This is a genomic window from Burkholderia sp. AU31624 (genome assembly GCF_020420065.1).
In the GTDB taxonomy this organism is placed as follows: domain Bacteria; phylum Pseudomonadota; class Gammaproteobacteria; order Burkholderiales; family Burkholderiaceae; genus Burkholderia.
This window is the reverse complement of the sequence record NZ_JAIZRT010000003.1, coordinates 166,886-391,924: the sequence shown is the minus strand read 5'-3', so window position 1 is coordinate 391,924 and position 225,039 is coordinate 166,886. Positions and strand designations below refer to the sequence as shown.

Below are 225,039 nucleotides of genomic sequence, written 5' to 3'. Positions count from 1 at the left end.
AAGACCACCGGCATGCAGGGCCCGAACTGGATCGTCGAAGGCGGTCTGCAAGCGGGCGACCACGTGATCGTGCAGGGCGGCGAGAAGGTGCGCCCGGGTGCGACCGTGAAGTCGGTACCGGCACAGCTCGCACCGGCGGCTGCCGCCGCATCGGGCGTCGCCGCCACCGCCGCGCCGGCTGCCGCCGGTTCCGGCGCCGCTGCCGCTTCCGGTGCTGCCGCATCGGGCGCCGCGCCGGCGAGTGCTGCCGCTGCTTCGAGCGCGCAATAACAGGGAGCCTGTTTCATGGCAAAGTTTTTTATCGATCGCCCGATCTTCGCGTGGGTGATCGCCATCATCCTGATGCTGGCCGGGGTTGCGGCGATCTTCACGCTGCCGATCTCGCAGTATCCGACGATCGCGCCGCCCTCGATCCAGATCACCGCGAACTACCCGGGCGCTTCCGCGAAGACGGTGGAAGACACGGTGACGCAGGTGATCGAGCAGCAGATGAGCGGTCTCGACAACTTCCTGTACATGTCGTCGACCAGTGACGACTCGGGCAACGCGACGATCACGCTGACCTTCGCGCCGGGTACCAACGCCGACATCGCACAGGTTCAGGTGCAGAACAAGCTGTCGCTCGCGACGCCGATTCTGCCGCAGGTCGTGCAGCAGCTCGGCCTCTCGGTGACGAAGTCGAGCAGCAGCTTCCTGCTGGTGCTCGCCTTCAACTCCGAAGACGGCAGCATGAACAAATACGACCTCGCGAACTTCGTGGCGTCGCACGTGAAGGACCCGATCAGCCGGTTGAACGGCGTCGGTACCGTCACGCTGTTCGGCTCGCAGTACGCGATGCGGGTCTGGCTCGATGCGACCCGGCTGACGAACTACGGCCTCACGCCGGTCGACGTGTCGACCGCGATCTCCGCACAGAACGTGCAGATCGCAGGTGGCCAGATCGGCGGCACGCCGTCCACGCCGGGCACGATGCTGCAGGCGACGATCACCGAGTCGACGCTGCTGCAGACGCCCGAGCAGTTCGGCAACATCCTGCTGAAGGTCAACCAGGACGGCTCGCAGGTTCGCCTGAAGGATGTCGCGAAGCTCGAGCTCGGCGGTGAAAACTACAACTTCGACACGAAGTACAACGGTCAGCCGACCGCGGCACTCGGTATCCAGCTCGCGACCAACGCGAACGCCCTCGCCACCGCGAAGGCCGTGCGCGCGAAGATCGACGAACTGGCGCCGTTCTTCCCGCACGGCCTCGTCGTGAAGTACCCGTACGACACGACGCCGTTCGTGAAGCTGTCGATCGAGGAAGTGGTCAAGACGCTGCTCGAAGGTATCGTGCTGGTGTTCCTCGTGATGTATCTGTTCCTGCAGAACCTGCGGGCGACGATCATCCCGACGATCGCGGTGCCGGTCGTGCTGCTCGGCACGTTCGCGATCATGTCGATGGTGGGCTTCTCGATCAACACGCTGTCGATGTTCGGCCTCGTACTCGCGATCGGCCTGCTGGTGGACGATGCGATCGTGGTGGTGGAGAACGTCGAGCGGGTGATGGCGGAAGAGGGCTTGTCACCGAAGGAGGCGACCCGCAAGGCGATGGGCCAGATCACCGGCGCACTCGTCGGCGTGGCGCTCGTGCTGTCGGCGGTGTTCGTGCCGGTGGCGTTCTCTGGCGGCTCGGTCGGCGCGATCTATCGTCAGTTCTCGCTGACGATCGTGTCGGCGATGGTGCTGTCGGTGCTGGTCGCGTTGATTCTGACGCCGGCCCTGTGCGCGACGATCCTCAAGCCGATCCCGCAAGGGCATCACGAAGAGAAGAAGGGCTTCTTCGGCTGGTTCAACCGCACGTTCAACAACAGCCGCGACAAGTACCACGTCGGCGTGCACCACGTGATCAAGCGCTCGGGCCGCTGGCTCATCATCTACCTCGTCGTGATCGTCGCGGTCGGCCTGCTGTTCGTGCGCCTGCCGAAGTCGTTCCTGCCGGATGAAGACCAGGGCCTGATGTTCGTGATCGTGCAGACGCCGTCGGGCTCGACGCAGGAAACGACCGCGAAGACGCTCGCGAACATTTCCGACTACCTGCTGAAGGACGAGAAGGAAATCGTCGAATCGGCGTTCACGGTCAACGGCTTCAGCTTCGCCGGCCGCGGCCAGAACTCCGGTCTCGTGTTCGTTCGCCTGAAGGACTACTCGCAGCGTCAGCATGCGAACCAGAAGGTGCAGGCGCTGATCGGCCGGATGTTCGGGCGCTACGCGGGCTACAAGGACGCGATCGTGATCCCGTTCAACCCGCCGTCGATTCCTGAACTCGGCACCGCTGCCGGCTTCGACTTCGAGCTGACGGACAACGCAGGTCTCGGCCACGATGCGCTGATGGCCGCGCGTAACCAGCTGCTCGGGATGGCCTCGAAGGATCCGACGCTGCAGGGTGTGCGTCCGAACGGCCTGAACGATACGCCGCAGTACAAGGTCGACATCGATCGCGAGAAGGCGAACGCGCTCGGCGTGACGGCGGATGCGATCGACCAGACGTTCTCGATCGCCTGGGCGTCGAAGTACGTGAACAACTTCCTCGATACCGACGGCCGGATCAAGAAGGTCTACGTGCAGGCGGACGCACCGTTCCGGATGACGCCGGAAGACCTGAACATCTGGTACGTGCGCAACGGGTCGGGCGGGATGGTGCCGTTCAGTTCGTTCGCGACCGGTCACTGGACGTACGGTTCGCCGAAGCTCGAGCGCTACAACGGTGTGTCGGCCATGGAAATCCAGGGTCAGGCCGCACCGGGCAAGTCGACGGGTCAGGCGATGGCTGCGATGGAACAGATCGCGAAGAAGCTGCCGGTCGGTATCGGCTATTCGTGGACGGGCCTGTCGTTCCAGGAAATCCAGTCCGGTTCGCAGGCGCCGATCCTGTACGCGATCTCGATCCTCGTCGTGTTCCTGTGTCTCGCGGCGCTGTATGAAAGCTGGTCGATCCCGTTCTCGGTGATCATGGTGGTGCCGCTCGGCGTGATCGGTGCACTGCTCGCGGCAACGATGCGCGGCCTCGAGAACGACGTGTTCTTCCAGGTCGGCCTGCTGACGACCGTGGGCTTGTCCGCGAAGAACGCGATTCTGATCGTGGAGTTCGCGCGCGAACTGCAGATGACGGAGAAGATGGGGCCGATCGAGGCCGCGCTGGAAGCGGCGCGCCTGCGGCTGCGTCCGATCCTGATGACGTCGCTCGCGTTCATTCTCGGTGTGATGCCGCTCGCGATCAGCAACGGCGCGGGTTCGGCGAGCCAGCACGCAATCGGTACGGGCGTGATCGGCGGGATGATCACGGCGACGTTCCTCGCGATCTTCATGATCCCGATGTTCTTCGTGAAGATCCGCGCGATCTTCAGCGGCGAGAAGGAAGACGTCGACGAGGCGCTGCGCCTGGCTCAGGAGCACTCGCACCACGAAGAGAAGCCGGGCAACGGCGACGAAGGCAACAAGGGACAGTGATGATGCAAAAACACGCTTTGACTGCAATCGCGGTCGCGCTCTTCGCCACGGGCTGCACGATGGCGCCGCATTACAAGCGGCCCGATGCACCCGTCGCGCAGGCGTACCCGGCCGGCGGCGTCTACGCGACGCAGCCGGGTGCGGCCGGCGCGCGCAGCGCGAACGGGCAAGCTGCGACCGCCATCGGCTGGCGCGAGTTCTTCGTCGATCCGCGCCTGCAGCGGCTGATCGAGATCGCGCTGAAAAACAACCGCGACCTGCGCGTATCGGTGCTGAACATCGAGGCGGCGCGCGCGCAGTACCAGATCACGCGCGCGGGCCTGTTCCCGACGATCGATGCGACGGGTACCGGTAATCGTCAGCGCTTGCCGAATGCGCTGTCGGTGGCGCCGGGCCGGAACATCACGACGACCTACAACGTCGGGCTGTCGGCGTCGTGGGAACTCGACCTGTTCGGCCGCGTGCAGAGCCTGAAGGACCAGGCGCTCGCGCAGTACCTGTCGACCGCGTATGCGCGGCAGGCGTCGGAGATCTCGCTGGTGTCGCAGGTGGCGGATCAATACCTGACGCTGCTGTCGACCGACGATCTGCTGAAGGTCACGGAGAACACGCTGAAGACGGCGCAGGACTCGTACAACCTGACGAAGCTGCAGTTCGACAACGGCACGGGCTCCGAGCTCGAGTTGCGTCAGGCGCAGACGGTGGTCGAGCAGGCGCTGTCGAACCAGCAGGCGCAAGCACGGGCACGCGCGCAGGCGTTGAACGCGCTGGTGCTGCTGATCGGCGAGCCGCTGCCGGACGATTTGCCGGCGGGCATGCCGCTCGACGCGCAGAACCTGCTGACGGACGTGCCGGCCGGCCTGCCGTCCGACCTGCTGACGCGTCGTCCCGACGTGATGCAGGCCGAGCAGTCGCTGCTGGCGGCGAACGCGAACATCGGTGCGGCACGCGCGGCGTTCTTCCCGAAGATCTCGCTGACGGCCGCGTTCGGCACCGCGAGCCCGACGCTCGGCGGCCTGTTCAAGGCCGGCACGGCGGCATGGTCGTTCGCGCCGAGCATCGCGTTGCCGATCTTCGAAGGCGGCTCGAACATCGCGAACCTCGATCTTGCGCACGTGCAGAAGCGCATCGAGATCGCGAACTACGAGAAGGCGATCCAGTCGGCGTTCCGCGACGTGGCGGACGGGTTGGCCGCACGCGGCACGTACGACCAGCAGATCGCGGCGCTGGAGCGCAACGAGCACGCGCAGCAGCGTCGCTTCGACCTGTCGGACCTGCGTTACAAGAACGGTGTCGACAGCTACCTGTCGGTGCTGACCGCGCAGACGGACCTGTATTCGGCGCAGCAGTCGCTGATCAATGCGCGCCTGGCACGCTGGACCAACCTGGTCAACCTGTACCGTTCGCTGGGCGGCGGGTGGATCGAGCGGGCCGGCGAAACGCCGCGCGCGCCGGATGCACCGGTCGACTACGACAAGGCGGCCGCTCCGGCGCCTGCGTCGGCAACGGCGACGAACGGGTAAACGCAAGGAGGGGCAGGCGCGGTTTCGATCGTGCTTGTCCTTCGAACCGGCTGGTTGCGGAATCGAAAACGCCACGGACGAAAGTCCGTGGCGTTTTCTTTTGCGTAGTCGATTCGTGCGGCGCGAAAACGGTTGGGGTGACGATGCGCGTGTCGGATTCTGGTGCCGCTTATAGCGTCGGACCAGCCATCCTGCTTGGCGACTCGGCATCATCGCGCCGCGCCCGCGGGCGACCCGCTTTCACGCGCCACCGCCTGTTCCGCCGTTCGACCGTCCAGCTGTCCGCCTGTCCGAACGCCCAGCTGTCCGACCGATCACCGCGCAGCTTCCCGCACCCGCAGAAACAAAACGCCACGGCATGCCGTGGCGTTTTTCGTTACCGCTTCTCCGCGCCGTCGTCCGGCGCGAGGCGATCAGTGGTGCACGTCGGCGGGACGCCCATCGAAGTCGTGTCCGGCGCGACGGATGTCGCAGCGTGCGTCCTTCTCGCCTTTCACGCCGTTGAACACGATGTTCAGGATCACGGCCGTCGCCGAGGCGAGCAGGATGCCGCTGTGCAGGATCGGCGCGAGCGCGGGCGGCAGCTTCGAGAAGAAGTGCGGCGACACGACCGGCACGAGACCCATGCCGACGCTCACGGCGACGATGAACAGGTTGTGCGAGTTGTTCACGAAGTCGACCTTCGACAGCACCTTGATGCCGTTCGCCGCCACCATCCCGAACATCACGATGCCCGCACCGCCGAGCACGAACGGCGGCACCGAGGCGACGACCTGCGCCATCTTCGGGAACAGGCCGAGCAGCACGAGGATCACGCCGCCGGTGGCGCACACGAAACGGCTCTTCACGCCCGTCACGCCGATCAGGCCGACGTTCTGCGAGAACGACGTATGCGGGAACGAGTTGAAGATGCCGCCGATCAGCGTGCCGAGGCCGTCGACGCGCAGGCCGCGCACGAGGCGCTCCTGGTTGACCGGGCGATCGACCATGTCGCCGACCGCGAGGAACATGCCGGTCGATTCGATGAACGTGACGAACATCACCGTGACCATCGTCACGATCGACAGCGGGTCGAAGTGCGGCAGGCCGAAGTGGAACGGCATCACGAAGCCGACCCACGGTGCGTGCGCGACGCCATCGGTATTCACGCGGCCGATCGCGAAGGCGATCGCGAAGCCGGCGACGATGCCGAGCAGCACCGAGATGTTCGCGACGAAGCCGCGGCCGTACTTGTTGATCAGCAGGATCAGCGTGAGCACGAGCAGCGACAGGCCGAGATAGACGGGGCTGCCGTATTCGGGGTTGCCGACGCCGCCGGCCGCCCAGTTGATGCCCACCTCCATCAGCGACAGCCCGATCACCGCGATCACGGTGCCGACGACGACGGGCGGGAAGAACCGCAACAGCTTGCCGATCATCGGCGCGAGCACGATGCCGATGATGCCGGCCGCGATGGTCGAGCCGAAGATGTCGAGGATGCCGAGGCCGGGGTTGGTGCCGATCGCGATCATCGGGCCGACTGCCGCGAACGTGCAGCCCATGATGACGGGCAGGCGGATTCCGAAGATCCACAGGCCGAGCGTCTGGATCAGCGTGGCGATGCCGCACGAAAACAGATCGGCGCTGATCAGGAACGCGATCTGGTCTTTCGGCAGCTTGAGCGCGGCGCCGACGATAAGCGGCACGGCGACAGCGCCGGCGTACATGACGAGGACGTGCTGCAGGCCAAGCGTTACCAGCTTGCCGGTCGGCAGCACCTCATCGCACGGATGGACCGTGTTCGGTTGCATCTGTCTCACTCCATGATCTTGTTTTCGGGGTGATACGAAATTATTCGGAATGAATCCATGCAACAAGAGTGCTGGGTTCTATTCCGTTCTTTGCTGGTTCGATATGCCATTTCGGCATGGAACAGGGTGTCGATCATCGGGAAACAGCCGCAGGAGTGAGGTTCCCCGGTTTTATAGCCCTTCAAAATAGCGCTGGCCCCCGTGTCAAATATAGGCCGCTTTATGGTGTGTATCGGGCGGGCGGCATAGTGGCAAAAAGTGCCTGGGAAAAATCGTGCCGGGTTAACCCGCGAACGGCCGCTTTTGCCCGCAAGGTGCAGCCGGGTGGAACCCGGCCGGCGACCGCGTTTTTCGGCCCTCCGCGGTAGCGGCAAAAAACGGGGCGCGCATCACGATCCCGTTATCATCGACATCCGTTCATTCGAATTCGCCCTCACGTCATGCGCCTGCTCGGAATTGACCTCGGCACCGGCTCCGTCAAACTCGTCACGCTCGATGCCGACGGCGTCGAGCGGGCGGTCGCGAGCGAACCTTATGCGCTGTCGTCGCCGCAGCCCGGCTGGGCCGAGATCGCGCCCGATACGTGGTGGCAGGCGCTCGTGCGCGCGGCCGTGCGGCTGCCGGCCGACGAGCGTGCGCAGGTGGCCGCGATCGGATTCTCGGGGCAGATGCACGGTGTCGTGCTGATCGATGCGGCCGGGCAGCCGGTGCGTCCCGCGCTGCTGTGGCCCGACACGCGCGCGGTGCGCGAAGCGGAGGCGGCCGATTGGCGCACCGCCGGCCTGCCCGTCGCACCGAACCCCGTCGCGCCGGGCATGGCCGGCCCGCTGTTGCGCTGGCTAGCCACACATGAACCCGAAGCGCTGCGCGCCGCGCGCTGGGCCGTGCAGCCGAAGGACTGGCTGCGCATCGCGCTGGGCGGCGCCGTCGCGGCCGATCCGAGCGACGCGTGCGCGACCGCGCTCGCGACACCCGACGGTGCATGGGATCTCGCGTTGATCGACGCGCTCGGCCTGCCTGCCGACCGGTTCGCACCGGTCCTTCCGTCGAGCGCGCGCTGCGGCACGCTCGGCGCGCAGGCTGCCGCAGCGCTTGGCCTGCCGGCCGGTGTGCCGCTGGCGACGGGTGCGGCCGACACCGCATGCGCGGCGCTCGGCAGCGGGCTTGCCGCCGCCGGCGACGCGCTGCTGACGACCGGCAGCGGCGGCCAGATCGTCGTGCTCGCGGATGCGCTGCCGCCCGCGCGACGCGGGCTGCATCGCTATCGTGCGGCGGCCGGCGGCTATTACACGATGGCCGCGATGCAGAACGTCGGGCTCGCGCTCGAAGCCGTGCGCGGCTGGCTCGGCTACGCGCAGTGGGCCGATGCGTATGACGACGCGTTCGCCCACGCGGCGTCGGAACGCCTGTGCTTCCTGCCGTACCTGACGGGCGAGCGTTCGCCGTGGATGAACCCCGATGCGCGCGGCGGCTGGCTCGGCCTCGGGCTCGGCGACACGCGCGGCGCGATGATGCGCGCCGCGTTCGAAGGCGTCGCGTTCGCGTTGCGCGCCGGGCTCGATGCGATCCGCGACGCCGAGCGCGGCGATCCGGTCGCGATGCTGCGTCTCGCGGGCGGCGGCTCGGTCGATCCGCGCTGGCGCCAGTTGCTGGCCGATGCGCTCGGCGCGTCGCTCCACGCGATCGACTGCCCGAACGCCGCGACGCGCGGCGCCGCGCTGCTCGCGGGCGTCGCGATCGGGCACTGGCGGGAGGACGCGCTGCACGCGCTGGCGCCGTCCGCGTCGCCGGTTGCCGCGCCGCGCGGCGATCGCGCGCTGGCCGCGCGCCACGCACGCTTCGTCGATCTGTATGCGCGAACGGATGCATGGTTCACGACGGGCGTTTAAACTCGAACACTTGTTCTTTTGCGCCAGCGATGACGCATCGTGGCAAGCCGGCGACCGTTTCCCGCACGCGATGCGCGGCCGGACCCGCCATCATGGCGAGCACGAGATTCTTTTGCCGTGCCGTGCGCGATGCCGCGCGGCACGGCTTCGACGGCTTTGCCTGGAACCCGGTGAAGCATGGAACCGGCGCCGGTGCTCATGCACCTACGCCGGCCGACATGAGCGCTGATGCGCCGACCCGGGCCGACCTCACACACAGACAGGAGTCACACGATGAAGACGAAAGCAGCGATTGCATGGAAGGCGGGCGCGCCGCTGACGATCGAGGAAGTCGATCTGGAAGGGCCGCGCGCCGGCGAAGTGCTGATCGAGGTGAAGGCGACGGGCATCTGTCACACCGACTACTACACGCTGTCGGGCGCCGATCCGGAAGGGATCTTCCCGGCGATCCTCGGCCATGAAGGCGCGGGTGTCGTGGTCGACGTCGGCCCCGGCGTCGGCACCCTGCGCAAGGGCGACCACGTGATCCCGCTCTACACGCCGGAATGCCGCGAGTGCAAGTTCTGCCTGTCGCGCAAGACCAACCTGTGCCAGAAGATCCGCGCGACGCAGGGCAAGGGGCTGATGCCCGACGCGACGTCGCGCTTCTCGCTCGACGGCAAGCCGCTGTTCCACTACATGGGCACGTCCACGTTCTCGAACTACATCGTCGTGCCGGAGATCGCGGTGGCGAAGGTGCGCGAGGACGCGCCGTTCGACAAGATCTGCTACATCGGCTGCGGCGTGACGACGGGCGTCGGCGCGGTCGTGTACTCGGCGAAGGTCGAGGCGGGTGCGAACGTCGTCGTGTTCGGCCTCGGCGGCATCGGCCTGAACGTGATCCAGGGCGCGAAGATGGTCGGCGCGGACAAGATCATCGGCGTCGACATCAATCCGAAGCGCGTCGAGCTCGCGAAGAAGTTCGGGATGACGCACTTCATCAACCCGAACGAAGTCGAGAACGTGGTCGACCACATCGTGCAGCTGACCGACGGCGGCGCGGACTACTCGTTCGAATGCGTGGGCAACGTGAAGCTGATGCGCCAGGCGCTCGAGTGCACGCACAAGGGCTGGGGCCAGTCGTTCATCATCGGCGTGGCGGCAGCGGGCGAGGAAATCAGCACGCGTCCGTTCCAGCTCGTGACGGGCCGCGAGTGGAAGGGTTCGGCGTTCGGCGGCGCGCGCGGCCGCACCGATGTGCCGAAGATCGTCGACTGGTACATGGAAGGCAAGATCAACATCGACGACCTGATCACCCACACGCTGCCGCTCGAGCGGATCAACGAAGGCTTCGACCTGATGAAGGCCGGCGAGTCGATCCGCTCGGTCGTGCTGTACTGACCGGGAGCGCACCGCGATGCTCGAACTCGTTTCCTCGCACGCATGCCACGGCGGCGAGCAGCGTTTCTACCGTCACGATTCGGCGGCCATCGGCCTGCCGATGAAGTTCTCGGTGTACCTGCCGCCGCAGGCCGCGCACGGCCGCGTGCCGGCGCTGTTCTATCTCGCGGGGCTCACGTGCACCGACGAGACGTTCGCGATCAAGGCCGGCGCGCAGCAATACGCGGCGCAGCACGGCCTCGCGCTCGTGATGCCCGACACGAGCCCGCGCGGCGCGGGCGTGCCGGGCGAGACCGATGCGTGGGACTTCGGCGTCGGCGCGGGCTTCTACGTCGATGCGACCGAGGCGCCGTGGTCCGCGCATTACCGGATGGAGTCGTACGTGACGGGCGAGCTGCGCGAGCTGGTCGCGGCCGAGCTGCCGATCGACGGCGCGCGGTTGGGGATCTTCGGCCACTCGATGGGCGGGCACGGTGCGCTGACGCTCGCGTTGCGCCATCCGGGCCTGTACCGGTCGGTGTCGGCGTTCGCGCCGATCGCCGCGCCGACGCGCTGCCCGTGGGGCGAGAAGGCGTTCTCGGGTTATCTGGGCGCCGATCGTGAAGCATGGAAGGCACACGACGCGAGCGAACTCGTCGCGCGCGCCGATGCGCCTAAGTTCGCGGACGGTATCCTCGTCGATCAGGGCCTCGCCGACCAGTTCCTCGCGAACCAGCTGAACCCCGACGTGTTCGAAGCCGCGTGCGCGAAGGCCGGCCAGCCGCTGACGCTGCGCCGCCATCCGGGCTACGACCACGGCTACTACTTCATCTCGACGTTCATCGCCGACCACCTCGCGCATCACGCGCGCGTGCTCGCACGATGAGCGGGAAGGGGAGCCGCTAACGCACACCGCGGCACACGCCGCACCGCGCGATCGCGGGCGCATGAAAAAAACGCCGGCGCTGCCCTCGGGCACGCCGGCGTTTTTTATTTCCTTCGGGCGGCGATCCGCCAGGCGGTGCTCAGTGGCGCCGCAACAGGCTCGCGCCGTACACGAGTGCCGACAGCGCGGTGATCCAGAAGCTCGTCGGCCAGTCGGTGTGATACGCGAGCACGATGCCGAGCCACGCTTCGAACAGCGCGAACAGCGCGGCGAGCAGCACGCCGGTCGACAGCCGCGTCGTCACGTTCTGCGCGGCGGCAGCCGGCCCGACCAGCAGCGTGAACACCAGCAGCACGCCGACGATCTGCGTCGCCGCGGCCACCGCGAGCGCGCACACCGCGAGGAACAGCATCGACACCGTGCGCAGCGACACGCCCTTGGCTTCGGCCAGTTCGGGCTGCAGCGACGCGAACAGCAGCGGCCGTGCGATCAGCGCGAGCGCGAGCAGGCTCACCGCGCCGATGCCGGCGAGCACCGCGAGCGTGTCGTGGCTCACCGCGAGCACGTTGCCGAACAGCAGCGCGGTGACCTGCGTCGCGAACGACGTATAGAAATGCAGGAACAGCAGGCCGAAGCCGAGTGCGCCGGACAGGATCACGCCGATCGCGACGTCGCGGCCCGCGAGCTTCTCGCCGAGCGCGCCCATCCCGATCCCGGCTGCAAGCGTGAAGCCGACCATCCCCCAGATCGGCGAGATGCCGAGCAGCACCGCGCCCGTCGCGCCGGTGAAGCCGACGTGCGACAGCGCATGGCCGGCGAAGGTCTGCCCGCGCAGCACCAGGAAATAGCCGACGATGCCCGCGAGCACCGCGACGATCCCCGACGCCGCGAAGGCGTTGATCATGAAGTCGTATTCAAACATCGTGCGAATGCCCGGGATGCGCGTGTCCGTGGTGGTGATGGCCGTGGCCGCCGCCACCGCCGTGCGAGTGACCGTCGTCGTCCTCGTGTTCGTGGTCGTGCTTCTCGATCTCGACGTCGCCCGACATCACGAAGATCTTGCCGTTCACGCGCATCACGTCGATCGGCGATCCGTAGAGCCGCGACAGCACCGGCTTCGTGATCACCTCGTCGACGGTGCCGAGCGCGGCCACGCCGTTGCCGAGATACAGCACGCGGTCGAGCGCGTTCAGCAGCGGATTCAGTTCGTGCGCGGAGAACAGCACGGTGATGCCGAGTTCGCGCTGCACGTTGCGCACCAGTTCGACGACGCCGCGCTGGTGATTCGGGTCGAGGCTGATCAGCGGCTCGTCGAGCAGCAGCAGCTTCGGGTTGCCGAGCAGGCACTGCGCGAGCAGCAGGCGCTGCCGCTCGCCGCCGGACAGTTCCGACAGCGGCCGGCGCGCGAGCGCCGGGCCGCCGACGAGGTCGAGCACGCGGTCGACGTCGCGGCGCGTCGCCGCGTTCGTATGCGGCAGCCCCCAGCGGTGGCCGTCGGCGGCCATCGCGACGAAGTCGTAGCCGCGCATCCGGCGGTTCGCGAGGCCGCTTCGGATCTGCGGCATGTAGCCGATCGACGCGTTGCCGCGCACGACCGGCACGCCGCCGACGGACAGCGTGCCGGCCGACACGGGCACGAGGCCGAGCACCGCGCGCATCAGCGTCGTCTTGCCCGCGCCGTTCGGCCCGAGCACGCCGACGAATTCGCCGGGTTCGATCGAGAAGCTGACGTCGCGCAGGATCGTGCGTCCGCCCAGCTCGAGCGTGACGCGATCGACGGCGAGTGCGTGAGGAGTGACGGTCATGTCGTTACGGAGTGTTCATTTCTTGCCGGCGGCCAGCGCGGTCGAGAGCGCATCGAGCTGGCCGGCCATCCATTGCTGGAAGGTCTTGCCGGCCGGCTGCGTCTCGGTGACGCTGACGGTCGGCACGCCGCCGTCGCGCGCGATCTTCAGCATGCGCTTGGTCATCGGTTCTTCGGCCTGGCTGTTGTAGATCAGCACGCGCACCTGCTTCTTGCGCAGGTCGTTCTCGAACGCGGCGACGTCCTGTGCGCTCGCCTCGGTGTCGTTCATCGTCGCGAGCTGGAAGCGCTGGTTGCGCATGTCGAGGCCGATCGCGTCGGACATATAGCCGAACACGGGCTCGGTGGCCGTCACCGGCACGCCCTTGTACTGCGCGCGCAGCGCGGCGACCTTGTCGTCGACGGGCTTCAGCGACGCGACGAACTTCTGCAGGTTCGCGTCGTATTCGGCCTTGTTCGCCGGGTCGGCACGGCCGAGCTCGGCCGCGATCGCGCGCGCGGCGGCCGGCATCGTCGCCGGGGCGTACCACAGGTGCGGGTTGTCGCCGGCCTTCTTGCCGACCAGATCGGCGACGACGATCGTCGCGCGCTTCGCCTGCTTCGACGCGCCGAGCAGCTTGCTCATCCACGGATCGTAGTTGGCGCCGTTGTAGATCACCACCTGCGCGTGCTGGAGCGCGCGGGCCGTCTTCGGGCTCGCTTCGAACAGGTGCGGATCCTGGTCCGGATTGCTGAGGATGCTCGTCACCGCTACGTGGCTGCCGCCGATTTGCGACGCGACGTCGCCGTAGAAATTCTCGGCGGCCACGACGTTGACGGTCGCGGCCTGCGCGAACACGGGCGCCGCGAGCGACAGGGCGGCGACAGCGACGGCGAGCCAGCGGACAGGCGACAGGGCGCGCCGCGGCGCGCGCTTCAGGGCAATGGACATGGAACTCCTCGTTGGAAGGGGCGGCGCGTGCGCCGCGCGAGATGCGTCAGCGTTGCACGGGCTTGTGCTTGCAGTGTCCGCACAGGCCGCTCAGCTCGACGACCTGGTGGTGGACTTCGAAACCGTGCGCGGGCTCGCTCGCGGACAATTGCTTCGCGAGGTCGCCGCCGGGAATCTCGACGGTGTCGCCGCACGAGTCGCAGATCAGGAACTGGCCTTCGTGCGGGACGCCGATCTCGCAGCACGCGAAGAACGCGTTCTTCGATTCGATCCGGTGGATGAAGCCGTGCTCGACGAGGAAATCCAGTGCGCGGTAGACGGTCGTGGGCGGCACGCGGCCGCGCTGCGGCTCGAGCTCGGCGAGCAGGTCGTACGCGCCGATCGGGCGCTGCGCGGCCAGCACGCGCTCGTAGACCTGGCGGCGCAGCGGCGTCCACGCGAGCCCGTGCTCGGCGGCGAATGCGTCGGCCCGGGACAGCCGGGCGTCAATGGGCGATGAGGTAGCCATGGCGTGAAGCAGCGCGATGAAACAAAGTACGGCGATGATATAACGTATCGCCGCGCCGTGCAGCGCGAAATCCCGTTTCCGTCCTCGCTCCGTCCCCTTCATCGCCGATCCGGCTGCGCCGCACCGTGCGCGCTAGCCCTTGCCGGGCGTGCGCGGCGGGTCCCCGCGGTGCGCCGTTGTGCCGCAGCGCGTCATAGAAAGCCGTCACGTCGCCTTGACAGCGCGAATCGCGTATCCGATCATTCGATCACTAACAGAGCAATTGATCGGTTCGCGAGCGTTCGCTCACCTCGCAGCCGTCGACACGCAGAACGAACCGGAGACAGCCAGTGAGACTGGAAGACAAGGTCGCAATCCTGACGGGCGCCGCAAGCGGCATCGGCGAAGCGGTCGCGCAACGCTATCTGGACGAGGGCGCACGCTGCGTGCTCGTCGACCTGAAGCCGGCAGGCGGCTCGCTCGCGCGGCTCATCGAGGCGAACCCCGGCCGCGCGGTGGCCGTCACCGCGGACGTCACGCGCCGCGACGACATCGAGCGGATCGTCACCACGGCGGTCGAGCGCTTCGGCGGCGTCGACATCCTGTTCAACAACGCGGCGCTGTTCGACATGCGGCCGATCCTCGACGAATCGTGGGACGTGTTCGACCGGCTGTTCTCGGTCAACGTGAAAGGGCTGTTCTTCCTGATGCAGGCCGTCGCGCAGCGGATGGTCGAGCAGGGCCGTGGCGGCAAGATCGTCAACATGTCGTCGCAGGCCGGGCGTCGTGGCGAGGCACTCGTTTCGCACTACTGCGCGACCAAGGCCGCGGTGATCAGCTACACGCAGTCGGCCGCGCTTGCGCTCGCGCCGCACCGGATCAACGTGAACGGCATCGCGCCGGGTGTCGTCGACACACCGATGTGGGAGCAGGTCGATGCGCTGTTCGCGCGCTACGAGAACCGGCCGCTCGGCGAGAAGAAGCGGCTGGTCGGCGAAGCCGTGCCGCTCGGCCGCATGGGCGTGCCGGGCGACCTGACGGGCGCCGCGCTGTTCCTCGCGTCGTCCGACGCCGATTACATCACCGCCCAGACGCTGAACGTCGACGGCGGCAACTGGATGAGCTGAAGTGATGCCGCTCGCACGCGCCACCCGCCGGCCGGCCTGCGATGAGGCGGCCGCCCCGAACGTCGCGGCCGCCGTCGAACGAGGAGGGTTAGCCTGATGGCCGAGATCGTCGTCGCCGGCGAACTGCTCGCCGAATTCGTCGCCGCCGAGCGCGGCCAGGGTTTCGATACGCCGGGCCTGTTCGAGGGGCCGTTCCCGAGCGGCGCGCCGGCGATCTTCGCCGACCAGGCCGCGCGGCTCGGTGCACGTGTTGCGTACGCGGGCTGCGTCGGCCGCGATGCATTCGGCGACGCGATCGTCGCGCGGCTCGAACGCGATGGTGTCGACGTCGCGCGCATCCGTCGCGTCGCGCGCCCGACCGGCACCGCGTTCGTCGCGTATCGCGACGATGGTTCGCGCAGTTTCGTGTACACGTTGTCGACCAGCGCGGCCGCGTGTGTCGATGCGTCCGATGTCGATACCGCGATGTTCGACGGCTGCCGCTATTTTCATGTGATGGGCTCGTCGCTGACGAGCGAATCGGCGATCGCGGCCGTGCAGCGCGGCGTGATCGAGGCCGCGCGCGCCGGCGCGAAGGTGTCGTTCGATCCGAACGTGCGGCCGGAAATGCTGAGTTTTCGCCCGATGCGCGCGGCGCTCGACGCGATGCTCGCCGCGTGCCACCTGTTCCTGCCGAGCGAAGCCGACCTGCCGTTCTTCTGCGGGCCGCAGCCGGCCGAGCGCGCGATCGCGGGCCTGCTCGCGACGCATCCGCTACTCGAGCGGGTCGTGCTCAAACGCGGCGCGCAAGGCAGCGTCGCGTTCGATCGCGCGCACCGGGCGGAAGCGCCGGCGTTCCAGGTCGACGAAGTCGATCCGACCGGCGCCGGCGACTGCTTCGGCGGCACGCTGGTCGCGAGCCTCGTCGCCGGCGTGCCGATCGAGGTTGCGCTGCGTCGCGCGAACGCGGCCGGGGCGATCGCGGTCACGCGGCGCGGCCCGATGGAGGGCAACAGCAGCGCGGCCGAAATCGACCGTTTCCTGACCGAACGAGGTATCGCATGTCCGGCCTGACGACCTTCGCCGAACGTTCGCGCACCGCGCACGCGGACGCCGTGCTGCGGATGATCTTCGACGCAAACCGCGCTAACGCGCAGCGCGGCATCTATGCGATCTGCAGCGCGCACCGGCTCGTGCTGGAGGCCGCGTGTGAAGCCGCGCGCGCGGACGGCTCGCCGTTGCTGATCGAGGCGACCTGCAACCAGGTGAACCATCTCGGCGGCTATACGGGGATGACGCCTGCCGATTTCCGCCGCGACGTGGACGCGATCGCGCAGCGTTGCGGGCTGCCGCCGTCGGCGCTCGTGCTCGGCGGCGACCATCTCGGCCCGAACCCGTGGCGGCATCGCCGCGCGGCCGATGCGATGCGCGAAGCGGGCGCGATGGTCGCCGCGTACGTCGAAGCCGGCTTCGAAAAGATCCACCTCGATGCGAGCATGGCGTGCGCGGACGATCCGGCGCGGCTCGACGATCGCACGATCGCCGCGCGCGCGGCCGAGCTGTGCCGCGCCGCGGAAGACGCGGCGGCGCGCGCCGGCATCGCGCCCGTCTACGTGATCGGCACCGAGGTGCCGACGCCGGGCGGCGAGGTCAGCGGCAGCGGTGACAACGGCGACGCCGCGATCGCGCAGATCGCGGTCACGCGCAGCGACAGCATCGCGGCGACGCTCGACGCGCACCGCCACGCGTTCGCGGCAGCCGGGCTCGACGATGCGTGGACACGCGTCGTCGCGATCGTCGCGCAGCCGGGGGTCGACTTCGACGATCGCCACGTGCTCGACTACGACAGTGCGAAAGCGGCGTCGCTCGGCGCGAGTATCCTTCAGACACCGGGCCTCGTGTTCGAAGCGCATTCGACCGATTACCAGACCGAGGGGGCGCTCGCCGCGCTCGTGCGCGACCACTTCGCGGTGCTGAAGGTCGGCCCCGCGCTGACGTTCGCGCTGCGCGAGGCGCTGTTCGCGCTGACCTTCATCGAGGACGCATTGATCGACGACGTCGCGCAGCGCTCGCGGTTGCGCGACGTCGTCGACGCCGCGATGCGCGCGCAGCCCGAGCACTGGGCACCGTACTACCGCGGCGACGAGACCGCGCAGCGGCTCGCGCGCCAGTTCAGCTACAGCGACCGGATCCGCTACTACTGGCTGCAGCCGGCCGTCGCGGCCGCGGTCGAGCAACTGTTCGACAACCTCGCGCGGCAGCCGGTGCCGGAAACGCTCGTCGCGCAGTGGTTGCCGGACGTGTACGCGGCCTGCCGCGCGGGCGGCCTGGCGAAAGAACCGCGCGCGTGGGTGCGCCACCGGATACGCGACGTGATCGCGCACTATGCGCGCGCGTGCGGAATGCAGCGGCCGGCGTGACGGGCCGCGAAGGAAACGCAGTACCGACGACACCTCGAACAAACACAGGAGACATGCCATGCAACGAAAGATGCTCGACGCCGCCGCACGCTGCTTCGCCGGAGCCGCGCTCGCGACGGCGGCCTGCGCCGCATCCGCCGGCACGCTGACGATCGCGACGCTGAACAATCCCGACATGATCGAGCTGAAGAAGCTGTCGCCGGCCTTCGAGAAGGCGAACCCGGACATCAAGCTGAACTGGGTGATCCTCGAGGAGAACGTGCTGCGCCAGCGCGCGACGACCGACATCACGACCGGCAGCGGCCAGTTCGACGTGATGGCGATCGGCACCTACGAGACGCCGCAGTGGGGCAAGCGCGGCTGGCTCGCGCCGATGACGGGCCTGCCCGCCGACTACGACCTGAACGACATCGTGAAGACCGCGCGCGACAGCCTGTCGTACAACGGTCAGCTGTACGCGCTGCCGTTCTACGTCGAGAGCTCGATGACGTTCTACCGCAAGGACCTGTTCGCGGCGAAGGGGCTGAAGATGCCCGACCAGCCGACCTACGACCAGATCGCGGAATTCGCGGACAAGCTCACCGACAAGGCGAAGGGCACCTACGGGATCTGCCTGCGCGGCAAGGCGGGGTGGGGCGAGAATATGGCGTACGTGTCGACGGTCGTGAATACGTACGGCGGGCGCTGGTTCGACGAGAACTGGAACGCACAGCTGACGTCGCCCGAGTGGAAGAAGGCGATCAATTTCTACGTGAACCTGCTGAAGAAGAACGGCCCGCCGGGCGCGAGCTCGAACGGCTTCAACGAGAACCTGACCCTCACCGCATCGGGCAAGTGCGCGATGTGGATCGATGCGACGGTCGCGGCCGGCATGCTCTATAACAAACAGCAGTCGCAGGTGGCCGACAAGATCGGCTTCGCGGCCGCGCCGGTCGCCGCTACGCCGAAGGGTTCGCACTGGCTGTGGGCGTGGGCGCTGGCCGTGCCGAAGACGTCGAAGCAGCAGGACGCCGCGCGCAAGTTCATCGCGTGGGCGACGTCGAAGCAGTACATCGAGATGGTTGGCAAGGACGAAGGCTGGGCGTCGGTGCCGCCGGGCACGCGCACGTCGACCTATCAGCGCCCCGAGTACAAGGCCGCCGCGCCGTTCTCGGACTTCGTGCTGAAGGCGATCGAGACGGCCGACCCGAACGATCCGTCGCTGAAGAAGGTGCCGTACACGGGCGTGCAGTACGTCGGGATTCCTGAATTCCAGTCGTTCGGCACGGTGGTCGGCCAGTCGATCGCGGGTGCGGTCGCGGGCCAGATGTCGGTCGACCAGGCGCTCGCCGCCGGGCAGGCCGCCGCCGACCGCGCGGTGCGGCAGGCCGGCTACAAGAAGTAACGCGGCCCGCACCGTGCGCGGTGGCGCACGGTGCGCGTCGTCGAAGCTGACAGGCGGGCAGGCCTTCGCGCCCGCGCATCAACCGGAGGGACTCCGATCATGCGTCACCTGCGTCTTCCCCTGAGCCACGCTCACGCGCCGTCGGTCGGCGACGCGTCGTCGCCGCCCGGCGCGCCGCGCCGCGCGCGCGGCGGCGCGAGCTGGCTCGTCTCGCCGTCCGTCGCGGTGCTGCTGCTGTGGATGTCGATTCCGCTCGCGATGACGATCTGGTATTCGTTCTCGCGCTACAACCTGCTGAACCCGGACGTGAAGGGCTTCGCCGGGCTCGACAACTACCGCTTCCTCGCGACCGATCCGTCGTTCCTGCCCGCGATCTGGCACACGCTCGTGCTGATCGGCGCGGTGCTCGCGATCACGGTGATCGGCGGCGTGCTGATGTCGGTGCTGTTCGACCGCAAGTTCTACGGGCAGGGCGTCGCGCGCCTGCTCGCGATCGCGCCGTTCTTCGTGATGCCGACGGTGTCCGCGCTGATCTGGAAGAACATGATCCTGCACCCGGTGTACGGGCTCGTTGCGAACGCGATGCGCGCGCTCGGCATGACGCCGATCGACTGGTTCGCCGATTACCCGCTCACCGCCGTGATCATCATCGTCGCGTGGCAGTGGCTGCCGTTCGCGTTCCTGATCCTGTTCACCGCGATCCAGTCGCTCGACCAGGAGCAGAAGGAAGCGGCGCGCATCGACGGCGCGGGCCCGATCGCGATGTTCTTCTACATCACGCTGCCGCACCTGAAGCGGGCGATCGCCGTGGTCGTGATGATGGAGACGATCTTCCTGCTGTCGATCTTCGCGGAGATCTACACGACGACCGGCGGCGGCCCCGGCAATGCGACGACCAACCTGTCCTACCTGATCTACGCGCTCGGCCTGCAGCAGTTCGACGTCGGCCTCGCGTCCGCGGGCGGCATCATCGCCGTGGTGGTTGCGAACGTCGTGTCGTTCTTCCTCGTGCGGATGCTCGCGCGCAACCTGAAGGGGGAATACGAGAAATGAGCGACCTGACTTTGGAAAGCCGGCGCGTGCCGGCCGTGTTCGACCTCGTGCGGCGCGCGCTGCCCGGCACGCTCGCGTGGCTGATCGCGCTGCTGCTGTTCTTCCCGATCTTCTGGATGGCGATCACCGCGTTCAAGACCGAGCAGCAGGCGTATGCGTCGTCGCTGTTCTTCATCCCGACGCTCGACAGCTTCCGCGAGGTGTTCGCGCGCAGCAACTACTTCGCGTTCGCGTGGAACTCGGTGCTGATCTCGGCGGGCGTCACGGTGATCTCGCTGCTGTTCGCGGTGCCGGCCGCGTACGCGATGGCGTTCTTCCCGAACCACCGCACGCAGAAGGTGCTGCTGTGGATGCTGTCGACCAAGATGATGCCGTCGGTCGGCGTGCTCGTGCCGATCTACCTGCTGTGGAAGAACGCGGGGCTGCTCGATACCGTGTCGGGCCTCGTGATCGTCTACACGCTGATCAACCTGCCGATCGCGGTGTGGATGACCTTCACGTACTTCAACGAGATCCCGAAGGACATCCTCGAGGCCGGGCGCATCGACGGCGCGTCGACGTGGCAGGAGATCGTCTACCTGCTGATGCCGATGGCGCTGCCGGGGCTCGCGTCCACCGCGCTGCTGCTCGTGATCCTGTCGTGGAACGAGGCATTCTGGAGCATCAACCTGTCGAGCTCGAATGCGGCGCCGCTGACCGTGTTCATCGCGTCGTACTCGAGCCCCGAGGGGCTGTTCTGGGCGAAGCTGTCCGCGGCGTCGCTGCTCGCGGTCGCGCCGATCCTGATCGTCGGCTGGCTGTCGCAGAAGCAGCTCGTGCGCGGGCTCACGTTCGGAGCCGTCAAATGACCGCGATGAACGTCCTGATCTGCGATTGCGACGGTGTGCTGATCGACAGCGAGGCGGTGGCGGCCGACGTGCTCGTGCGCGAACTCGATGCCCGCTGGCCGGGCGCGGATGCGCGGCCGGCCGTGATGCCGCTGCTCGGGCTGCGCATCGAGCGCGTGCTGGCCGGCGCATGCGACGCGCTCGGCCGCACGCTGTCGAACGACGACGTCGTCGAAATCCGCGCCGCGGTCGAGGCGGCGGCCGTCAACGCGCCGATGGTCGACGGCATCGATGCGGCGCTGGCCGCGATCGAACTGACGACGGCCTGCGCGAGCAACAGCTACCGTGCGTACGTCGAGGCGGCGCTGACCCGCACGGGCCTCGCACGCTTCTTCGGCGACCGGCTGTTCTGCGCGGACGCCGTCGCGCGGCCGAAGCCGGCGCCCGACGTGTATCTCGCGGCGGCGCGCACGCTCGGCGTCGCGCCGGCCCGGTGCCTCGTGGTCGAGGACAGCGTGACCGGCATCACCGCGGCCGCCGCGGCCGGCATGACCGTGCTCGGCTTCGTCGGCGGCGGGCATGCGTCGGCCGCGCAGATCGACGCGCTGCGCGGCATCGGCGCGCGTCACGTCTTCGACGACATGCACGAGCTGCCCGGCTACGTCGCGCGCTGGCAGGCGACCGGCGCGGTGCTGCCGAACTAGCCACCCCGAATGATTGCGCGCCGCGTTCGACGCGGCGCATCACGAACGAACGGAGACAGATCATGGCAAGCGTGCTCCTGCGCAACATCGCGAAGCGCTACGACGACACCGAAGTGCTGCGCAACGTGAACCTCGACATCGCCGACGGCGAATTCGTCGTGTTCGTCGGCCCGAGCGGCTGCGGCAAATCCACGCTGATGCGGATGATCGCCGGCCTCGAGGATATTTCGAGCGGCGACCTGCTGATCGACGGCGCGAAGGTCAACGACGTGCCGAGCGCGAAGCGCGGCATCGCGATGGTGTTCCAGTCGTATGCGCTGTACCCGCACATGACGCTGTACGACAACATGGCGTTCGGCCTGAAGCTCGCGGGCGCGAAGAAGCCGGAGATCGACCAGGCGGTGAAGCAGGCCGCGAAGATCCTGCACATCGACCATCTGCTCGACCGCAAGCCGAAGCAGCTGTCGGGCGGCCAGCGGCAGCGCGTCGCGATCGGCCGCGCGATCACGCGCAAGCCGAAGGTGTTCCTGTTCGACGAGCCGCTGTCGAACCTCGACGCGGCGCTGCGCGTGAAGATGCGGCTGGAGTTCGCGCGGCTGCACGACGAGCTGAAGACGACGATGATCTACGTGACGCACGACCAGGTCGAGGCGATGACGCTCGCCGACAAGATCGTCGTGCTGTCGGGCGGCGCGGTGCAGCAGGTCGGCACACCGAACGAGCTGTACCACGCGCCGGCGAACCAGTTCGTCGCGGGCTTCATCGGCTCGCCGAAGATGAACTTCCTGAAGGGCATCGTCGAAGCGGTCGATACGGGCGGCGTGCTCGTGCGTTTCGACAGCGGCGAGACGCAGCGCGTCGCGGTCGAAGCAGCGGGCTTGCAGCGCGGCGCGGCGGTGACGGTCGGCGTGCGGCCCGAGCATCTGAAAGTCGAAGCTTCGGCGACCGGCGTTGCTGCCAGGGTGATGGCCGTCGAGTCGCTCGGCGATGCCGCGTATCTGTACGCGGAGTCGGCCGTCGCGCCGGACGGGCTGATCGCGCGGATTCCGCCGCTCGACACGTACCGCACCGGCGAGGCGCTGCATGTGCACGCGGACGCCGAGCACTGCCACCTGTTCGACGAGCACGGGCGGGCGTTCCGGCGGTTGAGCGTGCACGCGAAGGCCGCATGACGGCCGGCGCCTGCGCCGGTCAGACGCGCAGGGGTTCGGCCATCTAGTCTATGAACGCGCGCGGCCTGGGGGGCGGATGCCGGCCCCACGATCACGGTGTGGGGGGCGGCGCGTGGCGTGCGCGCCGGCATGCGTTTCCGGCGCCGCACGCGGCTTGAGCGTTCGACACAGCCGCGCGCGGTGCGCGGCTTCTGCGTCAGGTCGCTTTCGCGGCGAGCGCGGCGCGCGCGCACGCTTCGTCGGTGACGAGCCCCGACAGCCAGCCGCCGCGCAGCGCGGCAATCACCGCGTCGTGTTTCTTCGGGCCGCCGGCGAACGCGATCGTCGGCAGCTTCGGCGGCGTGGCGAGCGCGACGCTCGTTACGCGCGCGCTCGTCGATACGGCGATCTGCGTGCCCTGCGCGTCGATCGGCACGCCGAGCAGTTCGGCCACCGCGCCGAGCGCGGTCATCTCGTCGCGCTCCTGTTCGGTGATGAAGCCGTCTTCATAGAGCGGGCAGTGTGGGCCGATGTTGCCGATCCCGACGAACGCAACGTCGGCCTTGCCCGACAGCGCCTCGACGATCCGGTACAGCCGGTGATTGCACCACTGCGCGCGCTCGGCGTCGCTGTCGGCGAACAGCGGCGCGGGCAGCAGGAAGTGCTTGCTGCCGGTTTTCTCGGAGATGTACTGCGCGACGTCGTAGCGGTTCGACGAGCCGTCGGCGGCGATCGCGCCGACCATCGACACGAGCCGGTGCTGCGGGCGGTCGATCTGCGCGATCTGCGCGACCGCGGCCTTCAGCGTCCGGCCGCTGCTGACCGCGATCACCATCGGCCGGGTTTCGTTCAGGTAGCGCTCCATCACCTGCGCGCCGGCGACCGCGAGCTTGCGGTCGATCGCGTCGGGCGCATCGGCATCGACGGGCACGACTTCGCACATCGCGAGGCCGTAGCGCTTCGACAGCTGCGCGCCGAGATCGAGACAGTCGGCGAGCTGGTGGTCGACGCGCACGCGGATCAGGTTCTTCTCGACTGCGAACGCGACGAGGCGCTGCGCGACCGGGCGCGATACCTGCAGCTTCTCCGCGATTTCGTTCTGCGTGTCGCCCGCGACGTAGTAGAGCCACGCGGCACGCGTGGCGAGATCGAGTTTTTCTGAGGACTTGGACACGATAGCGATTCGGTTCGGATCGGGGGGCGCCCCGCGGGCCGGCCGGCGGGCCGCATGGCGGCATCCACTGTACCGCATGTCGCGCGCACGGCCGACGGCCGCCGCGCGTGACGTGCGGCCCTTACGCGAGCCGTGCGCGCGACGGCTCGTACAGCGGCTGCACGTGACGGTACAGCGCGCGGAACGCATCGAGGCGTTCGCGCAGCAGCGCATGGCGGGCCGCATCGGGCGCGTATTCGGCGCGCACCGGCGGCTTGGTCAGCACCGCATGCGGATCGCCGCCGACGGCCAGCCAGCCGAGCCGTGCCGCGCCGAGTGCCGCGCCGGTTTCGCCGCCGCCGTGCTGGCGCGTGCGCACGTTCAGCGCATCGGCGATCAGCTGCGCCCAGAACGCGCTGCGCGCGCCGCCGCCGATCAGCGACAGCTGGTCGGTTTCGACGCCGGCCGCATGCAGCGCGTCGAGACCGTCGGCGAGGCCGAGCGTCACGCCTTCGAGTACCGCATAGCCGAGGTGCGCGCGTTCGGTCGCATGCGTCATCCCGAAGAACACGCCTTGCGCGTACGGGTCGTTGTGCGGGGTGCGCTCGCCGGACAGGTAGGGCAGGAACAGCGGGGCCGTTGCGAGCGCGTCGGCGTCGAGCGTTTCGATTTCCGCGAGCAGCGCGGGCTCGTCGGTGCCGGTCAGCTTGCAGACCCAGCGCAGGCAGCTCGCGGCCGACAGCACCACGCTCATCAATTGCCAGCGATCGGGAATCGCATGGCAGAACGCATGCACGGCCGATGCGGGGTTCGGCATGAAGCGATCGCCGACCACGCTCAGCACGCCGGACGTGCCGAGCGAGACGAAGCCGTCGCCCGCATGGATCGCGCCGATGCCGAGCGCACTCGTCGCGTTGTCGCCGCCGCCGCCGGCCACCACGACGGCCTCCGACAGCCCGAGTTCGCGTGCGATGTCGGCGCGCAGCGTGCCGGACGGCGCGTTGCCTTCGACGATGCGCGGCATCTGCTCACGCGTCATCCCGCACGCGGCGAGCAGCGCGTCCGACCAGTCGCGGCGCGCGACGTCGAGCCACAGTGTGCCGGCGGCGTCCGACGGATCGGACACCTTCGCGCCGGTCAGCCGGAACCGCAGGTAGTCCTTCGGCATCAGCACGCAGGCGGTCGCCGCGAACACGTCGGGTTCGTGCTTCGCGACCCACAGCAGTTTCGGCGCGGTGAAGCCCGGCATCGCGAGGTTGCCGGCCAGTGCGTGGAGATCGGGCGCGCGTTCGGTGAGCAGCGCGCATTCGTCGGCGCTGCGCATGTCGTTCCACAGGATCGCGGGGCGCAGCACGCGATCGTCGCGGCCGAGCAGCACGGCGCCGTGCATCTGGCCCGACAGGCCGATGCCGCGCACGGCCGCGAACGCGTCGCGGTGCCGTTCGCGCAGCGCCGCGAGCGCGGCGAGCGTGCCTTGCCACCAGTCGTCCGGATGCTGTTCGGCCCAGCGCGGATGCGGCCGCGACACGGTGAACGGCGAGCCGGCGGTGCCGACGACCGTGCCGTCCGGGGCGAGCAGCAGCACCTTCACTTCCGAGGTGCCGAGGTCGATGCCGAGATACATGAGCGATCCGTTCCGTCAGTGGGGAGTCGCTACTTTAGCCGCGCGGCCGCGCCCGTGCCAAGGTAGGTTCGCCCGGATGCGCGTCAGCGTGCCGCGAGCCATGCGTCGACATGCCGGAGTCCGCCGCGCAGGGCCTCGAACAGCGCGGCGTTGCCGGCGAGCGAGCCCCACAGCTGTCGGTTCGCGCCCAGCGCGACGACGGGGTCGTCGGCCTGGACGATCGCGCGCGCGGCGCTTTCGTCCATCACGCCGTCCTGGTACGCGTACGGCAGCGCGCCGCGCGCCCAGCGCTCGAGAAAGCGCAGGAACAGCGCGGGCAGCACGGCGGTGGCGACCGGCGCCGCGCCGCGTGCGAACGATTCGGCGAGCGTCGGCGCGATGAAGCCGGGAATCTTCGAGAAACCGTCGGCCGCGACGCGCTGGTTCGTGTCGAGCACGTACGGGTTGCCGAAGCGTTCGAGCACGACGTCGCGGTAGCGCGCGAGATCGAGCGGGCTCGGCGTGAGGCACGGGATCACGTCCTGCGTCACGTAGTCGTGCGCGAAGCGGCGGATCGCCGCGTCGTGCGTGCCTTCGTGGATATACGTATGGCCCGCGAGCGTGCCGGCCCACGCGATGCAGCTGTGCGTCGCGTTGAGGATGCGGATCTTCGCTTCCTCGTACGGGTGCACGTCGTCGACGAGTTCGGCGCCGGCCACTTCCCACTTCGGCCGGCCGGCCGCGAAGCGATCCTCGATCACCCATTGGATGAACGATTCGCCCATCACCGGGCAGGCGTCGTCGAAGCCGGTGGCCGCCAGCACGCGCTCGCGCACGTCGGCGGTCGGGCGTGGCGTGATGCGGTCGACCATCGCGCTCGGTGTCGCGACGTTCGCATCGAACCACGCGAGCAGGTCGGCCTGGCCGCGCCGCTCGAGGAATTCGCGCATCCCCGCGCGAAAGCGCGCGCCGTTGTTGCGCAGGTTGTCGCAGCTCTGCAGCGTGAGCGGGCCCGCGCCGCGCTTCACGCGTTCGGCGAGCAGCGCCGCGAGCGCGCCGTACAGCGTCGTGCGCGCGCCCTGCAGGTCGGCCGCGAGATCGGGGTTCGCGAGGTCGAGGCGGTTGTGTTCGTCGAGGTAGTAGCCGCCTTCGGTCACGGTGAACGACACGATCCGGCAGGCCGGATCGGCGCCGGCGTCGATCAGTGCGGCGAGGTCGATCGACCACGGCAGCACGCGCGTGATCGCGCGGATCGTCTCGTACGCGCGCTCGCCTTGCGGCGTGACGGTTTCGAGCGTGTAGGCGCCGTGCTGCGCGGCGAGCGCGTCCATCGTCGCGCGCATGTCGTCGCGGATGTTGCCGACGGTCAGCGACCAGCGCTCGTCGGCCGGGACGGCCGCGTTCACGCGATGCAGATACCACGCCTGGTGCGCGCGGTGAAACGAGCCCGCGCCGATGTGCAGCAGCACGGGCGTGCGGGCGGAGGGCGATGCGCTCATCCGGTGTGTCTCCTGTTCGTGCCTGACAGTCCTGTCGAATACGATCATTTGCTCTTTGTGTGAGCGAATGATCGTATTCGGGCGAGCGAAAGTCAAGGCGGGGAAACGGCATTTCGATGGTGCGCTGCGGCGGTGGCGTGCGGGTGGGGCGGGAGGGCGCGAACGGGTGGCCGGTGCGGAAAGCGCCGTCAGCGACCTTCGCGCGTCAACGCGACGAGTTCCTCGAGCAGCTTGCCCGCTGGCCCCGGCAGGATGCCGTGGCGGCGCCGGAACGCGGTGAGCGTGCGCACCGCGACGACTTCGCGCACGGGCAACGTGTCGATCGTGCCGGCGCGCTGCTCGGCGCCGTACATCGGCTCGGCCATCCAGCTCAGGAAGCCCGCATGCGCGACGAGGCTCTTCAATGTAGTAACCGAGCGCGTCTCGACCGCGATGTCGGGCAGCGCGAGCCCGTGTGCGTCGAAGGTCGCGCGCATGTGGTCGAACGGCGCGGTGCCGCGCGGCGGAATCGCCCAGCGCGCGTGCAGCGTGTCGACGAGCGTCGGCGCGCGGCCGAGCGTGCGCAGCGGATGGTGCGGCGCCGCAACGATGTGGCTGCGATCCTCCCAGCGGCACTCGGGAATCGCGACGATCTCGTCGGTATCGGGCCCGTGCGCGGACAGCGCGAGATCGATCTCGTGCTTGTTCAGCCCTTCCGCGAGCCGGTCCCACACGCCTTCGATGATCTCGACGCGCAGGTTCGGCCAGCGGTCGAGCACACGGCCGACCGCAACCGGTAGCACGAGGCTCGCGATGCTGCCCACCGTGCCGACCTTGATCGTGCCCTTCGCAAACCCGCGCATCGCGTCGAGCTCCTCGCGTGCGTGCTCGGCCTCATGCTGCAGCAGCGTCGCGTGTGGCAGCAGCGCCTCGCCGAACGCGGTGAGCTGCACGCCCTTCGAATGGCGCTCGAACAGGGGCGCGCCGACCTGGTCCTCGAGCCGCTTCAGGATCCGGCTCAGCGCCGGCTGCGTCACGTGCAGTGCGTCGGCCGCGCGGCCGAGGCTGCCGCACGCGACGATCGTCGTGAAGGCGCGCAATTGTCGGAGGTCGAAAGTCATGTCGGAACGGTATGGCTTATCGCAAAAAATACAGTATCCGAGAATGGCTCGCGCTTCGATACTGTGGAAACCGCCAAGCCATCGAGGAGACGCCCGAGCATGTCCGGCCCTACGCCCCCTTCCGCCGCACCGATCACCGTTCGCGATGCGGTGATCGACCTGCTTCGCCAGTTCGGCATCGACCGCGTGTTCGGCAATCCCGGCTCGACCGAGTTGCCGATGTTCCGCGACTTCCCGGACGATTTCCGCTACGTACTCGGCTTGCATGAAGCCGTCGTGGTCGGGATGGCCGACGGCCACGCGCAGGCCACCGGCAATGCGGCGGTCGTCAACCTGCATTCGGCGGCGGGCGTCGGCAACGCGATGGGCAATCTCTTCACCGCCTTCAAGAACCGCACGCCGCTGATCGTCACCGCGGGCCAGCAGGCGCGCGCGATCCTGCCGTTCGACCCGTTCCTCGGCGCGACGCAAGCCGCCGAGCTGCCGAAGCCGTACGTGAAATGGAGCATCGAGCCCGCGCGTGCGCAGGACGTGCCGGCCGCGATCGCGCGTGCGTACCGCATCGCGATGCAGGAACCGCGTGGGCCCGTATTCGTGTCGATCCCGGTCGACGACTGGGACCAGCCGGCCGAGCTGCTGCCGCGCCGCGACGTCAGCAGCGTCGTGCGGCCCGACCCGGACGCGCTCGCGCGGCTCGGCGATGCGCTCGACGCCGCGCGGCGGCCGGCGTTCGTGGTCGGGGCGGCCGTCGATCGCGCCGGCGCGTGGGACGACGTCGTGCGGCTCGCCGAGCGGCACCGTGCGCGCGTGTACGTCGCGCCGATGTCGGGGCGCTGCAGCTTCCCCGAGGACCATCCGCTGTTCGCCGGCTTCCTGCCCGCGATCCGCGAGAAGATCGTCGCGCGGCTCGACGGGCACGACCTCGTGTTCGCGTTCGGCGCGCCCGCGTTCACCTATCACATCGAGGGCTTCGGCCCGCACGTGCCGCCGGGCGCGACGCTCGTGCAGCTCGTCGACGATCCGGGCATCGCCGCGTGGACGCCGTCGGGCGATGCGGTCGTCGGCAACCTGCGGCTCGCCGCGCGCGACCTGCTCGCGCGCCCGGCGCCGCCCGAACGGCCGATGCCCGCGCCGCGGCCGCCGCGTGCGCGCGTCGAACCGCCGGCCGCCGGCGAGCGCATGCCGGTCGCGTTCGCGCTGCAGACGCTCGCCGACGTGCGCGACGCGGACGACATCGTCGTCGAGGAAGCGCCGAGCGCGCGGCCCGTGATGCAGGAACACCTGCCGTTCACGCACAGCGGCACGTTCTACACGATGGACAGCGGCGGGCTCGGCTACGGGATGCCGGCCGCCGTCGGCGTCGCGCTCGCGCAGCCGGGCCGGCGCGTGATCGGGCTGATCGGCGACGGGTCGAGCCTGTATTCGATCCAGGCCCTGTGGAGCGCCGCGCAGCTGAAGCTGCCGGTCACGTTCGTGATCCTCAATAACCGGCGCTACGCGGCGCTGCAGGATTTCGCGCCGGTGTTCGGCTTCGGCCCGGACGATCCCGTGCAGGGCACCGATCTGCCGAACCTGGATTTCGTCGCGCTTGCGCAAGGGATGGGCTGCCGGGGCGTACGCGTGACCGATGCCACGCGCCTGCGCGACACGTTGACCGACGCGCTGCGTGCGGCGACGCCGGTCGTCGTCGAAGTCGAAATTGCCTGAATGACGTGATGCGCAATACGCGTCCTGCCGGAGACTCCATGCAAACCGTATCGATGCTGATCGGCGGCGAACGCCGTCACTCATCCAGCGGCGCGACCTTCGCGCGCTGCAACCCGCTTGACGGCGAAGTCGCGTCCGAAGCGCCCGCGTGCACCGTCGACGATGCGCGCGCGGCGGCTGATGCTGCCGCGCGTGCATTTCCCGGCTGGGCCGAGCTCGGCCCCGGCGCCCGCCGCGCATTGCTGCTGAAGGCGGCCGCCGCGCTCGAAGCGAAGCACGAGCAGTTCGTCGCCGCGATGGCGGCGGAGACGGGCGCGTCCGCGCTGTGGGCCGGCTTCAATGTGCATCTCGCCGCGAGCGGGCTCGTCGAGGCCGCGTCGCTGACCACGCAGGTCGGCGGCGAGCTGATCCCGTCCGACGTGCCCGGTTCGCTCGCGATGGGCGTGCGGCAGCCGGCCGGCGTCGTGCTCGGCATCGCACCGTGGAATGCGCCGGTGATCCTCGCGACGCGCGCGCTCGCGCTGCCGCTCGCGTGCGGCAACACCGTCGTGCTGAAGGGCTCGGAGCTGTGCCCCGTCACGCACGGGCTGATCGTCGAGGCGCTGCAGGAAGCCGGGCTGCCGCCGGGCGTCGTCAATTTCGTGACGAACGCGCCCGAGGATGCGGGCACCATCGTCGATGCATTGATCGCGCATCCAGCGGTGCGCCGCGTGAATTTCACGGGCTCGACGCGCGTCGGCAGGATCGTCGCCGAAGCCTGTGCGCGCCACCTGAAGCCGTCGGTGCTGGAGCTCGGCGGCAAGGCGCCGTTCGTCGTGCTCGACGATGCCGATCTGGATGCGGCGGTCGCCGCGGCCGCGTTCGGCGCGTTCGCGAATTCCGGGCAGATCTGCATGTCGACCGAACGCATCGTCGTCGACGCGTCGATTGCCGATGCGTTCGTCGCGAAGCTCGCCGACAAGGCCGCGTCGCTGCCGCTCGGCGACCCGCGCCAGGGGCCGGTCGTGCTCGGTTCGCTGATCGACATGAAGGCCGTCGAGCGCTGCAACGCGCTGATCGACGATGCGCTCGCGCACGGCGCGACGCTCGTGTGCGGCGGCAAGGCCGACAGCACGCTGTTCCCGGCCACGCTGCTCGACCATGTGACGCCGGCGATGCGCATCTATGCCGAGGAGTCGTTCGGCCCGGTGAAGGGCATCGTGCGCGTCGACGGCGAGGACGCCGCGATCCGCTGCGCGAACGACAACGCGTTCGGGCTGTCGTCGGCCGTGTTCAGCCGCGACGTCGCGCGTGCGATGCGCGTCGCGGCCCGCATCGAATCGGGCATCTGCCACGTGAACGGCCCGACCGTGCACGACGAGGCGCAGATGCCGTTCGGCGGCGTGAAGGACAGCGGCTTCGGCCACTTCGGCGGCAAGGCCGGCATCGCGGCGTTCACGGACCTGCGCTGGATCACGGTGCAGACCGCACCGCGCCACTATCCGTTCTGACGAGGCCGACGACGATGAGAATTGCGATTCTGGGCGCCGGCGCGATGGGCTCGCTGTTCGGCGGGCGGCTGGCCGAAAGCGGCGAGGCCGTCACGCTGATCGACGTGAACGATGCGCATCTCGATGCGATTCGCAGCGATGGGTTGCGCATCGATGACGATCGTGGTGAGCGGTGTATCCGTACGTTGCAGGCCGTACGGCCGGAAGTGGCGAATGCGGCTGCGGCCGCATCGCCCGATGCATCGTTCGACCTGCTGATCGTTTTCACGAAGTCGCTGCATACGCGCGCCGCGCTCGACGGCGTGCGCGCGCTGCTCGAGCAGGACACGCACGTGCTGACGCTGCAGAACGGGCTCGGCAACGTCGAGACGCTGAATGCGTTCGTCCCGCTCGAACGCATCCTGGTCGGCGTGACGACGTGGCCGGCCGACGCGGCGGGGCCGGCGCACGTGCGCTCGCACGGCGCGGGCGCGATCCGCATGATGACGGCCGACGGCGCGACGCGCCCGTTCGCGGCGACGGTGGCCGATACGCTTTCGCGCGCGGGGCTCGCGTGCACGCTGGATGCCGACGTATGGGCCGCGATCTGGGAAAAGGTCGCGTTCAACGCGGCGCTCAACACGCTGTGCGCGGCGACCAACTGCACGGTCGACCAGCTCGGCAACCATCACGACGGGCCGCGGCTCGCGCTCGCGATTGCAGCCGAGGTGGCCGCCGTCGCCCGCGCGAAGGGCATCGCGGTCGACGGCGAACGCATCGCGCACAACGTCGAGCATGCGATCCGCGCGCATCGCGGCCATCGCCCGTCGATGCTGCAGGACGTGCTCGCGGGCCGCCGCACGGAAATCGAAGCGATCAGCGGCAAGGTCGTCGCGGCTGCGCGCGAAGCGGGCGTCGCGGTGCCGCACGCGGAGACGCTGCTTGCATTGGTCCGGCTGATCGACGCGCGGGTGAACTGAGCATCAGACGGGCGGCGCGGCTTGCGCCGCACGACGAGACGAGCGCGTCGCGCGCAGGCGACGGCGCCGGATCGGGACAGGTTGGACGAGACACCGGAGGCGGCGCCGATGCGTCGACGCCGGCCGCCTGCGCAGCACGAGATCCGGGCACGCGCGCACCGCGCCAGCCCGGGCAACCGGAGACGCCATGAACGCCATCGAATGCCGTTGTCTTTCCGCGCGCCGCTTGCGCATGTTGCCGCCAGCGCGCGGCGCACGGGAGGTCGCATGAGCACGCGCGGCGGATTGCAACCGCCGTCCGTCGACATCGGCGCGACGCTCGACGACGGGCCGTTCACGACGATGCAGCGCTGCGTGGTGCTGCTCGCCGCGCTCGCGATCGTGCTCGATGGCTTCGACGGCCAGCTGATCGGCTTCGCGATCCCGGTGCTGATCCGCGAATGGGGCATCACACGTGGCGCGTTCGCGCCGGCGGTGGCGGCCGGGCTGATCGGGATGGGCATCGGCAGCGCGTGCGCGGGGATCGTCGCGGACCGCTTCGGCCGCCGCCAGGCCGTGATCGGCAGCGTGTTCCTGTTCGGCATCGCGACCTGCGCGATCGGCTTCGCACCGGACGTCACGGCGATCGCGGTGCTGCGCTTCGTCGCAGGCCTCGGGATCGGCGGCGCCTTGCCGACGGCCACGACGATGACGGCCGAATACACGCCCGCGCGGCGTCGCACGATGATGGTGACCGCGACGATCGTCTGCGTGCCGCTCGGCGGGATGCTGGCCGGCCTGTTCGCGCACGAGGTGCTGCCGCGCTACGGCTGGCGCGGGCTGTTCTTCGCGGGCGGCGCGTTGCCGCTCGTGCTCGGCTTCGTGCTCGTGCGTGCGTTGCCCGAATCGCCGCGCTATCTCGCGCGGCGCCCCGCGCGCTGGCCGGAACTCGGCGCGCTGCTCGCGCGGATGGAGCGGCCCGTCGCGCCGGGCACCGCCTTCACCGACCTGCGGGACGCCCGCGCGGCAGGCGGCCGCGGCGGCTTCGGCGCGCTGTTCGCGAGCGGCCAGGCGCGCGACACGATCGCGCTGTGGTGCGCGTTCTTCATGTGCCTGCTTGCCGTGTATGCGGCGTTCAGCTGGCTGCCGACGATGCTGGCGGCGAGCGGGTTGAGCGTGTCGGTCGCGGGGACGGGGCTCACCGCGTACAACCTCGGCGGCGTGATCGGTGCGCTGTTGTGCGCGTGGACGATCGCGCATGCCGGGTCGCGCTGGCCGCTCGTGCTGTGCAGTATCGGCGGCGCGGCGAGCGCGGTGTGGCTGATGGGCGTCGATGCGAGCCGCCACACGGGCTGGCTGATCGTCGGGCTCGGCCTGCACGGGTTGTTCGTCAACGCGGTGCAGTCGACGATGTATGCGCTCTGCGCGTACATCTACCCGACGGCCGTGCGCGCGACCGGCACCGCCAGCGCGCTCGCGTTCGGCCGGCTCGGTGCGATCCTCAGCGCGTTCGCGGGCGCGGTCGTGATCACCACGGGCGGCGCCACGGCCTATCTGACGATGGTGGCGATTGCGATGGGCGTGGTCTGCGTCGCGCTGCTCGTCGTGCGACGGCATATCCCGCGACTGTCGCGCGCGGGCGTGCAGCCGCGCGAAGGGGAGGCGCTGGCCCGCACGTCGTCGTGACGGCGGGCGGGCCTGGGGGCGCGTCGCGCGTTACAGCGTGGTGCGCACGTGCCAGAGCTCGGGGAACAGCACGACGTCGAGCATCTTGCGCAGGTACGGCGCGCCGCTGGTGCCGCCCGTGCCCTGCTTGAAGCCGATGATGCGCTCGACGGTCGTCACGTGACGGAAGCGCCACTGGCGGAACGCATCCTCGAGATCGACGAGTTCCTCGGCCATCTCGTAGAGCTCCCAGTGCTGCTGCGGATGACGGTACACCTCGAGCCACGCGGCTTCGACCGTCTCGTCGTGCCGGGTCGGCTGCGTCCAGTCGCGCTCGAGCCGCTCCGCCGCGATCGGGAAGCCGCGCCGCGCGAGCAGGCGCACGACTTCATCGTAGAACGACGGCGCCTCGAGCGTCGCACGCACCTGTTCGAGGATGTCCGGCCGGTGCGCATGCGGCTGCAGCATCTGCACGTTCTTGTTGCCGAGCAGGAATTCGAGCTGCCGGTACTGATAAGACTGGAAGCCCGATGATTGCCCGAGATACGGCCGCATCGCCGAATACTCGGACGGCGTCATCGTCGACAGCACGTTCCACGCCTGCACCAGTTGCTCGAGAATCCGCGACACGCGCGCGAGCATCTTGAACGCAGGCGGCAGCGCGTCGGTGCGCACCGCGTCGAGGGCGCCGCGCAGCTCGAACAGCGCGAGCTTCATCCATAGCTCGCTCGTCTGATGCTGGATGATGAACAGCATCTCGTTGTGATCGGGCGACAGCGGATGCTGCGCGTCGAGGATCGAATTCAGCGACAGGTAGTCGCCGTAGCTCATCGACTTCGAGAAATCGAGCTGCGCGTTGTGCCAGCCGGCATCGCCGGGCACGTGCGACGCTTCGTGCGCGGCCGGGGCTGCTTGGGCCGAATGCGCGGCGCGCGCGCCCGAGAACGGGCAGCCCGCCGGCGCGTCGCCGCCGGGTGGCTGCATATGACCAGAATTCACGACTTTCTCCAGATTTGAATGACGGGGCGCGGCGCGCGGCTCGCGCGCGCCGGGCAAGGCCGATCAGGTCACCGCGCCGCGTTCGGCGAACTCGGGCGCCTTCCACGCGTCGGTGGCGAGGATGTCGCGCAGCGTCTCGACGGCATCCCACACGTCGGCGAAGCGCGTATAGAGCGGCGTGAAGCCGAAGCGCAGCACGTACGGCTCGCGATAGTCGCCGATCACGCCGCGCGCGATCAGCGCCTGCATCACTTCGTAGCCGTGCGGATGCTCGAAGCTCGCCTGCGAGCCGCGCTGGTGATGCGCGCGCGGCGTGACGAGCTTCAGCGACAGGCCCGCGCAGCGTGCCTCGACGAGCGCGATGAACGCATCGGTCAGCGCGAGCGATTTGCGGCGGATCGCGTGCATGTCGGTCTGCAGGAACACGTCGAGCCCGCATTCGACCATCGACATCGACACGATCGGCTGCGTGCCGCACAGGAAGCGCGCGATGCCCGGATCGGGTGCGAAGCCCGGCTGCATCGCGAACGGTGCGCGGTGGCCCCACCAGCCGGACAGCGGCTGCGAGAAGTGCGCGTGATGACGCTGCGGCACCCATACGAAGGCGGGCGAACCGGGGCCGCCGTTCAGGTACTTGTACGTGCAGCCGACCGCGCCGTCGGCGCGCGCGCCGTTCAGGTCGACCGGCACCGCGCCGGCCGAGTGCGCGAGATCCCACAGCATCAGCCCGCCGGCGTCGTGCACGAGCTGCGTGACGGCCGGCATGTCGTGCATGTAGCCGGTGCGGTAGTTCACGTGCGTGATCATCGCGACGGCCGTGTCCGCGCCGAGCGCGCCGGGCAGGTCGGCCGGGTCGTCGATCAGGCGCAGTTCGTAGTCGCCGCCGAGCTGCTCGATCAGCCCCTGCGCGATATACAGGTCGGTCGGGAAGTTCGAGCGTTCCGACACGATCACGCGGCGCTCGGGCGCGCGCTCGGCCTGATGGCGCACCATCGCCGACAGCAGCTTGAACAGGTTGATCGAGATCGTGTCGGTCACGACCGTCTCGCCGGGCGCGCCGCCGATCAGCGTCGCGAGCTTGTCGCCGAGACGGCGCGGCAGCGCGAACCAGCCGGCCGTGTTCCAGCTGCGGATCAGGCCTTCGCCCCATTCGGCGCCGATCACCTGCTGCGCACGGGCGGCCGATGCGCGCGGCTGCGCGCCGAGCGAGTTGCCGTCGAGGTAGATCACGCCGTCGGGCAGGGAGAACTGGTCGCGCAGCGGGGCGAGCGGATCGTCGCGGTCGAGCGCGAGCGCGTCTTCACGGGTCTTGATCATGATGTGGGGTCGTCAGTCGGGGTAATCAGGAAGCACGCGCGGGCAGCGCGCGCAGCACCGCGCGCACGGGGCTCGCGTCGAGCGTCGCGAATTTCAGCGGCAGTGCGATCAGTTCATAGTCGCCGGGCGGCACGTCGTCGAGCACGATGCCTTCGAGGATCGCCATCCGGTGCGCGCGCACGCGGTGATGCGCATCCATCGTCTTCGATTCCTGCGGGTCGAGCGACGGCGTGTCGATGCCGATCAGCTTCACGCCATGCGCGGCGAGCAGATCGACGGTCTCGGGCGCGACCGCGCAGAAGTGGCTGTCCCACTCATCGACGCTGGCGCGCGCACAGGTGCGCAGCAGTACGCGCGGCGGCACGCCGCCGAGCGCGGCCGCGACATCGGCCGGCTGCACGACCGGCGATGCGCCGATGCAATGGATCACGCGGCACGGGCCGAGGTAGGTGTCGAGCGGCACGGCGCCGATCGGCGCGCCGTCGGCGTCGTAGTGCAGCGGCGCGTCGCAGTGCGCGCCCGTGTGCGGCGACAGCGTCAGGCGCGCGACGTTGACCGGCGAGCCGGCCTCCATCCGCCACACGCGTTCGACGGAAACCGGCGTATCGCCCGGCCACACGGGGGTGGCGGGGCTGACAGGCGGCGAGATGTCCCAGAGGGTGTCCATGGCATGACGATTCGGTGAGTCGATCCTTCGAATGATAGGTGGACGCTCGCAGAAAGTGCTTGCGAAATAAACATGGACAATCCGCCGGATTGGCAGATAATTCGACTCAGAGGGAAAACGGGGACCAAAAATGCACGCGATCACGCTCGATGCCACCGACTGCCGGATTCTGGCGGTACTGCAGGAAGAGGGCAGAATCAGCAATCTCGACCTGGCGGAACGGATTTCGCTTTCGCCGTCCGCCTGTCTGCGCCGCATGCGCCTGCTCGAGGAGCAGGGCGTGATCGAGCACTATCGCGCGTGCCTGAGCCGCGAGAAGCTCGGCTTCGAGCTCGAGGCGTTCGTGCAGGTGTCGATGCGCAACGAAGAGAATCAATGGCACGAGCGCTTCGCGGAAGCGCTGCGCGAATGGCCGGAGGTGGTCGGCGCGTTCGTCGTGACGGGCGAGAGCCACTACCTGCTGCGCGTGCTCGCGCACAACCTCAAGCACTATTCGGATTTCGTGCTGAACCGGCTCTACAAGGCGCCGGGCGTGATGGACATCCGTTCCAACATCGTGCTGCAGACGCTGAAGGATGAAGCCGGCGCGCCGGTCGGGCTGGCGCGCACGGGGGCGATCAAAGCGGTGTAAGGCCGTGGAAGCCGCCGCCGTGGAACACGAGCGGCGGTGCCGTGTCCGATTCCGCGCGCACGCCGCAGCGCTCCACTTCACCGACGAAGATCACGTGGTCGCCTTCATCGTAGCGGCTGCGGTTGTGGCATTCGAACCACGCGAGCGCGCCGTCGAGCACGGGCATCCCCGAGTTGCCGGCCGCATGCGCGATCCCTTCGAAGCGATCGCCCTTGTAGGTCGAGAAGCGCTTGCACAGGTCGAGCTGCGAGGCCGCGAGCACGTTCACCACGTAATGGCTGTTGCCGCGGAACACGGGCGTCGACGCCGATTTGTGCGCGAGGCTCCACAGCACGAGCGGCGGATCGAGCGAGACCGAGTTGAACGAGCTGGCGGTGATGCCGATCAGCTGGCCGGACGGCGCGCGCGTCGTGATCACCGTCACGCCCGTGGCGAACTGGCCGAGGGCTTGCCGGAAGGCGGCCGAGTCGAAATCCGGAGGATTGGCCTGGTTCATCGGGTAGCCATCCGGAACGAGACGGGCGGGCGCGGCGCGACGCGGGCGGGGCGGGCACGGCGGACGAAAGGCGACAAGGCGGTCGAGGAGGAAGGGGTGCGCATGGCCCGATTTTAGCGGAATCGGGGCTGCCGGGCCCGGCCAGGCGGCGCATTGCGGGGGCAGGGTGACGTAGCGAACACTGCGGCGCGCCGACGGATGCGCAAGGGCACGCTGCCGGCACGGTCGTTCTGTCGCGTTTTTTGTGCGGGTCCGCCGCTCCGCCCGGTACCCGTACTCGACATCGGCCGCAGATCCCCTCGCACTATCGCGCCGCCGCCAGCCCGAGCGACAACGCGCCCGTCACGATCAGGCTCGACGCCCACACCGCGTCGAGATTGAACCAGCTCCGCGATACGAACTTCAGCCCGAGATAGCGGTACACGAGCCACGCGAGCCCGCCGCCGGCGCCGATCATCGCGATGGCATGCACGGCCGCGACGACGAGCGCCATCCCGAGATGCGCATCGACGAGCGTGGCCGCCGCGCGATGGCCGGCATCCTGGTCGAGCCCGCACAGCCCGAGGTAGATCGGCACCAGCATCAGCCCCGCGCCATGCGCGATCGCGACCGCGAACGACCACAGGCCGAGCCGGGCGGGCGGAATCCGTGCGAGCGCCCGCGGATGCCGGCGCCGGATCAGCAGCACGGCGCCGAAGCCGATCACGAGCGCGCTCGCGCCGATCCGGATCGCCATTTGCCACGCGAGCAGCGCGGCGAGCAGCCCGAACGGCAGCATCACCGCGAACACGGCGAGTGCATGGCCGAGCGCGAGATAGCCGAGCGCCGCGACGAGCGCGCCGCCGCGGCGCGTCATCAGCGCGTTCGACACCGCGAGCGGCCAGCCCATCGCGGGGTTGAGCCCGTGATACACCCCGCTCGCGAGCACGGCCGCCCACAGCGCGAACGGGGCGTGAAAGCCGGCGTTCAACGCTTGACCGACGGATAGCAGAACGAGTCGGTCGAGCAGTCGCCGCCTTCGAGCCGGATCTGGTGCGCGCGATAGCCGTCGGGGAACTCGACCCAGTAATCGTCGGCGAGCGTCAGACCGCCTTCCGGCCCCACGTGCGCGAGCACCTGCGCGCCCGGCACGCCGTCCGGATAGAACTGGTCGTCCCATGTCGAATACAGCGAGTTGGTCCAGTACACGCGTTTTCCGTCGCGGCTGATCTCGACCATCTGCGGGCCGCCCGCGAACGTGCGGCCGTTCGAGTGCGGCGCGCGGCGCACGATGCCGCCGATGCGGACCGACCCGGCGAGCACCGGGTTGTGCGGGTCCGACACGTCGTACTGGCGCATCTCGCCGGTGCCCCAGCACGACACGTAGAGGAAGCGGTCGTCGAGCGACAGGTCGATGTCGGTCACGAGCGGCGGCACCGCGCCGAATCCCTTGAGCAGCGGCGGCAGTTCGTCGGCCGAGGCCGGCTCGGCCGGGATCGTCGCGGTTTTCTTCACATGGAACTTGCCGCCTTCGCGCCACCAGGTCCAGATCGAGCCTTCGAGATTCGTCGTATCGACCACGACGCCGACGAACCCGTATTCGCGCGCCGGGTCGTGCGCGGGCCGCACCTCGAGCGCCATCTGGTGCTGCGCGCCGAGATCGATCGTCTGCACGTTGCGACGCGCGCGCAGGTCCCAGAAATGCAGCCGGTGCCCGTATTTGTTCGCGAGCAGGTCCTCCGGCACGATCCCGTTCTCGAATTGCGGCGGCAGCGCCCATTCGCTCGACACCATATAGTCGCGCGGCAGGTTCCACCAGAAGTCGTAGTGCTTGTCCTGCGGGCCGCGATCGATCTCCCAGCGGCCGAGCACGTCGAAGGTCCCGCAATCCATGATGAAGATGCCGGGCGCACCGTCGGTGCCGTCCTTGCCCGCGCCGCCGAGCGTGCTCACGTAGATGCCCTCGGGCCCGCAATGAACGGTGTGCGGCCGCGAATAACCGGTCTTCGAGAAGATCTCGTCGGGCTCGATGATCTTGTGGATGCGCGCCTGCGTCGGATGCGGTTTCGTGTCGATCACGTAGATGCGCGACGAGCGCAGGCCGGGGATGATCAGGAAGCGGCGCTCGAGGAATGCATGCCCGGTCAGCGGCGACAGCGACGACGAACACGCATTCCAGCCGAAGTGGTGAAACTCGTCGCCGGTGTTCGGCATCGTCACCGTGTGCACGATTTTTCCGTAGGTCGACGAGCCAGGCTTCACGTCGATCACGGCGAGCGCGTCGGGTCTGGAAAAATCGGGGCTCAGCAACAACGTATAGGCAAACTCCTCTGCCGGTGCCTGCATCGCAAGCTCGGGTGAAGCGTGAAACGTCGGGTCAGGCCGCATGCTCATGGTGATGCCCTCTCGATGGTGTCGGATCGGGGTCGCACGGCCGTTCGTTGCGGGCGTGCGAGTCGGGGTTGCCGCACGGCACGCATCACGCCGGCGGGGGCGATCGGCAGGCGGACGCACGCGTCGATGAGCGTGCGACGCCGTGCATCAGATCGTGAAAGCGGATAAAGGCGATGAGCCGGATCGCCGCGCGCGGAGCGAGACGGATGCATGGCAAGGAGGTGATGCAATCGAAGCCGCGGCCCGCGACGCGGCGACGGCCGGACGCGTGACGCGGGTGAGGTCTGTTAAGGCGTGCATAGCGATGTTCCGGCAGATGATGTTTGCATCAGGGTCGGGCATGCATCGGGCGCGTTGCGCCAGACGGCGGGTTTGCCGCCGCGCTCGCGCGTGCCTAAGTGTAGTCGAGAAAACGGGCGGCCGGTCGCGCGCGGCACCCGTGCAATCTGTCAGGTTCGCGCGCGAGTGAGATACTTGCCGACGTGCCGTTGCGGCCCGCACGCGGGTGGGCAGCGGCGAGACGGAACGGTGGCGCCGGCGCATGCGTGCCGGCTGCCGACATCAACGAGGGACTGATTTCATGGTGAACGAGATGCTTGAAACCGCGACATTGGGAGGCGGGTGTTTCTGGTGCACGGAGGCGGTATTTCTCGACGTCGACGGCGTGACGGCCGTCCAGTCGGGCTACGCGGGCGGCCATACGCGCAATCCCGGCTATCGCGACATCTGCGAGGGCGATACGGGCCACGCGGAAGTCGTCAACGTGACGTTCGATCCGGCGCGCATCGGCTATCGCGAGATCCTCGAGATCTTCTTTGCAACGCACGATCCGACCCAGCTGAACCGGCAGGGCAACGACGTCGGCACGCAGTACCGTTCGGTCGTGTTCACGCATTCGGACGCGCAGCGCGACACGGCGCTCGACGTGATCCGCGAACTCGAGCGCGAGCAGGTGTTCGGGCAGCCGATCGTCACGCAGGTCGTGCCGCTCGACGACAACTACTGGCCGGCCGAGGACTATCACCAGAACTATTACGCGCGTAACCCGGGGCAGGGCTACTGCTCGGTCGTGATCGGGCCGAAGCTCGCGAAATTCCGGAAGAAGTTCTCGCACCGGCTGAAGTCGCTGCGCGGCGCGTAAGCGTCGTGACCGCGGCCGGCGCAAGCCGGTATCCAATCGGTATCAAGCCGCCTCGTTGCGCCACTGCGCGCACGCGGCGGCGATCTCGCGCGCAAGCGCGATGCACGACAGCGGCGCGGAGCCTTCCGCCTTGTTGTTGATCGTGATGATCACCGGCTGCCCGGCCAGCGCATAGCGCGCGGCCAGTTCGGCGAGGGCCGAGCGCGTGGCCGGATCCTCGTCGACGAGCTTGTCGAACGGCTCGTACTTCGCTTTCGCCTGTTCATACTTGAAGCCGCCGTGCAGGCTCCAGCGCACGATCAGCGGGCCCGGTGCGTCGCCGTCGAGCAGCGCGAGCGCGGCTGCCTGGCGCAGCGGGTCGGGCATCCGCGCGTGCAGGCCGACGCAGTAGCGCACGCCGAGCGCGGCGAGCGCGCGGATGAAGCGCGGCGTGAGCAGGCTCGCGTCGCGAATCTCGATCGCGTAGCGGGTGCCGTCGGCGTCCTCCGGCAGCGGCGGCAGCGCCGCGAAGAACGCGGCCAGCCGGTCGATCAGTTCGGCCGGCCGGGCAAGCAGCGTGTCGGGCAACGGCGAGAACTGGAACACGAGCACGCCGGCTTTCCGGCCGAGCCCTTCGACGCACGGCTGCACGAATTCGCGGGTCGCGAGATCCGCGTCGAGGAAGGTCGGGTTCGGTCCCGACGGTTCGCCGCGCCCGCCCCGGATCACCGCGTCGGTCACGGAGGCCGGCGCCTTCACGACGAAGCGGAAATCGTCGGGCACCTGCTGCGCGTAGCGCAGGTAGTCGGCTACCGACAGCGGGCCGTAGAACGACCGGTCGAGGCTCACGCTCTTCAGAAGCGGATGCGCGCCATACGCTTCGAGCCCTTCGCGCGAGAGTTTCGTCTGAGCAAAATCGCCGTCGTAGACGATGCCGTCCCAGCCCGGGAAGGTCCACGACGATGTGCCGAGCCGGACGTTCGGCGGCAGGCCGGCCGCTGCGTCGGCCACATCCGGTGCGATCGGCGCGGGCAGCACGCCGCGCCGGCGCCGGCCCTTCTTCGGCGGCTCGGCTGGCAGGGACGGTTCGTCCCACAGCAGGCCGGAAGCGGCGGGCGGCGTTTCGTCTGACGAACGGGGAGGAGTGCGAAGGCGCGGTGCCGGCTGCGCGTCGTCAGGCGCGCCCGGGTTCACATGTTCGTCGGCGTCGGCAGGCGGGCCATCGTTCCCGGGCGACGCGCGTGCAGCATCGACCGGCACGCCGAACAGGTCGAATTGCCCGTCGGCGTGCGGCGCGTTCGCGTCGTCGTGCTGCTGTCGTTCCGGCGGCGCCTTGCGCCGCGTCCTGCCGTCACCCATGCATGCCCAGCGTGAAGCGCCGCCTAGCGCGGCAGCGTGTGTTCGTACATATAGCGCCGCGACCACGGCAGCGTCTTCGCGCTCTGCCCGGCCTTGCGGCACACGATCTGGAAGATCGACACGTCGTCGTGCTCGAACGCATACGCGCAGCCGGCGAGATACACGCGCCAGATGCGGAATTTTTCGTCGTCGACGAGTTGTCGCGCGGCGTCGGCCTTCGCCTCGAAGTTTTCCGTCCAGATATCGAGCGTGCGGGCATAGTGCCGGCGCAGGCTTTCGACGTCAATCGCTTCGAGCCCGCCGCGCTGCGCGGCTTCCAGCGCGAGGCTGATGTGCGGCAGCTCGCCGTCCGGGAACACGTAGCGATCGATGAACTCGCCGCCGCCGAGCGCCGTCTCGCCGCTTTCCGCGTCGGTCGACGTGATCCCGTGGTTCATCGCGATGCCGTCGTCGGCGAGCAGGTCGTGGATCCGCGAGAAATAGAGCGGCAGGTTCTTGCGCCCGACGTGCTCGAACATCCCGACGCTCGTGATGCGGTCGAATTGCCCGTCGATCTCGCGGTAGTCCTGTAGCCGGATCTCGATTTTGTCTTCCAGCCCGGCGGCTTTCACGCGCGCCGTCGCGAGGTCGAACTGGTTCTGCGACAGCGTGACGCCGAGGCACTGCGCGCCGAACTTCTGCGCGGCGCGCAGCACGAGCGCCCCCCAGCCGCAGCCGATGTCGAGCAGGCGCTGGCCGGGCTGGAGCCGGATCTTCGTCAGGATGTGGTCGATCTTCTTGATCTGCGCGGTGGCGAGATCTTCGTCGCCGTTCTCGAAGTACGCGCACGAGTACACCATGTTCTCGTCGAGCCACAGTTTGTAGAACTCGTTCGAGACGTCGTAGTGATACTGGATCGCCTTCTTATCGGTGCTCTTCGAGTGATTGAAGTAGCGCTTCACGCGCGCCAGCTTGCTCGCGCTCGTCACCGTGCTGCGCGCGAGCGAGTAGCCGATGTTGATGATGTCCGACAGCTTGCCTTCGATGTCGATCTTGCCCTTTACATACGCCTCGCCGAGATTGTCGAGGCTCGGTTCGAGCAGCAGCGGCAACGCCGACGCACTGTTGACCTTCAGCGTGACCTGCGGCGCGCTGAAGGTGCCGAAATCGAGTTGATCGCCGTTCCACAGCACGAGGCGCGCCGGTATGTTCGCTTTCGCCCGTACTTCGTCCGCCCACTGTGCCAGCTTCTTTTCCCAGAACATTTGGATTCTCCGTTTGTTCGTTGAATCGAATACAGCCAAGTATCTTGACCGGCGCCCGCCGCTTGCGAGGCGGGCGCCCGAATGCAACACGAGACACGACCGGCATGCGCCGGCGCCGGGCTTAAGGCGACAGGCGCGAAATCGACCAGCCCGTCGACGTGCCGGCGTCGCGCATATAGAGCAGGCGGTCGTGCAGCCGCGACGGGCGGCCCTGCCAGAACTCGATCGAGTCGGGCACGAGGCGGTAGCCGCCCCAGTGCGGCGGGCGCGGCGGGTTGTCGCCGTAGCGTTCGCTGACGGCCTTTTCCTGCGCTTCGAGCGTCGCGCGGCTGTCGATCACCGCGCTCTGTTCCGACGCCCATGCGCCGATGCGCGAGCCGAGCGGGCGCGACGCGAAATAGCGGTCGCTTTCTTCTGCGCTGGTTTTCTCGATCCGGCCTTCGATGCGCACCTGGCGCTCCAGCTCGATCCAGTAGAACAGCAGCGCGGCCTGCGGGTGCGCGGCAAGATCGCGCCCCTTGCGGCTTTCGTAATTGGTGAAGAAGACGAACCCGCGTTCGTCGACGCCCTTGATGAGCACGATGCGTGCCGACGGCCGCCCGTCGGCGCCGACGGTCGCGAGCGTCATCGTGTTCGGCTCGGGCAGCTTGGCGGCGAGCGCCTCCTTGAACCAGCGGTCGAACTGGGCGAACGGGTCGTGGGCGACGTCGGCCTCGTCGAGCGAAGCACGTGAGTAATTGATGCGGAGATCGGCGAGAGTCGTCATGTTATGCAAACGCTTCAATCTGGAACCATTGTAGCCAACGCGCAAGAAACGTGCGTGCACAGTGGCGCGTGCGAGCGGGGAGTTCAGGCAAAATAGAGGGCTGCACGACTTACGTTTTCCTTGCTGCCATGTCCGTCGCCGACGCTGCCCCGCCCAGTTCCTCTGATCTTACCCCGACCCCGGAAATCCAGCTTGACGTGGATCGCGCGCGGCGTTTCGGCGGCGTGGCGCGCCTGTACGGCGCGCCGGCCGCCGCCGCGTTCGAGCGCGCGCACGTCGCGGTGATCGGGATCGGCGGCGTCGGCTCGTGGGTGGCCGAGGCGCTCGCGCGCAACGCGGTCGGCACGCTGACGCTGATCGATCTCGACAACGTCGCCGAAAGCAATACGAACCGGCAGATCCACGCACTCGACGGCAATTACGGCAAGCCGAAGGTCGACGCGATGGCCGAGCGGATCGCGCTGATCGATCCCGCGTGCCGCGTGAACCGGATCGAGGATTTCGTCGAACCCGACAACTTCGACGCGCTGCTCGGCGGCGGCTTCGACTACGTGATCGACGCGATCGACAGCGTGCGCACGAAGGTCGCGCTGATCGCATGGTGCGTCGCGAAGCGTCAGCCGCTCGTCGTGGTCGGCGGCGCGGGCGGCCAGCTCGACCCGACGCGCATCCGGATCGACGATCTCGCGCTGACGATCCAGGATCCGCTGCTGTCGAAAGTGCGCGCGCAATTGCGCAAGCAGCACGGCTTTCCGCGCGGGCCGAAGGCGCGTTTCAAGGTCAGCGCCGTGTATTCGGACGAGCCGCTGATCTATCCGGAAGCTGCCGCCTGCGACCTCGAGGACGGCACGGAGCCGTCCGCGGCCGTGCACGTCGCGGGGCTCAACTGCGCGGGGTTCGGTTCGAGCGTGTGCGTGACCGCGAGCTTCGGCTTCGCAGCCGCCGCGCATGCGCTGCGCGCGATCGCGGCGCAGGCTGCCGGCTGAGCCGCTGCGAATCGCGGTCGTTGTGCAATGCGGCGGCGCGTGACACGCGCCGTGCTTGACGTGGTGATCCGGCAGCCGGGCCGTTGCAGCCCGGCCGGTTCCACGTAAGTTCAGTTGAGCGCCATGCTCAGCCTGCGCCGCCACCCGGCGACGAGATCCGGGCGATCGCCGGCCAGCTCGAACACCGAGATCAGCGTGCGGCGGCCGAGGTCGTCGCCGTACGCGCGGTCGCGCGTGACGATTTCCAGCAACTGCTCCACCGCGCCTTCGTACGCGCGCCGCGCGATCAGGCTCTGCGCGAGGTCGAAGCGCGCGTCGAGGTCGGCCGGGTTCGCCGCGATGCGCGCTTCGAGCGCGTCGGTCGGCGGCAGGTCGGCCGTCGCGTCCAGCGCGTCGAAACGGGTCTTGATCGCATGGTAGCGCGGATCGCCGTTCTGCACGGTCTGCGGCGACAGGCGCTCGGTCTCGGCGCGCGCGGCGTCGACCTGGTTGTTCGCGAGCAGCAGTTCGATCAGATCGAGGCGGGCGTCGTCGAAGCCCGGGTTCAGCGCGAGCGCCGCTTCGAGGTGCGTGAGCGCGTCGTCGTAGCGCGACTCGGCCATCGCGTCCTGTGCGGCACGCCGTTCGGCTTCCTCCGGCGCCGGCAGCAGCCGGTCGAGGAAGGCGCGCAGCTGGCCTTCGGGCAGCACGCCGACGAACTGGTCGACGGGGCGCCCGTCGGCGAACGCGATCACGTGCGGGATGCTGCGCGTCTGGAAGTGCGCGGCGAGTTCCTGGTTCTCGTCGACGTTGACCTTCACGAGCTTCCAGCGGCCTTCATAGGCGCCTTCGAGCTTTTCCAGCAGCGGGCCGAGCGTCTTGCAGGGGCCGCACCACGGCGCCCAGAAGTCCACCAGCACGGGTGCGTCCAGCGACGCCTCGATGACGTCTTTCTCGAATGTGGCAAGCGTGGTGTCCATGTCGTTCTCTTCCGTTCGAATGTCGTCAGGATGGGGGCGGCGCGCCCCTTTTTCAACGCGGCTTCGACTCGGGCAGCGGAATCCATTCCGTCTCGCCCGGCACCTTGCCCATTTCCTGGCGCGTCCAGGCGTCTTTCGCGCGCTCGATCGCCTCGCGGCTGCTGGCGACGAAATTCCATTCGATGAAGCGCTCGCCGTCGATCTTGTCGCCGCCGAGCAGCATCGCACGTGCGCCGCTGCCGCTCGTCAGCGTGACCGCGGCGCCGGGCGTGAGCACGGCCATCTGCTCGGCCGGCACCGGCGTGCCGTCGATCGCGAGCTCGCCGTCGACCACGTAGACCGCGCGCTCCTCGTGCGACGCGTCGAGTTCGATGCGGCCGCCGGCCGCGAATTCGGCCGCGACGTACAGCGTGCGCGAGAACGTCGTGACCGGCGAGCGCAGCCCGAACGCATCGCCGGCGATCACCGTCAGCGCGACGCCGTCCTCATTGCGCTTCGGCAACGTGTCGGCCGCATGGTGCTCGAACGACGGCTCGGTCGTCTCGTGCGCGCGCGGCAGCGCGACCCAGGTCTGGATCCCGTGCACGGTGTGGCCGCTTTCGCGCTGCGCGTCGGGCGTGCGCTCGGAGTGGACGATCCCGCGGCCGGCCGTCATCCAGTTCACATCACCGGGCACGATCTCCTGCAGCGAGCCGAGGCTGTCGCGGTGCAGGATCGCGCCGTCGAACAGGTAGGTGACGGTGGCGAGGCCGATGTGCGGGTGCGGGCGCACGTCGAGCCCCGTGCCGGGCGGCAGCGTGGCGGGCCCCATGTGATCGAAGAAGATGAACGGGCCGACGAGGCGGGCGGCGAGTGCGGGCAGCGTGCGGCGCACCTGCAGGTTGCCGATGTCGCGCACGTGCGGCTTCAGCAGGGCTTTGATCGGAGCGGTCATGGCGGATCCTGTGGGGCGGCGGGGGATGCCGGTCATTGTACTGGCCGTCCGCCGCCGATTCCATGCGCGCCGCGCGGGTATCGGGCCGGGAGCTGAAACCCGGTAGACTGACCGGCTTCCCAGAGGAAAACACCGGGCCGCCCCGGTGTTTCCGCCTCGCAGCAAGTTTTCTCGGGACGCCCGCCGCAAAGCGACAGGGAAAGCGACAGGGCCTGAGCGCACCGTGCACGACCATTCGACAATCGAGGAGACGCCGATGATGGCCCCGAAGGACTTGCTGCTTGCGCTGGTCGTGATCCTGGCGTGGGGCGTGAACTTCGTCGTGATCAAGGTCGGCCTGCACGGCATGCCGCCGATGCTGCTCGGCGCGCTGCGCTTCACGCTCGCGGCCGTCCCCGCGGTGTTCTTCGTGCGCCGGCCGCAGATTCCATGGCGCCTGCTGGTGCTGTACGGCGCGACGATTCAGCTCGGCCAGTTCGTGTTCCTGTTCACCGGCATGTACGTCGGCATGCCGGCCGGCCTCGCGTCGCTCGTGCTGCAGTCGCAGGCGTTCTTCACGCTCGTGTTCGCGATGCTGTTCCTCGGCGAGCGGCTGCGCGTGCAGAACCTGCTGGGGCTCGCGATCGCCGCGGGCGGGCTCGTCGTGATCGCGGCGCAGGGCGGGCGCGCGATGACGCTCGCGGGCTTCCTGCTGACGATCTGCTCGGCCGCGATGTGGGCGTTCGGCAACATCGTCACGAAGAAGGTCGGCCGTGCGAACCTCGTGTCGCTCGTCGTGTGGGCCAGCCTCGTGCCGCCCGTGCCGTTCTTCCTGCTGTCGCTGTGGTTCGAAGGGCCGCAGCGGATCGCGACCGCGCTTGCCGGGCTGAACGGCGCGTCGATCTTCGCGGTCGTGTATCTCGCGTTCGTCGCGACGCTGCTCGGCTACGGGCTGTGGAGCCGCCTGCTGTCGCGCTATCCGGCCGCGCAGGTCGCGCAGTTCTCGCTGCTGGTGCCGATCGTGGGCCTCGCGTCGTCGGCGCTGCTGCTCGACGAGCACCTGACGCGCACGCAGCTGATCGGCACGGCGCTCGTGATGGGCGGGCTCGCGGTGAACGTGTTCGGCGGGAAACTGATGCGCCGCTTCGCGGCGTCGTGACGCGCCGGCACGCACTGCGTGCCGGCGGCGGGGCGGGGTGGCCGGGTACGGCCGTCAGGCCATCCGGCTCTTCGCGAGCGGCGGATTCGCGGCGAAATAGCGCTTGATGCCGCGGAAGATCGCGTCGGCCATCTGGTCGCGATAGCCGTCGTCGTTCAGCCGGCTCTCTTCTTCGGGGTTGCTGATGAAGGCCGTCTCGACGAGGATCGACGGAATGTCGGGCGCCTTCAGCACCGCGAACCCGGCCTGCTCGACCGAGCCCTTGTGCAGCTTGTTGATGCCGCCGACTTCCTTCAGCACGTAGTTGCCGTAGCGCAGCGAATCGCGGATCTGCGCGGTCGTCGACATGTCGAACAACGCGCGGTTCACGGCCGCGTCCGCCGTCTTGATGTTGATGCCGCCGATCAGGTCGGACGAGTTCTCCTTGTTCGCCATCCAGCGCGCCGCGGCGCTCGTCGCGCCGTGGTCGGACAGCGCGAACACCGACGAGCCGCGCGCGGACGGCGTCGTGAATGCATCGGCGTGGATCGACACGAACAGGTCGGCGCCCACGCGGCGCGCTTTCTGCACGCGCACGTTCAGCGGCACGAAGAAGTCGGCGTCGCGCGTCATCATCGCGCGCATGTTCGGCGCGCCGTCGATCTTCGCGCGCAGCTTCTTCGCGATGTCGAGCGCGATGTGCTTCTCGTACGTGCCGCCGCCGCCGATCGCGCCCGGATCCTCGCCGCCATGGCCCGGATCGATCGCCACCGTCAGCAGGCGGACGGTGCTGCCCTTGCCGGATTTCGGCGCGGTGAACTTGTAGGTGTCGCCATCGTCGTCGCTGTCGTCGCGGCGTGCGATGACGGGCGGCGGCTTGACGGCCGGCTTAGCGGGCGTCGCAGGGGTGGCGGGCGACGTGTGCGGCGTGGCCGGCGTGTTCTGCGCGAAGCGCTGGAAGAACGCGTCGCTGTTGTCGCCCGCGGCGGGCGGCGGGGTACCGGGGCCGGCCAGCGTGGTCGGCGGCTGCATCTGCTGCGCACGTGCCGTGTCGTTGAGCGCCTGCTCCTTGCGTTCCGTCTGCGCGATCAGGTCGGACAGCGGATCGGGCGCGACGGCCGGATACAGGTCGAACACGAGCCGGTACTTGTAGGTGCCGACCGGCGGCAGCGTGAACACCTGCGGCTTCACCGAACCTTTCAGGTCGAACACCATCCGCACGACGTGCGGCTGATACTGGCCGACACGCACCGACTGGATCTGCGGATCGTTCGGCGCGATCTTCGACACGAGGTCGCGCAGCGCCTGGTCGAGGTCGAGGCCGGTCAGGTCGACGACGAGACGGTCGGGACCCTGCAGCAGCTGTTGGCTATTCTGCAGCGGCTGGTCGGATTCGATCGTGACGCGCGTGTAATCGCGTGCGGGCCACACGCGCACGCCGAGCACCGACGACGCGCGCGCGAGCCGCGGTGCGACGAGACCGAGCACCAGCGTCGACGCGCCCGCGCACAGGATCTGGCGGCGCCGCCAGTTGTGCGTCGCGGTGGCCGCCGATTCGATCGAGCGGAACGGTTTGATCAACATCTTTCGAGACATGCCTTTCCTGAAGCGCTGTACGCCCGGACGGTGAGGGCGCGGCCGTCGCCATCCACGTCGAGCGAGAAAACCAGATCGGGTACGCCGAGCAGCGTGCCTGCCTGTTGTGGCCATTCGACGAGGCAGATCGCGCTGGAATTGAAATATTCGCGAAAGCCTGCGTCGGACCATTCGGCCGGATCGTTGAAACGATACAGATCGAAGTGATACACCTCGAGTTCCCCATCGTCGCGTTCGAGCGCGTACGGCTCGACGAGCGTATAGGTCGGGCTGCGCACGCGCCCCGTGTGGCCGAGGCCACGCAGGATCGCGCGCACGAGGGACGTCTTGCCCGCGCCGAGATCGCCGACCAGCTGGATCTGCAGCCCGTCGAACGCATGCGCGCGGGCGAGTTCGGTGCGCGCCGCGTCGAGCGCGTGCGCGAAGCGGGTGCCGAAGGCCTCGGTCGCCGCTTCGTCGGCGAGCGCGATCACGCGCTCCGCGAGCGGGGCGGGCAGCATGGCGTCGTGAGGCGGATGGCTGGGCGTGGCTGGCATTCTCGTAAAATAGTGCGATGAACCGATTACCGGAACTCGCCGCATCCGACAGACCTTCGACTCGTGCCGAAGGTGCGGCACCGTGCGCGCTCGACGATGCGGCGTTGACTGCGCTCGCCGCGCGCATCAGGGCGTGGGGGCGCGAATTGGGTTTCGGGGCGATCGGCATCAGCGATACCGATCTCTCGGATGCCGAAGCAGGCCTCGCCGCCTGGCTGGAAGCCGGATACCACGGCGAAATGGATTATATGGCGAAACATGGGATGAAACGCGCGCGTCCGGCCGAACTTGTGGCCGGTACGCGACGTGTGATTTCCGTGCGGCTCGCCTATCTGCCGGCCGAAACGCTCGCCGCCGACGCGCCTGAAAGCGAGCCGGGCACGCTCGCACTGCACGACTGGCGCGCACGCGAACGGGCCCGGCTCGACGATCCGCAGGCGGCCGTCGTGTCGATCTACGCGCGCGGCCGCGACTATCACAAGGTGCTGCGCAACCGCCTGCAGACGCTCGCCGAGCGCATCGAGCAGGAGATCGGCGCGTTCGGCTACCGCGTGTTCACCGATTCGGCGCCCGTGCTCGAGGTCGAGCTCGCGCAGAAGGCCGGCGTCGGCTGGCGCGGCAAGCACACGCTGCTGTTGCAGCGCGATGCGGGCTCGCTGTTCTTCCTCGGCGAGATCTACGTCGACGTTCCGCTGCCGACCGATGCGCACACGTCCCCCGACACCGCGCCCGAGACGCCCGGCGCGCACTGCGGCAGCTGCACGCGCTGCATCGACGCGTGCCCGACCGGCGCGATCGTCGAGCCGTACCGCGTCGACGCGCGCCGCTGCATCTCGTACCTGACGATCGAACTGAAAGGCAGCATCCCCGAGCCGCTGCGGCCGATGATCGGCAATCGCGTGTACGGCTGCGACGACTGCCAGCTCGTGTGCCCGTGGAACAAGTTCGCGCAGGCCGCGCCCGTCGCCGATTTCGACGTGCGGCACGGCCTCGATCGCGCGACGCTCGTCGAGCTGTTTGCATGGGACGCGGACGCGTTCGAGACGCGGATGCAGGGCAGTGCGATCCGGCGCATCGGCTACGAAAGCTGGCTGCGCAATCTCGCGGTCGGGCTCGGCAATGCGCTGCGCGCGGACGCGGGCCGGCTCACGCCGCAGGCGCGCGACGCGATCGTCGCCGCGTTGCGCGCGCGGGCCGACGACCCGTCGCCGGTCGTGCGCGAGCACGTCGAATGGGCGCTGCGTGCCGCGTGAAGGCGGCGTAAAGTGTCGTCGGCGCGCGGGGGTGCCGCGCGCATCCATCGGTCAGGAGAGGGCCATGTTCAATGCAGTCATCGACGCGCCGTTCGGCAAGGTCGGCATCCGCACGGATGCCGCGGTGGTGCGCGAGATCGTCTATCTGCCCGAATCGGTGAAGTCGGTCGATCCGGATTCGCCGCTCGCGCAGCGTGCGGTCGAGCAGATCGAACGTTATTTCGAGCGTGCGTCGGCGCGCTTCGATCTGCCGCTCGCCGAAGTCGGCAGCGCGTTCCAGCACCGCGTGTGGGACGTGATCGGCGATATTCCGCCCGGCACGGTGCTGACCTATGGACAGGTCGCGAAACGGATCGGCAGCGCGCCGCGCGCGGTGGGCCAGGCATGCGGCGCGAACTACTTCCCGCTCGTGATTCCGTGTCATCGCGTCGTCGCGGCGGGCGGGCTCGGCGGCTTCGCGAACCATGACGACAACGGTTATTACCAGAAAGTGAAGCGCTGGCTGCTGGCGCACGAAGGCGTGCCGTACTGATGACTGAATCGCTGATGTCCCCCGAAGTCGACGGCGATGCCGTCGAGGTGTCGCCCGCGCTGCTCGCGAGCCGCGCGTCGATCGACGTGTTTTGCGATGCGCTGTGGCTCGAGCACGGGCTTGCGCGCAACACGCTCGATGCGTACCGGCGCGATCTGGTGCTGTTTTCACAATGGCTGGCCGAGACGCACGACGCATCGCTCGATTCCGCCGACGAAGCGATGGTGACGGGCTACATCGCCGCGCGCAGCGATGGCAAGGCAACGTCGTCGAACCGGCGGCTGTCCGTGTTCCGGCGCTATTACGGCTGGGCCGTGCGCGAGCATCGCGCGAGCGCCGACCCGACGCTGCGGATCACGTCCGCGAAACAGGCGGCCCGGTTTCCGTCGACGTTGTCGGAAGCGCAGGTCGAGGCGCTGCTCGGTGCGCCCGACATCGGCACGCCGCTCGGCCTGCGCGATCGTACGATGCTCGAGCTGATGTATGCGAGCGGGCTGCGCGTGAGCGAGCTCGTGACGCTGAAGACCGTCGAGGTCGGGCTCAACGAGGGCGTCGTGCGCGTGATGGGCAAGGGCTCGAAAGAGCGGCTCGTGCCGTTCGGCGAAGTCGCGCAAGGGTGGATCGAGCGCTACCTGCGCGACGCGCGGCCGGCGCTGCTCGGCGCGCGCGCGGCCGACGCACTGTTCGTGACCGCGCGCGGCGACGGGATGACGCGCCAGCAGTTCTGGAACATCATCAAGCGCCACGCGCAGCATGCGGACGTGCGCGCGCACCTGTCGCCGCATACGCTGCGGCACGCGTTCGCGACGCACCTGCTGAACCATGGCGCCGACCTGCGCGTCGTGCAACTGCTGCTCGGTCACAGCGACATCTCGACCACGCAGATCTATACGCACGTTGCGCGCGAGCGGTTGAAGTCGCTGCACGCGCAACACCATCCGCGCGGTTAGCGCATCCGGCGCGGCGCGGGCCGTGTCACGTGCAACGGCCGGCCCGAGTCAGACCAACTCGCGCAACTTGTGCTTCAGCACCTTGCCCGTCGATGCGGCCGGCAGCGCGTCGAGTACGCGGATGTGTGCGGGGCGTTTGTAAGGCGCGAGCCGCTCCGCACACCACGCGTGCAACGCCGCTTCGTCGGCCGTCGCGCCGGGCACCAGCTCGACGAACGCAAGCACTTCCTCGTTGCCTTCGACCGCGCGGCCGATCACGGCCGCCTGCACGACGTCCGGATGCGCGTTCAGCACCTGCTCGACTTCGACCGGATAGACGTTGAAGCCCGACCGGATGATCAGCTCCTTGCTGCGGCCCGCGATCGTTACCGCACCGTCCGCCTCCTGCCGCGCGAGATCGCCGGTGCTCAGCCAGCCGTCCGGCGACACGGCCGCGTGCGTGGCGTCCGCGTTGCGGTAGTAGCCGAGCATCACGTTCGGCCCGCGCACGCGGATCTCGCCGACTTCGCCCGGCGGCACGTCGGTGCCGTCCGGCGCGACGATCCGCATCTCCACGCCGGGAATCGGCACGCCGACCGAGCTGTCGGTGCGCGGCGCATCGAGCGGCGTCTGCGTGATCGTCGGGCTGCTTTCGGTCATCCCGTAGCCGTTGTGCAGCGGCACGCCGTACAGGCGCTCGACGCGCGCCTTCAGGTTCGCGTCGAGCGGCGAGCCGCCCGAATACGCGAAGCGCAGGCGCGGCGCACGCCACGCGTGGCCGTGCGTGTGCAGGTGTTCGAGCAGCTTCGCGTGCATCGCGGGCACGCCCTGGAAGATCGTGACGCCTTCGTCGGCGAGCGCGACGCGCACGGCTTCGGGCGAGAAGCGCGGCGCGAGCCGCAGCGTCGCGCCCGCATACAGGCTGCCGAGGCAGACCGACGCGAGCCCATACACGTGCGACACGGGCAGCACCGTATAGACGACGTCGTCGGGCGATACGCGGCGCAGCGTGCTCGACGTCGCCGCGATGAACAGCAGGTTGCGATGCGACAGCATCACGCCTTTCGGCGTGCCGGTCGTGCCGGTCGTGTAGATCAGCGCCGCGCATTGCGCGGCACCGTCGGCGGCGACCGGTTCGCCGGGCGCGCTCGCGTCGACGTGGTACGACCATGCGCCGATGTCGACCGGCAGCATGCCGGCCGGTGTCGCGCCGTGCCGTTCGGCATGCGTGCGCGCGTCGGGCGAGGCGTCGGTGGTGAACGCGATCAGCTTCGGCCGTGCGTGCGCGGCGATCGCGTCGAGCTCGCCGGCGGACAATCGCGCGTTCGACACGAGCGCCCACGCGTCGAGGCGGGCGGCCGCGAACAGCAGCACGATCTGCGCGACGCAGTTTTCGGCGACGATCATCACGCGGTCGCCGCCGTGCACGCCGAGGTCGGCGAGCTGCGCGGCGGCTGCATCGACGGCCTGCGACAGGTCGCCATACGACAGGCGGCGCGCGTCCTCGATCAGCGCCGGATGCGCGGGCGCCTGCGCGGCCCAGCGTGCGGGCACGTCGGCGATGCGGCGAGGCAGCGCGGCGAGCAGTGCGTCGACGTCGAGCGGCTCGGATGAACGGAGGGACGAGGACATGGCGTCTCCAGAAGAAGGGCGGCGGCTGACGAGGTTGGCGAACGATCGTGCCATGACGGCGCGCGCGCCACAATCGGCCATTCGGGCAATAGCGCTTCGCGATGTCCGCAATGATGATGGACGGAATCGTTGCGGCGACGCAGCAGGCCGCCCGGCGAAAAACGGGCCGCGAGTATACCGCCGGTGCGGGCGCACGATTGCGCGCGCGCCGGTCGTTCACCTTAAAATGCCGCCATGAGCAAATCCAGGCATGTGTCCGAAACCCCCGCGACCCAGTTGCTGCGCCGCCACGGCGTTGCATTCGGCGAGCATCCGTACGACTACGTCGAGCACGGCGGCACCGGCGAATCGGCGCGCCAGCTCGGCGTCGTCGAGCACTGCGTCGTGAAGACGCTCGTGATGGAAGATGAACACGCGAAGCCGCTGATCGTGCTGATGCACGGCGACCGCACCGTGTCGACGAAGAACCTCGCGCGGCAGATCGGCGCGAAGCGCGTCGAGCCGTGCAAGCCCGAAGTCGCGAACCGCCATTCGGGCTATCTCGTCGGCGGCACGTCGCCGTTCGGCACGCGCAAGACGATGCCCGTCTACGTCGAGGCGACGATCCTCGAACTGCCGACGATCTACCTGAACGGCGGGCGTCGCGGCTACCTCGTCAGCCTCGCGCCGGCCGTGCTCACGTCGCTGCTCGGCGCGCAGCCCGTGCAGTGCGCCAGTGTCGACTGAGGGTTTCACCTTCGTGGCAGGCGGCGCGCGTTCGGTAGAATGGGCGCCGTTTCGGCGTGCCGCGCGCAGCCGTCCCTTTACCGATACGTTGAAAGAAGAGTCCTCCGCATGCAGATCCTGCTCGCCGCCCTCGTTGCCTACCTGATCGGTTCGGTGTCGTTCGCCGTCGTCGTCAGCGGCGCGATGGGCCTGGCCGACCCGCGTTCGTACGGGTCGAAGAATCCCGGCGCGACCAACGTGCTGCGCAGCGGCAACAAGAAGGCCGCGATCCTGACGCTCGTCGGCGATGCATTCAAGGGCTGGATTGCCGTCTGGCTCGCCCGGCACTTCGGCCTGCCCGACGTCGCGGTCGCATGGGTCGCGATCGCCGTGTTCCTCGGCCACCTGTATCCGGTGTTCTTCCGCTTCCAGGGCGGCAAGGGCGTCGCGACCGCGGCCGGCGTGCTGCTCGCGGTGCACCCGGTGCTCGGGCTCGCGACCGCGCTGACCTGGCTGATCGTCGCGTTCTTCTTCCGCTATTCGTCGCTCGCGGCGCTGGTGGCGGCCGTGTTCGCGCCGGTGTTCGACGTGTTCCTGTTCGGCACGGGCCACAACCCGGTCGCATGGGCCGTGCTCGCGATGAGCGTGCTGCTCGTATGGCGCCACCGCGGCAATATTTCGAAGCTGCTGGCGGGGCAAGAAAGCCGGATCGGCGACAAGAAGAAGGCGGCCGCGGACGGCGGCGCGCAGGACGGCGGGAAAGCCTGAGAAAGTGCGGCGCTTGGCCGCAGCCGGGCGCGCCGCGTGTGCGGGGCCCGGCGGGATGACGTGACGGATCGTCCGGCGATCAGTCGCGGAAGTTGTTGAAGTCGAGCGGCGTGTCGGTCACGTCCTTGCGCAGCATCGCGATCACGCTCTGCAGATCATCGCGCTTCGTGCCGTTCACGCGCACGGCATCGCCCTGGATGCTCGCCTGCACCTTGATCTTGCTGTCCTTCACGAGGCGCACGATCTTCTTCGCGAGATCGCCGGTCACGCCTTTCTTCACGGTGACGATCTGCTTGACCTTGTCGCCGCCGATCTTCTCGACCTTGCCGTAGTCGAGGAAGCGCACGTCGACGTTGCGCTTGGCCAGCTTGCCGATCAGCACGTCCTTGACCTGGCCGAGCTTGAAATCGTCATCGGCGAACAGCGTCAGCTCGCGTTCCTTCTGCTCGACGCGCGCGTCGGAGCCCTTGAAGTCGAAGCGCGTCGAAATTTCCTTGTTCGACTGCTCGATGGCATTCTTCACTTCGATCATGTTCGCTTCGGAAACGACGTCGAACGATGGCATGGCATTCCTCCCTTGAGATGCGGAACCCGGCTCGCGCGCGGGCACTCGCTATAATTGCGGACTGTTTGCCATTTTACCGATGCCCCTCCGTTTGCCCAAGGCCGGCCATGCGCCGCCCAGGCGGACGTGACCGCGAATGCCGATGCCTCCTGACGATTCCGCCCTGTCGCTGCTTCCCGACCATCCGCTCGCCGCGCACAACACGTTCGGCATCGCCGCGACCGCGCGCTTTGCCGCGCGCATCACGCATGCGTCGCAGTTCGAGGCGCTCCATCGCGACCCGCGCGTCGCGAACCTGCCGCAGCTCGTGCTCGGCGGCGGCAGCAACGTCGTGTTCACGCGCGATTTCGACGGCGTCGTGCTGCTCGACGAGATCGCGGGCCGCCGCGTCGTGCGCGAGGACGACGACGCGTGGTACGTCGAGGCCGGCGGCGGCGAGAACTGGCACGCATTCGTCGCATGGACGCTCGAGCACGGGATGGCGGGCCTCGAGAACCTCGCGCTGATTCCGGGCACGGTCGGCGCCGCGCCGATCCAGAACATCGGCGCTTACGGCCTCGAGATGAAGGCGTATTTCGACTCGCTGGTCGCGGTGGAGCTGGCGACGGGGCGCAGCGAGCGTTTCGACGCCGCGCGGTGCGCGTTCGGCTATCGCGACAGCTTCTTCAAGCGGGAAGGGCGCGGCCGGTTCGCGATCGTGTCGGTGACGTTCCGGCTGCCGAAGCAGTGGGCGCCGCGGCTCGGCTACGCGGACGTCACGCGCGAACTCGACGCACGCGGCATGGCAGCCGACGCGGCCACGGCGCGCGACGTGTTCGACGCGGTCGTCGCGATCCGCCGCGCGAAGCTGCCCGATCCGCTCGTCCTCGGCAACGCGGGCAGTTTCTTCAAGAATCCGGTGATCGATGCCGCGCAGTTCGACGCGCTGCGCGCCCGCGCGCCGGAAGTCGTGTCGTATCCGCAGCCGGACGGGCAGGTCAAGCTCGCGGCCGGCTGGCTGATCGACCGCTGCGGCTGGAAGGGGCGCGCGCTGGGCGCGGCGGCCGTGCACGACCGCCAGGCGCTCGTGCTCGTCAATCGCGGTGGCGCGACGGGGGCCGACGTGCTCGCGCTGGCGCAGGCGATCCAGGCCGACGTGCGCGAACGTTTCGGCGTCGAACTCGAGCCCGAACCGGTCTGCCTGTAACGCGGGCTCGGCACCGCTTTTCCCGCGCCCAAACAAAAGCGCCGATCGTCGATCGGCGCTTTTTTCATGGATGGCCAGTTGCCGGCGCGTCAGTGCTTGAGGCGGCCGAGCAGCAGGAATTCCATCAGCGCCTTCTGCACGTGCAGGCGGTTTTCCGCTTCGTCCCACACGACGCTCTGCGGGCCGTCGATCACGCCGGCCGTCACTTCCTCGCCGCGGTGCGCGGGCAGGCAGTGCATGAAGAGGGCGTCCGGGTTCGCGTGCCCCATCATTTCCTCGTCGACGCACCAGTCGGCGAACGCCTGCTTGCGGGCCTCGTTCTCGGCCTCGAAGCCCATGCTCGTCCACACGTCGGTGGTGACGAGGTCGGCGCCCTTGCATGCTTCGTTCGGATCGTCGAACACCTCGTAGAACGGTGCGCTGTCGGGCGACACGAGCTTCATGTCGAGCGCGTAGCCGGGCGGCGTGGACAGGCGCAGCTTGAAGCCGAGGATCTGCGCGGCTTCGATCCACGTGTAGAGCATGTTGTTCGCATCGCCGACCCAGGCAACGGTCTTGCCGGCGATCGGGCCGCGGTGCTCGTAGTACGTGAAGATATCGGCGAGCACCTGGCACGGGTGGTACTCGTTCGTCAGGCCGTTGATCACCGGCACGCGGGAATTCTCCGCGAAGCGCTTGATGACCTCCTGTTCGAACGTGCGGATCATGATGATGTCGACCATGCGCGAGATGACCTGCGCGGAATCCTCGACGGGTTCGCCGCGGCCGAGCTGCGTGTCGCGCGTGCTCATGAAGACGGCGTGGCCGCCGAGCTGGAAGATCCCGGCTTCGAACGACAGGCGCGTGCGCGTCGAGCTCTTCTCGAAGATCATCGCGAGCGTGCGGTCGTGCAGCGGGTGATAGGTCTCGTAGTTCTTGAACTTGCGCTTCAGGATACCCGTGCGCTCGAGCACGTACTCGTAGTCTTCCAGCGAGAAATCCTTGAACTGCAGGTAGTGACGAATGGTTTTGGCGGTCATGAAGCGAAATACGGCGGGTTGCACCCGGCAGCAAGGCCGGACGGCGCCGCCGTCGGGTGTGGATAACTCAAAGCAGCATAAAGGATTTTCTGTGCTTTGACGAGCCGCCGAGAGAAGCGGGGCACGATCGCCGCGCGCGTCAAGCGACGCAAGGAGGCGGGGTGTCGGGACGGCGCGCGATGGCGCGCTGCGGTATAATTCAAAAGTTTTCTCCAGCCCGGCAGGCAAGCCTCTTCGCGCTCTGCCGGACACAAGCCGTGCGCTGCACAAATCCGGTGCAGTCCGCCGGTGGCGCGCACCGACGTCCCGTTTTCGGGATATCGGAATGCTTGTGCCGCCGTCCGTTTCAGCTTTGTGTTCGCGTATCCAGGCGCCGTTGCCTGGACATCGCCGGGCCGTCACTTGGGTAACCACATGGCTGAAACCCCTCCGACCGAATTCTTCATCCAGGGCATCACGAAAGACGGGAAAAAGTTTCGCCCGAGCGACTGGTCGGAACGTCTGGCCGGTGTGATGGCCTGCTTCGGGCCGGGGGCGAGCGGGCCGAACGCGCGCCTCAAGTATTCGCTCTACGTGCGTCCGACGATGCTCGGCGACCTGAAATGCGTGATCCTCGATTCCCGGCTGCGCGACGTCGAGCCGATGGCGTTCGATTTCGTGCTGAATTTCGCGAAGGACAACAACCTCGTCGTGACCGAGGCGTGCGAACTGCCGGACTACGACGCGAAGAAGTGATGCCGGCGCGGGCGAGGGCGCTTGCCGCGCCCGCCCTCGTGGCAACTGTCACCGGCACGCAGGATGCGCCGGCGACAGGCAACAAAAAAGCCCGCCTAGGCGGGCTTTTTTGCGATCGCAGGAAACAGGAACGCCCGCGTGAGCGGGCGCACCGGATTTACGCTGCTGCCTGCAGACCCTTGACGGCTGCGGCCAGGCGGCTCTTGCTGCGAGCGGCCTTGTTCTTGTGAACGATCTTCTTGTCGGCGATCGTGTCGATCGTCTTGACGGCAGACTTGAACAGCTCTGCAGCCTTTGCTTGATCGCCGGCGTCGACAGCCTTGCGAACAGCCTTGATCGCGGTACGGAATTTCGAGCGCAGCGCCGAGTTGTGCGAATTTGCCTTCGCGGCCTGGCGGGCGCGCTTGCGTGCTTGTGCGGAGTTAGCCATGACGGTTCCTTATCCTGTCCTGTTTCCAGAGCTTGGAGCCTAGACGGCCAAGCGCTGCTTTTCGATCCGTCCCCTGAGAGCGATTGCCCAGGGGCGCATAAAAAACGGTGATTTTAACCGAGGCAGGGACATGAAAACGGCAGTTGCCGTGCATGTACGAGCCTAGAAACCGGCGATTATAGCAACGAAATCAAGCGCGTGGCAAGTTCAACGTGACACCCGCCAAGGACGGCGCCCGAACGCGTGCGCGCTTTTCGGCATCGGCCGCTGGCCGGGCCACGCAACGTCCGTATAATAAGCGCCCCATGAATCTATTCCGAGCCCTGCTGACGGTCAGCGGCTTCACGCTGCTGTCGCGCGTGACCGGACTGGCCCGCGAGACACTGATCGCCCGTGCGTTCGGTGCCAGTCAATACACCGACGCGTTCTACGTCGCCTTCCGTATCCCGAACCTGCTGCGCCGCCTGTCCGCCGAAGGCGCGTTCTCGCAGGCGTTCGTGCCGATCCTTGCCGAGTTCAAGAACCAGCAAGGGCACGATGCAACGAAAGCGCTCGTCGACGCGATGTCGACCGTGCTCGCGTGGGCGCTTGCCGTGCTGTCGGTGGTCGGGATCGCCGGCGCATCGTGGGTCGTGTTCGCCGTCGCGTCCGGCCTGCACACCGACGGGCAGGCGTTCCCGCTCGCGGTCACGATGACGCAGATCATGTTCCCGTACATCGTGTTCATCTCGCTGACGACGCTCGCCTCCGGCGTGCTGAACACGTACAAGAGCTTCTCGCTGCCCGCGTTCGCGCCGGTGCTGCTCAACGTCGCGTTCATCGCCGCGGCCGTGTTCGTCGCGCCGCACCTGAAGGTGCCGGTGTTCGCGCTCGCGTGGGCCGTCATCGTCGGCGGCGTGCTGCAGTTCCTCGTGCAGCTGCCGGGCCTGAAGAAGATCGACATGGTGCCGCTGATCGGACTCAACCCGCTGCGCGCGCTGCGCCACCCGGGCGTGAAGCGCGTGCTCGCGAAGATGGTGCCCGCGACGTTCGCGGTGTCGGTCGCGCAACTGTCGCTGATCATCAACACCAACATCGCGTCGCGGCTCGGGCAGGGCGCCGTGTCGTGGATCAACTACGCCGACCGCCTGATGGAATTCCCGACGGCGCTGCTCGGCGTCGCGCTCGGCACGATCCTGCTGCCGAGCCTGTCGAAGGCGCACGTCGATGCCGATTCGCACGAGTATTCGGCGCTGCTCGACTGGGGCCTGCGCGTCACGTTCCTGCTCGCGGCACCGAGCGCGCTCGCGCTGTTCTTCTTCGCGACGCCGCTCACCGCGACCCTGTTCAACTACGGCAAGTTCGACGCGCACACCGTCACGATGGTCGCGCGCGCGCTGGCGACCTACGGGATCGGTCTCGTCGGCATCATCCTGATCAAGATCCTCGCGCCGGGCTTCTATGCGAAGCAGGACATCAAGACGCCCGTGAAGATCGCGATCGGCGTGCTGATCGTCACGCAGATCTCGAACTACGTGTTCGTGCCGCTGATCGGCCACGCGGGCCTGACGCTGAGCATCGGCGTCGGCGCGTGCCTGAACTCGCTGCTGCTGTTCATCGGGCTGCGCAAGCGCGGCATCTACCAGCCGTCGCCGGGCTGGCTGCGCTTCTTCGTGCAGCTGATCGGCGCGGCGCTCGTGCTCGCTGGCCTGATGCACTGGCTGTCGATCAGCTTCGACTGGACCGGGATGCGTACGCAGCCGCTCGATCGCATCGCGCTGATGGCCGCGTGCCTCGTGCTGTTCGCTGCACTATATTTCGGTATGTTGTGGGTGATGGGCTTCAAATACGCTTATTTCAGAAGGCGCGCCAAGTGACGACCGCAATGACCCGCGTCCTCGACTACTTCAGCACGCTCGTGGCAGACGACGACAGTCTGCCCGTCACGGAAGCGGCGCTGTCGCTGGCGCAGGACGCGTATCCCGACCTCGACCTGCAGGGCACGCTGGCCGAACTCGACATGCTGGCGGCGCGGCTGCGCCGGCGGCTCACGGACGATGCGGACCTGAAGGGCCGCGTCGCCGCACTGAACGATTTCTTCTTCCGCGAGCTCGGCTTCGCGTGCAATCACAACGACTACTACGACCCCGATAACAGCCACCTGAATGCCGTGCTGAAGCGGCGGCGCGGGATCCCGATCTCGCTGTCGGTGCTGTACCTGGAGCTCGCCGAGCAGATCGGCGTGCCGGCGCGCGGCGTGTCGTTCCCCGGCCATTTCCTGCTGCGCGTCACGCTGCCGGACGGCGACCTGATCATCGATCCGGCCAACGGCCATTCGCTGTCCGAAGCCGAGATGGTCGAGATGCTCGAGCCGTACGTGGCGCGCGCGGCCGGCGCGGTCGACAGCGCATTGCGCGCGCTGCTGCAGCCGGCGACGAGCCGCGAGATCATCGCGCGGATGCTGCGCAACCTGAAGACGATCTATCTTCAGACGGAACGCTGGCAGCGGCTGCTCGCGGTGCAGCAGCGGCTCGTGATCCTGTTGCCCGAGCACCTCGACGAAGTCCGCGACCGCGGGTTCGCGTATGCGCGGCTCGATTACCTGCGGCCCGCGCTCGAGGATCTCGAACTGTATCTCGGCGAGCGGCCGGACGCGGACGACGCCACCGTCGTCGAGTCGCAGGTGACCGAATTGCGGCAGCGGATGCAGCGCGACGGCGAGGACTGAGCCGCCGCCACGCTGCCGGAACCCTGAATGAAACGACGCCCGCATCGCGGGCGTTTTTTTGTGCCTATTTCGGCTGCATCCGGATCGCGCCGTCGAGGCGGATCACTTCGCCGTTGAGCATCGGATTCTCGACGATCTGGCGCACCAGCAGCGCGTATTCGGCCGGTTTGCCGAGCCGCGGCGGGAACGGCACCATCGCGCCGAGCGCGTCCTGTACGTCCTGCGGCATGCCGAGCAGCATCGGCGTCTCGAACAGGCCGGGCGCGATCGTCATCACGCGGATGCCGCTGCGCGACAGGTCGCGCGCGATCGGCAGCGTCATGCCCGCGACGCCGGCTTTCGACGCCGCGTACGCGGCCTGGCCGATCTGCCCGTCGAACGCGGCGACCGACGCGGTGCTGACGATCACGCCGCGCTCGCCGTCCGCGGTCGGCGCGGTGGCCGCCATCGCGGCGGCCGCGAGCCGGATCATGTTGAACGTGCCCACGAGGTTCACGTTGATCGTCTTCGCGAACACGTCGAGCGGATGCGCGCCGTCCTTGCCGACGGTCTTCGCGGCGGGCGCGATGCCCGCGCAGTTCACGAGGCCGCGCAGCGTGCCGGCTTGCGTTGCCGCGCTGACGGCCGCCTGCGCGTCGGCTTCGCTCGACACGTCGCAGTGCACGAAGCGGCCGCCCAGTTCGGTCGCGAGCGCGGTGCCCGCCGCGTCGTTCAGGTCGGCGAGCACGATCGTGCCGCCTGCCTGCGCGAGCATCCGCGCGGTGCCGGCGCCGAGGCCCGATGCACCGCCCGTGATCAGAAACACGTTGCCGCGAATTTCCATGGTTGTCTCCGTTGTTGAGCGCCTCTGGCGCGACAGCGCTCAGGGCCGCCCCATGCAGGGTGATCGACCGCGGTTGGCGCTTCGGCGCGTGTTGCGTTGCCACGCGAAGCGGTTGCCCGATCCGATGCCGCGCGACCGGTTGAAATGATGGGCGCCGGTAGGAGGGGCTCCGGCATCCGACCGATTGTACGGGGCGCGCTCGCGCGAAGGCGGGACCAGAACGGTCGTGCCAATTCCGCCCGGGCAAAAAAAAGCCGCCCGGAAAGGGCGGCTTGCGGGTGCGCGGTGCGCTGCTTACTTCAGTGCGCCAAACGCGCGCTCGCGGATTTCCTCGACGCTGCCGAGGCCCGAGATCTTGCGGTACTGCGGTGCCTTCAGGCCGTTTTCCTCGCCGCGCTGCGCCCAGTCGCCGTAGTACGTGATCAGCGGCTTGGTCTGCGCTTCGTACACTTCGAGGCGCTTCTTGACGGTTTCTTCCTTGTCGTCGTCACGCTGGATCAGCGGCTCGCCCGTCACGTCGTCATGGCCTTCGACCTTCGGCGGGTTGAACTTGACGTGGTACGTGCGGCCCGATGCCGGGTGCGTGCGGCGGCCGCTCATGCGCTCGATGATTTCCGAGAACGGCACGTCGATCTCGAGCACGTAGTCGATCGCGACGCCGGCTTCCTTCATCGCGTCAGCCTGCGCGATCGTGCGCGGGAAACCGTCGAACAGATAGCCGTTCGCGCAGTCGGATTCCTTCAGGCGCTCCTTGACGAGGCCGATGATCAGCGCGTCCGGCACGAGCTTGCCGGCGTCCATGTAGCCCTTCGCCTCGACGCCGAGCGGCGTGCCGGCCTTCACGGCCGCGCGCAGCATGTCGCCCGTCGAGATTTGCGGGATGCCGAATTTTTCCTTGATGAAGTTTGCCTGGGTGCCCTTTCCCGCGCCGGGCGCGCCCAACAGGATCAAACGCATGGTGATATCTCCAGTATGTAGATTCGTGTGGCGAGACGAAAAAAGCGCCGGCGACGGTGTGCGCGGGGCTTGCCTGGCGCGTGGCGGACCGGTCTGATGCGGCGCGTCGGGTTGGGCGACGCGCGGCTGCCGGCAGGGCCGCGGGCGGGGTCAAGCGAGGACGCGCTGGTCGCGGACGGCTCGCACAATCGCCTGATTATGCCACGGGTTATTTTGATGACGGCTGAAAAAGGGCCTGCACGCGTGCGAGATCGGCCGGCGTGTCGATGCCGGCTTCCGGCGCGGACTCGGTGATCAGCACTGCGATGCGCTCGCCGTGCCAGAGCGCGCGCAGCTGTTCGAGCTGCTCGGCCTGTTCGATCGGCGCCTGCGCCAACGTCGGATAGGTGCGCAGGAAACGCGCGCGATATGCATAGAGGCCGATGTGCCGGTAGACCGGGAAGGCCGGTGCAGGCATGGCCGCGACGTCGGGCCAGTGCGGCTGGTACGCGTCCCGGCTCCATGGAATCGGCGCGCGCGAGAAGTACAGCGCGACGCTCTGCGCGTCGAGCGCGACCTTCACCACGTTCGGGTTGAACACGTCGGCCGCGTCGTGGATCGGGTGGGCGGCCGTCGCAATCGCGCAGGCCGGATGCGCGGCGAGGTGCGACGCTACGTCGCGCACGAGCACCGGGTCGATCAGCGGCTCGTCGCCCTGCACGTTGACGACGACGGTGTCGTCGCTCCACCCGAACGTCGCCGCGACTTCCGCGAGCCGGTCGGTGCCGGACGGATGGTCGGCGCGTGTCAGCACCGCTTCGAAGCCGTGATCTCGGGCCGCATCGAGCACGCTTTGCGCGTCGGACGCGACCAGCACCTGCTGCGCGCCCGCTTCGCGCGCGCGTTCGGCGACGCGCACGACCATCGGCTTGCCGCCGAGATCGGCGAGCGGCTTGTTCGGGAGCCGCGTCGACGCGAGCCGGGCGGGAATGACGGCGATGAAGGGTTGAGTCATCGGGGAGGACGGTGAGGAAAGCGGAGCGGGCGGCGTGTCGGGGGCGGGCCGCCCGGCTGGTTCGGCGCCCTCGCAGCGGACACGCCGCGGCGAGGGCCGGGTCGGGCGGCTTAGCGGCCGGCCGGGTCGACCGGCGTGCCTTCGACGGTCTGGCGCGCCTCGTCGACCAGCATCACGGGGATGCCGTCGCGGATCGGGTAGGCGAGCTTGTCCGCGTTGCAGATCAGTTCCTGCGCGGCACGGTCATAGTGGAGCGGGCCTTTGCAGATAGGGCACACAAGGATTTCAAGCAGGCGAGCGTCCACGGAGTTTCTCCACAACGAGGGCAATGAGGCGAGGGTCGAGCGCGGCTTCGACGGGGACAACCCACAGTCGGGCGTCGCGCCAGGAAGCGCCCAATTTTACTGCATCCTTCTCGGTGATCAGGATCGCATCGACGGCGTCGTCGACGAACGGATTGTCGGCGAACGCGTAGTGGTCGGGCAGCGCGCGCGTCGCGGGCGCGAGACCGGCCGCGCGCAGCGTCGCGAAGAAGCGTTCCGGCGCGCCGATGCCGGCCGCGGCGAGCACGCGCTCGTTCGCGAATTGCGACAGCGGGCGGCGCAGCGCGGGCTGGTCGAGGTGCCACGCGGCGCCGGGCGTGAGCGCGAGCGAATAGGTGTCGGGCCACGGCGGCAGCGCGCCGCTGTACGGATCGTTGACGAGTGTGGCGTCGCGGTGCCGCGACAGCGGCTCGCGCAACGGTCCGGCCGGCAGCAGGAAGCCGTTGCCGCCGAGCCGGTGGTCGAACACGACGAGTTCGACCGTGCGCGCGAGGCGGTAGTGCTGCAGGCCGTCGTCGCTGACGATCACGTCGACGTCCGGATGCGCGGCGCGCAGCGCCTGCGCGGCCGCGACGCGATCGGGGCAGACCCAGACGGGCGCGCCGGTGCGGCGTGCGATCAGGAGCGGTTCGTCGCCGCCCGTGCTGGCGCGCGATGCGGGCGTGACGGCGGTCGGCGCCTTCACGTTCGCGCCGTAGCCGCGCGATACGATGCCGGGCGTGAAGCCGGCCGCGCGCAACGCGTCGACGAGTGCGATCACGGTCGGCGTCTTGCCGGTGCCGCCGACGGTCACGTTGCCGACCACGACGACGGGCACGCCGACGTCGACCGGCTTCTTCCAGCCCTGCGCGTAGGCGGTGCGCCGCAGCGCCGCGCACAGGCCGAACACGCAGGCGAACGGCGTGAGCGCCCACGCGAGCGCGCCGCGGCGCTGCCATTCGCGCGTCAGGCGGGCTTCGAGCCGGGCGAGCGGGCCGTCGGGCGCGCTCATCGGGCCGGGCGCGGCATCTCGTGCGCCGCGGCGTGGGACGGATTCGTCAAGGCGGATTCTCCGTTGGGCGGCGCATGCCGCGGGGTCTGCGGAAGGCGGCACTCTAGCGCGCCGCGGGCGGGCGCGGCAAGCGCGACCGGCCGCCGCGACTCGCGGGGCCGGATCGCGGCGGCTTGTGGATAACTCTGTGAAGAACTCCCTGCTCGATGGCGTCAAACGCCCGCCGGGTGGGCTTCGAATCGGATGAGAATCATTCAGAAAGATTTAAAAATATATAAAAATCAAGGTGTTAGAGAGAATTGTCTGGATTTTTCAGCGGTTTTCGCGCGTTTTAGGCCGATGATTGCCAAAGTGTGGACACCTTCCGAACGTCACGGTACATGCGCCCGGCGCTGGACGTCGCGTGCGTGTCGGACTATCGTGTCGCCGCCAGCATTCATTCGACCGTCCATGCCTTCCGACTCCCCATTTGCCGCACCGGGCGCGACCCGCGGCGGCGACGAAGTGATTCCCGTTTCGGCGCTCAATCGCGCGATTTCGACGATGCTCGAGCGCTCGTTTCCGCTGCTGTGGATTTCGGGCGAAGTGTCGAATTTCACGCGCGCCGCGAGCGGCCACTGGTATTTCTCGATCAAGGACCAGCAGGCGCAGATGCGCTGCGTGATGTTCCGCGGCCGCGCGCAGTACGCGGAGTTCACGCCGCGCGAAGGTGACCGGATCGAGGTGCGCGCGGTCGTCACGATGTACGAGCCGCGCGGGGAAGTGCAGCTCAACGTCGAGGCCGTGCGGCGCACCGGGCAGGGGCGCCTGTACGAGGCGTTCCTGCGGCTGAAGGCGCAGCTCGAGAGCGAGGGGCTGTTCGCGCCCGAGCGCAAGCGGCCGCTGCCGGCCCATCCGCGCGCGATCGGTATCGTCACGTCGCTGCAGGCGGCGGCGCTGCGCGACGTGCTGACCACGCTCGCGCGCCGCGCGCCGCACATTCCGGTGATCGTCTATCCGGCGCCCGTGCAGGGCGCGGGTTCCGCCGAAAAGCTCGTCGCGGCCGTCGAGACCGCGAATGCGCGCCGCGAGGTCGACGTGCTGCTGGTCTGTCGCGGCGGCGGCTCGATCGAGGATCTGTGGTCGTTCAACGACGAGGCGCTGGCACGCGCGATCGCGGCGAGCGAACTGCCGGTCGTCAGCGGCGTCGGGCACGAAACCGATTTCACGATCGCGGACTTCGCGGCCGACGTGCGTGCGCCGACGCCGACCGGCGCGGCCGAACTCGCGAGCCCGCAGCGCGCACTGCTGCTGCGCGAGGTCGGCGAGCGCCAGCGGGCGCTCGCGCGCGGCATGGAGCGCCGGCTCGAACAGCGCGCGCAGCAGCTCGACTGGCTCGCGCGCCGGCTGGTGAGCCCGGCCGAGCGGCTGCAGCGGCAGCGCACGCACGTCGAGCAGCTCGCGGTGCGGCTGGCGTCGGCGGCGTCGCGGCCGGTACGCGACGCGCGCGCGCGGTTCGCGCTCGCGCAGCTGCGCTGGCAGCGCGCACGGCCTGATCCTTCGCAGACGCGCCAGGCGCTCGCGGGGCTGTCGCAGCGTCTTGCGCTGGCCTTGCAGCGCCGTCATGAACGCGACACGGCTCGCGTGTCAGCCTGTGCGGCACGGCTCGAGGTGCTGAGCCCGCAGCGCACGCTCGAGCGCGGCTATGCGGCGCTGATCGATGCGCAGACGGGCCGCGCGGTGCGCACGCCGAACGCGCTGAAGCCGCAGCGCCGCCTGACCGTGCATCTCGCGGAAGGCTCGGCCGACGTGTCGATCGCCGACGTGCAGCCGCGGCTGACCGATACGATCTGACGTAACGGGTGCGAGCGGCGCGAAGGTTGTCGTAACGGACGCATCGTGCACGGGAACGGATGCTGCTCATCGTCGGGTTCGTCCTGCCGGACGTTGCGCAAACATCGCTTTTCCGCATACCGCGGATAAATGGCCCGTGAGTTTGCGGGGTTATTCGTCCTCGCCTACAATCGGACGCTCGGCAGCATCCAACACAGCCTCCCTACATACTCAACGAAGGAATCGCCATGGCTCATACGCTCCCGCCGCTCCCGTACGCTGAAGACGCACTCGCGCCGACCATCTCGCTCGAGACGATCCAGTACCACTACGGCAAGCACCATCAGGCTTATGTGACGAACCTGAACAATCTGATCCCGGGCACGGAATTCGAAAACCTGTCGCTGGAAGAGATCGTGAAGAAGTCGTCGGGCGGCATCTTCAACAACGCCGCGCAAATCTGGAACCACACGTTCTTCTGGAACAGCCTGTCGCCGAACGGCGGCGGCGCACCGACGGGCGCGCTGGGCGACGCGATCAACGCGAAGTGGGGTTCGTACGACGCATTCAAGGAAGCGTTCACGAAGGCTGCAGTCGGCACGTTCGGCTCGGGCTGGGCATGGCTCGTGAAGAAGGCTGACGGTTCGCTCGACATCGTGTCGACGAGCAACGCAGCAACGCCGCTGACGACCGCCGACAAGGCACTGCTGACGATCGACGTGTGGGAACACGCGTACTACATCGACTACCGCAACGCACGTCCGAAGTTCGTCGAAGCGTTCTGGAACATCGTGAACTGGGACTTCGCAGCGAAGAACTTCGCGTAAGGTCCGGCGCCTGCGCGCCGCTACGGCGCGCGGCACCCAGCAAGAAAAGCCCTCGAAACGAGGGTTTTTTTTGTTTTTGACGCGCTGGAACGTGCCGCGCGTCCCGGGTCAGGCCAGGAGGCCGAGCCCCCAGCCGAGCGCGGCGCTCGCGATCACGACGGCCCACGGCGGCACGCGCCAGAACACCAGCGCGACGAACGCGACGAGCGCGGCGGCCAGATCGCGCGGCGCCACGATCGTGTCGGTCCAGACCGGGTGATAGAGCGCGGCGAGCAGCAGGCCGACGACGGCCGCGTTCACGCCGGCGAGCGCGGCCTGCATGCGCGTGCTGCGGCGCAGGCGTTCCCAGAACGGCGCGGTGCCGGCCACCAGCAGGAACGACGGCGCGAAGATCGACACCAGCGCGATCGTGCCGCCGAGCCAGCCGTTCGGCGCGTTGCGCAGCGACGCGCCGAGGAACGCCGAGAACGTGAACAGCGGCCCCGGCACGGCCTGCGCGACGCCATATCCGGCCAGGAACGCCGCATCGCCGACCCAGCCGGGCGCGACCACGGCCGCCTGCAGCAGCGGCAGCACCACGTGACCGCCGCCGAACACGAGCGCGCCGGTGCGGAAGAACGCATCGACGACGGCGAGCATATCGGCGCGCAGCGTACGGGCCGCGAACGGCAGGACGACGAGCAGCGCCGCGAACAGCGCGAGCCACAGCACGCCCGCGCGAGGCGACACGTGCAGCGGCAGTGGATCATGCGCGCCACGCGGCGGCTGCGGCAGCAGCACGAGGCCGGCCAACCCGGCCGCGACGATCACCGCAACCTGGGTCCACGCGGCCGGTGCGAGCAACGCGACGCAGGCGGCCGCGGCCATCAGCGTGACGCGGCGCGCATCCGGGCACAGCGTGCGCGCCATGCCCCACACGGCTTGCGCGATCACGGCGACCGACACGATGCGCAGCCCGTGCAGCGCACCGGCTTCGATCGGCGCGCCCGTTGCATGCACGCCGAGCGCGAACAGCATCATCAGCAACGCCGACGGCAGCGTGAAGCCGAGCCACGCGGCGAACATGCCCGCGTAGCCGGCGCGCGCGAGGCCGATCGCCATTCCGACCTGGCTGCTCGCGGGCCCTGGCAGGAACTGGCACAGCCCGACGAGATCCGCGTACGTGCGCTCGGTGAGCCAGCCGCGCCGCGTGACGAATTCGGTGCGGAAGTAGCCGAGATGCGCGACCGGGCCGCCGAACGACGTGAGGCCGAGCCGCAGGAACGCGATGAACACAGGCCACGGATGGCGCGAGGGGGCGGAGGCGGTCGATGTGCTCAAGGCGAGGCGGGCGGATGAACGGACGAGCCGCCACGATAGCGCAACGCGGTCACGGCGGGGAGGTCGCGTGGCGGTGGTGCCGAACCTCAGCGCATGCCGTCGGGCAACCCGCTCGCGCGCCGCAGCGCATCGACGTCGACGAGCTCGATCTCGCCGACGTGCAGCCGCACGACGCCGTCGGCCTGCAGCGCCTTCAGCAACTGGTTGGTGGTCTGCCGCGTCAGCGACAGCATCGCCGCGAGCTTTTCCTGCGACAGCCGGATGCGGGTGCGGCCGGCGCTGATCCCGCCGTAGCCGTCGGCGATCATCAGCAGCCGGGCGGCGAGCCGCTGCGCGGCCGGCATCACGCTCATCGATTCGACGGTCAGGAAGCTCAGACGCAGTTTCTGCGCCATCAGCAGCGCGAATTGCCGCCAGTATTGCGGCGTCGCATCGAGGATCGCAAGCAGCGCGGCCTGCGGGACGTGCAGCAGCAGCGCGTCGTCGAGTGCGATCGCGTCGTGCGTGCGCGGCTGGCCGTCGAACAGCGCGATTTCGCCGAACCAGGTGACGGGCTCGGCCACCGTCAGCAGCGCTTCCTTGCCCTGCGGGTCGACCGCACCTATCGTGAGTGAACCGGCCAGTACCGCGTACAGCCCGCACGGCGGGTCGCCGCGCCGGAACAGCGCATGGCCGGCCGGCAGCCGGCGCAGCGCCGCGCGGGCGAGCAGGTCCGCGCGCAACGCGGGCGGCAGCGCGGCGAACCACGGGTTCGCTTCGATCTGCGGCAGGTACGGGGCGAGCGAAGAGGGCATGGGCACGCGATGTCGGGTAGCTGACAGAGGTTCTCGGGCGTGACGCGCATCATAGCGCTCAACCATCGACCAGGAGACGCGATGAAGACGCTCGAAGACCATCTTGCCCAGTATGCGGCCTACCATCGCGACGCGCGCAACATCGCGACGCATCTGGTCGGCATTCCGATGATCGTGTTCGCGGTCGAGGTGCTGCTGTCGCGGCCGGCGCTCGGGATGCTGGCCGGCATCGCGCTGTCGCCGGCGCTGCTGCTGGCGTTCGCGTTCGCGCTGTTCTACCTGCGTCTCGACCTGCGGTTCGGGATCGTGATGACCGCGCTGTTCGCGCTCGGCCTGTGGGCCGCGCAGGCGCTCGCGTTGCTGCCGACCGCGCAATGGCTCGCGATCGGTATAGGCGCGTTCGTCGTCGGCTGGATCGTGCAGTTCGTCGGACACTGGTTCGAGGGGCGCAAGCCCGCGTTCGTCGACGATCTGATCGGCCTGATGGTCGGGCCGCTGTTCGTCGTCGCCGAGGTCGCGTTCTTCGCGGGGCTGCGCGGCGACGTGCGCCGCGAAGTCGAGCGGCGGGCCGGCCCCGTGCACGGCGGCGCGCATTCGCATGTCTGACGCCCCGGTCTGCGTGTTCGGCGCGGGCGCGGTCGGCTGCTATCTCGGTGGACGGCTTGCGGCGGCCGGCGCGAATGTGACGCTCGTCGGCCGCGCGCGGATCGGCGACGCGATTCATCGGCACGGGCTGACGCTGACCGACCAGCGTGGCTACCGCGCGACGCTCGCGCCGGCGGACGTCGTGTTCGAGACCGATCCGGCGGCTGCGGCCGCCGCGCGGCTCGTGCTCGTGGCGGTGAAATCGGCCGCGACGCGCGAGGCCGCGGCGCAGCTTGCCGGTGTGCTGCGGCCCGGCACGGTTGTGGTCAGTTTCCAGAACGGCCTGCACAACGCCGACGTGCTGCGCGAAGCGCTACCGCAAGCCACCGTGCTGGCCGGCATGGTGCCGTTCAACGTGATCGAGCGCGCGCCCGGTGCGTTTCACCAGGGTTCGGCCGGCGCGCTGGCAGCCGAAGTCTCCCCCGCGCTGACGCCGTTCGCCGGCGCATTCGCGCGTGCCGGGCTGCCGCTCGCGCTGCATCGCGACATGCGGGCCGTGCAATGGGCGAAGCTGCTGCTCAACCTGAACAACTCGGTCAACGCGCTCGCGAACCTGCCGCTGCGAGACGAACTCGCGCAACGTGCGTACCGGCGCTGCGTCGCGCTTGCGCAGCGCGAAGCGCTGCACTGGCTGGCGCGGGCCGCGATCCGGCCCGCGCGGCTGACGCCGTTGCCGGCCGGATGGCTCCCGGCCGTGCTCGATTTGCCCGATCCGGCGTTTCGCGTGCTCGGCGGCCGGATGCTCGCGATCGACCCGCTCGCGCGTTCGTCGATGTCCGACGATCTTGCGGCGGGGCGGGCGACGGAAGTCGAGTGGATCAACGGCGAGGTCGTGCGGCTGGCCGCGCGCTTCGGCGGGCAGGCGCCCGTCAATGCGCGACTGTGCGCGCTCGTGCACGACGCGGAACGTGCGGCGGCGCGCCCGGCCTGGCTCGGCGATGCGCTGTGGGCCGAGCTGAGCGCGCAAGCGCCGCACGCGGGCGACGTGCGGGCTGCGTAGGGGCTGCACGACTCGCGGCATGGGCGTGCGTGATGCCGCACGGAGTGTGCAACGGCTAAGATGCGGGGTGCGTCATACGACGCCTATGCGGAGCCGTCACCATGGTGGATCGTCCGACTCTCGATGCCTACGACGCCCATGCCGCGCAATACGCGCAGGACTGGCTCGACCAGGCTGCGCCCGACGACATGTACACGCTGCTGGAGCAGCATTTCTCGCCGGGGCCGACCGCGGACGTCGGCTGCGGGGCCGGGCGCGATACGGCCTGGCTTGCGTCGCGCGGCTTCGACGTGCGCGGCTACGACGCGAGCGCCGCGCTGCTCGACGAGGCGCGGCGCCGCCACCCGGATCTCACCTTCGAGCTGGCCGCGCTGCCGGCGCTGGCCGGCGTGCCGTCCGGCGCGTTTCGCAACGTGCTGTGCGAAACGGTCGTCATGCATCTCGAACCGGCGGAGGCGGCCGCTGCCGCCGCGCGACTGGCCGAGCTGCTGATGCCGGGCGGCACGTTGTACATGAGCTGGCGGGTGGCCGGAAACGGCGCGTTGCGCGACGAGCGCGGCCGCCTCTACACGCCGCTCGATTCGGCGCGGATGAGGGCGGCGCTCGGTGCCGGTACGCAAGTGATCGACGAGCACGAGGTCGTCAGCGCATCGTCCGGCAAGCGCGTGCACCGGCTGATCGTACGCAAGGCTGCCGCGGCCTAGGTAGGGCGGCGCGGCGGCGCGCTCATTCGCGGTTGAGTGCCGCTTCCCAGTTGATGTCGACGCAGAGCACCTGCATGCCGGTCGCGACCGGCGCGGCGATCGACGCGGTCACGCACAGGTGCGCCTCGTTGATCGACAGGTAGGGTGCCGTCAGGTGCACACGGCCCGGCGCGCGCATCGCGTCGATGAAGTACGGGCGGCGTTCCCAGCTTGCCCCTTCGGAATGCAGCAGCGGCCGGAAACGCTTCGCGCGCTGCGAGACGCTGCCGCGCGCGAGCACGTTGTCGCCGATCTGGCGCCCCGAGGCGTCGAGCAGGAAGCAGCGTGCGGTCTCGGGCAGCCCGAGCACGGCTGCGGCCGCGTCGGTCAGCGATTCCCCCGCGACGAGCTTCTGGCTCGCTTCCTCGAGCGCCGCGACGTACGGCGCGAGCCGTTCCGCCTGCGTGCGCTCGCGTTTCGCCACGCGCAGCCGCAACGCGGCCGACAGCGTATCCATGCAGCCCGCGGCGGCCTGCGGCTGCACCGGTTCGACGCTTGGCCCCGCGAAGTACTGGCCCTGCACGAAATCGACGTCGCACTCCAGTGCGATCAGTGCGTCGCGTTCGGTCGCGAGCCCGCCCATCAGCACGAGCTGACCGGATTCGTGCAGCAGCGACACCAGCCCCGGCAGCACGCGTTCGAGATGTGAGTGCTCGCTCGCCTGCGCGAGGATGCCGCGGTCGAGCGTGACGATGTCGGGATGCAGGTGCCACACGCGGTCGATGTTCGAATGCTTCGCGCCGAACCCGACCAGCGCGATCAGGAAGCCGGCCTTGCGCAGCCCGTCGACGATCGCCGCGTAGCGCGGCGTCTCGCCGCCCGCCTGTTCGGGCACCTCGAGCACGACGCGATGCGGCGGCAGCCCGAGCGCCTTCAGGTTCGCGAGCAGCGCGTCGCTGTAGACGGTGTCCATCAGCGCGGCCGGATGCAGGCTCAGGAAGAGCCATTCGTCGTGGCTGTCGAAGGCGTGGAAGTTGCCGAGATGCAGCGATTCGGCGAGCCGGCCGAGCTCGAGCAGGTCACCGCGCCGCGCCGCCTGCGTGAATACCTCGTGCGACGCCACCTGGCGGCTTTCCTCGTCGTGCGCACGCAGCGACGCGTGATAGCCGATCGCGCGGCGGTGCGACACCGAGAAAACGGGCTGGAACACGCTGAACACGGTGTAGCCGCCGTACAGCACGGTGCGCCGGTTCCCGTCGTCGCCGGCGACGGGGCGGGGCGGCTGAAAGCCGGGGGGATCGATTTCGATCATGCTCATGATGTCGGCCGAAGGAGGACTGCCAGTTTACCTAGAGAATAGGCGAGCAAGAAGCGTGCACGGCATCGTACCCCGTGCGGCGGCGCGTCGCGGCCGAGCCCCGCGGGGCATGGCCGGTGTTTCAGATGCGCCTCGCAGGGCCGCGCTGCACCGTGATGGTGCGCGCCGACCCGGTTCGGCGCGCGCCACGCATCACGCGCGCTCGGACGGGTCGGTCTTGCGCGCGGTGCTGCGGATCTCGGGCGCGAGCTGCGCGAAGATCCACGCGGAAGCCGCCGTGATGATGCCGACACAGATGAACGTCGCATGGAACGCCGGCAGCGTGTTGCTCGGCGTCACGGTGCGCAGCATGCCCGTGAACGTCGCGAGCAGCGCCCCCGCGACCGTGACGCCGAGGCTCATCGACAGCATCTGCACGAGCGAGAACAGGCTGTTGCCGCTGCTCGCGCCGCCCGTGCCGAGATCCTTCAGCGTCAGCGTGTTCATCGCGGTGAACTGCATCGAGTTGAAGCCGCCGAACAGCGCGAGATGCACGACCTTCACCCAGACGGGCACCGTGTCGCGCATCAGCGCGAAGCTCGCCATCATCACGCCGACCATGATCGTGTTCGCGAGCAGCACCTTGCGGTAGCCGTGCCGCGTGATCAGGCGCGTGATGATCCGCTTCGAGAACATCCCGGCGGCGGCCACCGGCAGCATCATCAGCCCGGCCTCGAACGCCGAGTAGCCGAGGCTCACCTGCAGCAGCAGCGGGATCAGGTACGGCATCGCGCCGCTGCCGATTCGCGCGAACAGGTTGCCGAGCAGCCCGACGCTGAAGGTATGGATCCGGAACAGCTCCAATGAAAAGATCGGTTGCGGCGCGCGCACCGCATACAGGCCGTACGCGACGAAGCACGCGAGGCTCAGGATCAGCAGCACGAGCACGGCCGCGTGCTGCATCCCGAGATCGGCGAGCCCGTCGAGCGACAGCGAGATCGCGACCATGCCGATCGTCAGCAGCAGATAGCCCTTCAGGTCGAAGCGGCCGACGGCCGGGTTGCGTGAATCGGGCATCGAATAGAAGGTCGCGATGCAGCCCGCGACGCCGACCGGCACGTTGATCAGGAAGATCCAGTGCCACGACGCGATCTTCACGAGCCAGCCGCCGAGCGTCGGCCCGATCAGCGGGCCGATCAGGCCGGGAATCGCGACGAACGACAGCGCGGCCAGGTAGCGCTCGGCCGGAAAGGTACGCAGCACCGCGAGCCGTCCGACCGGCAGCAGCATCGCGCCGCCGACCCCCTGCACGACGCGGAACGCGACAAGTTGCGTGAGCGTATGTGCATTCGCGCACAGCAGCGAGCCGAGCGAGAACACCAGGATCGCGCTGAAGAACACACGCCGCGTGCCGAAGGTGTCGGCGAGCCAGCCCGAGACCGGGATCATCACCGCCATCGTCAGCGAGTACGCGATCACGACCGACTGCATCCGCAGCGGCGATTCGCCGAGGCTCGCGGCCATCGACGGCAGCGCCGTGTTCACGATGGTCGCATCGAGCGTCTGCATGAAGAAGCCCGTTGCGACGAGCCAGAGCATCACGGTGAGATTCTTTTCGCCGGGGGCGGCGGCAGGCGGACGCTGGAACATGGGGGCGGGAGGGTGGCGCGGGACAGCCGACATTGTAGGGAAAGCCGTCGCGTCGTGCCGGTTCGGCGCAAGGACGGCGCGAAGTCCGCCGACAGGCGCCTCCCGTCCCTGTCGAACGACCAGTACAGTTCGGCCAAAAGTGTCTGCAGCCGTATCTGTCCGTGTGCTGCCACTGTCCGAAATACTGATGCCATCGGATCCGTGCGACCAGGAGGCTGCCATGCGCGAACTGCGACTTTATGTGATCGATGGCGACGAGCCGGCCGGTCGGTGGCGGATCGTCGATCGCACCTCGCTGGAGGTGGCCGACGGCGAGGTCTGGGTGACGATCGAGGGCTTGCCCGACGATCACTGGCTTGGCGCCGGGGCTGCGCTGATGCTGACGCCCGGCATGCGCGTATGGGTCAGCGCGGGGTCGCAGGGCGCGACGTTCGCGTTCGGTCCGCTCGAGGTGCCGGCGAGGCGCGCCGCGCAGGCGTGGTGGAGGCCGCTCGTCGCGTGGCGAGACGGCCGGCGCCATGCGCCCGCGTCGTTGCCGACGTAGCGCGCCCGGGGCGGGATCGGCGCTCCGTGCGTGCCGTGTTCGAGCGCATGTGTGATCCAGCCGGCCGTGTGGTCATGCGGCGATCTAAGTGATCTGCGGGTCTGGCTTCGGTACGTCCCGGTCGAGCGAACGTTCGACGCTGGCGCGCGAGCGTTTCGCGTCGGCACGGCAGCGTGCCGACAGCCGCATTCGATTCGCGTGATGGTAGCGGCACCCGGTTGCGCGATCCGGTAGTAAGCGCAGCAGGTCGCGGTTCACGCGTGCAGCGGGCACGCCGGTATCGAGGGTATCGGCAGGTTTCCAGCGCACTGAAAGGCGTGGGTCGGCCGTTTCTGCCGGAACGCAGGGAATACGACCGTATGTGCTGTGCGGATTCGTGCAATCAGGATTGCTCGCGACTGCCGCCGATCCTAGACTCGATGTTGTCTTTCTCACCGCCCATTCCGCCATGACACCCGAACTTGCTTTGGCGCATCTGTGGCGGCTCGCACACGGCGACCCCGGCGCGCTGGCCCGTGCAACCGTAACGGGGCAGGACCCGACGTTGCCTTCGACCTTCCGGGTCGGCACGCTGGCCGCGGCGACGATCGCGGCAGCCGGGCTCGCGGCGGCCGAATGCCACCGGCTTCGCACGGGTGTTGCGCAATCCGTCGACGTGTCGGTGCGCGACGCGCTCGTCGCATTCCGCAGCGAACGCTACCTGCGCGTGGACGATGGTCCGCCGCCGGAGTTGCGTCATCCGGTGACGGGCTTCTTCGAGACGGGCGACGGCCGCTGGATCCAGCTGCACGCGAACTTCCCGCATCACCTGAGCGGCATTCTCGACGTGCTTGGCTGTAGCGCGCAGCGGGACGATGTCGCCGCGGCGATCCGCACGTGGGACGGCGCGGCACTCGATACCGCGCTGGCCGACGCCGGGCTGTGTGCCGCATTGATCAGAACACCTGACGAGTGGGCGTCGCTCGAGCAAGCGCGCGCGATCGCGTCGCTGCCGCTGTTCGAGATCGAGCGGATCGGCGATGCACCGGTCGAGCCGATCGGTCGAGGCGAAGCCGGCCAGCCGCTCACGGGTGTGCGTGTGCTCGATCTCACGCGCATCATCGCGGGGCCGGTCGCGGGCCGCACGCTGGCGTCACATGGCGCGCAGACGCTGCTCGTCAACGGCCCGCACCTGCCGAACATCGCGCCGCTCGTGATCGACAACGGGCGCGGCAAGCGTTCGACGTGGATCGACCTGCGTGATGCCGCGGGCATCGATACGCTGCACGCGCTCGTACACGACGCGGATGTGTTCCTGCAGTCGTACCGGCCCGGCGCGCTCGCGGCGCGCGGCTTCGCGCCGCACGCACTGGCGATGCGGCGGCCCGGCATCGTGTACGTGTCGATATCCGCGTACGGGCATGCGGGGCCGTGGGCGCAGCGGCGCGGCTTCGACAGCCTCGTGCAGTCGGCGAGCGGGATCGCATGGCAGGAGCAGCAGGCCGCGCACGCGGACGCGCCGCGCCACCTGCCGTGCCAGGCGCTCGATCACGCGACGGGGTATCTCGCGGCGTTCGGCGCGATGATCGCGCTCGCGCGGCGGGCGAGCGAAGGCGGAAGCTGGCACGTGCGGATGTCGCTCGCGCAGACGGGACGCTGGCTGCAGTCGTTCGGCAACGTGCCGGACGGCCTGGGTGCGCCCGATCTCGCGGCCGCCGACGTGCGCGACCGGTTCGATCGCATCGCATCGCCGTTCGGCATGCTCGATAGCGTGCGGCCGGCCGAGCGCCTGTCGGCCACGCCGCCGGCGTTCGAACGGCCGCCCGTGCCGCCCGGCACCGACGTCGCGCGCTGGCTGTAAGCGGAAAGCGGCGGCCGCGCGGCCGGCGTTACTTGCGCAGCTCGACGACGAAGTCGTAGTAATCGTTGCGGCAGTAGGTATCGGTCAGTTCGATCGCGCGCTGGTCCGACGTATAGCCGATCCGCGTGATCAGCAGCAGCGCGTCGTGCGGCGCGATGCCCATCTGCTCGGCGATCTCGTCGGTCGCGTTGACCGCGCGGAAATGCTGCAGCGCGCGCACGATCGGCGTGCCGCGCGCTTCGAGATAGCTGTACAGCGAGCCGCCGATCGCCTGCGGATCGGGAATCAGCGTCGCGGGGAACGTCGAGTTCTCGACGGCCATCACGATGCCGTCGGCGAGGCGCAGGCGTTTCAGGCGTGTAACGGATGCGGCCGGCGACAGCCCGAGCTGGATCACTTCGTCGCGGTTCGCCGGCTGGATCTCGCGCGCGAGCCATTGCGAGCTCGGCTTGAAGCCGCGCCGTTCGAGCATTTCGCTGAAGCTCGACAGTCGCGACAGCGGATCCTCGTAGCGCGGCTGGATGAAATTGCCCGCGCCCTGCGTGCGACGGATCAAACCCTGCTCGACGAGCAGCGCGATCGCCTTGCGTGCGGTGATGCGCGACACGCCGAGCGCATCGGACAGCACGCGCTCGGAGGGCAATGCCTCGCCGGCTGTCCAGCGGTTGTCGTGGATCGCGTCGCCGAGCTTGCGGGCGAGCTGCAGGTACAGCGGCGTGTCGTTGTCCGGGTCGGGGCGCAGGTCCTGCCACCGGTCGTCCGTGGGTGCCTTCATGGAATGGGTATCGATCAGGTTGCGGCCATTCTAAGTCATCATGCGGTGCCGTTATAGCCGGTTTTTGCCGTGCAATAGGCCGTCAGCGTGCCGATTGACTACACTGACACGTCGTATTCCATGCTTTGGCCGCGCTGCGCGGCCACGAACCCGCAACGAGGAACGCATGACAGACACGATCGCCACGGTCGTCCTGCCGGACGGCGAGACGATTCCGAAGCTCGGTCAGGGCACCTGGGAAATGGGTGAGCGGCCCGCCCGCCGAGCGGACGAGATCGCCGCGCTGCGCGAAGGCATCGAACTCGGGATGACGCTGGTCGATACGGCCGAGATGTACGGCGACGGCGCGACCGAGGAACTGGTCGGAGAAGCACTCGCGGGCCTGCGCGACGACGTGTTCCTCGTCAGCAAGGTCTATCCGCACCATGCGAGCCGGCGCGGCGTCGTTGCCGCGTGCGACGCGAGCCTCAAGCGCTTGCGCACCGATCGTCTCGATCTGTACCTGCTGCACTGGCGCGGCTCGGTGCCGCTCGATGAAACGGTCGAGGGCTTCGAGGCGCTGCAGCGCGCGGGCAAGATTCGTCGTTGGGGCGTGAGCAACTTCGATACGGCCGATATGGAGGAACTCGTCGAAGACGCGGGCGGCGGTGCCTGCGCGACCAACCAGATCCTCTACAACATCGCGCGGCGCGGCCCGGAATTCGACCTGCTGCCCTGGCTCGCCGATCACCGGATGCCGGCGATGGCGTACAGCCCGGTCGACCATGGGCGGTTACCGAAGCGTTCGCCGCTCGACGAGATCGCGCGGCTGCGCGGCGTGTCGGTGATGCGCGTCGCGCTGGCATGGGTGCTCGCGCAGCCGGGCGTATTCGCGATCCCGAAGGCATCGAGGATCGAGCACGTGCGCGACAATCGCGCCGCGCTCGATTTCGAATTGAGCGATGACGAGCGCGCGCGGCTTGACGCGTATTTCCGTCCGCCGCGCAGCAAGCGCGCGCTCGAGATGCTCTGACGGCACCCGGTCAGGCAACGTGTCCGGTCAGTGGTTGCCGCCGGACGAGCCGCCGTTGCCGTGACCGCCGCCATTGCCGTTGCCGGTGCCGTGGCCATTGCCGACACCGTTGGGCCCGCCATTGCCGGCGCCACCACTGCCGTTGCCATTGCCGTTGCCGCCGCCATTGCCGTGGCCACCGTTGCCTTCACCGTTGCCCGAGCCGCCGTTGCCGTTGCCACCGCCATTGCCATTGCCATTGCCGTGACCACCGTTGCCGTGGCCGCCACCGTCGCCACGGCCGCCGCCATTGCCATGGCCACCGCCGTCGCCGTTGCCACCGCCGTTGCCACCGCCGTTGCCGTGACCGCCGCCGTCGCCATGGCCACCGCCATTGCCATGGCCACCGCCGTCGCCGTTGCCGTTGCCGTTGCCACCGCCGTTGCCGTGACCGCCGCCGTCGCCATGGCCACCGCCGTCGCCATGGCCACCGCCGTTGCCGTGACCGCCGCCGTCGCCATGGCCACCGCCGTTGCCGTGACCGCCGCCGTCGCCGTGGCCACCGCCGTCGCCATGGCCACCGCCGTCGCCGTGGCCACCGCCGTCGCCGTGGCCACCGCCGTTGCCGTGGCCACCGCCGTCGCCGTGGCCACCGCCGTCGCCATGGCCACCACCGTCGCCATGGCCACCACCATTGCCATGGCCGCCACCGTCGCCGTGGCCACCGCCGTCGCCGTGGCCACCGCCGTCGCCGTGGCCACCGCCGTCGCCGTGGCCGCCACCATCGCCATGGCCGCCACCGTCGCCGTGGCCACCGCCATCGCCGTGACCACCGCCATCGCCATGGCCGCCACCGTCGCCGTGGCCACCGCCATCGCCGTGACCACCGCCGTCACCATCGCCACCGCCTCCGTGTCCGCCATGGCCTCCGCCACCGGAAGTACCGCCACCGGAAGTACCGCCACCGGAAGTACCACCGCCGGAAGTACCGCCACCGGAAGTACCGCCACCGGAAGTACCGCCACCGGAAGTGCCACCACCGGAAGTGCCACCACCGGAAGTGCCACCACCGGAAGTGCCGCCACCGGAAGTGCCGCCACCGGAAGTGCCGCCACCGGAAGTACCGCCACCGGAAGTACCGCCACCGGAAGTGCCGCCACCGGAAGTACCACCACCGGAAGTGCCGCCACCACCGGAACTACCGTTACCACCGTTGCCGGACGAGTTGCCTCCGCGACCCGTGCCGCTCGTCCCGCCGCTCGTCCCGCCGGACGTTCCGCCTGTCGTTCCACCGACACCGGCAGGTCCGACGGCACCGTTGCCGTTATTTCCCCCGCTACCGTTGCCGCTGCCACTACCGTTGGCCGGCCCAGGGCTGCCGCTACCACTGCCGCTCGGGCCGGCCCCGTTCCCGCCGATACCATGACCGGCATAGACCTGCACCGCACACCCAGCCGGATTGGCTGCGCATGACGTAGCGTCCGCGACCAGCGTCATGATGGTGTCCGAGCCGGCGTTCGCGCCGGGCGCGGAATCAGGCGTGGTGGTTTGTGCGACGGCATACGAGCAGCAGCACGCAAACGCGGCCGCGGCCAGCAAGGTTGCACGAGGGCGCCGTCCCGCCGGGCGGGACGGTTGTTTCGTCTTATGCATCATGGCCTCCCCATGCGCGCGACGCCTCGTTGCCGCGCGGCTAGCTACGTGTAGTGCAGGGAGCCATAAAAGATTCGTTATCCTATCGGTGGCCGATTGCCTTAGGGCCGGCGCTTGACGCCAGCCGCGAACGCGAATCGGCACGCGGGCCCGCCGTGCGAATCCCTATGTGCGAGATTCGTGCCATCGGCCGCTTGTGCCCGTCGCGCAAGGCGCGTGCGGACACGCGACGCACGCACGCGGCATCGTCGGGGGGATTTTGTTTCCGGAATGAAACGTCCGACCGTTCGCGCGTCGCTCAGCGCGCAGGCGCATCGGCCGCACGCTGCCAGCGGTGGAACAGGATCGACGCGATCCAGCACACGAGGAACAGCGCGACGATGCCGTAGCCGATCGAGCCGAAGCGTTCGCCGAGCGCATCGAGCGTGTCGCGCACGGGGCCCGTCAGCGCCAGCTTGTCGGCCAGCAGGCCGGCTGCCTCGATCCCGCCGATCGCCAGTGCGACGGCCGCCGACACGAACGTGATGCTCGCGTTGTAGAGCAGCTTGCGCTGCGGATCGTCCATCGCCCAGCCGTACGCATGAATCATCAGCACGTTGTCGGTCGAGTCGATCAGCGTCATGCCGGCGGTGAACAGCGCGGGAAACAGCATGACCGTATAGACCGGCAGCCCCTGGCTCGCCTGCGCGGCGGCGATCGCGAGCAGGCCGATTTCGGTTGCAGTATCGAAACCGAGCCCGAACAGCACGCCGACCGGATACATGTGCCAGCTCTTCGACACGAACCGGAACAGCGGACGCAGCAGACGGGACACGAGCCCGGCAGGGCGATGCACATGCGCGGCGCCGTGCGCATGCCCGTGCGTGCCGCGATAGCGTCGCCACACGTCGCGCAGGATCACCAGGTTCACGCACGCGAGCACGAGCAGGAAGGTGGCCGACACCGCCGTGCCGATCGTGCCGCCGATCTCGCGGAATGCATCGAACCGGTCGCGCAGCGCGAACGCCGTCAGCGCGATGCCGAGCGTCGCGACGATCACGATCGTCGAATGGCCGAGCGAGAAGAACAGCCCGACGCTCACCGGACGCTGGCCTTCCTGCATCAGCTTGCGCGTCGCAACGTCGATCGCGGCGATGTGATCGGCGTCGACCGCATGACGCAGCCCGAGTCCGTATGCGATCGCCGCGGTGCCGAGCAGCAGCGGATGATCGCGCAACACGGCGAGCGCCCACAGCCACACGGCGACGTTCGCGGCGATCAGGCCGGCATAGAGGATCAGCAGGCGGCGCAGGGCAGGGGTGGGCGGCATCGGGATGGTTCCATCTGATGAATCGCGATGCATTGTGGCACGCGAAAAAAAACCGGGTCGTGCCGATCAAAAAGGGCGGCGTGCATGGTGCGCGCGAATGAAAAAAGGCCCGTCCGGAACCGGACGGGCCTTGCCTGCAAGCAGCCGCGCGCGAGCGCGCCGCGCTTACTTCACTTTCGCGTTGATCACGCCTTCCGATACGTTGGCCGGCGTTTCCGCGTACTGCTTGAACTCCATCGTGTAGGTCGCGCGGCCCTGCGTGGCCGAACGCAGCGACGTCGAGTAGCCGAACATTTCCGCGAGCGGCACTTCGGCGCGCACGAGCTTGCCGCCGCCACCCGCGATGTCTTCCATCCCCTGCACGATGCCGCGACGGCTCGACAGGTCGCCCATTACGTTGCCCATGAATTCCTCGGGCGTCTCGACCTCGACGGCCATCATCGGCTCGAGCAGCACGGGCTTCGCGCGGCGCATCGCTTCCTTGAATGCCATCGAGCCGGCCATCCGGAACGCGTTTTCGTTCGAGTCGACGTCGTGGTACGAGCCGAACGTCAGGTGCACCTTCACGTCGACGACCGGGTAGCCCGCGAGCACGCCGCTCTTCAGCGTCTCGGTGATGCCCTTGTCGACGGCCGGGATGAATTCGCGCGGAATCACGCCGCCCTTGATCTCGTCGAGGAACTCGTAGCCCTTGCCGGGGTTCGGCTCGAGCGTGATCACCGCGTGGCCGTACTGGCCGCGACCACCCGACTGCTTGACGAACTTGCCCTCGACGTCGGACGCCGTCGTGCGCACCGTCTCGCGATACGCGACCTGCGGCTTGCCGACCGTCGCCTCGACGCCGAATTCGCGCTTCATCCGGTCGACCAGGATTTCGAGGTGAAGCTCGCCCATCCCCGAAATGATCGTCTGGCCGGATTCTTCGTCGGTCTGCACGCGGAACGACGGATCTTCCTGCGCGAGGCGGTTCAGCGCCAGGCCCATCTTTTCCTGGTCGGCCTTCGTCTTCGGCTCGACGGCCTGCGAGATCACCGGTTCCGGGAATTCCATCTTCTCGAGGATGATCGGCTTCGCCGGATCGCACAGCGTGTCGCCGGTGGTCGCTTCCTTCAGGCCGACGGCCGCCGCGATGTCGCCCGCGCGCACTTCCTTGATTTCCTTGCGCTCGTTCGCGTGCATTTGCAGGATCCGGCCGAGCCGTTCCTTCTTGTCCTTGGTCGCGTTGAGCACCGTGTCGCCCGATTCGACGACGCCCGAATACACGCGGAAGAAGATCAGCTGGCCGACGAACGGGTCGGTCATGATCTTGAACGCGAGCGACGAGAACGGCTCGTCATCGCTCGGATGGCGTTCCGCCGGCTTTTCCGGATCGGCGAAGTCGTGGCCGAGGATGGCCGGCACGTCGACCGGCGACGGCAGGTAGTCGATCACCGCGTCGAGCATCGCCTGCACACCCTTGTTCTTGAACGCGCTGCCGCACAGCATCGGCACGATCTCGTTCGCGATCGTGCGCTTGCGCAGCGCCGCCTTGATCTCGTCCTCGGTCAGCGATTCATGGTCGTGCAGATACTTCTCGAGCAGTTCCTCGCTCGCTTCCGCCGCGGCCTCGACCATCTTTTCGCGCCATTCGTGCGCGAGCTCGACGAGGTTTGCCGGGATGTCCTCGTACGAGAACTTCACGCCCTGGCTCTCGTCATCCCACACGATCGCCTTCATCTTCACGAGATCGACGACGCCCTGGAAATGATCTTCCGCGCCGATCGGAATCTGGATCGGCACGGCGACGCCTTTCAGGCGCTCGCCGATCTGCTTCTGCACGCGGAAGAAATCGGCGCCGATGCGGTCCATCTTGTTGACGAACGCGATGCGCGGCACCTTGTACTTGTTGGCCTGGCGCCAGACGGTCTCGGACTGCGGCTGCACGCCGCCGACCGAGTCGTAGACCATGCACGCGCCGTCGAGCACGCGCATCGAGCGCTCGACTTCAATGGTGAAGTCGACGTGCCCGGGCGTGTCGATGATGTTGATCCGGTGCTCGGGATAGTTGCCGGCCATGCCCTTCCAGAACGCCGTGGTCGCGGCCGACGTGATCGTGATGCCGCGTTCCTGCTCCTGCTCCATCCAGTCCATCGTGGCCGCGCCGTCGTGCACTTCACCGATCTTGTGGCTCACGCCGGTGTAAAACAGGATGCGCTCGGTCGTCGTGGTTTTGCCGGCATCGATGTGAGCGCTGATCCCGATATTGCGATAGCGCTCGATGGGGGTTTTGCGGGGCACGTGAACCTCCTTAGGTTCGGATGTAAGCGGGCCGACGGTGGCGGCCCGGACTGGACAAGCGAGACTTAAAGCATAGCGCTTGCGCGTGGCTTTTGCAGATGCGGCCGGCGGCGGCGGAATCAAGCCGGGCGCCCCCGCCGGCGGGCGAAAAAAAAGCCGGCGCGCAACGGGCGGCCGGCTTCGGTCGGTGCGCGGCACGGTGCCGCGGCAATGGCCGTTACTGGGCCTTCGGCAGGCCTTCGAGCTTCATGCCGGGCTTGATGCCCTTCGCCGCGAACCAGCCCTTGCTCATTTCGAGCGCATAGACGCCGTTGTTGCGCGGGCAGTGGTTGTCGGTCGTCTCGGCCTTCATCTCGTCGATGTCGGTGATCGTGCCGTCCGCGCGGATGAACGCGATCGACAGCGGAATCAGCGTGTTCTTCATCCAGAAGCAATGCACCGCGTTCTCGTTGAACACGAACAGCATGCCTTCGTTCGGCGCGAGCTGCGAACGGTACATCAGCCCCTGTTCGCGGTCGGGGTCGTTCGCGGCGACGGCCGCGTCGATCACGTACATGCCGGCGCGCAGCTTCACGCGCGGGAATTCGCTCGGCTGCTTGGCGCCGGGCGGCACTTGCGCGCCGGCGGCCTGCATGCCGAACGCCATGACGGCGAGCGCGGCGGGAAACACGGCGGCGCGCGCAAGGCGGCCGAGCGACGAACGCAGGGAGAATTGCACAGCAAGGCTCCTATCTGGAAAACGAGACCCGCATGGTACGCGATGCGTGTCGTCGGGCACAAAAAGAAAAAGGCAGATCGCCTTGCGGTGATCTGCCTTTCAACGCCGTAAGAACGGCAAGACTGCGTGTTCTTGACTGCGTTATTTATTACAGCAGGCTTACTTAGTTCGAAGCAGCTGCCGGTGCTGCTGCGTCGCTCGCTGCAGCCTTCTTCGATGCCTTGTGGTGCTTCTTGGCTGCGTGGTGCTTCTTGGCAGCGTGCTTAGCCGGTGCCGAAGCAGCTTCAGCAGCAGCCGGAGCAGCTTCCGGAGCCGATGCTTGTGCGAAAGCAGCCGTTGCGAAGAGACCAGCGACCAGAGCAGCGATCAGTTTGTTCATGTTGTGTTCCTCAGCTTTAGTTAATTAACCAAATGACCCGGCAATAGGAGTCATGTCGTCTAACGGTGCCATCCACCTTTCGGTTGACAGACGCTTCGAGAAATTTCTCATTGCGCTGCGGGCGCCGAATCGTATTCGATAAAAACGTCGCTTTCGTGACGCAAACACGGGTTCGGCTGCCAATGCCGGATAGCTAAGGTTGGCATCTGCGTGATTTAACGCGCGATCTTCGCAGCCGGTTGACGAAAAAGATGACGAAAAATTCGCCCATCCCGAATTCGTCATCCGGCGGGCGCGAAACCCTCCCACGGCGCGCGTGGCGACAGCGCGATTGTTTCTCCCGGTGCAATGCCGAGCGCGAATATATCCAGTGCGCCGATGCCGACACGCACCAGGCGCAACGTCGGGAAGCCGACGGCCGCCGTCATCCGGCGCACCTGCCGGTTCTTGCCCTCGGTGATCGCGAGCTCGATCCACGTCGTCGGGATCGCGGCGCGGTAGCGGATCGGAGGATTGCGCGGCCACAGCGTGTCGGGCGGTTCGATGAACTCGGCGCGGCACGGACGCGTCACGTAGTCGCCGAGGTCGACGCCGCGCGCGAGCGCCTTCAGGTCGGCGGGGCCGGGCGCGCCCTCGACCTGCGCCCAGTAGCGCTTGACGAGCTTGTGGCGCGGCTCGGCGATGCGCGCCTGCAGCGCGCCGTCGTCGGTGAGCAGCAGCAGCCCCTCGCTGTCCGCGTCCAGCCGGCCGGCCGCGTAGACGCCGGGCGTTTTGACCCAGTCGCCGAGCGACGGGCGCGTCTCGTGCGCGGAAAACTGGCAAATCGTGCCGAACGGCTTGTTGAGGGCGATCAGGTTCATGGCGGGGCGTCCGCCCGGCGGGCCGCGGGAAGCGGGGGCGGGCGGTCTATGGCAAATGGCGGAATCTTAATGCATAATACGGAACGGCAAGTCCTCTGTCTTATATAAGACATAAGTGGGGTCTTGATACGCAGTGCCGCGCTTCATGCCGAAGTGCCCGGTTGGGGCGCTAGAATAGCGGCTCGCTGTTGCCGTCACGGGGTGGCCATGCCGCGCCCCCGCCGCGCGCGCAGCTTCGACCAGCATCACCTGCTCAGCCACGTCACTGGAGTCGATCATGCCGTATCAGCACATCAAGGTTCCGGAAGGCGGTGACAAGATCACCGTCAACAAGGACTTCTCGCTCAACGTTTCCGATCAGCCGATCATTCCCTATATCGAAGGCGACGGTACGGGCTTCGATATCACGCCGGTCATGATCAAGGTCGTCGACGCGGCGGTCGCGCATGCGTACAAGGGCAAGCGCAAGATCCACTGGATGGAGATTTTCGCGGGCGAGAAGGCGACGAAGGTGTACGGTCCGGACGTGTGGCTCCCGGACGAAACGCTGCAGGTGCTGAAGGAATACGTGGTGTCGATCAAGGGGCCGCTCACGACCCCGGTCGGCGGCGGCATCCGTTCGTTGAACGTCGCGCTGCGCCAGGAACTCGACCTGTACGTGTGCCTGCGCCCGGTGCAGTACTTCAAGGGCGTGCCGTCGCCGGTGCGCGAGCCGCAAAAGATCGACATGGTGATCTTCCGCGAGAACTCGGAAGACATCTACGCAGGCATCGAATGGGCCGCGGGCTCCGAGCAGGCGAAGAAGGTGATCAAGTTCCTGCAGGACGAGATGGGCGTGAAGAAGATCCGCTTCCCGGAAACCTCGGGGATCGGCGTCAAGCCCGTGTCGACCGAAGGCACCGAGCGTCTCGTGCGCAAGGCGATCCAGTATGCGATCGACAACGATCGCAAGTCGGTCACGCTGGTGCACAAGGGCAACATCATGAAGTTCACGGAAGGCCTGTTCCGTGACGCCGGCTACGCGCTCGCGCAGAAGGAATTCGGCGGCGAGCTGATCGACGGCGGCCCGTGGATGCGCGTGAAGAACCCGAAGACGGGCAACGAGATCGTGATCAAGGATTCGATCGCCGATGCGTTCCTGCAGCAGATCCTGCTGCGCCCGGCCGAATACGACGTGATCGCCACGCTGAACCTGAACGGCGACTACATCTCCGACGCGCTGGCCGCGCAGGTCGGCGGCATCGGGATCGCGCCGGGCGCGAACCTGTCGGATTCGGTCGCGATGTTCGAAGCGACGCACGGCACCGCGCCGAAGTACGCAGGCAAGGATTACGTGAACCCCGGTTCCGAGATCCTGTCCGCGGAAATGATGCTGCGCCATCTCGGCTGGACGGAAGCAGCCGACACGATCATCGCCGCGATGGAGAAGTCGATCCTGCAGAAGCGCGTCACGTACGACTTCGCGCGCCTGATGGAAGGTGCGACGCAGGTGTCGTGCTCGGGCTTCGGTGAAGTGCTGATCGAGAACATGTAAGACCCCTTCCGGGGTGGGCCGGCAGGTTGCCGGCCGCCCCGGCGCCTACTGCCGGCGCCGGAGCGTTTCGTGGATGGCAGGTTTGTTGGCAGGGCGGTCCGGCATGCGGGCCGCGGCGCCGCGATGCGGCCCGGAGCCCCTGCAAGGTAGAACATGACGGCCCTCGCAACACCACCGCCCGGCTGAGCCGGCGCGCCCCTTTCGCGACCGACCCGGTCGCTCCCCGCCGGTTACCCGCCGGCGCTCCCTGTTCAACAATCACGTAGCAATGCTTTGACCACCATGTCCACTTCGCCCAAGATCATCTACACCCTCACCGACGAAGCGCCCGCGCTCGCGACCTATTCGCTGCTGCCGATCGTCAAGGCCTTCACGCGCTCGTCCGGCGTCGCCGTCGAAACGCGCGACATCTCGCTCGCCGGCCGCATCATCGCCGCATTCGCGGACGTCCTGCCGCCCGAGCAGAAGGGTTCCGACGATCTGGCCGAACTGGGCCAGCTCACGCTGAAGCCGGAAGCGAACATCATCAAGCTGCCGAACATCAGCGCATCGGTGCCGCAGCTGAAGGCCGCGATCGCCGAACTGCACGCGCAGGGCTACAAGCTGCCGGCCTACCCGGAAGATCCGTCGACGGACGAAGAAAAGTCGGTCAAGGCGCGCTACGACAAGATCAAGGGCAGCGCGGTGAACCCGGTGCTGCGCGAAGGCAACTCCGACCGCCGCGCGCCGCTGTCGGTCAAGAACTACGCACGCAAGCATCCGCACAAGATGGGCGCGTGGAAGGCCACGTCGAAGGCACACGTCGCGCACATGAGCGAAGGCGACTTCTACGGCAGCGAGAAGTCGGCGCTGATCGCCGATGCCGGTAGCGTGAAGATCGAACTCACGACGACCGACGGCGCGAAGAAGGTGCTGAAGGAAAAGACGGCCGTGAAGGCCGGTGAAGTGATCGACGCATCGGTGATGAGCCGCAACGCGCTGCGCAGCTTCATCGAAGCGCAGATTGCCGATGCGAAGGCGCAGGACGTGCTGTTCTCGGTGCACCTGAAAGCGACCATGATGAAGGTCTCGGACCCGATCCTGTTCGGTCACTTCGTGTCGGTGTTCTACCGCGACGCGCTCGCGAAGCACGCAGACGTGCTGGCGCAGGTCGGCTTCAACCCGAACAACGGCATCGGCGACCTGTACGCGCGCCTGAAGGACCTGCCGGCCGACACGCGCGAAGCGATCGAAGCCGACGTCAAGGCCGAATACGCAGTGCGTCCGCGCCTGGCGATGGTCAACTCGGACAAGGGCATCACGAACCTGCACGTGCCGAGCGACGTGATCGTCGACGCATCGATGCCGGCGATGATCCGCGATTCGGGCGGCATGTGGGGCCCAGACGGCCAGCTGTACGACGCGAAGGCCGTGATTCCGGACCGCTGCTACGCCGGTGTCTACCAGGCCGTGATCGAGGACTGCAAGCAGCATGGCGCGTTCGATCCGGTCACGATGGGCAGCGTGCCGAACGTCGGCCTGATGGCGCAGGCGGCTGAAGAATACGGTTCGCACGACAAGACGTTCCAGATCCCGGCGGACGGCGTCGTGCGCGTCACCGACGAAGCGGGCAACGTGCTGCTCGAGCATGCGGTGGAAGCGGGCGACATCTGGCGCATGTGCCAGACGAAGGACGCACCGGTGCAGGACTGGGTCAAGCTCGCTGTCAACCGCGCGCGCGCGACCGGCGCACCGGCCGTGTTCTGGCTCGATCCGGCGCGTGCACACGACGCGCAGATCATCGCGAAGGTCGAGCGTTACCTGAAGGATCACGACACGAACGGCCTCGATATCCGCGTGATGACGCCGGTCGAAGCCACGCGTTTCTCGCTCGAGCGCATCCGGGCGGGCAAGGACACGATCTCGGTCACCGGCAACGTGCTGCGCGACTACCTGACCGACCTGTTCCCGATCATGGAACTCGGCACCAGCGCGAAGATGCTGTCGATCGTGCCGTTGATGGCCGGCGGCGGGATGTTCGAAACGGGTGCGGGCGGCTCCGCGCCGAAGCACGTGCAGCAGTTCGTCGAGGAAGGCTTCCTGCGCTGGGATTCGCTCGGTGAATTCCTCGCGCTGGCCGCGTCGCTCGAACACCTCGGCAACGCGTACCAGAACCCGAAGGCGCTCGTGCTCGCGAAGACGCTCGACCAGGCGACCGGCAAGTTCCTGGACGAGAACAAGTCGCCGGCGCGCAAGGTCGGCGGCCTCGACAACCGTGGCAGCCATTTCTACCTGTGCCTGTACTGGGCGCAGGCGCTGGCCGAGCAGACCGAGGACGCGGCGCTGAAGGCACAGTTCGAAGGCGTGGCGAAGGCGCTGTCCGACAGCGAAGCGCGCATCCTGGAAGAACTGGCAGCCGCGCAGGGCAAGGCGCAGGCCATCGGCGGCTACTACCGTCCGAACGTCGACCTGACGAGCCAGGCCATGCGCCCGAGCGCGACGCTGAACGGCATCGTCGACGCGGTCGCCTGACGCAGGCCGCGCGATCGCGCGGGCCGATGCGCATGCCGGCGCGGCGGGCATCGCTGCCTGCCACCGGCTACAAAAGAAAAACGCCCCGGACGCCCGGGGCGTTTTTCGTTGCTGGCGTGTCATTCAGACGTGAACGATTTCCCATTCGGCGATTTCGTGCGGCACTTCGAGCGTTGCCGTGTCCAGTTCGGACAGTTGCTCGCAGTCGCCGCGGGAGATGTGGTCGGCTGCCACTTCGGGGCACGAGAATGCGCCGAGCAGGGCGTTGCCGAACGTCGCTTCCCAGCCGCCGTTACCCGGCAGGATGTAGAACGACCCGAGCGCTGAACCAAAGCGAAATCCCTTCATTTCCGTTCTCCCTTTCTGATCACAAGCGATTCTGGTGTGCCGCCCGCCGACTTGGCCGGCTGTGGCCCGACTGGCTGCTTGCGCCCGGTTCTGTATCGAACGTCGTGGCGAAGCGTCAGTGCATGGAACAAAGTCTACGTCCGCGGCCCGCTCGGATGGTGCATGTAGAACGCCTTCACTAAACAAAATTTCCCTTTTAAAAACAAATAATTATTTTCATCATTTTGTATTGCGGAACGTTTTTCGGCATCGCGAAACGGGGATTTTGTGCCCTGCACCACGAATTTTTATAACGCAGAGACTTGTTCCGCATCGTGAAATATTGACGGGTTTGCGGATCGGTGAAGTGGCCCGCGTCGTGGTGGGGCCGAACGGCAGGCGCGAGGCGACTGCCTGGGAACTGCCAGGGGCAGGGTTGAAGGGCGCTTCGGCCGTGAGCGAAGCGCCGTGCATCGCCGATCGACGATGCGGGCCGATGCGTGCCATTCGGGTGCGGCGTGGTCGAACCCTGCGGCGTATCGCCGCCCGGCCGGCCGCGGCGCGTCTCGATTTGGCCCTGCGGTTATGATGACGCGGGCATCAGGATTTGCGTCGCGCACCGGCGCTTCGGCCGGCCGGCGCGGGCGTCGCGGCGGCCGCGCGACCCAGCATGGATAACGAGGAACGATTGATGATACGGAGAACCTTCCTGTCGCGCGCCATCGGTGTCGCGGCTGCGTCGCTGTTCGCGCGCGCCGCGTGGGCGCAGCATGCAGGTCACGCCGGCATGGCCGGCATGGACTCGATGGACGACATGCCCGGCATGTCAGGGATGGCGGGTCACGGGCAGCACGGCAAGTCCGCACCGGCCGCGCTCGCGGCCGCCGACGCGTTGCCGGCCGGCGCGCCGCTCGCGGCGCTGCGCACGCTCGCGAACGAAAGCCGCGAGCCCGGCATGTTTCGGGCCACGCTGGTGGCGCAGCCCGTGGCGCGCCCGATGCTGCACGGTGCACGGCCGACCACGTTCTGGCAGTTCGGTGCGGGCACGCAGGGCCCCGTCGTCGGTCCGCTGATCGACGTGCGCGAGGGCGACACGGTCGAGATCAAGTTCGTGAACAAGCTGCCGCAGCCGTCGACCATCCACTGGCACGGCCTGCCGGTGCCGCCCGACCAGGACGGCAATCCTTCCGATCCGGTCGCGCCCGGCGCGTCGCGCGTGTACCGCTTCACGTTGCCGAAGGGGAGTGCCGGCACCTACTGGTACCACCCGCATCCGCACATGATGACGGCCGAACAGGTCTTCCGCGGGCTCGCCGGTCCGTTCGTCGTGCGCGCCGTGGACGATCCGCTGGCGGGCTGGCCCGAGCGCAACCTGTTCGTGTCGGACCTGAAGCTTGCGCGCGACGGCACGGTTGCACCGAACGACATGATGGACTGGATGAACGGTCGCGAGGGCCAGTTCGTGCTGGTCAACGGCGCCCGCCGGCCGCGGATCGATGTCGCGGGCGACGAGCGCTGGCGCGTGTGGAACGCGTGCAGCGCGCGCTATTTGCGCGTCGCGTTCGACGACGGCCGCGCGTTCGAGCATGCGGGCACCGACGGCGGCCTGTTCGACGCGCCGCGCCGCGTCACGTCGCTGTTGATCGCGCCGGGCGAACGGGCGGAACTGCTGGTCCGCGCCGGCGACCGGGCGTCGCGCGCCGTGCTGCAGGCGGCCGAATACGACCGCCGCAAGATGTCGATGTCGCACGATGACGGACACGGCAGCCTGCCGCCCGATCCGGCGCTGGCACTGGCCGACGTCGCATTCGCGCCGGCCGCCGCACGTGCGCTGCCGGCGACCCTGCGTACGGTGCCGTCGCTGGGCGAACCGGTCGCGCACAAGACGGTCGCGTTCGGCGAGGAGATGGACATGGACGCGATGATGAAGGGGGCCGCGCACGGCCGTCCGGCGGGCATGCGCTTCACGATCAACGGCGACACCTACGCGCCGCATCGCGCGACGCTGACGAGCCGCCGTGGCGACGTCGAGCGCTGGACGATCCGCAACGGCACCGACATGGATCACCCGTTCCACCTGCATGGCACGCAGTTCCAGGTGATCGAGCGCGAGTCGGGCGGTGCGCGCACGAGCGAACCGTTCCGTGCATGGCGCGATACGGTGAACGTGCGCAGCGGCGAAACCGTGACGATTCTCGTCACGCAAGACATGCCTGGAGAGCGCATGTTTCATTGCCACATTCTCGAACACGAGGATCTCGGCATGATGGGCACGCTGAAGGTCGTGTAACGAGGTGATGATTATGTTTCACGCGCGGGATGAGTATCCGATCTGCGCGCGTGACAAGACAATGTGTGTTCAATTATCGGGATTGAACGAAAAGGTCGGCCAATCGATTATCGATTGGCCGGCCTCAAATAAAGAAACCCGGCGCAAACCATGCGCCGGGTTTCTTCGTCTGATATCCGGTGCCTTATGCGGCCTGGATGTTCGACGCTTGCTTGCCCTTCGGTCCTTGAACGACGTCAAAGCTCACCTTCTGGCCTTCCTTCAGCGTCTTGAAGCCATTCATGGTGATAGCCGAGAAGTGCGCAAACAGATCCTCACCGCCCTCGTCGGGAGTGATGAAACCGAAGCCCTTCGCGTCGTTGAACCACTTAACGATACCAGTTGCCATTTCCTACTTCCCCTGTCACACAGTCGCTGCTACTTACCACGAGCACGCTCGAAAAGCTAAACGACCGGAAAACACAGCCGTTCCCCCCTCACAAGCTCACCTTCGGCCTCTTTCATTTTGCCAACCGGCAAATTGAAAAAAGTGCCAGCTTGATTGTTGGCGCTCTTTATTGGAGTGTCAAGTGGAATTTTTAGACGTTTAGAGGGACGTTGTAAAGAACCCATTTTCAGGGTTTTTCCGGCTTTGCTTGGCAGCACGCGGCCAAGCGCGCGGTCTTGAAAAGCCGCATAATCGGCTCATATACCAGGCTCGAGTGACACGCGTTCGAGTCGTCCCGGCTTGTGGGATACTGGATGCGGACACGACGTTCCGGTGCGGTTCCCCCTGACGGTTCGTGTTCCGCGCCACGCGTGAAAGCCGGCACCGCAGCCGGCTTTCGTATGGCACGAAGAAGATCGCGTGTTCCGGGATTCCGGGGAGGGCGCCGGCCGGTCGGTCGGGTAATGGCAGGATTGCGGGCCTGTCCGAGTTGTTTAGAATGGGTGTATGGCGATTATCCCGGACAAGCAGGACAGCACCGTCCTGGAACGCAAGCAGCAGAAGCTCAAGCCGCCTTCGATGTACAAGGTGGTGCTGCTGAACGACGACTTCACGCCGATGGAATTCGTCGTGATGGTGGTCCAGGAGTATTTCAAGAAGGATCGCGAGACGGCCACTCAGATCATGCTGAAGGTCCATCGTGAAGGGCGAGGGGTTTGTGGGGTCTATACGCGGGACATCGCGTCGACCAAGGTTGAGCAAGTCGTTACCCATGCGCGGCAGGCCGGGCATCCGCTGCAGTGCGTGATGGAGGAAGCATGATTGCCCAGGAATTGGAAGTCAGCCTGCACATGGCGTTCATGGAAGCACGCCAGGCGCGCCATGAGTTCATCACGGTCGAGCATTTGCTGCTGGCCCTGCTGGATAATCCGACGGCGGCCGAGGTGTTGCGCGCGTGCGCGGCAAACATCGAGGACTTGCGTCAGAACCTGCGCAATTTCATCCACGACAACACACCTACCGTCCCGGGTACCGACGATGTCGATACCCAGCCGACGCTCGGTTTCCAGCGCGTGATCCAGCGCGCGATCATGCACGTCCAGTCGACGTCGAACGGCAAGAAGGAAGTAACCGGCGCGAACGTGCTGGTCGCGATCTTCGGCGAGAAGGATTCGCATGCCGTGTACTACCTGCAGCAGCAGGGTGTCACGCGCCTCGACGTCGTGAACTTCATTTCGCATGGCATCGCAAAGACGAACAGCGGCGAAGCCGCGAAGTCGTCCGACGCGAATGCGGAAAGCGAAGACGCGAATGCGCAGAAGGAAACGCCGCTCGCGCAATTCACGCAGAACCTGAACCAGATGGCGAAGGACGGCCGCATCGATCCGCTGATCGGTCGCGAGCCCGAGGTCGAGCGCGTGGTCCAGGTGCTGTGCCGCCGCCGCAAGAACAATCCGCTGCTCGTCGGCGAGGCCGGCGTCGGCAAGACCGCGATCGCGGAAGGGCTCGCCTATCGCATCACGCGCGGCGAAGTGCCGGACATCCTCGCGAACGCGCAGGTCTACTCGCTCGACATGGGCGCGTTGCTCGCGGGCACCAAGTACCGCGGCGACTTCGAGCAACGGCTGAAGACGGTGCTGAAGGAACTGAAGGAGCGTCCGCACGCGATCCTCTTCATCGACGAGATCCACACGCTGATCGGCGCGGGCGCCGCGTCGGGCGGCACGCTCGATGCGTCGAACCTGCTGAAGCCGGCGCTGTCGTCGGGCGTGCTCAAGTGCATCGGCGCGACCACGTTTACCGAATATCGCGGCATCTTCGAGAAGGACGCGGCGCTGTCGCGGCGCTTCCAGAAGGTCGACGTGACGGAGCCGAGCGTCGAGCAGACGGTCGCGATCCTGCGCGGGCTGAAGTCGCGCTTCGAGGAGCATCACGGCGTCAAGTATTCGTCGGGTGCGCTGTCGGCCGCGGCCGAACTGTCGGCGCGCTTCATCACCGACCGTCATCTGCCGGACAAGGCGATCGACGTGATCGACGAAGCGGGCGCGGCCCAGCGCATCCTGCCGAAGTCGAAGCAGAAGAAGACGATCGGCAAGAGCGAGATCGAGGAAATCATCTCGAAGATCGCGCGCGTGCCGCCGCAGAGCGTGTCGCAGGACGATCGCAGCAAGCTGCAGACGCTCGACCGCGACCTGAAGAGCGTCGTGTTCGGCCAGGATCCGGCGATCGACGCACTGGCTGCCTCGATCAAGATGGCGCGCGCGGGTCTCGGCAAGATGGACAAGCCGATCGGCGCGTTCCTGTTCTCCGGCCCGACGGGCGTCGGCAAGACCGAAGTGGCGCGCCAGCTCGCGTTCACGCTCGGCATCGAGCTGATCCGCTTCGACATGTCGGAATACATGGAGCGTCACGCGGTGAGCCGCCTGATCGGCGCGCCGCCGGGCTATGTCGGGTTCGACCAGGGCGGCCTGCTGACCGAAGCCGTCACGAAGAAGCCGCACTGCGTGCTGCTGCTCGACGAAATCGAGAAGGCGCATCCGGACATCTTCAACGTGCTGCTGCAGGTGATGGACCACGGCACGCTGACGGACAACAACGGCCGCAAGGCGGATTTCCGCAACGTCATCATCATCATGACGACGAACGCGGGCGCCGAGTCGATGCAGAAGGCGACCATCGGGTTCACGACGCGCCGTGAAACGGGCGACGAGATGACCGACATCAAGCGCCTGTTCACGCCGGAGTTCCGCAACCGCCTGGATTCGATCATCAGCTTCCGCTCGCTCGATGAGGAAATCATCATGCGCGTGGTCGACAAGTTCCTGATCCAGCTCGAGGAACAGCTGCACGAGAAGAAGGTCGACGCGCTCTTCACCGACGCGTTGCGCAAGCATCTCGCGAAGCACGGCTTCGATCCGCTGATGGGCGCGCGACCGATGCAGCGGCTGATCCAGGACACGATCCGCCGTGCGCTGGCCGACGAACTGCTGTTCGGCAAGCTGCTGAACGGCGGTCACGTGACGGTCGACGTCGACGAAGGCGACAAGGTGCAGTTGTCGTTCGACAAGCTCGGGAACCCGCCGCACAAGCCTAACGAAGAGGCGGTCGAAGTCGAGTAGGCGATAATCGGGTAGTTCATGCGAACGGCGCGGGATGTTTTCCGCGCCGTTTCGTTTTATCTGGCGCCGGCGGCGCGGTGGTGGTCAGGGGAGTGGCAACGCAGTGACACAACAACGGACGTTCGACGACATCGTCGCGCGCGAACAGGGTTTGCGCCATGCGCTGACGTCTGGGCAGATGGCGATGATCGCGATCGGCGGCGCGATCGGCACGGGGCTGTTTCTCGGCAGCGGGTTCGCGATCGGGCTCGCCGGCCCGAGCGTGCTGGTCTCGTATGCGATCGGCGCACTGATCGCGCTGCTGCTGATGGGCGCGCTCGCGGAAATGACGGTCGCCCATCCGACGGCCGGCTCGTTCGGCGCGTATGCCGAGCACTATGTCGGCCCGCTGGCGGGTTTCCTGGTGCGCTATGCGTACTGGTTCGCGGTCGTGTTCGCGATCGGCACCGAGATCAGCGCGATCGCCGTGTTCATGAAGTACTGGTTCCCGGCGGTGCCCGGCTGGTACTGGGTGATCGGCTTCTCCGCGCTGCTGATCGCCGTGAACCTCGCGAGCGTCACGCTGTACGGCACGGTCGAATACGCGTTCTCGCTGCTGAAGATCGCGGCGATCGTCGTGTTCATCGTGCTCGGCGCCTATCTCGTGTGGTCGGCGCCGGCCGCATCGGGCGTCGGTTTCGCGAACTACACCGCGCACGGCGGCTTCATGCCGAAGGGGCCGTGGGGCACCTGGGTCGCGGTGATCGTCGCGATCTTCAGCTACATGAGCATCGAAGCGGTCGCGATCGCGGCCGGCGAGGCGCGTGATCCGCAGCACGCGGTCACGCGCGCGTTCCGCTCGACCGTGTTCCGGCTCGTGCTGTTCTACCTGCTGACGCTGTCGCTGATGCTCGCGATCGTGCCGTGGACGCAGGCCGGCACCGACGAAAGCCCGTTCGTGAAGGTGATGGCCGCGACTCATGTGCCGTATGCGGCAGGCGTGATCAACTTCGTGCTGTTGATCGCGGCGCTGTCGGCGATGAACAGCCAGCTTTACGTGACGACGCGGATGATGTTCAGCCTGTCGCGCGCGCGGCTCGCGCCCGCGGTGTTCGGCCGGCTCGGCACGAACGGCGTGCCGCGCGCGGCGCTGTGGATCTCGACGAGCGGCGTCGCGGTGGCGGCCGTGCTGGTCGCGCTGGCTCCCGACACCGCGTTCACCGTGATGATGGCGATCGCGATGTTCGGCGCCCTGTTCACGTGGCTGATGATCTTCGTCACGCACCTGCGCTTCCGTTCGCAGTATCGCGGCCCCGCGCTCGCGTTCCGGATGTGGGGGCACCCGTTCGGCAGCCTGCTCGGCGCGGGGCTCGTCGCGGCGATCCTGTTCACGACCGCGTTCACGCGCGAATTCCGGATGACGATGGTGGTCGGCGTCGTGTTCGTCGTGCTGCTCACGCTTGCGTACGCGCTCCATTACCGCCACCAGCACGCGCGTTGAGGGGCGCGGCGCGGCCCGCACGCGCCGATTTCCCGTTCGCTAAGGTTGCGTTAAGCCCGCGGCGATTAAATTCGATCCTGTCTGCAAGGCCGGCCGGCATGCGCCGGCTTGCCGCTTTCCTGCAAAAGGGGTTCGAATGAACAAACTTCCCGAAATTACGCTCGCGTTCTGGATCATGAAGATCTGCGCGACGACGCTCGGCGAAACTGGCGGCGACCTGCTGTCGATGACGCTGAACGTCGGCTACGCGGTGAGCTCCATCCTGCTGTTCGGCTTCTTTCTCGTGACGCTGGGCGCGCAGCTCAGGACGACACGCTATCGCCCGGCGATCTACTGGGCCGTGATCGTCGCGACGAGCACGGCCGGCACGACGATGTCCGACTTCATGGACCGCACGCTCGGCCTCGGCTATGCGGCCGGCTCGTCGATTCTCGTCGCGATCCTGCTGGCGATCTTCGCCGTGTGGCGCCTCAGCGGCGAATCGCTGTCGGTCGACCTGATCCGCACGCGCAAGGTCGAACTGCTGTACTGGATCGCGATCCTGTTCTCGAACACGCTCGGCACTGCGCTCGGTGACTTTCTCGCGGACAGCTCTGGGCTCGGCTTCGGTGGCGGCGCGCTGCTGATCGGCGGGCTGCTCGCGGTGATCGTGCTGGCGCACTATTTCACGCGGATCTCCGGCGTGCTGCTGTTCTGGGCCGCGTTCGTGCTCACGCGCCCGTTCGGCGCGACGGTCGGCGACCTGTTGACGAAGCCGGTGGCGAAGGGCGGCCTCGCGCTCGGCACGATCGGCTCGTCGGCCGTGCTGCTCGGCGTGCTGGTCGCGATGGTGATCTACGCGATCGTGGCTCATTCGCGGCAGCGCGACCTGACGCCCGCGCGGATCGCACAACCCGTCGAGGAATGACGGCGAAGGATTGAAAAAAAGGGGCCGCGGCCCCTTTTTTCGTTGCGTCGTTCAGTGACGGCCGGTGCTGCCGAAGCCGCCCTCGCCACGATCGCTTTCGGCGAAGTCGTCGACGATGTTGAACTGCGCCTGCACGACCGGCACGATCACGAGCTGGGCGAGCCGCTCGAACGGATTCAGCACGAACTCGGTCTGGCCGCGGTTCCACGTCGAGACCATCAGCTGGCCCTGGTAGTCGGAATCGATCAGGCCGACGAGGTTGCCGAGCACGATGCCGTGCTTGTGGCCGAGGCCCGAGCGCGGCAGGATCAGCGCCGCGTAGCCGGGATCGGCGAGATGGATCGCGAGGCCGGTCGGCACGAGCGTCGTCTCGCCCGGCTGCAGCGTGACCGGTGCATCGAGGCACGCACGCAGGTCGAGGCCCGCGCTGCCGGTGGTTGCGTAGGCGGGCAGGTAGTCGCGCATGCGCGCGTCGAGGATCTTCAGGTCGAGTTTCATGCGGTCGTCGGATGAGTCGGGAAGGGCGCGGCGGCAACGGCCGCCGCGCGGGAGATCAGATCAGGCGGTTGTCGGGCAGGCGCTTCGCGATTTCCGCGACGAGCGTGTGCGCGAGTTCGTCCTTCGGTGCGCGCGGCAGGCGCGTGAGGCCGGCGGCCTCGAACAGCACGACTTCGTTGTCGTCGCGACCGAACGTCAGCGGGCCGAGGTTGCCGACCAGCAGCGGCACGTTCTTGCGCTTGCGCTTCTCGTCGCCGTGCACGTCGAGGTCGCCGCTTTCGGCCGCGAAGCCGACGCAGAACGGCGGATCGGGCAGCGCCGCGACCGATGCGAGGATGTCGGGGTTCTCGACGAACGCGAGCTCGGGCATCTTGCGGTCGGCCGTCTTCTTCATCTTGTGCTCGGCCGGCTGGGCGACGCGCCAGTCGGCGACGGCAGCCACCGCGATGAAGATGTCGGCATCGGCGACCGCATGCATGACCGCGTCGTACATCTGCTGCGCAGTCTGCACGTCCTGGCGGTAGACGCCCCACGGCGTGTCGAGCGCCACCGGCCCCGCGACGAGATGCACGTCGGCGCCGGCCTGCTGCGCGGCGCGCGCGAGCGCGAAGCCCATCTTGCCGCTCGAGCGGTTCGTGAGGCCGCGCACCGGGTCGAGCGGTTCGAACGTCGGGCCGGCCGTGATCAGCACGCGCCGGTGCGCGAGCACCTTCGGCGCGAAGTGCGCGACGATCGCTTCGTAGATCGCCTCGGGCTCGAGCATGCGGCCGTCGCCGACTTCGCCGCACGCCTGCGCGCCCGAATCCGGGCCGAGTACCGACACGCCGTCCGCGCGCAGTTGCGCTGCGTTGCGCTGCGTGGCCGGGTTCTGCCACATCTGGCGGTTCATCGCGGGAACGACGAGCAGCGGGCAGTCGCGCGCGACGCACAGCGTCGACAGCAGATCGTCCGCGAACCCGTGCGCGAGCTTCGCGAGGAAATCCGTCGACGCGGGCGCGATCACGATCGCATCGGCTTCGCGCGACAGGTCGATGTGCGCCATGTTGTTGCCGACGCGCGCGTCCCACTGGCTCGTGTAGACGGGCCGGCCCGACAGCGCCTGCATCGTGACGGGCGTGATGAACTGGGTGGCGGCTTCGGTCATCGCGACCTGCACGGTCGCGCCGGCCTTCACGAGCAGCCGCGTGAGCTCGGCGATCTTGTAGCAGGCGATGCCGCCGGTCAGGCCGAGAACGAGGTGTTTTCCTGCGAGTTCTGCGTGTGCCAACTCAGGCCTCCAAGGGTCAAACGGAACGGCCGGCGCGAAGCCGGCCGTCGACGCCGAGTATGCGCGCTTAGCGCGAGCCGCGCACGCGACGCAGTTCGTCGTAGATCAGCAGCACCGCGCCGACCGTGATCGCGGAATCGGCGAGGTTGAACGCCGGGAAGTGCCAGGCGCCGAGATGGAAATCGAGGAAGTCGATCACATGGCCGTAGACGAGCCGGTCGATCACGTTGCCGAGTGCACCGCCGAGGATCATCGCGAGCGACAGGCTGAACAACCGCTGCTGGCCGTGACGCTTCAGCAGGAAGCAGATCACGAGCGTCGCGGCGATGCCGAGCGCGGTGAACGCCCAGCGCTGCCAGCCGCCCGCGGTCGACAGGAAGCCGAACGCGGCGCCGCGGTTGTACACCAGCACGAGGTTGAAGAACGACGTCAGCTCGTGCTGCGCGCCGTACGCGAACGTCTTCAGGATCGCGATCTTCGACAGCTGGTCGAACAGGATCACGATCAGCGAAATGCCGAGCCAGGGCGCAAGCGCGCCGCTGGCCGGTTTCGACAGGGTCTTCGCCATGGTTAAGCAGCGCTCCGGATTTCGCCGTTTTCGAACAGGTTGGAGAAGCAGCGGCCGCACAGCGTCGGATGATCGGCATGCGCGCCGACATCTTCACGGTAGTGCCAGCAGCGCTCGCATTTCTGGTACGTCGACGCAGCCACGTCGACGCTTTCCTGTGCTTCGTCATCGACCCTGACGACCGTCGCGGCCGACGTGATCAGCACGAACTTCAGATCGTCGCCGAGGCTCGTGAGCGCGTCGTAGCGTGCGCCGCTCGCGTGCACCGCGACTTCGGCCTGCAGCGACGAACCGATGCGGTTCGCGGTGCGTGCTTCCTCGAGCGCCTTCGTCACGTTGCCGCGCACCTCGCGCAGCAGCGCCCACTTCTCGATCAGCGCGGCCGAGCCGTCGACTTCCGGATACGCGTAGTAGGTTTCCGTGAAGATCGTGTCGCTGGCCGGCTGGAACACCTTCCACGCTTCTTCCGCCGTGAACGACAGGAACGGTGCGAGCACGCGCAGCAGGCCGTGCGTCAGGTGGTACAGCGCCGTCTGCGCGGAACGGCGTGCGCGCGAATCGGCCGCGCTCGTGTACAGGCGGTCCTTCAGCACGTCGAGGTAGAAGCCGCCGAGATCTTCCGAGCAGTACGTCTGCAGCTTCGCGACGACCGGGTGGAATTCGTACTTCTCGTAGTGGCCGAGCAGCTCAGTCTGAAGCTGCTGCGAGAACGCGACCGCATAGCGATCGATCTCGAGCCATTCGTCGACCGGCACGGCATGCTGCGCGAAGTCGAAGTCCGACAGGTTCGCGAGCAGGAAGCGCAGCGTGTTGCGGATGCGGCGGTAGCCTTCGGTCACGCGCTTCAGGATCTCCTCGGAGATCGCGAGCTCGCCCGAGTAGTCGGTCGACGCGATCCACAGGCGGATGATTTCCGCGCCGAGACGGTTCGCGACTTCATGCGGGTCGATGCCGTTGCCGAGCGACTTGCTCATTTTGCGGCCTTCGCCGTCGACCGTGAAGCCGTGCGTCAGCAGGCCCTTGTACGGCGCGCGGCCGTCGATCATCGACGCCGTGAGCAGCGACGAGTGGAACCAGCCGCGGTGCTGGTCCGAGCCCTCGAGGTAGAGGTCGGCCGGGAACTGCAACTGATCCTTGTGCGAGCCGCGCAGCACGTGCCAGTGCGTCGTGCCCGAATCGAACCACACGTCGAGCGTGTCGCGGTTCTTTTCGTACAGGTTCGCGTCGTCGCCGATCAGCTCGCGCGGGTCGAGCGTCTGCCACGCCTCGATGCCCGACTGCTCGACGCGCTTCGCGACTTCCTCGAGCAGCTCGAGCGTGCGCGGATGCAGCTCGCCGGTTTCCTTGTGCACGAAGAACGCCATCGGCACGCCCCACTGGCGCTGGCGCGACAGCGTCCAGTCGGGACGGTTCGCGATCATGCTGAACAGGCGCTGCTTGCCCCACGACGGGTAGAACGCGGTCGCGTCGATGCCTTCCAGCGCGGTTTCGCGCAGCGTCTTGCCGCCGTCGCGCGGCGTCACGTCCATGCCGGCGAACCACTGCGACGTCGCGCGGTAGATGATCGCCGTCTTGTGGCGCCAGCAGTGCATGTAGCTGTGCTTGTAGTGCTCGCTGCGCAGCAGCGAGCCAGCCGCGTTCAGCGCGTCGACGACCTTCGGGTTCGCGTCCCAGATCGACAGGCCGCCGAACAGCGGCAGCGATTCGATGTAGCGGCCGTCGCCCATCACCGGGTTGATGATGTCCGAGTCGGTCATCCCGTGTGCCTTGCAGGACACGAAGTCCTCGATACCGTATGCGGGCGACGAGTGCACGACGCCGGTACCCGTGTCGGTCGTCACGTAATCGCCGAGGTACACGGGTGCGGTGCGCTTGTAGCCGGGGTGAGCCGACGCGAGCGGGTGGTGGAAGCGCAGGCCCGCGAGCTTCACGCCCGGCGCGGTCGCCACGACGCGGCCCGTCAGCTTGAAGTCGGTCATGCAGGCTTCGACGCGTTCTTCCGCGATGATCAGCAGCCCGCGCTCGGTGTCGACCAGCGCGTAGACGATTTCCGGATGGAGGTTCAGCGCCTGGTTCGCGGGGATCGTCCACGGCGTGGTGGTCCAGATCACGATGCCGCCTTCGGCGCGCGGCAGCGCCGGCAGGCCGAACGCCTGCGCGGTCTTTTCCGGTTCCGCGAACGCGAACATCACGTCGATCGTCGGATCGGTGCGGTCCTTGTACTCGACTTCCGCTTCCGCGAGCGCCGAGCCGCAGTCGAAGCACCAGTTCACCGGCTTCAGCCCGCGATACACGTAGCCCTTCTCGATGATCTTGCCGAGCGCGCGGAGCTCTTCCGCCTCGTTCACGAAGTTCATCGTCTTGTACGGGTTGGCCCAGTCGCCGAGCACGCCCAGGCGCTTGAAGCCGACCTTCTGCTTCTCGATCTGCTCGGTCGCGTACGTGCGCGCCTTGCTCATCACTTCGGCCGCCGGCAGCGACTTGCCGAACTGCTTCTCGATCTGGATTTCGATCGGCATCCCGTGGCAATCCCAGCCCGGCACGTACGGCGCGTCGAAGCCGGCCATGTTGCGCGACTTGACGACGATGTCCTTCAGGATCTTGTTGACGGCGTGGCCGAGGTGGATGTCGCCGTTCGCATACGGCGGGCCGTCGTGCAGGATGAACTTCGGCCGGCCGGCGCTGGCCGCGCGGATCTTCTCGTAGATGCCGCGCTCTTCCCATTCCTTGACCCACTGCGGCTCGCGCTTGGGCAGGTCGCCGCGCATCGGGAACGGCGTGTCGAGCAGGTTGACCGGATACTTGGCCTGCGGTTTCGAATCGGCTTTCTTGTTGCTCATGATGGAATCGCTATCTCAATCTCGGGGGACGCGCGAGCGTCGTGAATCGGGTATGCGCGCGACTGGGCGGCGCGAGGGTGCGGCGCGGGGCGCCGCCGTCCGGATCAGCTAATTCGGTCGGTGGCCGACGTCGCGAAGCCCGTGGCGCGGCTGCCCGGCGCACGGTCGCGCTCGATGAAGTACGCACGCGCATTCGCGACGTCCAGCGCGATCGCGCGCGACAGCGTCTCGAGATCGTCGAATTTCGCCTCGTCGCGCAGCTTCTTCAGGAATTCGACGCGGATGAGCTTGCCATAGGCATCGCCGTGCCAGTCGAGCAGGTGGACTTCGAGCAGCACGCGGCCCGAATCGTCGACGGTCGGGCGCAGGCCGAGGCTCGCGACGCCCGGCAGCGGGGCGGGGCCGAGGCCGTGCACCTGCACGACGAAGATGCCCGCGAGCGCCGGCCGCTTGTGTGCGATCGGCAGGTTCAGCGTCGGGAAGCCGAGGTCGCGGCCGAGCTTCAGCCCGTGCGCGACGTGGCCGCTGATCGCATAGCCATGGCCGAGCGCCTGCGCGGCCGCATCGAGATCGCCGGCCGTGAGCGCGGCGCGCACGCCCGAGCTCGAGATGCGCGTGCCGTCGCTGCCGGCCACCGTACCCATCTGCTCGACCTCGAAGCCGTATTGCGCGCCGGCTGCCTGCAGCGTGTCGAAGGTGCCCGCGCGTTTCGCGCCGTAGCAGAAATCGTCGCCGACCATCATCCAGCGCGTGTGCAGCCCGTTCACCAGCGTGCGTTCGACGAACGCCTGCGGCGACTGGCTCGCGAACGTGTGGTTGAAATGCTCGACGACCACGCGGTCGACGCCGTGATCGCGCAGCGCCTCGAGCTTGTCGCGCAGCATCGCGATGCGCGGCGGCGCGCCGGCCGGGTTGAAGAATTCGCGCGGGTGCGGTTCGAACGTCATCACGCACACGGGCAGGCCGCGCGCGTCCGCTGCCGCGCGCACGCGCGCGAGCAGGGCCTGGTGGCCGCGATGGACACCGTCGAAGTTGCCGATCGTCAGCGCGCACGGGGCGCGGCTCTCGGCGTTGGGCAGGCCGCGGAAGACTTTCACGATAGCGGATGCAGCGTCGGGGGAATGGGCGGTGGGATGCCGCAAAGCAGAAGATTATAAACGTTCGGGCGGGCCGGCGGCCGAGAAGGGGGGAAACGCGGGGGCGAATGGTAAAATTCGCGGATGAAAAAACTCGTGATCCTGATTTCCGGTCGCGGCAGCAACATGGAGGCCATCGTCCGCGCGTGCGCGCAGGAACGCTGGCCGGCCGAGGTTGCGGCCGTGATCGCCAACCGGCCCGACGCGGCCGGCCTGGCATTTGCCGCGTCGCACGGGGTGGCGACGGCGGTGGTCGACCACCGGTCGTTCGACGGCCGCGACAGCTTCGACGCGGCGCTCGCCGCCGAGATCGACCGATTCGCGCCCGATCTCGTGGTCCTCGCCGGCTTCATGCGCATTCTCACGCCCGCATTCGTCAGACGATATGAAGGCCGGCTGCTGAACATCCATCCGTCGCTGCTGCCGAGCTTCAAGGGCATCCACACGCACCAGCAGGCGCTCGACGCAGGGGTCGCGCTACATGGCGCGAGCGTGCATTTCGTCATTCCCGAACTCGACAGCGGCGCGATCGTCGCGCAGGGCGCGGTGCCCGTGCGCGCGGGCGACGACGCGGCCGCGCTCGCGCAGCGTGTGCTGACGGTCGAGCATGTGCTGTATCCGCGCGCGGTGCGCTGGTTCATCGAGGGGCGTCTGCGCCTCGAGAACGGCCGTGCAGTGGTGGCGCCGGAAGAGGCGCGCTGGATTTTCGCGGATCAACCGCATACCGAAACGAGTGAGGGCGTATGAAACTGCACGGATTCCTGATCGGCCAGACCGAGACTTTGTTGGCCGAGGTGCTGAAGTTCGCCGGCCCCGCCGATGCGACGACGAGCCGGTTCTTCCGCGCGCATCCGAAGCTCGGGCATGCCGAGCGCGGCGTGATCGCCGAGGCCGTGTTCGCGGTGCTGCGCCGCAAGATGGAGTTTTCGCATCTCGCCGAGAGCGGCACGGGCACGCCCGCGCGGCGCCTCACGCTGCTCGGCCTGATGCAGACGGCTGGCCGCAATGCGCTGAAGCCGTTCCTGTCCGACACCGAGTCCGCATGGCTCGAGCACGTGTCGAAGATCGATCCGGCGAGCCTGCCGGTGCGCATCCGCACGAACCTGCCCGACTGGATCCACCAGGCCTTGTCGGCCCGTTTCGACGCCGACGAGCTCGCGCAGCTCGCGGCCGCGCTGAACTACCCGGCGCCGCTCGACCTGCGCGCCAACGTGCAGAAGGCCAGCCGTGACCAGGTCATCGACGGACTGCGCGCGGAAGGCATCGATGCGGGCGCGACGCCGTTTTCACCGTTCGGCGTGCGCGTGGTCGGCAAGCCGGCGCTGACGCGCCTGAGGCTGTTCGAGGAAGGCGCGATCGAGGTGCAGGACGAAGGCAGCCAGCTGCTGTGTTCGCTGGTCGCGCCGCGCCGCGGCGAGATGGTCGTCGATTTCTGCGCGGGGGCGGGCGGCAAGACGCTCGCGCTGGGCGCGATGATGCGCTCGACCGGGCGCCTCTACGCGTTCGACGTGTCGGAGAAGCGCTTGGCGAAGCTGAAGCCGCGCCTCGCGCGCAGCGGCCTGTCGAACGTGAACCCCGTGCTGATCGACAGCGAACACGACGCGAAGATCAAGCGGCTCGCCGGCAAGATCGACCGCGTGCTGGTCGATGCGCCGTGCAGCGGGCTCGGCACGCTGCGCCGCAACCCGGACCTGAAGTGGCGCCAGACGCGCACCGCGATCGACGAGCTGACGCCGAAGCAGGCGTCGATTCTCGCGAGCGCCGCCCGCCTGGTGAAGAAGGGCGGCCGGCTCGTCTACGCGACCTGCAGCGTGCTCGACGCCGAGAACGAACGCATCGTCGAACAGTTCCTGGCCGACCATCCCGACTTCGTGCTGGTGCCGGCGCAGAAGGTGCTGGACGACCAGCGCATCGAGCTCGAGACGGGCGACTACCTGTCGCTGTGGCCGCATCGCCACGCGACCGACGGCTTCTTCGCCGCGGTGCTCGAACGGCGCGCTGCGCAGTAACGGCGGGCTGGACGGACGATGGAGAATCTGCAGAGCCGCCTGCTGTCGCACCGGCTGGCATTGGTCATCCGCGATTTCCACCAGCCGGTGATGATCTGGCAGGCGGCGATCCTCATCGGCGCGCTGTGCTTCGCATGGGTGGCCGCGCGCTTCGTGCACGGCCGGATCGACGCGCGCCGCCGGGCGGCCGGACGTGCGCCCGGCGCGGGCGCGCAAAGCCTGAAGCGCGCGTTGTTCCCGCTGTTCGGCGGCCTGTTCGTGGGCGGCGCGCAGCTCGCGTTCGACCCGTTCATGTCGACGTCGCTGCTGTCGCTCGCGCTCGTGCCGCTGTTCGGCATCGGGCTGATCTACGTGCTGTTCTTCTTTGCGCGGCGCGTGTTCGCGCGCGACGGCCACACGCATGCATGGCTGTCGATCGTCGAGAAGATCGTGTCGACCGTCGTGTGGGCCGCGATGGTGCTGACCGTGCTCGGCATCCAGCGTGACGTGCTCGGCTGGCTCGACAGCGTGCAGTTCCGTGTCGCCAATGCTCATCTCACGCTGCTGTCGGTAATTTCCGGCGCGCTGTGGGTGTGCGTGACGCTGATGGTCGCGATGTGGCTCGGCTCGGTGCTCGAGGATCGCCTCACACGTGCGAGCACGCTCGACGCGAACCTGAAGGTCGTGCTGTCGCGGGTCGGCCGCGCGCTGCTCGTGTTCGCGGCGATCCTGATCGGGTTGTCGCTGGTCGGCATCGACGTGACGGTGCTCGGCGTGTTCGGCGGCGCGGTGGGTGTCGGCCTCGGTTTCGGGCTGCAGAAGATCGCCAGCAACTACGTGTCGGGCTTCATCATCCTGCTCGACCGCTCGCTGCGGCTCGGCGACGCGATCAGCGTCGGCGGTTTGCAGGGCGTGGTCACGCAGATCCGCACGCGCTACACGGTCGTGCGCGGCCTCGACGGCAACGAGACGCTAATCCCGAACGAAAAGCTGATCACCGACGTCGTGCAGAACCAGTCGTCGTACCTGACGCGCGGCTACGCGAAGGTCGCCGTGCAGGTCGCGTACACGAGCGACGTCGAGCACGCGCTCACGCTGCTCGCCGATGCGGCCAAGGGCGTGCCGCGCGTGCTGGCGGAGCCTGCTCCGACCCCGTATCTGGTGAGTTTCGGGGCGGACGGGATCGACCTGGAGCTCGGTTTCTGGATCGAGGATTCGGCGAAAGGCACGTCCGGCGTGCGTTCGAGCGTGAACCGGAACATCTGGCGCCTGTTCAGCGAGCACGGGATTTCGATTCCGTTCCCGCAGCGCGAGGTGCGCGTCGTCGGGTTGCCCGACGCCTTTCCCGCCACGGGTGTGACGGCCGGCAACGGCGCCGCGGACGGGCACACACCGGCGGCATGACGCGCGCTGGTCGTCAATCGTATCGACCCCGCGGCCGGAACCGGATCGCGGGCCTTTCCCAGTCCGCCCATGGACTGGGTTTGTTGCGTCAGGGCAAGAAAATGTTCATTTTTTACAAAGACTTGGAACGGTTGAAGTAAAATTCTGGTCTACACGCGGTATGCTTTCATTTTTCTGACGCTCGGCGCGTGCCGGCGTCGCTCTCATCACAGGTAACTGCCTTGTTGAATTCCCTGCTCGATTTTCTTTCCCACGGGCTCCTGCATTTTTCGTGGTGGCAGGTCGCGTTGTTCGCGCTCGCCGTCACGCACGTCACGATCATCGGCGTGACGGTCTACCTGCACCGCTGCCAGGCGCACCGCGCGCTTGAGCTGCATCCGATCGCGAGCCACTTCTTCCGCCTCTGGCTGTGGATGACGACCGGCATGCTGACCGGCCAGTGGGCCGCGATTCACCGCAAGCACCACGCGAAGTGCGAGACCGAGGAAGATCCGCACAGCCCGCAAACGCGCGGCATCTGGAAGGTGTTCCTCGAAGGCGCCGAGCTGTATCGCGCGGAAGCGAAGAACGAAGAGACGATGCGCAAGTTCGGACACGGCACGCCGAGCGACTGGGTGGAGCGCAATGTCTATTCGAAATACCCGATTCTCGGCATCAGCCTGATGATGGTGATCGACGTCGCGCTGTTCGGCGTGATCGGCCTGACCGTGTGGGCCGTGCAGATGGTCTGGATTCCGTTCTGGGCGGCTGGCGTCGTCAACGGCTTCGGTCACTTCTGGGGCTATCGCAACTTCAACTCGGCCGACGCGAGCACGAATCTGTTCCCGTGGGGCATCGTGATCGGCGGCGAAGAGCTGCACAACAACCACCACACGTTCGCGACGTCGGCGAAGCTGTCGAACAAGTGGTACGAGTTCGACATCGGCTGGATGTACATCCGCATCATGTCGGCGTTCGGTCTCGCGAAGGTGAAGAAGGTCGCGCCGACGCCGCGCCTGAACAAGCCGAAGACGGTGCTCGACCAGGAGACGCTGCAGGCCGTGCTGTCGAACCGCTACGAAGTGATGGCGCGCTACGGCAAGGCCGTGAAGCGTGCGTACCGCCAGGAGCTTGCGCACCTGAAGGAAATCGGCGGCGAGAAGTACCAGATGATGCGCGGCGCGCGCAAGTGGTTCCACAAGGACGCCGACGGCCTCGACGAGCCGCAGAAGAAGCTGCTGCCGGAAATCTTCGCGAACAGCCAGAAGCTGCAAACGTACTTCCAGCTGCGCCAGGATCTTGCCGCGATCTGGGATCGTTCGACCGCATCGCGCGAACAGCTTCTCGCGCAATTGCAGGATTGGTGCCATCGCGCAGAACAAAGCGGCATCAAGGCGCTGCAGGAATTTGCGACGCGCCTGCGCCGCTACGCCTGATTCGAAATCGATTAGAATCTAAGGACGTCAAAAACCCCGCGTTGGCGGGGTTTTTTATTTGGTCCGCCGGTTTTTGAATGGTGATTGGCAGGGCCGGATTGGTATGAGGCTTGGGGCAGCGGGGAAGCGTTGCTCCGGGGCAAACGCAGGGGGTGGGATCGGAGTGGGCGCTAAGGCGCTAACGCTGATCGACCGCGAAGCATGGGATCAGAGTAAGCGCTAAAGCGCCAACTCTGATCGACCGCGAAGCATGGGACCAGCGTAAGCGCTAAAGCGCTAACGCTGGTCGACAGGAGATATGGAGATGCAATCGACGATCAAACCCGTCGAGTACGACCGGCCCGTTGCAGCAGGGACCGTGTGCGGCGTGGGGCAGGCCTGGGCCAAGGTGCCCGATGCACCGTCCGCCGAAGAGCGGGCCGCGCTGAAAGCGCGCATCAAGGCATTGCTCGTGCGCGAAAAGGCCGTGCTGGTCGCGCACTACTACGTCGACGCCGAGTTGCAGGAACTCGCCGACGAAACCGGCGGCTGTGTCGCCGATTCGCTCGAAATGGCCCGCTTCGGCCGTGACCACGACGCCCAGACGCTGGTTGTCGCCGGCGTGCGCTTCATGGGCGAAACCGCGAAGATCCTGAGCCCGAACAAACGCATCCTGATGCCCGATCTCGACGCGACCTGCTCGCTCGACCTCGGTTGCCCCGTCGACGAATTCTCGGCGTTCTGCGATGCGCATCCCGACCGTACCGTCGTCGTCTACGCGAATACCAGCGCCGCCGTGAAGGCGCGCGCGGACTGGATGGTCACGTCGTCGATCGGCCTCGAGATCGTGGCCGACCTGCACGCACGTGGCGAGAAGATCATCTGGGCGCCGGATCGCCATCTCGGCAGCTACATCCAGAAGAAAACCGGCGCGGACATGCTGCTGTGGCAAGGCTCGTGCCTCGTTCACGACGAATTCAAGGGCATCGAGCTCGATCTGCTGCGCGCCGAGTATCCGGACGCGAAGGTGCTCGTCCACCCGGAATCGCCGGAAAACGTCGTCGCGCAGGCCGATGTGGTCGGCTCGACCACGCAACTGATCGATGCGGCGGTCAAGCTCGACGCGACGCATTTCATCGTCGCGACCGATCTCGGCATCCTGCACAAGATGCAGCTTGCGGCGCCCGGCAAGACCTTCATCGCCGCGCCGACGGCCGGCAACAGCGCCAGCTGCAAGAGCTGCGCGCACTGCCCGTGGATGGCGATGAACGGCCTCGCGAACCTTGCCGACGTGCTCGAACGCGGTCACAACGAGATCTTCGTCGATCCCGCGATCGGCGAGCGCGCACGCCTGCCGATCGACCGAATGCTCGATTTCGCGGCCGCGCACAAGAAGCGCGTGCAGGCGAGCGGCGATCTGCAGCGTGACCAGCAACTGTTCGCGAACGTGGGGGCTGCGTAATGAATAGCCCCCACGCTCACATTCGTTCGCTGGCCCTCGAGGGGGCGGCCACCCCCCTTGGGGGCGGCCCGGCGGAAGGCGGCGCGAGCGCCGCAGTATCCCCGCTCTTCAACATCGTCCGCGAGCAGTACGGCGCGGCATTCGACGATGCGATCGCGCGCAACGTGGCCGATGCGATCGCGGAAGACGTTGGCACCGGCGACCAGACCGGGCGGCTCGTACCGGGCGGCGGACGTCGCCGTGCACGCATCATCGTGCGCGAGGAGGCCGTGCTGTGCGGCGTGCCGTGGTTCGAGGCCGTGATTGCCCGGATCGATCCGGCGATCGCCCTGCAGTGGCGCTATCGCGAAGGCGATCGTATGTCGCCCGATTCGACCGTCTGCGAACTCGAAGGGCCGGCGCGCGCGCTGCTGACGGCCGAGCGCAACGGATTGAACTTCTTGCAGCTGCTGTCGGGCGTCGCGACCGCGACGCGTCGTTACGTCGATCGCGTCGAAGGCACGCGCGCGAAGATCCTCGATACGCGCAAGACGCTGCCGGGCCTGCGGCTCGCGCAAAAGTATGCGGTGCGCGTCGGCGGCGGTGAGAACCAGCGCCTCGCGCTGTATGACGGCATCCTGATCAAGGAAAACCACATCGCGGCGGCAGGCGGTGTCGGCGAGGCACTCGACGCGGCGTTTGCGCTGGACTCGGGCGTGCCCGTGCAGGTCGAAGTCGAGACGCTTGCACAACTCGATACGGCGCTCGCACATCACGCGCAGTCGGTGCTGCTCGACAACTTCACGCTCGACATGATGCGTGAAGCGGTGCGCGTGGCGAACGGCAAGGCCGTGCTCGAAGTGTCGGGCGGCGTCAATTTCGATACGGTGCGTGCGTTCGCGGAAACGGGGGTCGATCGCATCTCGATCGGCGCGCTGACGAAGGACGTGCGCGCGACGGACTATTCGATGCGGATCGTCGACTGACCGAACGCGCTCGATCAGATAAAAAAGCCGTTGGCGCGCAAACGCCAACGGCTTTTTTCCTGTGCGGCCGCAACCGGGAAGGGTGTGCCGCTCAACGACGCGCGCGCGGCGTGAGCACGCTCGGCAGCGCCTTCGGCAGCGAGTTCGGCCAGTCGCGGCTGTAGTGCAGCCCGCGGCTTTCGCGGCGCGAGTGCGCGCTCTTCACGATCAGCGTCGCCACGTCGACGAGGTTGCGCAGTTCGAGCAGGTCGCGCGTCACGCGGAAGTTCGCGTAGTACTCCTGGATCTCGTCGCGCAGCAGCGACAGCCGGTGCTTCGCGCGTTCGAGGCGCTTGTCGGTGCGCACGATGCCGACGTAGTTCCACATCAGGCGGCGCAGCTCGTCCCAGTTGTGCGCAACGACGACTTCCTCGTCCGCATCCGACACACGGCTTTCGTCCCAGGCGGGCAGCGTGGCCGGCGTTTCGGCATCGAAGCCGGCCGCTTCGATCGCCTCGGCCGCCGCGCGGCCGATCACGAGGCATTCGAGCAGCGAGTTGCTCGCGAGCCGGTTCGCGCCGTGGAGCCCCGTATACGACGTTTCGCCGACCGCATACAGGCCCGCGAGATCGGTGCGCCCGGCGAGGTCGGTGACGACGCCGCCGCACGTGTAGTGTGCGGCCGGCACGACGGGAATCGGCTCCTTCGCGATGTCGATGCCGAATTCGAGGCAGCGCGCGTGGATCGTCGGGAAGTGTTCGCGCAGGAACGCTTCCGGCTGGTGGCTGATGTCGAGATACACGCAGTCGATCCCGCGCTTCTTGATCTCGAAGTCGATCGCGCGCGCGACGATGTCACGCGGCGCGAGTTCGGCGCGCGGATCGTGCGCGGGCATGAAGCGCGTGCCGTCGGGCAGCTTCAGCAGGCCGCCTTCGCCGCGCACGGCTTCGGAAATCAGGAACGACTTCGCATACGGATGGAACAGGCAGGTCGGGTGGAACTGGATGAATTCCATGTTCGACACGCGGCAACCTGCGCGCCACGCCATCGCGATGCCGTCGCCGGTCGCGGTGTCGGGGTTCGTCGTGTACAGGTAGACCTTGCCGGCGCCGCCCGTGGCGAGCACCGTATGCGGCGCCTCGATCGTGATCGTGCGGTCGTTGTCGACGTCGAGCGCGTACAGGCCGTGACAGCGGCGGCCGGGCAGGCCGAGCCGGTCCGACGTGATCAGGTCGATCGCGTGGTGGTTTTCGAAGAACGTGATGTTCGGATGCTGGCGTGCACGCGCCGACAGCGTGGCGAGCACCGCATGGCCGGTCGCGTCGGCCGCGTGGATGATCCGGCGGTGGCTGTGGCCGCCTTCACGCGTGAGGTGGAAGCCGAGCTCGGCCGCGTCGTCCTTCGTGAACGGCACACCCTGCGAGATCAGCCATTCGATCGCTTCGCGGCCGTGCTCGACGATATAGCGCGTCGCGCCTTCGTCGCACAAGCCGCCACCGGCGACCAGCGTGTCGTCGACGTGGTTCTCGATGCTGTCCGCCGAATCGAGGACTGCCGCGATGCCGCCTTGCGCGTTATCGCTCGCGCCCTCCATCATCGACCGTTTCGCGATCAGCGCGACACGTCGCGTGCTGGCCAGGTTGAGTGCGACCGACAGCCCTGCCAGGCCGCTGCCGACGATCGCCACGTCGAATTTCATGCTGCATCTCCATCGTTACGCTTTTGATCTTGTGCGTTCCGGCAGCCGTGGCCGCGGAAAGGGGAGAGCATACCGCGTCGCGCCGGAGCGTGCGCGCAAAACAAAAAGCCCCGCATGTGCGGGGCTTTTCGGTCGCCGTCAGGCTGGCAGAAACCGGAGATTACTTGATCTTGGTTTCTTTGTATTCCACATGCTTGCGGACGACGGGATCGAACTTCTTGATCGCCATCTTTTCCGGCATGTTGCGCTTGTTCTTCGTGGTCGTGTAGAAGTGACCCGTACCAGCGGTCGACTCAAGCTTGATCTTGTCGCGTGCGCCTTTTGCCATGATTGTGCTCCTTGGGCTTAGGCTTCGCCGCGTGCGCGCAGGTCAGCGAGCACGGAATCGATGCCGTTCTTGTCGATCAGGCGCAGGCCGGCGTTCGAGACGCGCAGGCGCACCCAGCGGTTTTCGCTCTCAACCCAGAACCGGCGGTTTTGCAGGTTCGGCAGGAAGCGACGCTTGGTCTTGTTGTTGGCGTGGGAAACGTTGTTGCCGCTCATCGGCGCTTTCCCAGTTACTTGGCATACGCGTGCCATGAGAGCACTCCTAATACGCTAAATTCGGGGTTCGATCGCCGATGAAGGTTCCATCGTACCGCCACGTGATCCATGGCTGCACTCAGAACGCCGAAGCCCTTACAGACAAGGCCCTTCGATGGCTAGAACTGGTTGGAAAAAAGACAGACGGCGATTCTAGCAGAAAAAGTTCAGAAAAATCAAACCTAATTTCGCATCGCCGTTGCGGCGCCGTTGGGCGGGCCGCAACCGCACAGTCTACATCCAACCGGCCCGTGCGAACGAAAAAGTATCACTGGTGCCGATCACGACGTGATCGAGCAGCCTGACATCGACGAGCGCGAGCGCGTCGTACAGCACGCGGGTCAGGCGGCGATCCTCCGCGCTCGGCTGCACCGCGCCCGACGGATGGTTGTGGGCAACGATCAGTGCCGCCGCGTTGTATGCGATCGCGCGTCGCACGATCTCGCGCGGGTAGACGGCCATGCGCGTCAGCGAGCCGCGCGTGATTTCCTCCATGTCGATCAGGCCGTGGCGCGCGTCGAGGTAGACCGCGGCGAACACTTCGTACGGACGCGCGCCGATCTTCAGCCGCAGGTAGTCCTCGACCGCGCCGGGCGAATCGATCGGCTTCTTCTCGTGCGCTTTCTCCTTCAGCATGCGACGCGCGATCTCGATGACGGCGACCAGTCGCGCGGCGCGCGCGGGGCCGATGCCGGGGTGTGCCTCGAAATCGCCGGTGGTCGCCTCGAGCAATCCGTGCAACGACTTGAACTGCTTGACCAGTGCGCGGGCGGTGGTGAATACGTCGTGCCCGGGCTTGCCCGTGCCGAGCAGCAGGGCGACCAGTTCGTCGTCGGTCAGCGCCGCCGGCCCGCGCTCCAGCAGTCGCTCGCGTGGCCGCTCGGGCCGCCAGCCGCGCAGGCGGCGCTTGCGCCGGTGGATCGGGATGACGCGGCCGGGCGGATCGGCCGGCAGATCGGTGCTGTCGCGGCATTCGACGGGCGGCAAGGCTGGGCAGGGTGACAGCATGCTTGAAACTCCATTGGCGGCGGGCGGTGTGCGCGACGTCGTCGCACTTTCCGCCTTGCGCGCTCAGGTGACTTACAATATTGGTTTTGCGCCGGGCCTTTCGGCCGTATCGGGCGCCGACTGAACGAGTAATTCATGAGCCTCATCGATCTATCCGAAGTGAAGCCCGGTTCCCATGTCACATTGCATTACCGGCTGGCACTCGCCGACGGCGCCGATATCGTCAACACCTTCACCGACAAGCCGGCCACGCTGCTGCTCGGCGCGGGGCAACTGGCGCCGTCGCTGGAACAGATTCTGATCGGCCTCAGGGTCGGCGACCATTCGACTTTTCAGCTAGCCCCCGACCAGGGGTTCGGTCCCCGGAATCCCGACATGCTCCAGCGCGTGACGCTGTCGACGCTGCGCGAGAACGGGATGGTCGGCGACGATTTCACGCCGGGCGAACTGATCGAGTTCAACGCGCCGGACGGCGGCCGATACGCGGGGGTGCTGAAGGAAGTCAGCGAAACCTCGGCACTGTTCGACTTCAATCATCCGCTCGCGGGCCAAGCGCTCACGTTCGAAGTGAAAATCATCGGAATCCTGTAATCATGAGCACCACCGATACGCTGTCCGGGCAGACCGTCGCCGCCGATGCCGAAATCCTGCTGGCCCAGCCGCGCGGTTTCTGCGCGGGCGTCGATCGCGCGATCGAGATCGTCGAGCGCGCCATCGCGATGCACGGTGCGCCGATCTACGTCCGTCACGAGATCGTCCACAACAAGTACGTGGTCGAGGATCTGAAGAAGAAAGGCGCGATCTTCGTCGAGGAACTCGAGGAAGTGCCGGCCGGCAATACCGTGATCTTCAGCGCGCATGGCGTGTCGAAGGCCGTGCGCGACGAGGCCGACGTGCGCGGGTTGCGCATTTACGACGCAACCTGCCCGCTCGTCACGAAGGTGCACGTCGAAGTGGCGAAGATGCGCCAGGATGGCGTCGACATCGTCATGATCGGGCACAAGGGCCATCCGGAAGTCGAAGGCACGATGGGGCAGGTCGAGCGCGGCATGCATCTCGTCGAGAGCGTCGAGGACGTGCAGAAGCTCGAGCTCGCCGATCCCGAACGCATCGCGCTCGTCACGCAGACGACGCTGTCCGTCGACGACGCGGCCGAGATCATCGGCGCGTTGAAGGCCAAGTATCCGAAGATCCGCGAGCCGAAGAAGCAGGACATCTGCTACGCGACGCAGAACCGCCAGGACGCCGTGAAGTTCATGGCGCCGCAGTGCGATGTCGTGATCGTCGTCGGCAGCCCGAACAGCTCGAATTCGAGCCGCCTGCGCGAAGTGGCCGAGAAGCGCGGCGTGGACGCGTACATGGTCGATGCACCCGACCAGATCGATCCGGCATGGGTCGCAGGCAAGCGTCGCATCGGCGTGACGGCCGGCGCGTCGGCCCCCGAAGTGCTCGCCCAGGCCGTGATCGCACGGCTGCGCGAACTCGGTGTGCGCAATGTGCGCGCGCTCGACGGCATCGAGGAAAACGTGTCGTTTCCGCTGCCGCGCGGGTTGAACCTGCCGCCCGCCGCCTGATTGCCGCATCGCACCCGCGGAACACCGAAGCGCGCCTGACGGCGCGCTTTTTTTTTGCCTGTCGAATTCGCAATCGCAACCATTATTCGGATCAATGGTGCAACCGGGTTGCTCTGCGCGCTTCCAAGCGCCTCTCAAAATTGGTTGCAATGCAGGAAAACCCCATCGAATCAGGATTATTGGCGTCCTATAAATGGAGTTACAATGCGCCCGTTTTCAGGCCTGAATGGCTTTGAAATCGGGATTTTGGCAAGGCGCGGGAGACCACTCAATGCATGTGAAGTTGGCTTACGCCATGTCCGTCGCCGCACCGGTTGCAATGCTTGCCGGCTGCAGCAAAAAGAGCGACGACGAGGCGGGGAGGGAGGCTGCGGTGTTCGCGGCACCGCCGGCCAGCGGCGTGCGCGTCGCCGGAACCGGTCGTGCGGCACCCTTTGCGTGCCGCATCGCGCAATGGGGCAAGGACAAGGTAAACGGGGCACGTTTGGCGATCGAGGAAATCAACGCGGTTGGCCTGGCGAACGGCCAGGCAGCGGGCACGCAGGTTGCAGCACAGCAGGCCGCCGGTCGTGGCGTGACAGCGACCGTGCGCGCCGATCGACGCAGGCCGGCACGGGTGCCCGGCGATGCGGGCAGCGTGCCGATGTCGCCGGTCCCCTTTCATTTCGATTCGACGAAACAGCGCGTTGCCGCGAGCAATGACGTCGCGGCGCGCGGTCTGGTTCGTACGAAGGATTCCGACGTAGTCCTGACGAATGTCGGGCGCGGCGTTCGCGGTGCCTCGCGAGGCAGCGCGGCACGGAATCCGATCCGCCCGAGTGCGGGGCTCGCCTCGCCCCGGACGGGAAAAGGCACGGATGCCGGGCAACCGGACGATGGCCGTCTCGGCATGCTGCCCTACGACTTCAAGGAGGCCACGAACACCGTCCTCGATGTCGTGACGATTTAGCGACGGGACTCATGACGGCACCGGAACAGTGCGGTGCCGTTTTTGTATCCGCTCCGGCGGCAGGTCCGGCCGTACAGGCCGGGCGGCGCGCGCCGGGACGATCCACCCTTACCGGTATCGACTAGTACCCGCAGTGTCGCCGAGAAGGCGCGATTCCTCGCTTACCCGCGGGGCGCAACGTCCTCCGGCAGCACGGGCCAAGGAGCTTTAAATGGATATTTTCGTCCAGCAGGTTCTCAACGGGCTGGTGCTCGGCAGTGTCTACGCCATCATCGCGTTGGGTTACACGATGGTGTACGGCATTCTCGGCATCATCAACTTCGCGCATGGCGACGTGCTGATGATTGGCGCGATGGTCGCCCTGTCGGCCATCACCGTGCTGCAGAACCATTTCCCCGGACTCGGCAACGTCGCGACGCTGACGATCGGCCTGGGTATCGCCGCAGTCGTCTGTGCATTCGTCGGCTTCACGATCGAACGGGTCGCCTACCGGCCGCTGCGTCGCGCTCCGCGCCTTGCCCCGCTGATCACCGCGATCGGCGTGTCGATCCTGCTGCAGACCGCCGCGATGATCATCTGGTCGCGCAACCCGCTGCCGTTCCCGCAATTGCTGCCGACCGATCCGATCAACGTGATCAAGGCCACCGACACGACGCCCGGCGCCGTGATCTCGGTGACTGAAATCGTGATCATCGCGGTGGCGTTCATCGTGATGGGCGGCCTGCTGCTGCTCGTGCACAAGACCAAGCTCGGCCGCGCGATGCGCGCGATCGCCGAAAGCCCGAACACCGCGAGCCTGATGGGCGTGAACCCGAACTTCGTTATCTCGGCGACGTTCATGATCGGCTCCGCGCTCGCCGCGCTGGCCGGCGTGATGATCGCATCCGAATACGGCAACGTGCACTTCTACATGGGCTTCATCCCCGGCATGAAGGCGTTCACGGCCGCGGTGCTGGGCGGGATCGGCAACCTCGGCGGTGCGATGGTCGGCGGCGTGCTGCTCGGCCTGATCGAGCAGCTCGGGGCCGGCTACATCGGCAACCTCACGGGCGGCGTATTCGGCAGTAACTACCAGGACGTGTTCGCCTTCATCGTGCTGATCATCGTGCTGGTGTTCCGTCCGTCCGGCCTGCTGGGCGAACGTGTCGCGGATCGCGCGTAACGGAAGGGAGCAAACAACATGACATCCATTCAACCGATCGAATCCTCGACGTCGCTCGTCGAAGAGCGCAACACCACCAAGACGGTCATCATCGGCCTCCTGACCGCGGTCTTCGTGATCGCGGCGCCGATCATCATCGGCTCGGCCGGCGGCAACTACTGGGTCCGCGTGCTCGACTTCGCGATGCTGTACGTGATGCTCGCGCTGGGCCTGAACGTGGTGGTCGGCTTCGCCGGCCTGCTCGACCTGGGTTACATCGCGTTCTACGCGGTGGGTGCGTACACGGCGGCATTGTTGAGCTCGCCGCACCTGAGCTCGCAATTCGAGTGGATCGCGGCGCTCGCGCCGAACGGGCTGCACATCCCGTTCCTGATCATCGTGCCGATCGCGATGGCGCTGGCGGCGACGTTCGGGATCCTGCTCGGCGCGCCGACGCTGCGCCTGCGCGGCGACTACCTGGCGATCGTGACGCTCGGCTTCGGTGAAATCGTCCGGATCTTCATGAACAACCTCGACCGCCCGGTGAACATCACCAACGGCCCGAAGGGGATCACGGGCATCGATCCGGTGCACATCGGCGACTTCAGCCTCGCGCAGACGCACTCGCTGTTCGGGATCCAGCTGCCGTCGGTCTACATGTACTACTACCTGTTCGTGCTCTGCTCGCTGCTGGTGATCTGGGTGTGTACGCGCCTGCAGCACTCGCGTATCGGCCGCGCATGGGCGGCGATCCGCGAAGACGAGATCGCGGCGAAGGCGATGGGCATCAACACCCGCAACGTGAAGCTGCTCGCGTTCGCGATGGGTGCGTCGTTCGGCGGCCTGTCGGGGGCGATGTTCGGTTCGTTCCAGGGCTTCGTGTCGCCGGAGTCGTTCACGTTCTGGGAATCGATCGTCGTGCTGGCCTGCGTGGTGCTCGGCGGCATGGGCCACATCCCGGGCGTGATCCTGGGCGCGGTGCTGCTCGCGATCTTCCCGGAATTCCTGCGCTCGACGATGAGCCCGCTGCAGCACGCGCTGTTCGGTCATGACATCGTCGATACGGAAGTGATCCGTCAGGCGCTGTACGGCCTCGCGATGGTCGTCATCATGCTGTATCGCTCGGAAGGCCTGTGGCCCGCGCCGAAGCATGAGGACAAGATCGCGAAACTGGCGAAGCGCGCCAGCAAGAAGCCGGTGCGCGCTTAATCGACGGACAAGGGGATACACACATGAGCGACAAACAAATCCGACTGTCCGTGCAGGGCGTGAACAAACGCTTCGGCGGCCTGCAGGCGCTGTCCGATGTCGGTCTGCAGATCAGGGAAGGCGAGATCTACGGCCTGATCGGCCCGAACGGCGCCGGCAAGACGACGTTCTTCAACGTGATCACGGGCCTCTACACGCCGGACTCCGGCGAGTTCAAGCTCGACGGCACGGAATACAAGCCGACCGCGGTGCATCAGGTCGCGAAGACAGGCATCGCGCGCACGTTCCAGAACATCCGCCTGTTCGGCGGGATGACGGCCCTCGAGAACGTGATGGTGGGCCGCCACGTGCGCACCAAGCACGGGCTGCTCGGCGCGGTGTTCCAGACGCCGGCCGAACGCCAGGAGGAGCGCGAGATCAAGGAACGCGCGATCGAGCTGCTCGAATACGTCGGCGTGCTGCAGTACGCGGACTACACGTCGCGCAACCTGTCGTACGGCCACCAGCGCCGTCTCGAGATCGCGCGCGCGCTGGCCACCGACCCGAAGCTGCTCGCGCTCGACGAGCCGGCGGCCGGGATGAACGCGACCGAGAAGGTCGAACTCACGCGCCTGCTCGACAAGATCCGCTCGGACGGCCGCACGATTCTCCTGATCGAGCACGACGTGAAGCTCGTGATGGGGCTGTGCAACCGGATGACGGTGCTCGATTACGGCAAGGTGATCGCCGAGGGTCTGCCGCAGGACGTGCAGAAGAATCCGAAGGTGATTGAGGCATATCTCGGCGCAGGGGTGCACTGATGGCAGCGGCAATGTTGAAAATCAAGGGCTTGCAGGTCAACTATGGCGGCATCCAGGCCGTCAAGGGCGTTGACATGGAAGTCCGTCAGGGCGAGCTCGTGACGCTGATCGGCGCGAACGGCGCGGGCAAGACCACGACGATGAAGGCGATCACGGGGCTGAAGGCGTATTCGGCCGGCGACATCGAGTACGAGGGCAAGTCGATCAAGGGCATCCCGACGCACGAGCTGCTCAAGCGCGGCCTCGCGATGGTGCCGGAAGGCCGCGGGATCTTCGCGCGGATGTCGATCGTCGAGAACATGCAGATGGGCGCGTACCTGCGCAACGACGGCGAGCAGATCAAGAAGGACGTCGACCGGATGTTCGGCTTCTTCCCGCGCCTGAAGGAGCGTGCGACGCAGCTCGCGGGCACGCTGTCGGGCGGCGAGCAGCAGATGCTGGCGATGTCGCGCGCGATCCTGTCGAAGCCGAAGCTGCTGCTCCTCGACGAGCCGTCGATGGGCCTGTCGCCGATCATGGTCGAGAAGATCTTCGAAGTGGTGCGTGAAATCTCGAAGGAGGGCATCACGGTGCTGCTGGTCGAGCAGAACGCGCGCCTCGCGCTGCAGGCGGCCGACCGTGGTTACGTGATGGATTCGGGCACGGTCACGATGGAAGGCGATGCGAAGCAGATGCTCGACGATCCGAAGGTGCGGGCTGCGTACCTGGGTGAATGAGTGAGTGAATGAGCGGGCCCGGTGGCGCGCGACGGCAGATGCCGGCCGCGTCGCACACGGGCTTTCGAAAGGCTGTCACGGGATGCCGTGACAGCCTTTTTTTTCGTGTCATGCGATTCCGGTCGAACTTGTGTGGGCGGCCGCGACTCCATTCGACTGTTGCGCCGCGCACGCGGCGCGGGAACGATGGGGGCGGCCGCTCGTTGCCGGTCGCCTGCAAACCGACACATGGGCCGTGTAACATCGGCGGCCCATCGGGACACGGAGAGCGCGCATGAGTCTGGACTACGGTTTCGTGAAGGCGAAGGTGACATCGGTGGCGAAGCTGAAGGGCTCGCCGCATGGCAGCGAGATCCAGTACCACATCCACCTGACGCTGGCGTTGCCCGGCGGCGACTGGGACGTCGCGATCAACGTCGGCACCAACGACGCGGACGACCTGCTGAACTACAAGCTCGTCTACGATTTCCACCACCCGATCACGCAGACGCTCGCGGCCGCGGCCGAGGGCTACACGGACCTGACGGGGCAGGCGGCAGTGCCCGCGCTCGACTACCTGCGCAGCGACATCCTGAACGAAACGGGCGCATGGCGCCCGAGCGCCGTGATGGACGGCACGGAGAATCAGGAGCCGATCCCGTCGCTGCTGCGGCTGGTGAACACCGCGCAGTCGCAGGGGCTCGACGTCGTCGTGTTCGGCCGCTCGTATTCGGAAGGCAACGGCATCCACGACACCCACATGAACCAGGGGTCGACCGGCGCGAACTATCTGCACCGCGCGGGCGACGACCACAACGATCACAACGACATCTGGCAGGACGGCGCGCTGATCGTGCGCGTGAGCGATACGCAGTGGGCCGCGTATTTCGCCGCGTTCGAGCAGCAGGCCGTGCCGACCGACGCGCTCGGCAATCCGCTGCCGGGCGCGGGGCCGATCACGCGCTGACGTGGCGGGCGGCCGGCCTCTGCTTCACGCGGCCGGCAGCGTCTTGCCGAACGAGATGCGTTCCTCGACGCGATAGCCGAGCGCCGCGTAGAAGCGGCACGCATCGTCGTTGCCGGGCAGCACCTGCAGATTGATCTTCAGGCAGCCGCGCGCGGCGAGCGCGCGTTCCGCATGCGCGATCAGCGCGCGGCCGATGCCGAGCCGGCGTGCGTCGTTCGATACGCCGAACGAGTAGAGCCAGCCGCGATGCCCGTCGAAACCCGCCATCAGCGTGCCGACCACGCGCGCGCCGCTGGTCGCGACGAAGAACAGTTCCGGCTGCGTCGCGAGCTTCAGCTCGATCGATCGGAGCGGATCGCGGTGCGGCGGCGCATCCGCGTCTTCGTACTGCGGGAATGCGTCGCGCCATACCGCGAGCACGGCATCGGTGTCGGCGCGTTCGAACGGGCGGATTACAACGGCATCGGCGGCGGCATCCATCGCGGCGGTCTCCTTAGAGCGTGTCGAGCACCGACCGCAGCATCGCCATCATCTGGTCGATTTCCTCGGTCGTCACGTTCAGTGCGGGCATGAAGCGCAGCAGGTTCGGCCGCGCGGCGTTCAGCAGCAGGCCGTCGGGCTGCATGTCGCGGGCCTTCTCGACGATCTGCGGGCCGATGTCCTTGCCGAGCAGCAGCGCGCGCAGCAGGCCTTCGCCGCGTTCGCCTTCGAAGCCGCGCTCTTCCGACAGCTCGAGCAGCTTGCGCTTCAGGTATTCGCTGCGCGCACGCACGCCTTCGAGGAAGCCCGGTGCGACGAGCTGTGAGATCACCGAATAGCCGACCGCCGTCATCAGCGGGTTACCGTTGTACGTGCCGCCCTGGTCGCCGGCCTCGAACACCGCGAACTCGGCCTTCGACAGCAGCGCGCCGAGCGGGGCGCCGCCGCCGATGCCTTTCGCGAGCGTCATGACGTCCGGCTCGATGCCGGACAGCTCGTACGCGAACAGCGTGCCCGCGCGGCCGCAGCCGCTTTGCACTTCGTCGACGATCAGCAGCAGGTCGTGCTGCTTCGTCAGCGCGCGCAGCGCCTGCATGAATTCACGCGTGGCCGGAATCACGCCGCCTTCGCCCTGGATCGGCTCGAGCATCACCGCGACGGTCTTGTCGGTGATCAGCTTCTCGACCGAGTTGATGTCGTTCAGCTCGGCCTTCGGGAAGCCCGGCACCTGCGGCGCGTAGATCGTGTCCCAGCCCGGCTTGCCGCTGGCCGACATCGTCGCGAGCGTGCGGCCGTGGAAGCTGTGGTCGAACGTGATGATCTCGTACGCGCCGTTCTTGAACTTGCGGCCCCACTTGCGCGCGAGCTTGATCGCGCCTTCGTTCGCTTCCGCGCCGCTGTTCGTGAAGAACACCTTGTCGAACACGCTGTGCTGCGTGAGCAGGCCCGCGAGCTTCGCCATCGGTTCGTTGTAGAACGCGGGCGACGGGTTCAGCAGCTTTTCCGCCTGCGTCTTCAGCGCGTCGACGATGCCTTCGTTGCAATGGCCGAGGCTGTTGACGGCCCAGCCCTGGATGAAGTCCAGATAGCGCTTGCCCGTGTGATCGTAGAGCCACGAACCCTTGCCGTGCGTAAACACGATGTCGGGGCGGTTCGTGATGTACATCAGCGAGTCGATCGGATAATCGTTCAGGGGCATGGCAGCAGACTCCAGCGGACGTTGAAAGGGAAACAGGCAATAAAAAAGCCACGGAAGGCCGTGGCTGGTGGGTCGAACAGCTTGTGCGTAACCGGTGAAGCGGTGTGGGTTACGCGCGAGTCCGTGACGAGCCTGCGGCATCCGGGCGGAGCGGCGAGCGGCGACGTCGAAGGGCGGACAGGAAGCAGTTCATGTGCGCAAGCATAAGGCATCCCGCGCGTCACTGTAAACCGCCGCGATGCCACGGATGTGACATCGCGGCGCGCAGTGCCGCACGCGGGTGCGCGGGCCTCAGACCGGATGCGCGAGATCGGCGGCGCTCGTGAACGAGTCCGCGTAGAACTCGTCGGCCGGCAGCGCGTGGTGCTGCGTGAAGTCGCGCTGCGCGGATTCGACCATCACCGGCGCGCCGCACGCGTACACCTGGTGGCCCGACAGGTCGGGCAGATCCTCGATCACCGCGCGATGGACGAAGCCGGTGCGGCCCGCCCACTGATCGCCGGCGTCCGGCTCGGAGAGCACCGGCACGTACTTGAAGTTCGGGATCTCGCGTGCCCACTGCTCGGCCAGTTCGCCGAGGTAGATGTCCTTCTTGCGGCGTGCGCCCCAGTAGAGCGTCATCGGGCGCGTGATGCCCGTGTGCTTCACGTGCTCGATGATCGCCTTGATCGGCGCGAAGCCGGTGCCCGATGCGAGCAGCACGATCGGCTTGTCGGAATCCTCGCGCAGGAAGAACGTGCCGAGCGGGCCTTCGAAGCGCAGGATGTCGCGCTCCTTCATCGCGCCGAACACGTGGTCGGTGAACTTGCCGCCCGGCATGTGGCGGATGTGGAGCTCGACCGGGCCTTCCTCGTGCGGCGCGCTCGCCATCGAGTAGCTGCGGCGCGAGCCGTCCTTCAGGATGAACTCGACGTACTGGCCCGCGAGATACTGCAGGCGTTCGTTGGCGGGGAGCTGCAGCTTCACGACCATCACGTCGTCGGCCTTGCGCTCGAGCGCGGCGATCCGGCACGGCAGCTTCTTGACCTGCACGCCGTCGACGCCGGCGATTTCACGCACGTCGATTTCGAGATCGCACTGTGCCTTCGAGCAGCACAGCAGCGCGAGGCCGCGGGTGCGCTCGTCGTTGGACAGCGCCGACGCGGCGTGCGGGCCCTGTTCGATCTGGCCCGACACGATCTGGCCCTTGCACGAGCCGCACGCGCCGTTCTTGCAGCCGTACGGCAGATGGACGTTCTGGCGCAGCGCGGCCGCCAGCACGGTTTCATCCGACTCGACCTGGAATTGCCGGCCGCTTTGCTTGAGAGTGACGTTGAATGCCATAGAACCAAACTAGAACAAAATGGGGGGACCGTGCATGTCGGGCACGGCAGCTACAATGCAAACCCGTTGCGCGTCGCGCAACGGTAGCTACTGATTTCGCAACCAACATGATCGCGACTCGAATCCTGCGCCGGCCGCGCGCACTGATCGTCGGCTGCGGCGACGTCGGCATGCGCTGCGTCGCGCAATGGCGCGACGCGCGCCGCAACCTGCGGATCTTCGCGCTGACGAGCCATCCGGCCCGTCGCGACGAACTGCGCGCCGCGGGTGCAACGCCGATCGTCGGCAACCTCGATCGCCGGGCGACGCTTGGCCGCCTCGCGGGCCTGGCCCGCACGATCCTGCATCTCGCACCGCCGCAGTCCGATGGCCGCGACGACCGGCGCACGCGTGCGCTGATCGCCGCAACGACCGTGCCTGCGCGACGGCCGCCGGTGCCGCCGGCCTCGGCGGTCGGCCGGCTCCGAACGCTGCGCACCGCTACCCGACAGGCCGGCGCGCCCGTTCGGGCAGCGCGTATTGTACCCGACGGCCTTCGTGCGCCGAGGCTCGTCTACGCCAGTACGACGGGCGTTTACGGCGATTGCGGCGGCGCGCGCATCGACGAGACGCAGCCGCTGCGCCCCGCGAATCCGCGCGCGTTCCGGCGCGTGTCGGCCGAGCGGCAACTGCGTGCGGCGACGGTGCGCGGCGTGCTGTCCGCGCGCATCGTGCGGATTCCCGGGATCTACGCGGCGAACCGTCTGCCGGTCGCACGGCTCGAGCGCGGCACGCCGGCGCTCGAACCGGCCGACGACGTCTACACGAACCACATCCACGCGGACGATCTCGCGGCGATCCTGCGCCGCGCGGCCGAACGCGGCAAGCCGGCGCGCGCCGTGCACGCGTCGGACGACAGCGAACTGCGGATGGGGGAGTATTTCGACCGGGTCGCGCAGGTGCTCGGCCTGCCGAGGCCGCCGCGCGTCAGCCGCGCGGACGCCGAGCGTCAGCTCGAACCGACACTGCTGTCGTTCATGCGCGAGTCGCGGCGCCTGTCCAACGCACGGCTCAAGGCCGAATTGTGCGTGACGTTGCGCTATCCGACCGTAGATGATTTCCTTCAAACGCTCGCGCCGGGCAGCGCGTCAGGTGAGCGCCGGTAACGCCTCGATCAGCAGGAAGCACAGCAACGCGCCGATCAGCGCGCCAATCAGGTTCGGATGATATTTGTGCTTCCGGTGCATCGTGGCCAGCAGGCCGCCGATCACGATGACCCCGACGACCGCGAACGCGATCATCACGTACGACAGTTCAAAAGTATGGTTGCTCATGATGTCTCCCCTGCATCGCTGCTCGTACAGCTTGTGATTTCAGTATAGCGGGGGAACATGCGGCCGAGATGCGGTCGAACGTCGAACGGTCGTGCGGATTTTCCCTTACAGGGTTTTGACGGTATTGCGCAGCGCCGAAAGGTCGGCGTCATCGAGCCAGCGCCACGCGCCGGGCGCGAGATCGTCCGGCAGCGTGAAGCCGCCGATGCTTTCGCGATGCAGCGCTTCGACGCGATTGCTCGCCGCCGCGACCATGCGCTTGACCTGGTGATACTTGCCTTCGAGGACGGTCAGCGCGAGTGCGTGCGGGTCGCGCGCGTCGGCGGCGACCGCCGCGATCGGCTTCGGCTCGCCATGGAGCTGCACGCCGGTGCGCAGCGTGTTCAGCTGCGTGTCGTCGAGCGGGTGGCGCACGGTTGCCACGTAGGTCTTCGGCACCTTGCGTTTCGGCGACGTGTACGCGTGCACGAACTGGCCGTCGTCGGACAGCAGCAGCAGGCCCGTCGTGTCCTGGTCGAGACGCCCGACGCACTGCACACCGCGCGCGACGAGCGGTGCGGGCAGCAGGCTGAACACGCTCGCGTGGTGTTGCGGATCGCGCGAACACTCGTAGCCGGCCGGCTTGTTGAGCGCGAGATAGGCGCGTGCGTGGAACGGCCACGCCGTATCGTCGACCGAGAACACGAGGCCGTCGGTATCGAACACGGCGTCGGGGTCGGTCGCGCGGGCGCCCGCCACGGTGACGCGGCCCGCTTCGATCAGGCCGCGGCACTGGCGGCGCGAGCCGAAGCCCTGGGTGTAGAGAATGCTTTCGAGATCCATAGCGCGCGCATTCTATCAAGCGATGGCGCGCGACCGGCATGAACGCGCATGCGCTGGTAAGCTGCCGGTACGCCGCGCGGGGCGCGGCGCCCGTTCATTCTTCACGGAAAGTCCATGCCTTTTGCTTCGTTCCCGTTCGGCCGCCACGCCGCGGCCGTCATCGTTGCCGCGACCGTCTCGTCGGCCGCGTTCGCGCACGCGCACCTCGCGAAGAGCGATCCGGCGGCGGGCGCGGCGGTGGCTGCCGCACCGGCCGCCGTCACGATCGACTTCACCGAGCCGCTGGAGCCCGCGTTCAGCTCGATCGTCGTCGTCGACGGCGACGGCAAGACGGTGTCGGATGGCCGCGCGCGCATCGACGCGTCGAACCGCAAGCGGATGTCGGTGCCGCTCACGGCGGTCGGCACCGGCGCCTATACGGTGAAATGGGTGGCCGTCGCGACCGACGGGCACCGCACGCAGGGCGCGTACGGCTTCAGCGTGAAGTGACGCAACGGCGACGGCAGGCCCGTGCCAGGGCTGCCGCCGCCCCTATCCGACAGGGAGTCCCGCATGAATCCGACGACGCTCGACGCACTCGCCGATTTCCCCCGTCAGCTCGAAGCCCATTTCGCGGCCATCCCCGACGGCTACGCGCGCTGGACGCCCGACGACTGGGCCGGGATGCCGAGCGAGCATTTTTCGCCGCTCGGGCAGCTCTGCCACTTGCGCGACATCGAGATCGACGGCTATCACGTGCGGCTGCGGCGGATGCTCGACGAAGACCGGCCGCTGCTCGTGTCGATCGACGGCGACGCGCTCGCGATCGAGCGCCGCTACAACGATGCGTATGCGTCCGACGTGCTCGCGGCGATCCGCGAAGCGCGTCGCGAGACGCTGGACCTCGTGTCGCGCCTCACGCCCGAACAGTTCGCGCGCACCGGGGAATTCGACGGCTACGGGTCGCTGACCGTGCGCGGGCTCGTCCACTACCTGTGCAGCCACGACCAGCAGCACCTGGCCGGCATGCAGTGGCTGCTCGGCAAGATCGACGCGACGCTGTACGCGCGCTGAGCCGGCGCCGGCCTCGGCATCGGCGCCCATCAATCGAGGGCGGATCCGGCGCGGTTGTCGGTGCGGCAGGCTGCACACCCGCGCTTCGATTGGATCGTTTTTCTGGATAATCCATCCAGCGTTGCCCGGCTGACCGGCGCGTCGCGCGTGCCTACACTCCAAGCTTCGTTCAACGAGAAAAGGAGTCAACCGTGGCAACTCATACGCTCGCAGACAAGGTCGTCCTGATCGCAGGCGGCGCAAAGAATCTCGGCGGCCTGATCGCGCGGGATCTGGCGAGCCACGGTGCGAAGGCCGTGGCGATTCACTACAACAGCGCGGCGTCGCAGGCGCAAGCCGAGGAGACGGCCGCCGCGGTGCGTGCGGCCGGCGCGGAAGCGGCTACGTTCCAGGGCGACCTGACGACGGCCGCCGCGGTCGAGAAGCTGTTCGACGACGCGAAGCAGCGCTTCGGCAAGATCGACATCGCGATCAACACGGTCGGCAAGGTGCTGAAGAAGCCGTTCACCGAGATCAGCGAGGCCGAGTACGACGAGATGTTCGCGGTCAACAGCAAGTCGGCGTTCTTCTTCATCAAGGAAGCGGGGCGGCACCTCGAGGATCACGGCAAGCTCGTTACGCTCGTGACGTCGCTGCTCGGCGCGTTCACGCCGTTCTATGCGGCGTACGAAGGGTCGAAGGCGCCGGTCGAGCATTTCACGCGCGCGGCGTCGAAGGAGTACGGCGCGCGCGGGATTTCGGTGACGGCCGTCGGGCCGGGCCCGATGGACACGCCGTTCTTCTACCCGGCCGAGGGCGCCGATGCGGTCGCGTACCACAAGACGGCGGCCGCGCTGTCGCCGTTCAGCAAGACGGGCCTGACCGACATCGAGGACGTCGTGCCGTTCATCCGCCATCTCGTCACCGACGGCTGGTGGATCACGGGCCAGACGATCCTGATCAACGGCGGCTACACGACCAAGTAACCGGCCCGGCAACGGGCCGCGCGGCGCACCGCAATGGCGCGTTTGCGTGGACAATGGACGGGCGCGCGGCTTCGCGGCTGCGTGCCCGTTTTCTCTGTGCCGCCGACCCTGGCCGCGACGCGCGACGGCTGGCGGCGGCGTTCGTCCGAACCTACGTTCCCCGCCGATGGACAAGCTGGATCAGGTCAGAATCTTCCTGCAGGTTGCCGAGATGGGCAGCTTCATCAAGGCCGCGCATGCGCTCGACGTGCCGCGCGCGACCGTGTCGGCGGCCGTCCAGCAACTGGAGACGGGGCTCGGCACGCGCCTCTTGCACCGCACGACACGCCAGGTGCAGCTGACCGCCGACGGCGCGCTGCTGCTCGAACGCGGCCGGCGCCTGCTCGCGGAGGCCGACGAACTCGACCGCCTGTTCCGCCGCCGCGACCGCGACGTGATCGGCCGGCTGAACGTCGACGTGCCGAGCCGGATCGCGCGCCGCATGGTGGCGCCCGCGCTGCCGTCGCTGTTTCACCGTTATCCGAAGCTGCAACTGTCGCTCGGCTCGACCGATCGTTCGATCGACCTGGTGCAGGAGGGCGTCGACTGCGCGATCCGCGTCGGGCGGCTTGCCGACAGCAGCCTCGTCGTTCGGCCGCTCGGACAGTTCACGCTGATCAATTGCGCGAGCCCCGACTACCTGCGCGAATGCGGCGTGCCCGAGCATCCGGATGCGCTCGCGCACGGACACTGGGCGATCGGCTATGCGTCGCCGACGACCGGGCGCGAACTCGACTGGGAATACTGCACGGACGGCCAGCGGCACACGCTCATGCTGCCGAGCCGGGTGATCGTCAACAATGCCGAAACCTATATCGCCAGCTGCATCGCCGGGATGGGGCTGATCCAGATTCCGCGCTTCGACGTCCAGCATCTGCTCGACAGCGGCGCACTCGTCGACGTGATGCCCGGCCACCGCGCCGCACCGATGGACGTGTCGGCCGTGTACCCGCACCGGCGCCATCGTTCGCGCCGGCTCAATGCCTTCATCGAATGGTTCGGGGAACTGATGGCGAGCGCGCTGACGCATGGCAGGGAGGGGGCGGAGGGCGACTGACCGGCACGGCCGGATCGCGTCAGGTGCCGTCGTGCCTGTTTCAGCCGGGCAGCGCCGCGAACTGCCGGCTGCGGCCGGTTTCCCGCACCGCATCGATCAACGCCGCGCCGGCGCCGTCCGGTTTCGCCGCGAACGCATAGAAGCGCGCGGCCGGCAGCACCGGCAGGCCGTCCTGCAGGCCGCATTCGCGCAGGCCGTCGCGCAACTGGCTGCGCGCCAGCGCGGTGACCGCGAAGCCCGCGAGCGCGGCCGACACGCAGCCGGCCATGCTGCTGCTCTCGAACAGCACGCGGAACGGCCGCAGCGCAGCGGCGAGTGCCGCGACGGCGGCTTCGCGATAGACGCATGGCTGCGGAAACAGCGCGAGCGGCACGTCGCCGCCGGCGTCGAGCGCGCGATCCGACGCGAACGCCCACACGAGCGGTTCTTCCCACAGCAGTTCGCCCGGCGTGTCGACCTGCCGGCACTGCTTGCCGAACACGACGTCGAGCCGGCCGAGCGTCAGCTCGCGCAGCAGCGACGCGGTGATCCCCACCTTCAGCTCGATCGACGTGCGCGGGTGGCGGTCGCGGAACGTGCGCAGCACGTGCGGCAGCCACGCGCCCGCGAAATCCTCCGATGCGCCGACCCGCAGCGGTCCGTGCGCCGGCGCGCCGCGCAGCCTTGCGCGCACTTCGCGCTCCATGTCGACGATGTTGCGTGCGTACGCGTACAGCGTGTCGCCGGCCGGCGTGAGCGCGATGCGACGGGTGGTGCGCGCGAGCAGCACCGTGCCGGCCGCCTGTTCGAGCCGCTTGATGTGGCCGCTGACGGCGGACGGCGTCAGCGCGAGCCGTTCCGCGGCCGGCGCGAATCCGCGGCTGTCGACGACTTCGAGGAAGGTGCGCAGCAGCGTGATGTCGAGCGAGGTCGACGCGGGATCGGTCAGCGGTTTCATGGATCAATTCAACGCGATACTCGAAGAATGAACCATGATACTCCGTGAATCGTGATGAAAGGCCGGCCTACCATCGTGCACTCGGATCCACCCAACGGAGTGCACGATGACGACCTATGCGCATGCGACGACCGCGTCGCTCGACCTTGCCTATCTCGAATGGAACCCGCGCGGCGAGCGCGTGGCCGTGCTGCTGCACGGCTGGCCGGACAGCCCGGTCGGCTGGGACGCGGTCGCGGCTTTGCTCGCCGCGCACGGCTACCGCGTGCTCGCGCCCGCGCTGCGCGGTTTTGCGCCGACCCGCTTTCGCGATGCATCCGTGCCGCGCAGCGGCCAGCTCGCGGCGCTCGGGCGCGACCTGCTCGACTTCGTCGATGCGCTCGGCATCGAGCGGCCCGTGCTGGTCGGGCACGACTGGGGCGCGCGGGCGGCCGCGAACGCGTGCGGGCTGCGCGAAGGCGCCGCATCGCATCTCGTGATGCTGTCGGTCGGGTACGGCACCAACGATCCGGGGCAGCCGCTGTCGCTGCAACAGGCGCGCAACTACTGGTATCACTGGTTCATGGCGACACCGCGCGGCGAGCAGGCGTTGCGCGACGATCGCCGCGCGTTTGCCCGCCTGATGTGGGACACGTGGTCGCCGCCGGGCTGGTATCGCGACAGCGATTTCGACGCGGCCGCCGCCGCGTTCGACGGGCCCGACTGGATCGACGTCGTGCTGCATTCGTACCGGCATCGATGGGGATTCGCACCGGGCACGCCGGCCTATGCCGACGACGATGCGCGGCTGAATCCCGCGCCGGTGCTGGCGTTGCCGACGCTCGTGCTGCACGGCGGCGCGGACACCTGCAATCATCCGGACAGCTCGGCCGGGCGCGAGCGGTTCTTTGCGGGGCGCTACGCGCGGCAGGTGCTGGACGGCGTCGGCCACTTTCCGCAGCGCGAGGCGCCGGCGGCAATCGCCGACGCGATCCTCGGGTTCTGCGAGCCAGGCTGAGGCGCACCGGCGTGGCCGGCGCACGGTGGATCAGCCGCCGACGCGGGCCGCGAGCAGGTCGGCGAGGCCGAGGTTCCTGAACATCTCGCGGCGAATCCGGTCGCCGACGCGGAACACTTCCTCCGCGCCGTCCTGCGACGGATCGACGAACACGCGGTACGGGCGCTTGCCGGCCGGGGCGGCGACGATGCCGGCAATGGCTGTCGCGACGGTGCCGGCATCGGCGTCCGCCGGTTCGAGCGCGGCGAGGCCTTGAAGCGCCTGTTCGGCGACACCCACATAGGGGCCGTCGACGTAGGCGGCCTGAATGGCCGCATCGGCCGGCTTGCCTGCGTGGGCGAAGTGATTCGTGCCCTGGGTGAAGGCGCCCGGCACGACGATCGACGTCTCGATCCCCCAGCGGGCCAGTTCGGCCGCATAGGACACCGCGAGCGAATCCATCGCGGCTTTCGCGGCGAAGTAGGGTGCGAGGAACGGCGGCGTACCGCCGCGCGCGGACGACGACGACACCCAGACGAGCAGCCCGCGCTCCTGGCGGCGCAAGTGCGGCAGCGCCGCGCGGTTGACGCGCTGGGTCGACACGACGTTGATGTCGTAGAGCTCGCCGATCTGCTCGGGCGTGAACGCTTCGGCCGGGCCGAACACCATGTGGCCGGCGTTGTGGACGATGACGTCGAGGCGGCCGGTGTCCGCGATCACGCGATCGATGGCGGCGCCAACGGACGCGTCGTCGCCGACGTCGAGCTCGACGGTGCGCAGGTCGACGCCGTGTTCCTGCGCGTAGGCGGCGATGGCGGTGACGCGCGGCGCGTTGCGGCCGGTGCTGTCGCGCATCGATGCGTAGACGGTATGGCCGGCGCGGGCGAGCGCCTGGGCCGTCAACAGGCCGAAGCCGCTGGACGCGCCCGTGACGAGAATGACTTCCTTCATGATCGATCTCCGGTAAGCGGTGGGCGTGGCAGGCGGCCGGTCAGCACATGCCGCCGTTGGCGCGCAGGACCTGGCCGTTGACCCACGCGCCGTCGGGGCCGGCGAGGAACGCGACGACGCTGGCGATGTCGGCGGGCTGGCCGAGCCGCTCCAGCGGATTCAGCTTCGCGAGCCGATCGACGAGTTCGGCGCTCTTGCCCTGCAGGAACAACTCTGTCGCGACCGGCCCCGGCGCGACGGCGTTCACGCTGATGCCGCGGCCGCGCATCTCCTGCGCGAGCACCTGCGTCAGGCTTTCGACCGCCGCCTTGCTGGCGACGTACACACCGTAAGTCGGCATGCGCATGCCGATCACGCTGGTCGACAGGTTGATGATGCGTCCGCCGTCGCGCACCCGCCTGGCCGCTTCGCGGCAGACGTTGAACGTGCCTTTCACGTTGATGGTGATCGTTTCGTCGAAGAGCGCATCGTCGCAGTCGGCGATGGTCGCCAGCTTCATCACGCCCGCGGAGTTGACCACCACATCCAGACCGCCGAATGCTTGTTTTGCGGCGTCGAACAGCGCGACCACGGCCGCCGGATCGGCGACGTTCGCCTGCACCGCGATAGCATGGCCGCCGTCGGCGACGATCGCGTCGACCACGTCCTGCGCGGGGCCGGCGCCGCCGGCATAGTTCACGACGACGCTGAAACCGTCGCGGGCGAGACGGCGGGCGATTTCCGCACCGATGCCGCGCGACGAGCCCGTGACGAGGGCGACCTGTTCCGATGTGCTCATGTCCTGCTCCTTGATTCGTGAGTGCCGTGCGTTCCGGCGACAGGACTAATGTAGGCTCCCTCGATCAATAAAAATAATGAATAATGATCAGATCAAGAATGACTGAAAGTATGTCTTATGGCATTCGACAGCAGGCTTTTGAGCGGGATCGGCGTGCTCTCGGCGGTGATCGAGGCCGGCACCTTCGCGCGCGCCGGCGAGGCGATGGGGTTGACGCAGCCCGCGGTGAGCCGTGCCGTCGCCCGGCTGGAGGAGCGCGTCGGCATCCGGATCTTCAACCGCACGGCCCGTGCGATCACGCTGACCGACGAAGGGCGGCGTTTCTATGAAGCGGTCGCGCCGCTGCTGGCCGGCATCGAGGACGCGGCGATCGACGCCGGCCAGTCGAAGGCGCGTGTCAGGGGGCGGCTGCGCGTCAACGTCGACGCGACTTTCGGCCACTACGTGCTGGCGCCGAAGATGGCGGAGTTTCTCGACCGCTTTCCCGACCTGTCCGTCGAGATCAGCGTGCGCGACCGGATGGGCGACCTCGTCGCCGACGGGTTCGACGTGGCGGTGAGGTTCGGCATTCCGGAACCGTCGTCATACCGTGCGCGGCTGCTGCTGGAAACGCGCGTGCTGACCTGCGCGTCGGCGGCCTATGTCGCGCGCCATGGCGAACCGCGGCACCCGCGGGATCTCGCGAGCGGGCATCGCTGCGTGCTGATCCGCGATCCGGTGACGGGGCGGCCGTTCGAATGGGAATTCCATCGCGGCAAGGAGGTGATGCCGTTCGATGCCGCCGGCCGGCTGATGGTCAACGATACGGGCATGCTGCTCGGCGCGTGCCTCGGCGGCGCGGGGATTGCCCAGTTGCTGGAACTCTATGCGCGCGACATCCTTGCCGACGGGCGGCTGGTGCTGCTGCTGCCGGAATGGGCGGACGAGACGTTTCCGCTCTACGCGTATCACCACGCGTCCAACCTCGTTTCCGCGAAGGTGCGCGTGTTTCTCGACTTCGTGCGGGCGTTGATGGCCTGAGCCCGAGCCTGAACTCGGCTCGGCGTGCCGACGGCGGCTTTCCCGTCCATTCATTCGGTGCGATGCGGAATGCTGTCCGGGAACGGGTAGGGCGCGTGCGGGCCCGGCCAGTCGGGCACCGGCGGCGCGGTCAGAATGTCGCAGCCGGTCAGCATGAGCGACAGCGCCACGGCGAGCGCGCGGCGGCAGAGCGGAGTTGAAATCGGGCGCATGGACATGGCGTGCCTCCGTGCCGCGCATCCTCATGACGCTTGGACTGTTGCGCGGGGCACGCGTTGCGGCGCGGGCGGCAAAAACAAAAAACCCGCGAAGCGGCGAGCTTGCGCGGGTGTCGGCAGGCGCAGCGCTTCACACTGCGAGAATGCTGGTGCCCAGGGCCGGAATCGAACCGGCACGCCTTGCGGCGGGGGATTTTGAGTCCCCTGCGTCTACCAATTTCACCACCTGGGCTTGATCCTGGCCGCGCATGCGATGGTGCGCGGCGAAACGCGGATTATGTCCGAAATCCCGCTGCCGGGCAAGCTGCCCGGTTGCGGGCCGTGCACGTCACTGACTGAGGTAGACGAATCGGCCCTGCTTGACGATCCCCATCACGCTTGCGCGCTGGTCGAGTCCCACATGATCCTTGTCGCTCGTGTTGACGACACCGTTCGGCACGACGAGCTCGTGCGCGCGTTCCAGCTCGCGCCGCAGCGCCGCGCGAAACGCGGGCGTGCCGGGCTGCGCGGCCTTCAGCGCGCGGCCGACCGCGTCGGCGAGGCGCGGGTAGACGCCCGCCGCGTCGCCCGCGAACTGCGTGACCGTGCCGGCGCCGTACTTCGCTTCGTACGCGTCGACGAACGCGAGCGCGGCCTTGCGGGCCGGATGATCGGCCGGCAGCGTGCGCGCGACGACCACCGGCTGGGTCGGGAACAGCGTCCCGTCGACATCCTTGCCGCCGAGCTTGATGAATTCCGGTGTCGCGATCCCGTGCGTCTGGTAGACCGGGCCCTTGTAGCCGCGCTCGATCAGCGTGCGCTGCGGCAGCACGGCCGGCGTGCCCGAGCCCGCGATCAGGATCGCGTCGGGTTTCGCTGCGATCAGCTTCAGCGCCTGGCCCGTGACGCTCGCGTCGGTGCGGTTGAAGCGCTCGGTCGCGACCACGCGGATCTTGCGCAGGTCCGCGAAGCGCGTGAACTCGTTCAGCCAGCTGTCGCCGTAGCTGTCCGCGAAGCCGATGAAGCCGACCGTCTTCACGCCGTGGTTCGCCATATGGCGCGTCATCACGTCGGCCATCGCGCGGTCGCTCTGCGCCATCTTGAACGCCCAGGTCCGCGCGCCTTCCTGCGGCTCGACGATCGCGCCCGAGCCGACCAGCGTGATCATCGGCGTCTGCCCGGCGGCCACCGCGTCGAGCGCCGCGAGCGCGGCCGGCGTGATGTTCGGCCCGACCACGACGTCGACATGATCCTCGTCGACCAGCTTGCGGATGTTGCGCACCGCGGTGCCCGGGTCGGATGCGTCGTCGAGCACCGTTACCTGCACGGGCTGCCCGGCGATCGTCTTCGGCCACATCAGGATCGCGTTCTTGCTCGTGATGCCGATCGCGGCGGCCGGGCCGGTCGACGACAGGTCGACGCCGACCTTCAGGTCGGCATGCGCGGCGGCGCAGGCCAGCACGAGGGCGCCGGCAGTGGCGCGGCGCAACAGGGCGGGAAGCGTCATGCGGAATTCTCCGTCGGACAGAAAAAAGGGGCGCGATGTGCGCCCCCGTGTTTATACACGCCGCTCAGAGTTCGTACGATTCGGATTCGCCCTTGAGCGCCTGCTCGATCAGCTTGCGGTTCAGCGTCGGCGACAGCAGTTCGACCAGCGTATACACATAGCTGCGCAGGTAGGCGCCCTGCTTGAGCGCGACGCGCGTCACGTTACTGCCGAACAGGTGGCCGACCGGGATCAGCCGCAGGCCGCGGTCGCGCTCGGGATTGAACGCGATGTCGGCCATGATGCCGACGCCGAGGCCGAGCTCGACGTAGGTCTTGATCACGTCGGCGTCGATCGCCTCGAGCACGATGTCCGGCGACAGCCCGCGCAGCGCGAACGCATGGTTGATCTTCTTGCGGCCCGCGAACGCATCGTCGTACGTGATCAGCGGGTACTGCGCGAGATCGTCGAGCGTGACCGGCTTGCGTTCGAGCAGCGGATGGTCGGCCGGCACGACGGCCGCGTGGTGCCACTGGAAGCAGGGCAGCGACACGAGTTCCTTGTAATCGGAGATCGCCTCGGTCGCGATCGCGAGATCGGCCTGGTCGTGGATCACCATCTCGGCCACCTGCGTCGGGCTGCCCTGCAGGATCGACAGGTGGACCTTCGGGAAGCGCTTCTTGAACTCGGCGATCGCGGCCGGCAGCGAGTAGCGGGCCTGCGTGTGGGTCGCGGCGATGGTCAGGTTGCCCTGATCCTGCGCGGCATAATCCTTTCCGACCCTTTTAAGGCTTTCAACCTCCTGGAGAATCCGCTCGACCGACGCGAGGATGATCCGGCCCGGCTCGGTGAGCGAGCGCACGCGCTTGCCGTGCCGCGTGAAGATCTCCACGCCCAGCTCGTCCTCGAGCTCGATGATCGCCTTCGATACCCCCGGTTGCGACGTGTAGAGCGCCTTGGCGGCCTCGGTGAGATTGAAATTCTGCCGGACGGCCTCGCGCACGAAGCGAAATTGGTGCAGGTTCATTTATAACCCTTCCGCATATCAACAGAATTTTTTAGTCGTTTGAAATATAAGGCGAGTTTATTACGATTCACCGGAGTTTTTCAAATATGGATATCTGTTTTCGTCATTAGCAATCCAGCCGGGCAGCGGAAGGCCGGCGATAGCGGCGGAACGGAGATTCGGGCGCGACGTGGCTAGGACGTCGCGCGGTCACCACGAAAACCCTGGGGTCCCCGAATGTATCAGTACGACCAATACGACCAGACGATCGTCGACGAGCGTGTCGCGCAGTACCGCGATCAGGTGCGCCGCCGGCTGTCGGGCGAGTTGAGCGAAGACGAGTTCCGTCCGCTGCGCCTGCAGAACGGCCTCTACATGCAGCGCCACGCGTACATGCACCGCATCGCGATTCCGTACGGCAACCTGCGCAGCGACCAGCTCCGGATGCTGGCGCGCATTGCCCGCGAACACGACCGCGGCTACGGTCACTTCTCGACCCGCTCGAACATCCAGTTCAACTGGATCAAGCTGGAAGAAACGCCCGAGATCCTCGCGAAGCTCGCGTCGGTGCAGATGCACGGCATCCAGACGTCGGGCAACTGCATCCGCAACATCACGGCCGACCAGTTCGCCGGTGTCGCGCAGGACGAAGAGATCGATCCGCGTCCGTGGTCGGAAATCCTGCGCCAGTGGTCGACGTTCCATCCCGAATTCGCCTGGCTGCCGCGCAAGTTCAAGATCGCGGTGTCGGGCTCGAAGGACGACCGTGCGGCCGTGCAGATCCACGACCTCGGCGTGTACCTGAAGAAGAACGCGCAGGGCGAAGTGGTCGCGAGCATCCTCGCGGGCGGCGGCCTCGGCCGTACGCCGATCATCGGCGCGGTGATCAAGGAAGACCTGCCGTGGCAGCACCTGCTCACCTATTGCGAAGCCGTGCTGCGCGTGTACAACCGTTACGGCCGCCGCGACAACCTGTACAAGGCGCGCATCAAGATCCTCGTGAAGGCGCTGTCGCCCGCGAAGTTCGCGCAGCAGGTCGAGGAAGAGTGGCAGCACCTGAAGGACGGCCCGTCGACGCTCACGCAGGCGGAAGTCGACCGCGTGTCGCAGTACTTCCAGCCGCCCGTCTACGAGAAGCTGGCCGACACCGACGCATCGTTCGAACAGCACCTGCTCGAGAACAAGGCGTTCGCGCGCTGGGTCGAGCGTAACGTCGCCCCGCACAAGGTGTCAGGCTATGCCGCCGTCACGCTGTCGCTGAAGGATCACCGTATCGCGCCGGGCGACGCGACCGACCAGCAGATGGATCTGGTGGCCGACTGGGCCGACGCTTACTCGTTCGGCGAGCTGCGCGTGTCGCACGAGCAGAACCTGATTCTCGCGAACGTGAAGAAGCGCGACCTGTTCGCGGTGTGGGAAAAGGCGAAGGCAGCCGGTTTCGCGACGCCGAACATCGGCCTGCTGACCGACATCATCGCGTGCCCGGGCGGCGACTTCTGCTCGCTCGCGAACGCGAAGTCGATCCCGATCGCGCTGGCGATCCAGCAGCGTTTCGACGATCTCGACTATGTGTACGACCTCGGCGACCTGTCGTTGAACATTTCCGGTTGCATGAACTCGTGCGGTCACCACCACGTCGGCAACATCGGCATCCTCGGCGTCGACAAGGACGGCGCCGAGTGGTACCAGGTGTCGCTCGGCGGCGAGCAGGGCACGGGCCGGAACGGCGCGCGCCTCGGCCGCGTGATCGGGCCGTCGTTCTCGGCGGAGGAAGTGCCCGACGTGATCGCGAAGCTGATCGACACGTTCGTCGAATCGCGCGTCGACGGCGAGCGCTTCGTCGACACGTACGATCGCATCGGCATCGCGCCGTTCAAGGAGCGCGTGTATGCGGCGCGCCAGGCAGTGAACGCGTAACCAACCGGGTAGAAGGAATTAGCAGATGGCTTCGATTATCAAGAACCGCGCAGTGATCGACGATGCATGGCAGGTCGTGCGCGCGGCGGAAGACGGCGCACTGCCCGCGGTCGACGCGTTGCCGGCCGGCAAGGTGCTGGTGCCGTTCGCATTGTGGCAGGCCGAGCGCGCGGCGCTCGTCGCCGCGAAGACGAAGGACGAGCTCGGCGTATGGCTCGCACCGGACAGCGAGCCTGCCGATCTCGTGGCCGATTTCGGCGCGATTTCGCTGATCGCCGTCGAGTTCCCGCGCTTCGCGGACGGCCGCGGCTACAGCATCGCGCGCCTGCTGCGCGAGCGCCACGGCTGGACGGGCGAACTGCGCGCGATCGGCGATGTGCTGCGCGACCAGTTGCTGTACATGTCGCGTTGCGGCTTCGACGCATACGCGGTGCGCGCCGACAAGGACATCCACGACGCGCTGAATGCGTTCACGGAATTCACGCAGCGTTACCAGGGCGCGTTCGACCAGCCCGAACCGCTGTTCCGCCGCCGCGGCGCGACGCCCGACGCGAAGGTGAGCGCATGAGCACCGCGACCGCTACCGCGCTGACGCCGGAACTCGCCGCGAAGGTCGAGCGCCTCGACGCGCTGCTCGCGCAGATCGGTGCCCGTCACGAGAAGGTGAAGTTCGCGAGCAGCCTCGCGGCGGAAGACATGCTGCTGACGCATGCGATCCTGTCGAAGGGCGTGCGGATCGGCATCTTCTCGCTGAACACGGGCCGCCTGCACGCGGAAACGCTCGGCATGATCGACCGCGTGCGCGAGCGCTACGGCTACGAGATCGAGCAGTTCCATCCGCAGCAGGACGCGGTCGACCAGTATGTCGCCGAGCACGGCCTGAACGCGTTCTACGAGAGCGTCGAGCTGCGCAAGTCGTGCTGCCACATCCGCAAGGTCGAGCCGCTGAATCGCGCGCTCGCGGACGTCGGCGCATGGGTCACGGGCCAGCGCCGCGAGCAGTCGGTCACGCGTGCCGAGCTGCACGAGGAAGAGCAGGACGAAGCGCGCGGGATCGCGAAGTACAATCCGCTCGCCGACTGGACGGAAAGCGACGTGTGGGCGTACCTCGAGGCGTTTGACGTGCCGGTGAATCCGCTGCATGCGCGCGGCTACCCGAGCATCGGCTGCGAGCCGTGTACGCGGGCGATCCGTCCCGGCGAGGACAGCCGCGCGGGCCGCTGGTGGTGGGAGTCGCGCGATACGAAGGAATGCGGCTTGCACATCACGACGATCACGCCGATTCCCGCGGACGCCGCTGCCGGCGCCACGCACTGAAAGCCTGACAAGAAACTGAATATTGCGCCGCCTGCGACAGCGGGCGGCACGAACCCAGAAGAGAAGGACTGAAATCATGAGCACGACGCTCGAGCAATCCGCCTTTGCCCCGCCCGCCGGTGCCGACAACCGCATGGGCCACCTCGACTGGCTCGAAGCCGAGTCGATCCACATCCTGCGCGAACTGGTCGCCGAATGCAGCAAGCCGGCGCTGTTGTTCTCGGGCGGCAAGGATTCGGTCGTCGTGCTGCATCTGGCGCTGAAGGCATTCGGCCTCGGCGCGAACCGCAAGACGACGCTGCCGTTCCCGCTCGTGCACATCGATACGGGCCACAACTACGAAGAAGTGATCGACTTCCGTGATCGCCGCGCGCAAGAACTCGGCGCCGAACTGGTCGTCGGCCACGTCGAGGATTCGATCAAGCGCGGCACGGTCGTGCTGCGCCGCGAAACCGATTCGCGCAATGCCGCGCAGGCCGTCACGTTGCTCGAGACGATCGAGCAGCATGGCTACACGGCGCTGATCGGCGGCGCGCGCCGCGACGAAGAGAAGGCGCGTGCGAAGGAACGCATCTTCTCGTTCCGCGACGAATTCGGCCAGTGGGATCCGAAGGCGCAGCGCCCGGAACTGTGGAGCCTGTACAACGCCCGCTTGCACAAGGGCGAACACCTGCGCGTGTTCCCGATCTCGAACTGGACCGAGCTCGACGTGTGGCAGTACATCGCGCGCGAAAACCTCGAACTGCCGTCGATCTATTACGCGCACCAGCGCGAGATCGTGCGCCGCAACGGGCTGCTCGTGCCCGTCACGCCGCTCACGCCGATGCGTGACGGCGAGACGAGCGAGCTCGCGCAGGTGCGCTTCCGCACGGTCGGCGACATTTCCTGCACGTGCCCGGTCGAGAGCGACGCGGACGACGTCGAGAAGATCATCGCCGAGACGGCGGTGACCGAGATCACCGAGCGCGGCGCGACCCGGATGGACGACCAGGCCTCCGAAGCCGCGATGGAACAGCGCAAGAAGCAAGGTTATTTCTGAAGCACACGAGGACATTCACATCATGAGCATCATCGAGAACACCGAAGACCTCGGCGTGCTGCGCTTCATTACCGCAGGCAGCGTCGACGACGGCAAGAGCACGCTGATCGGCCGCCTGCTGTACGACAGCAAGGCCGTGCTGTCCGACCAGTTGTCCGCGCTGTCGCGTGCGAAGAACAAGCGCACGGTCGGCGACGAGCTCGACCTCGCGCTGCTGACCGACGGCCTCGAAGCCGAGCGCGAGCAGGGCATCACGATCGACGTCGCGTACCGCTACTTCGCGACCGCGAAGCGCAAGTTCATCATCGCCGATACGCCGGGCCACGAGCAGTACACGCGCAACATGGTGACGGGCGCATCGACCGCGCACGCGGCGATCGTGTTGATCGACGCGACGCGCATCACGGTCGAAAACGGTGTCGTGCAACTCCTGCCGCAGACCAAGCGCCACAGCGCGATCGTCAAGCTGCTCGGGCTGCAGCACGTGATCGTCGCGATCAACAAGATGGACCTCGTCGACTACAGCGAAGCGCGCTTCAACGAGATCCGCGACGCATACGTCACGCTCGCGAAGCAGCTTGGCCTGAGCGACGTGCGCTTCGTGCCGGTATCGGCGCTGAAGGGCGACAACATCGTCGGCGCGAGCGAGCGCATGCCGTGGTACGCGGGCGAACCGCTGCTCGACGTGCTCGAATCGCTGCCGGTCGAGACGCAGGCGCATGACGCGCTGCGCTTCCCGGTGCAATGGGTCGCGCGCCAGGACGGCAGCTCGGCGGACGATTTCCGCGGCTACATGGGCCGGATCGAGTCGGGCGAAGTGAAGGTCGGCGACGAGATCGTCGTGCTGCCGTCGAACCGCACGGCGACGATCGCGGAGATCGTCGCGCCGGTGCCGGGCGGCACCGCGTCCGTGCCGCACGCATTCGCGGGCCAGACCGTGACGATCCGCCTCGCGGAAGACGTCGACGTGTCGCGCGGCGACATGTTCGTCACGTCCGGCGAGCCGGTCGAGCCGGCGAAGAAGCTCGAAGCCGATCTGTGCTGGTTCGACGAGACGCCGCTGTCGCCGCAGCGCAAGTACCTGCTGAAGCAGACCACCAGCACGGTGTTCGCGAAGATCGGCGGCGTCAAGCAGGTGCTCGACGTGCACACGCTGTCGCACGCGACCGACCGTCACGATCTGAAGATGAACGACATCGGCCGCGTCGCGCTGACGCTGCAGAAGCCGATCGTGTGCGACACGTACGACGCGCATCCGGGTACCGGTGCGTTCGTGCTGATCGACGAGGCGACGCATCACACGGTCGCCGCAGGGATGATCCGGGCGTTTTCGGCATGACCGGGCAACCGCGCCGCTTCGCGGCGGCGCGGGCCGGAGCCGACGCCCGCTGGAAGGCGAAGCGACAAACATGGGCAAGGTGTATCTGATCGGAGCAGGGCCGGGCGCGGCCGACCTCATCACGGTGCGCGGCGCGCGGCTGCTCGAGCAGGCGGACGTCGTGCTGCATGACGCGCTCGTCGAGCCCGCGATGCTCGACTACGCGCCGAATGCGCGCCGGATCGCCGTCGGCAAGCGCTGCGGGCAGCGCTCGACCGCGCAGCACTTCATCAACAAGCAGATCGTCGATGCGGCACGCGAGCATGCGTGCGTCGTGCGGCTGAAGGGGGGCGACCCGATGCTGTTCGGTCGTGCCGAAGAGGAGATGCGCGCGCTGGAAGCGGCCGGCATCGACTACGAGGTCGTGCCGGGCATCACCGCGGCGCTGGCCGGGGCGGCGACGCTGAAGCGTTCGCTGACGTTGCGCGGCGTATCGCGCAGCGTCGCGTTCGCGACGCACAGCCGCGCGCCGGGCAGCGACGAGATTCGCGAAGCCGCGCGCGCCGATTCGATGGTCTATTACATGGGCCGCGACAGCGCGCCCGGCATCGCGCAGGAGCTGATCGACGCGGGCCGTGCGCCGGCGACACCCGTGGCGATCGTCGAGGCGTGCAGCACCGCGCGCGAACGCACGCTGACGCTGACGCTCGCGCAGATGGCGGAGGGCGACGCGCAGGCGTGGCTCGATCCCGCGGAACCGAGCCTGCTGATGATCGGCGATGCATTCGCCGAGCGCGCCGGGCAGGCGAAAGCGGGCGATGCGCTGCAAAATGCGGCCTGAGCGGAATCCGGCTGGGGTCCCAAACGAAAAAAGCGCTGGCGGAAGCCGGCGCTTTTTCTTTGTGGGCCGTGACTGCGTGATTTACGCGCCGTCGCCGATCTGGTCGATGCAGTAGCGCGCGATCGCGTCGAGCACGCCGTCGTCTTCGCCGACGGCCGTCGCGCAGCGGATCTCGACACCCGGATGCACGGCGCGGCACGCGTCGACGAGCTGCGGCAGGTCGCGGCGGACATGGCCGCCCTGGCCGAAGAACACGGGCACCACGGTGATGTGCGTGCAGCCGGCCGCGACTTGCGCGGCGACCGCGTCGCCGAGCGACGGCGTCATCAGTTCGAGGAACGCGAGCGACACCTGTGCGGCGGGGGAGGGGGCGCCGCGCAGCCGCGCGGCGAGCCGCTCGAACGGCTCGGCCCAGCGCGGGTCACGCGCGCCGTGGCCGAACAGGACGATGCCGTGCGAATTCATGTCGAAGCCTCCGTCGCGACGCGGCGCTCAGTGCCGGTCGACCCACTTGAGCGCGAACAGGCCGAGCGCGAGATAGATCAGGCCCGGCGTCGCCGCGGTGAGCGGCGCGGGCCACGTGTTCAACGTGCCGATGTGCGAGAACAGCGTGTTGAGGAGCTGGAAGCTCATGCCGAGCATGATGCCGCCGAACACCTTCACGCCGACCACGCCCGCACGCGTGTGCAGGTACGCGAACGGCAGCGACAGCACGAGCATCACGAACACCGCGAACGGATACAGCAGCTTGCGCCACAACGCGATGTCGTAGCGCTGCGTGTCCTGCTGGTTCTCGTGCAAATGCTGGATGTAGCGGAACAGGTTGATGATCGACATGCGATCCGGCGACACGAGCAGCACCGACAGGATCTGCGGCGTCAGGTCCGAGCGCAGCCGGTACTCGGGCAGCGATACCTGCTGCGACCGGTACACGGGGTTCAGCGCGTCGGCTGGCTGGCCGCTGATCGGCTTGATCGGCGTCAGCTCGGTTTCGTTGACGCCCTTCAGCAGCCAGTGGCCGGGCGGCTCGTAGCGGCCCGTCTGCGCGATCCGCACGTTGCGCAGCTGGAATTTCGAATCGAATTCATAGATGCGCACGTTGCTGATCGTCGAGTCGGGCGACAGGCTGCCGACGTTGACGAAGCGCGTGACCTGCTCGCCGTTCTCGCGGGCCGCGAGTGTGTCCTTCACCCACACACCCGACTGGAAGTTCGACGACACCGACGCGCCGAGCGCCTGCAGCCGCACGCGTTCGGACAGCTGGTCGGCGTACGGGCCGACGAATTCGCCGATCAGGTAGGTGATGATCACGAGCGGCACGCCGATCTTCAGCAGCGAGCGCAGCGCCTGGTTGGTCGCGAGGCCCGACACGCGGAAGATCGTGAATTCCGAGTTCGCGGCCATCTGCGCGAACACGTAGATCGCGCTGATCAGCGCGGCGACCGGGATGATTTCGTAGAAGCGCGACGGGGTCTGCAGCGCGACGCGCAGCACCGCGTAGCCGAACTTGTAGTTGCCGTGACCGACCGAGTTCAGTTCGCTGATCAGGTCGAAGAAGAAGAACAGGCCCGAGAACGCGAACAGGATGAAGACGAACGTGACGTAGATCTGTCGCGCGAAGTACTTTTCATAGAGCCGCATCGATCATGCTCCCGAGCGGCCGAACAGCGCGCGTGTAAACAGCGGACGATTGCGCACGCGCAACCAGAAGATGAACGCGACGATCGCCGCGACGACCAGATGCAGGCCAACGAGCCCGACGCCGAACGACATCTTGCCCTGCTCGATCTGCGACTGCACCACGTTCAGCAGGTTCGAGTACGTGAGGTAGATCAGCACGGCCATCACGAGGTTGATCGTGCGGCTGCGGCGCGGGTTCTGGTACGACAGCGGAATGCCGAGCACCATCAGGTTGATCGCGATCAGCGGCAGCCCCGCGCGCCACGCGAATTCCGCGAGGTTGTCGTTCGTCGGGTTGCGCAGCAGGTCCGGCGTCGGCGTGCTGTTGGTGGTCTGCACGTTGGTGACCGGGGTGCTCGTGATCTTCACGCCATAGCGCTCGAACTCCATGATCTTGAAGTTCGGCTGGCCGGGCGTGCCGTCGTAGCGGCGGCCGTCCTCCAGGACCACGAAGCGGCTGCCGTCGCGCGTTTCCGTGTGCCCCGTCTGCGACACGACCACGTTGACCTTGCCGTTCTCGGTCGAGGTCACGAACACGTTCTGCACCTTGCTCTGGTCGGGCGTCATCTTCTCGATGAAGAACACGCGGTGGTTCGAGGCCGATTCGCGGAACTGGCCCGGCGCGAGCAGCGAGATCTCGTCGCGCTGCTGGAAGCGCGCCTTGATCATCTTGCTTTGCTGGTTCGACCACGGCCAGCCGACGAACGCGAAGAAGGCGATCAGCAGGATGATCGGCGTGGCGAACACGCCGATCGGCTTGATGAGGCGCGTGAGGCTCACGCCGGACGCGAGCCACACGACCATTTCGGAGTCCCGGTACCACCGGGTCAGCACGAACAGGATCGACACGAACAGCGTGACGACGAGCATCACGGCGAGGTAGCCGATCACGGTGAGGCCGATCAGCACGAGGACGTCCCGCGGATCGATTTCACCGGACGCGGCGTAGCCGACGATGCGGATCATCATCGTCGTGAGCATGATCGTGAGCAGCACCATGAACACGGCGCCAGCCGTATACGCAAGCTCGCGCTGGAGGGAGCGTTCGAAGATCATTCTTGATGAGAAGAGGGCGGGAGGCTGCGCACGCGTGGTGGAGCGCTCGCGCCGCCACGGGAAAAATAGCGGATAATTGCGGCTTTCATCCTTAGCCCAGATTTTATCCGAGGACAAGCGCGATGGACTTTAGCATAAAAGGCTGTGATTGGAGCAAAGGCGAGGCGAAGGGGTTCCTGACCGGGAAGTCCGACTGCATCGTGCTCGGCATCTTCGAGGCGCAGACCCTGTCGGGCGCGGCGCTCGATATCGACACGGCCACCAAGGGGCTGATTTCGCGCGTGATCAAGGCCGGCGACATGGACGGCAAGCGCGGCAAGACGCTGTTCCTGCACGAAGTGTCGGGCATCGGCGCGTCGCGCGTGCTGCTCGTCGGCCTCGGCAAGCAGGATGCTTTCAATCAGAAAGCCTATAACGATGCCGTGACGGCCGCATGGCGCGCGCTGCTGGCGACCAAGGTCGTCCAGGTCACGTTCACGCTCGCGCAACTGCCGGTCGACGAGCGCAGCTCCGACTGGGGCGTGCGCGCGGCAATCCTCGCGCTGCGCAACGAGACCTACCGCTTCACGCAGATGAAGAGCAAGCCGGAGCCGGCGTCGCACACGCTCAAGCGCGTCGTGTTCAGCGTCGATCCGTCCGACGAAAAGGCCGCGAAGGTCGCGGTCAAGCAGGCCGTCGCGCTCGCGAACGGGATGGATCTCACCCGCGACCTCGGCAACCTGCCGGGCAACGTCTGCACGCCGACCTACCTCGGCAACACCGCGAAGAAGATCGCGAAGGATTGGGGCCTGAAGGCCGAAGTGCTCGGGCTCAAGCAGATCCAGGCGCTGAAGATGGGCTCGTTCCTGTCGGTCGCGCGCGCGTCGGTCGAGCCGCCGCAGTTCATCGTGCTGCACTACCAGGGCGCCGCCGCGAAGGCCGCGCCGGTCGTGCTGGTCGGCAAGGGCATCACGTTCGACACGGGCGGCATCTCGCTGAAGCCGGGCGAGGGCATGGACGAGATGAAGTACGACATGTGCGGCGCGGGTTCCGTGCTGGGCACGATGCGTGCGGTCGCCGAGATGGGCCTGAAGATCAACGTCGTCGCGATCGTGCCGACCTGCGAGAACATGCCGGGCGGCAACGCGACGAAGCCGGGCGACATCGTCACCAGCATGAAGGGCCTGACGATCGAGGTGCTGAACACCGACGCCGAAGGCCGTCTGATCCTGTGCGACGCGCTCACGTATGCCGAGCGCTTCAAGCCGGCTGCGGTGATCGACGTTGCCACGCTGACGGGCGCGTGCGTGATCGCGCTGGGCGGCCACAACAGCGGCCTGTTCTCGACGGACGACGCGCTCGCGGGCGAGCTGCTCGACGCGTCGCGCGAGGCGAACGACCCGGCATGGCGCATGCCGCTCGACGACGAGTACCAGGATCAGCTGAAGTCGAACTTCGCGGATCTCGCGAACATCGGCGGGCGTCCGGCCGGCGCCGTGACGGCCGCGTGCTTCCTGTCGCGCTTCACCGACAGCTATCCGTGGGCCCACCTCGACATCGCGGGCACCGCATGGAAGGGTGGCGCGGCGAAGGGCGCGACGGGCCGTCCGGTGCCGCTGCTCGCGCAGTTCCTGATCGACCGCGCCGGCCAGTGATGGCGGTGTTGACGACGCAGCGGGTACGCGGGCAATGACGCGGATCGATTTCCACTCGAACGTCGGCGATTCGCTCGCGTACGCGTGCCGGCTGCTGCGCAAGGCCTACCTGGCCGGGCAACCGGTCGTCGTGCTCGCCGAGCCCGCGCGCCTGCGCGCGCTCGACGAGCGGCTCTGGACGTTCTCGCCGCTCGATTTCATCCCGCATTGCGGTGTCGACAGCGAGCACGCCGCCGGCACGCCGATCGTGCTGGCCGCGGATCTCGACCGCGCGCCGCATCATCACGTGCTGCTGAATCTCGGCGCAGCCGTGCCCGCGCAGTTCGCCCGCTTCGAGCGCCTGCTCGAAGTGGTCGGCAATGCGCCGGACGAGCTGGCCGCGGGCCGCGATCGCTACCGGTTCTACCGCGACCGCGGTTACGCGCTGAACAACTACAAGCAGGGCAGCTAGCCGCAACCGTCAACGGAGTGTTCCCGTGACCGAAGCCGATTCATCCTCGATCCCGACGCTGACCGACGTGCTGGTGCCGGGCAAGCCGGTGCCAGCGCGCTCGCCCGCGCCAGACGTACCGCAGCCGGCGGCCAACGCGGCGATTCCGGTGCTCACCGACGTGGTCGTGCCGCACGCCGCAGATGCGGCGCCGGCCGATTCCATCCAAAGTGAACGCGACCCCGATTCCGTCGTGGTCGAATGCGTGCCGACGCCGCACGTGCCGGCGGTCGAACTGCCGGGCGACGTGGCGACGGCTGCCGCGGCAGCGATGGGCGAGACCGACGCGCCGGCCGAACCCGGCGCCGCGGAGCACGTGGTCGCCGAAGATTCGGCGGCAATGCGCGCGCCGCTGCAATCGTCGCTGGCCGACGCCGATGTGCCGCTACCCGCGTTCGCAGCGGTGGCGCACGAGGCGGTGGGGCACGCGCGTGAAGTGCACCTGCCGGAGGCCGTCGTACCAGTCGCTGCGCTGCAGCCGGAAGCGCAGGCTGCAGCCGGGCTGACACCGGAAGATGCACAGCACATCGCCGAGCGCCTGCGCAATCGCCTGACGAACTATCTGACCGGGGAAGGGCGCGACGCGATCGAAGCCCGCTGTCGCGATGCGCTGCATGAGCACTCGGCCTGGCTGGTCGGCCAGATCACGCGCGAAGTGGCGCTGGCGCTGGAAACCGAGGTGATGGACTGGGTCCGCGACGCGGTCGACGAAGAGATCGCACGACGCCGCGCCGGTCATTCCGGCTAAGCAACGGGCGTTTCGCTGAAAAGCGGGGTGCGATTCCAGTAAAGGCCGGTGAAGCTACCGGCGGGGTACTGCACGGGTGAGTCGGATATGCCCGCCAGTCGCCGGAATCCGGCAGGTTGGCTATTCGGCCCGGGCGTTCGGATCAGCGCACCGACAGCACCCATTGCGCGAGCGTGTGGGCTTCGCTGTTCGTCAGTTGCGTATTGGCGGGCATCGGCACGCCGCCCCATACGCCGACGCTGCCTTTCACGATCGACTGGGCAAGGTAATCGACGGCGTCGCCGCGCGGCGCATACTTGCCGGCGATGTCGTGGAACGACGGGCCCATCAGCGGCTTGCCGATCGCGTGGCAGGCCATGCAGTTCTTGCGCTGGGCCAGCGCGAGCCCGTCGGCCTGGTCGGCGCGCGCCGCTGCCCCGCTGCCGATCAGCAAGGTGGCGAGCAGGACGCGCAATATCGAGTGTTTCATGCGGTTCTCCGCCGGCGGGGACGGCCGGCTACATGGTCCGCGCATTATAGAAGCAAAGGGAAAGCGCGTTTTGCGCGTTCCCCGGCGGCCATGTTTATCGGGGTCGCATGGCTTGACGTGCCCGGATCAACCCGTAACGGCGCCCTGGTTCGCCGGGCGGGCGAGCGCCGCGAATTTCGCGAGCACGCCGCGCGTGTAGCGTGGCGCCGGCTGTTGCCATGCGGCGCGGCGGCGCGCGAGTTCCGCATCGTCGACGTTCAGTTGCAGCAGCAGCCGATGCGCGTCGATCGTGATGGAGTCACCCTCTTGCACGAGCGCGATCGTGCCGCCGACGAACGCCTCGGGCGCGACGTGGCCGACCACCATCCCCCAGGTGCCGCCCGAGAAGCGGCCGTCCGTGATGAAGCCGACCGATTCGCCGAGCCCCTTGCCGATGATCGCCGACGTCGGCGCGAGCATTTCCGGCATGCCGGGGCCGCCCTTCGGGCCGAGGTAGCGCAGCACGAGGATGTCGCCGGCGCGGATCCGGTCGCCGAGAATCGCATCCATCGCGCTTTGCTCGTCGTCGAACACGCGTGCCGGGCCCGTGATCACCGGGTTCTTCAGGCCGGTGATCTTCGCGACCGCGCCGTCTTCCGCGAGATTGCCCTTCAGGATGGCGAGGTGGCCTTCCTTGTACAGCGCGCGGTCGATCGGGAAGATCACGTCCTGGTCCGCGCGCGGCACGCTCGGCACGTCCTTCAGCTCGTCGGCGAGCGTGCGGCCGGTGATCGTCATGCAGTCGCCGTGCAGCAGCCCCGCGTCGAGCAGGAGCTTCAGCACCTGCGGAATCCCGCCGGCCCGGTGCAGGTCGGTCGCGACGTACTTCCCCGACGGCTTCAGGTCGCAGATCACGGGCACGCGCTTGCGGATGCGCTCGAAGTCCTCGATCGTCCAGTCGACCTCGGCCGCGTGCGCGATCGCGAGGTAGTGCAGCACCGCATTGGTCGAGCCGCCCGTCGCCATGATCACCGACACCGCGTTCTCGATCGACGCCTTCGTGATGATGTCGCGCGGCTTCAGGTCGCGCTTCACGGCTTCGACGAGCACGCGCGCCGATTCGGCAGCCGAATCGACCTTCTCCTGGTCGGGGTTCGCCATCGTCGACGAGTACAGCAGCGACATCCCGAGCGCCTCGAACGACGAGCTCATCGTGTTCGCGGTGTACATGCCGCCGCACGACCCCGACGTCGGGCAGGCGTTCTGCTCGACGCCTTCGAAATCCTCCTGCGACATCCGGCCCGCGGTGAACTCGCCGACCGCCTCGAACGACGACACGATCGTCAGGTCCCGGCCTTTCCAGTTGCCGGGGCGGATCGTGCCGCCATACACGTAGATGCCCGGCACGTTCAGGCGCGCGAGCGCGATCATCCCGCCCGGCATGTTCTTGTCGCAGCCGCCGACCACCACCACGCCGTCCATCCATTGCCCCTGCACGCAGGTCTCGATGCAGTCGGCGATCACCTCGCGCGACACGAGCGAGTACTTCATGCCTTCGGTGCCCATCGACATGCCGTCCGAAATCGTCGGCGTGCCGAAGATCTGCGGGTTCGCATCGGCCGCCTTCACGGCCGCGACGGCGGCGTCCGACAGGCGCTGCAGGCCGGAATTGCACGGCGTGATCGTCGAGTGGCCGTTCGCGATGCCGATCATCGGCTTGTCGAAATCGTCCTTCTGGTAGCCGAGTGCGTAATACATCGAGCGGTTCGGCGAGCGGGCCACGCCTTGCGTGATGTGCTGCGAGCGACGGTTGTAAGCCATGGGGGACTCCATCGTTGTCTGGGCAACGCCGTCGAGCGGCGCGCCGGTTCGGATCAGTCAAGCATGGAGTGTCCGGATTGGGATGTCCAATATATTATTTGTCGCTTATTAAGTCGTTCTTCGAATGAGAGAGCCATGGCCGATCCGACTCCCGACCTGCGCCAGTGGCGCTATTTCGTGACCGTCGCCGACGAGCGCCATTTCGGCCGCGCGGCCGAACGCCTGTCGATGACGCAGCCGCCGCTGTCGCAGGCGATCCGTGCGCTCGAGGATGCGCTCGGCGTCGCGCTGTTCGCGCGCACCAAGCGCTCGGTGGCGCTGACGGCGGTCGGGGCGGCGCTGCTGCCGGACGTGCGCCGGCTGCTTGCAGCGGCCGATGCGTTGCCGCCGCTGGCGCGACGGCTCGCGCGCGGCGAGGCCGGCTCGCTGTCGCTCGCGTTCGTGTCGACCGCCGATTACGGGCTGCTGCCCGCGCTGCTGCGGGCGTTCGGTGCGCGCTATCCGCAGGTGCGGCTGCAACTCGCGGAGGCGACGAGCGACGTGCAGATCGACGAGCTCGTCGCGGGGCGCATCGACGCGGGGCTCGTCATTCCGCCCGTGCCGCCGCGCCACGCGGCCGGGCTGTCGTACCTGCCCGTCATGCGCGAGCCGCTGGTGGTGGCGATGCCGGCGGCGGCGAGCGATGCGCCGGAAGACGAGCCCGTCCGTCTCGCCGAGGTTGCCGCGTTGCCGCTCGTGATCTTTCCGCGTCGTCTGGCACCCGGCTTTTATGACATCATTACGGGCTGCTACGGCGCGGCGGGGGCAACGCCGCACATCGGCCAGGAGGCGATCCAGATGCAGACGATCGTCAGCCTCGTGTCGGCCGGCATGGGCGTCGCACTGGTGCCGCAATCGCTGCGTAACCTGCGGCGCACCGGCGTGGTCTACCGGCCGCTTGCCGATCACGCGCCGGTCGTCGAGACAGGCCTCGTGTGGCGCACCGGTGACGTGAGCCCCGTGCTGGCCGGCTTCATCGATGTCGTGCGCGCGCAGGGCCTCGCCACGTGACGTGAACGATGACGCGCCGGTGCCGTCCAACGCGCGGTGCGGCGCGTTTGCGACGGCCGTACCGCATTCGAAAACTTCTTCGCTAACCCATGATCATTCACCCGAATTTCGACCCCGTTGCGATCCATCTCGGGCCGCTGGCCGTGCGCTGGTACGGGCTCATGTATCTCGTCGGCTTCATCGCGGCGATCGTCGTCGGCCGGATCCGGCTGAAGCTGCCGCACGTCGCGGCGCAGGGCTGGACCGCGAAGGACATCGACGACATGATGTTCTACGGCGTGCTCGGCACCGTGCTCGGCGGCCGGCTCGGCTATGTGCTGTTCTACAAGGCCGATTTCTACTTCTCGCATCCGCTCGACGTATTCAAGGTGTGGGAAGGCGGCATGTCGTTTCACGGTGGCTTCCTCGGCGTGACGCTCGCGATGATGTTGTTCGCGTGGCAGCGCAAGCGCCACTGGCTGCAGGTCACCGACTTCGTCGCGCCGATGGTGCCGACGGGGCTCGCGGCCGGCCGGCTCGGCAACTTCATCAACGGTGAGCTGTGGGGCCGCGTGACCGACCCTTCGGCACCGTGGGCGATGCTGTTCCCGGGCGCGATGCGCGACGATGCGGCATGGTTGCCGAAGCATCCGGAGCTCGTCGAGAAGTGGCATCTTGCCGACGTGTTCATGCAATACCAGATGCTGCCGCGCCATCCTTCGCAGCTCTATGAAATCGCGCTCGAAGGCATCGCGCTGTTCTTCGCGCTGTTCTTCTTCGCGCGCAAGTCGCGGCCGATGGGCGCCGTGTCCGCGCTGTTCCTGATCGGCTACGGCCTCGCACGTTTCACGGTCGAGTTCGCGCGCGAGCCCGACGACTTCCTCGGCCTGCTCGCGCTGGGCCTGTCGATGGGGCAGTGGCTGTCGCTGCCGATGATCCTCGCGGGCGTCGCGCTGATGGTCTGGGCGTATCGCCGCCGCGCGGCGCATGCCGCTGCGTGACGCGATGTCGATGCACGTGCGATCGGCGCGTGCATCGGCGCCATGCAGGTCAACGCAAAACGCCGGCCCTCAGGCCGGCGTTTTTCATTTCGGACTGCCGTGCGCTGCGCGTTACTTCATCTGCACGGAGCCGTTGACGGTGACCGACACGGTGGCCTTGCCGCCTTCGACCGCGATCGGCGCGCTCATCTTCGCGCTGTCCATCGGCGCCGCGGCCATCGCCATCATGCGCGGGTACGGCTGTACGTTGCGGCCGCCGCCGACGTTCACGTCGCGGATCGTGTAGCTGCCGTAACCGAATGCCTTCGCGGCTTCGTCGGCGCGGGCGCGGAACGACTTGATCGCTTCGGTCGTCAGCTTTTGCTCGGCCGCGCGCTGCGCTTCGGGCGACAGCGAGAACTCGACGTTCGCGACCTGCATCAGGTTCGACAACTGGCCCGCAAGCTTCGACGCGGCAGCGAAATCGCGCGATTCGAGCGCCACTTCAGTACGACCGCGCCATGCGGAGATCTTGCCGTCACGATCGGTGCTCGGGTACACGGAGAATGCGCCCGTGTGTGCAGTGACGCCCGATACGCCCTTCGCCTGCGACAGCGCTGCATCGGCGCGCTGGTTCAATTGCGCGGTGAGGCTGCCTGGATCCTTGGCCTGCTGCTCGTAGAACAGCGTGATGTGGATGATGTCCTGCGGCACGTCCGCGCTGGCCTGCGACGACAGCGACAGCACGCCTGCCGGCTCCGGAAAGTGCGGGTTCGCGGTTTGCGCGTGCGCGGCGGTCGACGCGAGCGTCAGCGCGGCGGGAACGGCGGCGGCAAGGGCGAGCGACAGCGCGAGTGCGGATTTCTTGGTCATTGTTGGACTCCTGGTGCGAGGGCGTGCACGCGGATTGCGCGTGCACGACGCGGGCGTACCGCGCGACGAAAAAAACGACAGCCGGCCCGATCGGCCGACAGCGGTTGCTTAGGCCGCGCGAACGTGCCGCGAGTTCCGTTGCGGCAGTGCATCCTGACCAGATTTGACCTTTGGCGTGCGCCTACTTCATCAGCTTTTCGGTGATGAAGCGCCATTCGGCGCGCGTGACCGGCGTGATCGACAGCCGGTTGCCGCGCGCGAGCACGCGCATGTCGGCGAGTTCGTCGTGTTCGCGCAGCGCCGCAAGCGGCACGAGCGGCGTCTTTTTCACGTAGCGCACGTCGACGAGCAGCCAGCGCGGTGCTTCCTGCGTCGACTTCGGGTCGTAATAGGGGCTTGTCGGATCGAACTGCGTGGGGTCGGGGTAGGGCGTCGACGACACTTCGGCGAGGCCCGCGATGCCCGGCTCGGGGCAGCTCGAGTGATAGAACAGCACGCCGTCGCCGATCTTCATCGTGTCGCGCATGAAATTGCGCGCCTGATAGTTGCGCACGCCGGTCCACGGCAGCGAGCGCTGCGGTGCGTTGGCGAGATCGTCGATGCTTGCTTCGTCCGGTTCGGACTTCATCAGCCAGTATTGCATGGATCGTGATCGACGCAGAAAGAGGCTGCTACAAAAGAAAACGGCACCGGGCTTCGCCCGATGCCGTTGGATAGGCCCCCGCCTTGGCCGCTAGGCCGGCATCCTGAACCTGAGGTTCAGAATTGGTCGCAGTTAGCAGCACTTCGGGTACATCAGACAGAGTGACGCGCGCGCCCGTGCTACAAATTTCCGCAACCGTGCACATGGCATTGGTTCAAGGAATATATGACCTTGGCGAACCAGGCAGGGAAGCTGACTGAACTGTGATTCGATGCGCCAATTTGACCACCGTTGATCGCCGAGATCAAGGGGAATCGACGCATCGATTGAAACGTTACTGCGTCTCGTGCTGTGCGAGCACCGCGCCGAGCTGTTCGTTCATCTGGTGCATTGTACGACGGATTTCCTCCGCGGGAAATGCTTCACCGTGCCGCACGCTCGTTTGCAGCCGCAGCAATTCGGACGCGAGCGACAGCGCCGCCATCACGGCGATGCGATCGGTGCCGCGTACCGAGCTGTTCGAGCGGATTTTCGACATTTCGGCGTCCACGCGCGCGACCGCTTCGAGCAATGCCGCTTCGGTCTCGGCCGAGCAGGCGAGCCGATAGGCCTGACCGAGAATCGAGACTTCGATCTGCTTGGTGCTCATGCATGTTCTCCATGGCTGGCCGCGTCATCGCCATCCGTACGCGCCTGCGCATCCAGCAGGTCGAGCTGGTTGTCGGCTTGCTCCGCATTTTTCGAGCGCGGCAGCTTTTCGAGAATCGCGTTCAGTTTCACCTGGGCGTCGTCGATCTTTGCCGACAGCGTGTCACGCTCGGCCGCAAGTGCATTGCGTTCATCGCGCAGTTGCGCGAGTTCCGCGCGGACAGCGTCCGCATCCGCGCGCAATTGCGCGACCTGCTCCTCGAGCGCGAGCCGTTCCGAGTGATAGCGCTTGTTCAGCGAAATCAGACGGCCAATATTTTGAGATAGGGTTTCGAGTTCGTTGAGCATTTGCTGCGTCCTCTAAAGACCCAGCATTTTAGCGCGGAATAACGCGCAATCCGACATCTGTAACGTTTCCAGTCGTAACACCCCTGCTTCTTGCCGCGAATCAGCGCGTCCCGTGCGTGTCCGGACGCTTCCTTGACGCTCGCGCGACCCGCTCCTAAACTGGCGCCGCCTCGGTGCTCGCGCGTGGAACGCGCGGTTAAACGGGAAGCAGGGCGCGGGCGCCGGAAGCCTGCCAACCTGCGCTGCCCCCGCAACGGTAAGCGGCCGCGTCTCGTGACGCAGGCCGGCTCGGGCGCGTTTCGCGTGCAGCTCCTGCATGCGGACGCGGGCCACTGCGCGTCATCGCGCGGGAAGGCGAGCCGGACCGCCGCCAGCCCGGATACCGGCCGAGACGGGGAGCCCGCACGGGCTTCGTGACGCGCGGCCTGCGGGGAGGCGGGGCGCGCAATGCTTCACGGAACCTTCTTCGATGCTGACCCCAATCGTCCGCGCGGCGCTCACGTCACGACCGGCCCGCTGCCGCAAGCGGGGGCGCGGTACGTCGTGTGCGGCGCCGTGCGCGGCATGAGCGCCGCGCGCGCCACCGCGATCTGGGCCGCGCTGGCGGCGGCGGTCGCGCTGCTGTTCGTCGCGTCGCTGTCGATCGGCAGCGTGCCGATGTCGCCATGGCAGGCGCTCGCGTCGCTCGTGCCGCATGGCGGCGACGCGCTGTTCGCCGATATCGTTCGCACGCTGCGCCTGCCGCGCGCGCTCGCCGGCTTCGCATGCGGCGCGCTGCTCGCGCTGGCCGGCGCACTGCTGCAGGTACTGTTGCGCAATCCGCTCGCGGAGCCGTACGTACTCGGCGTGTCGGGTGGCGCGGCCGGCTTCGCGCTCGTCGCGATGATCGCGGGCGGCGCGTGGTGGCTCGTCGATGCGTCGGCGTTCGCCGGCTCGATCGTGTCGGTCGCACTCGTGCTCGGTCTCGCGCGCCGCGAGCTGGGGCGCGGCGATTCGCGCGACGCATCGCCACGTTTGCTGCTCACGGGCGTCGTGATCGCGGCGGGGTGGGGCGCGATCGTCACGCTGCTGCTGTCGCTCGCGCCCGATGCACGGTTGCGCGGAATCATCTTTTGGCTGACCGGCGACCTGAACGGCGTGACCGCGCCGTGGTTCGCGTGGGGTGCGTTGTTGCTGGCCGCCTGCGTCGCGCTGCCGGCCGCGCCGCAACTGAACGTGCTGCTGCGCGGCGACGCGACCGCGCTCGCGCTCGGCGTGCCCGTTGCGCGCCTGCGCGTGCGGATCTATCTCGTCGCGTCGCTGGCCGCCGCGGCCGCGGTGACGACGGCCGGCACGATCGGCTTCGTCGGCCTCGTCGTGCCGCATGCGCTGCGGCTCGCCTTCGGCAACGACCAGCGCATGCTGCTGCCGGCCGCGATGCTCGCGGGCGGCGGCGGCGTGATGGCGGCCGACCTGCTCGCACGCACCGTGATTGCGCCCGCGCAACTGCCGGTCGGCGTGATGACCGCGCTGATCGGCGTGCCGGTGTTCCTGTGGATGTTGTTGAGGAAGCCGATGCGATGACGGGGGCCGCACTGCACGCCACGGCCGGCGACATGAACTACGCGGCCGTCGGCCTGACGCTGAAGGCCGGCGCGCGTACGCTGCTCGACGGCTTCACCCAGGTGTTTCGGCCCGGCGAGATCTGGTGCGTTGCCGGGCCGAACGGCGCGGGCAAGACGACGTTGCTCGCGACCCTCGCGGGGCTGCAGCCGCCGGCCGGCGGACACGTCGAGATCGACGGCCGGCCGCTTGCCGCATGGCCACCCGAGCAGCTCGCGCAGCGCCGCGCGCTGATGCCGCAGCAACTGCACGACGCATTCAGCGCGACCGTGTTCGACACGGTGCTGCTCAACCGCTTTCCGTATCTCGGCGGCTGGGGCTGGGAGCGCGATGGCGACCACGCGGCCGCGCGCGACGCGCTGGCGACATTCGACCTGACCGCGCTCGCGTCGCGCGACGTGCTGTCGCTGTCGGGCGGCGAGCGGCAGCGCGTCGCGCTGGCCGCGACGCTGTGCCAGGACGCGCCGTCGATGCTGCTCGACGAGCCGCTCGCGCATCTCGACCTGCATCACCAGATCGATTGCCTGACCGCGCTGGCCGCATGGGTCGACGCGGGCCCGCGCACGGTGCTGTTCTCGTGCCATGATCTCAATCTCGCGCGGCGTTTCGCGACGCATGCGCTGTTGCTCGACGGCCGCAGCCACGCGTGGGCCGGCCCCGTGCACGACGTGCTGACGCCCGAGCGCGCGAGCGACGCGTTCGGCTATCCGCTCGTGCTGATCCGCGAGAACGGCCGCGATGCGCTGCTGCCGGCGTGGCCCGAGCGACAATGACCTTTTCCTTTCCGATGCGCGGCGCACACCGCGCCAACGACACGGCTTTTCGATGACGACCCCGACCCCCTTCCCGCCCGCGATCGCGCCGCTCGACGAGGTGCTGCGCAAGCGCCTGCAGCACGTGATCGACCACAAGACCAAGCCGCCCGGCAGCCTCGGTCAGCTCGAGGCGGTCGCGTTGCAGATCGGCCTGATCCAGCATACCGAGCGGCCGGTCCTGCAGCGTCCCGTGATGATCGTGTTTGCCGGCGATCACGGGATTGCCGCCGAGGGCGTGAGTCCTTATCCGCAAGCGGTGACCGCGCAGATGGTCGCGAACTTCCTCGCCGGCGGCGCGGCGATCAACGCGTTTTCGGGCGTGGCGCAAAGCACGCTCGAGATCGTCGATGCGGGGGTTGCGTCGCCGCTGCCGCTGTCCGACCGGCTCGTGTCGCTGCCGGTCGCACGCGGGACGCGCAACTTCGCCGCAGAGCCGGCGATGACGCGCGACGAGGCGATGACGGCGCTCGCCGCCGGCGCGGCGCGCGTGCGCCTGCATGCGTCGCTCGGCACGAACGTGATCGGCTTCGGCGAGATGGGAATCGCGAACACGTCGTCGGCCGCGTGCCTGATGAGCCGCCTGCTCGGCGTGCCGATCGACGCGTGCGTCGGGCGCGGCACGGGCCTCGACGACCAGGGTCTCGCGCACAAGCGCGCGGTGCTCGGCCGTGCGCTCGTCAAGCACTCGCACGCGATCGCGCCGCTCGATGTGCTCGCGACGTTCGGCGGCTTCGAGATCGCGATGATGACGGGCGCGTATCTCGCGGCCGCGAGCGAGCGGATGACGATCCTCGTCGACGGCTTCATCGCGACGGCAGCGCTGCTGGTTGCCGAGCGCATTGCGCCCGGCGTGCGCGACTACTGCGTGTTCTCGCATACGTCGCACGAGGCCGGGCACCGGCGCATGCTCGAGCATTTCGGCGCGAAGCCGCTGCTCGCGCTGGACCTGCGGCTGGGCGAAGGCACCGGTGCCGCGCTCGCGCTGCCGCTCGTGCGGGCGGCCGCCGCCTTCCTCACGGAGATGGCGAGCTTCGAGTCCGCCGGCGTCGACAATCGTGACGCCTGATCGCGCGCGCGGCGTGCGGGCCGAACTGCGCTACTTCTTCGTCGCGCTCGGCTATTTCACGCGCGTGCCCGTGCCGCGCGCGATCGGCTACGCGGCCGGCGATCTCGACCAGGCCGCGCGCTATTTCCCGCTCGTCGGCGCATGCGTGGGCGTGTGGGGCGCGCTCGTGTATCTCGCTGCGCTGCGCGCGCTGCCGCCGTCGATCGCGGTCGGGTTGTCGATGGCCGCAACGCTGCTCGCCACGGGCGCCTTTCACGAGGACGGCCTGGCCGACAGCTGCGATGCGTTCGGCGGCGGCTATACGCGCGACGACGTGCTGCGCATCATGCATGACTCGCGGATCGGCACGTTCGGCGCGGTCGCGCTCGTGATCTCGCTCGGCGTGAAATGGCAGGCGCTCGCGTCCATGTTGCCGTTGCGTGCCGCGTGGACGATGATCGCCGCGCACGCGGCGAGCCGCGCCGCGGCGGTGAGCCTGCTGATGACGCTCGACTACGTGCGGCCCGAAGGCAAGGCGAAGCCGGTCGCGCAACGGATGGGTGCACGCGCGGCATGTGTCGCGGCGCTGTTCGGATTGCCCTGGCTGTTCTGGCCCGACTGGCGCATGGGTGTCGCCGCATGCGTTGCGCTCGTGCTCGTGCGCGCGTGGGCCGCCCGCTATTTCGTGAAGCGGATCGGCGGCTATACGGGCGACTGTCTTGGCTTCACGCAGCAACTGTGCGAACTGGCGATCTATCTCGTGGTGCTCGGATGGACGTCGTCCTGATTCGTCATCCGGCCGTCGGCATCGAGCCGGGCATCTGCTACGGACGCAGCGACGTGCCGCTCGCCACGCCGGCCGAGGCCGGGGCGAAGGCGGTGCGTACGCATCTGTCTGCTATCGGCGCGCCGCTTCCCGAACAGGTCTGGACGAGCCCGCTGACGCGCTGCGCGTCGGTGGCCGAACGGCTCGCGCAGGCATGCGACGTGCCGTTGCGGCGCGACGCGGACTGGCAGGAAATGGATTTCGGCGCGTGGGAAATGCGGCGCTGGGACGATATCGATCGCGCGGCGCTCGATGCGTGGGCGGCCGACCTGATGCATGCGTGCGCGCATGGCGGCGAAAGCGTTGCGCGGTTTGCCGCGCGGGTTGCGCGGCGAGCCGACGCAGTGGCGCAGTTCGACCGGCCGCAGTGGGTCGTCACGCATGCGGGCGTGATCCGCGCGTTTGCATCGCATGTGTTGCGCGTGCCGCTCGATACATTGCTGTCGCGATCCGTACCGACAGGGGGTGTCGTCTGGCTGCGCGCGGATGCTGCCGCGCGAACGTGGGACGTGATGCACTGGGACGAATAGGCGCGCTGGCCACTGCGTGTGAACGACGGAGCGCGCGGTCAATTCGTCTCGGGCATCTGGCACGCGATGACCGCGCAAGTCACCGGAAATCAGCGCACCGCCCGCCGCGCACGCGCGGCATCGAGAGCCTCACACAGCGCGGCCGCGCCCTGCGCGATCCGCGGCGCCGGCCGTGTCAGCAGATCGCCGTCGATCGCGAACAGGTTGTGGCGTGCCACGGCCGTCAGTGCGGGCCACGTGCGCCAGCGCGCCAGGCTCGGCAGTGGTTCGTCGGCGCGCGTCGTACCCGCACTCGTCGTCACGATCGCCTCCGGATTCGCCGCGAGCACGGCCTCGTCGGTGACGGTCGGCACGAGCGGCTTGAGCGATGCGAACACGTTGCGGCCGCCGCACAGCTCGATCACGTCGTTGATCAGGTGCGCACCGTTGAGCGTCATCAGCGGCCGATCCCAGACCTGGAAGAACATCGTGACAGGCGCTCGCGCAGCGTAACGCGTGCGTAGCGTCGCGATGTCGCGCGCATAGGCGGCCGCGGCCGCATCGGCAACCGGTTGCGTGCCGAGCAGTGTGCCGAGCCGGCGCAGCGACGACGCGACGTCGTCGAGATGCTTCGGTTCGCTGAAGAACAGCGGGATGTGCAGCGCGCGCAGCGCATCGGTCTGCCGCTCGGCATTGCCGTGCCGCCAGACGACGATCAGGTCGGGCTTCAGCGCGGCGATCCGCTCGAGATCGAGCGCCTTGTTGTCGCCGACGCGCGGTATCGCTTGCGCCGCGGGCGGATAGTCGCTGTACGTGACGGTGCCGACGAGCTTCGCGCCGCCGCCGGCCGCGTAGACGAGTTCGGTCGCGTGCGGCGCGAGACTGATCACGCGTTGCGCGGGCGCCGGCAGCGTGACGGTATTGCCGGCGTCGTCGCGTGTCGTGACATCGGCGTGGGCGCGTGGCGCGTAAGCGAACGCAGCCAATAGCGCGATTGGCGCGAGCCGCTGAAACGTGCATGAATTCATGCGGAGTCCCGTTGCAGCGTCGGCACGCAGTGCGCGAGCGCATCGCCGAGGCGCTGCCATTCCGTTTCGCTGCCCGGCAAGCCGACGCGTACGCTCGACGGGGTCGGGAAGTGCCGCGTCCAGACCCCGCGTGTCGCGAGTGCCGCATGCAGTGCCGCGGCGCGCGGGTCGTCGGTCCAGCTGAAGAGCGGCGTCGCGCGAACCGCGAAGCCGTGCGCGCGCAGCAAGGCGGCCAGCCGTTCGCCGTCGGCCGCGAGCCGTTCGCGGGCGGCGGCCTGCCATGCGCGGTCGGCGAACGCCGCGGCGACTGCATGGCGGGCAGGGCCGCCGACCGTCCAGGCGCCGAGCATGTCGCGCAGCGCGACGATCCGGTCAGGACAGGCGAGCACGAAGCCTGCGCGGATGCCGGCGAGCCCGAAGAACTTGCCGACCGAACGCAGCACGATGAGCCCGGGGCGATCGACGTGTGGCGCGAGCGACCGCGTCGCGCCCGTATCGGCGAATGCCTCGTCGACGATCAGCGTGCCGCCGCGCGCGGCCAGTTGCGCGTGCCAATCGAGCAGGCGCTCGGCCGACACGAACTCGGCGGTCGGATTATTCGGATTCCCGACGATGACGTGACGCAACGTCGCTGGCAGCGTATCCGTGTCGATGTCGAGCGCGACGACGCGATGGCCGTGGCGCGCGAAGGCGGGCGCGTATTCGCCGTATGCGAGCGCCGCGACGCCGGCGTCGCCGGTCGGCAGCAACGCGGGCAATGCGCGGATCGCGGCCTGGCTGCCGGCGACCGGCAGCACGTGTGCGGGATCGGGCGCGTGGTAGTACTGCGCGGCGCAGGCCGCGAGGCCGTCGCCGTCGTCGGGCAGCCGGCGCCACGCGTCGGCCGGGACGGGCGGCACCGGATAGCCGACCGGATTGATGCCGGTCGACAGGTCGAGCCACGCGTCGTACGGAATGCCGTGGCGGCGTGCAGCCTCATGCAGGTTGCCGCCGTGTGCGATGCGGGTGTCAGACATGATGGGTGGCCATGGCGAGTGCGCCGCTCGCGACCAGCAGCGCGAGCCACAGGGCGAGCGTGCGCGTGACGAGCGACAGCGCGGCGACGATGTGGACGGCGGTCGCCGTGGCGCCGGTGCCGAGCGCGGGACGATCCTCGATCTCGCCGTGATAGACGGCCGGGCCGCCGAGCTGCACGTTCAGGCTGCCGGCACCGGCGGCCATCACCGGGCCCGCGTTCGGGCTGTCCCAGTGGCGCGCCTGCGTGCGCCAGCAGCGCCACGCGGCGGCCGTGTCGCCGAGCAGCGCGTAGCTCGCGGCCGTGAGGCGCGCGGGAATCCAGTTCAGCGCGTCGTCGAGGCGCGCGGCGGCCCAGCCGAAGGTCAGGAAGCGCGGCGTGCGGTAGCCCCACATCGCGTCGAGCGTGTTCGCGAGCCGGAACAGCAGCGCGCCGGGGCCGCCTGCGACGACGAACCAGAACAGCGCGCCGAAGATCGCGTCGTTGCCGTTCTCGAGCGCGGATTCGACGGCCGCGCGCGACAGCGCGCCCTCGTCCGCGTCGCTCGTGTCGCGCGACACGATGCGCGCGGTCAGCGCGCGGGCGGCGCCGAGGTCATGCCGCAGCAACGCGGCAGCGATCGGCGCGACGTGGTCGGTGAGGCTTTTCGCGCCGAGCGCGAACCACAGCAGCGCGATATGCAGCGCGGCCGCGAGCGGCCACGGCAGCACGGTCGTGAGCCATGCCGCGATGGCGACCGGCGGCACGACCGCCGCGACCCATGCGGCGACGCCGATCACGCGGCCGCGCCGGCCCGTGTTCAGCGCGCCTTCGATGCGCGCGGCGAGGCGGCCGAACGCGACGAGCGGGTGCCAGCCGGCCGGTTCGCCGAGCGCGCGGTCGACGATCGCGGCCGCAACCGCGAACATCGCGACGACGGGCAGCGACAGCATCAGCATGACGGCGCTCCCGTCTTGAGGTCGAGCGGCAGCCCGGCGACGAGCAGCGTCACGCGTGTCGCGAGCGCGGCGACGCGCTGGTTCAGGCGCCCGAGTTCGTCGACGTAGCGGCGCGTGACCGATCCGAGCGGCACGACGCCGAGCCCGATTTCGTTACTGACGACGATCACCTTCGCGCGCGCGCCGCGCAACGCGTGCTCGAGCCGCTCGACCTGCGCCGCGTACTGCGCATCATCGAGCGGTTCACCTTCGGCGGGACACAGCAGGTTCGTGAGCCACAGCGTCAGGCAGTCGACGAGCAGGCACGCGTGCGGATCGTCGAGCCGTGCGAGCGTGCCGGCGAGATCGACGGGCGCGTCGGCGAAACCCCAGTCGGCCGGCCGGCGCGCGCGATGGTGCGCGATGCGCTCCGCGAACTCGGCATCGGCGGCGGTCGCGGTCGCGATGTAGGTGACGGGGAGGCCGCTGTCGGCGGCGAGCCGCTCGGCATGCGCGCTCTTGCCCGAGCGCGCGCCGCCGAGGACGAAGGTGAGGTCGTGCGGAATCATCGCGTGATTGTAACGGCGCGGGCAGGGCGGCGCGGGGGATAATGCGGCCTTTGCTTCGCGACGACCTTTACACGATGAATGCACCCGAGCCGCGGCCGCGCGGCACGCTGATGATCCAGGGCACGACGTCCGACGCGGGCAAGAGCACGCTGGTTGCCGGCCTGTGCCGGCTCGCCCGCCGCGCCGGCGCGCGCGTTGCGCCGTTCAAGCCGCAGAACATGGCGCTCAACAGCGCGGTGACGGCCGACGGCGGCGAGATCGGCCGCGCGCAGGCGCTGCAGGCGCTGGCCGCGGGCGTCGCGCCGCATACGGATTTCAACCCCGTGCTGCTGAAGCCGACGAGCGATCGCGGCGCCCAGGTGATCATTCACGGCAAGGCGCGCATGAACCTCAATGCGCGTGCGTATCACGACTACAAGCCGGTCGCGTTCGATGCGGTGCTCGAGTCGTACGCGCGCCTGCGCGCCGGCTACGACACGGTGATCGTCGAAGGCGCCGGCAGCCCGGCCGAGATCAACCTGCGCGACGGCGACATCGCGAACATGGGTTTTGCCGAACGCGTCGACTGCCCGGTCGTGCTGGTCGCCGACATCGACCGCGGCGGCGTGTTCGCGCATCTGGTCGGCACGCTCGCGTGCCTGTCGGACAGCGAGCGCGCGCGCGTGCGCGGCTTCGTGATCAATCGCTTCCGCGGCGATTTCAAGTTGCTCGAACCGGGGCTCGACTGGCTGCGCGCGCAAACGGGCAAGCCGGTGTTCGGCGTGCTGCCGTACCTGCACGGCCTGCTGCTCGACGCCGAGGACATGCTGCCCGCCCAGGCGCGCAGCGCCGCCGCACGGGGCGACGCCGGCGTGCTGCGCGTCGTCGTGCCGGCGCTGCCCCGCATCAGCAACCACACCGATTTCGATCCGCTGCGTGCGCATCCGCAGGTCGAATTCACGTATTGGAAGAGCGGCCCCGTGCCGGACGCCGACCTGTTGATCCTGCCCGGTTCGAAGAGCGTGCAGCGCGATCTCGCGTGGCTGCGCGACGCGGGCTGGGACACGCTGATCCGTCGCCACCTGCGCTACGGCGGCAAGGTGATCGGCATCTGCGGCGGGATGCAGATGCTCGGCCGCACGCTCGACGATCCGCTCGGCCTCGAAGGCGCGCCCGGCAGCGTGCCGGGGCTCGGGCTCCTCGATTTCGACACGACGCTGCAGCCCGACAAGACGCTGAAGAACGTGACGGGGCAGCTCGCGCTGCCGGGCGGGGCCGCGGTGCGCGGCTACGAGATCCACATGGGCGATACGCATGGGCCCGCGCTCGCGTCGCCCGCGCTGGCGCTGGCCGCCGACACCGCGCGGGACGGCACACGCCCCGACGGCGCGGTGTCCGACGACGGCCAGATCCTCGCGACCTACGTGCACGGGCTGTTCGACTCGCCCGACGCCTGCACGGCGCTGCTCGCGTGGGCCGGGCTCGACGGCGCGGAGCGCATCGACTATCCGGCGCTGCGCGAGGCATCGCTCGAACGGCTGGCCGACACGTTCGCGAACCATCTCGACCTCGACGCGCTGTACGCCGAGTTTCGTTGACGCGACGCCGGCCCATGCTCGCTTTTTCCGCCGGATCGCGTACAACACAGAAGGGCGGAGGTCCGCCTGGAGGAGTGCGACGATGAAGGCTCGATGGTGGTGGAGCGTGCTGCTCGCGGCGCTGCTGGGCGCGTCGGCGGTTGCGCACGCGTGCGATTCGTCCGCACCGGGCGGCAGCCAGTCCGGTTCCGGCGACGCCACACAAGGCAAGAGCGGTTACTGAAGCAGGCTGCGGGGCATGATCGGTCATGCCCCTTTTTACGCCTCTATTAACGCCTTATGGGAATCAGTTAAAGCGAATTGGCGTGTTTATCGGTCGAATTGATTCGAATAGAGTGCGATCCGTTCACACCACTCCCGAAGGAATTCGCCATGAACCCCAATCGCCTCAACGATTTCGCCGCGACCCTGCTGCGCGTCGCGCTCGGCGTGCTGTACCTCGCGCACGTCGCGCAGAAGGTGTTCGTCTTCACGCTGCCGGGCACCGCGCAGTTCTTTGCGTCGATCGGCCTGCCGGGTTGGCTCGCGTACCTGACGACGTTCGTCGAACTGGCCGGCGGCCTGGCGCTGCTCGCGGGCTTCCGCGTGCGCGTCGCCGCGCTCGTGCTGCTGCCGTTCATGCTCGGCGCGGTTGCCGCGCATCTGCCGAACGGCTGGAGCTTCGCGTCACCGCACGGCGGCTGGGAATATCCGGCGTTCTGGGCCGTCACGCTCGCCGTGCAGGCGCTGCTGGGCGGCGGCGCGTTCGCGCTCGGCGCACGGGAGGCCGCGGTTCAGCGTGCGTAACGGGGAAGTAACCCACACGGCGCGGCGCAACCCGTTCCGGTGACACCCCGTTTGCCGATATCATCGCTCCCTGTATCCGCAATCGAGCGGCGCTTGCCAGGCGGTGGGCGCCGCGCGGCTTTTTCGGGGGAATTCATGACGGTGATCGTGGTGGCGAATCCGAAGGGCGGCGTGGGGAAGAGCACGCTGTCCACCAATCTTGCCGGCTATTTCGCGGCGCAGGGCGCGTGGGTCGCGCTCGCCGACCTGGACCGGCAGCAGTCCGCGCATGCGTGGCTCGACCTGCGGCCGGCCGGATTGCCGCCGATCGAGGCGTGGGATCTCGACCCGGACGCGCCGACGAAGCCGCCGCGCGGCCTCGAGTACGCGGTGATCGATACGCCGGCCGGCCTGCACGGCAACCGGCTCAACGTCGCGCTGCAACTGGCCGACAAGGTGATCGTACCGCTGCAGCCGTCGATGTTCGATATCCTGGCCACGCAGCAGTTTCTGGAGCGCCTCGCCGACGAGAAGGCCGTGCGCAAGGGCAACGTCGAGGTCGGGATCGTCGGGATGCGGGTCGATGCGCGCACGCGCTCGTCCGACCAGCTTCATCGCTTCGTCGAAGGGCTCGGCCTGCCGGTGCTCGGCTACCTGCGCGACACGCAGAACTACGTGCAGATCGCCGCGCACGGGCTGACGCTGTGGGACGTTGCGAAGAGCCGCGTCGAGAAGGATCTCGAGCAGTGGCGGCCGATCGTCGAATGGGCCGAACGCCGGGCGCCGAAGGCAGGGAAGACGGAGAGGGCTGCCAAGGCGTCCTGATCGCGCGGCCGCTGCCGGGCGGCGCGCGATGAAATGAGAAAGGGCCGGATGCCGTCGAGTACGGCATCCGGCCCTTCGACCACAAGCGGGCCCGCCGCGCCCGCGCGCCATGGCACGCGGGCAGGTGGCCGGGTCAGGTCCAGTTCTGCGTCGGCACGTGATCGCGGTGGCCCTTGATCTTGTTGCCGTCGTCCATGAACACGAGCTTCGGCTTCCAGCCGGCCTGCAGCTCGGCTTCGTCGACCATCGCGAAGGCCGCGATGATCACGAGGTCGCCGAGTTGCGCGCGACGCGCGGCCGAGCCGTTCAGCGAGATCATCCCGCTGCCGCGCTCACCCTTGATCGCGTACGTCGAGAAGCGCTCGCCGTTGTTGATGTTCCAGATGTCGATCCGTTCGTTCTCGATGATGCCCGAGGCTTCGAGCAGGTCTTCGTCGATCGCGCACGAGCCTTCGTAGTGCAGCTCGCAGTGCGTGACGGCCGCACGGTGGATCTTCGATTTGAGCATGTGGCGCTGCATGGTGTCTCCGTGATGCGTGAGAGGCGAGGGCGGGGCGGCCCGTCAGATTTCCAGGTTGTCGATGAGGCGCGTCGCGCCGAGCTTCGCGGCGGCGACGACGACGAGCGGTTCGCCGGCTTCGAGCTGGGCCGCGTCCGGCGCGATCAGGTTCGCTCGGCGGCGGATCGAGATGTAGTCGGGCGCCCAGCCGCGGCCGGCCAAATGCGTGCGGGCCAGTTCCTCGAGCTTGCCGAGGTCGCGCTCGCCGCCGAGCACGCTTTCGCGGATGCGCTGCAGCGTCTTCGCGAGTTCGGGCGCCTCGCCGCGCTCGTCGGCCGACAGGTAGCGATTGCGCGACGACAGAGCGAGGCCGTCCTCGTCGCGCACGGTTTCGGCGGCGATGATGTCGACCGGCAGCGCGAGCTGCTGGCACATGCGGCGCACGATCATCAGCTGCTGGTAGTCCTTCTTGCCGAACACGGCGACGCGCGGCTGCACGCAGGCCATCAGCTTCGCCACGACCGTGCACACGCCGGTGAAGAAGCCGGGCCGGAATTCCCCTTCGAGGATCCCGCCGAGATCGTCCGGCGGCAGCACGCGGTATTCCTGCGGTTCCGGGTACATGTCGCGCTCGGTCGGCGCGAACAGCACGTAGACGTTTTCCTTCTGCAGCTTCTCGATATCGTCCTGCAGCGTGCGCGGATACTTGTCGAAATCCTCGTTCGGGCCGAATTGCAGCCGGTTGACGAAGATGCTCGCCACGACCGGATCGCCGTGCTGGCGCGCGAGGCGCATCAGCGACAGGTGCCCTTCGTGCAGGTTGCCCATCGTCGGCACGAACGCCGTGCGGTTCTGTCCGCGCAGCTGGTCGCGCAGTTCATGGATCGAGCTGATGACTTTCATGATCGGGTAGCGGGTTCCTCGCGCTGGCGCGCGTTGGCGCCGCAGCAGCGGCGTCGGGGTCGAAGCGGAGAACGCCGGCGCGCGGGCGGCGCATCGGGCGTCGGCGGATTGTAGAGGATTTGGCCGCCAAACGCATCGAAAAAAGAACGGTCGTTCACTTTTTAATCGGGCGTGCCGGCAACCCCGCGCGCGGCCGCGCTGGACTGCGGCGTAGCGGCGAGCGTGCCGGGATGAAGCGGGAGAGCGGGAAGGGCGGGCGCGGGTGTTACGCGGGCAGGTACGCGAGACGCACGTAGATCGGCGCGAACGGCTCGGCCTGCGTGATTTCGAGGAGCGACTCGCGCGCGAGTTCGAGCATCGCGATGAAATTCACGACGACGACCGGCACGCCGCGCGACGTGTCGAACAGCTCGGCGAACTCCATGAAGCGCGCGTTCTGCAGCCGGCGCAGGATCAGACTCATGTGCTCGCGCACCGACAGCTCCTCGCGCGAGATCTTGTGGTGCTGGACGAGCTTCGCGCGCTTGAGCACGTCGGCCCATGCGGCGCGCAGGTCGTCCGAATTCACGTCGGGGAAGCGCGGCGTGACGCTCTGCTCGATGTAGACCTCGGCGCGCAGGAAGTCGCGGCCGAGCTGCGGCAGCTGGTCGAGCCGCTGCGCGGCGAGCTTCATCTGCTCGTATTCGAGCAGGCGGCGCACGAGTTCGGCGCGCGGATCCTCGGCTTCCTCGCCGGTGTCGGCCTTCTTGACCGGCAGCAGCATCCGCGACTTGATCTCGATCAGCATCGCGGCCATCAGCAGGTACTCGGCCGCCAGCTCGAGGTTCGACGTGCGGATCTGGTCGACGTAGCCCAGGTATTGCGCGGTGACCTGCGCCATCGGGATGTCGAGCACGTTGAAGTTCTGCTTGCGGATCAGGTAGAGCAGCAGGTCGAGAGGGCCTTCGAAGGTCTCGAGGAAGACCTCGAGCGCATCGGGCGGGATGTAGAGATCCTGCGGCAGCTTGAAGAGCGGCTCGCCGTACAGGCGAGCGAATGCCGCGACACCGTCGACCGTGTCGGGCGTCGAATCGGCGCCCGCGGGCGCGGCGATCGCGTCGTCCTGCCGGGCGGCGCTGGCCTCGTCGGCGGCGCTCACGTCGTCAGAAGTTCTGGTAGTAGACGTACGACGTTTGCTTCACGCGCGATTCCTGCTGCTCGGCGCGCTCTTCGAGGTCGATCGGCTGCTTGTCCCACAGCAGGGAACGGCCCTTGCGCTGCTCGTCCTCGAGCGTCGGCTTCTGCTGCTTGAGCTGGTTCAGGAACTGCGTGACATCGGACTGGTACGGCATGGCTGGATTTTCCGTTTCGGGCGGCGCACGATGCGCCGGATTCACGATGGCGGGATTTTACCGCATCGCGGGAACGGCCGGCGTCAATCGCGCGTCGAATCCGCGGGCCGGCAGATGGCGGGCGCCCGGAAGCGCACCGTCACGCAGGGCGCTGCGGTCCAGGCGGTTTACAAACATTAAGCTTTGGTGCCGGCACCCTGTGGTCAAATACAGGGTTTTCCACAAAACCGTGATAACCGAGGGCGAGGTCATATTTGGCGGGGCAGTCGAACCAGCAAGCACACACGGCACATGACGCGGTCCCGCGCGTGGAACGCAATCGCGCCCGCGCCGCGCGGGTGGCCCTTGCGGGTTGCCTTGCCGCATGCTTCGCGCTGCCGGCCCACGCGAAGTACGACGTCGACATCGACGCGCCGCGCTCGGTTCGCAAACTGCTCAAGTCGCATCTCGACATCGCGCGCTTCGCGAAGCGCGACGACATCAGCGACGACCAGTTCGACTTCCTCGTGACCGCCACGCCGCAGCAGGTGCGCGACCTGACCGCGACGGCCGGCTATTTCTCGCCGGTCGTGCGCACCGACGTGCGCACGCGCGACGGCAAGCGCGACGTGCGCATCGCGGTCGATCCCGGGAAGCAGACGATCGTGTCGAGCGTCGAGCTGACGTTCAAGGGGCCCATCGACACCGAGGATCCGAAGCAGGAAGCCGCGACCCGCTTCGCGTTCTCGCTGAAGCCGGGCGATCCGTTCACTCAGTCCGACTGGGACGGCGCGAAGGGCGCGGCGCTCAGGCAACTGCAGTCGCACCGCTATCTCGGCGGGAAGATCGCGTCGTCCGAAGCGCGCATCGACCCGCGCACGCAGCGCGCGATGCTCGCGGTCACGTTCGACAGCGGCCCGACGTTCACGATAGGCAAGGTCGACGTCGACGGCGTGCGGCGCTATCCGGAAAAGATCGTCACGAACGTCAATCCGCTGTCGGAAGGCGAGATCTACGACGTGCAGCGGATCACCGAACTGCAGCGGCAGTTGCAGAACACGCCGTATTACGCGAGTGTCGCAATCGATGTCGGCGACGATACGGCGAAGCCCGAGCGTACGCCCGTGCACGTGAAGGTCAGCGAGTTTCCGTACAACAACATCCGCGGCGGCGTCGGTTTTGCCACCGATACCGGGCCGCACGTGCAGGGTTCCTACACGTATCTCGACACGTTCGGCGCCGCGTGGCCGCTGACCGTGTCGGGCCGGCTCGACCAGATCCAGCAATACGGGCAGGTCCAGCTGTCGATGCCGCCGGGCGAGAAGGGCTGGACCAACAGCGTGCTCGCGTCGTACACGAACACCAACGTGTCGGACACGCGCATCTACAGCGCGCGGGTCGGCGCGCAGCGCACGCGCACCGGCCAGTTCATCGACTATTCGTATTCGCTGATGTACTACCAGGACCGGCTCGACCAGAACGGCGCCGGGCCGACCACGAGCCGCGCGCTCGTGCCGCAATGGGCGTGGACGCGCCGCAACGTCGACGATCCGCTGTTTCCGCGTTCGGGCAACCTGATCCACGCGGAGGCCGGCTTCGCGGTCAAGGGCGTGCTGACCGACCAGTCCTTCATCCGCGGCTACGCGCGCGGCCAGCAGTACCTGCCGATCGGCAAGCGCGACCTGTTCGTGTTCCGTGCGGAGCTCGGCGGCGTGTTCACGAGCGGCAGCTCGACCGGCGTGCCGGCGTCGCTGCTGTTCCGCGCGGGCGGCTCGAACTCGGTGCGCGGCTACGGCTACCAGAGCATCGGTAACAGCGTCGACGGTTCCGTGCTGCCGACCAAGTACCTGATGACGGGCACCGCCGAATACCAGCACTGGTTCAACCGCGACTGGGGCGCCGCGACGTTCTTCGACATCGGCACCGCCACCGATGCGTGGGGCGAGCGCGTGTTCTACCCGGGTGTCGGCATCGGCGCGCGCTGGCGCAGCCCCGTCGGCCCGATCAACGTCGACGTCGCGTACGGGTTGCGCAACCATAGCGTGCGCCCGTACCTGACGCTCGGCATCGCTTTCTGACCGTACCGCTTCACCGACGACGAACCGCATGACGAAGGACCCGAACGACACGCCGCCGCCTCACGATCCGGACTCGCCCGACGGCGCGCCCGACGCGCCGCCGCGCGCGCCGCGCCGCGGGCCTGTCGCGCGGATCGGGCGGTTCGTCGCGTGGACGCTTGTCACGGTCGTGCTGCTCGTCGTGCTGGCGGTCGGCCTCGTGCTGGCCGCGGCGACGACCGAGCACGGCACGCGGCTCGCGTGGCAGGTGGCTGGCCGCGTGCTCGGCGCGCGGCTCGCGGGCACGCTCGACGGCGGCTCGCTTGCGACCGGCGTGCGGTTGCGCGGCTTCGCGTGGACGAGCCCCGACGGCACCGGCACCGAAATCCGCATCGACCGGCTCGACGGCCGCTGGGCCCTGACCCGCGCGCCGTGGCGGCTGTCCATCGCGTACCTTCGCGCCGGCACGATCGACGTGCGGATCGCGCCGGGGCCGTCGACGCCGAGTACGACGCCGCAGGACCTCAGCCTGCCGCTGCAGTTGCGGATCGACGATCTGCGCGTCGATCATCTCGCGATCCACGACGGCGGCTCGACGACGCAGCTCGACCATATCGCGCTGAACGGCCGCAGCGACGGCCGTCACCATGAACTCGTGCTCGCGGGCATCGATACGCCGTACGGCGCGCTGACCGCGCGCGCGAAGCTCGACGGCGTGAAGCCGTTCGCGCTGACGGGTGACGCCACCTATGCGGGCAAGCTGTCCGACGAGCCGGTCGACGCGCGTGCGCGCGTGTCGGGCTCGCTCGAGGCGCTCATCGCCGAAGTCGACGCAAGCGGGATGAAGCTGAACGGGCGCGCGCACGTCGAGGCCGCGCCGTTCGGGGCGGTGCCGCTCACGCGCGCATCGCTCGCGTTCGATCACGTGAACCCGCAGGCGCTCGCGCCCGGCGCGCCGGCCGCCGATCTCGCGGTGCGCGCGGAACTCGCGCCGGTGACCGCGCCGGCCGGGGCCGAGCCCGCGAAGGGTTTCGCGGTGACCGGCCCGGTGTCGATCGTCAACGCGAAGCCCGGTACGCTCGGCGAGCATTTGCTGCCGGTGATCGACGCGCACGCGAACGTGCATCTCGACGCGCACGCGCAGCGGATCGACGATCTTGCGCTGAAGCTGATTCGCGACGGCAGCGTGACAGGCAACGGCACGCTGACGGGCGGCAAGGGCCGCTTCGACCTGAAGGTCGCGAACCTCGACCTGAATGCGTTCGTCGCCGAGCTGCGGCCGATGCGCCTCGCCGGCCCGCTCGGCGTGACGCTCGCGGGCGATGTCACGACCGTCGACTTCAACCTGAACGATCCGAAGCTCGCGCTCGGCGCCCGCGCGAAGGTTGCGCTGACGCCGCAGCAGACCGTGCTGACCGACGCGCGCGTGACGGCGGGCAAGGGCCGGATCGACCTGACGGGTGTGTTCCGCCACGATGTGCATTCGAGCTATGACGCGAAGGCGACGCTGACCGCATTCGACCCGCTGCTGCTCGCCGCGATGAGCGCGCCGAAGGCGGGGGGCGGCAAGGCGCCCGCCAAGGCCACGAAAGCGCCTGCCCCGCGCGGCGAGACGCGCGTGTCGGGCACGCTGACGGCGTCGGGCGCATTCGCGCCGCAGGTATCGACGACGGCGACCTTCAAGCTCGGCGACAGCCTGTACGACGGCGTGCCGCTGACCGGCGCGGGCGTCGTGCAGCTGGCCGGCTCGCGCATCTTGCCGAGCAACGCGAACCTGTCGATCGCGGGCAACCACGTCGACCTGCGCGGCAGCTTCGGCGCGCCCGGCGACCGGCTGCGCTTCGTCGTCGACGCGCCGCAGCTCGACCGGCTCGGCTTCGGCGTGCAAGGGCTCGTGCAGGCGCAGGGCGACCTGACCGGCAGCTTCGCGCACCCGAACGTGACGGCCACCTACAAGGCCGAGCACGTCGTCGTCGGCTCGAACCGGATCGGTGCCGCGCAGGGCCGCGCGGACATCCGCGACGGCGCGCACGGCGCGCTCGTATTCACGGCCGATGCGTCCGACCTCGCGCTCGGCTCGCTGAAGCTGAAATCGCTGCGCGCGAACCTCGACGGCACGCGCGCGAAGCACACGCTCGACGCGTCGGCGCTCGGGGCGGCTGGCGGCCGCGTGATCGACGTGACGCTCGCGGCGAATGGCGGCGTGGTCGAGAACCGCGACGGGATGCGCTGGGACGGCACCGTCACGCGTCTTGCCAACCGCGGCACACCGGCCATCGCGCTGCAGTCGCCGCTGACCGTGTCGGCCGGCGCCGGCCGTGTGACGCTCGGCGCGACGCGGCTCACGCTCGAAGGCGCGGCGATCGACCTGAAGTCGTTCGTGTTCGATCACGGCCAGATGCGCTCGGCGGGCTCGGTGACCGGTGCGTCGGTCGCGCGTTTCCTCGAGGTCCGCCAGGAACTGACGGGCCAGCGGCCGCCGGTGCGCACCGACGTCGTGCTCGATGCCGACTGGGATTTCTCGCTCGGCGCGAACGCGACAGGCTACGTTCAGGTGAAGCGCCGCGGCGGCGACGTGACGATCGAAAGCGGGCGCGGCATCGCCTCGCTGGGGCTGACCGACCTGTCCGCGCGCGCGAGCTTCACGCCCGGCAACCGGCTCAACGTGACGGCGCTCGCGAAGGCGAGCCGGATCGGCACGCTCGACGCGAACGTCACCGTGCCGTTCGCGCTGCGCGACGGGATGTTCGGCGTGGTCGACGACGGCCCGCTGTCGGGTCGCATCGACGCCGACATCCCGGCGCTGAAGACGACCGGCAACCTGTTCGGGCCGAGCTACCTGCTCGGTGGGCGCGCGGCGCTGAAGCTGACGGTCGCCGGCACGCCGGTGAAGCCGAACCTGTCGGGAATGCTGACGGGTGACGACCTGTCCGCGACGCTCATCGACCAGGGCGTGCAGTTGAAGGACGGCATCGTGCGCGTCAAGCTGTCGGAAAACCTCGTCGAATTCCAGCAGGTCGAGTTCCACGGCGGCGACGGTACGCTGCGCATGCTCGGCCGCGTGCGCCTCGACGGCGAGGCGCCCGACCTGACCGCGAGCATCGTCGCGGACAAGCTCGAGCTGTTCGCGGCGCCGGACCGCAAGCTGTCGCTGTCGGGCAAGGCGACGGTCGCGAACGACGGACCGCGCGGCGCGCTGTCGATCGACGGCAAGTTCGTCGTCGACCGCGCATTGTTCGACCTGCCCGAGGAATCGGCCCCGCACCTGTCGGACGATGTCGTGATCGTGCAGCCGGGCGGCACGGTGCGCGGCGAGACGCCGACCGGCACCGCGGTCGCGAAGCCGAAGCCGGCCGAGGACAAGCCGGCGCCGTCGCTCGCGCCGCGCGCGAATGTCGACATCGGCCTTGGCAACAACTTCCGCTTCAAGGGCCACGGAGCGGATCTCGGGCTACGCGGCACGATCACCGTGATGAGCGCGCCGGGCGTGCCGCTGCGCGCGGTCGGCAACGTGCGCGTGACCGAAGGATCGACGTACACGTCGTTCGGCCGCAAGCTCGCGATCGAGAATGGCTTCTTCACGTTCAACGGCCCCGTGTCGAACCCGGGCGTCAACATCCTTGCGATGCGGCGCAACCAGGAAGTCGAGGCCGGCGTGCAGGTCACGGGCACGATCCAGTCGCTGACGGTCAAGCTCGTGTCGGAGCCGAACGTCACGGACAACGAAAAGCTGTCGTGGCTGCTGTTCGGCCACGGCACCGACCAGGGCAACAACGTCGGCCAGCAGGGGGCGATGACGGCGGCGCTCGGGCTGCTCGGCAGCGTGACCGGCAAGCGCGTCGCGCAGACCTTCGGTCTCGACGAGGTCTCGGTCGGCCGCAGTGAAGTCGGCCTGACCGATCCGCAGGTCGTGCTGGTGTCGAAGGCGATCAACGAGCGCTTCGTGCTCGGCTTCGAGCAGGGGCTGCAATCGGCGGCGAACGCGTTCAAGGCGACGATCAACCTGACGCGTTTCTGGTCGGTATCCGCGTACGGCGGCACGTTCCAGGGCGTCGACCTGAACTACACGCGGCGTTTTGATCGCTGGTTCAGCAGCGACGGCGCGCGCGGGCGGCGCGCCGAGCAGCCATGAAAAAAGCCCCGCACATCGTGCGGGGCTTCGTTTTTGCGCAAGCGGCAGCGCGTTCGGCTTACTTCACGCGCATGCCGGGCTTCGCGCCGCTGTGCGGCTCGAGGATGTAGAGGCCCGGCTCGGCCTTCTCGTCGGTGGCCGACGCGGCGAGTACCATCCCTTCGGACAGGCCGAACTTCATCTTGCGCGGCGCGAGGTTCGCGACCATCACGGTCAGCTTGCCGACGAGTTGCTCGGGCTGATACGCGGACTTGATGCCCGAGAACACGTTGCGGGTCTTTTCCTCGCCGACGTCGAGCGTGAGCTGCAGCAGCTTGTCCGAGCCTTCGACGGCCTGGCACGCGACGATCTTCGCGATGCGCAGGTCGATCTTCGCGAAATCGTCGATCGAGATCGGTGCGTCGTCCGCGCCGTTCACGACAGCCTGCTTCGCGTTCGCCTTCGCGTTGTTCTTCGCATCCTTCGCGGCGTTCGCGCTCGCGACGGCCGCGCCGGTGGCTTCGGCCTGCAGCGAATCGCGGTTCGCGGCCAGCAGCGCCTCGATCTGCTTCGGGTCGACGCGCGTCATCAGGTGCTGGTACGCCTTGATCGGCTGCTCCGACGACAGCGGCTTCGCGGCATCGGCCCAGGCGAGCGGCGCGATCCCGAAGAACGACTCGACGGCTTCGGCCACGCGCGGCATCACCGGCTTCAGCGCGAGCGACAGCAGGCGGAACGACTCGAGGCTCACGCTGCAGGTTTCGTGCAGCGCGACCGCGTTGGCCGGATCCTTTGCGAGATCCCACGGCTTCGCGCCGTCGACGTACGCATTCACTTCGTCCGCGAGCTCCATCGTGTGGCGCAGCGCGCGGCCGTACTCGCGTGCTTCGTAGTGCGCGGCGATCTGCGGGATCGCCTCGCGCAGCTTCGCGACGAGCGGATGGTTCATCGCGCTGTCCTGCACGCGGCCGTCGAAGCGCTTGATCAGGAAGCCTGCCGCGCGGCTCGCGATGTTCACGTACTTGCCGACGAGGTCGCTGTTCACGCGCGCCTGGAAGTCGTCGAGGTTCAGGTCGATGTCTTCCATCGTCGCGTTCAGCTTCGCGGCGAAGTAGTAGCGCAGCCATTCGGGGTTCAGGCCCGTGTCGATGTAGCTCTGCGCGGTGATGAACGTGCCGCGCGACTTCGACATCTTCGCGCCGTCGACCGTCAGGAACCCGTGCGCGAACACGTTGGTCGGCGTGCGGTGGCCCGAGAACTCGAGCATCGCGGGCCAGAACAGCGTGTGGAAGTACAGGATGTCCTTGCCGATGAAGTGGTACTGCTCGGTGGTCGAGCCCGGGCGGACCCACGCATCGAAGTCGATGCCGTTGCGCTCGCACAGGTTCTTGAAGCTCGCGTAGTAGCCGACCGGCGCGTCGAGCCACACGTAGAAATACTTGCCGGGTGCGCCCGGGATCTCGAAGCCGAAATACGGCGCGTCACGCGAGATGTCCCAGTCGGCGAGCTTGGCCTCGCCGGCGTCGCCGAGCCATTCGCGCATCTTGTTGGTCGCTTCGGGCTGCGCGAGGCCGCTCACCCATTCGCGCAGGAACGTTTCGCAGCGCGGATCGGACAGGCGGAAGAAGTAGTGCTTCGAGGTCTTGCGCACCGGCGTCGCGCCCGATACCACCGAGTACGGGTTCAGCAGTTCGGTCGGCAGGTACGTCGAGCCGCACACTTCGCAGCTGTCGCCGTACTGGTCCTTCGCGTGGCACTTCGGGCACTCGCCCTTGATGAAGCGATCCGGCAGGAACATTTCCTTGACGGGATCGTACGCCTGCTCGATCTCGCGCTCGGCGATGAAGCCGGCGTCCTGCAGCGCGACGTAGATCTTCTCGCTCAGCACGCGGTTCTCGTCCGAATCGGTCGAGTAGAAGTTGTCGAACGACACGCCGAAGCTGTCGAAGTCGCGCTTGTGTTCGGTCCACACGCGATCGATCAGCTGCTTCGGGGTCAGGCCTTCCTTCTCCGCGCGCAGCATGATCGGCGTGCCGTGCGTGTCGTCGGCGCCGATGTAGTAGACCTCATGGCCATGCATTCGCAGCGTCCGCACCCAGATGTCGGTCTGGATGTACTCGACCAGGTGGCCGATGTGGATCTGCCCGTTGGCATAGGGCAGTGCGGACGTAACGAGGATCTGGCGGCCACCTTGCGGCGCCGCAGCCTGCACGGAAGTGAGGTCGGATGCGGACATAGGGTCTGTAGAGGAACAGCGGAAAAACGACGGGAAACTGCGATTCTAGCAGGGGTGCGCAACAGCGACGCGGGCGGGCGCCCTAGGACCGGGCGCCGAAACGGGCGGGGCCGCGCATGCGGCGTGCCCGACGGTGCGGTGCTGCGATGCAGCACGAATTCTGCGGGCAAAAAAAACCGGGGCGGATACGGCCCCGGAGCAACAACGACAAGAGGAGAATGGTGACGCGCCGGCAACACCAGCCGCGTACCGTAAATACTGACCACGGCCTGCGACAGAAGTTCGAAAATTTTTTCGATTTGTTACCGGCTCCGCCGGAAGCCTTGTCCGGCGGGGCTGCGCGGGCGGCGGGCCCGCGCGTTCCCCTCGTCGCGCGCTTACTGCGCCTGCGCTGCGCGCAGGTAGATTTCGACGCGGCGGTTCTGTGCGCGGCCGGCTTCGGTCGCGTTGTCCGCGATCGGGTTCGATGCCCCCATGCCTTGCGCCGACAGGCGGCCGCCGTTCACGCCGCGCTGCGCCAGTGCGTTCACGACGCTTTGCGCGCGGTTCTGCGACAGCGTCTGGTTCAGCTGGGCCGAGCCCGTGCTGTCCGTGTAGCCGACGATCGAAGCCGTCACTTGCGGGTTCTGGTTCAGCGTCGTCGCCAGGTCGTTCAGCAGCGGCGTGAAGGCCGGCGTGATCGCGTACTGGTTCGTCGCGAACGTCACCGAGCTCGGCACGTTCAGCTTCAGCGAGCCGTCCGGCTGCTCGGTCACTTGCGTACCCGTTTGCGCTGCCGACGGTGCGAGCTTGTTCTTGATCGCCTGCCAGTTGTAACCCGTCACGCCGCCGACCAGTGCGCCGACGCCAGCGCCGATCGCCGCGCCCTTGCCGCCGCCCGCCAGTGCGCCGATACCTGCGCCCAGTGCCGCACCCGTGCCGGTACCGACGGCCGCGTTGTTGCCTTGCTGCGTGGCGCAGCCTGCCAGCAATGCGCCGGCCAATGCGAAGACGGACAAGCGGGTCGCGATTTTCATGTTCATCTTGGATTCCTCTCTTGGTTGAACGAGTCGACAACGACGACAAACAACAGTTACGGCTCCCTGCGCGGACCGTCCGAAAAGGAAGGCCGGCCTGCGCTCGCGGCAGCCGCCGAGGCGGTCGCATGCCCTGTCCGTCAGCGTGGCTGTTCAGGCAGGGCGACGCGTCAGCCTCTACAATATAGGCGGTGAGTGGCCGATTTGGCCCTATAGCATGCCGCACGCGAAGAGTGCGCCGGGTCGCGCGTTCGCGCAATGGCATGCAACAGATTCTTTCACTTTTCCCGATTTTCGCGCGGTAATTTGATATTTTTTGACGTTTGCACGCGAGAAAAACGTTTTCACGGAGTTTCGATGAGCATTGACCGGGCACAAGTCGACGCCGCTTTGGCGGCTGTCGTCGACCCCAATACCGGCCGTCCGTATGCGGCGAACAAGGGCGTGCGCAACGTCGCGATAGACGGCGACGTCATGGCGCTCGACGTGGTGCTCGGTTATCCCGCGCGCAGCCAGCACGACGACGTGCGCGCCCGCATCGCCGCGGCGCTCCAGGCCGTGGCCGGCGTGCGCGACGCGCGCGTCGCGGTCTCGCAGGAGATCGTCGCGCACACGGTGCAGCGCGGCGTGAAATTGCTGCCGAACGTGAAGAACATCGTCGCGGTCGCGTCGGGCAAGGGCGGTGTCGGCAAGAGCACGACGGCCGTCAACCTCGCGCTCGCGCTTGCCGCGGAGGGCGCGTCGGTCGGCATCCTCGACGCCGACATCTACGGTCCGTCGCTGCCGACGATGCTCGGCATCCATGGCCAGCGTCCCGAGTCGCCCGACAACCAGTCGATGAACCCGCTCGTCGGCCACGGGCTGCAGGCGAACTCGATCGGCTTCCTGATCGAGGAAGACAACCCGATGGTGTGGCGCGGCCCGATGGCGACTTCCGCGCTCGAGCAGCTGCTGCGCCAGACCAACTGGCGCGAGCTCGACTACCTGATCGTCGACATGCCGCCCGGCACGGGCGACATCCAGCTGACGCTCGCGCAGCGCGTGCCCGTCACGGGCGCGGTGATCGTCACGACGCCGCAGGACATCGCGCTGCTCGACGCGAAGAAGGGCCTGAAGATGTTCGAGAAGGTCGGGATTCCGATCCTCGGCATCGTCGAGAACATGAGCATCCACACCTGCTCGAACTGCGGCCACGAGGAGCACATCTTCGGCGCCGGCGGGGCCGAGCGGATGGCGAAGGAGTACGGCGTGAACGTGCTCGGCAGCCTGCCGCTCGACATCGCGATCCGCGAGCGCGCCGACAGCGGCACGCCGACGGTCGTGGCCGATGCCGACGGCGCGCTGGCGCGTCGCTATCGCGAAATCGCGCGCGGGGTTGCGCTGGCGATTGCCGAGCGATCGCGCGACATGACGTCGAAGTTCCCGTCGATCGTTGTTCAAAATACGTAAAACCCTTGCGGGGCGGGGCCTCACGCTGTTTACGGCGCCGCGAGGCGCGGTATCATGGCGACTTTTCCCGGGTCCCTTTACCCGCCCGGCGCGGCCGTCGTGTCAAACGGCCGTCAGCCGGCATGAGGATCGAATGAAACAACGACATCACGGCGTGTACGCCGGCCGCGTGCGGTGCGCGCTGCTGGCCGCCGCCGCGCTGGGCCTGCTGGCCGGCTGCACCTCCTTTTCCTCGTCGCACGAAAAACGGGCCGACGCACAGCTGCAGCCGACGGTCGGCTCGCAGGCGCGCGGCGCTGTGACGTTCGTCGAGCGTCCGGACGGCGTGCAGGTTACCTACAACCTGGCCGGGCTGCCGCCGAACAGCGATCACGCCTTGCAGGTACACGAACGCGGCGATTGCAACGCGGGCGACGGCTCGAGCGCCGGCCAGGTGTTCGCGCCGGCGGCCGACCGGCTGCGCGCGGGTGCCCGCGTCGCCGGCGATCTCGGCAACATCCACGCGGACGCGAACGGCGTCGCGGCCGGCTTCATCGTCGCGCCCGATCTGGCCCTCGATGGCGTGCGTTCGGCGATGAACCGCGCGGCGCTGGTGCACCGCGAACCGAGCGATCCCGCGTTTCTGCAGCATGGCGCGGGGCCCGCGCTCGCCTGTGGCGTGATCCGTTGACGGCCGCCGCGTGCGTGCGCCGATGATCGCGTAAAATGTCGGCCTTTCCCTGGCCGCCGTCCTGAATGGCGGCCTTCGTTTCCCGTCACGCAGCGTTTCCAGGCGCCCCGATATGAGCATCAAGTCCGACAAATGGATTCGGCGCATGGCCGAAGAGCACAAGATGATCGAGCCGTTCGTGCCCGATCAGGTCCGCGCGTCCGAGGACGGCCGCCGGATCGTCAGCTACGGCACGTCGAGCTACGGCTACGACATCCGCTGCGCGGACGAATTCAAGATCTTCACGAACATCAACTCGACGATCGTCGATCCGAAGAACTTCGACGAGGGTTCGTTTGTCGATTTCAAGGGCGACGTGTGCATCATCCCGCCGAACTCGTTCGCGCTGGCCCGCACCGTCGAATATTTCCGCATCCCGCGCACCGTGCTGACGGTCTGCCTCGGCAAGTCGACCTATGCGCGCTGCGGGATCATCGTCAACGTGACGCCGTTCGAACCCGAGTGGGAAGGCTACGTCACGCTGGAATTCTCGAACACCACGCCGCTGCCCGCGAAGATCTACGCGAACGAAGGCGTCGCCCAGGTGCTCTTCTTCGAGAGCGACGAAGTGTGCGACGTGTCGTACGCGGATCGCGGCGGCAAGTATCAGGGGCAGCGTGGTGTCACGCTGCCGAAAACCTGATCTGGTTGCATAACGTCTCACCAGTTTCCGGGTGACCGCTGCGCGTGACGCGCCGCGGTCGTTCTTTTTGGAGAATCGCCCATGAAGTTTCGTTTCCCCGTCGTCATCATCGACGAAGATTTCCGCTCCGAGAACATCTCGGGCTCCGGCATCCGGGCGTTGGCCGAAGCGATCGAGAAGGAGGGCGTCGAAGTCCTCGGCCTCACGAGCTACGGCGATCTGACGTCGTTCGCGCAGCAGTCGAGCCGCGCGTCGTGCTTCATCCTGTCGATCGACGACGACGAACTCATGCTCGGCGAGACCGGCCAGGACGGCGAGCTGCCCGAGCTCGCGACCGCGATCATCGAGCTGCGCGCGTTCGTCACCGAAGTGCGCCGCCGCAACGCGGACATCCCGATCTTCCTGTACGGCGAGACGCGCACGTCGCGCCACCTGCCGAACGACATCCTGCGCGAGCTGCACGGCTTCATCCACATGTTCGAGGACACGCCGGAGTTCGTCGCGCGCCACATCATCCGCGAGGCGAAGGTCTATCTCGACTCGCTCGCGCCGCCGTTCTTCAAGGAACTCGTGAAGTACGCGGACGAAGGCTCGTACTCGTGGCACTGCCCGGGCCACTCGGGCGGCGTCGCGTTCCTGAAGAACCCGCTCGGCCAGATGTTCCACCAGTTCTTCGGCGAGAACATGCTGCGCGCGGACGTCTGCAACGCCGTGGACGAACTCGGCCAGCTGCTCGACCACACGGGCCCCGTCGCGGCGTCCGAGCGCAACGCGGCGCGCATCTTCAGCGCGGACCACCTGTTCTTCGTGACCAACGGCACGTCGACGTCGAACAAGATCGTCTGGCACGCGACGGTCGCCCCGGGCGACATCGTGCTGGTCGACCGCAACTGCCACAAGTCGATCCTGCACGCGATCACGATGACGGGCGCGATTCCCGTGTTCCTCACGCCTACGCGCAACCATTTCGGCATCATCGGGCCGATCCCGCGCGACGAATTCAAGCCGGAGAACATCCGCAAGAAGATCGAGGCGAACCCGTTCGCGCGCGAAGCGATGCGCGAGAACCCGGACATGAAGCCGCGCATCCTGACGATCACGCAGAGCACGTACGACGGCGTCGTCTACAACGTCGAGATGATCAAGGACCTGCTCGGCGACCTGCTCGACACGCTGCACTTCGACGAAGCGTGGCTGCCGCACGCAACCTTCCACGATTTCTACCGCGACATGCACGCGATCGGCGACGGCCGTCCGCGCACCGGCGCGCTCGTGTTCGCGACGCACTCGACGCACAAGCTGCTCGCAGGCATCTCGCAGGCCTCGCAGATCGTCGTGCAGGATTCGGAGAACCGCACGTTCGACAAGCACCGCTTCAACGAGGCGTACCTGATGCATACGTCGACGAGCCCGCAGTACGCGATCATCGCGTCGTGCGACGTCGCGGCCGCGATGATGGAGCCGCCGGGCGGCACCGCGCTCGTCGAGGAATCGATCGCCGAGGCGATCGACTTCCGCCGCGCGATGCGCAAGGTCGACGCCGAATACGGCGACGACTGGTTCTTCAGCGTGTGGGGCCCGGACAACCTGTCGGAAGAGGGCATCGGTTCGCGCGAGGACTGGATGCTGAAGCCGAACGACCACTGGCACGGCTTCGGCCCGCTGGCGGAAGGCTTCAACATGCTCGACCCGATCAAGGCGACGATCATCACGCCGGGGCTCGACGTCGACGGCGAGTTCGGCGAAACCGGCATTCCGGCCGCGATCGTCACGAAGTACCTGGCCGAGCACGGGATCATCGTCGAGAAGACCGGCCTGTACTCGTTCTTCATCATGTTCACGATCGGCATCACGAAGGGCCGCTGGAACTCGATGGTGACCGAGCTGCAGCAGTTCAAGGACGACTACGACAACAACCAGCCGCTGTGGCGCGTGCTGCCGGAATTCGTCGCGCAGCATCCGCGCTACGAGCGTGTCGGCCTGCGCGACCTGTGCACGCAGATCCACGACGTGTACCGCGCGAACGACATCGCCCGCCTGACGACGGAGATGTACCTGTCGGACATGGAGCCGGCGATGAAGCCGTCGGACGCGTTCGCGAAGCTCGCGCACCGCAAGATCGACCGCGTGCCGCTCGACGAGCTCGAAGGCCGCGTGACGAGCATCCTGCTCACGCCGTACCCGCCGGGCATTCCGCTGCTGATCCCGGGCGAGCGCTTCAACAAGACGATCGTGAACTACCTGCGGTTCGCGCGCGACTTCAACGAACGCTTCCCGGGCTTCCACACCGACATCCACGGCCTCGTCGCGGAAGAGGTGAACGGCCGCGTCGAGTACTTCGTCGACTGCGTGCGCGACTGATGGCGGCGCACGGACGAATCCAGGCGATGCGTGCGGCGCTGGCCGCGCTCGTCGTCTGGGCGGCAGGGCCGGCAGGGCTGGCGGGAGTCGGGGTCGCGCACGCTGAAGTCGCGGCGGCCGACCCGATCGACGTCGCGATGCGGCAATGCCTCGCGCGGCGCGACCGGTCGTCGCCGGCCGGCCAGATCCAGTGCATGGGCGAGGCGCAGCAGCAGTGGCAGGCCGTGATGGACGGCGCGTACCAGCGCCTGTTGAAGGACGCGCCGGCCGATGCGAAGCGCGGCTGGCAGGACAGCCAGCGCCATTGGCTCACGTGGCGCAAGGACGAAGTGCTTCTGCTGAAGGCCGTGTACGACACCACGCGCGGGACGTCGTACGCGATGTCGAGTGCCGACCTGCAGCTGCAGCCGGTGCGCGACCGTGCACTGGCGCTGCGCGGTGCGGCCGATCGCTATGCGCCGCCGCCCGCCGCCGTGCCGGTCGCGGCCACGAGCGGCGCGCAGGGCGGCGCGGGTGATGCCCCGGGCGCGGCCCAGGGCGGGGCCAAACCGAACGCCAAGCCGGCGAACGCGCCGCGCGATCCGGCCGTGCGCCGCGTGCGGCCGTGCGAACAGGACGCCGCGTGCGAGCATGCGCTGTTCGACCTGAACCGCTATTACCAGAAGCTGCGCCGCAAGATGCCCGCGCATTCGGCCGCGACGCTCGTCCGCGCGCAGCGCGCGTGGGTCGGGTTCCGCGATGCGACGGCACCGCTCGTCGGCGAGGACGGCCGCGTCGACCTGATCGGCGCGCGCATCGCGACGATGAAGCGGCTGTCGGAGACGGCCGGCAACAAGTAAGCGCAATGGCGACGCCGGTGATCCGGCGAGACGGCAAAAAGCAAAACGGGCACCCGAGAAGGTGCCCGTTTTTCATTTGGCGGCCGCGATTCAGGCGGGCCGTTGCGTATCGAGCTTGCCGAACCACGACGGCACGAGCGCGACCGCATCGTCGAGCGACGCGAGCACGTGCAGGCTCAGCGCGACGATTTCGGGCGTCGGCGCCTTCAGGTCGGGCACGGTGATGACCGATGCACCCGCGCCGGCGGCCGATTGCGCGCCGAAGTCGCTGTCCTCGAACGCGACGCAGGCGTGGGCCGGCACGCCGAGGCGTTCGGCCGCGAGCCGGTAGACGGCCGGGTCGGGCTTGCCGCGCGCGACTTCGTCGCCGCCCGCGATCGCGCGGAAGAACGGCAGCACGCCGACTGCGTCGAGTCGCGCGCGGATGACCTCGCACGCGGACGACGACGCGACCGCACACGGAATGCCGGCTTGCGCGAGCGCGTCGAGCAGCGCGAACGCGCCGGGCTTCAGCGGAAACTTCGGATGCGGTTCGGGCGCCGCGAGCTGCTCGCGCACGCGGATGCGCACCGCGTCGAACGTATCGGGGTTGCCGATCAGCCGTGCCAGGATGACCTGGCCTTCGGCGAACGAGCGGCCGACGATCTGCAGGTAGTCGGTGGCGGTCAGCGTGACGCCGTGCGCATTCGACACGTCGATCCACGTGTTCATGATGGTCCGCTCGGAATCGACGAGCAGGCCGTCCATGTCGAAGAGCGCGGCGGAAAAGGTCATCGGCGGCATTCGGGAAGCAGGGAAGGCGATGGGCGGCGCGACGGCCGCCCGAATGAAAAACGGACGCCGAGGGCGTCCGTCCGGAACAGCAGGCTTACTGGCCGAGCGCGGCGCGCGCGGCCTTGACCGCTGCACGCACCTGGTCGGGCGCGGTGCCGCCGGGGTGGTTGCGGCTCGCGACCGAGCCCTCGAGCGTCAGGTAGCCGAACACGTCTTCACCGATCAGGTGCGCGACGTTCGGCAGTTCCTGCTTCATCTCGTCGAGCGTCAGGTCGGCCAGGTCGATGCCGCGGTCGTCGCAGATCTTCACGGCGTGCGCGACGGCTTCGTGCGCATCGCGGAACGGCAGGCCGCGCTTCACGAGGTAGTCGGCGAGGTCGGTGGCGGTCGAGAAGCCCTGCAGCGCGGCCGCGCGCATCGCGTCCGGCTTCACGGTGATGCCGGCCACCATCTCGGCGAAGATCCGCAGCGTGTCGGCGACGGTGTCGACCGTGTCGAACAGCGGTTCCTTGTCTTCCTGGTTGTCCTTGTTGTACGCGAGCGGCTGGCCCTTCATCAGCGTCAGCAGCGCCATCAGGTGGCCGTTCACGCGGCCCGTCTTGCCGCGCGCGAGCTCGGGCACGTCCGGGTTCTTCTTCTGCGGCATGATCGAGCTGCCGGTGCAGAAGCGGTCGGCGATGTCGATGAAGCCGACGCGCGGGCTCATCCACAGCACGAGTTCTTCGGAGAAGCGCGACACGTGCGTCATCACGAGCGCGGAAGCCGCCGTGAATTCGATCGCGAAGTCGCGATCCGACACCGCGTCGAGCGAGTTCGCGCACATGCCGTCGAAGCCGAGCGTCTTCGCCACCGCGTGACGATCGATCGGATAGCTCGTACCGGCGAGCGCGGCCGCGCCGAGCGGCAGGCGGTTCACGCGGGTGCGGCAGTCGCGCATGCGCTCCGCGTCGCGCGAGAACATCTCGACGTATGCGAGCAGGTGGTGGCCGAACGTGACGGGCTGGGCGACCTGCAGGTGCGTGAAGCCCGGCATGATCGTGTCGGCGTTCTGTTCCGCGAGGTCGAGCAGCGCGCCGCGCAGGTCGTTCAGCAGGCCGCCGATGCGGTCGATCTCGCCGCGCAGCCACAGGCGGATGTCGGTCGCGACCTGGTCGTTACGCGAGCGGCCCGTGTGCAGGCGCTTGCCGGCGTCGCCGATCAGCGCGGTCAGGCGCGCCTCGATGTTCAGGTGGACGTCTTCCAGGTCGAGCTGCCATTCGAATTCGCCGCGCTCGATTTCACCCTTGATCTGCGTCATCCCGCGTTCGATCGCGGCCAGGTCGTCGGCGCTGATGATCTTCTGCGCGGCGAGCATGTTCGCGTGCGCGAGCGAGCCGGCGATGTCGACGAGCGCGAGGCGCTTGTCGAAAAATACCGACGACGTGTAGCGCTTGACCAGCTCGGACATCGGTTCCGAGAAGCGGGCCGACCAGGCCTCGCCCTTTTTGTGCAGTTGGGACGTCATGGCGATTCTTCGAAGGGAGATTGAGCGGCGTGCGCCGCCGAGGAATCCCGCGATTCTAACATTCGCGGGCCTGCCCGCCGCGGTGCGCGGCCGTTCGCGGCGGCCTGCCGACCGTGGCCGGCGCGGGCCGGCCCGTTCAGTCGCGCACCAGCACGACCAGCTTCAGGTCCTCGCGGTGCGCGGGCTTCAGCGTGATCTGCTGGTACACGAGGCGGCCGTCGGCCGGATGGTCGAATTCGCGCAGGCCGCCTTCGCGTTCGAATACGTCCTGCGATGCCCAGTACTGCGCGAAAGCGTCGCTGCCGGCGGTCAACGCGTCGATCAGTGCGCGCGTGGGCGCATCGGTCAGGTGACGGATCGAATCGGCGCGGAATTCGGCCGCGAGCCGCCGCGCGCGGGTTTCCCAGTCGACGATCAGCGTGCGCGCGGCCGGCGACATGAACGTGAAGCGCAGCAGGTTGCGGTCGTGCTCGCCGTCGAGCCAGCCGGAAAAGAGCGTGGCGGCCGGCGCATTCCAGGCGAGGGCGTTCCATTGCCGGTCGAGCACGTACGCGGGCGTCGCGATGGCCGTGACGGTCGCGGCGAGCGTCGGCGGCAGGTCGCCGGCCGCGACGTCGGGCTCGGCCGGGTCGCGCTGCGCGGCTAGCTCGAACAGGTAGGCGCGTTCGGCCTTCGACAGTTGCAGCGCGACGGCGATCCGCGCGAGCGCGTCGGCCGACGCCGACACCGGGCGGCCCTGTTCGATCCACGTGTACCAGGTCGGGCTGACGCCGCACAGTTGCGCGACTTCCTCGCGCCGCAGCCCCGGCGTGCGGCGGCGCGGGCCGGGCGGCAGGCCGACGGCCTGCGGCGACAGCCGCTCGCGGTGGGCGCGGATGAATTCGCCGAGTGCGCGGGCGGGCGAGGCGTCGAGCGGCGGGACGGGATCGGAGGACGGGTGGTTCATGCGGAAACGGCGAAATGGAAACGGGGGCGCGGCAACGGTCAGGCAGGTGTATCGAATACCAGAATAACTGCTTAACTTGTACTGGTACAAACGCAGGCCTATTGTAGCGGCTCGTGCGCTGGCAGGGCAGCGCGCGTCCCACAAAACGCGTTGCATGGGGCCGGAGCAGGTGCTGAGGCGCCTGTCGCACCGGCAACAGTACAAAGGAGCGAACGATGAAACACCACGACCAGGTCGCCGACGCATTCGGCACGACGGCCGCCGCCTATCTGACGAGCACGGTCCACGCGACGGGCGCCGACCTGCAGACGCTCGCGGACACGGTGCGCGCAACGCCCGATGCCGCGGTGCTCGATCTCGGCTGCGGCGCCGGCCATGCCAGCTTCGCCGTCGCGCCGCACGTGCGCGACGTGGTCGCCTACGATCTCGCCGCGCAGATGCTCGCGACCGTCGACGCCGCCGCGCGCGAACGCGGGCTCGCGAACATCCGTACGCAGCAGGGGCCGGCCGAGCGACTGCCGTTCGACACGGCGACGTTCGACTGGGTTGTGAGCCGGATGAGCGCGCACCACTGGCACGACATGCGCGCGGCGCTTGCCGAGGTGCGCCGCGTGCTGAAGCCGGGCGGCCGCGTGTTGATGATCGATATCGCCGGCAACGACCATCCGCTTCTCGATACGTACCTGCAGGCCGCGGAAGTGCTGCGCGATGCGTCGCACGTGCGCGACTACCGGGCGGACGAATGGCTCGCGATGTTCCGCGAAGCCGGCTTCGACGCGCACGTGCACAGCCGCTGGCGGCTGCCGATCGATTTCGATACGTGGGTCGCGCGCATCCGCACGCCGGCCGACAGCGTCACCGGCATTCGCGCGCTGTGGGCGCATGCGCCGGACGAGGTGCGCGGCTACTACGCGGTGCAGCCCGACGGTTCGTTCGAACACGACGCGTTGCTGCTCGACGCGCACTGAGCGCGAGGTGCACCGGCGGGGTTTCGCCCGCGCATGAAAAAGCCGCGATACGCATCATCGCGTATCGCGGCTTTCAAGACGTCAGTCGGCGCGGAATTATGCCGCGCCGCAGGCGGATCAGCCCGTGTTGCGCAGGCCGGCCGCGATCCCGTTGATCGTCAGGTGAATCCCGCGGCGCAGCCGCGCGTTCGTGTCGCCCGCGCGGTGGCGCTTGATCAGCTCGACCTGCAGGTGGTTCAGCGGATCGAGATACGGGAAGCGGTTCTTGATCGAGCGCGCGAGCAGCGGGTTGGTCGCGAGGCGGCCTTCGTGCCCGGTGATCTCCGCCAGCGCCTGCGACGTGCGCTCCCATTCCGCGACGATCCGCTCGAACACGTGCTTGCGCAGCTTGCGGTCGGAAACGAGCTGCGCGTAGCGCGACGCGACCGCGAGGTCGGTCTTCGCGAGCACCATGTCCATGTTCGACAGCAGGTTCGAGAAGAACGGCCAGGTCTTGTTCATCTTCTTCAGCAGCGCGACGCGCTTCGTGCGCTCGGCGTCGTCCTGCGCGCCGTCGAGATACGCGCTCACCGCGCTGCCGAAGCCGTACCAGCCCGTCAGCAGCAGCCGGCACTGGCCCCACGAGAAGCCCCACGGAATCGCGCGCAGGTCCTCGATCTTGCGCTGCTTCGGATCCTGCAGCTTGCGCGACGCCGGGCGGCTGCCGATGTTCAGCTCGGCGATCTCGGTGATCGGCGTCGACGAGAAGAAGTAGTCGGTGAAGCCCGGGGTTTCATAGACGAGCGCGCGGTACGCGGCCATCGCCGAATCGGACAGCGTCTGCATCGCGGCCTCGAACGCCGGCAATTGCGCGGGCGCATTGTTCTGCGGCAGGAGCGTGGCTTCGAGCGTCGCGGCGACGACCGTCTCGAGGTTGCGGCGGCCGATCTCCGGGTTCGCGAACTTGCTCGCGATCACCTCGCCCTGTTCGGTGAGGCGAATCTGGCCGTTCACGGTGCCCGGCGGCTGCGACAGGATCGCCTGGTAGGTCGGGCCGCCGCCGCGGCCGACCGTGCCGCCGCGGCCGTGGAACAGCCGCAGCGTGATCTTGCGGTCACGGAACAGGTCGACGAGCGCGAGCTCCGCACGATACAGCTCCCAGTTCGACGTGAGGAAGCCGCCGTCCTTGTTGCTGTCCGAATAGCCGAGCATCACTTCCTGCTCGGCGCCCTGGTGTGCGATCAGCGCGTCGATGCCCGGCAGTGCGAAGTACTCGCGCATGATGCGCGCGGCGTCGCGCAGGTCGGGAATCGTCTCGAACAGCGGGATCACCATCAGGCTGTTCTTCGCATCGCCGCCCGGGACGCCGAGCGCGCCTTCGAGCAGGCCCGTCTCTTTTTGCAGCAGCAGCACTTCGACGAGGTCGCTGACGGTTTCCGTATGCGAAATGATGTAGTTGCGTACCGCGCGTGCGCCGAATTGCGCGCGGACTTCGCGCGCCTTCTCGAACACGCCGAGCTCGCTTTGCGCGAGCGCCGAGTATTCGAAATACGGCGAGCGCAGCGGACGCGGATCGGCGAGCGCCGCGAGCAGCACGCGCAGCTTGTCTTCCTCGGCGAGCGCCGCGTAGTCGGCCTCGACGCCCGCGCGGGCGAGCAGTTCGGCGACCACGGCTTCGTGGATGTCGGAGCTCTGGCGCAGGTCGATGCTCGCGAGATGGAAGCCGAACACTTCGGCCGCGCGCACCAGAGGCGCGAGGCGCGGCGCGGCGAGCGACGTGCCGTGATGTTCGTCGAGCGACGCGGTCAGCACCTTCAGGTCGGCGACGAACGCTTCGGAATCCGCGTACGGGATCGCACGCACGGGCGGCGCGCCGCGGCCCGCGCTGCGCACCGGCACCGTGCCTTCGCCGAGACGCACGCGCGCGCTGGCGGCGAGGCGCGTGTAGATGCCGATCAGCGCGCGGCGATACGGTTCGTCCACGCGGTGCGGCGACTGGTCGGGCGAAGCTGCCGCGAGCGCCTTCACGGCGTCGTTCGCGCCGACGAGCAGGTTCGACACCGACAGCTCGGCGCCGAGCTTGTGCACCTGTTCCAGATAGTGCTCGAGGATCACCGCGGCCTGGCGGTTGATCGCTTCGTCGAGCGTCGGCGCGGTCACGTTCGGGTTGCCGTCGCGGTCGCCGCCGATCCAGCTGCCCATCTGGAAGAACGCGGGTACGCGCGCGGACAGGCCGTGCTCGGCGAGCGCGGCCTCGATGTCGCCGTACAGCGCGGGCAGTTCGTCGAGGAACGTCGCGCGGTAGTACGACAGCGCGTTCTCGATCTCGTCGCCGACCGTCAGGCGCGAGTCGCGCAGCATGCGGGTCTGCCACAGCGCGGTGACGCGCGCGCGCAGCATCGCTTCGTTGTGCTGGCGCTCTCGGCTCGTCAGTTCCTGGTCGCGTTCCGCGAGCAGGCGCGCGATGTCGTGCTGGGCGTCGAGGATGCTCTTGCGCTGCACCTCGGTCGGGTGCGCGGTCAGCACCGGCACGATCAGCGCATCGTCGAAGAAGCGCTGCAGCAGGCGCTTCGACGCGTTGCCGGTCGTCTTCAGTTGTTCGAGCGCGTACGCGACGGTGCCGGGCTGCGACGCGGAGCCGGCGAGCGCATGGATGCGGCGGCGGCGGTTGTGGTGGCGGTCTTCCGCGATGTTCGCGAGGTGCGAGAAATAGCTGAACGCGCGCACGACGCTCACCGTCTGCTCCGGCGTCAGCTTGCGCAGCTTCTTCTCGAGCGTCTGAGCGGCTTCGCTGTCGTCCTCGCGGCGGAACTTGACCGCGGTCTGGCGGATCGTCTCGACGACGTCGAACACGGTGTCGCCTTCCTGCTCGCGCACGACGTCGCCGAGCAGGCGGCCGAGGAAGCGGATGTCTTCGAACAGCGGGCCGTCCTTGTCGTCGCGCGTGCGCGTGCCGGACTTCGGCGCGGCGGCCGTGCGGGCCGCGGTGCGGGCAGCCGGGCCGGCGGCTTTCGTCGCGCGTTTTGTCTGACGTATCGGGTCTTTCGGTTTCGTTGCCGTTTTCGCACGGCCGTTCGCGGCGGTGGCGACGGTGTCCGTCGAGGCGTCGGAGGAGGACAGGGCAGCATTGCGGCGCGCCGTACGCGCCGATCCGGAAGACTTCACGATGGGTTTCCTTGGGAAAGCTCGAGTCAAAAGGAACTGCGGAAACTGCGAAACTGCGGTCAAGCAACCAGCTACGTGCGGCACATCCGCGCATCGGCGCCGCGACCCGCTCGGCGGCAGGCCGGGCGCAGGCTCCAGGCCCGGGCGGGCAAGGGCGTGCGTGCTACCATTGTTCGATCTTCAATCCCGTCCTTCGATGTTCCAGCAATGAATTCCGAGACCCCCGCGGCCGGGCCGCAACAGGCACAGTCGCCCGCGACGTTGACGATTGCTTCGCGCGAAAGCCGCCTGGCGATGTGGCAAGCCGAACATGTGCGTGATGCGCTGCGCAAATTATATCCAGCTTGTGACGTGAAAATCCTCGGGATGACGACGCGCGGCGACCAGATTCTCGATCGCACGCTGTCGAAAGTCGGCGGCAAGGGTCTGTTCGTGAAGGAACTGGAGGCCGCGCTGGCCGACGGCCGCGCCGATCTCGCCGTGCATTCGCTGAAGGACGTGCCGATGGCGCTGCCCGACGGCTTCTCGCTCGCCGCGATCATGGAACGCGAGGACCCGCGCGATGCATTCGTGTCGAACGACTACGCGTCGCTCGACGCGCTGCCGGCCGGCGCCGTGGTCGGTACGTCGAGCCTGCGCCGCGAGGCGATGCTGCGCTCGCGCTACCCGCACCTGGACGTGCTGCCGCTGCGCGGCAACCTCGACACGCGCCTCGCGAAGCTCGATCGCGGCGACTACGCGGCGATCATCCTCGCGGCCGCCGGCCTGAAGCGCCTCGGCCTCGAAGCGCGGATCCGCGCGCTGCTCGACGTCGAGGCGAGCCCGCCCGCCGCGGGCCAGGGCGCGCTCGGCATCGAGATCGCATCGCACCGCGACGACGTCGCCGCATGGCTCGCACCGCTGCACGACCCGCAGACCGCGCTCGCGGTCGAGGCCGAGCGGATGGTGTCGCGCGCGCTCGGCGGCAGCTGCGAGGTGCCGCTCGCCGCGCACGCGGTGTGGCGCGCGGGCGAACTGTACCTGACGGGCCGTGTGTCGACGACCGACGGCAAGCGCGTGCTGACGGCCGAGGAGTGCGGGGCAGTCATGACCGTCGCCGATGCGCTCGCGCTCGGCCGCGCCGTGTCCGACGAGCTCGAGGCGCAAGGCGCGCTCGACATCGTCCGGGCGCTGCTCGCGGGCTCGCAGGCCGCCGGCAAGGGCGACGCCTGATGGCGGGCGGCGCGCGCGCGTTCACCGCTGTCCTGACGCGCCCGGACGGCCAGTCCGGCGCGCTGGCGTCGCAACTGGCCGAGGCCGGCTGCGACGTGCTCGAATTCCCGTTGATCGACATCGCGCCGGTCGACGATCCCGCGCCGCTCGACGCGGCATTCGCGGCGCTCGCCGACTACGCGCTGGTGATTTTCGTCTCGCCGAACGCGATCGACCGCGCGCTCGCGCAGTACGGCGCGATCTGGCCGAACGCGCTGCCGGTCGGCGTGGTCGGGCCCGGCAGCGTCGCGGCGCTCGAGCGTCACGGCATCGCGGCGCCCGCGCATCGCGTGATCGCGCCGCAGGCGCCGGCCGACGGCGGCGTACCCCATTACGATTCGGAAAGCCTGTTCGCGTGCATCGAGGCCGCGTTCGGCGGCGCGCAGGCGCTGGCGGGCAAGCGCGTGCTGATCGTGCGCGGCGACGGCGGTCGCGAATGGCTCGCCGAACGATTGCGCGAGGCCGGCGCGGACGTCACGCTCGTCGCCGCCTACCGGCGCGTCGTGCCCGAGCCGCGCGTCGGCGCGTGGGAGCGCGTGCATGCGCTGCTCCACGGCGAACCGCATGCATGGCTCGTCACGAGCTCGGAAGGCGTGCGCAACCTGCACGAACTCGCGCGGGCGCACCTGAACGATGCCGAGATCGACGCGCTGAAGCACGCGCCGCTCGTGACGCCGCATCCGCGGATCGAGCAGACCGCGCGTTCATTGGGTTTTGATAGGATTACGCTGACCGGCGCGGGCGATGAGCGCATCGTCCGCGCGTTTCGAACGATGGCCGAGGAGGCCGTCCAACCGGCGACAGCCGCACCGGTGACTAAACGCATGACAGATACCAACGATTCCAAAAGCGTCGCTTCCCAGCCGGCCGCTGCATCCGCACCGCCGTCCCGCCCCGCCTACATGGGCGCCGAACCGCCCGCGCGCCGTGGCGGCAGCGCGGTGCTGTGGTTCGTCGTCGTCGTGCTCGGCTGCGCGGCGGGCGTCGGCGGCTACGCGCTGAACCGCAAGATCGACCGGCTCGACGGCACGTTCGTCACGCGCCAGAAGGCGCTCGACGCGCAGACGGCCGAGACGCGCATGAAGACCGAGCAGGCGCTCGCGAGCACGCACCAGGTCGACACGCAGCTTGCGCAGCTCGACGGCAAGCTCGCCGACGCGCAGAGCGCGCAGCAGGCGCTGCAGCAGCAATACCAGGACCTGTCGCGCAACCGCGACGCGTGGATGCTCGAGGAGGTCGACCAGATGCTGTCGAGCGCGAGCCAGCAGCTTCAGCTGACCGGCAACACGCAGCTCGCGCTGATCGCGCTGCAGAACGCCGACGCGCGCCTCGCCACGTCGCAGAGCGCGCAGGCCGTCACGGTCCGCAAGGCGCTCGCGCTGGACATCGAGAAGCTGAAGGCCGCGCCGGCGGCCGACCTCACGGGTCTGGCGATCAAGCTCGACGATGCGATCGCGAAGATCGACGCGCTGCCGCTGTCCGGCGAGGCGATCGTCCCCCACGAGGCGCCGAAGGCCGCGCCGGCCGACACCGCGTCGTCGGCCGTGGCCGGCGAGCCGCGCTGGAAGGTGTGGTGGCACGACTTCTCGGCCGGCCTCGGCCAGCAGTTGAAGGGGCTCGTGCAGGTGCGCCGCATCGACAACGCGGACGCGATGCTCGCGTCGCCCGACCAGGGCTACTTCGTGCGCGAGAACGTGAAGCTGCGCCTGCTGACCGCCCGCCTGTCGCTGCTCGCGCGCAACGACGGCGCGATGAAGGCCGACCTGCACGCCGCACAGGCGTCGCTCGGGAAGTATTTCGACCAGGCATCGAAGGACACGCAGACCGTCGAGGATCTGCTCAAGCAGGTTGACGGCGCATCGCTGACGGTTGCGGTGCCGAACCTGAACACGAGCCTGAACGCCGTTCAGCAGTTCAAGAGCCGGGGGTAACGATGACGCTTCGAGGAATCGTCTGGCTCGCGGTCCTGTTCGCGATCGCCGCGGCGCTCGCCACCGTCGGCCGTTTTGACGCGGGGCAGGTACTGCTCGTGTATCCGCCGTACCGGATCGACGTGTCGCTGAACCTGTTCGTGATCGCCATCGTCGTGCTGTTCATCGTCGTGTATGCGCTGCTGCGCATCGTGCGCAACATCTGGCGCATGCCGCAGCGGGTCGCCGCGTATCGGGCGCGCTCGCGCAACGAGAAGGCACAGGCATCGCTGCGCGACGCGATCGCGAACCTGTATGCGGGCCGCTTCTCGCGCGCGGAGAAGGCCGCGCGTGAAGCGCTGTCGGTCGATGCGAACCTGGGCGCCGCGAGTCTCGTCGGGGCCACGGCCGCGCACCGGATGCACGAGTACACGCGCCGCGACGACTGGCTGTCGAAGGTCGACGCGCCGGAATGGCAGGATGCACGGCTGCTCGCCGCGGCCGACATGCGCGCGGATGCACGTGATGCCGACGGCGCGCTTGCCGCGCTGGCCGACCTGCAGGCGGGCGGCAAGCGCATCCATGCGCAACAGGTCGCGCTGCGCGCGCAGCAGCAGTTGAAGAACTGGGCCGAGGTGCTGAAGCTCGCGAAAGCGCTCGAGAAGCGCGAGGCGCTGCATCCGGCGGCGGCCGTGCGGCTGCGCCAGCAGGCCGCGGAAAACCTGCTGCGCGAACGCCGGCACGACCCGGACGCGCTGCTCGAGGTGTGGCAGTCGCTGTCGCCGGCCGAGCGCCAGTCGCCGCGTCTTGCCGATCTCGCCGCCGATCTGCTCGTCCCGCTCGAGCGCCGCAACGAAGCGCGCCGCATCGTCGAGGACGCGCTCGCGCACAACTGGGATGCGCGCCTGCTGCGCCGTTACCCGGATACGGCCGGCGCCGATGCGCTGCCGCTGATCCAGAAGGCGGAAGGGTGGAAGAAGGATCACCCGGAGGATGCCGACCTGCTGTTCGCGCTCGGTCGCCTGTGCCAGCAGCAGCAGCTATGGGGCAAGGCGCAGTCGTTCCTGGAATCGGCACTGAAGCTGGCCGACAACGAGGCGCTGAAGGTGCGTGCGCATCGCGCGCTCGCGCGGCTGTTCGAGCATCTCGGCGAAACCGACAAGGCTGCGAAGCATTACCGCGAAAGCGCGCTGGCGATTACCGTGGTCTGATGCCGGCCACTCGGGCCGCCTGCTGCAGGCGGCTCGTACACCCCGCGCAAAAAGCCCCGAAGGCCTTTCCGGCATTCGGGGCTTTTTTTCGTCCGGGGTGGGCCCGGACGACACGTCACGCGCCGAGCTTGCGCAGCAGGTCGTCCTCGCGGGCGACGAACCACACCGATTGCCCGCGATTGGACTCGCGTACGAGCGCGCGAAGCGCTTCGCTGCGCGCGAGCCAGTGGTCGATATCGCCGACCACGCCGAGCCGGACGCCGTAGTTGACGAGTTTCTGCAGCACGGCGCCTGCCAGCCCGCTGTCGAGCCGGTAGAAGTCGTCGTGCAGCGCGTTGGCGGGCACCGCGATCCAGTCGGCTTCGTGCTCGTGCGCGAGGGCGACGAGGTCGAGCGCATCGCTTTCGCGCTGAACCGGGCCAGCGGCGGGATCGCGGACCAGCACACGGTGGCCGGCCGCCTGGACGATTCGGTGGTGCATGCGGGTGGGCTCCCTGCGTTACTTGTCGACCAGCCGCTTCGGCACCGACAGCGCCAGCAGCCCGCCGAGCACGAGGAACCCGGCGAGCATGTACATGCCCGAATCGTTGGCGCCCGTTGCCTGCTTGAGCCAGCCCATCATGTACGGGCTGAGGAAGCCGGCGAGGTTGCCGATCGAGTTGATCATCGCGATGCCGGCCGCGGCCGCCGTGCCGCCGAGGAACGCGGTCGGCAGGCTCCAGAACAGCGGCAGCGTCGTCAGGATGCCGATCGTCGCGAGCGTGAGGCCGAGCATCGCGAGCGCGGTCTGGTGCGCCCAGATCACCGACAGCACGAGCCCGAGCGCGCCGATCGCGGCCGGAATCGCGACGTGCCAGCGGCGCTCGCGGTGCCGGTCCGCGCTGCGTGCGATCAGGATCATCGCGACCACGGCAGCCGCATACGGAATCGCCGACAGCAGGCCGATCATGAACGTGTCGGTCACGCCCGTCGCCTTGATGATGGTCGGCAGCCAGAAGCCGACGCCGTAGAGCCCCATCACGAACGAGAAGTAGATCAACGCCATCAGCCACACGCGCGGGCTCGCCATCACGGCGCCGAGCGGCGGGTCTTCCTTGGTGGCCTCTTCAGCAGCGACGTTGCGCGTGAGCAGCGCCTTTTCGTCGTCGGTCAGCCAGTTCGCCTTCTCGATCCGCTCGTCCAGCTTGAGGAACACGATCACGCCGACCAGCACCGACGGGATACCCTCGAGCAGGAACAGCCATTGCCAGCCGTGCCACCCGCTGATGCCGTCGAACGTCTTCAGGATGAAGCCCGAGAGCGGCCCGCCGATCACGCCGGACAGCGCGACGGCGGTCATGAAGAACGTCGTCATCCGGCCGCGCCGGTGTGCGGGATACCAGTAGGTGAGGTAGAGGATCACGCCGGGGAAGAAGCCGGCCTCGGCGACGCCGAGCAGGAAGCGCATCACATAGAACATCGTGGGCGTCGTGACGAACATCGTCAGGATCGAGATGACGCCCCACGTCGCCATGATCCGCGCGATCCACACGCGCGCGCCGACCCTGTGCAGGATGATGTTGCTCGGCACTTCGAAGAGGAAGTAGCCGAAGAAGAAGATCCCGGCGCCGAGCCCGTAGACGGTGTCGCTGAGGTTCAGGTCGCTCGCCATCTGCAGCTTCGCGAACCCGACGTTCACGCGGTCGAGATACGCGACCACGTAGCACAGCAGCAGGAGCGGCACGAGCCGCCACGACACCTTGCGGTAGGTTGCTTCCTCGAATGCGCCGGACGAGCCCGGCAGCGACTGCGTCGATGTTGCCATGTTGTCTCCTGTCCTTATGGTTTCGTGCGAGGCAATGCGTGGATGCCGTGCCGGCCGGCGAAACCCGGCGCGGTGCGCGAACAGCCCGGTGCGGCTAGATGCAGCGTCCGCCGTCGACTTCGAGACAAACGCCCGTGATGAATTCAGCTTCGTCGGAGGCAAGGTAAAGCGCGGCGTTCGCGATGTCCTGCGGCGTCGAGAAGCGGCCGAGCGGGATCGTCGCGAGGAACCGGCTGCGGTTCTCGGGGGTATCCTCGCAGCCCATGAATTCGGTCATCAACGCCGTTTCGCCGAGCACGGGGTTGATGCAGTTCACGCGGATGCGGTCGGCGCCGAGTTCGGCCGCGAGCGACTTGCTTGCGGTAATCATCGCGCCCTTCGTGCTGTTGTACCAGACGAGGCCGGGCCGCGGCCGCACGCCGGCCGTCGACGCGACGTTCACGAACACGCCGCCGCCCTGTTCGCGAAAGTACGGCACGAAGGTCTGCACGCACCAGAACAGGCTCTTCATGTTGACCGCGTACACGCGGTCGAATTCGGCTTCCGTCACGTCGAGCACCGGCTTGTTGCGGTGCGTGGTGCCGGCGTTGTTCACGACGATCTGCACCGCATGGAAATCGTCGAGCGAGGCTTGCAGCAGCGCGTGCCAGTCGTCCTGCCTCGACACGTCGCCGGCCACCGCGATGGCTTTGCCGCCCGCGAGCGCGATCTCGCTCGCGACGCGCTCGGCTGCCGCGCCATTCAGGTCGTTGACGACGACGTTCGCGCCTTCGCGCGCATAGGTCTTCGCGATGCCTTCGCCGAATCCCGAGCCGCCGCCCGTGACGATTGCCGTCTTGCCGCTCAACCGCATGGTGTGTCTCCTGTGCTGGATATGAGTGTCGTCGTGCTTCGGCACGCGGCCGGGTGCTGCATGCGGCGCGGTCAGCCGTGCCGGATCGCGATCGTCTTCAGCGTGGTGAAGCCGTACAGTGCCTCGAAGCCTTTCTCGCGGCCATGCCCCGAGTGGCCGACGCCGCCGAACGGCAGCTCGACGCCGCCGCCCGCGCCGTAGTTGTTGATGAACACCTGTCCCGCGCGCAGGCGCCGCGCAAGACGCATCTGGCGCGCGCCGTCGCGCGTCCAGATGCCCGCGACGAGGCCGTACGGCGTGCCGTTCGCCAGTGCGACGGCTTCGTCCTCGTCGACGAAACGCATCGCGGCGAGCACGGGGCCGAACACCTCCTCCTGTGCGAGCCGGTGCGACGGCGGCACGTCGCGCAGCAGCGCGGGCGCCTGGTAGAAGCCGCTTTCGGGCGCGTCGGCGACGACCTGCCCGTGCGCGGCCATCGGAATGCCGTCGTGCTGCGCATCGGACAGGAAATCCCACACGCGCTGCTGCTGTTTCGCGTTGATCAGCGGGCCGCAGTCGAGGTCGGCGCGGCTCGGGCCGACGCGCAGCCCGTTGAACGCGGTGGCGAGGCGCTCGAGGAGCGGCTCGTACACCGCGCGCTCGATCAGCACGCGGCTGCCGGCCGAACAGGTCTGCCCGCCGTTCTGCACGATCGCGGACACGAGCACGGGCAGCGCCGCTTCGAGATCGGCGTCGGCGAACACGATCTGCGGCGACTTGCCGCCGAGTTCGAGTGTGACGGGTACGTGGTTCTCGGCCGCCATCTGCGTGACCAGCTTGCCGGTGGCCGGCGATCCCGTGAACGAGATGTGGTCGATGCCGGGATGGCGTGCGAGCGCGGCGCCGGCTTCATGGCCGTAGCCGGTGACGATGTTGAGCGCACCGGCCGGCAACCCGGCCTCGATGGCCAGCTCGGCGACGCGCAGCAACGACAGGCACGCATCCTCGGCCGGCTTGACGACACAGGCGTTGCCGGCCGCGAGCGCGGCGCCGACGCTGCGCCCGAAAATCTGCATCGGGTAGTTCCACGGCACGATGTGGCCCGTGACGCCGTGCGGCTCGCGCACCGTCAGCACCGTGTAGCCGGCTTGATAGGGGAGGGTTTCGCCGTGCAGCTTGTCGGCGGCGCCTGCGTAGAACTCGAAGTAGCGCGCGAGCGCGGCTGCGTCGGCGCGTGCCTGTTTCAGCGGCTTGCCGGTGTCGCGCGCTTCGATCGCGGCGAGTTCCTCGATCGAGGCGGCGACACGCGCTGACAGGCGCATCAGCACGCGGCCGCGTTCGGCGGCGCTGGCGGCGCCCCACGGGCCCGCGAATGCGTCGCGGGCCGCGGCGACCGCGCGCTCGATGTCGGGCGCCGTGCCGCGGGCGATCGACGCGAACGGCTGGCCGTCGGAGGGATCGACGACCGCGATGGTTTCCAGTTGCGCGGGCAACGTCCATTCGCCCGCGATGAAGTGCTTCGCCTCTTCCATGCCAGCTCCTGTCGACCCGAGTTAGCGCTTCAGCGCTTACTCGGGTCCCATGCTTCGCGGTCGACCCGAGTTAGCGCTTCAGCGCTTACTCGGGTTCCATGCTTCGCGGTCGGACCGAGTTAGCACTTCAGCGCTTACGCGGGTCCCATGCTTCGCGGTCGACCCGAGTTGGCGCTTCAGCGTTTACTCGGGTTCCATGCTTCGCGGTCGACCCGAGTTGGCGCTTCAGCGCTTACCCGAGCCCCATGCTTCGGGGTCGCCCCGAGTTAGCACTTCAGCGCCCACCCGAGCCCCATGCCTCGCGGTCGGCCGGCGACAGCGCTTCCACCACCGACACCGATTCCACGTACCACGGCCAATGATTCAACGGCCGTGCATCCGGAACGATTATCGGCCGATCGTCATCCGGACGCCACCGGTCGATTGGCTATAATGGCGCATTCCCTTGCGGGGCGCCTGCGGCGATGCATCGGCCGCGGCGCCCTGTCCCGAATTCCCATCGACCTACAGAGAGTGCTCATGAGCTTCAATCATGTTCCGGCCGGCAAGGACCTGCCGCAAGATTTCAACGTGATCATCGAGATTCCCGCGCAAAGCGATCCGGTGAAGTACGAGGCGGACAAGGAACTGGGCCTTCTCGTCGTCGACCGCTTCATCGGCACGGGCATGCGCTATCCGGTGAACTACGGCTACATCCCGCAGACGCTGTCGGGCGATGGCGATCCGGTCGACGTGCTCGTGATCACGCCGTTCCCGCTGCTGGCAGGCTCGATCGTGCGCTCGCGCGTGCTCGGCATGCTGCAGATGACCGACGAGTCGGGCGTCGACGCGAAGCTGGTCGCCGTGCCGCACGACAAGGTCTGCCCGATGACGGCCAACCTGAAGTCGATCGACGACGTGCCCGAGTACCTGAAGGACCAGATCAAGCACTTCTTCGAGCAATACAAGGCGCTCGAGAAGGGCAAGTGGGTGAAGGTCGAAGGCTGGGCCGGCATCGAAGCCGCGCACAAGGAAATCACCGACGGCGCAGCGAACTACAAGAAGTAAGCGGCGTACCGGCCGACGGCCGGTTCGTGCGAAACGCCAACCGCGCGTGTCTCCTCAGGAGGCCGCGCGGTTTTGTTTTGTGCGTTGGGGCCGCTTGCGTACGGCGGCGGGTACGGCCGCCGGCGACGGGGCGGTGGACGGCGCGTCCTTCGCGCGCTTCGCGCGGCGAGGGGTAACTTGGGCAGCGGCCGGGCGGCGGCGACCCGATGCGGGCGCGGCATCTTCGCGTCCGTTCGTGCTGAGTTTGCCGCTGGCTGCAGGCGCCTTTCCTTTCGACGAAGCGGGTGCGGCCGGCTTGTCCTTTTTTACCGGTGTGTCGCGCGATGAAGTCTTTTTTGCGACCCCATCGCTTTCGGGCTTCTTGCGCTTGGCGACCGGGGCGGCTTTTGTCGCCGTGGGAGGGTTGGCGGCCTTGGCTTTCGCAGGCTTGTCGACCTTTTCGGCTTTCCCGGCCTTTCCGGCCTTCTTCGGGCTTTTGCCCGTCTCGACCGTCTTCTCCGCACGATCGACGTTCTTCGCCTTCTTCCGCCCGCGCGCACCGGCCTTCAACCCGGCCTCGTCACCGCTGGTATCGACGGCCACGACGGCCGGCAGCACCGACTCCAGCGTCCGCAACCCGGCCGCCAGTTCCCGCTTCTGCACCGCCGTGAGCTGCTTCACCCAGTACTCGGCGCGCGACGCGCTCGACCGGTCGGGCAGTGGAAACGACGCGAGCACCGAACGCGGCTTGCGCGAGCGCGTATAGCGCGCGCCCTTGCCGGATGCGTGCTCGTCGAAGCGCGCGGCAACGTCGGTCGTGATGCCCGTATAGACGCTGTCGTCGGCGCATTCGATCAGATACAGAAACCAGGACATGGCAGGGCGGCAGGATGCGAAGCCGCCAGTGTCTCAGAAAAAGCGCCGGTCAACGCCACCGCTCGCCGTGCCCGTCGCGAAAGCGGCTCGGCGCCGCGCCGAGTTCGCGCGTGAAGAAGCGCGTGAACGCGCTCGTCGAACGGAAGCCGACCCGCGCGCCGATCTCGCCGATCGGCAGTTGCGTATTCAGCAGCAGGTCGCGCGCTTCACCGAGCCGCGCCTGCGCGACGAGCGCATGAAACCCGACCGCTTCGCGATGCAGCCGCCTGCGCAGTGTCCAGCGCGACATCGCGAAGCGCGCGCAGACGTGCTCCATCAGCGTGTCGGACGGCACGTCGGCGTCGTCGGACGTGCGCAGCCAGTCGCGCACGCATTGCTCGACCGACGCGCCGAACGTCGAGCGGGCGCGCACGCGCTCGCGCGCGGCGTCGGCCGCCTGACGCTGGATGTCCGCGAGCGGCGCGTTGTAGCACTCGAACGGCGTGTCGAAGCGCGCGGAGCGCAGCACGACGCGGTTGCATGCGGCATCGAACGACACCGTCGCGCCGAGGAGATCGCGCAGCGCGGCCGTCGGCGCAAACGCGCGGCCCGCGAACGCGGCTTCGTCGATCCGCACGTGCGGATCGTACAGGCGCGCGAGCGCGACGAGGATCGCGAAATTCGCGAACGCGCTGCTGGCGGGCCTTCCGTCACCTTCGTTCACGTACTCGAGTGCGATCACGTCGCCCGTTTCATGCGCGAAAAGCCAGTCGACGTTGCCGATCAGTTCGCGGTAGCGCAGGTAGCCGTGCAGCGCGTCGCGCAGCGTCGCGGCGTTGCAGGTGATGCCCGCGAGCTCGGGGAATGGCGCGAGCCACGGCACGACCTGTGGCGGCGGCCGATGCCAGGACAACGGCCAGTCGCTCATCAGCCGCATCGCGGCGACATGCCGATCACCGGGGATGCGCCGCGCGTCGTCGGCGAGATCGGCCGCGCCGATGCCGAGCGTCGCATACAGCGGCGCGACGTCGAAGCCGTTGCGCCGCATGTCGTCGAGCGCCTGTCGGTAGACCCGGACGGATACCGATTTCTGTCGTAACTCCATGTCTCTCTCCATGACCTTCGGGTTGCCCCCGCTGCGAGAGGTCAGGTACTGCTCCTGCCGGTCAAGCATGGTGACCGGTCGATTTCTTTTAACTGGGACGCTGGAGTGGGGTGACAAGTACAACAGATCGATTCAGGCGGATCAATGAAAACTTCGCTGTTCCGGCGTTCGACGATTGCGTGCGCGTGGGCGATCAGGGCGTTGCCGACGACGGTGACGCTCGCCGCGCACCGAGCCGAAGGGGGGCGTGTGGCATGCAGCGAAGCCGGCCGTGACTTCGTCGCATGCCGGTGCCGTTGATGACGTTACTGGCCGCCGCGCCGGAACGGATCGTGTTCGCGCAGTTCGTCGACGTACGCGTGGATATGCTCGGTCTCGCGTTCGAGAAAGCGTGCGACCGCGTCCGAGAACGCCGGGTGCGCGAGCCAGTGCGCGGAGTGCGTGACGGTCGGCAGGAAGCCGCGCGCGAGCTTGTGTTCGCCCTGTGCGCCGCCTTCGAACGTATCGAGCCCGGCCTCGATGCAGAATTCGAGCAACTGATAGTAGGCCGTTTCGAAATGCAGGCAGGGCACGTGTTCGAGCGCGCCCCAATAGCGGCCATACAGCGTGCCGCCGCCGTTTTCGCCGCGCCGGTAGACGGCGAGCGCACTCGCGATCGGCTGCCCGCCGGCTTCCGCGATCACGAGCAGCAGGTTCTCCGGCATCGTCGCGCCGATCGTGCGGAAGAAGTCGAGATTCAGGTACGGGCTGGAATAGTGTTCGCGATAGGTCTGCCGGTAGCAGCGCGAGAAGAAACGCCAGTCGGCGTCGGTGATCTGGTCGCCGGTGAGCCGCCGGAACGTCACGCCCGCGTCGTGCACCTTGCGCCGTTCGGCACGGATGTTCTTGCGCTTCTTCTGCTCGAGCGTGCCGAGGAAATCGTCGAAGTGGCGGTAGCCGCCGTTGATCCAGTGGAACTGCACGCCTTCGCGCAGCATCATCCCCATCGATTCGAGAAGCGCCGCTTCGTCGCCGGTCGGAAACAGCACGTGCAGCGACGACACGTCGCTCTGCTCGGCGAACGCGAGCAGCGTGGCCGCGAGCCGGCGGCGCGCGTCGTCGTCGGCCGCGAGCAGGCGCGTGCCCTGCACGGGCGTGAACGGCACCGCGCACAGCAGCTTCGGGTAGTAGGGCAGGTCGTTGCGCTGGTACGCGTCGGCCCACGCCCAGTCGAACACGTATTCGCCGTAAGAATGCTGCTTCGCGTAGACGGGCGCGGCGGCCGCGAGGCGGCCGGTGCGCTCGTCGGTCAGCGTGACGAAGTGCGGCGACCAGCCGGTATCGTCGACCGCGCAGCGCGCGACGTGCAGCGCGTCGAGGAATTCGTGGCGCAGGAAGGGCGTCGGCTGCGCGTCGCGCGCGAGCAGCGCGTTCCATTCTTCGGCCGGCACCTCCGCGGGGGACGACAGGATGCCCGTGCGATAATCGATGCGTTCGTGTTTCAAGCGTGAATCCGTACCGTTCTGTGTCGCCGGATGCGCGGGCCTGCACGGCCCGCACCGGGACGATTTCGTCAGCCGTTCAGGGCGCGCCGCCGGGCTGCGCCGATCCCGCCATGAAGACCCGACTCGCTCTCGCCCAGATCAACGTCACCGTCGGCGACTTCGCCGGCAACGTCGCGCGAATCGTCGCGGCCGCCCGCGCCGCGCACAACGATGGTGCGCAGCTGATGGTCGCGCCGGAACTCGCGCTGTCCGGCTATCCGCCGGAAGATCTGCTGCTCCGGCCCGCGTTCTACGCGGCGGCGGCCTCGGCACTCGACGCGCTCGCCGACGCGCTGAAGGCATTCGACGGGCTCGCGGTGCTGGTCGGCCATCCGCTGCGCGGCATGGGCGAAGGCGCGCACGCGCCAGCCGTCGATGGTAATGCAAACCGCCCGATCGAGCGCGGCGTGCCGCCCACCGATACCTATAACGCGGTTTCCCTGATCGTCGGCGGCGAGATCGTCGGCACCTACCGCAAGCAGGATCTGCCGAACGCCGAGGTGTTCGACGAGAAGCGCTACTTCGCGACCGACGCCGAGCCGCTCGTGTTCGAGCTGAACGGCGTGAAATACGGCGTGATCATCTGCGAGGATGCGTGGCACGCGTCGGCCGCGCAGATCGCAAAGGCGGCCGGCGCGCAGGTACTGCTGATCCCGAACGGCTCGCCGTACCACATGAACAAGGAAGCGGTGCGCTTCGACATCCTGCGCGCACGGATTCGCGAAACCGGGCTGCCGATGGTGTACGTGAACCTCGTCGGCGGCCAGGACGAACTCGTGTTCGACGGCGGCTCGTTCGTGCTCGACGCGCAGGGCGCGCTCGTCGCGAAGATGCCGCAGTTCGTCGAGGGGCACGCGATCGTCGAATTCGGCGGCGCCCGGCCGCTGCCGGGCGCGATCGCGCCCGAGCTGTCGACGCACGCGCAGGTGTATCGCGCGCTCGTGACCGGCGTGCGCGACTACATCGGCAAGAACGGGTTTCCGGGCGTGCTGATCGGGCTGTCGGGCGGCGTCGATTCGGCGCTGGTGCTGGCCGTCGCATGCGATGCGCTCGGGCCGGAGCGCGTGCGCGCGGTGATGATGCCGTCGCGCTTCACGGCCGACATCTCGACCACCGATGCGGCGGAGATGGCGCGGCGCGTCGGCGTGCGCTACGACGAGATCGCGATCGCGCCGATGTTCGATGCGTTCCGCGCATCGCTCGCGGGCGAGTTCGCGGGCCGCGCGGAAGACGCGACGGAGGAGAACATCCAGGCGCGCATTCGCGGCACGCTGCTGATGGCGCTGTCGAACAAGTTCGGCTCGATCGTGCTGACGACCGGCAACAAGAGCGAGATGGCGGTCGGCTACTGCACGCTGTACGGCGACATGGCCGGCGGGTTCGCGGTGATCAAGGACATCGCGAAGACGCTCGTGTACCGGTTGTGCCGCTATCGCAACGAAACGGCCGACTACCCGCTGCGCGACGTGATCCCGGAGCGGATCCTCACGCGCGCGCCGTCGGCCGAGCTGCGCGAGAACCAGACCGACCAGGACAGCCTGCCGCCGTACGACGTGCTCGACGCGATCATGCGCATGTACATGGAAGAGGACCGGCCGCTCGCCGAGATCGTCGCGGCCGGTTACGCGCAGGCCGACGTCGAACGCGTGACGCGGCTCATCAAGATCAACGAATACAAGCGCCGCCAGGCGCCGATCGGCATTCGCGTCACGCATCGCGCGTTCGGGCGCGACTGGCGCTACCCGATTACGTCACGGTTTACCGAACGTCTCGATTGAGCGGTGCTGGGCCGCGTGCGGCTCGCAGGCTTACAATCGGGGTCGCGATTTTGCATCCAAACGAGCATTGGGGGACAACCACCATGAAACGCATCACTGCCATCATCAAGCCGTTCAAGCTGGACGAAGTCCGCGAAGCGCTCGCCGAAGTGGGTCTCACGGGCCTGACCGTGACGGAAGTGAAGGGCTTCGGCCGCCAGAAGGGCCATACCGAGCTGTATCGCGGCGCCGAATACGTCGTCGACTTCCTGCCGAAGATGAAGATCGAGGTGGTCGTCGCGGAAGCGCAGGTCGACCAGGTGATCGACGCGGTGATCGGCGCGGCCCGCACCGGCAAGATCGGCGACGGCAAGATCTTCGTGTCGGATGTCGAGCGCGTGATCCGCATCCGCACCGGCGAAGAGAACGAAGCGGCCGTCTGAGCGCCGCGTCCGCGCCATTTGATCGCTTCCCGGCCGCTTCGGCCGATCGGGCCACGGGTCGCAAGAACCCGCCGCCCAATAAAAAACGGTGCGATACCCGGTTGGGTACCGCACCGATACGCGCCTCTCGCAGCAGCGTGGAAAACGTCGTTGAATCGATTCTTTGAGAACGGCGCCTGATCAGAACAGGTGCTGGATACCGGCGTAGACGCCGGTCTGGCTGCCGCCCGGATGCGGGTTGCCGGTCGACACGGCGGTGCCTGCACCGTTCGCGTTCAGACCGAAGTTGGCCGACGAGCTGTTGCGCACCGTCGCAGCCTGCAGGTCGAACAGCGTGCGCTTCGAGATGTTGTACGAACCGCCGATCGTGTAGATGTTCGCGTTGCCGCCGCCGTGGTTCGCGTTCACGTGATACACGGCCGCGATCAGCGCCGCTGCCGGCGTTGCCTGCCAGGTCACGCCGCCCCAGACCTGCTGGGTGCCCGTCACGCCGGCGTTCACTGCCGGGCCGCCGCTGCCGTCCGCGCGCGATGCCTGGTAGGCCGCTTGCACCTTGAACTGGCCGAGGAACACGTTCACGCCCGCGAAGTATTCACGCGAGTAGTTGAACACGTCCGAGAAGCGGCCGTTGCTGTCGCGCGTTTCGTCGTAGATGCCGCGCAACTGGAACAGCGAGTTCGTGTAGGTGACCTGACCGCCCATTGCACGGCCCGGTTGGCCGGCCGTCGTGTTGCCGTTGAAGCTGGTCGAGTTCGAGAACGAGAACTGGCCGTAGAAGTCGAGGCCGTAGAGCGACGGCGACTGGTACGACACGTTGTTGCTGGTCTTGTTCCAGTTGCGGCCGCGCACCAGCGAGGCCGTCGACCAGGCCGACTGGCCGAACGGGTCGAAGTCCCACACGCCGTTGGCGATCGCGAGCTCGCGACCCAACAGCAGCGTACCGTAGCGGTCGTTGGAGATACCGACGGTCGCGAAACGATCCCAGATCGAGCCGCTGAAGCCGCCCGTCATCGTGTTGAACGCGCCTTCGAGGTGGAACAGGATCTTGTTGCCGCCGCCGATGTCCTCGGTGCCCTTCAAGCCCCAGAGGCTGGTGCCCCAGTCGCCGCTTTCCGCGCGCACTTGGTGGCCGTTTTGCAGGCCGTTCAGGTACTCGATGCCGGCATCCAGGCGGCCATACAGCGTGACGCTGCTCTGCGCGTGCGCCGTCACCACCCCAGCAGCCATCAGCGCGGCCGCGACCAAAGCTTTCTTCATCATCTCCTCCATACCCTGTCAAAAAGTCAACCCAGACTGCACGAGATGCCCGGAGCGCGAGCGCCGGGCAAAAGCGGGATAACCAGGGAGACCTCGTGCAGGGCCGGTAAGCGCAGCACGCGGGCAAGCGGACGGAAAACCGTTGAGCGTTCCCGCGCAGCCGGGTCGGCCTGCGGGGTCTCCTTGTAGTGTCGTGAAGCTAAACTACATTTCACGAACTTCGTTTTGCTACTTTGGTTACTAATTTAGCAAAAATACAATTTTGTGGCGATGGAAATCGTTGTTTGACTAACACGTGTCGCCAAATTGCCATGCAACACGGTGGGCAACCGGGGTGCCAAGGGTTTGCAATTAACGGAAAACCCTTGTCCCGCAAGGGAGACACGAGTTTTGCAAACGGGGGTCAAGGATTGCCACTATTGACGCTGCGGGGGGCACAGGCGTAAGCGTCGGATGCGAGAAATTGGTAAGTATTTCGTAATGAACGGACGGCTGCCGGAGAGGGCCTGCGGGTGCCTGAAACGCTTGTCCGGCAACGCCCGGCGCGAGGTACCAACCTGTGTCGGTCAGGCAGCGGCGGGCCTTGCGTCGAGCAACTGCGCGCGAATCCAGCGATGTGCATCGGTGCGCGCATGCTTCGCGTGCGAGTAGACCTTCACGGTGTAGCGCGGAATCTCGAACGGCGCCGGAAAGAGGCGGATCGGCGCCGCGTGCCGCAACGCCTGCGCGGCGCGGTTCGGCACGGTCATCAGCAGCGCGGATTCCGCGATCACGAACGGCGCGGCCAGCACCGTCGGCAACTGCACGGCGACCTGCCGCGCGAGGCCGAGCCGGTCGAGCACATGGTCGACGACACCGCGCGACTCGTTCCACGGCGTGACGACCACGTGGCGTGCCGCCAGGTACTGGTCGAGCGTCAGCCGCCGGCGAATCTCCGGATGCGTGGCGCTCGCGATCACGACGTAGTCGTCGGAGAACCAGTCGAAATCCTCGATGCCCGGCGCGTCGGCCGCCGATTCCTCGTGGTAGCCGAGCGCGAAATCGATGCGGCCGGCCGCGAGTTCGTCGACGGAGATCTTCCGGTCGGAGTGCACGACGCGGATCCGCAATTGCGGCGCGACATGCTGGATGCGGGCAAGAAACGCCGGCAGCACGGCGAATGCCGTGTAGTCGGTCGCCGCGAACACGAACGTGCGGTCGCTTTGCGCGGGATCGAAGCGGCGTGCGCGGGCGAGCCCCTTCGACATCGTGTCGAGCGCGTCGCCGGCCCAGGTGGCGATGTCGTCGGCGCGCACGGTCGGCTGCATCTCGTTGCCGAGGCGCACGAACAGCGCGTCGCCGATCGCGTCGCGCAGCCGCGCGAGCGCGTGGCTCAGCGCGGACGGGCTCAACGCGAGCTCGTGCGCGGCCGCGGCGACGGACCGGTGGCGGTACAGCGCATCGAACACGAGCAGCAGGTTCAGGTCGAGGCGGCGCAGATCGGGATGCATCATGTTCAGGTACGAATGAAGAAACTGCACTTCCTGCAGGGGCTGCATGAACGTAGCATGATGCTCTGATGGGTGCCAGCGCGGCTGCGCGGCATCGTTTCCCGTTACCAGCCAGGGCCGGAGGAGGGCTCAACCCGTGCAAATCGACATCCGTTCCGCCACCGTCGCCGACGTGCCGCAAATCCTGCGTTTCATCACCGAGCTGGCCATCTACGAGAAGGCGGAACACGAAGTGATCGCGACGCCCGCGTCGCTCGAGCGCAGCCTGTTCGGCGAGGGATCGCCGGCGCGCGCGCTGATGTGCGAGGCCGACGGCGAGCCGGCCGGCTTCGCCGTCTATTTCTTCTCGTATTCGACGTGGCTGGCCCGGCAGGGGCTGTATCTCGAGGATCTTTACGTGTCGCCACGCTTTCGCGGCGCGGGCGCCGGGCTGCGGCTCCTGAAGGCGCTCGCACGGATCGCGGTCGAGTCGGGCTGCGGGCGTTTCGAGTGGAGCGTGCTCGACTGGAACGAGCCGGCGATCCGCTTCTACGAGAGCGTCGGCGCGGCGCCGCAGAGCGAATGGGTGCGCTACCGGCTCGCGGGTGACGAACTGCGCGCGTTCGCCGACGCCGCGCCGGTCGACGCCGCCTAACGCCGCGTCAATGCAAAACGGGCGCCGCGCGGCGAACCGCGGGGCGCCCGTTCACGCGTCGCGACGCGTGCGATGTTACTTGAGGCTGCCCGACAGGAACCCGCGCAGGCGTTCGCTCTTCGGGTTGGCGAACACCTCGGACGGCACGCCTTCTTCCTCGACGCGGCCCTGGTGCAGGAACATCACGTGGTTCGACACGTTGCGCGCGAACCCCATCTCGTGCGTGACGACGATCATCGTGCGGCCTTCCTCGGCCAGCTTCTGCATCACCTTCAGCACTTCACCGACGAGTTCCGGGTCGAGCGCCGAGGTCGGCTCGTCGAACAGCATCACGTCCGGATGCATCGCCAGCGCGCGTGCAATCGCCACGCGCTGCTGCTGGCCGCCCGACAGGTGCGACGGATACTGCTTCTCGACGCGCGGCGCGAGGCCGACCTTCTCGAGATACGTGCGCGCACGTTCCTCGGCTTCCTTCTTCGGGATGCCGAGCACGTTCACCGGCGCTTCCATCACGTTCTCGATCACGTTCATGTGCGACCAGAGGTTGAAGTGCTGGAACACCATCGACAGCTTGGTGCGCACGCGCTGCAGCTGTTTCGTATCGGCCGCGCGCAGCGCGCCCGTCTTGTCGAGCGCGGTGCGCACTTCCTCGCCGTCGACGAAGATGCGGCCCGCGTTCGGCTGCTCGAGGAAGTTGATGCAGCGAAGCATCGTGCTCTTGCCGGAGCCGGACGAGCCGATCACGCTGATCACGTCGCCCGAGTTCGCCTTCAGCGACACGCCCTTGAGCACCTCGTTGTCGCCGTACCGCTTGTGCAGATCGTCGACGAAAAGCTTCTGAGTCTGGGAATTCATCATAGTCCTGCGAAAACTTACTTGCCTTGCGGGCGCAGATACGCGAGCCAGCGCCGCTCGGCCTGGCGGAACAGCCACACGAGCGTGAACGAGATCGCGAGATAGAGCAGGGCGGCGATGCCGAACGCATGGAACGACATGTAGGTCGCCGAGTTGACGTCGCGGGCGATCTTCAGGATGTCCGGCACGGTCGCGGTGAACGCGACGGTGGTCGCGTGCAGCATCAGGATCACTTCGTTGCTGTACAGCGGCAGCGCGCGGCGCAGCGCCGACGGCAGGATCACGCGGCGGTACATCGTGAACGGCGACATCCCGTACGCACGCGCGGCTTCGATCTCGCCGTACGAGGTCGCCTTGATCGCGCCCGCGAAGATCTCGGTGGTGTACGCGCAGGTGTTCAGCGTGAACGCGAGCAGCGTGCAGTGCATCCCGTCGCGGAAGAACGCGTCGAGCATCGGCGTGCCGCGCACGGCCTGCAGGCTGTAGAGGCCCGTGTAGCAGAGCAGCAGCTGCACGTAGAGCGGCGTGCCGCGGAAGACGTACGTGTAGAGCCACACGGCGCCCGACAGCCACTTCTTCTTCGACACGCGCGCGACCGCGAGCGGTATCGACAGGCAGAAGCCGAGGCCGATCGACACGACCAGCAGCCACAACGTAATCGCGACACCGGTGATGCGATAGCCGTCGGTGTAGAGATAGTTGCGCCAGTATTCTTGGATGAGTTCGATCATAGGTCAGCCTTGCGGACGCCGGTCGAGTAGCGCTTTTCGAGCCACATCAGCACGAAGTTCGAGATCGTCGTGATCGCGAGGTAGACGGCACCCGCGATCAGCGTGAAGAAGAAGAACCGCAGCGTGCCCTTGCCGGCGTCCTGCGACGCCTTCACGACGTCGGCCAGGCCGATGATCGACACGAGCGCGGTCGACTTCACGAGCACCTGCCAGTTGTTGCCGATGCCGGGCAGTGCGAAGCGCATCATCTGCGGGAACATGATTCGCGTGAACACCTGCCAGTTCGTCATCCCGTACGCGCTGCCGGCCTCGAGCTGGCCGCGCGGCACCGACAGGAACGCGCCGCGGAACGTCTCGGTGAAGTACGCGCCGTAGATGAAGCCGAGCACGAGCACGCCGGCGAGGAATGGATCGATGTCGATCTGGTCCCAGCCGAGCGCGTCGGTCGCCATGTTCAGCCAGATCTGCAGGCTGTAGAACAGCAGCAGCATCAGCACGAGGTCGGGCACGCCGCGGATCAGCGTCGTGTAGACGGTGCCGACGCCGTTCGTGAAGCGGTTGCGCGACAGCTTCGCGCCCGCGCCGAGCAGGCCCAGCAGGAACGACAGCGCAAGCGAAAGCACCGCCAGTTTGACGGTTTGCCAGGTGCCTGCGAGGATCAGCGGGCCGTAACCTTGTAGAAACATTGAGTGGTCCCTGGTGTGGTCCCTTAGGGCGCACGCGGTGCGCCGCGAAAGACGCGTTCCGCCCAAGCTGCGCGGAACGCCCCGTGCGTATCGTGACCGTCCGCCCCGGCATCGGTGCCGGGCCCGCCCGTCGCGCGAGCGGCGGGCAGGGGGCGGGCGGCGCGTGGTTGACTGCCTGTACTGCCCGGGTGCGGGGCCGCCCCCGCATCCGTCGTCTCTTCTTTTCGTTGCTCAGCGGGCCGAAGCCGAATAGACGCTGAACGCGAAATACTTGTGCGACAGCCGGTCGTACGTGCCGTCCTTGTGCATGTCGGCCAGCGCCCGGTTGATCTTGAGCTTCAGGTCCGTATCTTCCTTGCGCAGGCCGATCGCGGTGCCGTCGCCGATCGTCTTCGGATCCTTCACTTCCGGCCCGGCAAACGCGAAGCCCTTGCCGCGCGGCGTGCGCAGGAAGCCGTAGTCGGCCTGCAGTTCATCCTGCAGCGTCGCGTCGAGACGGCCCGAGCCGAGATCGGCATAGACCTGGTCCTGGTTCTGGTAAGGAATGATCGTCACGCCCTGCGGCTCCCAGTACGCTTTCGCGTAGGTTTCCTGCGTCGAGCCCTGCTCGACGCCCACGCGCTTGCCCTTCAGCGACGCCACCGTCGGCAGCAGCGGCGAGCCGGTCTTCGCGATCATCCGCGCCGGCGCGTCATAGACCTTGTCGGAGAAGTCGATCTGTTCGCGGCGCTTGTCCGTGACGGTCAGCGACGACACGATGACGTCGTACTTCTTCGCCTTCAGCGCCGGGATGATCCCGTCGAGATCCTGCGCCACCCACACGCATTTCACGTTGATTCGCTTGCAGATTTCCTTGGTGAGATCGACGTCGAAACCGACGATCTCGCCGCTTGGCGCGGTCGACTCGAACGGCGGGTAGCTGGCGTCGACGCCGATCCGCACGGTCTTCCACTCCTTCGCGAAGGCGCTGCCCGCCATGAGGGCGAGGGCGGCGCACAGGGCGGCCTTCTTCATTTCCATCCTTCTGTTGCTGACTTTCCGGGAGCGCTCGCGGCCGGTTGGACCGGGCGCCGCGGCGTATTCTAGACGGCCAAAAATCGCCGATCGGCGCGCTGGCAATGGCGGCCGCCGGAACGGCGAACGCCAAAAGGCCGGTATTTTACCCGAACGCGATACGCGGAAACCGGCAATCCGGGCCGACCGATCGATTCTTCGATGCATTGATCCGGCTGTTGCGATAATCGACGCATTCTCAATGGGCATTGCATCGATTGCATCCGCAGGTGCAACGATGCGGTGCGCAGGCGGCGGATTGTGGCGCGATTGGCACACTCATACAGTGATGGGATGGCAGAACCCTGCATCCCACGGAGTGTCCGTTCCATGTTCCAGATCCGCCGCGCCGCCGATCGCGATCAGCGCAGCCATGGCTGGCACGAATTCCTTCACAGCTTTCCTGGGGCGTCCGGCCGGAGCGGGCCGCCGGCGTTCGGCGCGTTGCGCGAACTGAACGAGGAATGCATCGCGCCGACCCGCGGCTACGGGATGCGGCCGTACCGCGACGCGGAAATCGTCACCTACGTGCTCGACGGCGCGCTCGCGCATCGCGACAGCCTCGGCAACGGGGCGATCGTCCGTGCGGGCGGCGTGCAGCGCATGAGCGCCGGCACCGGCGTCATGCTGAGCGAAACCAACGCGTCGCGTGACGAGCCGCTGCGCCTGCTGCGGATCTGGCTCGCGCCGGCCGGGGCAGGCGGCCGGCCCGGCTACGTGCAGACGCGCTTTGCCGATGACGAGAAACGCGGCCGGCTGAGGCTCGTCGCGGCACCGGACGGTGGCGACGGTGCGCTGCCGCTCGGGGCGGACGCCCGCATCTTCGCGGGGCTGATCGACGGCGACGAGGCGGCGGCGTTCGACGTGCCGGCCGGGCGCCGCGCGTACGTGCACGTGGTGCGCGGCGACGTCGCGGTGAACGGCTACGCGCTGTCCGCGGGCGATGGCGCGCGGATCGGTGCCGTGGATGCGGTGGCGTTCGCGCGCGGCCGGGCGGCCGAGGTGCTGCTGTTCGACGTCGCCTGATATGCAAAAAGGGGACGCGGGCCGGTGCCCGCGTCCCCTTCGATGCCGCTTCGCGGAGCGGCCCGCCGGCTTACTGCGCCGGCGCCGACGCGGCCTTGGCCGCGCGATGCTGCTCCCAACGCTCCTTCATCTTCTCGTGGCGCTGTTCCATCTTCGCGAACTGCTGCTTGAGCGCGGTGCTGACCATCGTCTTCTGCTGGTCGTTCAGCCCGTTGTAGAACGTGAGCCATGCGGCGGACGTCTGCTCGCGCAGTTGCGCGTTCTGCGCCTCGGCCTGCTGGCGTGCCGAGTGCATCGCGCTCAGGTCGAGGATCGGCTGGTTCTGCTGCGCCTTGAACTGGTCGCGCATCTGCTCGTGGCTCTTGCGCATCGCGTCACGGTTCTGCTTCATCGTGTTGACGGCCGCCTGCCATTGCTGTTCCTGCGACGCATTGAGCTTCAGCTGGTCATGCAGTTTCATGATCGCGCCGAACGGGCCGCCTTCGTGCCCGCCGTGCATCTGGTGCATGCCGGGGCCGCCCGGAGGCGGCATGTCGTTGGGCTGCGCGGCATGCGCGGTGCCGAATGCGAGAGCGAGCACGGTGGCGGCCGCGATGGCCACGCGGGAAGTCTTCTTATACATTTCAGAAACTCCTTGTATCCAAAGGGTCCGGCGATGCGGGTCCGGGAAAACCGGGTGCCGCATCCGGTAAGACGCAGGTTAGCGATGCAGGCTGCGGCCGGTGTTACGTGGGGCGGTGGCCGGGTTACCGCGCATTACAGTTCCCTTGCGCGGTAACCCGCAGTAACCCTTTCGTCCCTTTGTTTCGTTCTTCGACTCCGCCCTCGCGCGGTAAACTTCGAGCCATGACTACCCAGATCCTCATCGTCGACGACGACCAAGAACTCCGAGACCTGCTGCGCGACTACCTCGTGCGCCAGGGGATGGAAGTGTCCGTGCTGCACGACGCGGCGACGCTCGAGAAGCGCCTCGAGCGCGAGCGGCCCGACCTGATCGTGCTGGACCTGATGATGCCGGGCGTCGACGGCCTGACCGCGCTGCGCCAGCTGCGCGCGGCCGGCGACGACATCCCCGTGATCATGCTGACCGCGCGTGCGGACGACGTCGACCGCATCGTCGGGCTCGAGCTCGGCGCGGACGACTACCTCGGCAAGCCGTTCAACCCGCGCGAGCTGCTCGCGCGCGTGCAGGCCGTGCTGCGCCGCCGCCGCGCGACGCCGTCGGCCGCGGCGCCCGAACAGCGCGAGCCGTTCGCGTTCGGCCGCTTCGTGCTCGACTTCCAGGCGCGCACGCTGTCGGTCGACGGCAAGCCGGCCACGCTGTCGAGCAGTGAATTCGCGCTGCTGAAGATCTTCGTGAACCATGCGCTGCGCACGCTCACGCGCGAGCGGCTGCTCGAGCTGCTGCACGGGCCCGAGTACGACGGCACCGACCGCGGCATCGACGTCCAGGTGTGGCGCCTGCGCCGCATCCTCGAAACGGACCCGTCGACGCCGCGCTTCATCCAGACGGTGCGCGGGCGCGGCTACGTGTTCGTGCCCGACGGCGAGGCCCATGCGCAAACCCATTGATTCACTGTTCGGGCGGCTGGCGCTGCTCGTCGTCGGTGTCCTGCTCCTGTCGCACTTCGCGTGGTTCTTCGCGATGCGGCTCGAGCGCAGCCAGATGCAGACGCGTTACGCGGTCGAAGAGGCCGCGTTCCTGGTCGACGCGGTGCGCCAGCACGTCGCACGCACGCCCGACCAGCCGCTGCCGTCGCGCGTGCGGCTCGTGTCGCCGGACAGCGCCGACGTGCCGAAGGGCGGTGATGCAGGGCTGCCGCCGCCGCTGAAGCGGTTCCGCGACGACGTGAGTGACCGCATGCCGCCCGGCACGCAGGTCGAGATCGGCACGCCGGGCCATCCGCCCGTGCTGTGGGTGAAGGAGCCGAGCGACCGCAACTGGATCGTGGTGCCGGTTCAGCCGCTGCGGCCGCCGCGCTCGCTCGACCGGATGCTGTTGTGGCTCGGCACGATCTTCTCGGCCGGCGTGATCGCCGCGCTGTTCGCGGCCTGGCAACTGCAGCAGCCGCTGCGTTCGCTGGCACGCGCGGTCGCGCGCTTCGGCCGCGGCCAGCCGGTGCCGCCGCTGCGTGAGCGCGGCCCGCGCGAGCTGCGCCAGCTCACGCATGGCTTCAACCAGATGGTGGAACAGGTGTCGCAGGCCGAGAGTGACCGCGCGGTGATGCTCGCGGGCGTGGCGCACGACCTGCGCACGCCGCTCGCGCGGATGCGGCTGCGGGCTGAAATGATGGACGACGCCCGGTTGCGTGACGGCGTCGTGCGCGACGTCGATTCGATGTCGCACATCGTCGATCAATTCCTGGTGTTCGCGCACGGCGGGTCCGATCGCAGCGAGCCGGTGCCGGTCGACCAGGCGTGCGAGCGGATCGCGCGCAGCTATCGCGCGGTCGCGCCGAACGCGCCGACGGTCCAGACCCGGCTCGACGCCGATCCGGGCTTCCGGCTGCCGACGGCGACGCTCGACCGGATCCTGTCGAACCTCCTGGACAACGCGCATGCGTATGGTGCGCCGCCCGTGCTCGTCGAGACGGCGCGCACGCCGGCCGGCTACGTGTTGTCGGTGAGCGACAGCGGCGGCGGGATCGCGCCGCGCGACCTCGCGGCGGCCACGCGGCCGTTCGTGCGGCTCGACCCGGCGCGCGGCGGCAACGGCCACAGCGGGCTCGGGCTCGCGATCGTCGAGCGGCTCGTACTCAGGCTGGGCGGGACGTGCGACATCGGCAACCGCCCCGAAGGCGGCCTGCGTGTCGCGATGACGTTCCCGTTCGAGGTCGTGCCGAAGGACGAACCCCACGCACAGGCCGCCTGAGCGGCTGCGGCGCCAGCCCGTCCGGGCTGGCGCCGCGTGCCATCATTCGCCGAACAGCGTGCCGAGCGTCTCGGCCGCGTTGCTGTCGATGGTGTTGTAGGTCACGGTGGTGGCCTCGAAGATGTAGACGGTCGTGTACCGGCCGAGGCGCTCCAGGATTTCCTCCTGCAGCGATTCAGGCACGACGTTCATGTTCAGGTACCACGCCGTCGACGACAGCCGCGTCTGGAACGACCCGTACTCCTGCATCAGTTCGTAGAACGCGTCGGCATCCTGATCGCGGCAGACGATCACCAAGTTTCCTGCCATTCCCTTTCCTCCCGCTCGTCGGTCGATCCCCAGCGCCTGTTGACATCGGGCACGCGTATGCGTTGCCGTCGAACCATCCGCAACAGACCCCGAGGGCCAGCCCTGATCATACCCGCATAGTCGTATCCGGCTGGTGACGCCCGACATGGTTTGCGCGCACGTGCGGCTGGCGGGTTCCCGGGCGGGCCGGATCACGGCATAATTCGGGCCTGCATGCCGGCCGAAAGACTGCGGCCGGGGCTGCTCGACTCGCGCACCCGGCATCCGCCCGCGCGCCAGGCACGATCCGTGCGCCGCATGCGCCGTTCCCGGACGGTTGTACCTGAAATACAGGTTGGTGTAGTGTCGTGCCGTCGCGGGCCGGCTCGTCCGGAGCGCGGCAGCGCACGCACGGCGCACCGCGCTCGCGCGCGATCGTCAGTCAATCGAATTACCGCACCCGTGCGCTTTGCCATGAATCAACATCGACTGCCGGCTTCGTTCGGCCTTACCGGGGAGGGCGCCTGATGGACGTCGGATTCTTCAATCCGAACCGGACCGCCAACGCGTCCGCGTGGCGCGTCCTGCCGAACCGGTGGGATTTCATCGCGTTTCCGCTGATCATCTGCCTGATCGCGATGGCGGTCGTCGGTTTCCACGAAACGATGGCGCCGATCGGCACCCTGCAGACGCAGAAGATCTCGCTCGACCCGTCGAACCTGCCCGAATACGCGTTGCGCACCACGCTGCGGATGCTTGCCGCGATGATCGCGTCGCTTGCGTTCACGCTGATCTATGGCACGCTCGCCGCGAAAAGCCGGCGTGCCGGCATGGTGCTGATCCCGATCCTCGACATCCTGCAGTCGGTGCCGGTGCTCGGCTTCATCTCGTTCACCGTCACGTTCTTCCTCGCGCTGTTCCCGAGCCGCGTGCTCGGCGCCGAGCTTGCGGCGATCTTCGCGATCTTCACGAGCCAGGCGTGGAACATGACGTTCAGCTTTTACCAGTCGCTGCGTACGGTGCCGCGCGACCTGGACGAAGTGTCGCGGGGTTTCCACCTGACGTCGTGGCAGCGCTTCTGGAAGCTCGAAGTGCCGTTCTCGATGCCGGGCCTGATCTGGAACATGATGATGTCGATGTCGGGCGGCTGGTTCTTCGTCGTCGCGTCGGAGGCCATCACCGTCGGCAACCAGACCATCACGCTGCCGGGCGTCGGCGCGTATCTCGCGCAGGCGATCTCGGACAAGAACCTCGGTGCGATCGGCTGGGTGATCCTCACGATGACGGTCGTGATCGTCGCGTACGACCAACTGCTGTTCCGCCCGCTCATCGCGTGGGCCGACAAGTTCCGGATGGAAAACACCGCGTCGGGCGATGCGCCGCAATCGTGGCTGCTCGACCTCGTGCGCCGCACGCGCCTGATTCATCAGCTGCTCGTGCCGGCCGGCTGGTTCTTCGCGAAGGCCGCGCGGATTCCGCTGCGGCTGCCGCTGTCGGGGGCGATGCGCTTCTCGCTGCCGAAAGTCGAGAAGAAGGCGTCACGCACGGTCGACATCGCGTGGGCGACCCTCGTGCTGCTCGGCACGGGCTATATCGTGTGGCGCGTCATCAGCTTCGTGTCGACCGGCGTGACGATGGCCGAGGTCGGCCACGTGCTGGTGCTGGGGCTCATCACGCTGCTGCGCGTGGTCGTGCTGATCTCCATCGCGTCAGTGATCTGGGTGCCGATCGGCGTGTGGGTCGGGCTGCGCCCGAAGCTGGCCGAGAAACTGCAGCCGCTCGCGCAGTTCCTCGCCGCGTTTCCGGC

Annotated in this window: 209 protein-coding genes, 1 tRNA gene, 1 other RNA gene and 1 riboswitch (2 of these 212 only partly in view); of the genes, 108 read left to right on the top strand and 103 right to left on the bottom strand. The window is 67.9% G+C overall.

All coding sequences use genetic code 11. The features are described 5' to 3' along the window. The 3 genes in view from LGM89_RS12120 to LGM89_RS12110 are tightly spaced (at most 15 nt apart) and all read left to right on the top strand, a layout consistent with a single transcriptional unit that may run on beyond the window. Positions 1-270, top strand: partial view of an efflux RND transporter periplasmic adaptor subunit gene (locus LGM89_RS12120; RefSeq protein ID WP_089495538.1) — the final stretch only. The gene continues 1,005 nt to the left of window position 1, outside the view; the window shows 270 of its 1,275 coding nt (coding positions 1,006-1,275); its start codon lies beyond the left edge, outside the window; its stop codon occupies positions 268-270. 15 nt (positions 271-285) lie between these two features. Further along, positions 286-3,486: an efflux RND transporter permease BpeB gene (gene bpeB / locus LGM89_RS12115; protein ID WP_039368427.1), complete on the top strand. Its 3,201-nt coding sequence runs from the start codon at positions 286-288 to the stop codon at positions 3,484-3,486. Continuing rightward, entirely contained in the window at positions 3,486-5,009 is a 1,524-nt protein-coding gene (locus LGM89_RS12110; protein ID WP_174943446.1) for an efflux transporter outer membrane subunit, read from the top strand. The genes bpeB and LGM89_RS12110 overlap by 1 nt, the downstream gene beginning before the upstream one ends. A 413-nt stretch (positions 5,010-5,422) precedes the next feature. Here LGM89_RS12110 and LGM89_RS12105 read toward each other — a convergent pair whose 3' ends face one another. Next, positions 5,423-6,799 (bottom strand): nucleobase:cation symporter-2 family protein, encoded by a 1,377-nt coding sequence (locus tag LGM89_RS12105; protein ID WP_226273125.1) that lies wholly within the window; start codon positions 6,797-6,799, stop codon positions 5,423-5,425. Between the two features lie 440 nt (positions 6,800-7,239). On the opposite strand from LGM89_RS12105, the gene LGM89_RS12100 reads away from it, so the two are divergent. From LGM89_RS12100 to fghA, 3 genes are all read left to right on the top strand, one after another. Beyond that, complete coding sequence (locus LGM89_RS12100; protein ID WP_226273124.1) at positions 7,240-8,688, top strand: xylulokinase; 1,449 nt, start codon at positions 7,240-7,242, stop codon at positions 8,686-8,688. Positions 8,689-8,961: 273 nt separating this feature from the next. Next, positions 8,962-10,068: an S-(hydroxymethyl)glutathione dehydrogenase/class III alcohol dehydrogenase gene (locus LGM89_RS12095; protein ID WP_011353045.1), complete on the top strand. Its 1,107-nt coding sequence runs from the start codon at positions 8,962-8,964 to the stop codon at positions 10,066-10,068. A 16-nt stretch (positions 10,069-10,084) separates the two neighbouring features. Then, entirely contained in the window at positions 10,085-10,933 is an 849-nt protein-coding gene (fghA, locus tag LGM89_RS12090) for an S-formylglutathione hydrolase (RefSeq protein ID WP_089495534.1), read from the top strand. Positions 10,934-11,072: 139 nt separating this feature from the next. On the opposite strand, the gene LGM89_RS12085 is transcribed toward fghA, so the two are convergent. From LGM89_RS12085 to LGM89_RS12070, 4 genes are read right to left on the bottom strand one after another with little or no spacing between them, the layout of a single operon-like run. Then, the gene (locus tag LGM89_RS12085) at positions 11,073-11,855 is read right to left on the bottom strand and encodes a metal ABC transporter permease (protein ID WP_027789245.1); all 783 of its coding nucleotides are present in this window, start codon (positions 11,853-11,855) and stop codon (positions 11,073-11,075) included. Then, a complete protein-coding gene (locus tag LGM89_RS12080) occupies positions 11,848-12,738 on the bottom strand; it encodes an ABC transporter ATP-binding protein (RefSeq protein ID WP_226273123.1) in 891 nt (296 codons plus the stop codon). The genes LGM89_RS12085 and LGM89_RS12080 overlap by 8 nt, the downstream gene beginning before the upstream one ends. Before the next feature lie 15 nt (positions 12,739-12,753). Then, complete coding sequence (locus tag LGM89_RS12075; RefSeq protein ID WP_226273122.1) at positions 12,754-13,668, bottom strand: metal ABC transporter solute-binding protein, Zn/Mn family; 915 nt, start codon at positions 13,666-13,668, stop codon at positions 12,754-12,756. Positions 13,669-13,714: 46 nt separating this feature from the next. Then, positions 13,715-14,176, bottom strand: a complete 462-nt coding sequence (locus LGM89_RS12070; protein WP_174941393.1) for a Fur family transcriptional regulator — start codon at positions 14,174-14,176, stop codon at positions 13,715-13,717. Between the two features lie 329 nt (positions 14,177-14,505). Here LGM89_RS12070 and LGM89_RS12065 point away from each other — a divergent pair, with 329 nt between their 5' ends. The 8 genes from LGM89_RS12065 (at position 14,506) to LGM89_RS12030 (ending at position 22,821) form a co-directional block, all read left to right on the top strand. Continuing rightward, on the top strand, positions 14,506-15,282 hold the full coding sequence (locus LGM89_RS12065; protein ID WP_089426211.1) for an L-iditol 2-dehydrogenase: 777 nt from the start codon (positions 14,506-14,508) through the stop codon (positions 15,280-15,282). 96 nt (positions 15,283-15,378) lie between these two features. Continuing rightward, complete coding sequence (locus LGM89_RS12060) at positions 15,379-16,335, top strand: sugar kinase (protein WP_226273121.1); 957 nt, start codon at positions 15,379-15,381, stop codon at positions 16,333-16,335. Then, a complete protein-coding gene (locus LGM89_RS12055; RefSeq protein ID WP_226273120.1) occupies positions 16,323-17,681 on the top strand; it encodes a D-tagatose-bisphosphate aldolase, class II, non-catalytic subunit in 1,359 nt (452 codons plus the stop codon). The genes LGM89_RS12060 and LGM89_RS12055 overlap by 13 nt, the downstream gene beginning before the upstream one ends. Positions 17,682-17,739: 58 nt before the next feature. Then, positions 17,740-19,065, top strand: coding sequence for an ABC transporter substrate-binding protein (locus LGM89_RS12050; protein WP_089446309.1), 1,326 nt, complete (start codon positions 17,740-17,742; stop codon positions 19,063-19,065). Positions 19,066-19,164: 99 nt separating this feature from the next. Then, positions 19,165-20,118, top strand: a complete 954-nt coding sequence (locus LGM89_RS12045) for a carbohydrate ABC transporter permease (protein ID WP_046544533.1) — start codon at positions 19,165-19,167, stop codon at positions 20,116-20,118. After that, positions 20,115-20,966, top strand: a complete 852-nt coding sequence (locus LGM89_RS12040) for a carbohydrate ABC transporter permease (protein WP_089495529.1) — start codon at positions 20,115-20,117, stop codon at positions 20,964-20,966. Before LGM89_RS12045 ends, LGM89_RS12040 begins: the two co-directional genes overlap by 4 nt. Beyond that, positions 20,963-21,649, top strand: coding sequence for an HAD family hydrolase (locus tag LGM89_RS12035; protein WP_089495528.1), 687 nt, complete (start codon positions 20,963-20,965; stop codon positions 21,647-21,649). Before LGM89_RS12040 ends, LGM89_RS12035 begins: the two co-directional genes overlap by 4 nt. A gap of 62 nt (positions 21,650-21,711) precedes the next feature. Beyond that, a complete protein-coding gene (locus LGM89_RS12030) occupies positions 21,712-22,821 on the top strand; it encodes an ABC transporter ATP-binding protein (RefSeq protein WP_226273119.1) in 1,110 nt (369 codons plus the stop codon). 196 nt (positions 22,822-23,017) lie between these two features. Here the strand turns inward: LGM89_RS12030 and LGM89_RS12025 are convergent, their stop codons facing one another. The 4 genes from LGM89_RS12025 to LGM89_RS12010 all read right to left on the bottom strand — a co-directional run bounded on the left by LGM89_RS12025 (position 23,018) and on the right by LGM89_RS12010 (position 28,155). Next, the gene (locus LGM89_RS12025; protein ID WP_226207177.1) at positions 23,018-23,974 is read right to left on the bottom strand and encodes a sugar-binding transcriptional regulator; all 957 of its coding nucleotides are present in this window, start codon (positions 23,972-23,974) and stop codon (positions 23,018-23,020) included. Positions 23,975-24,095: 121 nt separating this feature from the next. Next, positions 24,096-25,577, bottom strand: a complete 1,482-nt coding sequence (gene xylB / locus LGM89_RS12020) for a xylulokinase (RefSeq protein ID WP_226273118.1) — start codon at positions 25,575-25,577, stop codon at positions 24,096-24,098. 83 nt (positions 25,578-25,660) lie between these two features. Further along, on the bottom strand, positions 25,661-27,055 hold the full coding sequence (gene dalD, locus LGM89_RS12015) for a D-arabinitol 4-dehydrogenase (RefSeq protein ID WP_226273117.1): 1,395 nt from the start codon (positions 27,053-27,055) through the stop codon (positions 25,661-25,663). A 188-nt stretch (positions 27,056-27,243) separates the two neighbouring features. Further along, complete coding sequence (locus LGM89_RS12010; RefSeq protein WP_226273116.1) at positions 27,244-28,155, bottom strand: LysR family transcriptional regulator; 912 nt, start codon at positions 28,153-28,155, stop codon at positions 27,244-27,246. A gap of 99 nt (positions 28,156-28,254) precedes the next feature. Here LGM89_RS12010 and mdlC point away from each other — a divergent pair, with 99 nt between their 5' ends. The 4 genes from mdlC (at position 28,255) to LGM89_RS11990 (ending at position 33,976) form a co-directional block, all read left to right on the top strand. After that, on the top strand, positions 28,255-29,862 hold the full coding sequence (gene mdlC, locus LGM89_RS12005; RefSeq protein ID WP_226273115.1) for a benzoylformate decarboxylase: 1,608 nt from the start codon (positions 28,255-28,257) through the stop codon (positions 29,860-29,862). 38 nt (positions 29,863-29,900) lie between these two features. Beyond that, positions 29,901-31,352, top strand: coding sequence for an aldehyde dehydrogenase (locus tag LGM89_RS12000; protein WP_226273114.1), 1,452 nt, complete (start codon positions 29,901-29,903; stop codon positions 31,350-31,352). A 14-nt stretch (positions 31,353-31,366) separates the two neighbouring features. Beyond that, positions 31,367-32,311 (top strand): ketopantoate reductase family protein, encoded by a 945-nt coding sequence (locus LGM89_RS11995; protein ID WP_226273113.1) that lies wholly within the window; start codon positions 31,367-31,369, stop codon positions 32,309-32,311. Positions 32,312-32,578: 267 nt separating this feature from the next. Then, positions 32,579-33,976: an MFS transporter gene (locus LGM89_RS11990; RefSeq protein ID WP_226273112.1), complete on the top strand. Its 1,398-nt coding sequence runs from the start codon at positions 32,579-32,581 to the stop codon at positions 33,974-33,976. Between the two features lie 30 nt (positions 33,977-34,006). Here LGM89_RS11990 and kynA read toward each other — a convergent pair whose 3' ends face one another. From kynA to kynB, 3 genes are all read right to left on the bottom strand, one after another. Next, positions 34,007-34,939 carry a tryptophan 2,3-dioxygenase gene (kynA, locus tag LGM89_RS11985; RefSeq protein ID WP_039368343.1) on the bottom strand — a complete coding sequence of 311 codons (933 nt, stop codon included), beginning with the start codon at positions 34,937-34,939 and terminating at the stop codon, positions 34,007-34,009. A gap of 78 nt (positions 34,940-35,017) precedes the next feature. Then, complete coding sequence (gene kynU, locus LGM89_RS11980) at positions 35,018-36,271, bottom strand: kynureninase (RefSeq protein ID WP_241022843.1); 1,254 nt, start codon at positions 36,269-36,271, stop codon at positions 35,018-35,020. Positions 36,272-36,296: 25 nt separating this feature from the next. Beyond that, positions 36,297-36,938, bottom strand: coding sequence for an arylformamidase (kynB, locus tag LGM89_RS11975; protein ID WP_089495520.1), 642 nt, complete (start codon positions 36,936-36,938; stop codon positions 36,297-36,299). Positions 36,939-37,068: 130 nt separating this feature from the next. On the opposite strand from kynB, the gene LGM89_RS11970 reads away from it, so the two are divergent. After that, the gene (locus tag LGM89_RS11970; protein ID WP_006477992.1) at positions 37,069-37,569 is read left to right on the top strand and encodes an Lrp/AsnC family transcriptional regulator; all 501 of its coding nucleotides are present in this window, start codon (positions 37,069-37,071) and stop codon (positions 37,567-37,569) included. Here LGM89_RS11970 and LGM89_RS11965 read toward each other — a convergent pair. The 3 genes from LGM89_RS11965 to LGM89_RS11955 all read right to left on the bottom strand — a co-directional run bounded on the left by LGM89_RS11965 (position 37,556) and on the right by LGM89_RS11955 (position 40,438). Further along, positions 37,556-38,065 (bottom strand): flavin reductase family protein, encoded by a 510-nt coding sequence (locus LGM89_RS11965; RefSeq protein WP_124580926.1) that lies wholly within the window; start codon positions 38,063-38,065, stop codon positions 37,556-37,558. The two genes, LGM89_RS11970 and LGM89_RS11965, sit on opposite strands and share 14 nt — an antisense overlap. 304 nt (positions 38,066-38,369) lie before the next feature. Then, positions 38,370-39,035 (bottom strand): hypothetical protein, encoded by a 666-nt coding sequence (locus LGM89_RS11960; RefSeq protein ID WP_226273111.1) that lies wholly within the window; start codon positions 39,033-39,035, stop codon positions 38,370-38,372. Beyond that, the gene (locus tag LGM89_RS11955; RefSeq protein ID WP_226273110.1) at positions 39,032-40,438 is read right to left on the bottom strand and encodes a selenium-binding family protein; all 1,407 of its coding nucleotides are present in this window, start codon (positions 40,436-40,438) and stop codon (positions 39,032-39,034) included. Before LGM89_RS11955 ends, LGM89_RS11960 begins: the two co-directional genes overlap by 4 nt. A gap of 580 nt (positions 40,439-41,018) precedes the next feature. On the opposite strand from LGM89_RS11955, the gene msrA reads away from it, so the two are divergent. Further along, on the top strand, positions 41,019-41,579 hold the full coding sequence (msrA, locus tag LGM89_RS11950; RefSeq protein ID WP_089426188.1) for a peptide-methionine (S)-S-oxide reductase MsrA: 561 nt from the start codon (positions 41,019-41,021) through the stop codon (positions 41,577-41,579). A 42-nt stretch (positions 41,580-41,621) separates the two neighbouring features. Here the strand turns inward: msrA and LGM89_RS11945 are convergent, their stop codons facing one another. The 3 genes from LGM89_RS11945 to pdxH all read right to left on the bottom strand — a co-directional run bounded on the left by LGM89_RS11945 (position 41,622) and on the right by pdxH (position 44,927). After that, positions 41,622-42,917, bottom strand: a complete 1,296-nt coding sequence (locus tag LGM89_RS11945) for a DUF72 domain-containing protein (protein ID WP_089495518.1) — start codon at positions 42,915-42,917, stop codon at positions 41,622-41,624. Between the two features lie 23 nt (positions 42,918-42,940). Further along, on the bottom strand, positions 42,941-44,161 hold the full coding sequence (locus tag LGM89_RS11940) for an SAM-dependent methyltransferase (RefSeq protein WP_089495517.1): 1,221 nt from the start codon (positions 44,159-44,161) through the stop codon (positions 42,941-42,943). Between the two features lie 121 nt (positions 44,162-44,282). Further along, positions 44,283-44,927, bottom strand: a complete 645-nt coding sequence (gene pdxH / locus LGM89_RS11935; protein WP_089495516.1) for a pyridoxamine 5'-phosphate oxidase — start codon at positions 44,925-44,927, stop codon at positions 44,283-44,285. A gap of 128 nt (positions 44,928-45,055) precedes the next feature. Here pdxH and LGM89_RS11930 point away from each other — a divergent pair, with 128 nt between their 5' ends. Continuing rightward, positions 45,056-45,913 (top strand): ThiF family adenylyltransferase, encoded by an 858-nt coding sequence (locus LGM89_RS11930; protein WP_226273109.1) that lies wholly within the window; start codon positions 45,056-45,058, stop codon positions 45,911-45,913. A 110-nt stretch (positions 45,914-46,023) separates the two neighbouring features. Here LGM89_RS11930 and trxA read toward each other — a convergent pair whose 3' ends face one another. Together trxA and LGM89_RS11920 are read right to left on the bottom strand one after the other, a co-directional pair. Next, positions 46,024-46,872 (bottom strand): thioredoxin, encoded by an 849-nt coding sequence (trxA, locus tag LGM89_RS11925; protein ID WP_226273108.1) that lies wholly within the window; start codon positions 46,870-46,872, stop codon positions 46,024-46,026. 52 nt (positions 46,873-46,924) lie between these two features. Next, positions 46,925-47,806, bottom strand: coding sequence for a pirin family protein (locus tag LGM89_RS11920; protein WP_226273107.1), 882 nt, complete (start codon positions 47,804-47,806; stop codon positions 46,925-46,927). Positions 47,807-48,065: 259 nt separating this feature from the next. Between LGM89_RS11920 and LGM89_RS11915 the strand changes: the two genes are divergently transcribed. Next, the gene (locus LGM89_RS11915; protein ID WP_179254846.1) at positions 48,066-48,944 is read left to right on the top strand and encodes an EamA family transporter; all 879 of its coding nucleotides are present in this window, start codon (positions 48,066-48,068) and stop codon (positions 48,942-48,944) included. 54 nt (positions 48,945-48,998) lie between these two features. Here the strand turns inward: LGM89_RS11915 and LGM89_RS11910 are convergent, their stop codons facing one another. Both LGM89_RS11910 and tsaE read right to left on the bottom strand, forming a co-directional pair. Next, positions 48,999-50,519 (bottom strand): N-acetylmuramoyl-L-alanine amidase, encoded by a 1,521-nt coding sequence (locus LGM89_RS11910; protein ID WP_226273106.1) that lies wholly within the window; start codon positions 50,517-50,519, stop codon positions 48,999-49,001. Continuing rightward, a complete protein-coding gene (tsaE, locus tag LGM89_RS11905; protein ID WP_089426181.1) occupies positions 50,501-51,055 on the bottom strand; it encodes a tRNA (adenosine(37)-N6)-threonylcarbamoyltransferase complex ATPase subunit type 1 TsaE in 555 nt (184 codons plus the stop codon). The genes LGM89_RS11910 and tsaE overlap by 19 nt, the downstream gene beginning before the upstream one ends. 17 nt (positions 51,056-51,072) lie before the next feature. Between tsaE and queG the strand changes: the two genes are divergently transcribed. The 3 genes from queG (at position 51,073) to xerD (ending at position 53,790) form a co-directional block, all read left to right on the top strand. Further along, positions 51,073-52,308 carry a tRNA epoxyqueuosine(34) reductase QueG gene (queG, locus tag LGM89_RS11900; RefSeq protein ID WP_226273105.1) on the top strand — a complete coding sequence of 412 codons (1,236 nt, stop codon included), beginning with the start codon at positions 51,073-51,075 and terminating at the stop codon, positions 52,306-52,308. A gap of 64 nt (positions 52,309-52,372) precedes the next feature. Beyond that, positions 52,373-52,840, top strand: a complete 468-nt coding sequence (locus tag LGM89_RS11895) for a methylated-DNA--[protein]-cysteine S-methyltransferase (RefSeq protein WP_226273104.1) — start codon at positions 52,373-52,375, stop codon at positions 52,838-52,840. Beyond that, the gene (gene xerD, locus LGM89_RS11890; protein ID WP_226273103.1) at positions 52,840-53,790 is read left to right on the top strand and encodes a site-specific tyrosine recombinase XerD; all 951 of its coding nucleotides are present in this window, start codon (positions 52,840-52,842) and stop codon (positions 53,788-53,790) included. Before LGM89_RS11895 ends, xerD begins: the two co-directional genes overlap by 1 nt. A gap of 48 nt (positions 53,791-53,838) precedes the next feature. On the opposite strand, the gene LGM89_RS11885 is transcribed toward xerD, so the two are convergent. Next, positions 53,839-55,401, bottom strand: coding sequence for a class I adenylate-forming enzyme family protein (locus tag LGM89_RS11885; RefSeq protein ID WP_226273102.1), 1,563 nt, complete (start codon positions 55,399-55,401; stop codon positions 53,839-53,841). A gap of 234 nt (positions 55,402-55,635) precedes the next feature. Here LGM89_RS11885 and LGM89_RS11880 point away from each other — a divergent pair, with 234 nt between their 5' ends. Both LGM89_RS11880 and plsY read left to right on the top strand, forming a co-directional pair. Then, a complete protein-coding gene (locus LGM89_RS11880; protein WP_089495507.1) occupies positions 55,636-56,127 on the top strand; it encodes an aminoacyl-tRNA deacylase in 492 nt (163 codons plus the stop codon). Between the two features lie 108 nt (positions 56,128-56,235). Next, positions 56,236-56,874: a glycerol-3-phosphate 1-O-acyltransferase PlsY gene (gene plsY, locus LGM89_RS11875; protein ID WP_059484351.1), complete on the top strand. Its 639-nt coding sequence runs from the start codon at positions 56,236-56,238 to the stop codon at positions 56,872-56,874. A 79-nt stretch (positions 56,875-56,953) separates the two neighbouring features. On the opposite strand, the gene LGM89_RS11870 is transcribed toward plsY, so the two are convergent. Then, positions 56,954-57,439 (bottom strand): YajQ family cyclic di-GMP-binding protein, encoded by a 486-nt coding sequence (locus LGM89_RS11870; protein WP_039368282.1) that lies wholly within the window; start codon positions 57,437-57,439, stop codon positions 56,954-56,956. A 136-nt stretch (positions 57,440-57,575) separates the two neighbouring features. Between LGM89_RS11870 and murB the strand changes: the two genes are divergently transcribed. Continuing rightward, entirely contained in the window at positions 57,576-58,625 is a 1,050-nt protein-coding gene (gene murB / locus LGM89_RS11865; RefSeq protein ID WP_089495506.1) for a UDP-N-acetylmuramate dehydrogenase, read from the top strand. 89 nt (positions 58,626-58,714) lie between these two features. On the opposite strand, the gene argF is transcribed toward murB, so the two are convergent. Beyond that, positions 58,715-59,644 carry an ornithine carbamoyltransferase gene (gene argF, locus LGM89_RS11860; protein ID WP_226273101.1) on the bottom strand — a complete coding sequence of 310 codons (930 nt, stop codon included), beginning with the start codon at positions 59,642-59,644 and terminating at the stop codon, positions 58,715-58,717. A 414-nt stretch (positions 59,645-60,058) separates the two neighbouring features. On the opposite strand from argF, the gene LGM89_RS11855 reads away from it, so the two are divergent. Next, the gene (locus tag LGM89_RS11855; protein ID WP_021162567.1) at positions 60,059-60,379 is read left to right on the top strand and encodes a DUF3579 domain-containing protein; all 321 of its coding nucleotides are present in this window, start codon (positions 60,059-60,061) and stop codon (positions 60,377-60,379) included. Between the two features lie 157 nt (positions 60,380-60,536). Here LGM89_RS11855 and rpsT read toward each other — a convergent pair whose 3' ends face one another. Next, positions 60,537-60,809 (bottom strand): 30S ribosomal protein S20, encoded by a 273-nt coding sequence (gene rpsT, locus LGM89_RS11850; protein ID WP_039368270.1) that lies wholly within the window; start codon positions 60,807-60,809, stop codon positions 60,537-60,539. A gap of 305 nt (positions 60,810-61,114) precedes the next feature. On the opposite strand from rpsT, the gene murJ reads away from it, so the two are divergent. Together murJ and LGM89_RS11840 are read left to right on the top strand one after the other, a co-directional pair. Beyond that, a complete protein-coding gene (gene murJ, locus LGM89_RS11845; protein WP_046544567.1) occupies positions 61,115-62,665 on the top strand; it encodes a murein biosynthesis integral membrane protein MurJ in 1,551 nt (516 codons plus the stop codon). An 8-nt stretch (positions 62,666-62,673) separates the two neighbouring features. After that, positions 62,674-63,516, top strand: a complete 843-nt coding sequence (locus tag LGM89_RS11840; RefSeq protein ID WP_089426643.1) for a SirB1 family protein — start codon at positions 62,674-62,676, stop codon at positions 63,514-63,516. Positions 63,517-63,580: 64 nt separating this feature from the next. On the opposite strand, the gene LGM89_RS11835 is transcribed toward LGM89_RS11840, so the two are convergent. The 5 genes from LGM89_RS11835 to lpxK all read right to left on the bottom strand — a co-directional run bounded on the left by LGM89_RS11835 (position 63,581) and on the right by lpxK (position 67,604). Next, positions 63,581-64,339, bottom strand: coding sequence for an SDR family NAD(P)-dependent oxidoreductase (locus LGM89_RS11835; RefSeq protein WP_226273100.1), 759 nt, complete (start codon positions 64,337-64,339; stop codon positions 63,581-63,583). 294 nt (positions 64,340-64,633) lie between these two features. Continuing rightward, the gene (gene adk, locus LGM89_RS11830; RefSeq protein ID WP_011352990.1) at positions 64,634-65,296 is read right to left on the bottom strand and encodes an adenylate kinase; all 663 of its coding nucleotides are present in this window, start codon (positions 65,294-65,296) and stop codon (positions 64,634-64,636) included. Between the two features lie 208 nt (positions 65,297-65,504). Then, on the bottom strand, positions 65,505-66,290 hold the full coding sequence (gene kdsB / locus LGM89_RS11825; protein WP_071334980.1) for a 3-deoxy-manno-octulosonate cytidylyltransferase: 786 nt from the start codon (positions 66,288-66,290) through the stop codon (positions 65,505-65,507). A gap of 110 nt (positions 66,291-66,400) precedes the next feature. Next, positions 66,401-66,595, bottom strand: a complete 195-nt coding sequence (locus LGM89_RS11820; RefSeq protein ID WP_010090898.1) for a Trm112 family protein — start codon at positions 66,593-66,595, stop codon at positions 66,401-66,403. After that, entirely contained in the window at positions 66,576-67,604 is a 1,029-nt protein-coding gene (lpxK, locus tag LGM89_RS11815) for a tetraacyldisaccharide 4'-kinase (RefSeq protein WP_226273099.1), read from the bottom strand. Before lpxK ends, LGM89_RS11820 begins: the two co-directional genes overlap by 20 nt. Before the next feature lie 450 nt (positions 67,605-68,054). Between lpxK and xseA the strand changes: the two genes are divergently transcribed. Both xseA and sodB read left to right on the top strand, forming a co-directional pair. After that, entirely contained in the window at positions 68,055-69,437 is a 1,383-nt protein-coding gene (gene xseA / locus LGM89_RS11810) for an exodeoxyribonuclease VII large subunit (protein WP_226273098.1), read from the top strand. 227 nt (positions 69,438-69,664) lie between these two features. After that, positions 69,665-70,243 (top strand): superoxide dismutase [Fe], encoded by a 579-nt coding sequence (sodB, locus tag LGM89_RS11805; RefSeq protein ID WP_011352986.1) that lies wholly within the window; start codon positions 69,665-69,667, stop codon positions 70,241-70,243. A gap of 108 nt (positions 70,244-70,351) precedes the next feature. Here the strand turns inward: sodB and chrA are convergent, their stop codons facing one another. After that, entirely contained in the window at positions 70,352-71,563 is a 1,212-nt protein-coding gene (chrA, locus tag LGM89_RS11800; protein WP_226273097.1) for a chromate efflux transporter, read from the bottom strand. A gap of 86 nt (positions 71,564-71,649) precedes the next feature. Continuing rightward, positions 71,650-72,357, bottom strand: coding sequence for a Crp/Fnr family transcriptional regulator (locus LGM89_RS11795; RefSeq protein WP_027789289.1), 708 nt, complete (start codon positions 72,355-72,357; stop codon positions 71,650-71,652). A gap of 81 nt (positions 72,358-72,438) precedes the next feature. Here LGM89_RS11795 and LGM89_RS11790 point away from each other — a divergent pair, with 81 nt between their 5' ends. From LGM89_RS11790 to LGM89_RS11780, 3 genes are all read left to right on the top strand, one after another. Further along, on the top strand, positions 72,439-72,963 hold the full coding sequence (locus LGM89_RS11790; protein ID WP_226207152.1) for a DUF962 domain-containing protein: 525 nt from the start codon (positions 72,439-72,441) through the stop codon (positions 72,961-72,963). After that, positions 72,956-74,002 (top strand): 2-dehydropantoate 2-reductase, encoded by a 1,047-nt coding sequence (locus LGM89_RS11785; RefSeq protein WP_226273096.1) that lies wholly within the window; start codon positions 72,956-72,958, stop codon positions 74,000-74,002. The genes LGM89_RS11790 and LGM89_RS11785 overlap by 8 nt, the downstream gene beginning before the upstream one ends. 101 nt (positions 74,003-74,103) lie before the next feature. Continuing rightward, entirely contained in the window at positions 74,104-74,706 is a 603-nt protein-coding gene (locus LGM89_RS11780) for a class I SAM-dependent methyltransferase (RefSeq protein WP_226273095.1), read from the top strand. A 22-nt stretch (positions 74,707-74,728) separates the two neighbouring features. On the opposite strand, the gene LGM89_RS11775 is transcribed toward LGM89_RS11780, so the two are convergent. Both LGM89_RS11775 and mdtD read right to left on the bottom strand, forming a co-directional pair. Next, positions 74,729-76,003 (bottom strand): EAL domain-containing protein, encoded by a 1,275-nt coding sequence (locus LGM89_RS11775; RefSeq protein ID WP_089473436.1) that lies wholly within the window; start codon positions 76,001-76,003, stop codon positions 74,729-74,731. Positions 76,004-76,195: 192 nt separating this feature from the next. Then, positions 76,196-77,632: a multidrug transporter subunit MdtD gene (gene mdtD / locus LGM89_RS11770; protein WP_089440860.1), complete on the bottom strand. Its 1,437-nt coding sequence runs from the start codon at positions 77,630-77,632 to the stop codon at positions 76,196-76,198. A gap of 220 nt (positions 77,633-77,852) precedes the next feature. Between mdtD and LGM89_RS11765 the strand changes: the two genes are divergently transcribed. Together LGM89_RS11765 and LGM89_RS11760 are read left to right on the top strand one after the other, a co-directional pair. Beyond that, positions 77,853-78,176, top strand: coding sequence for a DUF2917 domain-containing protein (locus tag LGM89_RS11765; RefSeq protein ID WP_089495494.1), 324 nt, complete (start codon positions 77,853-77,855; stop codon positions 78,174-78,176). Positions 78,177-78,624: 448 nt separating this feature from the next. Next, complete coding sequence (locus LGM89_RS11760) at positions 78,625-80,016, top strand: CoA transferase (RefSeq protein ID WP_089495493.1); 1,392 nt, start codon at positions 78,625-78,627, stop codon at positions 80,014-80,016. 28 nt (positions 80,017-80,044) lie between these two features. Here the strand turns inward: LGM89_RS11760 and LGM89_RS11755 are convergent, their stop codons facing one another. Beyond that, a complete protein-coding gene (locus LGM89_RS11755; protein WP_089440857.1) occupies positions 80,045-80,791 on the bottom strand; it encodes a GntR family transcriptional regulator in 747 nt (248 codons plus the stop codon). Positions 80,792-80,957: 166 nt separating this feature from the next. Here LGM89_RS11755 and LGM89_RS11750 point away from each other — a divergent pair, with 166 nt between their 5' ends. Together LGM89_RS11750 and LGM89_RS37375 are read left to right on the top strand one after the other, a co-directional pair. Beyond that, entirely contained in the window at positions 80,958-81,803 is an 846-nt protein-coding gene (locus LGM89_RS11750; protein ID WP_226273094.1) for an aldo/keto reductase, read from the top strand. A gap of 60 nt (positions 81,804-81,863) precedes the next feature. Further along, on the top strand, positions 81,864-83,255 hold the full coding sequence (locus LGM89_RS37375; RefSeq protein WP_413227464.1) for a hypothetical protein: 1,392 nt from the start codon (positions 81,864-81,866) through the stop codon (positions 83,253-83,255). A 478-nt stretch (positions 83,256-83,733) separates the two neighbouring features. Here the strand turns inward: LGM89_RS37375 and LGM89_RS11740 are convergent, their stop codons facing one another. From LGM89_RS11740 to LGM89_RS11720, 5 genes are all read right to left on the bottom strand, one after another. Further along, on the bottom strand, positions 83,734-84,744 hold the full coding sequence (locus tag LGM89_RS11740; RefSeq protein WP_226273092.1) for a HoxN/HupN/NixA family nickel/cobalt transporter: 1,011 nt from the start codon (positions 84,742-84,744) through the stop codon (positions 83,734-83,736). A 165-nt stretch (positions 84,745-84,909) separates the two neighbouring features. Then, a complete protein-coding gene (gene fusA, locus LGM89_RS11735) occupies positions 84,910-87,021 on the bottom strand; it encodes an elongation factor G (protein ID WP_089495490.1) in 2,112 nt (703 codons plus the stop codon). 217 nt (positions 87,022-87,238) lie between these two features. Next, a complete protein-coding gene (locus LGM89_RS11730; RefSeq protein ID WP_089473431.1) occupies positions 87,239-87,739 on the bottom strand; it encodes a DUF192 domain-containing protein in 501 nt (166 codons plus the stop codon). A 163-nt stretch (positions 87,740-87,902) separates the two neighbouring features. Further along, on the bottom strand, positions 87,903-88,118 hold the full coding sequence (locus LGM89_RS11725) for a hypothetical protein (protein WP_011352970.1): 216 nt from the start codon (positions 88,116-88,118) through the stop codon (positions 87,903-87,905). A gap of 281 nt (positions 88,119-88,399) precedes the next feature. Continuing rightward, positions 88,400-88,978, bottom strand: coding sequence for a pseudouridine synthase (locus LGM89_RS11720; protein ID WP_089495489.1), 579 nt, complete (start codon positions 88,976-88,978; stop codon positions 88,400-88,402). Between the two features lie 277 nt (positions 88,979-89,255). Between LGM89_RS11720 and icd the strand changes: the two genes are divergently transcribed. Both icd and LGM89_RS11710 read left to right on the top strand, forming a co-directional pair. Continuing rightward, a complete protein-coding gene (gene icd / locus LGM89_RS11715) occupies positions 89,256-90,512 on the top strand; it encodes an NADP-dependent isocitrate dehydrogenase (RefSeq protein WP_006478026.1) in 1,257 nt (418 codons plus the stop codon). 282 nt (positions 90,513-90,794) lie between these two features. Beyond that, positions 90,795-93,023 carry an NADP-dependent isocitrate dehydrogenase gene (locus LGM89_RS11710; protein ID WP_226273091.1) on the top strand — a complete coding sequence of 743 codons (2,229 nt, stop codon included), beginning with the start codon at positions 90,795-90,797 and terminating at the stop codon, positions 93,021-93,023. Positions 93,024-93,146: 123 nt separating this feature from the next. On the opposite strand, the gene LGM89_RS11705 is transcribed toward LGM89_RS11710, so the two are convergent. Beyond that, a complete protein-coding gene (locus LGM89_RS11705) occupies positions 93,147-93,371 on the bottom strand; it encodes a hypothetical protein (RefSeq protein WP_006490888.1) in 225 nt (74 codons plus the stop codon). A 670-nt stretch (positions 93,372-94,041) separates the two neighbouring features. Here LGM89_RS11705 and LGM89_RS11700 point away from each other — a divergent pair. Further along, positions 94,042-95,640 carry a multicopper oxidase family protein gene (locus LGM89_RS11700; protein WP_226273090.1) on the top strand — a complete coding sequence of 533 codons (1,599 nt, stop codon included), beginning with the start codon at positions 94,042-94,044 and terminating at the stop codon, positions 95,638-95,640. 184 nt (positions 95,641-95,824) lie between these two features. On the opposite strand, the gene LGM89_RS11695 is transcribed toward LGM89_RS11700, so the two are convergent. Further along, a complete protein-coding gene (locus tag LGM89_RS11695; protein ID WP_006478030.1) occupies positions 95,825-96,028 on the bottom strand; it encodes a cold-shock protein in 204 nt (67 codons plus the stop codon). 546 nt (positions 96,029-96,574) lie between these two features. On the opposite strand from LGM89_RS11695, the gene clpS reads away from it, so the two are divergent. The 4 genes from clpS to LGM89_RS11675 all read left to right on the top strand — a co-directional run bounded on the left by clpS (position 96,575) and on the right by LGM89_RS11675 (position 101,573). Then, complete coding sequence (gene clpS / locus LGM89_RS11690; protein ID WP_006398529.1) at positions 96,575-96,889, top strand: ATP-dependent Clp protease adapter ClpS; 315 nt, start codon at positions 96,575-96,577, stop codon at positions 96,887-96,889. Beyond that, the gene (clpA, locus tag LGM89_RS11685; protein ID WP_089495486.1) at positions 96,886-99,186 is read left to right on the top strand and encodes an ATP-dependent Clp protease ATP-binding subunit ClpA; all 2,301 of its coding nucleotides are present in this window, start codon (positions 96,886-96,888) and stop codon (positions 99,184-99,186) included. Before clpS ends, clpA begins: the two co-directional genes overlap by 4 nt. 103 nt (positions 99,187-99,289) lie before the next feature. After that, entirely contained in the window at positions 99,290-100,666 is a 1,377-nt protein-coding gene (locus tag LGM89_RS11680) for an amino acid permease (RefSeq protein WP_226273089.1), read from the top strand. A gap of 136 nt (positions 100,667-100,802) precedes the next feature. Then, positions 100,803-101,573, top strand: coding sequence for a hypothetical protein (locus tag LGM89_RS11675; protein WP_089495484.1), 771 nt, complete (start codon positions 100,803-100,805; stop codon positions 101,571-101,573). 51 nt (positions 101,574-101,624) lie between these two features. Here LGM89_RS11675 and dut read toward each other — a convergent pair whose 3' ends face one another. The 5 genes from dut to LGM89_RS11650 form a co-directional block, all read right to left on the bottom strand. Continuing rightward, positions 101,625-102,071, bottom strand: a complete 447-nt coding sequence (gene dut, locus LGM89_RS11670) for a dUTP diphosphatase (RefSeq protein WP_021160741.1) — start codon at positions 102,069-102,071, stop codon at positions 101,625-101,627. A gap of 55 nt (positions 102,072-102,126) precedes the next feature. Further along, entirely contained in the window at positions 102,127-103,338 is a 1,212-nt protein-coding gene (gene coaBC, locus LGM89_RS11665; protein ID WP_089495483.1) for a bifunctional phosphopantothenoylcysteine decarboxylase/phosphopantothenate--cysteine ligase CoaBC, read from the bottom strand. 67 nt (positions 103,339-103,405) lie between these two features. Next, positions 103,406-103,906: a signal peptidase II gene (gene lspA, locus LGM89_RS11660; protein WP_069248662.1), complete on the bottom strand. Its 501-nt coding sequence runs from the start codon at positions 103,904-103,906 to the stop codon at positions 103,406-103,408. A gap of 2 nt (positions 103,907-103,908) precedes the next feature. Beyond that, a complete protein-coding gene (gene ileS, locus LGM89_RS11655) occupies positions 103,909-106,746 on the bottom strand; it encodes an isoleucine--tRNA ligase (protein WP_089495482.1) in 2,838 nt (945 codons plus the stop codon). Between the two features lie 104 nt (positions 106,747-106,850). Further along, on the bottom strand, positions 106,851-107,843 hold the full coding sequence (locus LGM89_RS11650; RefSeq protein WP_089440845.1) for a bifunctional riboflavin kinase/FAD synthetase: 993 nt from the start codon (positions 107,841-107,843) through the stop codon (positions 106,851-106,853). 123 nt (positions 107,844-107,966) lie between these two features. Here LGM89_RS11650 and purN point away from each other — a divergent pair, with 123 nt between their 5' ends. From purN to nadC, 6 genes are all read left to right on the top strand, one after another. Continuing rightward, positions 107,967-108,629, top strand: a complete 663-nt coding sequence (gene purN / locus LGM89_RS11645; protein WP_039368183.1) for a phosphoribosylglycinamide formyltransferase — start codon at positions 107,967-107,969, stop codon at positions 108,627-108,629. Then, positions 108,626-109,891, top strand: a complete 1,266-nt coding sequence (locus LGM89_RS11640) for an RsmB/NOP family class I SAM-dependent RNA methyltransferase (RefSeq protein ID WP_089495481.1) — start codon at positions 108,626-108,628, stop codon at positions 109,889-109,891. Before purN ends, LGM89_RS11640 begins: the two co-directional genes overlap by 4 nt. A gap of 18 nt (positions 109,892-109,909) precedes the next feature. Then, positions 109,910-111,274, top strand: a complete 1,365-nt coding sequence (locus tag LGM89_RS11635) for a mechanosensitive ion channel family protein (protein ID WP_089495480.1) — start codon at positions 109,910-109,912, stop codon at positions 111,272-111,274. A gap of 221 nt (positions 111,275-111,495) precedes the next feature. Then, a complete protein-coding gene (locus tag LGM89_RS11630) occupies positions 111,496-112,689 on the top strand; it encodes an acyl-CoA desaturase (RefSeq protein WP_089426146.1) in 1,194 nt (397 codons plus the stop codon). 304 nt (positions 112,690-112,993) lie between these two features. Next, entirely contained in the window at positions 112,994-114,130 is a 1,137-nt protein-coding gene (nadA, locus tag LGM89_RS11625; protein ID WP_226273088.1) for a quinolinate synthase NadA, read from the top strand. Next, positions 114,130-115,095, top strand: a complete 966-nt coding sequence (gene nadC / locus LGM89_RS11620; protein WP_226273087.1) for a carboxylating nicotinate-nucleotide diphosphorylase — start codon at positions 114,130-114,132, stop codon at positions 115,093-115,095. Before nadA ends, nadC begins: the two co-directional genes overlap by 1 nt. Before the next feature lie 91 nt (positions 115,096-115,186). Here nadC and nadB read toward each other — a convergent pair whose 3' ends face one another. From nadB to radC, 4 genes are all read right to left on the bottom strand, one after another. Continuing rightward, positions 115,187-116,773 (bottom strand): L-aspartate oxidase, encoded by a 1,587-nt coding sequence (gene nadB, locus LGM89_RS11615; RefSeq protein WP_046544591.1) that lies wholly within the window; start codon positions 116,771-116,773, stop codon positions 115,187-115,189. Positions 116,774-116,933: 160 nt separating this feature from the next. Then, positions 116,934-117,101 (bottom strand): 50S ribosomal protein L33, encoded by a 168-nt coding sequence (gene rpmG, locus LGM89_RS11610; RefSeq protein ID WP_006478046.1) that lies wholly within the window; start codon positions 117,099-117,101, stop codon positions 116,934-116,936. Between the two features lie 17 nt (positions 117,102-117,118). Beyond that, complete coding sequence (gene rpmB, locus LGM89_RS11605) at positions 117,119-117,352, bottom strand: 50S ribosomal protein L28 (protein ID WP_004186391.1); 234 nt, start codon at positions 117,350-117,352, stop codon at positions 117,119-117,121. Positions 117,353-117,589: 237 nt separating this feature from the next. Then, entirely contained in the window at positions 117,590-118,363 is a 774-nt protein-coding gene (radC, locus tag LGM89_RS11600; protein WP_226273086.1) for a RadC family protein, read from the bottom strand. On the opposite strand from radC, the gene LGM89_RS37165 reads away from it, so the two are divergent. From LGM89_RS37165 to LGM89_RS11560, 9 genes are all read left to right on the top strand, one after another. Beyond that, positions 118,362-118,487: a hypothetical protein gene (locus LGM89_RS37165; protein WP_256989988.1), complete on the top strand. Its 126-nt coding sequence runs from the start codon at positions 118,362-118,364 to the stop codon at positions 118,485-118,487. The two genes, radC and LGM89_RS37165, sit on opposite strands and share 2 nt — an antisense overlap. Positions 118,488-118,498: 11 nt before the next feature. Continuing rightward, complete coding sequence (locus tag LGM89_RS11595) at positions 118,499-118,954, top strand: FKBP-type peptidyl-prolyl cis-trans isomerase (RefSeq protein WP_089495478.1); 456 nt, start codon at positions 118,499-118,501, stop codon at positions 118,952-118,954. A gap of 2 nt (positions 118,955-118,956) precedes the next feature. After that, positions 118,957-119,937, top strand: coding sequence for a 4-hydroxy-3-methylbut-2-enyl diphosphate reductase (gene ispH / locus LGM89_RS11590; RefSeq protein WP_011352949.1), 981 nt, complete (start codon positions 118,957-118,959; stop codon positions 119,935-119,937). A 271-nt stretch (positions 119,938-120,208) separates the two neighbouring features. After that, positions 120,209-120,886, top strand: a complete 678-nt coding sequence (locus LGM89_RS11585) for an amino acid-binding protein (RefSeq protein ID WP_089495477.1) — start codon at positions 120,209-120,211, stop codon at positions 120,884-120,886. A gap of 211 nt (positions 120,887-121,097) precedes the next feature. After that, complete coding sequence (locus LGM89_RS11580; protein ID WP_006488946.1) at positions 121,098-122,048, top strand: branched-chain amino acid ABC transporter permease; 951 nt, start codon at positions 121,098-121,100, stop codon at positions 122,046-122,048. Between the two features lie 18 nt (positions 122,049-122,066). Next, positions 122,067-123,236 (top strand): ABC transporter permease subunit, encoded by a 1,170-nt coding sequence (locus LGM89_RS11575; RefSeq protein WP_047852538.1) that lies wholly within the window; start codon positions 122,067-122,069, stop codon positions 123,234-123,236. 23 nt (positions 123,237-123,259) lie between these two features. Then, positions 123,260-124,036 (top strand): ABC transporter ATP-binding protein, encoded by a 777-nt coding sequence (locus LGM89_RS11570; protein ID WP_069248652.1) that lies wholly within the window; start codon positions 123,260-123,262, stop codon positions 124,034-124,036. Next, complete coding sequence (locus LGM89_RS11565) at positions 124,036-124,752, top strand: ABC transporter ATP-binding protein (RefSeq protein WP_089426143.1); 717 nt, start codon at positions 124,036-124,038, stop codon at positions 124,750-124,752. Before LGM89_RS11570 ends, LGM89_RS11565 begins: the two co-directional genes overlap by 1 nt. A gap of 274 nt (positions 124,753-125,026) precedes the next feature. Next, positions 125,027-125,698 (top strand): DUF2278 family protein, encoded by a 672-nt coding sequence (locus tag LGM89_RS11560; RefSeq protein WP_226273085.1) that lies wholly within the window; start codon positions 125,027-125,029, stop codon positions 125,696-125,698. Positions 125,699-125,722: 24 nt separating this feature from the next. Here LGM89_RS11560 and LGM89_RS11555 read toward each other — a convergent pair whose 3' ends face one another. The 3 genes from LGM89_RS11555 to LGM89_RS11545 form a co-directional block, all read right to left on the bottom strand. Beyond that, entirely contained in the window at positions 125,723-126,178 is a 456-nt protein-coding gene (locus LGM89_RS11555; RefSeq protein ID WP_089495475.1) for a GNAT family acetyltransferase, read from the bottom strand. Between the two features lie 13 nt (positions 126,179-126,191). Next, positions 126,192-127,376 carry an acetylornithine transaminase gene (locus LGM89_RS11550; RefSeq protein ID WP_069248649.1) on the bottom strand — a complete coding sequence of 395 codons (1,185 nt, stop codon included), beginning with the start codon at positions 127,374-127,376 and terminating at the stop codon, positions 126,192-126,194. A 291-nt stretch (positions 127,377-127,667) separates the two neighbouring features. Next, positions 127,668-128,699, bottom strand: coding sequence for a CDP-6-deoxy-delta-3,4-glucoseen reductase (locus LGM89_RS11545; protein ID WP_226273084.1), 1,032 nt, complete (start codon positions 128,697-128,699; stop codon positions 127,668-127,670). Positions 128,700-128,806: 107 nt separating this feature from the next. Between LGM89_RS11545 and LGM89_RS11540 the strand changes: the two genes are divergently transcribed. After that, positions 128,807-129,844: an NAD-dependent epimerase/dehydratase family protein gene (locus LGM89_RS11540; protein WP_089495473.1), complete on the top strand. Its 1,038-nt coding sequence runs from the start codon at positions 128,807-128,809 to the stop codon at positions 129,842-129,844. On the opposite strand, the gene LGM89_RS11535 is transcribed toward LGM89_RS11540, so the two are convergent. Both LGM89_RS11535 and LGM89_RS11530 read right to left on the bottom strand, forming a co-directional pair. Then, positions 129,827-130,015, bottom strand: coding sequence for a hypothetical protein (locus tag LGM89_RS11535; RefSeq protein WP_089495472.1), 189 nt, complete (start codon positions 130,013-130,015; stop codon positions 129,827-129,829). The two genes, LGM89_RS11540 and LGM89_RS11535, sit on opposite strands and share 18 nt — an antisense overlap. 102 nt (positions 130,016-130,117) lie before the next feature. Next, positions 130,118-130,834, bottom strand: coding sequence for a pseudouridine synthase (locus LGM89_RS11530; protein ID WP_226273083.1), 717 nt, complete (start codon positions 130,832-130,834; stop codon positions 130,118-130,120). A gap of 114 nt (positions 130,835-130,948) precedes the next feature. Here LGM89_RS11530 and copC point away from each other — a divergent pair, with 114 nt between their 5' ends. From copC to LGM89_RS11510, 4 genes are all read left to right on the top strand, one after another. Beyond that, positions 130,949-131,323 (top strand): copper homeostasis periplasmic binding protein CopC, encoded by a 375-nt coding sequence (copC, locus tag LGM89_RS11525; protein ID WP_226273082.1) that lies wholly within the window; start codon positions 130,949-130,951, stop codon positions 131,321-131,323. Positions 131,324-131,386: 63 nt separating this feature from the next. Beyond that, positions 131,387-131,887, top strand: a complete 501-nt coding sequence (locus LGM89_RS11520) for a DinB family protein (protein WP_226273081.1) — start codon at positions 131,387-131,389, stop codon at positions 131,885-131,887. Positions 131,888-132,078: 191 nt separating this feature from the next. Then, positions 132,079-132,852, top strand: coding sequence for an SDR family oxidoreductase (locus tag LGM89_RS11515; RefSeq protein WP_039368119.1), 774 nt, complete (start codon positions 132,079-132,081; stop codon positions 132,850-132,852). Positions 132,853-133,018: 166 nt separating this feature from the next. Further along, the gene (locus tag LGM89_RS11510; RefSeq protein ID WP_089495468.1) at positions 133,019-133,948 is read left to right on the top strand and encodes a LysR family transcriptional regulator; all 930 of its coding nucleotides are present in this window, start codon (positions 133,019-133,021) and stop codon (positions 133,946-133,948) included. 40 nt (positions 133,949-133,988) lie between these two features. Here the strand turns inward: LGM89_RS11510 and LGM89_RS11505 are convergent, their stop codons facing one another. Beyond that, positions 133,989-134,885 (bottom strand): LysR family transcriptional regulator, encoded by an 897-nt coding sequence (locus LGM89_RS11505; RefSeq protein ID WP_089495467.1) that lies wholly within the window; start codon positions 134,883-134,885, stop codon positions 133,989-133,991. Between the two features lie 106 nt (positions 134,886-134,991). On the opposite strand from LGM89_RS11505, the gene LGM89_RS11500 reads away from it, so the two are divergent. Beyond that, positions 134,992-135,882, top strand: coding sequence for an alpha/beta fold hydrolase (locus tag LGM89_RS11500; RefSeq protein WP_089495466.1), 891 nt, complete (start codon positions 134,992-134,994; stop codon positions 135,880-135,882). Positions 135,883-135,912: 30 nt separating this feature from the next. On the opposite strand, the gene LGM89_RS11495 is transcribed toward LGM89_RS11500, so the two are convergent. Both LGM89_RS11495 and LGM89_RS11490 read right to left on the bottom strand, forming a co-directional pair. Next, positions 135,913-136,812, bottom strand: a complete 900-nt coding sequence (locus LGM89_RS11495) for an SDR family oxidoreductase (protein ID WP_226273080.1) — start codon at positions 136,810-136,812, stop codon at positions 135,913-135,915. A 40-nt stretch (positions 136,813-136,852) separates the two neighbouring features. Next, a complete protein-coding gene (locus LGM89_RS11490; protein ID WP_226273079.1) occupies positions 136,853-137,590 on the bottom strand; it encodes an SDR family oxidoreductase in 738 nt (245 codons plus the stop codon). A gap of 117 nt (positions 137,591-137,707) precedes the next feature. On the opposite strand from LGM89_RS11490, the gene LGM89_RS11485 reads away from it, so the two are divergent. Next, a complete protein-coding gene (locus LGM89_RS11485) occupies positions 137,708-138,610 on the top strand; it encodes a LysR family transcriptional regulator (protein ID WP_089426129.1) in 903 nt (300 codons plus the stop codon). A gap of 50 nt (positions 138,611-138,660) precedes the next feature. On the opposite strand, the gene LGM89_RS11480 is transcribed toward LGM89_RS11485, so the two are convergent. The 4 genes from LGM89_RS11480 to LGM89_RS11465 all read right to left on the bottom strand — a co-directional run bounded on the left by LGM89_RS11480 (position 138,661) and on the right by LGM89_RS11465 (position 141,320). After that, positions 138,661-138,828, bottom strand: coding sequence for a hypothetical protein (locus LGM89_RS11480; RefSeq protein WP_179254832.1), 168 nt, complete (start codon positions 138,826-138,828; stop codon positions 138,661-138,663). A gap of 147 nt (positions 138,829-138,975) precedes the next feature. Next, positions 138,976-139,060, bottom strand: a tRNA-Leu gene (locus LGM89_RS11475). 96 nt (positions 139,061-139,156) lie between these two features. Further along, positions 139,157-140,314 (bottom strand): ABC transporter substrate-binding protein, encoded by a 1,158-nt coding sequence (locus LGM89_RS11470; RefSeq protein ID WP_089440826.1) that lies wholly within the window; start codon positions 140,312-140,314, stop codon positions 139,157-139,159. Positions 140,315-140,378: 64 nt separating this feature from the next. Beyond that, positions 140,379-141,320, bottom strand: coding sequence for a CysB family HTH-type transcriptional regulator (locus LGM89_RS11465; RefSeq protein ID WP_027785173.1), 942 nt, complete (start codon positions 141,318-141,320; stop codon positions 140,379-140,381). A gap of 216 nt (positions 141,321-141,536) precedes the next feature. On the opposite strand from LGM89_RS11465, the gene LGM89_RS11460 reads away from it, so the two are divergent. From LGM89_RS11460 to cobA, 6 genes are all read left to right on the top strand, one after another. Then, the gene (locus LGM89_RS11460; protein ID WP_089495450.1) at positions 141,537-143,216 is read left to right on the top strand and encodes a nitrite/sulfite reductase; all 1,680 of its coding nucleotides are present in this window, start codon (positions 141,537-141,539) and stop codon (positions 143,214-143,216) included. Between the two features lie 25 nt (positions 143,217-143,241). Further along, the gene (locus LGM89_RS11455) at positions 143,242-143,784 is read left to right on the top strand and encodes a DUF934 domain-containing protein (protein WP_089495449.1); all 543 of its coding nucleotides are present in this window, start codon (positions 143,242-143,244) and stop codon (positions 143,782-143,784) included. Next, on the top strand, positions 143,781-144,533 hold the full coding sequence (locus tag LGM89_RS11450) for a phosphoadenylyl-sulfate reductase (RefSeq protein WP_226273078.1): 753 nt from the start codon (positions 143,781-143,783) through the stop codon (positions 144,531-144,533). The genes LGM89_RS11455 and LGM89_RS11450 overlap by 4 nt, the downstream gene beginning before the upstream one ends. 76 nt (positions 144,534-144,609) lie before the next feature. Continuing rightward, positions 144,610-145,572: a sulfate adenylyltransferase subunit CysD gene (gene cysD, locus LGM89_RS11445; protein WP_034192618.1), complete on the top strand. Its 963-nt coding sequence runs from the start codon at positions 144,610-144,612 to the stop codon at positions 145,570-145,572. Between the two features lie 22 nt (positions 145,573-145,594). Beyond that, positions 145,595-146,911, top strand: a complete 1,317-nt coding sequence (locus tag LGM89_RS11440; RefSeq protein ID WP_226207132.1) for a sulfate adenylyltransferase subunit 1 — start codon at positions 145,595-145,597, stop codon at positions 146,909-146,911. Positions 146,912-146,981: 70 nt separating this feature from the next. Then, positions 146,982-147,731: a uroporphyrinogen-III C-methyltransferase gene (gene cobA, locus LGM89_RS11435; protein ID WP_226273077.1), complete on the top strand. Its 750-nt coding sequence runs from the start codon at positions 146,982-146,984 to the stop codon at positions 147,729-147,731. An 81-nt stretch (positions 147,732-147,812) separates the two neighbouring features. Here cobA and LGM89_RS11430 read toward each other — a convergent pair whose 3' ends face one another. Genes LGM89_RS11430 through lptF form a run of 3 tightly spaced genes read right to left on the bottom strand, consistent with a single transcriptional unit; the run spans position 147,813 to position 150,467 of the window. Continuing rightward, complete coding sequence (locus LGM89_RS11430) at positions 147,813-148,196, bottom strand: sirohydrochlorin chelatase (protein WP_226207130.1); 384 nt, start codon at positions 148,194-148,196, stop codon at positions 147,813-147,815. 27 nt (positions 148,197-148,223) lie between these two features. Next, positions 148,224-149,372, bottom strand: a complete 1,149-nt coding sequence (gene lptG, locus LGM89_RS11425; RefSeq protein WP_124583051.1) for an LPS export ABC transporter permease LptG — start codon at positions 149,370-149,372, stop codon at positions 148,224-148,226. 3 nt (positions 149,373-149,375) lie between these two features. Continuing rightward, positions 149,376-150,467 carry an LPS export ABC transporter permease LptF gene (gene lptF, locus LGM89_RS11420; protein ID WP_089426121.1) on the bottom strand — a complete coding sequence of 364 codons (1,092 nt, stop codon included), beginning with the start codon at positions 150,465-150,467 and terminating at the stop codon, positions 149,376-149,378. A gap of 122 nt (positions 150,468-150,589) precedes the next feature. On the opposite strand from lptF, the gene LGM89_RS11415 reads away from it, so the two are divergent. Genes LGM89_RS11415 through LGM89_RS11405 form a run of 3 tightly spaced genes read left to right on the top strand, consistent with a single transcriptional unit; the run spans position 150,590 to position 153,339 of the window. Next, positions 150,590-152,101, top strand: a complete 1,512-nt coding sequence (locus LGM89_RS11415; RefSeq protein WP_124583047.1) for a leucyl aminopeptidase — start codon at positions 150,590-150,592, stop codon at positions 152,099-152,101. Between the two features lie 34 nt (positions 152,102-152,135). Beyond that, positions 152,136-152,552, top strand: a complete 417-nt coding sequence (locus tag LGM89_RS11410; protein ID WP_039368072.1) for a DNA polymerase III subunit chi — start codon at positions 152,136-152,138, stop codon at positions 152,550-152,552. A 25-nt stretch (positions 152,553-152,577) separates the two neighbouring features. Beyond that, positions 152,578-153,339 (top strand): DUF2486 family protein, encoded by a 762-nt coding sequence (locus tag LGM89_RS11405; protein WP_226273076.1) that lies wholly within the window; start codon positions 152,578-152,580, stop codon positions 153,337-153,339. Positions 153,340-153,481: 142 nt separating this feature from the next. On the opposite strand, the gene LGM89_RS11400 is transcribed toward LGM89_RS11405, so the two are convergent. Together LGM89_RS11400 and ilvD are read right to left on the bottom strand one after the other, a co-directional pair. Then, positions 153,482-153,808: a c-type cytochrome gene (locus LGM89_RS11400; RefSeq protein WP_089426118.1), complete on the bottom strand. Its 327-nt coding sequence runs from the start codon at positions 153,806-153,808 to the stop codon at positions 153,482-153,484. Positions 153,809-153,934: 126 nt separating this feature from the next. Further along, positions 153,935-155,608 carry a dihydroxy-acid dehydratase gene (gene ilvD / locus LGM89_RS11395; RefSeq protein WP_226273075.1) on the bottom strand — a complete coding sequence of 558 codons (1,674 nt, stop codon included), beginning with the start codon at positions 155,606-155,608 and terminating at the stop codon, positions 153,935-153,937. Positions 155,609-155,743: 135 nt separating this feature from the next. Between ilvD and LGM89_RS11390 the strand changes: the two genes are divergently transcribed. Both LGM89_RS11390 and lgt read left to right on the top strand, forming a co-directional pair. Next, a complete protein-coding gene (locus tag LGM89_RS11390; protein ID WP_089495442.1) occupies positions 155,744-156,658 on the top strand; it encodes a LysR substrate-binding domain-containing protein in 915 nt (304 codons plus the stop codon). 89 nt (positions 156,659-156,747) lie between these two features. Beyond that, entirely contained in the window at positions 156,748-157,638 is an 891-nt protein-coding gene (gene lgt, locus LGM89_RS11385; RefSeq protein WP_069248621.1) for a prolipoprotein diacylglyceryl transferase, read from the top strand. Positions 157,639-157,749: 111 nt separating this feature from the next. Here lgt and LGM89_RS11380 read toward each other — a convergent pair whose 3' ends face one another. The 5 genes from LGM89_RS11380 to LGM89_RS11360 all read right to left on the bottom strand — a co-directional run bounded on the left by LGM89_RS11380 (position 157,750) and on the right by LGM89_RS11360 (position 160,129). After that, complete coding sequence (locus tag LGM89_RS11380) at positions 157,750-158,490, bottom strand: SIMPL domain-containing protein (protein ID WP_089426114.1); 741 nt, start codon at positions 158,488-158,490, stop codon at positions 157,750-157,752. Between the two features lie 181 nt (positions 158,491-158,671). Then, the gene (locus LGM89_RS11375; RefSeq protein ID WP_089495441.1) at positions 158,672-159,133 is read right to left on the bottom strand and encodes an EVE domain-containing protein; all 462 of its coding nucleotides are present in this window, start codon (positions 159,131-159,133) and stop codon (positions 158,672-158,674) included. Between the two features lie 71 nt (positions 159,134-159,204). Continuing rightward, positions 159,205-159,386: non-coding RNA, 6S RNA (ssrS, locus tag LGM89_RS11370), on the bottom strand. An 81-nt stretch (positions 159,387-159,467) separates the two neighbouring features. Next, on the bottom strand, positions 159,468-159,782 hold the full coding sequence (locus LGM89_RS11365; protein ID WP_011352906.1) for a cell division protein ZapA: 315 nt from the start codon (positions 159,780-159,782) through the stop codon (positions 159,468-159,470). Next, positions 159,779-160,129 carry an ATPase gene (locus LGM89_RS11360; protein WP_089440812.1) on the bottom strand — a complete coding sequence of 117 codons (351 nt, stop codon included), beginning with the start codon at positions 160,127-160,129 and terminating at the stop codon, positions 159,779-159,781. The genes LGM89_RS11365 and LGM89_RS11360 overlap by 4 nt, the downstream gene beginning before the upstream one ends. Positions 160,130-160,283: 154 nt before the next feature. Further along, positions 160,284-160,535, top strand: a riboswitch (cobalamin riboswitch). 41 nt (positions 160,536-160,576) lie between these two features. Here LGM89_RS11360 and LGM89_RS11355 point away from each other — a divergent pair. The 5 genes from LGM89_RS11355 to cobC are packed head-to-tail and all read left to right on the top strand — an operon-like array spanning position 160,577 to position 164,947. Then, positions 160,577-161,692 carry a FecCD family ABC transporter permease gene (locus LGM89_RS11355; RefSeq protein WP_226273074.1) on the top strand — a complete coding sequence of 372 codons (1,116 nt, stop codon included), beginning with the start codon at positions 160,577-160,579 and terminating at the stop codon, positions 161,690-161,692. Then, positions 161,689-162,504, top strand: a complete 816-nt coding sequence (locus tag LGM89_RS11350; protein ID WP_226207124.1) for an ABC transporter ATP-binding protein — start codon at positions 161,689-161,691, stop codon at positions 162,502-162,504. Before LGM89_RS11355 ends, LGM89_RS11350 begins: the two co-directional genes overlap by 4 nt. A 52-nt stretch (positions 162,505-162,556) precedes the next feature. Further along, complete coding sequence (gene cobT / locus LGM89_RS11345) at positions 162,557-163,612, top strand: nicotinate-nucleotide--dimethylbenzimidazole phosphoribosyltransferase (protein WP_089495438.1); 1,056 nt, start codon at positions 162,557-162,559, stop codon at positions 163,610-163,612. Then, positions 163,602-164,378, top strand: coding sequence for an adenosylcobinamide-GDP ribazoletransferase (locus LGM89_RS11340; RefSeq protein WP_089495437.1), 777 nt, complete (start codon positions 163,602-163,604; stop codon positions 164,376-164,378). The genes cobT and LGM89_RS11340 overlap by 11 nt, the downstream gene beginning before the upstream one ends. Next, positions 164,363-164,947, top strand: a complete 585-nt coding sequence (gene cobC / locus LGM89_RS11335; RefSeq protein ID WP_089495436.1) for an alpha-ribazole phosphatase — start codon at positions 164,363-164,365, stop codon at positions 164,945-164,947. Before LGM89_RS11340 ends, cobC begins: the two co-directional genes overlap by 16 nt. An 89-nt stretch (positions 164,948-165,036) precedes the next feature. Here the strand turns inward: cobC and LGM89_RS11330 are convergent, their stop codons facing one another. Genes LGM89_RS11330 through cobU form a run of 4 tightly spaced genes read right to left on the bottom strand, consistent with a single transcriptional unit; the run spans position 165,037 to position 168,455 of the window. Next, positions 165,037-165,954: a cobalamin-binding protein gene (locus tag LGM89_RS11330; RefSeq protein WP_089495435.1), complete on the bottom strand. Its 918-nt coding sequence runs from the start codon at positions 165,952-165,954 to the stop codon at positions 165,037-165,039. Further along, positions 165,951-166,970 carry a threonine-phosphate decarboxylase CobD gene (gene cobD, locus LGM89_RS11325; RefSeq protein ID WP_089495434.1) on the bottom strand — a complete coding sequence of 340 codons (1,020 nt, stop codon included), beginning with the start codon at positions 166,968-166,970 and terminating at the stop codon, positions 165,951-165,953. The genes LGM89_RS11330 and cobD overlap by 4 nt, the downstream gene beginning before the upstream one ends. Continuing rightward, positions 166,963-167,907, bottom strand: a complete 945-nt coding sequence (gene cbiB, locus LGM89_RS11320; protein ID WP_089495433.1) for an adenosylcobinamide-phosphate synthase CbiB — start codon at positions 167,905-167,907, stop codon at positions 166,963-166,965. The genes cobD and cbiB overlap by 8 nt, the downstream gene beginning before the upstream one ends. Further along, positions 167,901-168,455, bottom strand: a complete 555-nt coding sequence (gene cobU / locus LGM89_RS11315; RefSeq protein WP_089495432.1) for a bifunctional adenosylcobinamide kinase/adenosylcobinamide-phosphate guanylyltransferase — start codon at positions 168,453-168,455, stop codon at positions 167,901-167,903. The genes cbiB and cobU overlap by 7 nt, the downstream gene beginning before the upstream one ends. A 74-nt stretch (positions 168,456-168,529) precedes the next feature. Here cobU and LGM89_RS11310 point away from each other — a divergent pair, with 74 nt between their 5' ends. The 4 genes from LGM89_RS11310 (at position 168,530) to LGM89_RS11295 (ending at position 171,622) form a co-directional block, all read left to right on the top strand. Continuing rightward, complete coding sequence (locus LGM89_RS11310) at positions 168,530-170,032, top strand: cobyric acid synthase (protein WP_226273073.1); 1,503 nt, start codon at positions 168,530-168,532, stop codon at positions 170,030-170,032. 82 nt (positions 170,033-170,114) lie between these two features. After that, positions 170,115-170,255 carry a hypothetical protein gene (locus tag LGM89_RS11305; RefSeq protein ID WP_174975942.1) on the top strand — a complete coding sequence of 47 codons (141 nt, stop codon included), beginning with the start codon at positions 170,115-170,117 and terminating at the stop codon, positions 170,253-170,255. A 149-nt stretch (positions 170,256-170,404) separates the two neighbouring features. Continuing rightward, on the top strand, positions 170,405-170,818 hold the full coding sequence (locus tag LGM89_RS11300) for a DoxX family protein (protein WP_089495431.1): 414 nt from the start codon (positions 170,405-170,407) through the stop codon (positions 170,816-170,818). A 135-nt stretch (positions 170,819-170,953) separates the two neighbouring features. Then, entirely contained in the window at positions 170,954-171,622 is a 669-nt protein-coding gene (locus tag LGM89_RS11295; protein WP_226273072.1) for a ParA family protein, read from the top strand. A 133-nt stretch (positions 171,623-171,755) separates the two neighbouring features. Here the strand turns inward: LGM89_RS11295 and panD are convergent, their stop codons facing one another. The 4 genes from panD to LGM89_RS11275 all read right to left on the bottom strand — a co-directional run bounded on the left by panD (position 171,756) and on the right by LGM89_RS11275 (position 174,355). Then, on the bottom strand, positions 171,756-172,142 hold the full coding sequence (gene panD, locus LGM89_RS11290) for an aspartate 1-decarboxylase (protein ID WP_011352892.1): 387 nt from the start codon (positions 172,140-172,142) through the stop codon (positions 171,756-171,758). Positions 172,143-172,184: 42 nt separating this feature from the next. Further along, positions 172,185-173,024: a pantoate--beta-alanine ligase gene (gene panC / locus LGM89_RS11285; RefSeq protein WP_089431572.1), complete on the bottom strand. Its 840-nt coding sequence runs from the start codon at positions 173,022-173,024 to the stop codon at positions 172,185-172,187. A 265-nt stretch (positions 173,025-173,289) separates the two neighbouring features. Beyond that, entirely contained in the window at positions 173,290-174,162 is an 873-nt protein-coding gene (locus LGM89_RS11280) for a segregation and condensation protein A (RefSeq protein ID WP_021164248.1), read from the bottom strand. A gap of 4 nt (positions 174,163-174,166) precedes the next feature. Beyond that, complete coding sequence (locus tag LGM89_RS11275) at positions 174,167-174,355, bottom strand: DUF3460 family protein (protein WP_011352889.1); 189 nt, start codon at positions 174,353-174,355, stop codon at positions 174,167-174,169. A 254-nt stretch (positions 174,356-174,609) separates the two neighbouring features. On the opposite strand from LGM89_RS11275, the gene LGM89_RS11270 reads away from it, so the two are divergent. Further along, positions 174,610-176,412 (top strand): autotransporter assembly complex protein TamA, encoded by a 1,803-nt coding sequence (locus tag LGM89_RS11270; RefSeq protein ID WP_089495429.1) that lies wholly within the window; start codon positions 174,610-174,612, stop codon positions 176,410-176,412. A 28-nt stretch (positions 176,413-176,440) separates the two neighbouring features. Beyond that, entirely contained in the window at positions 176,441-180,523 is a 4,083-nt protein-coding gene (locus tag LGM89_RS11265) for a translocation/assembly module TamB domain-containing protein (protein WP_226273071.1), read from the top strand. Between the two features lie 58 nt (positions 180,524-180,581). On the opposite strand, the gene metG is transcribed toward LGM89_RS11265, so the two are convergent. Then, on the bottom strand, positions 180,582-182,738 hold the full coding sequence (gene metG, locus LGM89_RS11260; protein WP_226273070.1) for a methionine--tRNA ligase: 2,157 nt from the start codon (positions 182,736-182,738) through the stop codon (positions 180,582-180,584). Between the two features lie 377 nt (positions 182,739-183,115). Continuing rightward, positions 183,116-183,760: an OmpA family protein gene (locus LGM89_RS11255; RefSeq protein WP_043189806.1), complete on the bottom strand. Its 645-nt coding sequence runs from the start codon at positions 183,758-183,760 to the stop codon at positions 183,116-183,118. A gap of 351 nt (positions 183,761-184,111) precedes the next feature. On the opposite strand from LGM89_RS11255, the gene apbC reads away from it, so the two are divergent. The 5 genes from apbC to LGM89_RS11230 all read left to right on the top strand — a co-directional run bounded on the left by apbC (position 184,112) and on the right by LGM89_RS11230 (position 189,755). Beyond that, complete coding sequence (gene apbC, locus LGM89_RS11250; RefSeq protein WP_226273069.1) at positions 184,112-185,203, top strand: iron-sulfur cluster carrier protein ApbC; 1,092 nt, start codon at positions 184,112-184,114, stop codon at positions 185,201-185,203. Between the two features lie 133 nt (positions 185,204-185,336). Beyond that, on the top strand, positions 185,337-185,873 hold the full coding sequence (sodC, locus tag LGM89_RS11245; RefSeq protein WP_226273068.1) for a superoxide dismutase [Cu-Zn]: 537 nt from the start codon (positions 185,337-185,339) through the stop codon (positions 185,871-185,873). A 112-nt stretch (positions 185,874-185,985) separates the two neighbouring features. Next, positions 185,986-186,555, top strand: a complete 570-nt coding sequence (gene dcd / locus LGM89_RS11240) for a dCTP deaminase (protein WP_006398615.1) — start codon at positions 185,986-185,988, stop codon at positions 186,553-186,555. Positions 186,556-186,636: 81 nt separating this feature from the next. Beyond that, positions 186,637-188,916 carry an arginine/lysine/ornithine decarboxylase gene (locus tag LGM89_RS11235; RefSeq protein ID WP_089440792.1) on the top strand — a complete coding sequence of 760 codons (2,280 nt, stop codon included), beginning with the start codon at positions 186,637-186,639 and terminating at the stop codon, positions 188,914-188,916. A gap of 26 nt (positions 188,917-188,942) precedes the next feature. Beyond that, complete coding sequence (locus LGM89_RS11230; protein WP_373452544.1) at positions 188,943-189,755, top strand: lysozyme inhibitor LprI family protein; 813 nt, start codon at positions 188,943-188,945, stop codon at positions 189,753-189,755. Positions 189,756-189,845: 90 nt separating this feature from the next. On the opposite strand, the gene LGM89_RS11225 is transcribed toward LGM89_RS11230, so the two are convergent. The 3 genes from LGM89_RS11225 to LGM89_RS11215 form a co-directional block, all read right to left on the bottom strand. Next, on the bottom strand, positions 189,846-190,529 hold the full coding sequence (locus LGM89_RS11225; RefSeq protein ID WP_089495423.1) for an HAD family hydrolase: 684 nt from the start codon (positions 190,527-190,529) through the stop codon (positions 189,846-189,848). A gap of 94 nt (positions 190,530-190,623) precedes the next feature. Further along, the gene (gene argH, locus LGM89_RS11220; RefSeq protein WP_226273067.1) at positions 190,624-192,033 is read right to left on the bottom strand and encodes an argininosuccinate lyase; all 1,410 of its coding nucleotides are present in this window, start codon (positions 192,031-192,033) and stop codon (positions 190,624-190,626) included. 136 nt (positions 192,034-192,169) lie between these two features. Continuing rightward, complete coding sequence (locus LGM89_RS11215; RefSeq protein ID WP_089495422.1) at positions 192,170-192,979, bottom strand: helix-turn-helix transcriptional regulator; 810 nt, start codon at positions 192,977-192,979, stop codon at positions 192,170-192,172. A 215-nt stretch (positions 192,980-193,194) separates the two neighbouring features. Between LGM89_RS11215 and LGM89_RS11210 the strand changes: the two genes are divergently transcribed. Further along, a complete protein-coding gene (locus LGM89_RS11210; RefSeq protein ID WP_226273066.1) occupies positions 193,195-193,947 on the top strand; it encodes a class I SAM-dependent methyltransferase in 753 nt (250 codons plus the stop codon). Between the two features lie 117 nt (positions 193,948-194,064). Here LGM89_RS11210 and ppc read toward each other — a convergent pair whose 3' ends face one another. Next, a complete protein-coding gene (ppc, locus tag LGM89_RS11205; RefSeq protein ID WP_226273065.1) occupies positions 194,065-197,091 on the bottom strand; it encodes a phosphoenolpyruvate carboxylase in 3,027 nt (1,008 codons plus the stop codon). 207 nt (positions 197,092-197,298) lie between these two features. Between ppc and hemC the strand changes: the two genes are divergently transcribed. From hemC to LGM89_RS11190, 3 genes are read left to right on the top strand one after another with little or no spacing between them, the layout of a single operon-like run. Continuing rightward, entirely contained in the window at positions 197,299-198,303 is a 1,005-nt protein-coding gene (gene hemC / locus LGM89_RS11200; RefSeq protein ID WP_226273064.1) for a hydroxymethylbilane synthase, read from the top strand. Beyond that, the gene (gene hemDX / locus LGM89_RS11195; protein WP_089495418.1) at positions 198,303-200,273 is read left to right on the top strand and encodes a fused uroporphyrinogen-III synthase HemD/membrane protein HemX; all 1,971 of its coding nucleotides are present in this window, start codon (positions 198,303-198,305) and stop codon (positions 200,271-200,273) included. The genes hemC and hemDX overlap by 1 nt, the downstream gene beginning before the upstream one ends. Before the next feature lie 2 nt (positions 200,274-200,275). Beyond that, positions 200,276-201,463: a heme biosynthesis protein HemY gene (locus LGM89_RS11190; RefSeq protein ID WP_089426083.1), complete on the top strand. Its 1,188-nt coding sequence runs from the start codon at positions 200,276-200,278 to the stop codon at positions 201,461-201,463. A gap of 115 nt (positions 201,464-201,578) precedes the next feature. Here LGM89_RS11190 and LGM89_RS11185 read toward each other — a convergent pair whose 3' ends face one another. The 4 genes from LGM89_RS11185 to LGM89_RS11170 all read right to left on the bottom strand — a co-directional run bounded on the left by LGM89_RS11185 (position 201,579) and on the right by LGM89_RS11170 (position 205,631). Next, the gene (locus LGM89_RS11185) at positions 201,579-201,944 is read right to left on the bottom strand and encodes a DUF4180 domain-containing protein (protein ID WP_089495417.1); all 366 of its coding nucleotides are present in this window, start codon (positions 201,942-201,944) and stop codon (positions 201,579-201,581) included. An 18-nt stretch (positions 201,945-201,962) separates the two neighbouring features. Beyond that, positions 201,963-203,267 (bottom strand): MFS transporter, encoded by a 1,305-nt coding sequence (locus LGM89_RS11180; protein ID WP_226273063.1) that lies wholly within the window; start codon positions 203,265-203,267, stop codon positions 201,963-201,965. A gap of 94 nt (positions 203,268-203,361) precedes the next feature. Continuing rightward, positions 203,362-204,120 carry an SDR family oxidoreductase gene (locus tag LGM89_RS11175; protein ID WP_089431563.1) on the bottom strand — a complete coding sequence of 253 codons (759 nt, stop codon included), beginning with the start codon at positions 204,118-204,120 and terminating at the stop codon, positions 203,362-203,364. Between the two features lie 71 nt (positions 204,121-204,191). Then, entirely contained in the window at positions 204,192-205,631 is a 1,440-nt protein-coding gene (locus tag LGM89_RS11170; RefSeq protein WP_226273062.1) for an aldehyde dehydrogenase family protein, read from the bottom strand. A 519-nt stretch (positions 205,632-206,150) separates the two neighbouring features. Between LGM89_RS11170 and ppa the strand changes: the two genes are divergently transcribed. Then, complete coding sequence (gene ppa / locus LGM89_RS11165) at positions 206,151-206,678, top strand: inorganic diphosphatase (RefSeq protein ID WP_011352863.1); 528 nt, start codon at positions 206,151-206,153, stop codon at positions 206,676-206,678. A 54-nt stretch (positions 206,679-206,732) separates the two neighbouring features. On the opposite strand, the gene LGM89_RS11160 is transcribed toward ppa, so the two are convergent. From LGM89_RS11160 to LGM89_RS11150, 3 genes are all read right to left on the bottom strand, one after another. Continuing rightward, a complete protein-coding gene (locus LGM89_RS11160; RefSeq protein ID WP_226273061.1) occupies positions 206,733-207,533 on the bottom strand; it encodes a GIY-YIG nuclease family protein in 801 nt (266 codons plus the stop codon). Positions 207,534-207,582: 49 nt separating this feature from the next. Beyond that, a complete protein-coding gene (locus LGM89_RS11155; RefSeq protein ID WP_226273060.1) occupies positions 207,583-208,617 on the bottom strand; it encodes a helix-turn-helix transcriptional regulator in 1,035 nt (344 codons plus the stop codon). Between the two features lie 305 nt (positions 208,618-208,922). Further along, positions 208,923-210,101, bottom strand: a complete 1,179-nt coding sequence (locus LGM89_RS11150) for a GNAT family N-acetyltransferase (protein ID WP_226273059.1) — start codon at positions 210,099-210,101, stop codon at positions 208,923-208,925. A 110-nt stretch (positions 210,102-210,211) separates the two neighbouring features. Between LGM89_RS11150 and LGM89_RS11145 the strand changes: the two genes are divergently transcribed. Further along, the gene (locus LGM89_RS11145; RefSeq protein WP_226273058.1) at positions 210,212-211,918 is read left to right on the top strand and encodes an NAD+ synthase; all 1,707 of its coding nucleotides are present in this window, start codon (positions 210,212-210,214) and stop codon (positions 211,916-211,918) included. An 83-nt stretch (positions 211,919-212,001) separates the two neighbouring features. After that, entirely contained in the window at positions 212,002-212,340 is a 339-nt protein-coding gene (locus LGM89_RS11140) for a P-II family nitrogen regulator (protein ID WP_006398637.1), read from the top strand. Positions 212,341-212,520: 180 nt separating this feature from the next. Here the strand turns inward: LGM89_RS11140 and LGM89_RS11135 are convergent, their stop codons facing one another. Then, positions 212,521-213,600, bottom strand: a complete 1,080-nt coding sequence (locus LGM89_RS11135; RefSeq protein ID WP_089495411.1) for a porin — start codon at positions 213,598-213,600, stop codon at positions 212,521-212,523. Positions 213,601-214,163: 563 nt separating this feature from the next. Next, positions 214,164-215,135, bottom strand: coding sequence for a LysR family transcriptional regulator (locus tag LGM89_RS11130; RefSeq protein ID WP_373452543.1), 972 nt, complete (start codon positions 215,133-215,135; stop codon positions 214,164-214,166). Positions 215,136-215,223: 88 nt separating this feature from the next. Between LGM89_RS11130 and LGM89_RS11125 the strand changes: the two genes are divergently transcribed. After that, the gene (locus tag LGM89_RS11125; RefSeq protein ID WP_226273057.1) at positions 215,224-215,721 is read left to right on the top strand and encodes a GNAT family N-acetyltransferase; all 498 of its coding nucleotides are present in this window, start codon (positions 215,224-215,226) and stop codon (positions 215,719-215,721) included. 75 nt (positions 215,722-215,796) lie between these two features. Here the strand turns inward: LGM89_RS11125 and LGM89_RS11120 are convergent, their stop codons facing one another. From LGM89_RS11120 to LGM89_RS11105, 4 genes are all read right to left on the bottom strand, one after another. Further along, positions 215,797-216,576, bottom strand: a complete 780-nt coding sequence (locus tag LGM89_RS11120) for an ABC transporter ATP-binding protein (RefSeq protein WP_089473787.1) — start codon at positions 216,574-216,576, stop codon at positions 215,797-215,799. Positions 216,577-216,593: 17 nt separating this feature from the next. Then, positions 216,594-217,307 carry an ABC transporter permease gene (locus LGM89_RS11115; protein ID WP_089495410.1) on the bottom strand — a complete coding sequence of 238 codons (714 nt, stop codon included), beginning with the start codon at positions 217,305-217,307 and terminating at the stop codon, positions 216,594-216,596. Then, entirely contained in the window at positions 217,304-217,993 is a 690-nt protein-coding gene (locus tag LGM89_RS11110; protein ID WP_021158491.1) for an ABC transporter permease, read from the bottom strand. Before LGM89_RS11110 ends, LGM89_RS11115 begins: the two co-directional genes overlap by 4 nt. 231 nt (positions 217,994-218,224) lie before the next feature. After that, the gene (locus LGM89_RS11105) at positions 218,225-219,007 is read right to left on the bottom strand and encodes an ABC transporter substrate-binding protein (RefSeq protein WP_226273056.1); all 783 of its coding nucleotides are present in this window, start codon (positions 219,005-219,007) and stop codon (positions 218,225-218,227) included. 369 nt (positions 219,008-219,376) lie between these two features. Here LGM89_RS11105 and LGM89_RS11100 point away from each other — a divergent pair, with 369 nt between their 5' ends. Beyond that, positions 219,377-220,072 carry a pirin family protein gene (locus LGM89_RS11100; RefSeq protein WP_089495409.1) on the top strand — a complete coding sequence of 232 codons (696 nt, stop codon included), beginning with the start codon at positions 219,377-219,379 and terminating at the stop codon, positions 220,070-220,072. 70 nt (positions 220,073-220,142) lie between these two features. On the opposite strand, the gene LGM89_RS11095 is transcribed toward LGM89_RS11100, so the two are convergent. After that, positions 220,143-220,694: a periplasmic heavy metal sensor gene (locus tag LGM89_RS11095; protein WP_089426072.1), complete on the bottom strand. Its 552-nt coding sequence runs from the start codon at positions 220,692-220,694 to the stop codon at positions 220,143-220,145. 224 nt (positions 220,695-220,918) lie between these two features. On the opposite strand from LGM89_RS11095, the gene LGM89_RS11090 reads away from it, so the two are divergent. Further along, positions 220,919-221,644 (top strand): response regulator, encoded by a 726-nt coding sequence (locus LGM89_RS11090; RefSeq protein ID WP_009693256.1) that lies wholly within the window; start codon positions 220,919-220,921, stop codon positions 221,642-221,644. Beyond that, complete coding sequence (locus tag LGM89_RS11085) at positions 221,628-222,944, top strand: ATP-binding protein (protein ID WP_226273055.1); 1,317 nt, start codon at positions 221,628-221,630, stop codon at positions 222,942-222,944. The genes LGM89_RS11090 and LGM89_RS11085 overlap by 17 nt, the downstream gene beginning before the upstream one ends. A 42-nt stretch (positions 222,945-222,986) precedes the next feature. Here the strand turns inward: LGM89_RS11085 and LGM89_RS11080 are convergent, their stop codons facing one another. Next, positions 222,987-223,253 (bottom strand): hypothetical protein, encoded by a 267-nt coding sequence (locus LGM89_RS11080; protein WP_011545926.1) that lies wholly within the window; start codon positions 223,251-223,253, stop codon positions 222,987-222,989. Positions 223,254-223,759: 506 nt separating this feature from the next. Here LGM89_RS11080 and LGM89_RS11075 point away from each other — a divergent pair. Then, positions 223,760-225,039: the 5' portion of an ABC transporter permease gene (locus LGM89_RS11075; RefSeq protein WP_089495407.1), read on the top strand. It continues 478 nt past the right edge of the window; only the first 1,280 of its 1,758 coding nucleotides appear in the window; its start codon is at positions 223,760-223,762; its stop codon lies beyond the right edge, outside the window.

Excerpts from the sequence above, each read along its gene's own strand:
- bpeB (WP_039368427.1), top strand. The coding sequence starts at position 286 with ATGGCAAAGTTTTTTATCGATCGCCCGATCTTCGCGTGGGTGATCGCC.
- LGM89_RS12110 (WP_174943446.1), top strand. The coding sequence starts at position 3,486 with ATGATGCAAAAACACGCTTTGACTGCAATCGCGGTCGCGCTCTTCGCC.
- LGM89_RS12105 (WP_226273125.1), bottom strand. The coding sequence starts at position 6,799 with ATGCAACCGAACACGGTCCATCCGTGCGATGAGGTGCTGCCGACCGGC.
- LGM89_RS12100 (WP_226273124.1), top strand. The coding sequence starts at position 7,240 with ATGCGCCTGCTCGGAATTGACCTCGGCACCGGCTCCGTCAAACTCGTC.
- LGM89_RS12095 (WP_011353045.1), top strand. The coding sequence starts at position 8,962 with ATGAAGACGAAAGCAGCGATTGCATGGAAGGCGGGCGCGCCGCTGACG.
- fghA (WP_089495534.1), top strand. The coding sequence starts at position 10,085 with ATGCTCGAACTCGTTTCCTCGCACGCATGCCACGGCGGCGAGCAGCGT.
- LGM89_RS12085 (WP_027789245.1), bottom strand. The coding sequence starts at position 11,855 with ATGTTTGAATACGACTTCATGATCAACGCCTTCGCGGCGTCGGGGATC.
- LGM89_RS12080 (WP_226273123.1), bottom strand. The coding sequence starts at position 12,738 with ATGACCGTCACTCCTCACGCACTCGCCGTCGATCGCGTCACGCTCGAG.
- LGM89_RS12075 (WP_226273122.1), bottom strand. The coding sequence starts at position 13,668 with ATGTCCATTGCCCTGAAGCGCGCGCCGCGGCGCGCCCTGTCGCCTGTC.
- LGM89_RS12070 (WP_174941393.1), bottom strand. The coding sequence starts at position 14,176 with ATGGCTACCTCATCGCCCATTGACGCCCGGCTGTCCCGGGCCGACGCA.
- LGM89_RS12060 (WP_226273121.1), top strand. The coding sequence starts at position 15,379 with ATGGCCGAGATCGTCGTCGCCGGCGAACTGCTCGCCGAATTCGTCGCC.
- LGM89_RS12055 (WP_226273120.1), top strand. The coding sequence starts at position 16,323 with ATGTCCGGCCTGACGACCTTCGCCGAACGTTCGCGCACCGCGCACGCG.
- LGM89_RS12050 (WP_089446309.1), top strand. The coding sequence starts at position 17,740 with ATGCAACGAAAGATGCTCGACGCCGCCGCACGCTGCTTCGCCGGAGCC.
- LGM89_RS12045 (WP_046544533.1), top strand. The coding sequence starts at position 19,165 with ATGCGTCACCTGCGTCTTCCCCTGAGCCACGCTCACGCGCCGTCGGTC.
- LGM89_RS12040 (WP_089495529.1), top strand. The coding sequence starts at position 20,115 with ATGAGCGACCTGACTTTGGAAAGCCGGCGCGTGCCGGCCGTGTTCGAC.
- LGM89_RS12035 (WP_089495528.1), top strand. The coding sequence starts at position 20,963 with ATGACCGCGATGAACGTCCTGATCTGCGATTGCGACGGTGTGCTGATC.
- LGM89_RS12030 (WP_226273119.1), top strand. The coding sequence starts at position 21,712 with ATGGCAAGCGTGCTCCTGCGCAACATCGCGAAGCGCTACGACGACACC.
- xylB (WP_226273118.1), bottom strand. The coding sequence starts at position 25,577 with ATGTATCTCGGCATCGACCTCGGCACCTCGGAAGTGAAGGTGCTGCTG.
- dalD (WP_226273117.1), bottom strand. The coding sequence starts at position 27,055 with ATGAGCGCATCGCCCTCCGCCCGCACGCCCGTGCTGCTGCACATCGGC.
- LGM89_RS12010 (WP_226273116.1), bottom strand. The coding sequence starts at position 28,155 with ATGACTTTCGACCTCCGACAATTGCGCGCCTTCACGACGATCGTCGCG.
- mdlC (WP_226273115.1), top strand. The coding sequence starts at position 28,255 with ATGTCCGGCCCTACGCCCCCTTCCGCCGCACCGATCACCGTTCGCGAT.
- LGM89_RS12000 (WP_226273114.1), top strand. The coding sequence starts at position 29,901 with ATGCAAACCGTATCGATGCTGATCGGCGGCGAACGCCGTCACTCATCC.
- LGM89_RS11995 (WP_226273113.1), top strand. The coding sequence starts at position 31,367 with ATGAGAATTGCGATTCTGGGCGCCGGCGCGATGGGCTCGCTGTTCGGC.
- LGM89_RS11990 (WP_226273112.1), top strand. The coding sequence starts at position 32,579 with ATGAGCACGCGCGGCGGATTGCAACCGCCGTCCGTCGACATCGGCGCG.
- kynA (WP_039368343.1), bottom strand. The coding sequence starts at position 34,939 with ATGCAGCCACCCGGCGGCGACGCGCCGGCGGGCTGCCCGTTCTCGGGC.
- kynU (WP_241022843.1), bottom strand. The coding sequence starts at position 36,271 with ATGATCAAGACCCGTGAAGACGCGCTCGCGCTCGACCGCGACGATCCG.
- kynB (WP_089495520.1), bottom strand. The coding sequence starts at position 36,938 with ATGGACACCCTCTGGGACATCTCGCCGCCTGTCAGCCCCGCCACCCCC.
- LGM89_RS11970 (WP_006477992.1), top strand. The coding sequence starts at position 37,069 with ATGCACGCGATCACGCTCGATGCCACCGACTGCCGGATTCTGGCGGTA.
- LGM89_RS11965 (WP_124580926.1), bottom strand. The coding sequence starts at position 38,065 with ATGAACCAGGCCAATCCTCCGGATTTCGACTCGGCCGCCTTCCGGCAA.
- LGM89_RS11955 (WP_226273110.1), bottom strand. The coding sequence starts at position 40,438 with ATGAGCATGCGGCCTGACCCGACGTTTCACGCTTCACCCGAGCTTGCG.
- msrA (WP_089426188.1), top strand. The coding sequence starts at position 41,019 with ATGGTGAACGAGATGCTTGAAACCGCGACATTGGGAGGCGGGTGTTTC.
- LGM89_RS11945 (WP_089495518.1), bottom strand. The coding sequence starts at position 42,917 with ATGGGTGACGGCAGGACGCGGCGCAAGGCGCCGCCGGAACGACAGCAG.
- LGM89_RS11940 (WP_089495517.1), bottom strand. The coding sequence starts at position 44,161 with ATGTTCTGGGAAAAGAAGCTGGCACAGTGGGCGGACGAAGTACGGGCG.
- pdxH (WP_089495516.1), bottom strand. The coding sequence starts at position 44,927 with ATGACGACTCTCGCCGATCTCCGCATCAATTACTCACGTGCTTCGCTC.
- LGM89_RS11930 (WP_226273109.1), top strand. The coding sequence starts at position 45,056 with ATGTCCGTCGCCGACGCTGCCCCGCCCAGTTCCTCTGATCTTACCCCG.
- trxA (WP_226273108.1), bottom strand. The coding sequence starts at position 46,872 with ATGGACACCACGCTTGCCACATTCGAGAAAGACGTCATCGAGGCGTCG.
- LGM89_RS11920 (WP_226273107.1), bottom strand. The coding sequence starts at position 47,806 with ATGACCGCTCCGATCAAAGCCCTGCTGAAGCCGCACGTGCGCGACATC.
- LGM89_RS11915 (WP_179254846.1), top strand. The coding sequence starts at position 48,066 with ATGGCCCCGAAGGACTTGCTGCTTGCGCTGGTCGTGATCCTGGCGTGG.
- LGM89_RS11910 (WP_226273106.1), bottom strand. The coding sequence starts at position 50,519 with ATGTCTCGAAAGATGTTGATCAAACCGTTCCGCTCGATCGAATCGGCG.
- tsaE (WP_089426181.1), bottom strand. The coding sequence starts at position 51,055 with ATGCCAGCCACGCCCAGCCATCCGCCTCACGACGCCATGCTGCCCGCC.
- queG (WP_226273105.1), top strand. The coding sequence starts at position 51,073 with ATGAACCGATTACCGGAACTCGCCGCATCCGACAGACCTTCGACTCGT.
- LGM89_RS11895 (WP_226273104.1), top strand. The coding sequence starts at position 52,373 with ATGTTCAATGCAGTCATCGACGCGCCGTTCGGCAAGGTCGGCATCCGC.
- xerD (WP_226273103.1), top strand. The coding sequence starts at position 52,840 with ATGACTGAATCGCTGATGTCCCCCGAAGTCGACGGCGATGCCGTCGAG.
- LGM89_RS11885 (WP_226273102.1), bottom strand. The coding sequence starts at position 55,401 with ATGTCCTCGTCCCTCCGTTCATCCGAGCCGCTCGACGTCGACGCACTG.
- LGM89_RS11880 (WP_089495507.1), top strand. The coding sequence starts at position 55,636 with ATGAGCAAATCCAGGCATGTGTCCGAAACCCCCGCGACCCAGTTGCTG.
- plsY (WP_059484351.1), top strand. The coding sequence starts at position 56,236 with ATGCAGATCCTGCTCGCCGCCCTCGTTGCCTACCTGATCGGTTCGGTG.
- LGM89_RS11870 (WP_039368282.1), bottom strand. The coding sequence starts at position 57,439 with ATGCCATCGTTCGACGTCGTTTCCGAAGCGAACATGATCGAAGTGAAG.
- murB (WP_089495506.1), top strand. The coding sequence starts at position 57,576 with ATGCCGATGCCTCCTGACGATTCCGCCCTGTCGCTGCTTCCCGACCAT.
- argF (WP_226273101.1), bottom strand. The coding sequence starts at position 59,644 with ATGACCGCCAAAACCATTCGTCACTACCTGCAGTTCAAGGATTTCTCG.
- LGM89_RS11855 (WP_021162567.1), top strand. The coding sequence starts at position 60,059 with ATGGCTGAAACCCCTCCGACCGAATTCTTCATCCAGGGCATCACGAAA.
- rpsT (WP_039368270.1), bottom strand. The coding sequence starts at position 60,809 with ATGGCTAACTCCGCACAAGCACGCAAGCGCGCCCGCCAGGCCGCGAAG.
- murJ (WP_046544567.1), top strand. The coding sequence starts at position 61,115 with ATGAATCTATTCCGAGCCCTGCTGACGGTCAGCGGCTTCACGCTGCTG.
- LGM89_RS11840 (WP_089426643.1), top strand. The coding sequence starts at position 62,674 with ATGACCCGCGTCCTCGACTACTTCAGCACGCTCGTGGCAGACGACGAC.
- LGM89_RS11835 (WP_226273100.1), bottom strand. The coding sequence starts at position 64,339 with ATGGAAATTCGCGGCAACGTGTTTCTGATCACGGGCGGTGCATCGGGC.
- adk (WP_011352990.1), bottom strand. The coding sequence starts at position 65,296 with ATGCGTTTGATCCTGTTGGGCGCGCCCGGCGCGGGAAAGGGCACCCAG.
- kdsB (WP_071334980.1), bottom strand. The coding sequence starts at position 66,290 with ATGACTCAACCCTTCATCGCCGTCATTCCCGCCCGGCTCGCGTCGACG.
- lpxK (WP_226273099.1), bottom strand. The coding sequence starts at position 67,604 with ATGAGCGCGCCCGACGGCCCGCTCGCCCGGCTCGAAGCCCGCCTGACG.
- xseA (WP_226273098.1), top strand. The coding sequence starts at position 68,055 with ATGCCTTCCGACTCCCCATTTGCCGCACCGGGCGCGACCCGCGGCGGC.
- sodB (WP_011352986.1), top strand. The coding sequence starts at position 69,665 with ATGGCTCATACGCTCCCGCCGCTCCCGTACGCTGAAGACGCACTCGCG.
- LGM89_RS11795 (WP_027789289.1), bottom strand. The coding sequence starts at position 72,357 with ATGCCCTCTTCGCTCGCCCCGTACCTGCCGCAGATCGAAGCGAACCCG.
- LGM89_RS11790 (WP_226207152.1), top strand. The coding sequence starts at position 72,439 with ATGAAGACGCTCGAAGACCATCTTGCCCAGTATGCGGCCTACCATCGC.
- LGM89_RS11785 (WP_226273096.1), top strand. The coding sequence starts at position 72,956 with ATGTCTGACGCCCCGGTCTGCGTGTTCGGCGCGGGCGCGGTCGGCTGC.
- LGM89_RS11780 (WP_226273095.1), top strand. The coding sequence starts at position 74,104 with ATGGTGGATCGTCCGACTCTCGATGCCTACGACGCCCATGCCGCGCAA.
- LGM89_RS11775 (WP_089473436.1), bottom strand. The coding sequence starts at position 76,003 with ATGAGCATGATCGAAATCGATCCCCCCGGCTTTCAGCCGCCCCGCCCC.
- mdtD (WP_089440860.1), bottom strand. The coding sequence starts at position 77,632 with ATGTTCCAGCGTCCGCCTGCCGCCGCCCCCGGCGAAAAGAATCTCACC.
- LGM89_RS11765 (WP_089495494.1), top strand. The coding sequence starts at position 77,853 with ATGCGCGAACTGCGACTTTATGTGATCGATGGCGACGAGCCGGCCGGT.
- LGM89_RS11760 (WP_089495493.1), top strand. The coding sequence starts at position 78,625 with ATGACACCCGAACTTGCTTTGGCGCATCTGTGGCGGCTCGCACACGGC.
- LGM89_RS11755 (WP_089440857.1), bottom strand. The coding sequence starts at position 80,791 with ATGAAGGCACCCACGGACGACCGGTGGCAGGACCTGCGCCCCGACCCG.
- LGM89_RS11750 (WP_226273094.1), top strand. The coding sequence starts at position 80,958 with ATGACAGACACGATCGCCACGGTCGTCCTGCCGGACGGCGAGACGATT.
- LGM89_RS11740 (WP_226273092.1), bottom strand. The coding sequence starts at position 84,744 with ATGCCGCCCACCCCTGCCCTGCGCCGCCTGCTGATCCTCTATGCCGGC.
- LGM89_RS11725 (WP_011352970.1), bottom strand. The coding sequence starts at position 88,118 with ATGAACAAACTGATCGCTGCTCTGGTCGCTGGTCTCTTCGCAACGGCT.
- LGM89_RS11720 (WP_089495489.1), bottom strand. The coding sequence starts at position 88,978 with ATGAACCTGATCGCCCTCAACAAGCCGTTCGGCACGATTTGCCAGTTT.
- icd (WP_006478026.1), top strand. The coding sequence starts at position 89,256 with ATGCCGTATCAGCACATCAAGGTTCCGGAAGGCGGTGACAAGATCACC.
- LGM89_RS11710 (WP_226273091.1), top strand. The coding sequence starts at position 90,795 with ATGTCCACTTCGCCCAAGATCATCTACACCCTCACCGACGAAGCGCCC.
- LGM89_RS11705 (WP_006490888.1), bottom strand. The coding sequence starts at position 93,371 with ATGAAGGGATTTCGCTTTGGTTCAGCGCTCGGGTCGTTCTACATCCTG.
- LGM89_RS11700 (WP_226273090.1), top strand. The coding sequence starts at position 94,042 with ATGATACGGAGAACCTTCCTGTCGCGCGCCATCGGTGTCGCGGCTGCG.
- LGM89_RS11695 (WP_006478030.1), bottom strand. The coding sequence starts at position 96,028 with ATGGCAACTGGTATCGTTAAGTGGTTCAACGACGCGAAGGGCTTCGGT.
- clpS (WP_006398529.1), top strand. The coding sequence starts at position 96,575 with ATGGCGATTATCCCGGACAAGCAGGACAGCACCGTCCTGGAACGCAAG.
- clpA (WP_089495486.1), top strand. The coding sequence starts at position 96,886 with ATGATTGCCCAGGAATTGGAAGTCAGCCTGCACATGGCGTTCATGGAA.
- LGM89_RS11675 (WP_089495484.1), top strand. The coding sequence starts at position 100,803 with ATGAACAAACTTCCCGAAATTACGCTCGCGTTCTGGATCATGAAGATC.
- dut (WP_021160741.1), bottom strand. The coding sequence starts at position 102,071 with ATGAAACTCGACCTGAAGATCCTCGACGCGCGCATGCGCGACTACCTG.
- lspA (WP_069248662.1), bottom strand. The coding sequence starts at position 103,906 with ATGGCGAAGACCCTGTCGAAACCGGCCAGCGGCGCGCTTGCGCCCTGG.
- ileS (WP_089495482.1), bottom strand. The coding sequence starts at position 106,746 with ATGAGCAACAAGAAAGCCGATTCGAAACCGCAGGCCAAGTATCCGGTC.
- purN (WP_039368183.1), top strand. The coding sequence starts at position 107,967 with ATGAAAAAACTCGTGATCCTGATTTCCGGTCGCGGCAGCAACATGGAG.
- LGM89_RS11640 (WP_089495481.1), top strand. The coding sequence starts at position 108,626 with ATGAAACTGCACGGATTCCTGATCGGCCAGACCGAGACTTTGTTGGCC.
- LGM89_RS11635 (WP_089495480.1), top strand. The coding sequence starts at position 109,910 with ATGGAGAATCTGCAGAGCCGCCTGCTGTCGCACCGGCTGGCATTGGTC.
- nadA (WP_226273088.1), top strand. The coding sequence starts at position 112,994 with ATGCAATCGACGATCAAACCCGTCGAGTACGACCGGCCCGTTGCAGCA.
- nadC (WP_226273087.1), top strand. The coding sequence starts at position 114,130 with ATGAATAGCCCCCACGCTCACATTCGTTCGCTGGCCCTCGAGGGGGCG.
- nadB (WP_046544591.1), bottom strand. The coding sequence starts at position 116,773 with ATGAAATTCGACGTGGCGATCGTCGGCAGCGGCCTGGCAGGGCTGTCG.
- rpmG (WP_006478046.1), bottom strand. The coding sequence starts at position 117,101 with ATGGCAAAAGGCGCACGCGACAAGATCAAGCTTGAGTCGACCGCTGGT.
- rpmB (WP_004186391.1), bottom strand. The coding sequence starts at position 117,352 with ATGGCACGCGTATGCCAAGTAACTGGGAAAGCGCCGATGAGCGGCAAC.
- LGM89_RS37165 (WP_256989988.1), top strand. The coding sequence starts at position 118,362 with ATGCTTGAAACTCCATTGGCGGCGGGCGGTGTGCGCGACGTCGTCGCA.
- radC (WP_226273086.1), bottom strand. The coding sequence starts at position 118,363 with ATGCTGTCACCCTGCCCAGCCTTGCCGCCCGTCGAATGCCGCGACAGC.
- LGM89_RS11595 (WP_089495478.1), top strand. The coding sequence starts at position 118,499 with ATGAGCCTCATCGATCTATCCGAAGTGAAGCCCGGTTCCCATGTCACA.
- ispH (WP_011352949.1), top strand. The coding sequence starts at position 118,957 with ATGAGCACCACCGATACGCTGTCCGGGCAGACCGTCGCCGCCGATGCC.
- LGM89_RS11585 (WP_089495477.1), top strand. The coding sequence starts at position 120,209 with ATGCATGTGAAGTTGGCTTACGCCATGTCCGTCGCCGCACCGGTTGCA.
- LGM89_RS11580 (WP_006488946.1), top strand. The coding sequence starts at position 121,098 with ATGGATATTTTCGTCCAGCAGGTTCTCAACGGGCTGGTGCTCGGCAGT.
- LGM89_RS11575 (WP_047852538.1), top strand. The coding sequence starts at position 122,067 with ATGACATCCATTCAACCGATCGAATCCTCGACGTCGCTCGTCGAAGAG.
- LGM89_RS11570 (WP_069248652.1), top strand. The coding sequence starts at position 123,260 with ATGAGCGACAAACAAATCCGACTGTCCGTGCAGGGCGTGAACAAACGC.
- LGM89_RS11565 (WP_089426143.1), top strand. The coding sequence starts at position 124,036 with ATGGCAGCGGCAATGTTGAAAATCAAGGGCTTGCAGGTCAACTATGGC.
- LGM89_RS11560 (WP_226273085.1), top strand. The coding sequence starts at position 125,027 with ATGAGTCTGGACTACGGTTTCGTGAAGGCGAAGGTGACATCGGTGGCG.
- LGM89_RS11555 (WP_089495475.1), bottom strand. The coding sequence starts at position 126,178 with ATGGATGCCGCCGCCGATGCCGTTGTAATCCGCCCGTTCGAACGCGCC.
- LGM89_RS11550 (WP_069248649.1), bottom strand. The coding sequence starts at position 127,376 with ATGCCCCTGAACGATTATCCGATCGACTCGCTGATGTACATCACGAAC.
- LGM89_RS11545 (WP_226273084.1), bottom strand. The coding sequence starts at position 128,699 with ATGGCATTCAACGTCACTCTCAAGCAAAGCGGCCGGCAATTCCAGGTC.
- LGM89_RS11540 (WP_089495473.1), top strand. The coding sequence starts at position 128,807 with ATGATCGCGACTCGAATCCTGCGCCGGCCGCGCGCACTGATCGTCGGC.
- LGM89_RS11530 (WP_226273083.1), bottom strand. The coding sequence starts at position 130,834 with ATGGATCTCGAAAGCATTCTCTACACCCAGGGCTTCGGCTCGCGCCGC.
- copC (WP_226273082.1), top strand. The coding sequence starts at position 130,949 with ATGCCTTTTGCTTCGTTCCCGTTCGGCCGCCACGCCGCGGCCGTCATC.
- LGM89_RS11520 (WP_226273081.1), top strand. The coding sequence starts at position 131,387 with ATGAATCCGACGACGCTCGACGCACTCGCCGATTTCCCCCGTCAGCTC.
- LGM89_RS11510 (WP_089495468.1), top strand. The coding sequence starts at position 133,019 with ATGGACAAGCTGGATCAGGTCAGAATCTTCCTGCAGGTTGCCGAGATG.
- LGM89_RS11505 (WP_089495467.1), bottom strand. The coding sequence starts at position 134,885 with ATGAAACCGCTGACCGATCCCGCGTCGACCTCGCTCGACATCACGCTG.
- LGM89_RS11500 (WP_089495466.1), top strand. The coding sequence starts at position 134,992 with ATGACGACCTATGCGCATGCGACGACCGCGTCGCTCGACCTTGCCTAT.
- LGM89_RS11495 (WP_226273080.1), bottom strand. The coding sequence starts at position 136,812 with ATGAAGGAAGTCATTCTCGTCACGGGCGCGTCCAGCGGCTTCGGCCTG.
- LGM89_RS11490 (WP_226273079.1), bottom strand. The coding sequence starts at position 137,590 with ATGAGCACATCGGAACAGGTCGCCCTCGTCACGGGCTCGTCGCGCGGC.
- LGM89_RS11485 (WP_089426129.1), top strand. The coding sequence starts at position 137,708 with ATGGCATTCGACAGCAGGCTTTTGAGCGGGATCGGCGTGCTCTCGGCG.
- LGM89_RS11480 (WP_179254832.1), bottom strand. The coding sequence starts at position 138,828 with ATGTCCATGCGCCCGATTTCAACTCCGCTCTGCCGCCGCGCGCTCGCC.
- LGM89_RS11470 (WP_089440826.1), bottom strand. The coding sequence starts at position 140,314 with ATGACGCTTCCCGCCCTGTTGCGCCGCGCCACTGCCGGCGCCCTCGTG.
- LGM89_RS11465 (WP_027785173.1), bottom strand. The coding sequence starts at position 141,320 with ATGAACCTGCACCAATTTCGCTTCGTGCGCGAGGCCGTCCGGCAGAAT.
- LGM89_RS11460 (WP_089495450.1), top strand. The coding sequence starts at position 141,537 with ATGTATCAGTACGACCAATACGACCAGACGATCGTCGACGAGCGTGTC.
- LGM89_RS11455 (WP_089495449.1), top strand. The coding sequence starts at position 143,242 with ATGGCTTCGATTATCAAGAACCGCGCAGTGATCGACGATGCATGGCAG.
- LGM89_RS11450 (WP_226273078.1), top strand. The coding sequence starts at position 143,781 with ATGAGCACCGCGACCGCTACCGCGCTGACGCCGGAACTCGCCGCGAAG.
- cysD (WP_034192618.1), top strand. The coding sequence starts at position 144,610 with ATGAGCACGACGCTCGAGCAATCCGCCTTTGCCCCGCCCGCCGGTGCC.
- LGM89_RS11440 (WP_226207132.1), top strand. The coding sequence starts at position 145,595 with ATGAGCATCATCGAGAACACCGAAGACCTCGGCGTGCTGCGCTTCATT.
- cobA (WP_226273077.1), top strand. The coding sequence starts at position 146,982 with ATGGGCAAGGTGTATCTGATCGGAGCAGGGCCGGGCGCGGCCGACCTC.
- LGM89_RS11430 (WP_226207130.1), bottom strand. The coding sequence starts at position 148,196 with ATGAATTCGCACGGCATCGTCCTGTTCGGCCACGGCGCGCGTGACCCG.
- lptG (WP_124583051.1), bottom strand. The coding sequence starts at position 149,372 with ATGCGGCTCTATGAAAAGTACTTCGCGCGACAGATCTACGTCACGTTC.
- lptF (WP_089426121.1), bottom strand. The coding sequence starts at position 150,467 with ATGATCTTCGAACGCTCCCTCCAGCGCGAGCTTGCGTATACGGCTGGC.
- LGM89_RS11415 (WP_124583047.1), top strand. The coding sequence starts at position 150,590 with ATGGACTTTAGCATAAAAGGCTGTGATTGGAGCAAAGGCGAGGCGAAG.
- LGM89_RS11410 (WP_039368072.1), top strand. The coding sequence starts at position 152,136 with ATGACGCGGATCGATTTCCACTCGAACGTCGGCGATTCGCTCGCGTAC.
- LGM89_RS11400 (WP_089426118.1), bottom strand. The coding sequence starts at position 153,808 with ATGAAACACTCGATATTGCGCGTCCTGCTCGCCACCTTGCTGATCGGC.
- ilvD (WP_226273075.1), bottom strand. The coding sequence starts at position 155,608 with ATGGCTTACAACCGTCGCTCGCAGCACATCACGCAAGGCGTGGCCCGC.
- LGM89_RS11390 (WP_089495442.1), top strand. The coding sequence starts at position 155,744 with ATGGCCGATCCGACTCCCGACCTGCGCCAGTGGCGCTATTTCGTGACC.
- lgt (WP_069248621.1), top strand. The coding sequence starts at position 156,748 with ATGATCATTCACCCGAATTTCGACCCCGTTGCGATCCATCTCGGGCCG.
- LGM89_RS11380 (WP_089426114.1), bottom strand. The coding sequence starts at position 158,490 with ATGACCAAGAAATCCGCACTCGCGCTGTCGCTCGCCCTTGCCGCCGCC.
- LGM89_RS11375 (WP_089495441.1), bottom strand. The coding sequence starts at position 159,133 with ATGCAATACTGGCTGATGAAGTCCGAACCGGACGAAGCAAGCATCGAC.
- LGM89_RS11365 (WP_011352906.1), bottom strand. The coding sequence starts at position 159,782 with ATGAGCACCAAGCAGATCGAAGTCTCGATTCTCGGTCAGGCCTATCGG.
- LGM89_RS11360 (WP_089440812.1), bottom strand. The coding sequence starts at position 160,129 with ATGCTCAACGAACTCGAAACCCTATCTCAAAATATTGGCCGTCTGATT.
- LGM89_RS11355 (WP_226273074.1), top strand. The coding sequence starts at position 160,577 with ATGCTTCACGGAACCTTCTTCGATGCTGACCCCAATCGTCCGCGCGGC.
- LGM89_RS11350 (WP_226207124.1), top strand. The coding sequence starts at position 161,689 with ATGACGGGGGCCGCACTGCACGCCACGGCCGGCGACATGAACTACGCG.
- cobT (WP_089495438.1), top strand. The coding sequence starts at position 162,557 with ATGACGACCCCGACCCCCTTCCCGCCCGCGATCGCGCCGCTCGACGAG.
- cobC (WP_089495436.1), top strand. The coding sequence starts at position 164,363 with ATGGACGTCGTCCTGATTCGTCATCCGGCCGTCGGCATCGAGCCGGGC.
- LGM89_RS11330 (WP_089495435.1), bottom strand. The coding sequence starts at position 165,954 with ATGAATTCATGCACGTTTCAGCGGCTCGCGCCAATCGCGCTATTGGCT.
- cobD (WP_089495434.1), bottom strand. The coding sequence starts at position 166,970 with ATGTCTGACACCCGCATCGCACACGGCGGCAACCTGCATGAGGCTGCA.
- cbiB (WP_089495433.1), bottom strand. The coding sequence starts at position 167,907 with ATGCTGATGCTGTCGCTGCCCGTCGTCGCGATGTTCGCGGTTGCGGCC.
- cobU (WP_089495432.1), bottom strand. The coding sequence starts at position 168,455 with ATGATTCCGCACGACCTCACCTTCGTCCTCGGCGGCGCGCGCTCGGGC.
- LGM89_RS11310 (WP_226273073.1), top strand. The coding sequence starts at position 168,530 with ATGAATGCACCCGAGCCGCGGCCGCGCGGCACGCTGATGATCCAGGGC.
- LGM89_RS11305 (WP_174975942.1), top strand. The coding sequence starts at position 170,115 with ATGAAGGCTCGATGGTGGTGGAGCGTGCTGCTCGCGGCGCTGCTGGGC.
- LGM89_RS11300 (WP_089495431.1), top strand. The coding sequence starts at position 170,405 with ATGAACCCCAATCGCCTCAACGATTTCGCCGCGACCCTGCTGCGCGTC.
- LGM89_RS11295 (WP_226273072.1), top strand. The coding sequence starts at position 170,954 with ATGACGGTGATCGTGGTGGCGAATCCGAAGGGCGGCGTGGGGAAGAGC.
- panD (WP_011352892.1), bottom strand. The coding sequence starts at position 172,142 with ATGCAGCGCCACATGCTCAAATCGAAGATCCACCGTGCGGCCGTCACG.
- panC (WP_089431572.1), bottom strand. The coding sequence starts at position 173,024 with ATGAAAGTCATCAGCTCGATCCATGAACTGCGCGACCAGCTGCGCGGA.
- LGM89_RS11275 (WP_011352889.1), bottom strand. The coding sequence starts at position 174,355 with ATGCCGTACCAGTCCGATGTCACGCAGTTCCTGAACCAGCTCAAGCAG.
- LGM89_RS11265 (WP_226273071.1), top strand. The coding sequence starts at position 176,441 with ATGACGAAGGACCCGAACGACACGCCGCCGCCTCACGATCCGGACTCG.
- metG (WP_226273070.1), bottom strand. The coding sequence starts at position 182,738 with ATGTCCGCATCCGACCTCACTTCCGTGCAGGCTGCGGCGCCGCAAGGT.
- LGM89_RS11255 (WP_043189806.1), bottom strand. The coding sequence starts at position 183,760 with ATGAACATGAAAATCGCGACCCGCTTGTCCGTCTTCGCATTGGCCGGC.
- apbC (WP_226273069.1), top strand. The coding sequence starts at position 184,112 with ATGAGCATTGACCGGGCACAAGTCGACGCCGCTTTGGCGGCTGTCGTC.
- sodC (WP_226273068.1), top strand. The coding sequence starts at position 185,337 with ATGAAACAACGACATCACGGCGTGTACGCCGGCCGCGTGCGGTGCGCG.
- dcd (WP_006398615.1), top strand. The coding sequence starts at position 185,986 with ATGAGCATCAAGTCCGACAAATGGATTCGGCGCATGGCCGAAGAGCAC.
- LGM89_RS11235 (WP_089440792.1), top strand. The coding sequence starts at position 186,637 with ATGAAGTTTCGTTTCCCCGTCGTCATCATCGACGAAGATTTCCGCTCC.
- LGM89_RS11230 (WP_373452544.1), top strand. The coding sequence starts at position 188,943 with ATGCGTGCGGCGCTGGCCGCGCTCGTCGTCTGGGCGGCAGGGCCGGCA.
- LGM89_RS11225 (WP_089495423.1), bottom strand. The coding sequence starts at position 190,529 with ATGACCTTTTCCGCCGCGCTCTTCGACATGGACGGCCTGCTCGTCGAT.
- argH (WP_226273067.1), bottom strand. The coding sequence starts at position 192,033 with ATGACGTCCCAACTGCACAAAAAGGGCGAGGCCTGGTCGGCCCGCTTC.
- LGM89_RS11215 (WP_089495422.1), bottom strand. The coding sequence starts at position 192,979 with ATGAACCACCCGTCCTCCGATCCCGTCCCGCCGCTCGACGCCTCGCCC.
- LGM89_RS11210 (WP_226273066.1), top strand. The coding sequence starts at position 193,195 with ATGAAACACCACGACCAGGTCGCCGACGCATTCGGCACGACGGCCGCC.
- hemC (WP_226273064.1), top strand. The coding sequence starts at position 197,299 with ATGAATTCCGAGACCCCCGCGGCCGGGCCGCAACAGGCACAGTCGCCC.
- hemDX (WP_089495418.1), top strand. The coding sequence starts at position 198,303 with ATGGCGGGCGGCGCGCGCGCGTTCACCGCTGTCCTGACGCGCCCGGAC.
- LGM89_RS11190 (WP_089426083.1), top strand. The coding sequence starts at position 200,276 with ATGACGCTTCGAGGAATCGTCTGGCTCGCGGTCCTGTTCGCGATCGCC.
- LGM89_RS11185 (WP_089495417.1), bottom strand. The coding sequence starts at position 201,944 with ATGCACCACCGAATCGTCCAGGCGGCCGGCCACCGTGTGCTGGTCCGC.
- LGM89_RS11180 (WP_226273063.1), bottom strand. The coding sequence starts at position 203,267 with ATGGCAACATCGACGCAGTCGCTGCCGGGCTCGTCCGGCGCATTCGAG.
- LGM89_RS11175 (WP_089431563.1), bottom strand. The coding sequence starts at position 204,120 with ATGCGGTTGAGCGGCAAGACGGCAATCGTCACGGGCGGCGGCTCGGGA.
- LGM89_RS11170 (WP_226273062.1), bottom strand. The coding sequence starts at position 205,631 with ATGGAAGAGGCGAAGCACTTCATCGCGGGCGAATGGACGTTGCCCGCG.
- ppa (WP_011352863.1), top strand. The coding sequence starts at position 206,151 with ATGAGCTTCAATCATGTTCCGGCCGGCAAGGACCTGCCGCAAGATTTC.
- LGM89_RS11160 (WP_226273061.1), bottom strand. The coding sequence starts at position 207,533 with ATGTCCTGGTTTCTGTATCTGATCGAATGCGCCGACGACAGCGTCTAT.
- LGM89_RS11155 (WP_226273060.1), bottom strand. The coding sequence starts at position 208,617 with ATGGAGTTACGACAGAAATCGGTATCCGTCCGGGTCTACCGACAGGCG.
- LGM89_RS11145 (WP_226273058.1), top strand. The coding sequence starts at position 210,212 with ATGAAGACCCGACTCGCTCTCGCCCAGATCAACGTCACCGTCGGCGAC.
- LGM89_RS11140 (WP_006398637.1), top strand. The coding sequence starts at position 212,002 with ATGAAACGCATCACTGCCATCATCAAGCCGTTCAAGCTGGACGAAGTC.
- LGM89_RS11135 (WP_089495411.1), bottom strand. The coding sequence starts at position 213,600 with ATGATGAAGAAAGCTTTGGTCGCGGCCGCGCTGATGGCTGCTGGGGTG.
- LGM89_RS11130 (WP_373452543.1), bottom strand. The coding sequence starts at position 215,135 with ATGCAGCCCCTGCAGGAAGTGCAGTTTCTTCATTCGTACCTGAACATG.
- LGM89_RS11120 (WP_089473787.1), bottom strand. The coding sequence starts at position 216,576 with ATGAATTCCCAGACTCAGAAGCTTTTCGTCGACGATCTGCACAAGCGG.
- LGM89_RS11115 (WP_089495410.1), bottom strand. The coding sequence starts at position 217,307 with ATGATCGAACTCATCCAAGAATACTGGCGCAACTATCTCTACACCGAC.
- LGM89_RS11110 (WP_021158491.1), bottom strand. The coding sequence starts at position 217,993 with ATGTTTCTACAAGGTTACGGCCCGCTGATCCTCGCAGGCACCTGGCAA.
- LGM89_RS11105 (WP_226273056.1), bottom strand. The coding sequence starts at position 219,007 with ATGAAGAAGGCCGCCCTGTGCGCCGCCCTCGCCCTCATGGCGGGCAGC.
- LGM89_RS11100 (WP_089495409.1), top strand. The coding sequence starts at position 219,377 with ATGTTCCAGATCCGCCGCGCCGCCGATCGCGATCAGCGCAGCCATGGC.
- LGM89_RS11095 (WP_089426072.1), bottom strand. The coding sequence starts at position 220,694 with ATGTATAAGAAGACTTCCCGCGTGGCCATCGCGGCCGCCACCGTGCTC.
- LGM89_RS11090 (WP_009693256.1), top strand. The coding sequence starts at position 220,919 with ATGACTACCCAGATCCTCATCGTCGACGACGACCAAGAACTCCGAGAC.
- LGM89_RS11085 (WP_226273055.1), top strand. The coding sequence starts at position 221,628 with ATGCGCAAACCCATTGATTCACTGTTCGGGCGGCTGGCGCTGCTCGTC.
- LGM89_RS11080 (WP_011545926.1), bottom strand. The coding sequence starts at position 223,253 with ATGGCAGGAAACTTGGTGATCGTCTGCCGCGATCAGGATGCCGACGCG.